Below are 172,723 nucleotides of genomic sequence, written 5' to 3'. Positions count from 1 at the left end.
TTTCCAGGTGCTTTCCGGTGGCACTACGGTGATCCACATGAACTACGTGATCCGGTCCGTCCGTGCCGAGGAATGGCCCGCGGCGAGGTCCCTGCGGCTGGTGGCGTTGCGTGATCCGGTCGCGCACCTGGCCTTCCTGGAGACGTACGAGGAAGCCGCCGGCAAGCCCGACTCCTTCTGGAAGGAACGCACGGAGCGGGCCTCGGAGGGAGCGGAAGGGGCGCAGCAGATCATCGCCGAGGGTCCGGACGGCGAGTGGGTCGGGACGCTGACCGTGCTGTGGGAGGAGGCCGGCACGACCGACTGGGCCGGGCTGCCCGTGGAGCGGCGGCAGGGGCATGTGGTCGGGGTGTTCGTGCGGCCCGAGTTCCGGGGCATCGGGCTGACCGAGGTGCTGTTCGACGCCGGCCTGGAGTGGGCGTGGACACGTGGTGCGGAGCGGGTGCGGTTGATCGTGCACGAGGACAACGGCCGGGCGCAGGCCTTCTACCGTCGGGCGGGGTTCGTGCCGAGCGGGGTGGTCGTGCCGCTGGCGGGGGATCCGGACGCACGGGAACTGGAGTTCGTGGTCGAACCCGGTCAGGGCGAGGTCTCGGAGAGGGGTTAGTTCCCGAGCGGGGCGGCGGTCACACCGGCAGTTCGGCGTGGGGCCAGCGGCTGCGGGCCTGTTCGCGGGAGCGGAGCAGGGCCAGGGTGGGCAGACCCCGGTCGGTACCGGTGGCCAGCAGGTCCGGGAGCTGGGGGATCGGGGCCACGGCCGCGACGTCGTCGAGGACCAGGGACATTGGTGGGTCGAGGCGACCGGAGGATGACCGTTCGGCCATGCGCCGGCCGCGCTCGACCACGCTGGAGACGAGGGCGGTCAGGAGCGGCATCGCGCCAGGGCCGGTCCTGGGGTCCTCGATTGATTCACCGAGCACATAAAGAGTTCCCCCTTCGTCCACGAAGGAATCCAAGGCGAGGGCGTCAGTTCGGTTGGGAGTGCACGCCTCGCGGATGTTCACCGTGGAAAGGGCGGAGAGGGCACGCGACGTCAGCTCCTGGGCGATGTCCCGGCGTTCGGGATGGGCGGTGAGGGCGGCCTCGAGTTCGCCCGCCGCGCCCGGGGCGGCCTTGGGGTTGGTCCGGAGGGTGCGGACGGCATCCTGGATGCCGGTGCCCTGTGACCAGCGGTGGACGTGGCGGACGGTGCGGCCGTCGATCGCCGCGGCGTGCAGATAGCTGCGCAGCAGGGTCTCGGCGGTGTCGCTGACCGCCTGGTCGAGGCGTGAGGTGGGGCGCACGGGGGCGAGGAGCGCCGCCGCGCGCGAGGCCGCGGTCTGTTTGTCCTCGCAGCCGGTGGTGGGGGACCAGTGGAGGCGGGCCGGGGTGTCGCAGAGGTGACCGGGGTCGTAGAGGTGGACCGGGCCCAGCTTGGCGCGGGCGTCCTTGGTCTCCTGCCAGAGGGCGGGGTTGGAGGTGAGGATGAGGGCGGGGCCCTCGGCGTCCCGGATCGCCTGGATCGCGGTCGCGAGGCGGGATTCCGGTGGGGCGTAGTGTGCGGCGCCCTCGAAGCGGGGGGCTTCCCAGCCGGCCGCGCGTTCACCGGGGGCAGCCGGGAACAGGGTGGCGGCAGCGGGTGCCGAGGGCTGCGGCTGTGGATGGGGCTGCGGTGACCGGGGGGACGGTGAGAGGGAGGTGTGGGGTGTGGCCGGTGCCGGCTGGAGGGACTGCGTCGGCTGGAGGGGCGGTGTCGGGGCCGACGGCTCGGCGTCCGTCCTGGGGCCGGTCTCGACCCGTTGGGTCGGCACCTCGTGGTGCGTCGGCGGCGTCACGGTCGCCGGCTGGACGGGCGCCGGTGCCGATGCCAGGTCCGCGCGCTTCCTGGCGCGTACGGCCCGCCACCGGGCGAGTGTCCCCATCACGAACACCGTGAGGACGAGCAGGATCATCACCTGGCCGATGAACAGGCCCCAGAACAGCCCGTAGCCGGAGAAGTCCGCCGCTTCCGCCTCCGGCCAGGCGCCGGGGATGTCGTGGGGCCGGCCGATGAGGTGCCGCATGGCCAGCGGGGTGCGGGTGAAGGTGACGCCCGCGGGCCAGGAGCCGTGGGCGAAGAGGGCCGCCAGTCCGGTGGCCGTCCAGACCAGCAGCGTCATGCCGAGCAGGAAGGCGAGTACGCCGACCAGCAGGCCGTCGGGGATGCCTCCCTGGCCGTGGCCGGAACCGTCGCGGCGCTGCTCGTCTCCCGGTCGCATGACGACCCCCTCTCCCGCGCTAGGCCACCGTCGACTCGGAGGAGCCGTCCAGGTCGGCCAGGTGCTGTTCCATGAAGGCCGCCGCCCGCCGTTCCTGTTCCAGTTCGGCGGCGAGCAGGGCGTCGTCGTCGGACATGGTGCGGTCGGTGGAGGATTCCGTCATCGCCCGGTCGGTGAAGACGAGTGGCCGTTCCGTCTCGGTGATCAGGTGTTTGACCACCTGCACATTGCCGTTGACGTCCCAGACGGCGATGCCCGGGGTGAGGGTGGGGATGATCTCCACCGCCCACCGCGGCAAGCCGATGACCCGGCCCGTCGCTCGCGCCTCGTCCGCTTTCTGTGCGTAGATCGTCCGGGTCGACGCCATCTTCAGGATGGCCGCCGCCTCCTTCGCGGCCGCTCCGTCCACGACGTCGGACAGATGGTGGACGACCGCGACGAAGGACAGGCCGAGGCGTCGGCCGAACTTCAGCAGACGCTGGAACAGCTGGGCCACGAACGGGCTGTTGATGATGTGCCAGGCCTCCTCGACCAGGAAGATGCGCTTCTTCCGGTCGGGGCGGATCCAGGTGTGTTCCAGCCAGACCCCGACGATCGCCATCAGGATCGGCATGGCGATCGAGTTGCGGTCGATGTGGGACAGATCGAACACGATCAGCGGGGCGTCCAGGTCGATGCCGACCGTCGTGGGGCCGTCGAACATGCCCCGGAGGTCACCGTCGACCAGGCGGTCCAGGACCAGTGCCACATCCAGGCCCCAGGCCCGTACATCGTCTATGGCGACGTTCATCGCCTCCGCCGACTCCGGTTCGGGGTGGCGCAACTGCTCGACGATGTCGGTCAGGACCGGCTGGCGCTCCACGATCGTCTCGTTGACATAGGCGTGGGCCACCTTGAGCGCGAAGCCGGAGCGCTCGTCCAGGCCGTGGCCCATCGCCACCTCGATGATGGTGCGCAGCAGCGCCAGCTGGCCGGTCGTGGTGATCGACGGGTCCAGCGGGTTGAGGCGGATGCCGTGGTCGAGGGCGGCCGCCGGGTCCAGTCGGATAGGAGTTATTCCCAGCGCCTGCGCGATGAGGTTCCATTCGCCGACGCCGTCCTCGCCCTGGGCGTCCAGGACGACGACCTGACGGTCGCGGAAGCGCAGCTGGCGCAGGACGTACGTCTTCTCCAGCGCCGACTTGCCGTTTCCGGACTCGCCGAGGACCAGCCAGTGCGGGGCGGGGAGCTGCTGGCCGTACAGCTGGAAGGGGTCGTAGATGTAGCCCTTCCCGGAGTAGACCTCGCGGCCGATGATGACGCCGGAGTCGCCGAGGCCGGGGGCGGCCGTGGGCAGGTAGACCGCCTGGGCCTGGCCCGTGGAGGTGCGTACCGGCAGCCGGGTCGTCTCGACCTTGCCGAAGAGGAAGGACGTGAAGGCGTCCGTGAGGACGGACAGCGGATCCCGCATCAGCTCATCAGCCCCTACCGTCGGATTCCGGTGGCGAACGGGAGCGTGTTCACGAACGCCCGGTGGTGCTCTCGGTCGCACCATTCGAGCTTGAGGTACGACTTGCCGGCCGACGCCCTTATCGTGCGCTTGTCGCGGGCGAGGGCCTCGGGATTGCGGGAGGAGACGGTGATGTAGCCGACCAGGTTGACGCCGGCGGCGCCGGACGCCAGGTCCTCGCCGCGCTGGTCCAGCCGGGAGTGGGCGGCGACGTCGCGCGGGTCGACGGTGCGGTTCATCTTGGCGGCGCGGCTCGCCTCGGCGTCGTCGTTCGTCTTCTCCGTCAGCATGCGTTCGATGGCGACCTCGGTGGGTTCGAGGTCCATGGTCACGGCGACGGTGCGGATGACGTCCGGGGTGTGGACGAGGAGCGGTGCCAGGAAGTTGACGCCCACCGGGGTCATCGGCCACTCCTTCACCCAGGCCGTGGCATGGCACCAGGGGGCCCGGGTCGACGACTCACGCGTCTTGGCCTGGAGGAACGTGGGCTCCATGGCGTCCAGCTCGGCCGGCCAGGCGTTGCGCTTGGTCATCGCCTGGATGTGGTCGATGGGGTGGTCCGGGTCGTACATGGAGTGCACGAGGGAGGACAGCCGGCCCTGGCCCAGGGGCTGGCGGACGCGGATGTCCGCCTCCTGGAGGCGGGAGCAGATGTCCGTCAGCTCACGGGCCATGACCACCGCCAGACCCGCGTCGCGGTCCAGTTTGCGGCCCGACCGGGGGCGGGCGGCGCGTGCCATCGCGTGGGCCTCGGCGGCCAGTTCGCGGGTGTAGTGCATACAGGCGACGAGGTAGGCGCGGTGCTGCTCGCTGCTCGTGGACACCATGGACTGGAGCTGGTCGTAGGAGCGGGCCAGCCAGTCGGGGGCCTTCTCGTCCCCGCGGACGGCGACGTCCTTGGCGTGGGCGTCGGGGTCCGCGGGGAGGGTGCGGGCGAGCATCTGGAGCCGGGTGACGAAGCCGTCGCCGTTCGCCACGTGCTTGAGGAGGGTGCCGAAGCGGTCGACCAGGGCTTCCTGGTCCTCGCTGTCGCGCAGGCCGACGCCGGGGCCCTCGATCTCGATGGCGGCCGTCACCGTACGGCGGTCGGCGTGCAGGAGGACGGCGATCTCGTCGGGGCCGAAGGGGGCTGCCAGCCAGCTGATGCGGCCGATGCCCGGCGGCGGGCCGATCTCGATCTCCTGGCCGTCGAGCCGGGTGCCCGCCTCCATGACGGTCGACCGGTAGGCCGTGCCCTGGCGCAGGGTGCGCTTGTAGCTGCGGTTGATCTCGAACCACTTGTAGAACGTGCGGTGCTTGTACGGCACGTAGACGGCGGCCAGCGCGATCATCGGGAAGCCGCTCAGCAGCACGATCCGCAGGGCGAGGACGGGGACGAGGAGGCCGCACATCATGCCGAGGAACGCGCCGACGACGATGAGCGCGATCTCGCCGGTCTCGCGGTTGCGGCCGACGATCGCGTTCGGCCGGGCGCGGCCGATCAGATATGTCCGGCGGGGCGTGACCGCGTGGGACATCTGGGCCACGTGGGAATCAGTCGTCAACGCCCTTCACCTCCCGTGCGGTTGCTGTTGCGGGTGTTGCTCGCGTGCGGGGTGTTGACCGGGCTGCTCGCGCGGGGAGCGGGTGCGGCGGAGGGAACAGATCCGCCGCCTCCGTTCGGGGTGCGCGAACTGTGCGCGGCGACTCCGCCGGAGGCGGGGTTGGAGGGGCGGGCGCCGGAGGAACCGGACTGGCCGCCGCCGTTGTTGTCCGCACGGGTGCTGTGCGTCTTGATGCCCTGGGCGACGAGGGTCGCCGGGGAGCTGATGACGGCCGCCGCCTTGCCCTCGGCGCCCTGCATGATGCGGTTGTTGCGGGAGCCCGCGATCTCGTCGCCGAAGCCGGGGACGAAGCGGTAGATCATCGCGCTGGCGAAGATGGCGAGCAGGATGATGGAGAGGCCGGAGACGACGGCGGAGAAGGCGTTCGGGCCGTCGGCGGAGGACAGCGCGCCGGCGAGGCCGAGCACGATCACGATGACCGGTTTGACCAGGATGACGGCGATCATGATGCCGGCCCAGCGGCGGACGTGACTCCACAGGTTCTTGTCGACGAGGCCCGCGTAGACGACGGTGCCGAGCAGGGCGCCCACGTAGAGCAGGGCGGCCCGGATGACGAGCTCCAGCCAGAGCACGCCTGCCGCGAGGATCGACACCAGGGAGACCACGATCAGCATGATCGGGCCGCCGCCGATGTCCTCGCCCTTGGAGAGGGCCGCGGAGAAGGTGCCGAAGAACGTGTCGGTCTGGTTGCCGGTGGTCTTCGCGAGGACGTCGGTGATGCCGTCCGTGGCGGATACGACGGTGTAGAGGATGAGCGGGGTGAAGGCGGAGGCCAGGACGGTCAGCCAGAGGAAGCCGACGGCTTCGCCGATGGCGGTGGTGAGGGGGACTCCGCGCACCGCCCTCTTGGCGACGGCCAGCAGCCACAGCAGGAGGGTCAGGACGGTGGAGGCGGCGAAGACGACGGCGTACTGCTTGAGGAACCGCTCGTTGGTGAAGTCGACGTTCGCGGTGTCCTTGACGGCCTCGCTGAGCTTGTCGACGGTCCAGGACGCGGCGTCGGCACAGCCCTTGGCCAGGGAGGAGAGGGGGTCGAGGGTGTCGGAGACGCCGGGGTTCGTGGTGGAGGAAGGGTTCTCGCCCTTCTCGCAGTAGTCCCTGGCGGGGCCCCGGATGAGTTCGCTGCACGCGCTGTTGCTCGGGGACGTGGAGGGGGACGGAGACGGGCTGGGCGTCGGCGCGGCGAAGGCGCGGGTGGCCGTCAGTACCGCGGCCGTCTGAGCGGCGGCCAGGGCGGCCGTCACCTTGAGGAAGGGGTGCTTAGCGCGCATACGTGAACCCTCCGTACTCCTCGACGGCCTTCGTCATGTCGTCGGCGGTGGAGGCCTGCTGATCGCGCCCGACCGGGACGGGCCCGTCCTTCTGCTGGAAATCGGTGATCTTCCAGTCGCCGTTGACCCAGTCGAGCTGGTAGGTGGTGGTGAACCAGCTCTCGGTCACCGGATTGGTCGAGGCTTCGCCCGAGAGACCGAAGAGCGACGTGTACCAGAGCTCGACCGTCGCCTTGCTGCCTGTGGCGGCCGTGACCTTGGTGCCTACGGGAATGACACGGGAGACGAAGGCCTGACCGTCCGGCGCGGAGCCGTCCTTGTCGAGGCCGATGTTGCTCAGGAACGTCTCGCTCGCGTAGACGGTGTCCAGGGCCGACTGCTTGTTCGCCGCGACGTCCGGCGCGTACACCGTGTTCACGATCTCGTGTCGCAGGTCCGTGTTGAACATGGCCGCCGAGCCCAGCGCGATGCCGTAGTTGGCGGCAGCGCTCTGCGCACCCTGCGCGTCGTGCGCGTAACCCGTGGGAATCGTGCCGCTCTTCGACTCCACCGGCTTCGTGCCCGTGGCCGCCGTGCTGTTCGTGTTCGGTTTGTCGCCGGTCGCGCCGTTCGCCGATGTCGAGGGGGAGTCGTCGCCTCCGCGGTTCGCGAACGCGATCGCCGCGATGAGGAGGACGACGACGCCGACCACCGTGACCAGGCTCCGCGAGGACGACCGGCCGCCTCTGCGGGCCCCGCCGTAGGGGTCGTTCTCGGGCAGGCGGAGGCGGGTCCGGCCGTACCCGTGACCCTCGTCGGAGCGCGCCGATTCGCCGTAGTCGTGTTCGTCGCCGGGAGTCATGCCGCGTGGGCCCCCTCGCTGCCGTACCGGGACGTGTACAAGTACGACGGTAGCCGTGCTGGTTCCCGCGCGGGCGCGGTGTGGTGACTCGACATCAGGGACATCAGGGAAACGCAACCTCAGCCGGTGGGCACGACAGATGGGTGGGGGTGGCGGGCCGGGCGTGCCCGGACGGGACTGGGGGTGGGGCGCAGGCCGCGGCTACACGGCCATGCCGTACACGATGGTGAACAGCGTCCCGAGGGAGCCGATGATGAAGACCCCTGTCAGCCCGGCGATGATGAGGCCCTTGCCCTGTTCCGCGCTGAAGGTGTCCCGCAGGGCGGTCGCGCCGATGCGCTGCTTGGCCGCGCCCCAGATGGCGATGCCGAGGCAGAGGAGGATGGCGACCGCCATCACGACCTCGATCATCACCTTGGCCTCGTTGCCCAGGCTGCCGAAGGGCCCCCAGTCCGGAGCGATCCCACCGATGATGGTGTTGATGTCGCCTTTGTCGGCCGCGAACAGCATGTAAGTCACCGCCCCTGATGGGTAGTTCCGCAGTTCCTCTGCGGGTGCAGAGGTCACGCCTCATTCTCGCCGACAAAGTCGCCGTCGTATGTCGACTTGGCGTCTTTGACGGACGGGAGTCGTACGAATAGCTCGTATGGTCACTCTGTGTATCACGGCAGGTCACGCCGGGCAATGAGGCCGGAGCGGAACCTGTGGTGTGGTTCCGTCGTTAGCCCACTTCACGGCCCCGCACCGTTTCTGACGGCTGGTCGGGTGAGCGTACGTTTCGATGTTCTCATGACGTTGCGCACACCGGGCATGCCGAACGGGCCACGGCCGGACGCCGGGCCGGCGGGCCTCAGGCGCGGGGCACGCTGATGGCGAGGACGGCCGTGTCGTCGTCGACGCCGGCGCCGAAGGTGTCGAGCAGTTCACGGATCGCGGCGACGGCACCGGTCGCCGTGGTGGGGGCGAGCGCGCGGGCGAAACCGAGCAACGCCTCGTCCCCGTACCGGTCGTCGTCGCTGTTCGCGGCGGTGTGGGCCTCGGTGAGGCCGTCGGTGTGGAGCAACAGCGTGTCGCCCGCCTCGAGATGGACGGTGGTGGTGGCGATATGGGCGTCGGGCAGGACGCCGATGAGCTGTCCGCCGGGGGTGTCCAGATGGTCGGCGCTCCCGTCCGCCCGCAGGAGCAGGGCCGGGGGGTGGCCGCCGCCGGCCAGGGTGACGCGGAAGCCGCCGTGCTCGGCGTCGGGGGTGAGCAGCCCGAAGATGACGGTGCAGAACCGTGGGTCCTCGCCGTTGTACTCGTGGTTGAGGACGGTGTTGAGGTTGCGCAGGACGGCGGCCGGGTCGGGGTCGTAGACCGCGGCGGCGCGCAGGGTGTAGCGGGCCAGGGAGGTCACGGCCGCGGCCGCCGCGCCCTTGCCGCACACATCGCCCAGGAACAGTCCCCAGGTCCCCGCGGCCAGCGGGAAGAGGTCGTAGAAGTCGCCGCCGACCATGTCGGGGGAGGCGATGTGGTAGTGCGCTGCCACGTCCAGTCCGGGCACGCTCACCAGCGCCGGAGGCAGCAGGGTCTGCTGGAGGGTGGTGTTGAGGCGCTTGAGTTCCTCGCGTTCGCTCTCCGCCTGTTGCCGGGCGCGCAGCAGTTCGGTCTCGTAGGCGCGCCGGTCGCGGGCGTCGAAGACGGTGGTGCGGATCAGCAGGGGTCGCCCGTCGCTGCCGGACTTGACGGTGGAGGTGACCAGCACGGGCAGCCGGTCGCCGTCGGCCGTCCTGAGCTCCAGGGCGATCCCGCTGATCTCGCCCTGCATACGCAGCAGCGGGCCGAAGTGGGTCTCGTGGTAGAGACGGCCCCCGACGGTGAGCAGGTCGGCGAACGTTCTGCGGCCCACGAGGTCGTCGCGGGAGTGGCCGAGCCATTCCAGGAGGGTCGTGTTGACCTTCGCGATCGTGCCGTCCAGCAGGGTGGAGAGGAAGCCGCACGGCGCGTGTTCGTACAGGTCCTCGGCGCTGTCCTCCAGCGGCGGGGAGACGGCAGCCCGCCCGTCGGCGGGCTGCTCCGCGGGTGGTGGGGGTGCGCCGCCCGCGTCGTCGCCGATCCCGCCCGTCATCGTGCGGCGGTGACGCGGTGGGTGGCCGCGGCAGCCGCCTCCCCCGGTGCGGCGGCCCGGCGGCGGTGGACGGTCGCGGCGCGGCCGACCGGCCGGCCCTGGCTGCCCGCGGCCGTACGACGTGCAGTCATACGTCACATTCTCGCAGAGCGTCCCCGTCCGGGTCGGGTATCGGCGGACGCGCCGTGCCCGCGCCAGGCGTACGGAACACCGCCGAGGGTAGAGGGGGTGGTCGGGCGGGGTGTCGCTTCCACCGGGCGGGTCGTGGTGCGGGCGTACGGACCGCTCGCCGTGCCCCGTGCCGGACCGGGCAGCGCGGCGCCCTTGTCCTCGGAGAGTGCCGGCAGGTGACGTCATGACGAGTACGCAGGACCGGACCGAGCCGACCGCCCCCGCTGCCGACGCTCCGGCACCGGAGTGGGCGCAGGAGCGCGTCGCGCGGATACGCCGGCGGCTGGAGCGGCTGATCGGCATCGCGGCGACCGAGGGCAACGCGCTCACCGCCCTGCGCAACGGCGACGAGATCTTTCCGGCGATGCTGGAGGCCATCCGGTCGGCCGGGCACACCGTGGACATGATGACGTTCGTGTACTGGCGGGGGGACATCGCCCGCGAGTTCGCGCGGGCGCTGGCCGACCGGGCCGAGGCGGGTGTGCGGGTGCGGCTGCTGCTGGACGGGTTCGGCAGCCGGCTGATCGAGAAGGAACTGCTGGAGGAGATGGAGCGGGCCGGGGTGCAGGTGGCCTGGTTCCGCAGACCCCTGACCCTGTCGCCGTTCAAGCAGAACCACCGCTGCCACCGCAAGGTCCTCGTCGTGGACGAGCGGACGGCCTTCACCGGCGGCGTCGGCATCGCCGAGGAGTGGTGCGGCGACGCCCGCAACGAACGCGAATGGCGCGACACCCATGTCGAGGTGCGCGGGCCCGCCGTGGACGGCATCGCCGCCGCCTTCGCGCAGAACTGGGCCGAATGCCACGACGAGCTCTTCGACGACAGCGACCGGTTCGTCCCGCACCACCCGCAGGGTGACGCGGTGGTGCAGGTGGTACGCGGATCGGCCAGCTTCGGCTGGCAGGACATGCAGACCCTGATCCGGGTGATGCTGGAGTCGGCCGAGGAGCGCTTCCGGCTGGCCACCGCCTACTTCTCACCGGACGTCTTCTTCATCGAACTCCTGTGCGCCACCGCGCGGCGGGGGGTGGAGGTGGAGATCCTGCTGCCCGGTCCCTACACCGACAAGCGGGTCTGCCAGCTGGCCGGCCAGCACCACTACGAGGCCCTCACCGCCTGCGGCGTGAAGATCTACCACTACCAGCCGACGATGATGCACGCCAAGGTCATCACCGTCGACGGCGTCGCCGCGCTGGTGGGCTCCACCAACTTCAACCGCCGGTCCCTCGACCACGACGAGGAGATCATGCTCGCCGTGCTGGACCAGGAGTTCACGGCCACCCTCGACGAGCACTTCGACGACGACCTGAAGGCCGCCACGCTGATCCGTGAGGGGCGCTGGAAGCGGCGGTCCGTCCTTCAGCGGGCCCGGGAGGCCGCCGTGCTGCCCGTCCGCCGCTTTCTGTGACGCCGGTACCGAGGTGGTCGGTGCTCCGTATTTTCGCGTCGACCCGTATTCCCGGGTATCCCGCACCTATGCATTCAAGATTTGAGGGCGTGAAGGGGATTTCGCGGGGCACATGATTGATCGGAGGTTGATAATCATGGTTCCCCTGCTTCTTGTTCTGCTTCTCGCTCTCATCCTTTTCGGTGCCGGTTTCGCACTCAAGGCCCTGTGGTGGATCGCCGTCATCGTGCTGGCGGTCTGGCTGGTGGGCTTCGTGGTCCGGCCCGCCGGGCACGGCGGGCGGAAGGGCCGCTGGTACCGGTGGTAGAAGAGACACCGATACGAAGGGCCCCGTCGGCCATTGCCGACGGGGCCCTTCGGCATGCCGCCGCGCTATTCGTTCAGGTCGCTTTCCAGAACGCCTTCGACGAAATGGTCGAATTCGCCTGCCTGGACGCCCAGCACAAACGCGTCCCACTTTCTTCTGTTCGTCGTGACGACGTTCTCCGGATTGTCCGTCACACGGAGGTGGACGGGAGCCTCACCGTCGTCTCCCTCGCCGAAGGCGACCTCGATCCAGGGGCCCGGCCCGGTCGCGTCCGGCGCGGCGGCGCGGGTCCAGATGAGGTCACGGGGGATGTCAGCCACCCGCCCACCGTATCCCCGGGCCCGGCCCCGCTGGAAAGGTGCGGTGAGCGGAGTGCGGGTAGCGTCGTGGGGGAAGCATGCGTCTGACGTTTCTCTCACCTTCGTGGGACACAGTGAACCCGATGAAGCGAAACGCCCTGCTCGGTGCGGTCGTGCTGCTGGCCGTCACCTCCGCCTCCGAGGCGGCCGCCGACGGTGGGCCCGGGCCCCTGGGCGTGACGGCCGTCGCGGCGGTCACGGCGCAGTCCGAGCGGGTGGGCGCGCTGTTCGGCGCCGCCGACGCGGACGCGGGCAGGCTCGCCGGTGAGCACTTCTGCACCGCCTCCGTGGTGCACAGTCCGCACCGCGACCTCGTCGTCACCGCCGCGCACTGCCTGGGCGGGACGGGCGACCTGGTCTTCGCCCCCGGCTACCGGGACGGCGAGGCCCCCCACGGGCTCTGGCGGGTCCGGCGGGTCTTCCTGCCCGACGGCTGGGCGCGGGGGCAGGACGAGGACAGCGACGTGGCGTTCGCCGTCCTCGAGGAGCGGGGCGGCGAGGGCGTCGAGGACGTGGTCGGCGGCAACCGGTTCGCGACCCGTACGGCCACCGGGGCGACCGCCGTGACCGTCACCGGCTACCCCGACTCCCTCGAGGTGCCGGTCCGCTGCACGAACCGGCCCACCGCCCACAACGCCACCCAGCAGCGCATCGACTGCCCCGACCTCACCGGCGGCACCAGCGGCAGCCCCTGGGTGAACGGCGACGGGGCGGTGGTCGGCGTCCTCGGCGGGCACGAACAGGGCGGGGCGACGGCCGACATCTCGTACAGCGTGGTCCTTGGGGCGGAGGCGGCCGCGCTCTACCGGGAAGCGGCCGCCGACCGCTGAGGGCCGCCCCGCGAGACCCGGCGCGCGACCCGCGGGGGCGGCACGGGGGGCGGCGGGGGCGGCACGGGGGGCGCGCGCGGAAGCCGGCGCCGGACACGACGCTCCGTCCTGACCGGATGAGGTGCCCCTTCGGCGCGTAACCCCCTTGCGGAAAAGGCGAGTCGGGGCAGGCCGTGCGCCGCGCCCGGCCCGGGGCCGCCACGTGCGGTTTCTCCTTGTTCGTGATCACCCCGTGGCGCCGGAGCCGCCTCTACACTGTCGGGGGCGGACTCCCGGGCGGCGAGGGGCGGTTGACGGTGCGTAAGGCGTGGATCGTGGCGACCGCTGCCGTCAGTGCCGGTGCCGCCTTCATGATGGCGCTCGTCGTCGGGGTGTACCTCGTCGGCGGGAGCGCCACGACCGGTGTCGGCGGTGCGGGCAGAGCACTGGCCAAGGGCGCCGTGCCCGCCGCCTACCAGACGCTCGTGGCGAAGTGGGGCAACCTGTGCTCCGCCATCAGTCCCGCGCTGCTCGCCGCCCAGCTCTACCAGGAGAGCGGGTTCAACCCCAGGGCGCAGAGCGCCGCCGCCGCGCAGGGGATAGCGCAGTTCATCCCGGGCACCTGGGCCACGCACGGCATCGACGGTGACGGCGACGGCGACCGCGACGTCTGGGACCCGAATGACGCGATTCCGTCGGCCGCGTCGTACGACTGCCAGCTCGCCTCGTACGTGAAGGACGTCCCCGGGGACGCCACGCACAACATGCTCGCCTCCTACAACGCGGGGGCCTACGCGGTCATCAAGTACGGGGGCGTGCCGCCGTACAAGGAGACCCAGAACTATGTGAAGACGATCACGACCCTGGCCGAGTCCTTCGCCGCGCCGGTCAGCCGGGTGGATCCGTCCGAGCAGGCCGCGGGCGCCATCTACTACGCCCAGAAGAAGCTCGGCACGCCCTATCTCTGGGGCGGCAACGGCACGGCCGACCAGGGAGGACGGTTCGACTGCTCCGGGCTGTCCAAGGCCGCCTACGCGAGTGTCGGGATCACGCTGCCGCGCGTCGCCAACGACCAGTACAACGCGGGACCGCATCCGCGGCGCAGCGAACTGCTGCCGGGTGACCTGGTGTTCTTCTCCACCGATCCGAACAACTCGCGGGCCATCCACCACGTCGGGATCTACGTGGGCGGCGGGTACATGATCAACGCGCCCTACACGGGGGCGGTCATCCGGTTCGACCCCATCGACACGGCCGAGTACTTCGGGGCCACGCGGGTCACCGAAGATGGCGCGAAAGCGCTCCCGACGACCGTCTGAAGGATGCCCGCACCCGGCCCCTGAGCTGCGGGGATCTATCTCTCTTCGATAACGTCTGAGTGATCATTCAGTGGAGAGTGGAACGTATCAAGCGGGGCCGTGCGTTCCTGTTGGAGCGGGCGCATGTGAGGTGTGCCGGGCAGAACACGACGAAGGGGCCGCAGCACCATGGCTGGACTCGCCGAATCCGGGTCGAACCCCGACGTCGACCTCCTCTATGACATCAACGGGCTCGCCAAGGACGCTCCGCACTGGCTCGACCGTGCCGTCGAGTTCGTCGGCGAGTACGGGCTGCTGCTCGCCATGGTGCTGCTCATCGTGTGGTGCTGGTGGGGGGTGCGGCGGCGGCCCGGCGGGGTCGAGGAGGCCGCCTCCTCCGTCGCCGCCCTGATCTGGGCGCCGCTCGCCGCCGGCGTTGCCGTGCTGGTCAACGTGCCCATACGGGGTTTCGTGGAGCGGCCCCGGCCCTTCCTCGACCACCAGGGCCTCGAGGTGCTCGTCTCCGGCAAGACCGACTACTCCTTCGTGAGCGACCACGCCACCCTCACGATGGCCATGGCCGTCGGGCTGTTCGTGGCCCACCGCAGGTTCGGGCTCGTCGGGATAGGGATCGCCCTGCTCGAGGGGTTCTGCCGGATCTACATGGGCGTGCACTACCCGACCGACGTCGTCGGCGGGTTCGCGCTCGGGACCGCGGTGGCCCTGCTGCTGTCGCCCGTCGCCTCCATGCTGCTCACCCCCGTGCTGAAGGCCGTCGACCGGTCGCCCCGGGCCGGATGGATCGTGCGCGGCCGGGCCGCCCGGGACGGACAGCGCGACGGGTTCATCCCCGGCGCGCGGACCGAGGTCGCCGCGGAGGAGCGGGACCTCGCGGCGTAGGACAGTGCGTCGGCGGTCCCGGGCGGTGAGGGAGTGGTCGGGGGCTGTTCCGGAGTGGTCAGGGGTGGTACCGGGCGGTCCGTCGGAGGCCTTTGGCGGTGCTTCAGAGCGCCTGGGGGTAGCTGAAGAAGCCGTTCGGGTCGTACTGCTTCTTCAGCTGGGTCAGGCGCGGAAGGGCGTCGCCGTAGTACGCCTTGCGCCAGTCGGCGAGAGTCGGGTCCGCGTAGTTCTGGTAGGCCGCGCCCGAGGCGTACGGGGCCATCGCCTTGTGGGCCGTGTTCAGCCAGGCCTGGGAGGCGGTCCCCGCCGTGCCGGCCCGCCACGCGCCGATGTACTGCGCCAGCATGCGCGAACGGCGGTGGACGAACGCCGTGGCCGTGGGTGAGACCCGGTTCACCGCGCCGCCCAGCGCGGTGAGGGCGATGCTGCCTGAGCCGCCCTGGACCGACTTCATCTGCTTCAGGAGGGTCTGGATGCCGGCCGCGGAGAGCGAGGCGTCGAAGAAGTCCGAACGGGCCGCGTAGGTCTCCCGGCCCAGCGCGCCCTGCGGGGAGCGGCCCGGCGTCGACCCCGGCAGATGGCACTGGGCGTCGGAGGAGAACGACGAGCAGCCGGCGTAGATCTCCATCGCCGCCTCGTACGTACGACGGCGCAGGGAGACGTTCGTCGCGGGGGCGCCGACCCGGTCCGCGAGGCGGTCGACCGCGTTCTGGAGCTGGCCGTAGGTGCCGATGCAGAAGGCGGCCACGGAGACGGTCGGGGTGCCGCCGGTCGCGTTCGCCAGGTGCAGGGAGGACCAGATCTCGTCGGGCTGCGACGGGCCCCACTCCTGCCAGGCCTTCACCACCGCCGCCGCCTTCGACCAGGGCCAGGTGAGGTAGCCGGTCACCGCCTGGGGCGCCGGACGGGTCTTGAACTCCAGTTCCGTGACGACGCCGAAGTTGCCGTTGCCGGCTCCGCGCAGGGCCCAGAACAGGTCCTTGTTCGTCGTCGCGTCGGCGGTGAGCTGCTTGCCGTCCGCGGTGATGACCGTGGCCCGGGTGAGGCTGTCGCAGGTGAGGCCGTAGGCGCGGGAGACGACGCCGTGGCCGCCGCCCAGCACCAGTCCGGAGACGCCGACCGTCGGGCAGGAGCCCGCCGGGATCGTCACGCCCTTCGCGGCGAGCGCCCGGTAGACGTCGATCAGCTTCGAGCCGGCGCCGACCACGGCCGAAGTGCCGCTCGCCCGGACCCGGTTCAGCTTGGAGACGTCGACGATCAGCCGGCCGTCGCCCGAGGACCAGCCGCCGTAGGAGTGGCCGCCGTTGCGGATCGCTGCCTTGATCTTGTGGGCGCGGGCGTACGCCAGAACCGTGCGGATGTCGTCGGCGTGGGCGACGTACGCCACCGCCGCCGGCTTGAGGTTGTCGAAGCGGGTGTTGTAGAGCTGGCGGGCCGCGGCCCAGGAGGCCTCGCCGGGGCGGACCAGGGTGCCGTCCAGGCCGCGGGCGAGCGCGGCCCAGTCGGCGGGGGCGGCGACGCTGGTCGTGGTCAGCGGGGTGGTGCTGCCGGCCGCGCCGGCCGAGGCGGGAGCGCCCGCGGCGCCGCCGTCCGCCTTGCACGCGGTGGCCGTTGCCGCGACGGCGGCTGCCGTGCCGCCCGCGATGAACGTACGCCGTTCCATGTAGTTGCGCCTTCCCTCGGCCGCCTGTCGGCTTCTTGCGGCTTCACGGAGCGAGACGGGGTCGTGGGACCACGGGTTCCGGCCGGGTCCTGTGGTGACGGAACGGTGACGTCACCCGCTCGTGTGCAGCTCTCCGTCCGCTCTGGCCATGCTTCTCGCCCTGCGGGCCGGGCCGCGCCAGCCGCAGGTGCAGCGGGCGAGGCAGAACCTGCCCTGTTCGACGGTCGTGGTGCGGTGCTCCCCGTCGATGCGGGGATGGGTCGATCCGTCCTGCTGCGTCACACAGACAACGTTACCCAGGATCGGCAGTAAACCCGTATGGCGGTCGCAGGCGTTCGCACCGGCGTGACGGCGGCACCCACCCGTCGTTATCCGCAACGACAGGAAGCCCGTGACGGACGTACCGGTTGGGGGTGCACAGGCCATGGCGGAGCATCGGCGAGGGCTGCTGGGTGCGATGGTCCTTTCGGGGCTCGTGGCGGGGGTCTGTGCGGGGGCCGCCGGGTGTTCCGCCGGCGGGGCCGCCGCGGAGGACGGCCGGGCGGCCGACCCCGTCGAGACGTTGCACCGGGCCGCCGACACCCTCGTCGCGGCGGGCACGTCGAAGACCCGTACGTCGATGGAGATGGCCACCGGCGGGACCCGGGTCACCATCCGGGGCCAGGGGGTGTACGACTACCGCAGGCAGCGCGGTGAGCTGAAGGTGCTGCTGCCGCAGGATCCGGCCGGGACCAGTGAGCACCGTCCCATCACCGAACTCCTCGCGCCCGGCGCCCTGTTCATGAAGAACCGGGGTGCCGGGGTGCCGGACGACAAGTGGGTGCGGGTGGAGACGGCGGCCCTGTCCGACGGGAACCTCGTGACCGGCGGCGCCACCGATCCGTTCGCCGCCGCCGAGGTCCTGCGGGGGACGCGTACGGCGACGTACGTGGGGAGGACCGAGGTGGCCGGGACGGCGGTGCGGCACTACCGCGGGACCGCCGATCTGACGGTGGCCGCCGACGAGGCGTCCGCGGGTGGACGGGACGCGCTGCGGGCGGCGGCGAAAGGGTTCGCCACGGCGCGGGTGCCGTTCGACGCCTACCTCGACGACGAGGGGCGCATCCGGAAGGTCCGGCACCGGTTCAGCTTTGTGAACGGGCAGCAGAAGGGGGCCGTCGCGGTGGCCTCCACGACCCTGCTGTACGACTTCGGGGCGCCCGTCGAGGTGCGGCTGCCGGCCGCCGAGGACATCTACGCGGGGCGGATCGCGGAGGACTGACCGAGCCCGCGCCGGGCGGACCGGTCGGACGTACCGAGCGTTTTCGGCCACAGGATGGACACAAGGACTAGCCCGTCCGTGCCATGCGCGCGGTGTGCAGCGCTCCCTACTCTAGGAAGTCGGTGACGGCAGGGACGAGGTGATGCGCGTGGCTCCGGGCGGCGGTACGGCAGTTCAGGACCACGAGGCGCTCGCCGAGATCGAACTGTGCGGGGAGCTGATCATCGCGGCCTCGGCGGCGGGGGAGGACCGGCTCAGTCTCGAGAGCATCGACCAGGTGCTGCGGGTGGCGGAGGAACGGGCCGGGGGCGACCTCGGAGCGAGGCGCTGATCAGGTACGCAGCAGGCGGCCGATGGCCTTGGTCGCCTCTTCCACCTTCGCGTCGATCTCGTCGCCGCCCCTGAGCGCCGCGTCGGCGACGCAGTGGCGCAGGTGCTCCTCCAGGAGCTGGAGCGCGAACGACTGGAGGGCCTTGGTGGAGGCGGACACCTGGGTGAGTATGTCGATGCAGTAGGTGTCCTCGTCGACCATGCGCTGGAGGCCGCGGATCTGGCCCTCGATGCGGCGCAGGCGTTTGAGGTGCTCGTCCTTCTGCTTGTGGTAGCCGTGGACCGTCCCGGGCGCGTGGTCCGCTCCGGCGCCGGGTGCGGCGGTGGGCTCGCCGGCCTCTGTGGTCGTCATCGTGTCCTCCAGCGCTCCGGCTCCGCACCTATACCCCTACTGGGTATATCGTACCGAACTTCCGTGGGTATACGGCCCGAGCAGGGACTTTCGCCGGTCGTCGAGCCGTCGGTCGCCCCCCTCCCGGTCGCTCTGTCCGATGGGCGACACTGGTGGACGGCCCATTAGCCGTGGCCGGATGATGCGCCTAGCATCAGCCTGACCGAAACCGATGCATCCTGAGGACCCCACGTGCGCTTTCGTCTGACCCCCAGGGAGACGAGCTTCTACGACATGTTCGCCGCATCCGCGGACAACATCGTCACGGGCTCGAAACTCCTGATGGAACTGCTCGGGGCGGACCCCGCCGGCCGGGCCGAGATCGCAGAGCGTATGCGGGCCGCGGAACACGCAGGTGACGACGCCACGCATGCGATCTTCCACCAGCTGAACTCCTCGTTCATCACGCCGTTCGACCGCGAGGACATCTACAACCTGGCGTCCTCCCTCGACGACATCATGGACTTCATGGAGGAGGCCGTCGACCTGGTCGTCCTCTACAACGTCGAGGAACTGCCCAAGGGCGTCGAGCAGCAGATCGAGGTGCTGGCGCGGGCGGCCGAGCTGACGGCCGAGGCCATGCCGAACCTGCGGACCATGGAGAACCTCACCGAGTACTGGATCGAGGTCAACCGGCTCGAGAACCAGGCCGACCAGATCCACCGCAAGCTGCTCGCGCATCTCTTCAACGGCAAGTACGAGGCCATCGAGGTGCTCAAGCTGAAGCAGATCGTGGATGTGCTGGAGGAGGCCGCCGACGCCTTCGAGCACGTGGCCAACACGGTGGAGACCATCGCGGTCAAGGAGTCCTGAGCACTTAATGGACACCTTTGCTCTGATCGTGACCATCGGCGTCGCGCTCGGATTCACTTACACGAACGGTTTTCACGACTCCGCCAACGCCATCGCCACGTCGGTCTCCACCCGGGCGCTGACGCCTCGGGCGGCGCTGGCCATGGCGGCGGTGATGAACCTCGCCGGCGCGTTCCTCGGGAGCGGTGTCGCGCACACCGTCAGCAAGGGGCTGATCGAGACGCCCGAGGGGTCGAAGGGGATGGGGATCCTCTTCGCCGCGCTGATCGGCGCGATCGTCTGGAACCTCGTCACCTGGTACTTCGGGCTGCCTTCGTCGTCCTCGCACGCGTTGTTCGGCGGGATGGTGGGTGCGGCGCTGGCCGGAGGGACGGACGTCATCTGGTCCGGCGTCCTCGACAAGGTCGTCATTCCGATGTTCGTCTCGCCGGTGGTGGGGCTTGTCGCCGGTTACCTGGTGATGACGGCCATCCTGTGGATGTTCCGGCGGTCCAACCCGCACAAGGCGAAGCGGGGCTTCCGGATCGCTCAGACGGTTTCGGCCGCGGGGATGGCGCTGGGGCACGGTCTCCAGGACGCGCAGAAGACGATGGGCATCGTGGTGATGGCGCTCGTCATCGGCGACGTGCAGGGGGCCGACGATCCGATCCCGGTGTGGGTGAAGATCGCTTGCGCGGTGATGCTGTCGCTGGGGACGTACGCGGGTGGGTGGCGCATCATGCGGACGCTCGGGCGGAAGATCATCGAGCTTGATCCGCCGCAGGGGTTCGCCGCGGAGACGACCGGGGCGTCGATCATGTTCACCACGGCGTTCCTGTTCAAGGCGCCGATCTCCACGACGCATGTGATCACTTCGGCGATCATGGGTGTGGGGGCGACCAAGCGGATCAATGCCGTGCGGTGGGGTGTCGCCAAGAACATCGTGCTGGGGTGGTTCATCACGATGCCGGCGGCGGGGGTTGTTGCCGCGTGCGCGTTCTGGATCGTGAACGTGGCGTTCTTGTAGGGGGGTGTCCGCCCACCCGCCCGCCCGTTTCGGTGGGCAGAGGGCTCCCCGCCGCGGGGCTCCGCCCCGGACCCCAGCGGGGACTTCGTCCCCTGCACCCCTGTGGGGACTTCGTCCCCTTGCGCTCTGCGCCCGGGTGCTGGTCCGTCTCGGTGGGGAGAGGGTTCCCGTCACGGGGCTTCGCCCCGGACCCCGGGGGTGTCCGCCCACCCGCCCGCCCGCTTCGGTGGGCAGAGGGCTCCCCGCCGCGGGGCTTCGCCCCGGACCCCAGCGGGGACTCCGTCCCCTGCACCCCTGTGGGGACTTCACCCTCTGCACCCCTGTGGGGACTCCGTCCCCCTGCGCCCTTGCGCTCTGCGCCCGGGTGCTGGTCCGTCTCGAGGGGCAGAGGGCTCCCCGCCGCGGGGCTCCGCCCCGGACCCCGGCGGGGACTTCGTCCCCTGCACCCCTTCAGGGATTCTGTCCCCCCGCCCCTGCACCCGCCGCGCTGGGGAGAGGTTCGCGCCACGGGGCTCCGCGCCGGGACCCTCCGGGGACTTCGTCCTCCTGCACCCCTGTGCCAGACCCCGTCCCCCCACCCCCCCCGGGGGCGGGCGCCCCACCCCCCGCCTGACCGCCGGAGGCAAACCGCTGGGCCCGCCCCCCTGTCAGGGGGGCGGGCCCTTTGTGGCCTCGCGGTGGCACCGCCATGCAGCACCGCGAGGGGTTCGGGGGTGGGGGTCTAGCCGAAGCGGCCCGAGATGTAGTCCTCGGTCGCCTGGACCGACGGGTTGGAGAAGATGCGTTCCGTGTCGTCGATCTCGATCAGCTTGCCGGGCTGGCCGACGGCGGAGAGGTTGAAGAAGGCCGTGCGGTCCGAGACGCGGGCCGCCTGCTGCATGTTGTGCGTCACGATGACGATCGTGAAGCGTTCCTTCAGCTCGCCGATCAGGTCCTCGATCGCCAGCGTGGAGATCGGGTCCAGGGCCGAGCAGGGCTCGTCCATCAGGAGGACCTTCGGTTCCACGGCGATGGCGCGCGCGATGCACAGCCGCTGCTGCTGGCCGCCGGACAGGCCCGAGCCGGGCTTGTTGAGGCGGTCCTTGACCTCGTTCCAGAGGTTCGCGCCCTTGAGGGACTTCTCGACGACGTCCGCGAGTTCCGACTTCTTGTAGCTGCCGTTCAGCCGCAGGCCCGCCGCCACGTTGTCGAAGATCGACATGGTGGGGAACGGGTTCGGGCGCTGGAAGACCATGCCGACCTCGCGGCGGACCGACACCGGGTCGATGCCCGCGGCGTACAGGTCCTCGTCGTCCAGGAGCACCTTGCCCTCGACCCGGCCGCCCGACGTCACCTCGTGCATACGGTTCAGCGTGCGCAGGAACGTCGACTTGCCGCAGCCGGAGGGGCCGATGAAGGCCGTCACCGAGCGCGGTTCGACCGTCATCGAGATGTCCTCGATCGCCTTGTGGGATCCGTAGTAGGCGGTCAGTCCGCTTACGTCGATTCGCTTCGCCATTTTTTCTACTTCACTTCCAGTCGGTCGCTGAGGGGGCCCCGTGCGGCGGTAGCCGCGGATCGCTGTGGTCAGCGACCGGTCTTGGGGGCCTTCCAGCGGGCGATGCCGCGGGCCACCATGTTGAGGATCATCACGAAGGCGATCAGTGTGAGCGACGCCGCCCAGGCGCGGTCGTAGGCCGCGGTGGAACCGGCGCTCTGCGAGTACTGCTGGTAGATGTACAGCGGGAGCGACGCCTGCGCACCCTCGAAGGGGTTCGCGTTGATGAACGGGTTTCCGAAGACGAGGAGGAGGACCGGCGCCGTCTCGCCCGCGATACGGGCGATCGCCAGCATCACACCCGTGATGATGCCGCCGATCGAGGTCGGGACCACCACCTTGAGGATCGTGCGCCACTTCGGGACGCCCAGGGCGAGGGACGCCTCACGCAGCTCGTTCGGGACCAGCTTCAGCATCTCCTCGGTCGAGCGTACGACGACCGGCATCATCAGGATCGCCAGCGCGAGAGAGCCGGCGAAGCCGAAGGGCTGCATGTCGAGCATCAGCATCAGGCTGAGGATGAACAGGCCCGCGACGATCGACGGGATGCCGGTCATGACGTCCACGAAGAACGTGACCGCCTTCGCCAGGTTGCCGCGGCCGTACTCGACCAGGTAGATCGCCGTGAGGATGCCGACCGGGGCGCCGATCGCGGTGGCCAGGCCGACCTGCTCCAGGCTGCCGAGGATCGCGTGGTAGATGCCGCCGCCGGCCTCGCTGTCCGCGACCACGCCCATCGAGTGGGTGAGGAAGTAGACGTCCAGGACCTTCACGCCGCGCTGGATCGTCGTCCACAGCAGGGAGACCAGCGGGACCACGGCCAGGAGGAACGCCACCCAGACCAGGCTCGTCGCGACCCGGTCCTTCGCCTGGCGGCGGCCCTCCACCTTCGCGGCGATGCCGAAGGTGGCGAGGATGAACAGGATCCCGGCGATCAGGCCCCACTGGACCTTGCTGTCCAGGCCGCCGGCCAGACCGATGGCGATCGCGAGGACGAGCGCGCCGGCCGCGATGGCCCAGGAGGACCACCGGGGGAGGCTGGCGCCCTTGAGCGTGCTCGGGGACTTGTCGGCTACTGCTGCTGCGTGGCTCATGCGTTGGCCCCCGAGTACTCACTGCGGCGGGCGATGATCATGCGTGCCGCGCCGTTGACCAGCAGGGTGATGACGAACAGGACCAGACCGGAGGCGATGAGCGCGTCACGGCCGAACTCCGTCGCCTCGTTGAACTTGCTGGCGATGTTCTGGGCGAAGGTGCCGCCGCCGGGGTTGAGCAGGCTGGCGTGGATGTCGAAGTCGGGGGAGAGGACGGTGGCGACCGCCATCGTCTCGCCGAGCGCGCGGCCGAGGCCGAGCATCGAGGCCGAGATCACGCCGGAGCGGCCGAAGGGCAGCACCGACATGCGGATGACCTCCCAGCGGGTGGCGCCCAGCGCCAGGGCCGCCTCCTCGTGCATCTGCGGGACCTGGCGGAAGACCTCGCGGCTGACGTTGGTGATGACCGGGAGGATCATCACGGCCAGCAGGATGCCCACCGTGAGCATCGAGCGGGGGGCGCCGTCGTCCCAGGAGAAGACGCCGGTCCAGCCCAGGTAGTGGTTCAGCCAGCCGAACAGGCCGTCCATGTGCGGTACGAGGACCAGTGCGCCCCAGAGGCCGTAGACGATGGACGGGACGGCGGCGAGCAGGTCGATCACGTACGCGACGGGGCCGCTCATGCGGCGCGGGGCGTAGTGGGTGATGAAGAGGGCGATCGCGACGGCGATCGGGACCGCGATGACCATCGCGATGATCGACGAGACCACCGTGCCGAAGGCCAGGACCGCGATGCCGAACTTCGGCGGGACGAGGCTGGTGTTCCACTCGAAGGTGGTCAGGAAGTTGGCGTCGTCCTCGCTGATGGCGAGGTAGGCGCGGTAGGTGAGGAAGACCGCGATCGCGGCCATGATCACCAGCAGGAAGATGCCCGAGCCGCGGGACAGGGCCAGGAAGATCCGGTCACCGGGCCGGGTGGCGCCGCGCGCCGCGCGCTTCTGCTCGGCATCGGCGGCCGGCGGGGCGATGGGGGGCGGGGTGTCGTCCGTGTCTGGGTTGTGTGTCGATATGTCCATGGAGGTCTCCGGTCTGCGGAGCCGCCTGCGGGTGTGGGGGCGGCTCGGGTGGGGCCGGGTTACGGACGGCCCCGGGCGGCGGTGCACCGGACGGGTGCGGTCCGGACCGGGTTTCCCCCGGCGCCGGACCGCACCACTGGGATCAGCTCAGGCCCTCGATGGTGGTGCGGACCTTGGTGATGATGGCGTCGGGGATCGGCGCGTAGTCGATGCCGGAGAGGATGCCCTGGCCGTCCTCGCTGGCGATGTAGCGCAGGAACGCCTTGGTGGCCGGCAGGGTGGCGGCCTTGTTGCCCTTGTCGCAGGCGATCTCGTACGTGACCAGGGTCAGCGGGTAGGCGCCCTCGGCCTTGGTGTTGTAGTCCAGCTTCAGCGACAGGTCGCTGCCGGTGCCGACGACCTGCGCGGCGGCGACGGCCTTGGTGGCGCCGTCGGAGGAGGCCTTGACCGGGGCCGAGGCGCCCGTGTCGACGGCGACGGTGCCCAGACCGTCCTTGGCGTACGACAGCTCCATGTAGCCGATGGCGCCGTTGGTCTGCTTGACGCCCTGGGCGACACCGGAGGAGCCGGCCGCGGCCTGGCCGCCCTTGGCCTGCCAGGCCTTGCCGCCCTCGTACTTCCAGTTGTCCGGGGTGGCGGCGATCAGGTACTTGGTGAAGTTGTCCGTGGTGCCGGACTCGTCCGAGCGGTGGTACGGCTGGATCTTCAGGTCCGGCAGCTTCGCGTCGGGGTTGAGCTTGGCGATCGCGGCGTCGTTCCAGTTGGTGATCTTGCCGTCGAAGATCTTCGCGATCGTCGCGGCGTCCAGGACGAGGTTGTCCACGCCCGAGACGTTGTAGGCGACGGCGATCGGGCCGGCCACCATCGGCAGGTCGATTCCCTGGCCGCCGGAGCAGACCGCCTTGGACGCCGTGACGTCCTCGGGCTTGAGCGCGGAGTCCGAGCCGGCGAAGGCGACCTGGCCCTGGGTGAACGCGGTGACACCCGCGCCGGAGCCGGAGCCCTTGTAGTTGACCTGGACGCCCGAGCAGGCCTGGGTGAAGTTCTTGACCCAGGCGTCGATCGCGTTCTTCTGCGCGGAGGAGCCGTCGGCGAGGAGCTGGCCCTTGGCGTCGTCACACTTGATGGAACCGGCCGCCGCGGTGGCGGAGGAGCTGCTGCCGCTGCTGCTGGAGCCGGTGTCGTCGGAGCCGCACGCCGTGAGGGCCAGGGCGCCGGAGACGGCGAGAGCACCGAGGGAGAGAGCCCGCCGGTTCATGCGCTGAAGCTTCACTTGAGGAAGATCCTTCCAGGAGCCGCCGTCCTGAATTCGGCGGCGTGCGGAGTGTGCAGAAGTCTGCTCGGTACGGACGTGACCACCGGGGTCGCGTGCCGCACCGCGTAAGGCCGAAATTAGGCAGAACAGGTGAAGCCGCCTACGGGCGCGGGTGAACGGAGGGTGAACCCCTGGCGGCGGTGCGGTTAGGTCACGGAACGCTCACGTCGAGGACACGAGCCGATTCCGGTGTCGGGCCGCGCCGCCCACCCGTTATGCCAGGTGCAGGACGTGCAGCAGGGCGTCCACGAGGGTGCGGTCCCTCGGCCGGGTGAGCCGGTCGCGGGCGGCCGGCGGCGGGAGCCAGAGGAGACGGTCCACCTCGTCGTTCGGCGCGAACCCGCCCGACACGGCCTCGGCCGCCCAGTAGCGGACCTGCTTGGGACGGCCGTTCGCCTCGTAGTCCACGGTCGGCAGCCGGGTACCGGGCGCCGCCCGGTAGCCCGTCTCCTCGTGGACCTCCCGCAGGGCCGCCGCGAGCGGGTCCTCGTCACGTTTCAGTTTGCCCTTGGGGTGTGACCAGTCGTCGTACTTGGGGCGGTGGACGAGACAGAGCTCCAGTCCGCCGTCCGCCGGGGAGCGCCGCCACAGCACGCAGCCGGCCGCCTGGACGGGGGTGCCGTCGGGGTTGTCCGCAGTGCTCACCTGGTCCTCACCACCTGTCCGGTCAGGGTGCGCCGACGGTCTGCTTCTGCCACGACCGCTGGAACGCGTACCGCGCGGCCTCCACCTCATGCCTCTGGTCCGCGTGCAGCACGCCGAGCGCGTACGCCGTGGCCGGAGCGATCCGGGGGGTGCGGGCCGCCTGGGCGGCGGCTGAGGACGCCTCCGAGGCGTCCCGGTGCCGGTCGAGGGCCTCGCCCGCGGTGAGCAGGCGGAGGTCCAGCGGGGTGCTCCGGCCGTGCACGACCTCGCAGGCGTAGCGGTGCAGCCGCAGCAGCAGGCGCACCTGGTGCCAGGGCGCGTCCTGCGGGTGCGGGGCCGGGTCCGGGGAGAGGCCGTGGACCAGGGCCTCCGCGTTGTAGGGGCTGCCCGCGGTGACCAGCGGCAGCGCGGTGACCGCGTCGGCGAGGCGTTCCTCGGCAGCCGAGGCCAGCGGGTGCAGGGCGGTGGCGGGGGCGGCGGGGGTGAGCGGGACCTCGCTGGCGAGGACGGCGACCTTGTCCGCGACGGCGTGGAAGCGGGAGGAGCCGAGGGCCTGGAGGGCGGTGGAGTGGGCCCGGGTGCGGGCGAGGGTGAGCTGGCGGTCCAGCAGCGCGCCCGCCTTCGCCGCGCCGACGGTGAGGTTGCCGCGGTCCGGGGTCGCCGGGTGGACGGCGGGCCGGTCGTTGCCGTGCGGGCCCGCGGAGCCGTGCGGGCCCGCGGAGCCGGCCGGGCCGGCCGCCTGGCCCGGCACCGGTACCGGCGCCGCGCCCGACAGCCGGTTCAGCGCCAGCAGCAGCCGCTCCAGACGGGCCCCGTACGCGTGCTCCAGGGCCAGCGTGCCGGACAGCCACGCCAGTTCGGGTCGGATCGCCTCCGACCACTCGGGCTCGAGGAGCGGCCGGAAGGTGTGCAGGCTGCCGCTGATCCGACGGGCCGAGCGGCGCAGGGCGCGCACCGCGTCGACGCGGACCTCCGCGCTCACCGAGCCGCCCGCCGAAGCGCCCGACGCGCCGTTCGACACGGCGCCGCCCGTCTCCCGGTGCAGGCGCAGCGCGCGGAGGAACTCCGTGGCCTGGCCCCGGAGATAGCCCGCGAGGGCGTCCCCGGTGGTCACGGGCCCGGCCGCGGGGTCCGTCAGGTCATGGTGTCGCTGTGCCACGCCGGCGCCTCCGGGCGTCTATGAGCATCTCCTGGACGTTGCGCAGGGGCGCGCCGTCCGCGTCGTGCGAGTGCCGGATCCACTCGCCGTCGGGGCCGAGGTGCCAGGAGGCGGTGGAGTCGGACATGCCGGTTTCCAGGAACCGGTTCAGGGACGCCCGGTGAGCCGGGTCGGTCACCCTGACCAGGGCCTCGATACGGCGGTCGAGGTTGCGGTGCATCATGTCGGCGCTGCCGATCCACACTTCGGGCTCTCCGCCGTTGCCGAACCCGAAGACCCGCGAGTGCTCCAGGAAACGGCCGAGGATCGAGCGGACCCGGATGTTGTCCGACAGGCCCGGCACTCCCGGGCGCACCGCGCAGATCCCGCGCACCCACACGTCGACCTGCACGCCCGCCTGGGACGCCCGGTAGAGGGAGTCGATGAGGGCCTCGTCGACGATCGAGTTGACCTTGATGCGGACGTGCGCGGGCCGTCCCGCGCGGTGGTGCTGGATCTCCTTGTCGATGCGGGCGATCAGACCGTCCCGCAGGGACTTGGGGGCGACGAGGAGACGGCGGTAGGTCTCGCGCCGGGAGTAGCCGGAGAGCCGGTTGAAGAGGTCGGAGAGGTCCGCGCCGACCTGCGGGTCGGCGGTGAGCAGGCCGAGGTCCTCGTAGAGCCGGGCCGTCTTCGGGTGGTAGTTGCCGGTGCCGACGTGGCAGTAGCGCCGCAGCGTGTCGCCTTCCTGACGGACCACCAGCGACAGCTTGCAGTGGGTCTTCAGGCCGACGAGGCCGTAGACGACATGGCAGCCGGCCTCCTCCAGCTTGCGCGCCCACTTGATGTTGGCGTGCTCGTCGAAGCGGGCCTTGATCTCGACCAGGACGAGGACCTGCTTGCCGGACTCGGCGGCCTCGATGAGCGCGTCGACTATCGGGGAGTCGCCCGAGGTCCGGTACAGGGTCTGCTTGATGGCGAGGACGTCCGGGTCCGCCGCCGCCTGCTCCAGGAACGCCTGCACGGACGTCGAGAAGGAGTCGTACGGGTGGTGCAGCAGGACGTCCCGGCTGCGCAGGGCCGCGAAGATGTCCGGCGGGGACGCGGACTCGACCTCGGCGAGGTCGCGGTGGGTGCCGGCGATGAACTTCTTGTACTTCAGCTCGGACCGGTCGAGGCCGCTGATGCGGAAGAGGCCGGTGAGGTCGAGCGGGCCCGGCAGCGGGTAGACCTCGGCCTCGCTGATCTTCAGCTCGCGCACCAGCAGGTCGAGCACCTCGCGGTCGATGGACTCCTCGACCTCCAGGCGCACCGGCGGCCCGAAGCGGCGCCGCATGAGCTCCTTCTCCAGGGCCTGGAGGAGGTTCTCGGCGTCGTCCTCCTCGACCTCGAGGTCCTCGTTGCGGGTGAGCCGGAACGCGTGGTGCTCCAGCACCTCCATGCCCGGGAAGAGCTCCTCCAGATGGGCGCCGATGACGTCCTCGATGGGGACGTACCGGCCGGGGGAGCTCTCCAGGAAGCGGGACAGCAGCGGCGGCACCTTGACGCGCGCGAAGTGCTTGTGGCCGCTGACCGGGTTGCGCACGACGACGGCGAGGTTGAGCGAGAGACCCGAGATGTACGGGAAGGGGTGCGCGGGGTCGACGGCGAGCGGGGTCAGCACCGGGAAGATCTGGTGCCGGAAGAGCGTGAACAGGCGTGCCTGCTCCTTCTCCGTCAGCTCGCCCCAGCGGACCAGGTGGATGCCCTCCTCCGCGAGGGCGGGGGCGATGTCCTCGTGGTAGGTCGCGGCGTGCCGCGCCATGAGTTCGCGCGAGCGGGCCCAGATCATCTCCAGCACCTCGCGCGGCTGGAGGCCGGAGGCCGAACGGGTGGCGACCCCGGTGGCGATGCGGCGCTTCAGACCGGCCACCCGGACCATGAAGAACTCGTCCAGGTTGCTGGCGAAGATGGCGAGGAAGTTGGCCCGCTCGAGGAGGGGCGTGTCCGGGTCCTCGGCGAGTTCGAGAACGCGCTCGTTGAACGCGAGCCAGCTGCGCTCCCGGTCGAGGAAGCGGCCCTGGGGCAGCTGCGGGCCGTCGTACGGCGCTTCCTCGTACGTGTCGAGGTCGGCGTCGATGTCGGGCTCCAGGTCGGAGACCACGGCGGAGACGGTGTGCGGGCGGTGCGCGGCTATGGAGCCCACGGAGGGCTGCGCGTGCTGGACCTCGGCCTGGGCGTCTGACTGGCTCATGTACCCATTCTTCCGCGCCAGGAGCGTGACAGGCGCGTCGGAACGTGCGGGCGGGATCGCGGGGGACCCTCCGTGGGGCTGATTTCCCTCGGGAGGCGGCGAAGGCTCGGGCACGGCGGGCTTCATTCGCCGAGCGTCGCAAGGTCGCCTTAACCGCTGGTTACGGCGACATGGCGTGCGGGATATCGGGGAGCGGCCCGCGGGGGTCGATGTCGTGGAGGGGCGGTGTACGGGTCGGGCCGCGGGGGTGCGGGGTCCCTGCACGGGGGGAGGGACCCCGCACCCCCGCGGCCGGGGGCGGGGGCGGGATCAGGCCGTGGACGCGGTCGCCGTGCGGTGGCGCAGGAGGAGGAACGCGGCGGCGGTGGCGAGCGCGGCGACGCTCAGGACGACGCCGGTCTCCACGAGCTGGAGCGGCCAGTAGTGCGACTCGGGGTGGTAGGTCGTGTAGAAGCCGGTGATCCCCAGGTCGTCGAGGCAGCGCCGCGCTTCGGCGGCCGTGCCGTCGCAGGTCCAGGGGCTGAGGTCCGGGGTGCGTCGTCCGTGGACGAGCACCCCGTTCTCCAGCTCCCAGGCGTTGGCCGGAGGGTCGACCCCGGCCTCCGCGGAGGTGCGGGTGACGGTCGGCCAGAAGGAGCCGCGGCAGCGCGCCACGACGAAGGCGAGCAGCCCGGTCGCGGCGACGGAGACGGCCAGCGCGGGCAGCGCGCGGCGCAGCAGGAGAGCGGTGAGCACGCCGACGGCGAGGGCGCAGAGGACGTAGGCGAGGCCGGCCGGCCCGCGGGAGAGGTACGCGTCGTCGCCCGTCCACCCGCTGTACGTCAGGTTCTGGTGGGCGCCCCAGACCCGGCGGTACACCAGGAGCAGCGCGGTGGTGCCGGCGGTCAGGGCGAGCGCGGGGACGGCGAGCTTGGCGGTGAGCCAGCGGGCGGGGGTGATGCCCTGGGCCCAGGCGAGGCGCGCGGTGCCGTTCTCCAGTTCGCGGCCGATCAGCGTGCCGCCCGCGAAGGCGGCCACGGCGAGGAAGCAGAAGGAGATCAGCAGGCCGATGCAGGCGAGCCACTCGCTGTGGCCGACCCAGCCGACCGGCATGTCGCACAGGTCCTGGCCCGCGCGCTCGCAGGCCTCCCACTCCGCGAACTCGCCCTGGGTGGCGGTCTTGTCGAGCCGTACCAGCCAGCCGTTCAGGAACAGTACGGCGGCGGTCCAGACGAGGAGGGCGGTGCGGTGCAGGCGCAGCACGGTGCGGGCGGTGCCCCAGGCGGTACGGCCGTCCGCACGGCCGGTGCCGGTGCCGTCCTCGGTGGTGTCGTCGTCGCGGCGGCCGGCCGGTCCGGCGGGCGCGTCCGCGGGGGCCGCGGGGGTCATACGACGGTCTCCGCGCCGCCGCTTGCGGTGGTGGCGGTCGCGCGCCTGAGCAGGACGAACGCGGTCACGGCGAGGGCGGCGGCGACGGCCAGCACGAGGGCGGTGGCGGTCAGCTGGAGCGGCCAGTAGTGGGACTCGGGGTGGTAGGTGGTGTAGAACCCCGTGGCGTCCAGGTCGGCGTACACCCGCTCGCAGCCGGGGGAGGCGAGGGTCGGCCCGCAGCCGGGGTCGGCCACGTGCGCGGCGGTGGCGGTGACCAGGCCCGAGTCGACGCCGAGGCCGGAGCCCCGGTAGCCGTCGGCGAGACCGCTGACACGGGTGACGGCCGGCCACAGGTGGGGCATGACCTGGTCGGCCAGGAGCCGCACGACGGTGACGCAGGCGAGGGCGAACATCAGCGTGGGCAGCGTGCGGCGCAGCAGCACGCCCCCGAGGGCGCCGGCGGCGAGGCCGGTCAGGGCGAAGGCGACGGTGGTGGGGCCGTTGGTGTGCAGGGTGAAGCTGTCGTACCAGGACTTGGCCGTGTCGATCCGGCCGTCGCCCGCCGACCACATCAGGCGGTGCAGGACGACCAGCAGGCCGGTGCCCGCGGTGACCAGGGCCGTGGGCACGATCAGCTTGATGGCCAGCCAGCGGACCGGGGACAGGCTCTGCGTCCAGGCGAGCTGCGCGGTGCCGTGCTCCCATTCGCGGCCGAACAGGGCGGCGCCCGCCCAGGCGGCGACGACGAAGGGGAGCGCGGTCAGCGCGGCGGTCGTGTACCCGTACACGTCCTTGTAGCGGACGATCGCGTCCGGGTCGTAGTGGCACGAACCCCGCTTGAGGCAGAACTCGTTGTACTCCCGCCAGGCCGCGGCCGACGAATCCGTCAGCGGACCCCACAGCCACACCAGACCGGCGGCGAGGAGGGCGACGAGGCCGATCCAGACGTACAGGGCGGGCCGGTGCAGGCGGTACAGCCAGCCGGCTCCGGGGGCGTGCCCCGTGGTCATCGGGGAGTCGGGCGACAGGGCGAGGGCGGTCATACGGCGGCCTCCTCGGGCTCGGCCGGGGTGAGCGGGGCGGCCTGCGGATTGCGCAGATAGGCGAGGACGAGTTCCTCCAGGGAGGGCGTAGAGGCGCGCCAGTCCTCGGCGAGCGGGCCTGCCGGGCGCACCAGGGCGGTGAGCTGGCGGCCGGTGACCCGGGACTCGACGACCGTGTGCGGGGCCAGGTCCGGCGGGCCGCCCGGGGCGCCGCCGGTCGCGGGGGCGGGCCCGGCGGCGCCCGCGGTGGTGCTCACGGCGGTGCTCACGCGCGCGTGGGCACCGAGCAGGTCGTCGATCTCACCGGCGAGGCGGATCCGGCCGCCGCCGACGAGCAGCAGGTGGTCGCAGGAGTCCTCCAGTTCGGCGACCACGTGCGACGACATCACGATCGTCGTGCCGTACTGCGCCGCCCGCGCCATCAGGGTGCCCATCAGCTCGTGCCGGGCCAGCGGGTCGAGGTCGGCCATCGGCTCGTCGAGGAGGAGCAGTTCGGGGCGTTTGCCGAGGGCCAGGGCGAGCGCGACCCGGGTGCGCTGGCCGCCGGAGAGGGAGCGGATCTTCTTCTTGGGGTCGAGTTCGCCCGCGGAAACGATCCGCCCGGCGGTCTCGGCGTCCCAGCGGTCCGGGTTGAGATCGGCGCCCACGCGCAGGGTCTCGGCGACGGTGAGCTGGGGGTACAGCGGTTTGTCCTGGGCGACGTAACCGACACGCGCGCGTGCGGACGCGGGATCCGTCCCGAGGACGGTGACGCCGCCCTCGGTGGGGGCCAGCAGGCCCGCGGCGAGGGCGAGGAGGGTGGACTTGCCCGCGCCGTTGGGGCCGACGACGGCACAGACGCGCCCGGCGGGGAGGCGGAAGGCGCAGTCGCGCAGCGCCCAGCCCCCGCGCCGGCCGAAGCGCTTGCCGAGCGCGGTTGCCGCCATGGCGGTGTCGGTCATGAGGGGTCTCCAGGATTCATGTCGTGCCGGACGTGCCGGTCGTGCCGGTCGGCCCGGTCGTCTCGGCCGGTTCGGCCGGTTCGGCCGTTCGGGTCCGGCACGGCGAAGTGCTCGTCGAGTACGGCGGTGAAGAGCGCGGCGACGTCGTCGCGGTCCAGTGCGGCCTCCCGGGCCCGGGCGGCCCAAGCGTCCAGTTCCGCGCGCAGGGGCGAGTCGGCCGGGGTGGTGTTCAGTCCGCGCCGCACGAAGGTGCCGACGCCGCGCCGGGCCTCCACCAGCCCGTCCCGCTCCAGCTCGCGGTAGGCCTTCAGCACGGTGTTCGGGTTGATGGCGGTCGCCTCGACGACCTCGCGGGCGGTGGGCAGCTTGTCGCCGGGCCGCAGCAGGCCCAGGCGCAGGGCCTGCTTGGTCTGCTGGACGATCTGGACGTAGGTGGCCACGCCGCTGTGCCGGTCGATGCGGTATTCGACCACTGGACAACCACCCTTTCACTAATTGAGTAGTGAAAGGGTGGTGCAGGGCGGTGCGCGAAGTCAAGAAAAAATCCTGCGGTCCACCGTGAACCGATCGGCGGGGCCCGTCCGATGAGGGGTTGTGAGCGAAACGAGAAGCGACGGGGAGCTGCTGCGGGCCATCGCGGCAGACCGGGACCGTCACGCCTTCGAGGAGCTGTACCGGCGGTACGCGCCCTGGCTGACCGCGCGCCTGCGCGGCCGCTGCGCGGACGCCGGGACGGTCGACGACGTCGTGCAGGAGACCTTCCTCGCGGTGTGGCGCGGCACCGCCCGCCACCGCCAGGAGGGCTACTCCGACGACGCCGCCGGCTGGCTCTGGCGCATCGGTTCACGGCGGCTCGTGGACGTCCTGCGCGGGGACGGCGCGCGGGGCAGGCTGCGCCAGGCGCTGTCCCGGCTGCGCCACCGCGACGAGACCTCGGCGGAGGAACGCGTGCTCGCGGGGGTGGAGCACGGAGACCTCGCCGGGGCCCTCACCCGCCTCTCCCCGGAGCTGCGGGCCGTCCTCCAGGCGACCGTGATCGACGGGCTCACCACCCGGGAGGCGGCCGTTCTGCTGGGCATCCCGCCCGGCACCGTCAAGACGCGGGCCCTGCGCGCTCGCAAGCAACTGCGAGAGGCGCTGGCATGAGGCGGCACATGTACGGAACCGGCCCGCGCGCACGCGTGGGCGGCGGACAGTCGAGGGAGGTCGTGGCATGACGTGGCATGTGGCCGACGAGGACCTGCGGGCGTACGCGCACGGCGAGTTGGCGCCGCCGCTGCTGTGGTCCGCCGACACCCACCTCACCGGGTGCGCGACCTGCCGGGCCCGGCTCGCGGACACCACCGACCCGGTCGCGCTGGACGCCGGCTGGGAGCGGCTGGACGCCGAGCTGGACGCGCCCCGGCAGGGCCTGCTCGAGCGGCTGCTGGTCCGGCTCGGCGTGGCCGACCACACCGCGCGGCTGCTGACGGCGACGCCGGTACTGCGCCGCTCCTGGCTGCTGTCGGTGCTGTTCCTGCTGGTCATGACGGTGCTGGCGGTACGGGTCGCGGACCGGCCCGCGCTGTTCCTCGCGCTCGCCCCGCTGCTCCCGCTCGCCGGGGTCGCCCTGTCCTACGGCCCGTCCCTGGACCCGACGTACGAGATGGCGGTCGTCGCCCCGGTGCACGGCTTCCGGCTGCTGATGATCCGCACGGTCGCGGTGCTCACCGCGGGCCTGGCGTTCAACGGGCTGGCGACGCTGGCGCTGCCGGGGTACGGGCTGCTCGCCCTGGCCTGGCTGCTGCCCGCGCTCGCCCTCACCGCGACGGGACTCGCGCTGACCGCCCGGCTGGGGCCGGTCGTCGCGCCCGCCCTGGTCGGCGGCGCGTGGGTGACGCTGCTGGTGGTGGCGAAGAGCCAGGTGCACGCCCACGACACGCTCGCCCCCTTCACGGCGGCCGGCCAGTCGGCCGCGGCGGCCGTGGCGGTCCTCGCCGCCCTCCTGCTCTATCAGGCCCGTGACCGCTTCGACGCGCGCCCGATGGGCGGCTTCGCGAACGGCGGGACCGCGTGACGCGGCCTGCCGTCCCCGCGGCCCCCGCCCCGGCCCCGCCCGCCCACCGGACTTCCAGGAGCTCCACATGACCACCGCCCCCACCGCCTCCACCGGGCCCACCGGCCCCGCCACCCTGACGGCCACCGACCTCGCGCTGCGATTCGGCGGGACCCGTGCCCTCGACGGAGTCTCGCTGCGGCTGACCCGCGGCGTCACCGGGCTGCTCGGCCCCAACGGCGCCGGGAAGACCACCCTGTTGCGGGTGCTGGCCACGGCCGTGCCGCCCGACGGGGGCGAGTTCACCGCCCTCGGGCACGACCCCGGCACCGCGTCCGGCCGCCTCGCCCTGCGCCGCACGCTCGGCTATCTGCCCCAGACCCCCGGCTTCCAGCCGGAGTTCACGGCCTTCGAGTTCGTCGACTACGTGGCCATCCTGAAGGAGCTGACCGACCGCGGCGCCCGGCACCGCGAGGTGCGGCGGGTGCTGGAGGCCGTCGACCTCTCGCAGGTGCGCGGTACGCGCATCAAGCGGCTGTCCGGTGGCATGCGGCAGCGCGTCGCCCTGGCCGCCGCGCTCGTCGACGACCCCGGCTTCCTGGTGCTGGACGAGCCGACCGTCGGCCTCGACCCCGAACAGCGCATGCGCTTCCGCGAGTTGATCGCCCAGGCGGGCGAGGGGCGCACGGTCCTGCTGTCCACCCACCAGACCGAGGACGTGGCGATGCTCTGCCACCGCGTCGTGGTGCTGGCCCAGGGCCGCGTCCGCTTCGAGGGCACCCCCGCCGAGCTGACCGCCCGCGCCGCCGGCCGGGTGTGGAGCAGCACGGAACGCGACCCGAACGCCCTGGCGGGCTGGCGCACCGGTACCGGCAGCTTCCGCAACATCGGAGACCCGCCGACCGGCGCCGAACTCCTCGAGCCCACCCTGGAGGACGGCTACCTGCTCGCCCTCGACGGCGAGAACACGGAGGTGGCGGCATGAGCACCACCACCCCGACGGCCACGGAACCGGTCCGCGCGGCGACCGAGCCGCCGCGCGAGGGCCGCCGCGCCGGAGCCGTCCTCGCCCTCGCCCGCTTCGAGGCCCGCGAACTGCTCCAGCAGATCCCGGTGCTGTTCTTCTTCGCCCTGTACGTCCTCCTCGTCGCCCTGCGGCTGATGAGCAAGGACGGCATGGACGACTTCCCCGTCCTCAACACGGTCGACCGCCGCACCCAGGCGGCGCCCCTGCTGTTCGCCCTCGCCCTGTTCATCTGCGCCAACGCGGCCGCGCTGCGCTCGCGCAAGCACGCCACGGTGCAGCAGTTGGCGGTGCTGGCCATGGAACCCTGGCGGCGCACCCTCGCCCATGTGCTGTCCGTGGTCCCCTACGCGGGGCTCACCGCGCTCGTCGTCGCGGCCGAGTACACCCGGGAGGCGCTGAAGCCCGGTGCCATCGGCCAGGGCTCCGCGGGGGAGCTGGCCGTCGGACCCCTGTGCGTCCTGCTGGCGGGCATCACGGGCGTGCTGCTGGCCCGGCTGCTGCCCTCCTCCTTCGTGCCCATACTGTTCGTCATCGCCGTGTATCTGCTCGGCGTCCTGGTCTCCGGGTTCGTCGACGACGAGCAGGACTGGGTGAGCCGGCTCGTCCCGGTCCAGTTGTTCTCCTCCAGCGGCGGCGATCCGGTCCCGAGCGATCTGCTGGGCCGCCCGGCCGGCTGGCACGCCCTGTATGTGGTGGGGCTGTGCGCCGTGCTGACCTGCGTGGCGCTGCTGGTCGCCGGCGGCCGCACCCGCGCCGTCAAGGCGGCGACCGCGCTCGCCCTCGCGGCCACGGCGGCCGGGGCGATCGGTCAGCTCCCGGGTGACACGGCGGCTCTGGACGCGGCGCGCAGGACGGCGTCCGAGTCCCCGCAGAGGGTCCAGTCGTGCTCGACGTACGACGGCTCGACGTACTGCTCGTTCCCCGAGTGGAGCGTGGTGCGCGACGACTGGGCCGAGGTCGTCGACCGCGTCAGGTCCGCGGCCGGCGGCGCGGCGGAGACGGACCTGACGATCCGTCAGCGCGTCGACACGTCCGGCGGAGTGGAGGCGGACGCCGCTCTGGAGCCCTCCGCCACGCCCGGCGAGGTGACGGTCGGCGGCCGCTGGGGCGGGAACCGCGTCCCCGAGTTCGCGGTCGGTGTCGCCGCGGTCCTGGTCGGAGGCTCCGAGGACGTGACGTCCGAGCCGATGTGCGACGCCCGCGCGGTGACCGTCATGTGGCTGGTCCTGGGCAACGACCCGACCCCGTCGGCCACCTTCCGGAACGTGCGGCTGGACGACAGCACCAGCGGTTCGGGCGTGGTCCTGGCGCCGACGAACGGACTGAGCCTCACGGGTCCGCAGACGACGGTGATCCGGGAACTGCTGGACCGGCCGCGGGCCGAGATCACGGCCCGGGTCAAGGCCCACTGGGCGGAACTGACGTCCGCGAGGACGACGACGGCCCAGGCCGCGAAGCTGCTGGGTGTCGAGGTGCCGAAGGAGGCGGAGCAGTGCGGGGAGTAGTGCGTGCGGGGGCCGCGCCGGACCTGCTGCGGTCCCTGGTGCCGCCGGTGTGGCGCGGCCTGCCCTGGCGGGCGCTGACCCTGGCCGGCGCGCTGGGCCTGCTGCTCGCCGGGACCACCCGGCTGCCGGACCACGCTCCGGACCCCGAACCGGGACGGCTGGTCCTGCGCCTCACCGCCCTTACCGGCGCACTGGGCCTGGCCTTCCTGCTGGACGACCCGGCCCGCGACACCACGGCGACGACACCGGTGGGCCGCCCGCGGCGAACCGTGCTGCGGCTGGCCGTGGTCGTTCCCCTGCTGGCCCTGTGGTGGGCGGCGGCCCTGCTGCTGATACCCGCCGCGAGCCGTCCGGCGCTCGGCCCGGCCACGCTCGAGGCCGCGGGGATGGCCGGTGCCGCCCTCACCCTCGCGACGATCGCCGTCCGCTTCACCTGGGCGGCGGAGGTGGGCAGGGGCGCGGCGCTCCGGCTGGGGACGGCGGCCGCGGTGGCGGTACTGCTCCCGAACCGGTGGGGCCTGCTGGGCACGCCCCAGGATGCCTACTGGGTGGCGACGCAGGTGAGATGGGCGGTGGTGCTGGGCGCGACGCTCACGCTGAGCGCGCTGTGGACACCGGAGCCGCTCCGCAAGCACTTCCGGAGACCCACCCCACCCCGGTCCACCCCACCCACCACCCTCCCCACCCACCGCCAGGCCTGACCCCGACCCGCCCAGACCCCGACCCGCCCCGACCCCGACCCGCCCCGACCCCGACCCGCCCCGACTCCGGCCCGGCCTGACTCCGGCCTGACCTCGACCCGGCCTGACCCCGACCCGCCCTGCCCAGCCTGACCCCGGTCTGCCTGGCTCGGCGGGCCGTTCGGGCGGGTCACGTCTCTGTTCGGTACATCAGGTCCGTCTCGTGGGTGAGGAAGCCGAGCCGTTCGTACACCGAGACGGCGGCCTTGTTGTCCGCGTCGACGTACAGCATCGCCGTCGGCAGGCCCTGGGCCGCCAGGTGGCGCAGGCCGATCGTGGTGAGGGACTTGCCGAGGCCGCCCCCCTGGGCGCCGGGGGCGACCCCGAGGACGTACACCTCGCCGAGCTGCTCCTCGGCGTGCACCTTCGTCCAGTGGAAGCCGACGAGCCGCTCGCCGCGGAAGGCGAGGAAGAAGCCGGCCGGGTCGAACCAGGGCTCGGACATACGGGCGTCGAGATCGCGCTGGGTGAGGGAGCCCTGCTCGGGATGGTGGGCGAAGGAGGCGGCGTTGACGGCGAGCCAGGCGGAGTCGTCCTTGCCGGGGACGAAGGCGCGGACGCTCACCCCGTCGGGCAGGACCGGGTCCGGCAGTTCGAGGTCGCTCAACGGCCGCCGCATCTGGCGCAGTTCACGGAACAGGGAGAGTCCCAGGACCTGGGCGAGGTGCCGGGCGGCGGAGTGACCGCCGTGGGCCCACACCCGAAGCCGCTTGCCGGAGGCGGCGAGCAGGGCGGAGCCGAGCGCGCGGCCGTGCCCGTGACCGCGGTGCGAGGGGTGGACGACCAGTTCGGCGGCGGGTGCCTCGACCGGATCGGTGTCCTCCAGCTGGGCGTAGCCGACGAGTTCGTCGCCGAGGGTGAGGACCAGGTGGGAGACGCCCTCGCGGGCGCCTCCGCGCAGCTGTAGGCGGCCCTGTTCGGACACCGCCTGCTGACCGTCCGTCCGGGCGGCCTCCGCGAGCAGTTCGAGGACGGCCTCGGTCTGTTCGGGGGTGAGCTCGGAGTGGGTCTCGATGGAGCGGGAGCCGGGGATCCGTGCGATGTCGTCGCTGGTCATGCGTCGAGGGTAAGGGGCGGGCCGGGCAAAGTGGCGGCACGGGGAAAGCCGGAAGGACGCGGTCCGCGAGGACGGTGGCGGGGGTAACCGGAGGGCAAAGGGAAACCAGGATGTAACCAAGAACCCCCTGTCGCGCTACGCGCGTTGACCCTAGGCTGCGCCGGACGGGGCCACTTCCCTCTGCGTTTCCCAGGGCCGGTCGGGCCCGGGCACGCAGACATCCAGGCAGACACCTCAGGGGGGCGCATGCCAGCCACTTTCCAGCCGCATCCGAACGGCAGACGTCGTACGTACCGTCTTCTCGCGGCCGCCGCGGGCCTCGCCACCGCCGGTGCCATGGCCGCCGCGCTCCCGGCGGACGCCCACGACGCCAAGCACTCCAAGCCGCTGCCGAGCCGCTACCAGGACGTGCAGCTGCTGTCCTTCAACGACCTGCACGGCAACCTCGAGCCCCCGTCCGGCTCCTCCGGCCGGGTCACCGAACTCCAGGCGGACGGCACGACGAAGACGATCGACGCGGGTGGTGTGGAGTACCTCGCCACGCATCTGCGCGAGGCCCGCAAGGGCAACCCGTACTCGGTCACCGCGGCCGGCGGCGACATGGTCGGCGCCTCCCCGCTGATCTCGGGTCTGTTCCACGACGAGCCCACCATCGAGGCGCTGAACAAGCTCGACCTGGATGTCACGTCGGTCGGCAACCACGAGTTCGACGAGGGAGCCAAGGAACTGGCCCGGCTCCAGAACGGCGGCTGCCACCCGACGGCCGGCTGTTACACGGACAAGAGGTTCCAGGGGGCCGACTTCCCCTACCTGGCGGCCAACGTCCTGTCGGAGAAGAGCGGCAAGCCGATCCTCGAGCCGTACTTCGTCTGGAAGAAGAAGGACGTCAAGATCGGCTTCATCGGCGTGACGCTGGAGGACACCCCCGGTGTGGTGTCCGCCGAGGGCGTCAAGGGCCTGAAGTTCAAGGACGAGGTCGAGACGATCAACAAGTACGCCAAGGTGCTCCAGAAGCAGGGCGTGAAGTCGATCGTGGCGCTCATCCACGAGGGCGGGCTGCCGGCCTCGGGCTCCTACAACTACGACTGTGACGCCGCGGGCGCGGGCGCCGGCATCTCCGGCCCGATCGTCGACATCGCGAAGAACGTCACTCCGGCGGTGGACGCGCTGGTGACGGGCCACACGCACGCCGCGTACGCGTGCACGATCCCGGACCCGGCGGGCAAGCCGCGCACGGTCACCTCGGCCGCGTCCTTCGGCCGTCTGTACACGGACACCACGCTGACGTACGACCGGTTCACCGGTGACATCGCGCGTACGGCGGTCAAGTCGGCGAACCACGTGGTCACCCGGACCGTCGCCAAGGCGCCCGACATGACCGAGCTCATCGCCAAGTGGAACACCCTGGCGGCCCCCGTCGGCAACCGCCCGATCGGCTACATCTCCGCGGACGTGCCGAGCACCGGCACCGAGTCCCCGATGGGCGACCTGATCGCGGACGCCCAGCTCTGGTACGGCAAGGGGCTCGACCCGGAGACGGACCTCGCGCTGATGAACCCGGGCGGCGTCCGGGCGGGCCTCACCTACGCGGCCAAGGGCACCGAGGGCGACGGCGTGGTGACCTACGCCGAGGGCTTCACCGTCCAGCCGTTCTCCAACACCGTGAACCTCCAGAACTTCACCGGCGCTCAGCTGATCCAGGTCCTCAAGGAGCAGGTGAGCGGGACGAACACGAGCGCGCCGAAGATCCTTCAGCCGTCCGCCAACCTGACGTACACGCTGGACCTGACGAAGAGCGGCGCCGACCGTGTCGTCACGGACTCCATCAGGCTGAACGGCGCGGCGATCGACCCGGCCGCCACCTACCGCGTCGCCACGAACAGCTTCCTCGCGGGCGGCGGCGACGGCTTCACCACGCTGGGCCTGGGCACCGGCGACGTCGTCGGCGCCGACGACCTGACCGCCCTGGAGCAGTACCTGCTCGCCAACTCCTCGGCCACCGGCCCGATCGCCCCGCCGGCGGCGAACCGGATCTCGATCGTGCAGTAACCCTTTCGGCAGGACATTCAAGAGGCGGCCGCGTCACCGACGCGGCCGCCTCTTCGTATTAAGACCTGTGTGAGTTCACGGTTGGTTCCCACCGCCGTCTGAAAACTCGTCTCAGTCGCAATTCATCGAGGTCTCAGCGGAATTGGCTTTTTCCTCTCCGATCGTCCCGTAGTGTTTTCCATGTCGAAAGCGAACGACGCGAAAGCGAAGTGAGCGAACACAACGGATGGAGAACGTCATGAGCTTCCACAAGATCACGCCCGTCAAGAAGGCCCGCAAGACCCCCGCTGCCCCGGCCGCGAAGCCCGTGGCCAAGAAGAAGGCCGCCAAGAAGGTGACTCAGCAGCGTCGCCCGGTCTCCCATAAGGGCTGAGTCGCGGTCGGAACTGTTGCAAACCCGCGACGAATAAGCCGCGCGTAAACCGAACATAATCAGCGCCTGATAATTGGAGAGGTAATTCCCATGAGCTTCCACAAGATCGCCCCCGTCACGAAGAACCGCAAGACCGCCGCCGCCCCGGCCGCGAAGCCCGTGGCCAAGAAGAAGGCCGCCAAGAAGGCCGCCCCGAAGCGCCGCCCGGTCTCGCACAAGGGCTGACGGCACGCCACGAGGCGGGGTCACCGGTGAGAGCCGGTGACCCCGCCTCGGCCATGTCGCACGTACACGCAGGGAGCCGAGGGAGTTGCTGACATGAGGGAAGCCCGCGAGGCCTTCCGCCGCTTCTGGCCGCTGACCCGCGGCGACCGCGGGAGGATGCTGGTGATCATGGCCTGTGTGGTGGTGTCCGCGCTCGCCGAGACGGCCTCCATCCTGCTGTTCGCCGAACTCACCGACAACGCCCTCGAGGCCGGTTCGCTCGACGCCTTCTGGGGTCCGGCCGGCGCCTGGCTGGGGGTCGCCGCGCTGGGCGCACTCGTCGGCTACCTCGGCAACTCACTCGCGACCTGGACGGCGGAACGCTTCGTCCTCCGGCTGCGCGCGGGCGTCTTCGGCCATGTCCAGGACCTGCCGCCCCACTTCTTCCAGCGGCACCGCCGCGGCGACCTGGTGGAACGCCTCACGGGAGACGTCGAGGCCATCGAGCAACTGGTCGTGTCGGGCGTGGTCGGCACGGTCTCCGCCGCCTTCTCGGCGGTCTTCTACGCGGCGGCGGCCCTGTGGCTGCGCTGGGACCTGGCCCTCGCGACCTTCGTCCTCGCCCCCCTCTTCCTCCTCGCCGCGCGCCGCTTCTCCGGCCGGATCAAGCAGGCGTCGCAGGACGAACGCGTCGCCGACGGCGCGATCACCTCGGTGGTGGAGGAGTCGCTGGGCAACGTCGTGCTGACCCAGGCGTACAACCGCCGCCGCGACGAGGAACGACGCCTCGAGAAGGAGGCCCGCGCGTGGATGCGGGCCAGTGTGCGCGGGGCGCGGCTGAGCGAGATGTACGAGCAGTTCGTCGAGGTGGTCGAGACCCTCTGCGTCCTGTCGGTGATCGGCCTGGGCGTCTGGGAGATCTCGGCCGGCCGGATGACCCTCGGCGCCCTGCTCGCCTTCGCCGCGTTCATCGGCTACCTCTACCCGCCGGTCCGCAGCCTCGGCGGGCTCGGCCTGACGGTCACCGCGGCCACGGCGGGCGCGGAACGCATCGCGGAACTCCTGGACGCGCAGCCGTCGGTGCTGGACCCGGACGTCCCCGTCCCCGCCTGGCCGGTCCGGGGCCGGGTCAGCCTGCACGGTGTCTCGTTCCGCTACCCCGACGCGGCCCGCGAGTCGCTGCGGGACGTCACCTTCACCGCGGACCCCGGCGAACTGGTCCTCGTCACGGGTGCGAGCGGGGCGGGCAAGTCCACGCTCTCCAAACTCCTCACCCGCTTCTACGACCCCGACGCGGGCGTCGTCCGCCTGGACGGGATCCCGCTCACGGAGGTCCCGCTGGAGTTCGTCCGCGAGATCACGGCCCTGGTGCCCCAGCAGACGCTCGTCCTCAACGGCACGATCCGGGAGAACATCGGGTGCGGCCGCCCGGGCGCCACGGACCGGGAGATCGAGGCGGCGGCCGCGTCGGCCGCGGCCCACGAGTTCATCGCCGCCCTACCCGACGGCTACGACACCCACATCGCCCCCGGCACCGCGGCCCTCTCCGGCGGCCAGCTCCAGCGGATCGCCATCGCCCGAGCGATGCTCCGCGCGGCCCCGGTCCTCGTCCTCGACGAACCCACCGCCGGCCTGGACTCGGTGGCCGCCCGGCAGATCGTCCAGCCCCTGCGCCGTCTGATGTCCGGCCGCACGACCATCATGATCACGCACGATCTGAGCCTCGCGCCCGACGCCGACCGCATCCTGGTCGTGGACGAGGGACGGCTGCTGGACGAGGGCACGCACGACGAGCTGATGACCCGCTGCGAGGCCTACACCAGGCTGGTCGAACCCTGGTCGGAGCCGGCGCGGAAGGCCGCGCGAGGCGAGCGGCTCACCGACGACACGCTGGTACTGCGCCTCTGAGGCAGTACCGGAACCGGGGGCGCGGGCGCGACACGGTGGTGCAGGCCGTCACCCCGCCCGCAGCATGTACCCCAGCCCCCGCGCCGTCTGGATCAGCCGGGGTTCGCCGTACTCCTCCAGCTTGCGCCGCAGGTACATGACGTACACGTCGAGCGTGTTGGACGTCGGTTCGAAGTCGAAGCCCCAGACGTCCCGGTGGAGCCGCGCGCGGCTGAGGACCTTCGCCGGATGGCGCAGGAAGTACTCCAGCAGGGCGTACTCGGTGGGGGTGAGGTCGAGCGGACGGGCCGCGCGGGTGACGGTGCGGGAGGACACGTCCATCGCGATGTCTTGGAAGGCCAGCCGGGCGGACGCCGCCCCGGCGGGCGGGGACGTCCGGCGGGTCCCCCGGCGCAGCAGGGCCCGCACCCGGGCCAGCAGCTCCTCGGCGGCGAACGGCTTCATCAGGTAGTCGTCGGCGCCGTTGTCGAGGGCGACGATACGGTCGCCCACCGCGTCCCGGCCGGTGATCATGAGGATCGGGACGGTGGAACCGGAGGCCCGGATCCGCCGGGTCGCGGCCAGTCCGTCCAGGCCGGGCATGGTGACGTCCATCAGGACGAGGTCGGGGGCGTTGCCGGGGGCCCCGGCAAGATCGAGCGCGAGGTCGAGGGCGAGCCGCCCGTCACCGGCGAGGACGGTCTCGTAGCCCTCGAAGCGGAGCAGCCGGCCGAGTCCCTCACGGACCTCCGCGTCGTCGTCGGCCAGCAGGATGCGGCCCGCCGTACGTGCCTGCCCCGCCGTTCCCCCGCCCGCAGCCGCCGTCTCCGCCGTCCCCTTCACCGTTCGTATCACCATTCCCTCACGGTGGAACGAGGGGCTGTGGCGGAGCTGGCAGGGGGATGTCAGGGGGCCGTGGGGGTCCAGTCGCCCAGCCAGTCCGCGACCTCCTGGTCGGCGGCCTGGGCATCGGTCAGCTGCGGGCGGTCGGCGCTCGCGGCGCCCGCGCCCGCGCCGGAGTTCCGGTACTCCGCGAACCGGTCGTCCTTCCAGGAGAAGCCGCTCATGTCGGTCCACGGCGTGGTCCTGACGGCGGCGCTCAGGACGGTGTTGCGGACGGTGGTCTGCGGGTCCAGGGCCGCGTCCCCGCCCGCGTGCCAGGGGCGCCCGAGGTGGAAACTGCGGTCGGCGACGTCACCGCCGACCGTGGAGTTGGCGATCAGGATGCCCTTGCGGCCCGCCGCGGTGCTCGGGGCCGTGACATAGCCGGCCGAGGTGCCGTTCCAGCGCTTCTTCAAGGTGATGACGGACCTGTCGATCACCGCGGTGGCCCGGCCGAAGATGAAGTCGGTGTTGCCGATGACATAGGAGTCGGTGACGTAGACGCGGCCCTGCTTGTCCTTGGCCGCGGTGTCCACCAGCAGGGTGTCCTGGTCGCCGCTGACGATGACGCCGTCCAGGAACACCTTGTCGGCGGAGGTGCGCAGGGCGACCGCCTGGTTCGCGATGTCCTGGTGGGCGGCCTCGTCGAAGTCGTTGGAGATCGTCAGGTTGCGGGCCTGGAAGTCGTCCGCGTCGACGGCGACGGTCGCGCTGCCGCCGGTGCCGTACGTGCCGGAGCCGTCGGGCTTCGGCGTCCCGGAGGCGTTGTCGTAGACGATCGTGGTGTCCTTGCGGCTGCCGCCGGTGCCCTGAACGGTGACGTGCGGCTTGCTGGCCGGGACCTTGACCAGCTCGCGGTACGTTCCCGGCTTCACGGCGATCACCACGCGCGCGGGGTTGTTCGCCGGTACGGCGTTCACGGCGGCCTGCACGGTCGTGTACTGCCCGCTGCCGTCCTTGGCGACGGTGAGCGTGGTGGTGGTGGCCGCTCTCGCCTGCGCCTGCGCGCCGAAGAGTCCGAGGTCCGTGCCGTAGGCGAGGGTGCCGGCGGCGATGAGGGCGAGGGGTACGCCGAACGCGAGGGCGGTGCCGCGCCTGCGGTGACGGGGCCTGCTGATGCCTGTGCTGCGGTGCGCGCTCATACGACGCTCCGTTCCGTGCGGGGCGGGGGGAAGGTGATGCGCTGCTGGGTCGCCGCCCGGATCGGAAAGGTTGCCGAACTCACGGAAATACGGGGGAGGGAGGAGGGGGAGCGGGAGGAAAGGGGGGAGCGGGAGGTGGGAGCCGCCCCGCCTGCTACGACGTGAGGGCGGGGTCCTCCGGCGGCGGGGTGGGAGCCCCCGGCAGCCGGACCGTCGCCACCGTGCCGCCGCCGTCCGCGCGGGCCAGCGAGACCTGGCCACCGGCCTGCTCCACCGTGCGGGCGACGATCGAGAGACCGAGGCCCGAGCCCGGGAGGGCCCGCGCGCTGGGGGAACGCCAGAAGCGGTCGAAGACGTGCGGGAGTTCCTCGGCGGGGATACCGGGGCCGTGGTCGCGGACGGTCAGCGTCCCGTGGCTCAGCCGGACGTCGATGATGCCGCCCTCGGGGCTGAACTTCACCGCGTTGTCCAGGATGTTGACCACCGCCCGCTCCAGCGCGGCCGGCTCCGCCCGGGTGTACCAGGGCTCCAGCGACGCGGTGATGGTCAGCTCCGGGCCACGCAGACGGGCCCGGCGCAGCGCCGACTCCACCGCGTCCTCCAGCGAGACGACCTGCACGCGTTCGCCGCGCTGGCCCTCGGAACGGGACAGTTCCTGGAGGTCGCCGATGAGCGAGGCCAGCTCGGTCATCTGCGCCTTCACCGAGGCGAGGAGCGCCTTGCGGTCCGCCGGGGGGATCGGCCGGCCCGTCTCCTCACTGCGGGTGAGGAGCTCGATGTTGGTGCGGAGCGAGGTGAGCGGCGTGCGCAGTTCGTGCCCGGCGTCCGCGATCAGCTGCTGCTGGAGCTCGTGGGAGCTGGCGAGGGAGGCGGTCATGGAGTTGAAGGAGCGGGAGAGGCGGGCCACCTCGTCGTCGCTGTCGTCCTCGACGGGGATCCGGATGCTCAGATCCTCGGTCCGGGCCACGTGTTCGACGGCCTCGGTGAGCTTGTCGACCGGCCGCAGCCCCGCACGGGCCACCGCGAGCCCGGCGGCACCGGCGCCGACGACTCCGATACCGGAGACGAGAAGGAGGATGAGGGCGAGGTCGTTGAGGGTGGACTCGGTGCTCTTCAGGGGAGCTGCGATGAGGAGTGCCACGTCGGGGAGGAGCTGGGGCGGACCGCCCCTTTGGCTGACGATCAGGGGCGTGGTGAGCACGCGTACCGCATTGCCGTCCGAGTCGGTGCCGTTGCGGATGATCCCCTCACCGCTGCTGGTCGCCTCCTTGATCACCTTCTTGTCGGCACCGGTGACCTTGACGGTGCCCGCCGAGGTCGCGGAGACACAGGCCGTCCCGTCCTGCTTGACCAGCTGGATGTACGTGTTCCGGGTCCAGAGGTCGCTGATGTCGGGCTCGTCGCCCTGATCGGTCTGAGCGGCCTGGGGGCAGGTGGCGAGCAGGTCCTGGACCTGGTCGTAGCGCTGTGGCTGCGACATCTTCCTGAGGTCGTCGTCCACCTGGTCGTACAGCTTGCCCTGCACGATGAACCAGCAGGTCACCGATACCGCCGCCACCGCGAAAGCCACAGCGGCAGCGACGAGCATGGACAGCCGGGCCCGGATGGGCAGGGTCCGGAACCGCCGTACGAGCTTGTTCACTCCGCCCCGCCCTGTCGCAACACGTATCCCACGCCCCGCACGGTGTGCACGAGGCGCGGCTCTCCGCCCGCCTCCGTCTTGCGGCGCAGGTACATCACGTACACGTCCAGCGAGTTGGACGACGGCTCGAAGTCGAAGCCCCAGACCGCCTTCAGGATCTGCTCACGGGTGAGCACCTGGCGCGGGTGTGCCATGAACATCTCCAGGAGGGTGAACTCCGTGCGGGTCAGTTCCACGGGACGTCCGCCGCGGGTGACCTCGCGGGTGGCGAGGTCCATGCGCAGGTCGGCGAAGGTGAGGGCCTCGTCCTCCTCCACCGTGCCCGCCCCGGCCGCCGCCGCGTAGGAGCTGCGCCGCAGCAGGGCGCGGACACGGGCGAACAGTTCGTCCAGTTCGAAGGGCTTGACCAGGTAGTCGTCCGCCCCGGCGTCCAGTCCCGTGACCCGGTCGCCGACCGTGTCACGGGCCGTGAGCATCAGGATGGGCGTGGTGTCGCCGGCCCCGCGGATGCGGCGCGCGGCGGTGAGACCGTCCATGCGCGGCATCTGGATGTCCAGCACCACCAGGTCGGGCCGGTAGGCCGTCGCCTTCTCCAGGGCGTCCGCGCCGTCGACGGCGACCTCCGTGTCGTAGCCCTCGAAGGCGAGGCTGCGCTGGAGCGCTTCGCGCACCGCCGGCTCGTCGTCGACGATCAGGATGCGCTGGGTGTCACGGTCGCCTTCGGCGGGGCTCATGGGCGTGGATTCCTCGGGTGCGGTGGGACGACGGGAGGCCGGACCTGCTGAACGTGCTGAGTGTCCTCAGCCTCGCACGGTTCCCGGTGTGCGCGTGAAGAGTGGGGTGGTGGGGAGATCAGCCGCGCAGGGCCGCGAGCCTTTTCAGCGGCACCTTGCGCTGGTGGGGGCGGGCCGCGCTGGTGCGCAGGCCCATCAGCTGGGGGGCCGCCACCTCCGGCGCGCGGGCCGGCGCGACCGGCGGGTGCAGCTCGTACGCCACGTCGAGGGCCAGGCCGAGGTCGGCCGCACCGAAACCGGTCACCGTGTGCGAAACCTGCTTGATCATGACGTACTCCCTGACTGGGTGGTGGGGTGTCAGCTGTCGGAGCCGCCGGCCCGCAGCGTGGCGAGGTCGGCCTTGACGGTGTTGATCGGGATGGCGAAGCCGAGACCGACGCTGCCGGCGTCGGCGGACGAGGAGGAGTCCGTCGCGGCGGAGTACATCGCGGAGTTGATGCCGATGATGTTGCCGCTGGCGTCGATGAGCGCGCCGCCGGAGTTGCCGGGGTTCAGGGAGGCGTCCGTCTGGAGTGCCTTGTACGTCGTCGTGGACGTGCCCGTGTCGCCGTTGAACTGCTGGCCGCCGAACTGGAACGGCCAGTTGCCGTCGCCGCCCTGGCCGCCCTGACCGCCCTGGCTCTGGCTCTCGTCGGTCGAGACGGTCACGTCCCGGCTCAGCGCGGAGACGATGCCGCTGGTGACGGTGCCGGTCAGGCCCTCGGGCGAGCCGATCGCCACCACCGTGTCGCCGACCTTGACGCCGTCGGAGTTGCCGAGGGTCGCCGCCTTCAGGCCGGACGCGTTCTCCAGCTTGATGAGGGCGAGGTCCTTCTTGCTGTCCGTGCCGACGACCTCGGCGGTGTACGACTTCCCGTCGCTCGTCGACACCTTGATCGAGGTGGCGCCGGAGATGACGTGGTTGTTGGTGATGATCTCGCCGCCGCTGGTGATGATCACACCGGAGCCGGTGGACGTTCCGTTGCTGAGCGTGGCGCTGACCTCGACGACGCTCGGGCTGACCGTGGCGGCGATGGTGGCCACGTCACCCGTCTTGCTGGAGGGCACCACGCTGGTGGTGGTGGACGAGGAGACCACCTCGTCCTTGCCGGTCAGCTCCTGGATGCCGTAGGCCGTGCCGCCGCCTATGGCCGCCGCCACGATCGCCACGGCGGCGAGCAGGGCGAACGGGCCGCGGGCGCGCTTCTTCCCGGCGGGCGCGGGCTCGGCGGCCAGGGGGGTGGGAAGAGCGGTTCCGCCGCCGTTGCCGCCGTGGCCGCCGTTGTCGGAGCCGCCGGCCGCCTGCGTCTGCCACACCGCGGTGGGCTCGACGGCCGGCTGCTGCCGGTAGGCGGCCTGCGGCGCGGGCTGCTGTACCGACTGCTGCCGCGCGACCGGCTCGTACGCCGGCGGGGGCGGCCACTCCGGGTTCACCGGGGAGGGGGCGACGGGGGAGGAGGCGTGCTGCTGGGCGCCCTCGTACGGGGCCTGGTACGGGTTCTCGAAGTTCTCGTACTCGCCGCTGCGGCGGATGCTCTCGGTCATGGAAGAAGCTTCCCGCCCGACCATGAGAGCTCCCTGAGTGCTCCCTGAGAAGCCCGCCAGAACCTCGTATGCCCGATATAAAGAGCGTTCCGGCAGAAGGGCCGGACCTCTCAGACGGGTCTCAGACAGGCCTCGGAAGCGGTGCGGACGCCGTGTCCGCGACGCGTCCGGGGCCCGTGGGCGGCGGCTCGTCGCAGCCGCAGGACCGGCGGACCACCAGCTGCGACGGGAACACCTTCAGCCGCTCGCGCCGCGACCCCGCGACCCGCAGACCGTCGTCCAGGACGAGATCGACCGCCGCCCGGGCCATCGCCGAGCGGTCCGAGGCGATCGTTGTCATGGGCGGGTCGACCAGGGCCGCTTCCTTGATGTCGTCGAAGCCGATGACCGCCAGCTCGCCGGGCACGTCGATGCGCAGCTCGCGCGCCGCGCGCAGCAGGCCGATCGCCTGGTCGTCGGTGGAGCAGAAGACGGCCGGCGGCCGGTCCGGGCCCGCCAGCAGCTCCAGGGAGACGCGGTAGGCGTCGTAGCGGTTGTACGGCGCCTCGAAGAGCCGGCCCTCCGTGCTGACACCGGCCTCGTCCATCGCGCGCCGCCAGCCCTCGACGTGGTCGGAGACCGGGTCGCCGACGGAGGGGGTCTCCGCGGTGCCGCCGACACAGGCCACGTATTCGTAGCCGTGCTCCAGCAGGTGGCGTACGGCGAGCTGGGCGCCGCCCAGGTCGTCGGTGACGACGGCGACGTCGTCGATCGCCTCGGGGCGTTCGTGCAGCAGCACCACCCGGGCGTCCCAGGCGTCGATCTCCGCGGCCGCCAGGTCGTTCAGCGCGTGGCTGACCAGGATGAGGCCCGAGACGCGCATCCCGAGGAACGCCCGCAGATAGTGGACCTCGCGCTCGGCGACGTAGTCGGTGTTCCCGACCAGCACCATCTTTCCGCGCTCGGAGGCGGCCTGCTCGACCGCGTGCGCCATCTCGCCGAAGAACGGCTGACGGGCGTCCGGGATGATCAGGCCTATCAGGTCGGTGCGCCGGGACGCCATCGCCTGGGCGACCCGGTCGGGCCGGTACCCCAGCTCCTTGATGGCGGCGAGGACACGCTCGCGCGTGGCCGGGGCGACCGGCCGGGGTCCGTTGTTGATGACATAGCTGACGACGGCGGTAGAAGTACCCGCCAGTCGCGCCACATCATCCCGAGTCACCTTGGCCACGCGCGGAGTCTACGCGGATGGACCCGCTCTGGGCAGGGCGTACAGGAGCTTCCCTGTGCGCGAGCAACGCCCTTCCCGAGCGGGCGCCGGGCTTACCGGCGGGTACTACGCTTCCGCCGTGACCTCGGCGGCGTCCAAGGCGTCCACCTTGTCCGCATCGTCCGTGTTCGACCGCTCCGACCGGTCCGTCTTGGCCTTCGCGTCGTCACTTCCGCGCTCCCCCTTCTCAGGGGTAACGAATCGATAACCGACGTTCCGGACGGTTCCGATCAGCGACTCGTGCTCGGGGCCGAGCTTGGCGCGCAGGCGCCGTACGTGGACGTCGACGGTACGGGTGCCGCCGAAGTAGTCGTAGCCCCAGACCTCCTGGAGCAGCTGTGCGCGAGTGAACACCCGGCCCGGGTGCTGGGCCAGGTACTTCAGGAGCTCGAACTCCTTGAAGGTGAGGTCCAGGACCCGCCCCTTCAGCTTCGCGCTGTACGTCGCCTCGTCGACCGACAGATCGCCGTTGCGGATCTCCATCGGGGAGTCGTCGTTGACGATCTGCTGGCGGCCCATGGCCAGTCGCAGCCGGGCCTCGACCTCGGCCGGCCCCGCGGTGTCCAGCAGTACGTCGTCGATGCCCCAGTCGGCGGTGACGGCGGCGAGGCCGCCCTCGGTCACGACCAGGACGAGCGGGCAGCCGGGTCCGGTGGAGCGCAGCAGCTGGCAGAGGCTGCGGACCTGGGGGAGATCACGGCGGCCGTCGATCAGGATGACGTCGGCGCCGGGGGTGTCGACGAGGGCGGGGCCCTCGGCCGGTGCCACCCGCACGTTGTGCAGCAGCAGTCCGAGAGCCGGCAGCACCTCCGTCGACGGCTGGAGAGCGTTGGTCAGGAGCAGCAGAGAACTCATACGTCCGGTTCCTCCTCGGTCCCTGCGAGGACATTGCGGCACTGCGGATTTTGCGGCACTGCTCTGCGATCCCGAAGGGCCGTACACCCGCGGTCACCTGGCGTTTTCCGCCCGGTTCCCTTTTCGTATACAACGCTTCCGAAAGCACAAAAGGACCCGGGGGCTACGCTGCCCGAGTCCTCTGTCCAGCAGAATAGCCCACATGAGCAGCGGTCCGGCAGGTCATGTGGCACGTTCCACCGTTCGTCCGAATGACGAGACGGGCACACACGCTCCTTTGCGGACGTTTCTGACCACCGCCGACGGGATCGCCGTCGATTCCGTATACGAACCGGGTGCGGCCGTATACGACGCCTCCGCGCCATCCACCCGTCATCCGGTGTTCGTCCTCGCCCACGGTTTCACCGGGGACGTGGACCGCCCGCACGTGCGGCGCGTGGCGTCCGCCCTCGCCCGGCACGGCGCCGTCGTCACCTTCTCCTTCCGGGGCCACGGCCGCTCCGGCGGACACTCGACGGTCGGCGACCGCGAGGTCCTCGACCTGGCCGCCGTGGTGGAGTGGGCCCGCTCGCTCGGGCACGCGCGCGTGGTGACCGTCGGCTTCTCGATGGGCGGCTCGGTGGTCCTGCGGCACGCGGCGCTGTACGAGGGGACGGTGGACGCCGTCGTCTCCGTGAGCGCCCCCGCCCGCTGGTACTACCGCGGTACCGCCCCGATGCGCCGGCTGCACTGGATGGTCACCCGTCCCGAGGGCCGGCTGGTCGGCCGCTACGGTTTCCGCACCCGTATCCACCGCCGGGAGTGGAACCCGGTCCCGCTCTCCCCGGTCGAGGCGGTGCCGAAGATCGCGCCCGTCCCGCTGCTGATCGTGCACGGCGACCGGGACGGCTACTTCCCCCTCGACCACCCCCGGATGCTGGCCGAGGCCGCCGCCGGGCACGCCGAACTCTGGGTCGAGCACGGCATGGGCCACGCCGAGCACGCGGCCGAGGACGGTCTGCTGGCCCGTATCGGGGACTGGGCGGTCGCGCGGGCGGGCTAGCCTGACCGTGTACACAGCCGATCGACAGAGGAACCTGATGCCCAAGGTCACGGTGCGCTACTGGGCGGCCGCCAAGGCCGCGGCCGGGGTCGCCGAGGAGCCGCACGACGCGGCCACGCTCGCCGAGGCACTCGACGCCGCACGTGCGCGACACCCCGGTGAACTCGTGCGTGTCCTGCAACGATGCTCGTTCCTCGTCGACGGTGACCCCGTGGGCACCCGCGGACATGAGACGGTACGGCTGGCCGACGGCGGCACGGTCGAGGTGCTCCCGCCGTTCGCAGGAGGGTGAGATGACGGACCAGCCGTACGACCAGCAGGGCTACGAGGGGTACGACCCCTACGCCCCGCAGCAACCCCACCAGCCCCAGCAGGCACATCAGCCCCAGCAGGCCGTGCAGCAGGCGTGGCCGGGGCAGCAGCAGGGGTACGAGGACCCGCAGGCCCACCTCCAGCACACGCAGCAGTGGCAGGGCGAGACCTGGGAGACGAGCGTCCAGGCGCCGGTCACCGCGGCCGACCCGGCCCAGACCGCTTACCTGCCCCCGCAGACGGGCGAGGCGCCGGTGCACGGCAACCCGCGGCACGCGTACGACGCCCGCGGCCAGGGCGACTCGTCCGCGTACGGCGGCACTCCCGCGTACGGCGGCACTCCCGCGTACGACGGCGCCCCCGGCGGGTACGACACCCGCGGCGGGTACGACGCCCGCGGCCAGGGCGACTCCGCCTCGTACGGGGACTCGTCCGGGTACGGGAACACCTCGTCCTACGGCAGCACCTCCTACGGCAGCACGTCCTACGGCGACGGCCCGTCGGCGAGCGCACCCCTGCCCCCGGAGAACCACGCCCAGCCGCAGCAGCAAGCGCAGGCCCAGCCGCAGCATCAGGCGCAACAGCAAGCGCAGCCGCACCATCAGGGGCAGGCCCAGCACCACTCCCACTCCCAGGCGCAGGCGCAGGCCCAGGCCCAGGCACAGGCGGGGGACTGGCAGGCGCCGGTGCCCGCCGCCCCCTTCGCTCCCGCCCCCGTTCCGGAACCCGCGACCGGAGGCACCGGCATGACCTACGGCCCCGCGACCCTGGCGGGCAACGCCCGCGTGACCGACGCCCAGCGGGCCCGCCTCGAGGGGCGTTCGCCGATCATCGAGCCGGGGATGCAGCCCGCGGCGCTCACCGCGCTCCTCGGGCTGCTCCTGTCCGGTGCGGCGGCCATCGGCTCGTACGCCCTCCTCGTCCCGCTCGTCGCGCTCCAGGCCGTCACGGCGGCGGGCTGGTTCCGGCTGAACGGCATGTGGCCGGCCCGCCAGGGCATCGCGCTCGCCTTCCTGGGCGCGCTGGTGTCGGACGCGGCACTGCTCGCGGCCGGCCGGGAGAACGCGCCCGCCGCGATCCTCGGCACCCTCGGCGTGTGGGTCCTGCTCTGCCTGGTGCTCCAGCTGCGCTCGCACGCCGACCCCGACGAACGTATGTACGGACTGATGGCGACCGTCGCCTCCTCCGCGCTGGCCGTCCTGGCCACCGGGCACCTCGGCGCCGAGCCGGACGCGGTGACGGTCGGCGCGGCCGCGGTGGCGGTGGCCGTCCTGGCCCGCGCGCTGCCGCTGCCCACCCCGGCCTCCGTCGTGGTGTCCCTGCTCGCCGCGGCGGGCGCGGGCATCGCGGTCGGCGGGATGACCGGCATGGGCGCCAAGGGCGCGCTGCTCGGCGCGGGCGCGGCGGTCTGCGCGCTCATCGGCCACCGGGTCGCGAGCTACGACTACCCCTCCCGCTTCGTCCACTTCACGGCGGGCGTGGCACTGCCGCTGGCCGCGGCCGCGCCCGCGGTCTACGTGCTCGGCCGGGCGCTGGCCTAGGAGCAGGAGCCGAAGAGCGCCGTAAAGCGGTGTAAGGGGCAAAGAGCGGTGATGGTCTGTCACAGGTGATCGACAAATCGCCGGTGCCCCTTCCGCGCGGGGTTACCTTGAACCGTTGTCAATGAACCGTTCAGGCCATCCGGGTGGGGGAACTACCGCATGCGTGCGCTTCGAATACTGCTGGTCGTCGTCGTGGTCCTGGGCGGTCTGTTCGTGCTCGCGGACCGCCTCGCCGTGAACTTCGCGGAGGGCGAGGTCGCCGACAAGGTGAAGGCCAACGAGGGCCTCGCCACCAGCCCGGACGTGTCCATCAAGGGTTTCCCGTTCCTCACCCAGGTCGTGGGCGGCTCGCTGGACGACGTCGAGGTCGGCATCAAGGACTACGAGGCGGCCACCGGCACCAGCGGTCAAACGATCCGTATCGACGACCTCCAGGCGGACATGAAGGGCGTCGAGTTCTCCGGCGACTACAGCTCCGCCACCGCCTCCAGCGCCACCGGCACCGCGTCCATCACCTACGCCGAACTGCTGAAGACGGCGAAGTCCGAGCCGACGCGGGTGGTGCAGGGGGTCACCGCCAGCGTGATCGGTCTCTCCGACGGCGGCAACGGAAAGATCAAGGTCGCCGTCGAGGCCACGGTGCTCGGCACCAAGCTGCCGCAGCCCGTGTACGTCCTCAGCACCGTCACCGTCGAGGGCGACACCGTCCGGGTGCACGCCGACTCGCTGCCCAGCTTCGGCGGGATCCAGGCCGCCGAGACCGAGGTGCGCTCGATCACCGACTTCGAGCAGAAGATCGACGACCTGCCCGGCGGGATCCAGCTCGACAAGGTCCAGGCGGGGGCGGACGGCGTGGACATCTCGGTGAAGGGTTCGAACGTCAGGCTGGCCGGGTAGGGCTGACCTCTGATGGACGGCGAGTGTCCGACAGGCGAGACGCTGCCGTCCGCACCGTAGAGGTGGCGGCGGACACAAACGCCCGGAAGCCGTGCGACGGCGGCCCGGGCGTTCGTCATGTCCCACTATCCGGACGATCGCGTCTCATCATTCGGCACGCTGGTGACATGCCCACCTGTCCGTCCCTACGATCGTCGGCATGATGCAGCGACAGGCGGATCTCACGAAGCGGCGGGCAGTAGACCTGTGCCGCGTCGCCGCCATGCTCTGTCGCACTTTCTGAGCGGAAGCGCCGCCGGCCTTCCGCGCCTCCCGGCGCCCTCGATCCGAGGGCATCCGTGCGCCGGCCGCCGGCGAGTCCCGGCCGCGCACCCCTCTTTCTTGCACACCCCCGCCGCAACTGCCCCGGAGGAGAACGAGCATGAGCCGCAGTGACGTCCTGGTCGACGCCGACTGGGTCGAGGCCAACCTCGACAACGCCGACATCGCCATCGTCGAGGTCGACGAGGACACGTCCGCGTACGAGAAGAACCACATCCGGAACGCCATCCGGATCGACTGGACCAAGGACCTCCAGGACCCGGTCCGCCGTGACTTCGTCGACCAGGAGGGCTTCGAGAAGCTCCTGTCGGCCAAGGGCATCGCCAACGACACGCTGGTGATCCTCTACGGCGGCAACAACAACTGGTTCGCGTCCTACGCCTACTGGTACTTCAAGCTCTACGGCCACGACAACGTCAAGCTTCTCGACGGTGGCCGCAAGAAGTGGGAGCTGGACGCCCGCGAGCTGGTCGAAGAGGTGCCCGAGCGCCCCGAGACCTCCTACCAGGCCAAGCCGCAGGACAAGTCCATCCGCGCCTTCCGAGACGACGTCGTGGCGGCCATCGGCTCGCAGAACCTCGTCGACGTCCGCTCGCCCGACGAGTTCAGCGGCAAGCTGCTGGCGCCGGCCCACCTGCCGCAGGAGCAGTCGCAGCGTCCGGGCCACGTCCCGTCCGCCCGCAACATCCCGTGGTCGAAGAACGCCAACGACGACGGCACCTTCAAGTCGGACGACGAGCTCAAGGAGCTCTACGCCGACGAGCAGGTCGACCTGGCCAAGGACACCATCGCGTACTGCCGCATCGGCGAGCGCTCGGCCCTGACCTGGTTCGTGCTGCACGAGCTGCTGGGCGTGGAGAACGTCAAGAACTACGACGGCTCCTGGACCGAGTACGGCTCTCTCGTCGGCGTCCCGATCGAGCTCGGCGCCAACAAGTAATCCGCCCTAGACCGACCTGAACGACCTCTGGAGAAGCACATGTGTGGAGCGAAGGCCGGCGGCCCGGACGCCTCGACGATCAAGCCCGGTGAGACCACGATCCAGGGTCAGGTGACCCGGGACGGCGAGCCGGTGACGGGTTACGTCCGTCTGCTGGACTCGACCGGCGAGTTCACCGCGGAGGTCCCGACCTCCGCCACCGGACAGTTCCGCTTCTACGCGGCCGAGGGCACCTGGACCGTTCGCGCCCTCGTCCCCGGCGGCACCGCCGACCGCACGGTCGTCGCCCAGCAGGGCGGTCTCGCGGAGGTCGCGATCGCGGTCTGAGCCCCGGCTCCGACACCGACGGCGCAAGGGCCGTGCCCCAGGGTCGAACACCCCGGGGCACGGCCCTTCCGCCGTACCCGGCCCCGCCCGATCGGCCCGCCCCGATCGGCCCGGCCGGTCTTATCCTTGAGGCATGTACGCCCGCCGGAGGCACGTCTACTTCGCCATGATGGGCAGCTGCGTCGTGCTGTTCGTCCTGGCCTGGGGAGTCGTGCGTATCTGGTCGATGCCCGTGGCCGTCGGTATGTGTGTCGTGGCCATGGTCATCCCGCCGCTCGCCGCGATGGTCGCCAATCGGCGCGGCCCCGAGGACCGCTGGTGGGACGACCCCTCCGGCGACCCGAAGTCCGACGAGTGGTGGGACGAGCTGGACGGCAAGAGACGCCGCCCCCAGGACCGGCCCTAGGGTCCCTCCCGGTGGGCGAGCGCCCGGTCCGCAGCGCCTGGTCCGCAGCGTCCGGTGCCTGGCGCCTTGTGCCCGGCGCCTTGTGCCTTGGGCCCGGTGCCTAGTAGACGAGCGCCTGGACGCCGTCGGTGAGCGCCTCCTGCACGAACACCTGTGCTCCCGCGATCCGTACGCCCTCGATCACGTCCTTCTCCGTGATGTCCCGGCGGGCCGCGCACTGGGTGCACAGGGTGAGGCGGCCGCCGGCCAGGATCGATTCGAGCAGGCCGGGCAGGGGAGCCGCGTGCGGCAGCTCGAACTCGGCGGCCCGGCCCGGCAGCGCGAACCAGGCGGACTCCCCGGTCAGCCACAGCGACACCTCGACCCCGCTGGCCACGGCGACGGCCGCGACCGTGAACGCCTGAGAGCACCGCTCGGGCGCATCGGCCCCTGCTGTCACCTTGATCACGAGCTTCTTCGCCATGGCTGAATCGTAATCAACTCGGCTACAACTCCCGGAGTTGACCATGGGTCTCCTGTGGAGCGCGATACGGAATACGCGCTTCACGCTTCTGAGGGGGATGTTGTGGAAGGTCCTGAAAGGGCCGAAGAGGTAGTGGGTGACATCGGGGTCGTCGAGACGGATCACGAGGCATCCGCCGGGGCGAACGCCCAGGCGGACGGGACGGCGGGGCACGCCGAGGCGGTGACCGGCGCGGTCGCGGTCGCGACGGTCGCGGCGGTCGCCGACGTCGACGCGGAAGCGTCCGTCGAGCGCCCCCGTCGCCGCCGCGGACGCACGACGCTGATGATCGCCGGAGCCGCGGTGCTCGGCGTCGTCGCCGGTGCCTGCGCCGGGTTCCTCGTCCAGGCCGACCGCGAACCGACGGCGCTGCCGCCGCTCTCCCAGCCGGTGCTCGAACAGGCCGAGGGCGAGGTCGAGCCGCTGTCGGCGGCGCAGGACCGGCGGGTCAAGACGGACGGTGATCTGCGCAAGCTGCTGATCACCCGCCCCAAGGGCGCGAAGGACAGCCCGCTCGGGCTGGAAGGCGACGGCTGGACCGATCTGTCCACCTACGCGGACCAGTACAGCAAGCCGGCCACCACGTTCAACAACCTCGTCGACGACGAGTTCCGCCGCGCGGCCCAGACCGCCTGGCGGGTGGGGACGTACAACGTCCACGTCGGGCTCGTGCAGTTCCACCAGGAGAGCAAGGCGGCCGCGTCGGAGTGGGCCGACAACGGCCACTACTGGGCCGAGGACGAGGACGACACCCGGAGCTGGCCCGTCCCCGGCACCGGGAACGGCAACGGGACGGCGTACGTGCACGACACCCCCGAACGGAAGCCGGGCTATCTCCCGGCGTACACGGCCGAGGCGCACGCCTGGCGGGGCGACATCTACGTCGAGATCTACGTCAGTGACACCAAGCCGATCTCCAAGGCGAAGATCATGGACCTGGCCCAGCGGCAGGTGGGAAAGCTGTGAGCGAGAACCCCGAGACCCCCGACACCCCTGAGACCCGTAAGACCCCCACGACCCCCGAGGCCCCCGGGACCCCGACGACCCCCGAGGCCTCCGAGGTCGTCGGGACTTCCGAGGTCGTCGAGGGCGGCGATGCGGTCGCGGGCGGCGGTGCCGAGCCCGCCGTCACGAAGCCCGCCCGCAGGACCCCGCGCCCCGGCCGCGTCGCCGCCGTGGCGGGAGCCGCGCTGCTGGCCTGCGCGCTCGTCGGCGGAGTCGGCTACACCGTCGTCACCGTGCAGGACGCCGACCGCGACCCCGGGAAGCCGACCTGGAGGTTCCCGTCGCCCGCGCAGGACGACGAGAAGCCCGGACGGGACGACGCCAAGGGGTCGCAGCTGAGCGACCTGCTGGTGCCCTACGGCACCGACGGCTTCGACCGCGGTCCCGACCTCGGCGAGTTCGGCGCGGACGCCGAGTTCAGCGGGGCGCAGGCCACCGCCCTGCGCAAGGAGTCGATCAAGGACCTGCCCAGCAAGTCCCGCAGACAGCTGGAGAAGCTGATCGACAAGGAGCGCATCAAGGGCGTGGCGATGCGCAGCTACGTCGTCGACCGGTCGGACTACAACACCACCGACGTGATCGCGTTCGACGTCAACCTGTCGCGGATGGAGAACCGCACCGCCGTGCGGGAGTCGGCCACCTCCTTCAACGGCTTCCTCGCCGCCACGGACGTCTTCCGCAAGGGCCCGAAGATCGCGGGCAACAAGGACGCCCGGTGCTTCCTGACGCCCAAGGGCAAGGACGAGGAGCTGGGCTTCGCGCTCTGCACCGCCTACGTGGGAGACGTGCTGGTCAGCGTCACCGCGGACGCGCCCGGTGTGCTCGACGCGAAGTTCGTCGCCAAGTTCTTCACCGCACAACTCGACCGCATCGACGACCCGGGACAGGCCGTATGACCGAGCAGCAGCAGACGCCGGCCACCGCCGGACGGCCCGTCGGCCCGGCCGACACGGCCCCTCCGGAGGCGGCCGAACCCCTCCCCACCGCGCAGACGCCCACGCCCGCCACCTCGCAGGAGACGCCCGCCACCTCGCAGGAGACGCCCGCCACCTCGCAGGAGATGCCCGGCACCCCGCAGGAGCCCGCCGCCCCGAAGGACCGACGGGTCCTGCGGGCCGTGCTGCGCTGGACCGCCGTCGTCACGGTGTTCGCCGCGCTCGGGGCCGGGACGGCGTACGGGATCACGAGCATGGAGCGCACGGACGTGCCCGGGCTCGCCACCGGGTCGGACGGCCGCTGGGCGTACCCGGAGATCACCAGGCCGCCGCTGCCCTCCGGCAGCCCGGCGCCGTTCGAGACCAAGAACTGGGCGCAGTCCCACTACGCGGACCTGCGCGCGCTGCTGCTGCCCGCGCCCGAGGGGGCGACGGACGACAAGACGCTGCACGGCACCGACGGCTGGCTGCCGACGAAGGACTTCCTGGCGGTGCTCGAGGCCAAGGAGGACCGGGACGAGGTCGGCCAGCTGCTCACCGACAACGGGCTGCGGCACATCGCGGCCCGCGGCTGGACCACCCCGGACGGCACCCGTACCCGTATCTACCTGCTCCAGTTCGACACGGGCACGGTGGCCGACGACGTCTACGGCGAGTTCACCACCTACGGCGCGCCCCTGCACGCCGTGCGCGGCGCCACCGAGGCGGAGTTCGACGAGGAGTACCCCACCGCCGCCGACTTCGACTCCATGAGCGTCATGCGGTACTCCTACGACGAGGTGAAGCCGTACGGCGCCGAGCACCTGCGGCAGGCCTACCTCCGCGCGGGCGACGTCATCGGCGTGGTGCTCCAGTCCCGCAAGGGCACCGCAGCGGCCGTCCCCTTCCAGCAGACCGTCACGCTCCAGAGCCAGCTGCTGGGCTGACGCCCGTGAGGGAGTACCTCACCGGGAGGGCCGGTCCCCGGCCGCGTAAGCTGGGGGCCGGCCCTGCCGTACCTATCCCGAAGCACGCTCATCCGAGGAGCACCCTGTGGAGATCTTCTTCGAAGCCCTGCTGGTCCTGGTCTGCGTCGGCACCCTCGCCTTCGCCGGTCTGACCGTGAAGAAGCTGTACCAGGGCCAGCGCTGACCACCACGTCCAGGAACTGTCACTCATGATCGAGATTCCGTCCGACCTCCACAAGGACCTCGTCCCCCTCGCTTTCCTGCTGGGCAGCTGGGCGGGCGCGGGCGTGCACGACTTCCCCGGTTCCGAGAAGTGCAACTTCGGGCAGGAGGTCACCTTCGGCCACGACGGCCGGGACTTCCTGGAGTACCACTCCCACACCTGGGTCCTGGACGGCGAGGGCAACAAGGTGCGGCCCCTCGAGTCGGAGTCCGGCTTCTGGCGGGTCGACGCCGACCGCAAGGTCGAGGTGACCATGGTCCGCGACGACGGGGTGGTCGAGATCTGGTACGGCGAGCTCGCCGACAAGAAGCCGCAGATCGACCTCGTCACCGACGCGGTGGCCCGCACCGCCGCCTCCGGCCCCTACACGGGCGGCAAGCGTCTGTACGGCTACGTCAAGAGCGACCTCATGTGGGTCGGCGAGAAGCAGACCCCCGAGGTCGAGCTGCGCCCCTACATGTCGGCGCACCTGAAGAAGGTCGTCACCCCGGAGGACGTCGAGCGCTGGGCCAAGGCCCTCCCCGACGACATGCCGGACGACGGGATCGCCTTCTTCAAGTAGTTCTAGACTCTTCGGTGTGGTGAGCACTGAAAGCACTGACTGGAAGAGCGACCTGCGGCAGCGCGGTTACCGGCTGACGCCGCAGCGCCAGCTTGTCCTCGAAGCCGTGGACACCCTGGAGCACGCGACCCCCGACGACATCCTCGTGGAAGTGAGGAAGACGGCGTCGGGGGTCAACATTTCCACCGTGTACCGGACCCTGGAGCTCCTGGAGGAGCTGGAGCTGGTCAGCCACGCGCACCTGGGACACGGGGCGCCGACGTACCACCTGGCGGACCGGCACCACCACATCCACCTCGTCTGCCGAGACTGCGGCAACGTCATCGAGGCGGACGTCCAGGTGGCCGCGGAGTTCCGGGACAAGCTGCGGGAGACCTTCGGCTTCGACACGGACATGAAGCACTTCGCCATCTTCGGGCGGTGCAAGGACTGCACGCTCAAGGGTTCAATTACCAAGTCGTAGGCTTGGGTCCATGAAGAGCCCTCTGCTGTCCCTGCCCGGCGCCGTCCCCGCCGAGGGTGTGGACGAAGGCGTCGCCGGTCACTACGGCGACCTGTTCCGCGAGCAGCGTGCCCTCGCCGACGGCACCGGTTTCGTCGATCTCTCGCACCGCGGGGTCGTCACCGTCTCCGGCGAGGACCGGCTGAGCTGGCTGCACCTTCTCCTCACCCAGCACGTCACCGACCTCCGCGTCGGCGAGGCCACCGAAGCGCTGATCCTCTCCGCGAACGGCCACATCGAACACGCGCTCTACCTGGTGGACGACGGCGTGACCGTCTGGGCCCATGTCGAACCCGGCACCCAGGAGGCGCTGGTCGCGTACCTGGAGTCGATGAAGTTCTTCTACCGGGCCGAGGTCGCCGACCGCACCGCCGACATCGCTGTCGTCCACCTTCCCGCGGGCTCCATCGCCCCCGTCCCGCCGGGCGTCGTCGTCCGGGAGACCGCGTACGGCCGCGATCTCTTCCTGCCGCGCGCCGATCTGGAGACGTACGCGGGGCAGGCCGGTCCGCCGGTCGGGATCCTCGCCCACGAGGCCCTCCGCGTCGAGCAGCACCGTCCGCGGCTCGGCTTCGAGACCGACCACCGCACGATCCCGCACGAACTCGGCTGGATCGGCACCGCCGTGCATCTCCAGAAGGGCTGCTACCGCGGCCAGGAGACGGTGGCCCGCGTGCAGAACCTCGGCAAGCCGCCCCGCCGTCTCGTCTTCCTGCACCTCGACGGCAGCGAGGTCCACCTGCCGGCCGCCGGTACCGAACTCCGGGTCGCCGACGACGCCCCCGACGGGCGCAAGATCGGCTTCATCACCACGTCCGTACGCCACCACGAACTCGGCCCCGTGGCCCTGGCCCTGGTGAAGCGGAACGTGCCGGTGGACGCCCCGCTGCTGGCCGGCACGACGGCGGCGGCCCAGGAGCCGGTCGTGGAGCCCTAGGGCAGGCCCTGAGGCGGCAGGGACCGGGGCTCCTGAGCCCGGCCTGCCGTCCTAGATCTCGATCAGCACGGTGAACGGGCCGTCGTTCGTCAGTGACACGCGCATCCGCGCGCCGAACCGGCCCGTCGCCACCGTCGCGCCCAGCTCCCGCAGGCGCGCGACGACCTCGTCGACCAGCGGCTCGGCCGTCTCGCCCGGGGCGGCCGCGTTCCAGGTGGGACGGCGTCCTTTGCGCGCGTCCCCGTACAGCGTGAACTGGCTGATCACCAGCAGCGGGGCGTCGATGTCACTGCACGACCTCTCCTCGTGCAGCATGCGGACCGACCAGAGTTTGCGGGCGAGCTGGGCCGCCTTCTCCTTCGTGTCCTCGTGGGTGACCCCGACCAGGACGCACAGCCCCTCGCCGCTGATCTCCCCGACCGTCTCGCCGTCCACGACGACGCTCGCGCCGTCCACCCTCTGCACCACCGCTCGCATGCGGACCATCATGCCGGGTGCGTCGCACGGACCCGGGAGTGGCCCATTTTTGTTCCTTAAGCCCCTATCTGGGGCCGTTCGGGGGGACTCGGTAACCCGGCGGTCGATCGGGGTGGCACGATGCTTCCCACACGCCGGTCGAGGGGACGGTAGAAGGACATGAGCACACCGAGTACCGGGCGGCCTGCGACACATCGGCCGCCGCCACAGCGCAGTGGCAGCCCCGTGCTGCCCGCGGAAGCACCCGATCACGACCTGACCGGGCTGAGCCTGCCCGAACTGCGCACCCTGCGCCGGGACGCCCAGCGCGACGAGGCCGACCTCAGCTACGTACGGCGGCTGCTCCAGGGCCGTATCGACATCCTGCGCGCGGAGCTGGCCCGGCGCTCCCCGACGGGCGCGGCCTCCGTGGTGGAGCGGCTGTCGGAGATCCTCACCGACGCCCCGGCCCGGCACCGCTCCTCGGCCCGCCACGTCACCCTGGGCACCCCGCACAGCGAGGAGTACCGGCGGCTGGCCGCCGACATGCTCGCCGACGTCGAACTCTCCGACCTCGACGCGCGCACCGATCCCGAGCTCCACGACGCGATGGCCTGCCTGGTCCGCTACGAGCAGCAGGTCTCGAGCCGCCGCCAGAGCCTCCAGCGGACGGCCGACGAGTCGGGCGCGGAGATCACGAGGCGGTACCGGGAGGGAGAGGCGCAGGTGGAGGACCTGCTGGTGTGACGCGGGCGGGGCCTCGCGGAGGCCCGGGGCGGAAGCCGGGGCCGAGCCGGATGCCGGTGCCGGGACGGAAGGCGGTGCCGGGGCGGAAGGCGGTGCCGGGGTCCGGGTGGGGGCAGGGCGGCGGGGTCCGGGAAGGGCTTCGCGGCCGGAAAATCTTCGCGCCGCCCGTCCGCCCCTGCCTACGGTGATCCCATGACCCGCCCAGCCACCCAGCAGCCGATCGACGTCCGCCCGATCACCGACGCGGAACTCCCCGAGTGGACCCGCGCCGTGAACACGGGCTTTCTGCGCCCGCCCACCGTCCCCGACCAGATGCTCGCCGACCGCCGGGTCGCGTTCGCGGACTCCCGGATCTCCGGCGCCTTCGACGCGGGCCGGTGCGTGGCGACGTTCCGCTCCTTCGACCAGGAGCTCACGGCGGTCGGCGGCGCCGCCGTCCCCGCCGACGGCATCTCCAACGTCACCGTCGCGCCCACGCACCGCCGCCGCGGCCTCCTCACCCGGCTGATGGCCGCCGACCTGACGGCGGCCAAGGACCGCGGGGACGTCGTGGCCACCCTGATAGCCGCCGAGTACCGGATCTACGGCCGCTACGGCTTCGGCCCGGCGACCACGATGACCGAGTGGTCCATCGACGTGCCGCGGACCGGCCTCGACCCGAACCTGTCGGGCCCGCCGGACGGCGGCCGGATCGACTTCGCCGACGGCGCGGAGATCCGCCGGATCGGTCCCGAGCTGCACGAACGGCTGCGCCGCGGGCAGCCAGGCGCGATCGACCGGGACGAGCACTGGTGGGCGGCGCGCACCGGGCAGCTGTGGCTGTACGGCAGCGAGTGGGTCGAGCCGTTCTTCGTCGTCTACCGCTCGGCGGACGGTGTGGTGGAAGGCATGGCCTCCTACCGGGCGGACGACGAGTGGAGCGACGCCAAGCAGCCGCTGAACACGGCGTCGGTGAACTGGCTGACCGCGGTGACCCCGGCCGCGGAGCGCGCGCTGTGGCACTACCTCTGTTCCATCGACTGGATCACCCGGGTGAAGACGGGCTGGCGAGCACCGGACGACCTGCTCCCGCTGCATCTGCCGGACCCGAGGGCGGCGCGCATCACCACGCAGGCGGACTGGCTGTGGGTGCGGATCCTGGACGTCGTACGGGCCCTGGAGGCGCGGACGTACGACGCGTCGGGCGCGTTGGTCCTCGAGGTCGTCGACCGGGCGGGTCTGGCCGGAGGCCGCTTCCTGCTGGACGCGACCCCCGACGGGGCCTCCTGCCTGCCGACCACCCGGGACGCCGATCTCACCCTGGACGTGGCCGACCTGGCGACGCTGTGGCTGGGCGACGAGACCGCGGGGCGGCTGGCGGCGCTGGGGCGGCTCCGGGAAGAACGAGCGGGCGCCGCCCGTGAGGCCGACGCCCTGCTGCGTACGTCCGGGCGGCCTTGGTGCCCGGACATGTTCTGACGGCTCCTTCCTGACTGCCGTATCGCGTGTGTGCCGTAGTGCCTGCGTGTCTTCGAATGCGGGTATCCGTAGCTCTAGCTCCAGCTCCAGCTCCAGCTCTAGCTCTAGCTCTAGCCGTAGCGCTGGCCGTTCGGTGGTGCTGTTCAGTTGTGACTGTGCGATCGATCTGAAGTTGTGGCTGTGCGGGATGTTCAGTTGTGGCTGTACGTCGGTGCCGACTGCTCGGGCTCCCGGCTCCCCTCCGGAAGGGAGCCCGACCGGCCAACCGTCTGAAAGTTTGACCATGTTGTTGAAGTTGGCTGCCAACTTCACTGTAACTATGTCCGCTTGGAAGCGTCCTATAACCATCTCTCTTTGAACTGCCCAAAGATGGCGGGAAGTTGTAGTGTGCGGACGTGGAGCCGGAACATGCCTCCGTCAATGGGCGGAGGAGGGCGGTGCGGCCGCAACGGTCACACCACGAGGTGGCCGACGAGCTGCGCACCCGGATCAGGACCGGAGTGCTGCGGCCGGGTGAGCGCATGCCGACGCAGGCCAAGCTGGCGGACGAGTTCGGCGTCGAGCGGGGCGCCGTACGGCAGGCGCTGCGCGTTCTCCAGTCCGAGCAGCTCCTCACCAACGTCTCCAAGGGAAGTCCGGCGACGGTCGCCGCGCGGCCGGGTGCGGCCGGCCTCCCCGCGGGGCCCGCGGCGACGCCCCAGCCCTCGATGGTGGCGCTGCCGCCGCGGATCACCGAGGCCTTCGCGGCCGACCACGTCGAGGTCGACGCGCTGTGTCTGACGGCGGTCTCCCTGACGGCCGCCATCGGTGAACCCCTGCGGCAGATCCACGCCGGGCGACTGAAACCGGCCAAGATCGACGTCCGGGTCCTGTTGCCCTCCCGGAACATCGAACTCGCCTTTCCGGCACCGGTGGACATCGCGGAGACCGGGCGGCTCCAGCGCCGCTGGCTGGCCCACCGCAACGCGCAGGGCCAGGTGTTGCGGCACAACCTGCTCACCCTGCGCTCCACGCACGGCATCGATGTGCGCGTCACCTTCCGCGCGCTGCCCTTCACCCCGCCCGTCAAGCTGTATCTCCTCAACGGGACGGAAGCGCTGTTCGCCTACTACACGGTCAAGCGGGGCGAGCAGACGATCGACCACGAACACCTGGAGATGTACGACGCCGAGGGCACGCGGTCGGTGCTGTTCGCCTTCGAACACGGAGCCGGACCGCGTGACACGACGTTCGTGGAACAGTCCCACCTGTGGTTCGACGCGCTGTGGGAGACGATCAGCTCGGAGCTGGTGCTCACGAGCTGACGGCGGGCCCGGTGGCGAGGAGGGCGAGGATCACGGCGCCGACCGAGCTGATGACCGGGCTCTTGGCCTTGATGCCGACGCTGAGCAGGAGCAGACCGAGGGCGCCGGCGGTGCCGTACTTCCACTGGATGGTCTGCTCGACACCGACGACGAAGGCGGCGCAGAGGAGGACGAGGACGGGCATGGTGGTTCCCCCCTTCGGATACTGGAGTGGGAGGCAAACCTTCCGCCAACTCACTCAAGTTGGTTGCCAACTATGACTATGTTGTCCCCACTTGGCAGCAACCGCTAAACAACTTTCAAACAACTCCCGCCAGATGGATGTAAGTTGTAGCGTTTGGTCGTGACCCAGGAGAACGTGGCAGTGAACGGCAGCAGGCTCTCTCCCCGTGAGATCGCCGATGTCCTGCGCGAGCGCATCCGCGTCGGGGATCTCAGGGCCGGTGACCGCCTGCCCACCCAGGCCGAGCTCGCCGACGAGTTCGGCGTGGAGCGCGGCGCCGTCCGCCAGGCCCTGCGGGCACTCCAGGACGACGGGCTGCTCACCAACGTGAGCAAGGGCAGCCCGCCGCGGATCGCGGAGCCGCCGGCCCCGGACCGCGGCGAGCCGCAGCCCACGATGGTGGGCCTGGCCCCTCGGCTGACCGCGGCGTTCGCGGTCCCGCATGTGCGGATCGACGCGGCCTGTCTCACCGCGGAGAGCCTGATCCCGGCCCTCGGGGAGCCGCTGCGGCTCATCCACGCGGGCAGCGTCCGGCCCCAGAAGATCGACGTCCGCATCCTGCTGCCGTCCCGGGACATCAGTCTCGCCTTCCCGGTCCCGGTCGAGGGCCGCGGCGACGACGAGGACCCCGTCCACCAGCGCTGGCTGTCGATGCGCAACGCGCAGGGCCAGGTGCTGAGTTACAACCTGCGCGCCCTGCGCTCGCACGGCGTGGACGTCAACATCACCTTCCGCGCGCTGCCGTTCACCCCGCCGGTGAAGCTGTACCTCCTCAACGGCCAGGAGGCGCTGATCGCGTACTACATGGTCACCCGCCGTGAGGAGTCCACCGACACCGGGACCCTCGAGATGTACGACGTGCTGGGCACCGAGTCGCTCCTCTTCTCCTTCGAGAAGGCCGCCGGTCAGCGCGACGCCGCGTTCGTGGAGGAATCCCAGAAGTGGTTCGACGCCCTCTGGGAAACCATCACGACGGACCTGACACTCTCCTAGTGACCTCTGATACGACGCGGACCGAACAGGTGGCAGCCGACACCGGGAACAACGACACGGGGAACGAGACCGAGACGCTGCGGGAGTTGTTCGCCCGCGCGAGGGTCGTCCTGTGGGACTTCGACGGGCCGATCTGCCGGCTCTTCGCCGGCCACTCGGCCGAGCGCGTGGCCGACGGTCTCGTGGAGTGGCTCGAAGGGCGGGGCCTGCGCGGTCTGCTGACGGCGGACGAGCGGCGGTCGCCGGACCCGCACGTGGTGCTGCACGCGGTGGACCGCCGGCATCCGGGCAGCGACCTGGTCGCGGAGCTGGAGGAGCGCCTCACCCAGGAGGAGCTGAAGGCCACGGCCACGGCGATGCCCACGGCATGGGCGGACCCCCTGATCCGCACCCTGGTCGCACGGCGGCTGCGGCTGGCCATCACCACGAACAACTCCCCGCAGGCGGCGACCGCCTACCTGACGGGCCGCGGGCTCGCCTCCTGCTTCACCCCGCACGTCTACGGCCGTACCCGGGAACTGCGTCACCTCAAGCCCGACCCGTACTGCCTGAACCGCGCCCTGCGCGCCATGGGATCGGCGCCCGGCACCGCCCTGATGATCGGCGACACCCCCTCCGACTTCCTGGCCGCCAGCGAGGCGGGAGTGCCCTTCCTGGGCTACGCGCGTAACGAGCGCAAGGAGAAGCTGCTCCTGGGCGCGGGCGCCACGACGGTGGTGAACTCGCTGGAAGCGGTACTGACGGCGGTCAGGACCCCCTGAGCAGCAACGCCACCAGCACGACAGCCGCCCCCGCGGCAACCACACCCCGCCGAGCCCGCACACCCACGGCCACGGTGAACAACAGCATCACACCCACCGCCCCCAGCTTGGCCTGCACCGTCCACCCCGCGCAGAACGCGAGGAGCTCCCAGAGTGCCGATAACAGGAGCACGACCTTCCACCTCCCTGCCATTCTCAGTGAACCTGCAAATCCCGGTCCAATTGGACTGGTTGCCGTGAAATGGATTTCCCCTGGCCGGTTGATCCTTAATCGGTCTGTATTGCACGGGACTTGACTGAGATTGGTTTGTCATTGGACGGGCGGCGGTACGGTCGCTGTGTGGATGTGCAGCAGGGTGGTGGCGGGGGCGGCCGGGAATTCCACCGGGTCGCCAGTGAGCTGCGCGTCCGCATCACGGACGGGACGTATCCGCCGCACTCGTTCCTGCCGTCGCAGCGCGATCTCGCCGAGGAGTTCCGGGTCTCCCGGGACACCGTCTCCCGGGTGATACGGGAACTGGGCAACGAGGGCTGGATCGAGTCCCGGCAGGGCAGCGGGTCCCGGGTGATCAAGACGCAGTGGACGCCGTCCTCCACGCCGACCACCCCCCGGCAGTGGAAGGGAGCCACGCTCGGACCGGTGCTCAGCGCGGCCTTCGAGCAGCCGGAAGTCCTGTTGGACGTCTACACGTTGACGTCCGAGTCGTTGGACGCGCACATCCGCTTGCAGGCCGAGCGGATCTTCCACGGTTCCATCGCCCCCCGGCGCATCGGTCTGCGGATGATCCTTCCCGCCGAGGAGCTGGTGCTGCCCTACCCGCGGGCCAGGGACGACAGCGACGACGACCGGCTGCGCGACCGGCTGCACGCCATCACGAAGCGGCACACGGAGTCCCTGCTCGGGGTCCTGGGACTCGTGCGGTCCCGGACGCCCGTCGACGTCGACGTCGAGATCCGCTGGGCCCCGCTGACCCCCGCCTTCAAGCTCTACCTCGTCAACGGTTCCGAGGCCCTGCTGGGACCGTACGAGGTGATCGAGCGGGACATCTCCGTGAGCTCGGAGGGTGCGGGCGAGGAGATCGCCGCCCTCGACGTGCTGGGTCTCGGTGCCACGCTGACCCATCATGTGCGGGACGAGGACGCGAACTCCGCCGGCTCCGTCTTCGTCGCCACGTGGCAGGACTGGTTCGACTCCGTCTGGAGGCTTCTCGCCGGGCAGCCGGTACGGCTGCGCTAGCATGCCTCAATCGCGCGAGCAATCGCTCTCGTCCCCACGTATGAGACGGCGGACAAGCCGGTTTCTGACGACCCGACGTGAGTGAGTGGCAGAACCACCATTCGGCTCAGCTGATCATCACTCCGGTCGTGCGGCGCGTTTACCGTTTGCCCTACCCTGCCCAGCGCGAGTACCGGAGCGGCCAGTGGTCGACCATCTTGTTCCCCCTCGCCACCACGGGGAACGAGCCGCCGAGGACGTGCCTGACGTGCTGCGGGTCTTCGTCAGGGCCGCCGAGTCGACCGAGGCGTCCAGCGGCCACCACAACCGGAACCATGTGCTGCCGCTGACGGAGGACGTCGCGCCGCTGGTGGGCCGCGCCGCGGGATCCTCGGTGATGGTGCGCATCCGGCGATCCGACGCGCTGCCCGTGGTGGTCAGGACCTGGCAGGAGGAGGCGGCGGTCCTCGACGCCCTCCGCGGCGTCCTGCCGCACGCGCCCGAATGTCTGATCAGGACGCCGGACTTCTCCCTCCACAGCCATGTGGAAGGCGTACCGCTCTCCGCCATCTGCGGAAACGGTAAACCTGTGGACACCCTGCTGATGAAGGCGCTGGCCGGGCTGCTGGCACGGATGACCCAGGTGCGGCGCCAGGCGCTGCCGCCGCTGCCCGCCTTCTGGCCCGCCAACCACAGCGACAGCCAGGCGTTCCTGAAGACCCTGGTCCGGTGCGCCGACGAACAGATCCGCAAGCCCAACTGGGACGAGTTCGGCGGACTGTTCAAGGCCCTGGGCATCTCCGACGACGCCCTGCTGCGGCTGGCCGGGGACGTGCCCGCGATGACCCGCCGGCCGTACAGCCTGCTCCACGCGGACCTGCACCGGGACAACCTGATCGTGTCCTACGGCGGCGACCCGCCGCTCGTGTGCGTCGACTGGGAACTGGCCACCTACGGCGACCCGCTGCACGACCTCGCCACCCATCTGGTGCGCATGCGGTACCCGGCCCATCAGTGGGACGAGGTGATCGGGGCGTGGGAGGAGGCCATGCGCGGTTTCCGGCCCGGCGCGGTCAAGGGCCTGACCAAGGACCTGCGGCACTACGTCGCGTTCGAGCGGGCGCAGTCCGTCTATCCGGACGTGATGCGGGCCGCGCGGTCGCTGCGGGGGGCGTCGACGCAGAAGAGGCTCGACGAGGCCACCGCGGAGGTGCGCCGCGCCCTGGAGACCGCCGCCGGGCCCCTGCGGCTCACCGACGTGCCGGCCAACGACGAGATCGCGCGCGCCCTCTTCCGCTGGCTGGCCTCGCGCGGGGACGGAGGCGTCGGCGCCCTGCACTGGGTCGCGAAGGCCTCCACCTGGGTGCCGGACAGGCGCCTTTCCGAGCACCCCGACTTCCCGCGGTCGGCCGTGCGCGAGGCCCTGCTCGCCGAGGGAGCCGCCCCGGCGGGCCGCGTGTTCAAGGGGACCGCGCACCTCAACTCCGTGGTCTGCGTCCCCGGTATGCCGGACCCCGTGGTCGTGCGGCGCAAACTGCCCAACGTCTCCCGGCTGGAGCCCAGCTACCTCAGTGAGCACGCCGTTCTGCGGGCGATCCAGGAGTCACGCGTCCTGGTGGCGGCGCCGGAGGTGCTGGCGCTGGGCGTCAGCCACCCGAACGACGCCTTCAGCATTCACACGTACGTCGGCACACGCATCGACCAGCCGCCCGCCCATCCGGTGCACGGTCTGCGCCCGTACGAGGCGGACGGACTGGTCGACCAGCTGTGCGAACTGACGCGCGTGGACGAGACGCTGGTCGACACGGGAGCCCGTGACGTCGAGTTCTGCGAGTGGCTGAAGGAACAGCTCATCGGGCTCGTGCGGGACCTGCCGAAGGAGTCGCGGCAACTGGCCCGCACCCTCGGGCTGCCGGACGAGTGGCGGCTGCGGGAGATCCTGTCCCGGCACCGGGTGAGCCCGCGGGTCCCGGCCCTGCTGCACGGCGACCTCAACCCGTGGAACCTGGTGCGCCGCGAGGACCACCGTGCGCTGACCATCATCGACTGGGAGATGGCCCTTGTCGGCGACCCGCTGTACGACCTGGTCCGGCACATGCACCTGACACCGACCCGGCCGGAGATCCGGGCCCGTATGTTCCGGCGGTGGGAGGAGAAGCTGCCGAGGAAGTACACGAGGGACTGGCACAAGGACTGGACGGTCTACCGCCGGATCGAGACCATCCGCTCCGCTTACGTCGACCTCGTCCGTCTGAGCACCAGGGCCGGCCTGGACGCCCCCAACGTCCGCCGGGCCGTGGACTCGTACGCCGAGACGCTGGCCGCGGCCACCGCCGCCCTCGGCCTTCCGGCCCCCCGGACGACCAACCCCTACCTCGAGAGGGCCCTGGCCCTGGCCCGCGGCAGGCCCTGAGCCCGGACCGGTCCGGCCCCCGTGCGCGGACGCCGGCTCACACGCCGGGCCGCACGTCGAGCACCACCTTCCCGACCAGTTCCCGCCCCTCGATCGCGGCGTGCGCCGCGGCGGCCTCCGTCAGCGGGAACCGGGCGCCGATCACCGGCCGCAGCCGCCCCGCGGCCGCCTGCGCCAGGACGTGCGCGCTCAGGCGGCGCGCCCGCTCCTCGCCGAACTGCACGTCACCGATCCCGAACAGGGTGACGCCCCGGCGCTCCGCCTCCGCCGCGTCCACCGCGGCGAAGCCGCCCGTGGGCGCCCCGTGCGCGGAGAAACGTCCGCCGTCGGCCGTCAAGGCGAAGGCGGCGAGCCCGAGTTCACCGCCGACGCCGTCCAGTACGACATCGGCGGCACCCTCGGCGGCGTCCCCGGCCGTGTTCTCGGTGGTGCCCCCGGTGGTGTCCTCAGCGGTGTCCTCGGGCGTGCGGGCGGGTGCCGGCCGCCCCAGGGCCTCACGTGCCCGCTCCACCCAGTCCCGCTCCGACACGTCCACCACCGCGTCCGCCCCCAGCTCCCGCACCAGGGCCGACTTCCGCGCTCCCCGTGCCGCGGCCACCACCCGGGCACCCCGGGCCCGTGCCAGCTGGATCAGCAGGGTGCCCATGCCGCCCGAGGCGCCGAGGATCAGGACGCGGTCACCGGCGGCCACGGCGGTGTGCTCCAGCAGCCCGGCGGCCGTCACCCCGTCGTGGACGAGTGCCGCCGCCGTGCGCAGGTCCACGCCGTCCGGGACCGGGGTCGGCGCGGTGGCCGGGGCCGTCACGCGCTCGGCGTACCCGCCGTCCACGAAGGACGTCACCCGGCGGCCCACCCACGCGGGGTCCACGCCCGCGCCGACCGCGGTGACCGTGCCGGCGACACCCCCACCGGGGACGTAGGGCGGCTCGACGGGGAAATAGGCACGGAACAGGCCCGTACGGATCTGTGTCTCCACGAAGATCGTGTCGGTGTGGGCGACCTCGATCAGGACCTCGCCGGGGCCCGGGACCGGGTCCGGCAGCTCCACCGTGGTCAGGACCTCCGGTCCGCCGAACGCCTTCACCTGTGCTGCTCGCATGGCCTGCCTCCGCTGATGCCGATGGTGCCGGTTGATGCGTGTGCATGGAGTCTTCGACCTCAACCCCGGTTGAGGTCAAGCGGCACCGGTCGGCGTCCGGCCCGTAGGCTCGGCCCATGAGCGAGACCGGGCTGCGCGAGCGCAAGAGGCAGCGGATGTACCAGGCCGTGTCGGACATCGCCGTGCGGCTCTTCATCGAGCGCGGCTTCGACGCGGTCTCCGTCGCCGAGGTCGCCGCGGCGGCCGAGATCTCCAAGCCGACCCTCTTCCGGTACTTCCCGGCCAAGGAGGATCTGGTCCTGCACCGGATCGCCGACCACGAGCAGGAGGCGGCCCGGGTCGTCACGGCGGCACGGGCCGAGGGGGTCGCGCCGCTGCCCGCCCTGCGCCGGCACTTCCTCGCGGGACTCGCCGCCGCCGACCCCGTCACCGGCCTCAACGACCACCCGCAGGTGCGCGCCTTCTACGCCATGCTCTACGGCACGCCCTCCCTGGTCGCCCGGCTGTACGGCTATCTCGAACGGTCGGAGGCCGCCCTCGCCCGTGCCCTGGTGGACGAGTTGCCCGACGCCCTGGACGCCCGGCTGGCCGCCGGCCAGATCGTCGCCGTCCGGCGGATCCTCGCGGAGGAGAACTGGCGGCGGATCGCGGAGGGGGAGCGGGTGCAGGACGTGCGGGGGGACGCGGAGGCGGCGGTGGAGCGGGCGTTCGCGGTGCTGGCGGCGGGTCTGCCCCGGCTCGGCTGACGCGCCGCCCCTGCGGCTGATACCAAGTAAAAAATGTTACTCGGTCACGTTATTCGTTACCCTGGGGCCATGACGACCCCCGAGCCGGTCCTGGAGGGCGCCCCGAAGAGCCCGCCGGATCTCGCCGCCGCCCTGCACGACGAACGCGTCCACCACGACAGCTGCCGCGCCGCCCTCGCCGCGATGGTCGAGGGAGCCGACCTCCAGGTCGTCACCGGCGAGGACGTCTCCGCCTCCGGTGCCGACGCCGAGGTCCTCGGATACCGGCTGCGCAGCCACGCCAAGGCCCTGCACGAACTGCCCGACGGCCCCCTGTTCTTCGGCCGGCTGGACTTCGCGCACGGCACCGGCGGCGACCACGAGGGCCTCGCCCACCACATCGGCCGGCTACGCATCAGCGAGCACCCGGCCGCCCCGCCCCTCGTCGTCGACTGGCGCGCCCCCGTCTCCCGCGCCTTCTATCAGGCGAGCGCCCGCGACCCCCAGGGCGTGGCCGTCCGGCGGCGGTTCGGCTGGGCCCCCGGCAGCCGGGGCGACTCCGCCGACCTCACGGGACTGGAGGACGAGCGCCTCGACGCGGGCGGACGGGCCGACGGCGGTGGGCGGGCCGGGCGCCGCGGACCGGACGGGGCGGGCCGGCCGACCGGCATCGTCGCCCGCGAGATCGAACGCCCCCGGGTCGGCCCCATGCGGGACATCGCCGCGACCATCCAGCCCGAGCAGGACGAACTCGTCCGCGGAGAGCTCACCGAGTCCGTCTGCGTGCAGGGCGCGCCCGGCACCGGCAAGACCGCCGTGGGCCTGCACCGGGCGGCCTACCTCCTCTACACCCACCCGCGGCGCGTTCAGCGCGGCGGACTGCTGATCCTCGGCCCCAACCGCACTTTCCTCTCCTACATCGCCGAGGTGCTCCCCTCCCTCGGCGAGACCGGCGTACGGCAGTCGACCCTGCTCGACGAGATCGCCCGCCACCCGGCGACCGGGACCGACCCCGACCGGACCGCCGCCCTCAAGCACGACATCCGGATGGCCGAAGTGCTGCGCCGGGCCGTGTACGGGCGGGTGACGACCGACCGTGCCGAGGACCTCTGTGTCCCCGACGGCTCCTCCCGCCTGCGGATCGCGGGCGAGCGGCTGACGGACATCGTCGCCGGGGTGCTCGCCGAGGAGCCGCCGTACGAGACCGGACGCGAGCGGGTGCGCAGCCGGATCGTGCGCCGGATCCAGGAGCACGTGGAACGCCGCAGCGGGCCGCGCCCGGCTTCCTGGACGCGCCGCGTCGAACGGGCCCGCCCGGTGAGCGCCTGCGTGGAAGCCCTGTGGCCGAAGGCGCGCCCGGAGGAGGTCCTGGTCCGACTCCTCACCGACCAGGCGGAGTTGGCGCGGGCCGCGGACGGCCTTCTGTATCCCGGGGAACAGCGCGCGCTGCTCTGGCCGCGCCCGCCCCGCTCACCGAGGTCGGCTCGCTGGTCGTCCGCCGACCTCGTCCTCCTCGACGAGATCGGCGGTCTCCTCGACCATCCCCGGGGCTACTGCCATGTCGTCGTCGACGAGGCCCAGGACCTCTCCCCGATGGAGTGCCGGGCGGTCGCCCGCCGGGTCCGCTTCGGCTCGCTCACCGTCCTCGGCGACCTGGCCCAGGGGACCACCCCCTGGGCGGCGGGCTCCTGGCGGACGCAGATGGCCCACCTGGGCAAGCCGGACGCGACGGTCGTCCCGCTGACCACGGGGTTCCGTGTCCCGGCCGCCGTCCTCTCTCTCGCGGGCCGGCTGCTCGACCTTCTCGACGCCGACGTGCCCCGCGCCGAGTCCCTGCGCCGGGACGGCGAACTGCGCGTGCGGCGGGCGGGCGGCGACCTGCTCTCCGCGGTCGTCGCCGCCGTACGCGACGCCCTCCCGCACGAGGGCTCGATCGGTGTCATCGCCGCCGACCCGCAGGTCGACGAGATCCGCGAGGCCCTGACCGGGGCCGGCCTCCCGGTCGCCGACCCGGACGGCCCGGTCGCCCGGGTGACGGTGGTCCCGGCGACCCTCGTCAAGGGCCTCGAGTACGACCACGTCGTCGCCGTCGAACCGGCGGCCATCGCCCAGGCGGAGCGACGCGGTCTGAACCGGCTCTACGTGGTGCTGACCCGCGCGGTCTCCCGACTGGAGGTGGTGCACGAACGGGAGTTGCCGTGGGAGACGTGAGACGTGAGACGTGAGGTGTAAGGCTCGGGGCTCGGGGCTTGAGGCTCGGGGCTTGCGGGCGGGGGGAGTGCTCGGGCCGCGCTGGGGCGGTGTGCTCGGGCGGGTGCGCTCGGGCGGGGGCGCTCGGCCCGGAGTGGTGCGACACACTATTGCAAGCAGGTGCTTGCAATAGTTAGCGCGACTGGTGCACAGTGGAGCCATGGCATCGCTCAACGTCGGCAATCTCGGTGAGTACCTGCGCGAGCAGCGGCGCAACGCGCAGCTGTCGCTCCGGCAACTCGCCGAAGCGGCCGGCGTGTCCAACCCGTATCTGAGTCAGATCGAGCGCGGGCTGCGCAAGCCGAGCGCGGAGGTGCTCCAGCAGGTCGCCAAGGCGCTGCGGATCTCCGCCGAGACGCTGTACGTGCGGGCCGGCATCCTCGACGCGGAACGGGACGGGCAGGAGTACCGGGACGGCGCGACCCGCGCGGTCGTGCTCGCCGACCCCACGCTGACCGAGCAGCAGAAGCAGGTGCTGCTCCAGATCTACGAGTCCTTCCGCAAGGAGAACGGATTCGCGGACGGCGACGGCGCGGCGGACCCACGGAACCCCGAGAGCGGCGCCGACCCGCAGCAGACGGCCAGTTGACCGGACCAGGGGACCGGCCGCCACGCTGCGGACCCGCACGACCCTCAGCCGAATACGACGTATGTGAATCCGGGAGGACCTTCACCATGGCCATCACCGACGACCTGCGCAAGACCTTCAGCGACCCGACTCCGTTCTACTTCGCCGCGGGCACCGCCGATCTGGCGCTCCAGCAGGCGAAGAAGGTGCCGGGTCTGGTGGAGCAGCTGCGCACCGAGGCCCCGGCGCGTTTCGAGGCCGTCCGCAACACCGACCCCAAGACCGTGCAGGAGAAGGCCGGCGCCCGCGCCAAGGAGGCGACCGCCAAGGCCAAGGAGGCTCAGGAGACCCTCCAGGCCAAGGTCACCGACTTCATCAGCAGCCTCGACGGGGACATCAAGAAGCTCGGCAGCACCCTCGACGCCGACCTGAAGAAGTTCGGCGAGTCCGCCCAGGACTTCGCGCTGCGCGGGGTCGGCGTCGCCGCCGAGTACGCCGTCAAGGCCCGTGAGACGTACGAGAAGGTCGCCGAGCACGGCGAGCAGGCCGTGAAGACCTGGCGCGGCGAGGCCGCCGAGGAGATCGAGGAGCTCGCCATCGCGGTCGAGCCCAAGTCGGAGCCCAAGCCCGCGCCCGTCGTCCAGCCGGTCGTGGTCAAGGACGAGCCGAAGCCCGCCGCGGCCGAGGCGCAGTCCGAGTCCGCGAAGAAGGCGGCGGCCGCCAAGAAGGCTCCGGTCCGCAAGCCCGTCGCGAAGAAGACCACGCCGCCGGCCAAGTGAGACCGACGGCCGGGACGGACACGGCGGACAGGGACATACAGTCACGGGCCGGGCACTCATGTGGTGCCCGGCCCGTTGTACGGGTAGCGGGAGCGCGGTTGCGGGTACGGTGACCGCGTAAGGACGAGCGAGTCGAATCGCGTCGAGTCGGGTGGTGGACGTTGTGCTGATCGAAGGCTTCGCCGGGCTGGTGTGGCTGCTCTACCTCGCCATGCTGGTCCTCGCCGTGGTGGCGCTGGTGATGGCCGCTCTGTTCCGTGATGACGCCTACCGGGCCGCCGACAAGCAGAACAAGGGCTTCTGGCTGATCATCCTGGGCGTCACGGTGGCGGTGAACCTCCTGGTGCCGATGCTCTTTCTCCAGCTCGCGGGACTCGTCGCCACGATCGTGTTCCTCGTGGACGTACGGCCCGCCCTCCGGCAGGTCGGCGGTGGCGGCGGCTGGGGCCGCAGGCGCGGCGGCAGCAGCAGCGACGGCCCGTACGGCCCCTACAACGGCGGCCGCTGAGCCCCGACCCTCCGAGAGAGTCCCGGAAAACCCCCGGGAATCCGCCGAGGGAACCCCCGGACAGCCCCGGATGACCTTCCGCGTCGCCCCCGCAGCCCCCTTCCAGGGGCCGGGGGCGCCGCCCGTTCCGGCCAGGCCACCGGCCTCCCCCGTGCGGACCCACGGCGGTGGGTGAGGGGTGCGGGCCACCGGCGCCGGGCTGCCGATGCGAGCGCCCGGTGGCGAGCTGCGGCCCACCGGCGTCAGGCCCCGGTCGGGTTGCGTCCGGGGCCGGTGCAGCCCCAGCCGGCCGGCTCCCGGAACGGGGGTTGGCCGTGACCCAGCCGGTCGGGTTCCGGGACGGGGTCGGTTACGGTCTCTCGGCTCCCGCTTCGGGTGAGTCCCGGGGCGGTCCGGTTACAGGACGGTCGGGACCGGGGGGGCCCGGGCCACGGTCTGTCGACTCCCAGCCTGGATGGGCCGAGGGCCGGGGAGTCCGAGGGCGGCCGGGTTTCGGTCCGATCGGCTCTCAGTTCGGGCCAGTCCGAGGGCGACCGGGCTTCGGTCCGGTTCGGGTGAGTCCCGGGGCGGTCCGGGTTACGGGACGGTCGGGTCCGGGGGGCCCGGGCCACGGTCTGTCGACTCCCAGCCTGGATGGGCCGAGGGCCGGGGAGTCCGGGGGCGGCCGGGTTCGGTCCGATCGGCTCTCAGTTCGGGCCAGTCCGAGGGCGGCCGGGTTTCGGTCCGGTTCGGGTGAGTCCCGGGGCGGTCCGGGTTACGGGACGGTCGGGTCCGGGGCTGCCGCGGCCCGGGTCGGGGCAGGTCCCGGGGTGGCCGCGGCCCGGAGGGGGCCGGGTCCCGGTGCCGGGGCGGTCCGGGTTACGGGACGCGGTCCAGGAGGACCAGTGCCACGTCGTCCGTCAATTCGCCGCCGTTGAGCTCGCGGACCTCGTTCACCGCGGCCCGCAGCAGCGCCTCGCCGCTCAGGCCCTCGGACAGCTGGCGGCGGATCATCTCCACCATGCCGTCCTGGCCCAGCCGTTCCCGGCCTTCGCCGATCCGGCCCTCGATGAGGCCGTCGGTGTACAGCATCAGGCTCCACTCGGCGCCCAGCTCGACCTGCATCCGCGGCCAGCGGGCGCCCGGCAGCAGGCCGAGGGCGGGGCCGTTGTTGTCGTACGGCAGCAGCCGCGCGGGCCGGTCCGGCCGGGCGATCAGCGGCGCGGGGTGGCCGGCCAGGCACAGGCCCGCCCGGCGGCCGTCGGGCGCGATGTCCACCGTGCACACCGTCGCGAAGATCTCGTCGTCGTCGCGCTCGTGCTCCAGCACCTGCTGAAGCGTGTTCAGCAGCTGGTCCCCGCACAGACCCGCGAGCGTCAGCGCCCGCCAGGCGATGCGCAGCTCCACGCCGAGCGCCGCCTCGTCCGGGCCGTGCCCGCAGACGTCGCCGATCATGGCGTGCACGGTGCCGTCGGGCGTGCGGACGGTGTCGTAGAAGTCGCCGCCGAGCAGCGCGCGCGAGCGGCCGGGTCGGTAGCGGGCGGCGAAGCGCAGCGGCGAGCCCTCCAGGAGGGGCGTGGGCAGCAGGCCGCGCTCCAGGCGGGCGTTCTCCTGCGCGCGCAGCTTGCCCTCGGCGAGTCGCCGCTCGGCCGTGTCGGAACGTTTCCTCTCCACCGCGTAGCGGATCGCGCGGCTCAGCAGCCGGCCGTCGAGCTCGTCCTTGTAGAGGTAGTCCTGGGCGCCCACGCGGACCGCCTCGGCGCCGCGCTCTGCGTCGCCGGACGCGGTGAGCGCCAGCACGGCATGCCGGGGCGCGAGCCGGAGCACGTGCCGCAGGACGGCGAGCTCGTCGTCGTCGGCGCCCGCCTTGCCGGGCGCGGGCAGCGCGAGGTCCAGCAGGATGCAGTGGACGTCATGGGTCAGCAGCCGCTCGGCCTCGGTGAGGTTGCGGGCGGTGCGCACCCGGATCGGTTTGCCGTCCGCGTCCAGCAGGTCGTGGACGATCGGCGCGGCCGTGGGGTCGTCCTCGATCAGCAGCAGGGTGAGGGTGGTGTGGGCGGTGCCCGCACCGGAGGCGCTCACGCTCGTGGCGCTCACGCTGCCGGCCGTGCTCACGCCGCCGCCGCTCACGCCGCCGGTCGCGCCCAAGTTGTTCGTGGTCACGTCGGCCGTGGCCATGCCGGCCGTGCTCATGCCGGCGGCGGTGCTCATGCCGGCGGTCGCGCTCACGTTGTTCGTGGTCACGCCTTGGTGGACGCCGTCGGCGGGCGTCGCGTTGAGCGCGGTACGGGGCGCGGTGTGGTGCGCGCCGTGCTGGGGCGCGGTGTCGTTCCGGTTCTCGGCCGTGGTCGCCTCGTTGCGAACGGTTTCTTCCTTGGAGGGGCCGCCGACTGCGGGCGCGGCCTGCGCCTGACCACTCTCCACGGCCGGGATCGCTCTCTGCCGCGGTACGGGTACGGGCATCGTCTTGAGTTCCTTCCCTCCCCCCGAGGGCATGGCGGGGACGAGGGACCTCGACCCACCGACGGGGACCATAGCGGCAGAAGGCGCCGCAACGGAATGGTGTGAGGCAGGCCGCTTGATCTCTGGCCGCTGTCATATGCCGCGTTCTGTACCGCATTTGGGCGGGGCGGGTGTGGTGTGGGGATGACGAACGTCACGTCCGCGCGGAGTCCGGCGGCGGGGCGCGGGTGGCCTGGGTCACGTGCGGCGCGATGCCCGGGTGCCGTGCGGACGCCGGGCCTCACGCGTCCGGCCGGACCACCCCGAGTATCGGCATCGAGCCCGCCCCCGCGAGGGTGACCGTGCGGCCCGGGCGCGGGGCGTGGATGATCGCGCCGTCGCCCGCGTACATGGCGACATGGCTGGCGTCGTCGAAGTAGATGATCAGGTCGCCGGGGCGCATGTCCTCGACGGCGATGTGGGGCAGCTGTTTCCACTGCTCCTGCGAGGTGCGCGGTATCGCCCGCCCGGCGCTCCGCCAGGCCTCGGAGGTCAGTCCGGAGCAGTCGAAGCTGTCCGGGCCCTCCGCGCCCCACACATACGGCTTGCCGATCTGGGCGGTGGCGAACTGCACGGCCTTCTTGCCCTGGACGGAGGCCGCGCTGTCGATCTCGTCCAGGATGCCGGTGTCCAGCCAGGCGGTCTGCGCCTCCAGCGCGACCTGCGCCTCCAGTTGTTCGAGGCGCTCCTTCTCCTTCTTCTCGAGCCGGGACTCGAGCTTCTCGGCCGCCGCGATCTGCTTCTCGATCTTCTTCTGGGCGGCCGCCTTGGTCTTGCGGCCCGCCTCCAGCTTCTGCCACTGGCTGGAGGCGTCCTTGGAGTACTGCTCCAAGTCCTGCTGGGTGCGGGTGAGTTCACCGATCAGGCCCTTGGTGGCCCGCTGGCCCTGACGCGCCCGGCCCGCGCCGTCGAGGAACTCCGACGGGTCGTCGGTCAGCATCAACTGCGCCTCGTCCGGCAGGCCGCCGGTGCGGTACTGGGCGCGGGCCGCGGCACCCGCGCGGTCCTTGAGGTCGTCCAGCTTCTCCTGGCCCGCGACGATCTTCTTGGCCAGCGCCACGATCTGCGCGGACTGCTTCTTCGCCGCCTCCTCGGCCGCGTTGTAGGCGTCGGTGGCGACCGCGGCGTCGTGGTAGAGCGCTGCGAGCTTGGTGCGGACGGCCTCCAGGTCCTTGTTGGACGCGGTGGAGGGCAGCGGCGGGGCCGTGGAACTCGCCGACGGCGACGGTGTGGGGCTCGGGCTGGCGAACGCGGTGCCGGGTGCGCCCAGCACGGTGACCGCGCAGACCACCGTCACCGCCGCCGTGAGCAGGCCGCGCTTGCCCGTACCCATACCCCGTCCCCCAAACCCTGATTAACCGTCAGTAACTTACGGCGTCCGGGGGATCGTGCCACGTCACGGCCGAAAACGACAGAGGTGACGACGGAACACCGGAGCGACTCGGCGACCCGAGCAGTCCTTCCCCTCCTCGCCGCCCCGTCATGACGATCTCCCCGCCAGTGTGACGAACGACTCACAGAGATCGTTCCCGCCGACCCCTGCCCCGCCTGGCCGGTGGCCCCGCCGGCTGACCCCTGACCCCTACGCCCGCCCCCTGGCCGTCCGCCCTTGACCCCTGCCGCGCCTGGCCGTTGGCCCCTGCCCCCTGACCCCCGTCCCTGACCTGTGGCCCCTGACGCCCGCCCTGGCCGTCGGCCCCTGACCCCTGCCGCGCCTGGTCGTTGGGGCCTGCCCCCTGACCCCCGTCCCTGACCTGTGGCCTGTGACGCCCGCCCTGGCCGTCGGCCCCTGACCCCTGCCGCGCCTGGTCGTTGGGGCCCTGCCCCCTGACCCCCGTCCCTGACCTGTGGCCCCTGACACCCGCCCTGGCCGTCGGTCCTTGCCCCCTGCCCCGCCTGGCGGCTGGCCCCTGGCCTCTGCCCCCTGACCTGTGGACCCCGACGCCTGGCGGGGGTTCGGCCGATGACTCAGCCGCGGGGTGCCAACGCCCCCCACCGCACCGTCACTTCCCCTTGCCGCCACCGCGCCGGCCCGTCCGTCACGGGCCAGTCCGCCGTCAGCTCCCGTACCGTGCGGATCCACCGCTGGCGGGCGCCGTACGACGCGTAGGGCGCGGCGGCCGCCCAGGCGCGGTCGAAGTCGCGCAGGAAGGCGTGCACCGGTTCGCCCGGGACGTTGCGGTGGATCAGCGCCTTGGGCAGCCGCTCCGCCAGGTCCGAGGGCCGCTCCAGCGACCCCAGGCGGGTCGCGAACGTGACCGTGCGCGGCCCTTCCGGTCCGAGCGCGACCCATACGTGCCGGCGTCCGATCTCGTCGCAGGTCCCCTCGACCAGCAGACCGCCGCGGGACCCGGTCACCGGATCGGCGGGCGCGAGCCGCGCGCACAGCCGCCGCCAGACCGCGGCGACCTCGTCCTCGTCGTACTGCCGCAGCACATTGGCGGCCCGGACGAGGTGCGGCCGCCGGGGCACCGGAATCTCGAACCCGCCGTGCCGGAAGTCCAGCCCCTCGCGCGCGTAGGGCTCGGCGGCCGCCACCCGGGCCGGTTCGATCTCCACGCCCACGACACGCGCGCGGGGAGCGACGGAGCGCAGTCGCAGCAGCAGCTCGACGGCCGTCCAGGGCGCGGCCCCGTACCCGAGGTCGACGGCGAGGGGGTCGGCGGCGCGGCGCAGCTCGGCGCCGTGCGTCGCGGCGATCCAGCGGTCCATGCGGCGCAGCCGGTTGGGATTCGTCGTCCCGCGCGTGACCGTGCCCACGGGGCGGGCGGGGGCGCGGGAACTCATGCCTACGAGAGTAATGCGCCGCTCTCACCGGTCCGCCCGGCTGTGCGGCCCGCCCGGACCACGCAGTCCGTCCGGCGCTTGCGGACGAGGCCCGTTCGGGGCCGAGAGCGGGGGTATGGGGGCGGCAGCCCCCGGGGTCGGGACGGGAAGGGGCGGCGGGGGCGAGAACAGCCCTCGTCCACGCGACGCACATCCCACTCGAACGGTTGAGCGAAAGTGGGTAATGACTGTGCAAAAACCGCCCACTCCCGAAATCCGCCCGGAATGGGAACGCGTCCCTCCGGCGTTGCAGCTCCTCGGAGGGCCCCACACCCTCTTTCCGGCATGCCCGCAGCAAGGAGGAAACGCCCCGTGAGCCAGTACACCAACAGGCTCGGGCGTCGCTCTACGGCGGCACCCTCACGGCTCAGGCTCCCCCGCCGCCCCCGCCGCGTCGCGATGCTCTCCGTGCACACCTCTCCGCTCCACCAGCCCGGCACCGGCGACGCGGGCGGCATGAACGTCTACATCGTCGAACTCGCGCAGCGCCTCGCCGCGATCAACATCGAGGTCGAGATCTTCACGCGCGCGACCACCGGCGGCCTCCCGCCGACCGTCGAGCTGGCCCCCGGCGTCCTCGTCCGGCACGTCGACGCGGGTCCCTACGAGGGCCTCGCCAAGGAAGACCTCCCGGCCCAGCTGTGCGCCTTCACCCACGGCGTGATGCAGGCCTGGGCCGGTCACCGCCCCGGCTACTACGACCTCGTGCACTCGCACTACTGGCTCTCCGGGCACGTCGGCTGGCTGGCCGCCCAGCGCTGGGGCGCCCCCCTGGTGCACGCCATGCACACCATGGCCAAGGTCAAGAACGCCAACCTGGCCGACGGCGACACCCCCGAGCCCGCCGCCCGCGTCATCGGCGAGACCCAGATCGTCGCCGCCGCCGACCGGCTCATCGCCAACACGGCGGAGGAGGCCGACGAACTCGTACGGCACTACCACGCGGGCCCCGACAAGGTCGCCGTGGTGCACCCCGGCGTCAACCTCGACCGCTTCACCCCCGCGGACGGCCGGGCCGCCGCCCGCGCCCGGCTGGGCCTGCCCCAGGACGCGCTGGTCCCGCTCTTCGCGGGCCGCATCCAGCCCCTGAAGGCTCCGGACGTGCTGCTGCGCGCGGTGGCCGTCCTGCTCGACGAGCGACCCGAGCTGCGCTCCCGCATCGTCGTCCCGATCGTCGGCGGCCCCAGTGGCAGCGGCCTCGCCAAGCCCGAGGGCCTCCAGAAGCTGGCCGCGCGGCTCGGCATCGCGGATGTCGTACGGTTCCGTCCACCGGTCGGCCAGGATCAGCTCGCGGACTGGTTCCGGGCGGCGTCACTGCTGGTCGTGCCCTCCTACAGCGAGTCCTTCGGACTGGTCGCCATAGAGGCGCAGGCGGCCGGCACCCCCGTGCTCGCGGCCGCCGTCGGCGGCCTCCCGGTGGCCGTGCGGGACGGCGAGACGGGCTTCCTGGTGCAGGGCCACGATCCCGCCGCCTACGCGCGCGTGCTCGAGCGTTTCGCCGACGGCCCCGACCTCACCGCCCGGATGGGCGCGGCCGCCACCGCGCACGCCCAGTCCTTCGGCTGGGACACCGCCGCCGCCGCCACCGCCGACGTCTACGCGGCCGCCGACCGGTCCCACCGCCGTCGCGTACGCTCCGAGCATGGGTGACGTGGAGAAGACGGCCGCACAGGTCATCGAGGCTTTCCTGAAGGACGCGGAGCTGGAGTGGGAGAGCCCCGCACCGGGCAACTACGTGGTCCAGCTCCCCGGCACCCGCAAGCTCAGAACGACGGTCTCCCTCATCGTCGGCCGCCACTCCCTCTCCCTGAACGCCTTCGTCGTCCGGCACCCCGACGAGAACGAGTCCGGCGTCCACCGCTGGCTCCTGGAGCGCAACCTCAAGCTGTACGGCGTGAGTTACGCCGTCGACCCGCTCGGCGACGTCTACGTCACCGCGCGCCTCCCGCTCGCCTCGGTCACCGCCGACGAGATCGACCGCCTCATGGGCCAGGTCCTGGAGGCCGCCGACGGCGCCTTCAACACGCTGCTGGAGCTGGGCTTCGCGAGCGCCATCCGCAAGGAGTACGCGTGGCGGGTCTCCCGGGGTGAACCGACCCGCAACCTCGACGCGTTCGCGCATCTGACGCAACGCCCGGCCGACTGACCCGGAAGCGATCGGGACGGCCGGGCGCCAGGAAGCGTCCGCGTCCGGGCTACTCGGGGTCCGGGACGGGGGCGGTCGGGGTGGGCGGGCCGTCGAGCTGATCGGCGAACGCGCGCAGGGCGTCGGCCAGTTCCTGCTTGGTGGGCAGCTGGTCCAGCCTGCGGTCGAGCTCGTCCAGACGCCGGTCGATGTCGTCCGGATCGACCGGCGCGGTGGGTCGGGGGGTGGACGTGGACGGCGTTTCCGTCGCGTCGGGGCCGGTGCCACCGCTCGTGCCGCCGCCGTCCATCCCGACACTGCTGCCGCCGTCGACCCCGCCGCTGGTACCGCCGTCCACGCCGCCGATGGTGCCGCCGGAGGTGTCGCTCCCCGTGTCGCCCCCGGTGTCCGACGGCCGGGCGGACGACGCGCTCGGTACGGGAGGGGAGGGCTCCTCCTCCGAACCGGCCGCGAGGGCGATGCCGACGCTCAGGGCGACCAGGGCCGCCGCCCCCACGACGGCGACCGATATCCGTCTCAGGTGTGATCCACCCCGCGCGGAAGCCGCCTGTGGCCCCTGAGCGGTTTGAGCGGCTTGAGGCCCGTGAGGACCGTGAGGGTCGGGTGTGCCGGGGGAGGGCGGTGTCTCGTCGATGTCCATGGGGCGACGCTATGCGTGGGTCGTCACCGGACGGAGGACTTCCGACCGTCCCCGTACCGCCCGGGTGTGACCCCCACCAACTTCCGGAAATGCCGGGTCAGATGAGCCTGGTCGTAGAAGCCGGCCGCCACCGCGACCTCACCCGGCGGCCGTCCGTCGAGCAGGAGCCGGCGGGCGAGGTCGACCCGGCGGGAGGTGAGGTACTGGTGCGGCGCGATGCCGTACGCCGCGCTGAACGCCCGTACCAGATGGGCCGGATGGGCCCCGACGAGCCCGGCGGCGCCGTCCAGTGTCAGACCCTGGACGACGTGTTCGTCGAGCAGCTCGCGCAGGCGGCGCGCGAGGTCGGGGTCGCGGCGCGCGGCGGTGGTGTCCAGCCCCGCGCGCAGATGCGTCCGCAACCGCTCGCCGATCAGCGTCAGGCGGCTGTCGGCCTCCAGCTCGTCGCCGGGGCGGGCGAGCGCGGAGTGCAGCTGCCCGACGCGTCGGCGCAGCACGGGATCGCGCAGGTCGGGGGCGTCGACGGCGGCCCCGATGAGGTCTTCGCCGAGCACCTCGGCGTCCAGGTACAGGACCCGCTTGCGGAAGCCGCCCGAGGTCGCGGGCGAGCCGTTGTGCGGCACGTGCGGCGGCAGCAGGGACACGGTGTCGTGCGGGGTGCCGTGCTCATGCCGGTCGAGGTCGTACCGTACGGCGCCGTCGTCGACGATCAGCAGCGTCCACGCCTCATGGACGTGCATCGGGTACGCGTACTCGGTGAAGTGGGCGTGGAAGACCTCCACGACGCCCGGGACGGCCGGGCGCCAGGCGGAGACTTCCTGCCGGGGTGCCATGCAAAGAACGTACAAGACGAAGCCGAACGCCGATCGGCAGTCTCGTCCCATGACCACGAGCACCGACGCCACCACGAGCACCGACGCCACCGCGACCATCGACGCCACCGCGACCATCGACGCCGGCACGACCACGAACCCGGCCGCGGGACCCGTCCGCTTCGAGACGAAGATCGCCGTCCTGCTGCGCGAGGACCTGGAGACCTGGCAGCGCCTGAACGTCACCGCGTTCCTGGTCAGCGGCCTCGGTACGGCCCTGCCCGAGGTGATCGGGGAGCCGTACGAGGACGCGGACGGCGTGGGGTACCTGTCGATGTTCCGCCAGCCGGTGCTGGTCTTCGAGGGCACGAAGGAGACGCTGACCGCCGCACACGCGCGCGTGCTCTCCCGGGCCCTCCCGCGCGCGGTGTTCACGAGCGACCTCTTCGCCACCGGCAACGACCGCGACAACCGCGCGGCGGTGCGCGCCGTGCCGTCGGCCGGGCTGGACGTCGTGGGCCTGGCGGTCTACGGACCGAGGAACGCGGTGGACAAGGTGCTGAAGGGCGCACGGATGCACCCCTGAGCACCGCCCCTGAGCCGCGCTCCCGCCCTCGGACCGCTCAGACGGCGCTGGCCGCGGGCTCGGCGGTGGTGGCAGGCTCGGATGTGGCCGCGGGCTCGGCTGCGGCGGCCTGCTCGCCGGGGACGTTCGCCACGACCGCGGTCTTCTCGCCCCGGACCGTGCCCTCCTCCGGAAGGCGCCGCATCAGCACGGCGTATCCGACGCCGGCCGCCGTTCCCACGACGGCGCACATCCCCCACAGCCACTCGGCTCCGAACCGGTCGATGACGAAGCCGGACATCACCGGGGCGACCAGGGAGGCCACGGCCCAGGACAGCGTGTACATGCCCTGGTAGCGCCCGCGTCCGTGGGTCGGGGAGAGGCGGACGACGAGCCCCGTCTGGGTCGGCGCGTTGACGATCTCCGCCAGGGTCCACACGCAGACCGTGAGCGCGAAGACGCCGACCGACCCGGCGAAGGCGGTGAGCCCGAACCCGTACCCCGCGAGCACCGAGGAGACGATCAGCAGCCGTCGCGGGTCCCGGTGCTCGATGAACCGGGTGACGGGGATCTGGAGCGCGACGATGAGCACGCCGTTGACGGCGATCGCCAAGCCGTAGTCGGCCGGCGTGAACCCGGCCGCGCCCATCGCCACGGGCAGCCCCACCGCCCCCTGCTGGAACACGAGCGCGACGAGGAAGGACAGCCCGACGACGCCCATGAACCGCCCGTCGCGCAGCACGGTCCCCAGCCCGACGCTGTCCTCCTGCACCGCCTTCGCCTCCCGCTCGGGGCGGGACTCGGGCAGCTTGAGGAAGACGACGACCGCGCAGACGAGGGTCATCCCGGCCTCGAGCAGGAACCCGGCGCGGTAGCTGACCTCGGCGATGAACCCGGCGGCCATGGAGGAGACGGCGAAGCCGAGGTTGATCGCCCAGTAGTTGAGCGAGAAGGCGCGGACCCGGTCCTCGGGCCGCACGATGTCGGCCATCATCGCCTGCACGGCCGGCCGGGAGGCGTTGGAGGCCATGCCGACCAGGAAGGCGACGCCGGCGATGGCGACGGGATGCTCCACGAACCCGAGCAGCGCCACCGACGCGGCGGTCGAGGTCTGCGCGACGAGCAGGGTGGGCCGCCGCCCCAGCCGGTCCGCCATGACCCCGCCGGCGAGCGACGAGACGACCCCGCCCAGCCCGAGCAGGGAGGCGACGAGCCCGGCGTAGGAGGCGGAGTACCCGCGGTCGAGTGTCAGGTACAGCGCCATGAAGGTGGCGACGAAACCGCCGAGCCGGTTGACGAGGGTGCTGGTCCACAGCCACCAGAACTCGCGCGGCAGCCCGGAGAGCGTCTCGCGGGCGGCACGTCTCAGGACGGCGACGGACATGACGGACTCCCCCGGGGTGCGGACGGCTGGGTGTAAGTGGCTCAGGCGGCGCTCAGAACTTACGAGAGGCGCGGTGCGGGAGGCCACTCAATTAACAGATCCCGTCAACCGTCGGAGGGCCTGTCCGCTGTACGAGCGGGCGCACAACGGATCGGAGCGGTGGATTACGCTCATACGCATGGCCGACGCACCGTACAAGCTGATCCTCCTCCGCCACGGCGAGAGCGAGTGGAACGCGAAGAACCTGTTCACCGGCTGGGTGGACGTCAACCTCAACGAGAAGGGCGAGAAGGAGGCGGTCCGCGGTGGCGAACTCCTGAAGGATGCCGACCTCCTCCCCGACGTGGTCCACACGTCGCTCCAGAAGCGCGCGATCCGGACGGCCCAGCTGGCCCTCGAATCCGCCGACCGCCACTGGATCCCGGTCCACCGCTCCTGGCGCCTGAACGAACGCCACTACGGCGCCCTCCAGGGCAAGGACAAGGCGCAGACCCTCGCGGAGTTCGGCGAGGAGCAGTTCATGCTCTGGCGCCGCTCCTACGACACCCCGCCGCCGCCGCTGTCGGACGACTCGGAGTTCTCGCAGGCCGCCGACCCCCGCTACGCGTCGATCCCGCCGGAGCTGCGCCCCCGCACGGAGTGCCTGAAGGACGTCGTCGTCCGCATGCTCCCGTACTGGTACGACGGCATCGTCCCGGACCTCCTGTCCGGCCGCACGGTCCTCGTCGCCGCCCACGGCAACTCGCTCCGAGCCCTCGTCAAGCACCTCGACGGCATCTCGGACGCCGACATCGCGGGCCTGAACATCCCGACGGGCATCCCCCTGGCCTACGAACTCGACGCGTCCTTCAAGCCGATCACCCCGGGCGGCACCTACCTCGACCCGGACGCGGCAGCAGCAGCGATCGAAGCAGTGAAGAACCAGGGCAAGAAGAAGTAACGCCACACCAGCAAGCCCCCGACCTGCTGTTTCTCGGCAGGCCGGGGGCTTTTTGGTGGGGCTGGGTCGTCCCTGGGCCGTCAGGTGCGACGACGCCGGCGGCGGACCCGGATGTCGAGGACGATCAGCAGCGCCACGGGGACGGCGATCTCGGCGGGAGCATCGGCCCAGAGGGCGAGTGCGCCGCCGGCCGTGCCGATGAGCGCGAGCGGCAGGTCACGGGGACAGATGTCGACGCTGACACCTGCGCGTGGGACCATATATCTCCTCCTGAGGATGATGTGAGTCGATAAACCAACGGAGACAGGGCCGTTCCCGGGCAAGGGGAGCGGCCCTGAATTGCGTGTGCAGCCTATTCAGGTATGCGGTCTTCGGGCAAATCTCCAGATGAATACAGGTGGGTCGTGAATGGGTGACACATATAACCTAGCTTGCGGGCGCCTTTCGCATGTTCGAGATCTGTTCGAACGTTGAGTCGATCTTGGTCGGGTGTGCATGCATGCGCGCTCAACCTGCGTGCATGCATGCACGACGGGCACCAGCCGCTCTCGCTGGGTGGCCTCGTTAAACGGGTTCGCTATCCGTGCTCGTTAACCACGGTCGTTAACCGTTCTCGTTAACCGCGTTCGTTGAGCGTGCTCGTTAACCACGTTCGTTAAGCGTGCTCACTAAGAGTCTTCGGTAATTCCCTGAGTGGCTGTTCACTTGCTGTCCTTCAATAAAGATGCGTGCGACAGCGTTGCGAGTACGCTCCTGACTTGAGCGCGTGCATGCCGTTCTCGCGAGACTCGGCGTACGGCTCGCCAGGTCGCCGCTCGGGGACGCACCGGCCGAGGCCAGCGCCCCCTTCCGCGCCTCCTCGTTGAGCGACGTCCGCCAGACGTGACCACCGCGCGGCCCGGTGAAGATCAGCCGCTTGGTCACCGGAGGCCCGTCCGCCACCTTGGAAGGTGACCCGAGCGGCACGCGGGTCGACGTACTGCTGGACCGTTCATGCAGGTCAACGCCCCACCAAAGCGCAAATAACCGCAGCTTCCCAAGATGAGGGCTTCGGTTCTGTGGTTTCGATGCGGGCGGAGTCGCTCACGCCGCTGACCCTGCCGGTCATCATCCCGGCCGTTCGGGGGAGATACGCGCGGTCTCGGAGGCGTGTCTCACCCGGCGAGGGCATCCCTTGCTGGGACGAAAGGGAGACATGATGCCGCTCTACCTGACAAGGTTCAGCTACACGCCGGAGACGTGGGCGAGACTCATCGGCCACCCCGAGGACCGCGCGAAGGCCGCTCAGTCGTACATCGAGTCCGTCGGTGGCAAGCTGCACGGCTTCTGGTACGCGTTCGGCACCCACGACGGCTACAACTTGTGGGAGGCCCCCGACAACGTTTCCATGGCCGCGGTCGCCCTGGCGATCAGCGGAGGCGGCGCACTCAGCTCGTTTGAGACGACCGTTCTCCTGAGCATCGACGAAACCATGGATGCCCTGCGCAAAGCCGGGCAAGTGCAGTACCGGGCCCCCGGCGCGTAGCGGTCCAGGTGGCTGGCAGCGACGAGTAAGTCCCAGCGGTGGGCCGTCCCTGGGCCGTCCGAGGTCGCCCAGCGTGGCCAACAACGACCAACGACGACCCACAGGGTGCGCGAGCCCATCGCCTCTGACCAGCAAAAACCAGTTCATCCGGATCTCCGACAAGAGCCCGGGCAAGAAGAAGCAACCCAACGCCTGTAAGCCCCCGACCTGCGATGTCCGCGCAGGCCGGGTGCTTTTGGTGACGCTGGTCCCTCCCTGGGCCCTCGGCCCGGTCGACCGGGGCGGGCTCAGTGCTTCAGGAAGTCCGGCTCCGGCTGTCCCCTCGTCTCCGCCCGGGCTCCCGCATCGAGGAGAGCCGACACGGCTGCCGCCGCATATTCCTCGGGCACGCCGGCGAGAACGACGGCGGGAACCTGGGTCGCCAGAACCTTGCTGCGCCACAGGCTCAGCCCCGTCAGCCGACGCACGACCTGGACGACGTCCATCACGCGGACACCGGGGTCAGTGAGCACCACGTCATGAGGCACGTCGTCGCAAACCAGCAAGAAGTACTCGTCCGCCATCGCTCTCTCCCCGCCCCGTCCATGTCGGAGCGTAGGACCCCCTCAGCCGTCATGTCGCATCGTTTTGGTGGCCTCGAAGACAGCGGGGCGAGACTCGGCATACGGCTCACCATGCCTCCGCTCAGGGATGACACCGGCCGAGGCCAGCGCCCGCTTCCACATCTCCTCGCTGAGAGACATCCGCCGGACGTGACCACCCGAGTCCCGTCCGCCGCCTCCCACGGCAGGGAGACGTCGACCTGTGAGAACCCGTTCGTGTGAGCCCGGAGCGCATCGGCGACCGGAGTGGGCAGCTGACGCCCCGGCAGCTCGCCGCCCTTTTCGGCCTGCGACTTCTTTGCGATGTGCGTGTGGGGCCGGCTCGTGCGCTCGGTGGTGGCTTTCAGCGGGGTGGTGGTGAGGGGTCTTCAGGGGGACAGGGCTGCCAGGTAGGTGGGGAGGGGGGTTGTGGGGGCGGGGAAAGGGAAGCGGGTGGCGAGGTGGCCGTCGGGGCGGATGACGTAGGCCGTCGGGCCGTCGGGGGTGTAGAGGCGGGCGAACTCGCCGGTGGTGTCGTGGTAGGCGGGGACGGGGACAGCGTCCTGGGCGGACAGGTCGGGCGAGGTGTCGCGGGCGAGTACGGCGATGACCTCCAGGGGCGGTCCGGCGGCCGCGGTCGCTGTTGCGTGGAGGGTCTCGGCGGTCGTCGGCACTGTCGCGGGGTCCGTCGTATAGAGGAGCGCCACGTGGCCCGTGCGGCCGCGCAGGACGTCGAACAGGCGCCAGGGGTAGGCGGAGCCGGACGAGGTCAGGCCGGTGCAGTCCGGGGCGCGGTCACCGGGCGAGAGGGTTGCGGGTGAGACCGACGGGGTGTGGGCGTCGCCGAGGCGGGGTGTTCCGGGGGAGCCGTTCGTGGCGGGAGCGAGAGGGCCGCCGCGGTAGTTGACGAGGAGTTGGGCTTCGCGGAGCAGGACGGTGCGGGGGGCGTCGGGGTCGGCTTCGATGCCCTGGGTGGCGTGACGGACCGTTCGGCCGACGACCTCCTCGCCGATCGGGCGGCGCTCGGCGTCGTAGGTGGTGAGGAGGGCGGGTCCGGCCTCTCCGCGGATGACGAGAGCCAGTTTCCACGCCAGGTTGCACGCGTCCTGGATGCCGGTGTTCATGCCTTGGGCGCCGGTGGGTGGGTGGATGTGCGCGGCGTCGCCCGCGACGAAGACACGGTCGTCGGAGTAGCGGTCGACGATGCGATGGCTGATACGGAAGACGGAGGACCACCGCAGGCGCGAGAGGACCGCCGGCCGCGGGGCGAGGCGGTCGACCACGGCCTGGATGTGGTGCAGCTCCGGGGCACGGCCGCTCTCCAGGCCGTGTGCCACGTCGTCGACGTGTGCCACGCCGTCACCTCGCACATCGCCGGCGCCGGTCGTCCCCGTTCCGGTGCCCGCCCTCATGGACAGTTCGGGCGGGACGAGCATCGACATGCGGTAGCGGCCGGGACCGGGGAGCGGGATGCAGACCAGGACGTCGTCGGTGGAGCCGTCGGCGGCGAGGTGGGTGGAGCGGACGCCGTAGCCGTGGGGCAGGTCCCAGTCGGCCTCGACGTCGCCCAGCATGTACTCCGCGTCGAAGGCCGCCCCCTCGTATGTGAGGCCGAGCGACTTGCGTACGGTGCTGTGGGCTCCGTCGCAGCCGATCAGATAGCCGGTCCGCACCTCCTCCTCCGTACCGGAAGCGGTGCGCAGGCGGGCGGTGACCCCACCCTGGTCCTGGGTGAACGACAGCAGCTCGGTGCCGCGTTCGACGGACGTGCCGAGGCCGGCGACGTACGCCTCCAGGAGGCGCTCGGTCTCGTACTGCGGCAGCGCGGCGAACTCGTACGGCACCTCGGGCGGCAGCGCCAGCTCGATGCGCGCCCGCTCCCGGCCGTTGACGTAGATCAGCTGACCGCGCAGTACCGCGGCGGCCTCCAGGACCGTGCGGGCCAGGCCCATCCGGTCCCAGATCTCCAGGGTGCGTGGCTGGATGCCGACGGCCTTCGCGTACGGGAGGCGGGCGGGCAGGCGGTCCACCAGCCGGCAGCGCACCCCCTGCCTGCGCAGTTCCGCCGCCGCGCTCAGGCCGACCGGGCCGGCGCCCGCGATCAGTACGTCGGTCGTTCCGCTGTGCGTCACCGGTGCCACGGGTGCCTCCCAGTGCGGTGCTCGGCCCCTGCAGCGATCCCGTCATCCATGGTCACCCGGTGGCGACCGGACGGCGAGCCGGACGGGTGTCGCCACGTGCGGTCTCTTTATCCGATTTACGAGGTTCAGTCGGTGTGGCCGGATATCGTCACCGATGCGTCACAGGTCTGTCCTCGGCAGAACTCGAACGGCTGCCCCTTGTGTCTGAGTTGACGGTCGACGACCGACGGTCGACGCAGGTGGGTGGGGGCTGTGGGTGGACGCCCGCGGCGATTCGGATCCGGGGGCGGCGTGCGGTACGAGGACGCGATCGAGAGTGCGAACACGAACACGAACGAGAACACCGACACGAGCACGAACACGTACGAGAACACCGACGCGACGAGTGCGGACAGGAACGGGAACATGGGCTGGAACAGGTTCGGTATTCGAGGTTCCGTGATGGCGGCCGTCGTGGCGTCGGCCGCGCTCGTGATGACCGGGTGCGGTGCGCAGGAGGCCCCGAGTGCCTCCGCCAGTGCCGAGTCCGCCGAGTCCGTCGGCGCCGAGTCCGCCGGGCCCGCGTCCGCGACACCCAGCCACGTGGCTTCTCCGTCCGGGGTCTCCCCGTCCGTCGCCTCGCCCTCCGCGAGCGCCGCTGTCGTGACGCCCGCCGTGGACGGCGTCACGCCGGTCTGTGGTGCCGGGAGTCTGAAGGTCACCGCCCGGCAGGCCGCCGTTCGGCCGGCCGGTACGGGGACCGGGGCGGCGATCGTCGAATTCACCAACACCTCGGCCAAGGCCTGCGTCCTCGAGGGGCACCCGACCGTCGCGGGAGCCGGCAATGGCTCTCCCGAGAAGAGCGCACCGCTCACCGTCAAGCCCACCGGATCCGCCTCACCCGTGACGCTGGCCCCCAAGGGCAAGGCATGGGTGAAGCTGACCTTCGTCCAGGTGCAGGGGGAGGCCGACGGGTTCTGCGAATCCGGTGCGGAGCCCGTGGTGTTCCCGACGATCGTCGTCGGGCTGCCGGGGGCCGGCAGGCATCAGGTCGCCCTCGACGACGGCCGGTTCGCGGAGTGCGACAACACGGTGACCGTCACCGCCGTCTCCGCGGTCCAGCCTTCCTGACCGGGTCTCATACCTCCAGCGGCACCGGGTGGATCTCGTCCGCCATGTGGCCGGTGCGCTCGTGGACGCGGAGGACGGCATCCGCCGACGTCGCCTCGGAGAGGCAGTAGACGGTTCCGGACTCCGGGTCCGCCCAGGCTCGTTCGAAGTGCACGCCCTCCTCGCCCTCGATGGCGAGGTCCGCCCGGTGGGCCTCGAGGAGCTGGTCGGCGGTGATGCCCTGCATGCCGTGGTGGACGTCCATGAAGCGGGTCATGACTGCCCGCCCCCTTCCGGTCTTCGCCGTGCCTGCCTGTGTCAATCCTTGTCGGTCCTTCCTCCATGCTGCGCTCGCGTTCCCCGCGCGGCGACCGGACGTGGCGGGCCCGGACACGGCGGGCCCCGACATGGCGGGGGGCCCGGGGCCGACTTCGGACGTCGGCACCGGGCCCCTCGTTCACGTACGTTCGCCGTGCGTCGTCATCCGCACTGGCAGGGGTTGCCCGACTGGCACCCGCAGCCGCACCCCGAACCGCAGCCGCAGGCGCCGATGAGCATCAGGTTCCTGATCTCGGCGGGCTGCTCGGTCGGGCGTTCCTGTGCGGGGTCGGGCGTGGGAGTGACGGGGGACTCGGCCATGGGTTCCTCCCGGAGGACGTAGGACCTGTGCCCATTGCATGCCCGCTCCGCTGGGCGCATCAACGGCGCACTGTGGCTTGCGCACGCCCTGCGAGGACCCGGCACGCCCCTCGCCCCCGTGGCCCACGGCCTCCGGCCCCACGGCCTCCGACTCGCCGGCCCATGGCCAACGGCCACGGCCGCATGGCCTCCGGCTCCCTGGCCCCAGGGCCCAGCGGCCGCATCTCCCCATGGCCTCCGGCCCCAGGGCCCAACGGCCACGGCCCCATGGCCAACGGTCACCCTGGCTCCCACCGGCACCCATGGCCCACGGCTCCCGGGCGGACAGCCTCCCCGGTTACCAGGCGCATGTCGGGCAGCCACCCCAGCCCCCGGCGGACAAGCCGCCCCGGCCCCCCGGGGCGGACAGCCCCCCGGTTCCCAAGCCCATGTCGGACAGCCACCCCGGCGGCCCCGGCGGACAGCGATCGGTCACCCCGGCGGCCCCGGCGGACAGCGATCGGTCACCCCGGCGCTGCCCAGCGGGCGGGGGCCCCTCCCGGGCCCGCCGGGGAGGGGGCCGGGATCAGATGCCCTCGGCCGTCGGTCCCTGGCCCGCTCCGGTGGCCGGCTGGATGTCGGGCTGGATCTCCGGCTGGAGTTCGTCCGCGTGCTCGCCCGTCACCAGGAACACCACGCGCTTGGCGACGGCCACCGCGTGGTCGGCGAAGCGCTCGTAGTAGCGGCCCAGCAGCGTGACGTCGACGGCCGTCTCGATGCCGTGCTTCCAGCGGTCGTCCAGCAGGTGCTGGAAGAGGGTGCGGTGCAGGAGGTCCATCGCGTCGTCGTCGGACTCCAGCTGGAGGGCGAGGTCGACGTCCTTGGTGACGACGACCTCCGCCGCCTTGGCCATCAGGCGCTGCGCGAGCTGGCCCATCTCCAGGATCGTGGCGTGCAGGTCCTGCGGGACCGCGCGGTTCGGGAAGCGCAGCCGCGCCAGCTTCGCCACGTGCTGGGCCAGGTCGCCGGATCGCTCCAGGTCCGCCGACATCCGCAGCGATGTGACGACGATCCGCAGGTCGGTCGCCACCGGCTGCTGCCGCGCCAGCAGCGCTATCGCCCGTGCCTCAAGGTCGTGCTGGAGCTCGTCGACCCTCTTGTCGGCCTCGATGACGCTCTCGGCGAGCTTCAGATCGGCGTCGAGAATGGCGGTCGTGGCGCGTCCGATCGCCGACCCGACCAGCCGGGCCATCTCCACCAGGCTGTCGCCGATCGAGTCCAGTTCCTCGTGGTACGCGTCCCGCATCAGGATTCCCTCTCGTACGTCGTGCTCGGGGTTCGGTCCGGGGGCCAGAACCGGCCGCGAACCGAACCGGAACCGGCTGCTGCACCGGCGCCGACCGGCCGTGGAACCGGTGCTGCGAACCCCACGGTGCCACGCTCCGCCCCGTACGCGTCGATTTCCGGCACCCCAAATGAACCACCACTGGCTCCAAGGTGAACTCTGGGCGACGAGTGTTCGAGGTCGCACCTCGATAGCTGTGGCCAGGACCGATCGCGTGCCTAACCTGGTGGCATGGACGTGAACGCGGCGGTCGCCGCAGCGGCAGCGATCGCCGGGGTACTCACCGGTGTCATCGCCATGCTGGCGTTCCGCTGGAGCGAGCGGGAGCAGAAGCGCCCCACGCGCACCTCGCTGCACACGGACCCGGTGCTTCCGCCGGGTGTGGACACCGTCCTGTCCGTGCTCCGCTCCTCCGCCGTCGTGCTCGACGAGGCCGACGCCGTCGTGAAGGCCAGCTCCGCCGCCTACGCCCTCGGGCTGGTGCGCGGTGGCCGGCTCAGCGTCGAGCCCATGCTCAAGATGGCGCGGGACACCAGGCGCGACGGAGAGATACGGCAGGTGGAGCTGGACCTTCCGCGGCGCGGGACCGGGCGCGGCGAGGCTCTCGCGGTGTCCGCCAGAGTGGCTCCGCTGGGTTCCCGGCTGGTCCTCCTGCTCGTGGAGGACCTCACCGAGGCCCGTCGTATCGAGGCGGTCCGGCGGGACTTCGTGGCGAACGTCAGCCATGAGCTGAAGACGCCGGTGGGCGCGCTCTCCCTTCTCTCCGAGGCTGTCATGGACGCCTCGGACGATCCGGAGGCGGTGGAGCGGTTCGCCGGACGTATGCAGATCGAGGCCACCCGGCTGACCAGCCTGGTGCAGGAGCTCATCGACCTCTCGAGGGTCCAGAACGACGATCCCCTCGAGGACGCGGAGCCGGTCGGCATCGACGAGCTGGTCGCCGAGGCCGTCGACCGCTGCCGTCACCAGGCCGGGACCAAGCAGATCACCATGGCCGCCGGCGGCACCGCCGACCTGCGGGTCTGGGGGAACCGGGGCCAGCTGGCCGCCGCCCTCGGCAACCTGGTCGAGAACGCCGTCAACTACTCGCCCGCGCGGACCCGCGTCGGCATAGCCGCCCGCCGGGTGGGCGCGCCGGGCGGCGACCTGATCGAGATCGCCGTGACCGACCAGGGCATCGGCATCTCCGACAAGGACAAGGAGCGCATCTTCGAGCGCTTCTACCGCGTCGACCCGGCCCGCTCCCGTCAGACGGGCGGCACGGGACTCGGGCTGGCGATCGTCAAGCACGTGGCCGCCTCGCACGGCGGGGAGGTCACGGTGTGGAGCGCCGAGAACCAGGGCTCCACGTTCACCCTGCGCCTGCCGGAGGCGGGCGTGGCCCGCGACCGCGCGCACCAGCACCCCGACCCGGACGAGGCCGACGACGTCGACGGCCTCGGTGACGTCGACGACGTCGACCGCCTCGACGAGGTCGGTCACTCCTCCCCTCACCGCTCGACCCAGACATCACCCCGCGCCTCATCCCCCGATTCGTCCGCGTACCGGACGCTTTCCGCCCCGGAGGTCCTTCCGTGACCCGAGTGCTCGTCGTCGAGGACGAGGAGTCCTTTTCCGACGCCCTGTCGTACATGCTCCGCAAGGAAGGCTTCGAGGTCGCCATCGCGGCCACCGGGCCCGACGGACTCGACGAGTTCGAGCGCAACGGCGCCGACCTCGTGCTGCTCGACCTGATGCTGCCGGGCCTGCCCGGCACGGAGGTGTGCCGTCAGCTGCGCGGCCGCTCCAACGTTCCCGTGATCATGGTGACCGCGAAGGACAGCGAGATCGACAAGGTCGTCGGCCTGGAGATAGGAGCCGACGACTACGTCACCAAGCCCTTCTCCTCGCGTGAGCTGGTCGCCCGTATCCGGGCCGTCCTGCGCCGCCGGGGCGAGCCGGAGGAGGTGACCCCGGCGGCCCTGGAGGCCGGCCCGGTGCGTATGGACGTCGACCGGCATGTCGTGACGGTCTCCGGCTCCAAGGTCGATCTCCCCCTCAAGGAGTTCGACCTCCTGGAGATGCTGCTGCGCAACGCCGGCCGTGTCCTGACCCGTATGCAGCTCATCGACCGGGTCTGGGGCGCCGACTACGTGGGCGACACCAAGACCCTCGACGTCCACGTCAAGCGCCTGCGCGCCAAGATCGAGCCGGACCCGGGCGCCCCGCGCTACCTGGTCACGGTGCGTGGCCTGGGCTACAAGTTCGAGCCGTAGACCGGCCTGCCGGCGGCGGCAGCCTCGGCTGCCGCCGTCGGCTGCCGTCGCCGAGCGGACGGATCGAGCAGGAAGGGCGGCGCCCCGGGTGGGGTGCCGCCCTTCCTGTTGTGCGTGCGTGTATGCGTGTGCGCGCGAGGTCAGTGACCGGCGGAGGCCGACTCCGACTCCGAGGCCGAGGCGGAGGCCGAGTCCGACGGGGACGCCGATCCGGACTCGGAGGTCGCGCCCTCCGCGGCCGCGCCGGAGGCCGACCCGGACGGGGACGCCGACGCGCTCCCGGCGGGGGAGGACTCGGCGGCGCTCGGGATGTCGCTCGGGCCCCACTTGGTGAAGTAGCTCTCGGCGGGGACGACGAAGGCGCGCAGGCTGACCTCGCCGGTCTCGCTGAAGGTGAAGGTCACCTTCTGCGCGTCGCCGTCCTTGACGGCCTCGCGGCTGCTCGACAGGACGGCGGAGGCGTTGTTCGCGCCGCCGATGACGATCGAGCCGTAGGCCGGGACGGTCAGCGCGCCCTTGCCCTTGGCGGGCGAGAGCTCGGCGGACTTGCCGCCGTCGAGGGTGATGGATTCCAGCGTCTGCGCCTTGCTTCCGCCGTTGAAGACGGTCGCCGAGATCACGGCGGGACCGGTCGACTCCAGGTCGGGCTGGGTGATGACGACGACGTTCTGAAGCTTGATGTCGCCGACGCTGGTGGCGGCGTTGTCCGGCTTGATCTCCAGGGTCTGGGAGTCGTTGCCGGCCCCACAGGCGGCGAGCGAGGCGATCGAGAACGCGATGGCGGAAGCGGCGAGGGCGCCGCGTCGAAGGCTGCTGCTCACGGCGGCGGCAACTCCTTGTGCACGCGGGCGGCTTTGCTTTGGATAAAGCCGTCCTAAGGGTCTGTCAGCGGCCTTAGGTTACCGAGCCGTTCTCGCGCCACCGCACCCGACCCGCCTCTAGAGCGATCCCGTGCCTCGACGGACGCGCCGAACGGTCGCAGGCACCACCTGTCCCGGCCGCCACGGGCGGCCCATGAGTCACATTGGCTTCACCCGTCGTCTTCTCGCTCTCCACCCGTCGTCTTCCCCTCACCTTGCGGTCGTCTTCCCGTTCCCCTTCCGGCTCACCGGACCATTCGCATAACCGCACCGGACCCCCGCGCGCGGATTTTCGGTGAAGGAATGCGAGATCGCCCCCGGAATTGATCACGGGCGTGGTCGAGAGGGCGATGATCAATTCCGGAAACGACTCGTATCCGGCCACGTGAACCGAACGGAGTAGCGGAAGTCGCACTCCTGGAAGCGGACATATGTGGACGTTCGGCCGTTCGGGCGGGCCTCCGGATGTGTGTAACGTGCGCGTTTCTCCCCCCTCGGAGAGCACCTCCGACCTGCGAATACCTGCTTCCGCCGCCCCCGCGCAGCACGTTCCTGTTGCTGTTGTCAAGCCCCGAGATATGCCCTGACCTGCGAAAACGCCATTCAGAACCCGCAGTTTCCGTGTTACCCTGGATAGCCACGGAAGGGGTACCTGTCACATGACGTTCAAGGTTGGCGACACCGTGGTCTATCCCCATCACGGGGCCGCGCTGATCGAGGCCATCGAAACTCGCCAGATCAAAGGCGTGGACAAGACCTACTTGGTGCTGAAGGTCGCCCAGGGTGACCTGACGGTACGTGTGCCAGCGGACAATGCGGAGTTCGTCGGCGTACGTGATGTGGTCGGTCAGGACGGGCTGGACCGGGTCTTCGAGGTGCTGCGCGCGCCGTACGCCGAGGAGCCCACGAACTGGTCGCGTCGTTACAAGGCAAATCTGGAGAAGCTCGCCTCCGGCGATGTCATCAAGGTCGCGGAAGTCGTGCGTGACCTGTGGCGTCGTGAGCGCGAGCGCGGACTCTCCGCCGGTGAGAAGCGCATGCTCGCCAAGGCCCGCCAGATCCTGGTGAGCGAGCTCGCTCTCGCGGAGAACACCAACGAGGACAAGGCCGAAGCACTGCTCGACGAGGTGCTCGCGTCCTGACCCGACGCGTTTTTCGTGTGCTGACGCCGGCCCGAGACCGGCTTCGGCACGCCGAGGAACACGCACACTGAAGAACACCGAAATGCCGCGGTGCCCGATGACGAATTCCCCGTCGCCGGGCGCTGCGGCATGTTCGTGCCAGGACAAGCGCTCCCGCCAGGACAATCGCCGTAACGCACCGCCCCCGCAGGAGTTGCTGGTCGATCCCGCCCCCGTACCGCCCCCGATAATGCGACCGATGCTTCGATACTTGATGTGCCGGGCCCGGGCTGCTGCCTCGACCGGCACGTCACGGAAGGGTCCGGTCAAGGCGTCGCGCCCGGCACTTCCAGGGCCATACCCACGCCGGGCCGGAACACAAACCTGACAGGAACCGATGTCTGACGATTCGCGTCCCTCCCCCGCGCCCGCCCGCACGGCCGCGGTGATTCCGGCCGCCGGACGGGGTGTCCGCCTCGGTCCGGGCGCCCCCAAGGCGCTCCGCACGCTGGGCGGCACACCCATGCTGATCCACGCGGTACGCGCCCTCGCCGCCTCCCGCGCGGTCGCCCTGGTCGTCGTCGTGGCCCCGCCGGACGGCACCGCCGAGGTGAAGTCGCTGCTCGACGCGCACGCGCTGCCCGACCGCACCGACTTCCTGGTCGTACCCGGCGGTGAGACCCGCCAGGAGTCGGTGAAGCTCGGCCTGGACGCGCTGCCGCCCGGCCACGACATCGTGCTCGTGCACGACGCCGCCCGGCCGCTGGTCCCCGTCGACACGGTCGACGCCGTCATCGAGGCCGTACGCGAGGGCGCGCCCGCCGTCGTCCCGGCGCTGCCGCTGGCGGACACCGTCAAGGAGGTCGAACCGGCCGTCACCACCGGCGACCCCGAACCGGTCGTCGCGACGCCGGAGCGCGCCCGCCTCCGTGCCGTGCAGACCCCGCAGGGCTTCGACCGGGCCACCCTGGTCCGCGCCCACGAGACGGTCACCGAGAACGTCACCGACGACGCGAGCATGGTCGAGCAGCTGGGGCTGACAGTCGTGGTCGTCCCCGGCCACGAGGAGGCCTTCAAGGTCACCCGGCCCCTCGACCTGGTCCTCGCGGAGGCGGTCCTGGCCCGCAGGAGGCTCAACGATGGCTTCTGAGACGCGGCCCGTGCTTCCCCAGGTCGGGATCGGCACCGACATCCACGCCTTCGAGGAGGGCCGCGAGCTGTGGTGCGCGGGCCTGAAGTGGGAAGGGCAGGGCCCCGGGCTGGCCGGGCACTCCGACGCGGACGTCGTCGCGCACGCCGCCTGCAACGCGCTCTTCTCCGCGGCCGGCCTCGGTGACCTGGGGCAGCACTTCGGCACCGGGCGCCCCGAGTGGTCCGGCGCCTCGGGCGTCACCCTGCTCACGGAGGCGGCCCGGATCGTCCGCGAGGCCGGCTTCGTCATCGGCAACGTCGCCGTGCAGGTCGTGGGTCCCCGGCCCAAGATCGGCAAGCGGCGCGACGAGGCGCAGAAGATCCTGTCCGAGGCGGCCGGCGCGCCGGTGTCGGTATCGGGCGCCACGACGGACGGGCTCGGCTTCCCGGGACGCGACGAGGGCCTGATGGCGATCGCGACGGCGCTGGTGGCACGTACCGGCTGACCCGCGGGACACCCGCACCGGCCGACATATGCCATGGCATGTCACGAATGTGTGGCCCTTGGGTGGAAGGGGCTCGGGGCATCGCTCCGCGCCCACTACCCTGGAGTGGTGACCATTCGCCTGTACGACACCAGTGCCCGGCAGATCCGTGACTTCGTCCCGCTCCAGCCGGGTTGTGTCTCGATCTACCTGTGTGGTGCCACCGTGCAGGCCGCTCCGCACATCGGGCACATCCGTTCGGGCCTGAACTTCGACATCATGCGGCGCTGGTTCGCGCACCGCGGCTACGACGTCACCTTCATCCGCAACGTCACCGACATCGACGACAAGATCATCGCCAAGTCGCACGACCAGGGCCGCCCCTGGTGGTCGATCGGGTACGAGAACGAGCGGGCGTTCAACGACGGCTACCAGGCGCTGGGTTGCCTGCCGCCGACCTACGAACCCCGCGCCACCGGGCACGTCCCGGAGATGATCGAGATGATGCGCGGGCTGATCGAGCGCGGCCACGCCTACGAGTCCGACGGCAACGTCTACTTCGACGTGCGCTCCTTCCCGGAGTACCTCCAGCTGTCCAACCAGGAGCTGGACAACCTGCTCCAGCCCTCGGGCGACGGCGAGACCGGCAAGCGCGACCAGCGCGACTTCGCCCTGTGGAAGTCCGTCAAGCCGGGCGAGCCGAGCTGGGAGACCCCCTGGGGCCGCGGGCGTCCCGGCTGGCACCTCGAGTGCTCGGCCATGGCGCACAAGTACCTGGGGTCCGTGTTCGACATCCACGGCGGCGGCCTCGACCTGATCTTCCCGCACCACGAGAACGAGATCGCCCAGGCCAAGGCCTACGGCGACGAGTTCGCGCGGTACTGGGTGCACAACGCCTGGGTCACCATGGCCGGGGAGAAGATGTCGAAGTCGCTGGGCAACAGCGTCCTCGTCTCCGAGATGGTGAAGCAGTGGCGCCCGATCGTGCTGCGCTACTACCTCGGTACCCCGCACTACCGTTCGATGATCGAGTACAGCGAGGAGTCCCTGCGCGAGGCCGAGTCGGCGTTCGCGCGGATCGAGGGCTTCGTGCAGCGCGTCGTCGAGAAGGCCGGGGGAGTCGTCGAGCCCGCGGCCGAGGTGCCGCCGGCCTTCGCCGAGGCGATGGACGACGACCTCGGTGTCCCCCAGGCGCTCGCCATCGTGCACACGACGGTCCGGCAGGGGAACTCGGCGCTCGCCGCCGACGACAAGGAAGCCGCCGTGGCCCGCCTCGCCGAGGTCCGCGCCATGCTCGGCGTCCTCGGCCTGGACCCGCTCGACGCGCACTGGGCCGGCGAGGAGAGCCGGGGCGAGGACCTGCACGGCGTGGTCGACAGCCTCGTCCGACTCGTCCTCGACCAGCGGGAGTCGGCGCGCGGGCGCAAGGACTGGGCGACCGCGGACGCCATTCGTGACCAGCTGACCCAGTCCGGCCTGGCCATCGAGGACGGCCCGCAGGGGCCGCGCTGGAGCCTCGGCCCGCGGTAGGGCGGCCCCAGGGCCCGTCCTTGATCGAGTGTGCCGCCCGGCCTTCCGGGCGGCACACTGCATAAGACGTACGTACGAAAGCTCACGGAGACGAGAGACTCATGGCAGCCAACAACCGCCGCATGTCCGGCAAGAAGGGCGCGCAGGTCGGCAGTGGCGGCCAGCGGCGCCGAGGCCTGGAAGGCAAGGGACCGACCCCGCCCGCCGAGATGCGCAAGAAGCACAAGGCGAACCGCATCGCGACCGCCAAGGCCAAGCAGGCCGCCCGCCGCCCCGCGCCGCGCGGCCGTGGCGGCAAGGGCACGTCCGAGATGGTCGTCGGCCGGAACTCCGTCGTCGAGGCGCTGCGCGAGGGCGTGCCCGCGACGATGCTCTACGTGCAGCAGTTCATCGACAACGACGAGCGGGTGCGCGAGGCGCTCCAGCTCGCCGGTGAGCGCGGCGGCATCCACCTCATGGAGGCCCCGCGTCCCGAACTGGACCGCATGACCAACGGTCTCAACCACCAGGGCCTGGTCCTCCAGGTCCCGCCGTACGAGTACGCGCACCCCGAGGACCTGGCGTCGGCCGCCTACGACAACGGCGAGGACCCGCTGATCGTCGCCCTCGACGGCGTGACCGACCCGCGCAACCTGGGCGCCGTCGTCCGCTCCGTCTCCGCCTTCGGCGGTCACGGCGTGGTCGTCCCGGAGCGCCGTGCGGCCGGTATGACGGCCGGGGCCTGGAAGACGTCCGCCGGTGCGGCCGCCCGTACCCCGGTCGCCCGCGCCACCAACCTCACCCGTGCGCTGGAGGCCTACAAGAAGGCCGGCATCGCGATCGTCGGCCTGGCCGCCGACGGCGAGCACGAGGTCGGCACGCTGAAGGCGCTGGACGGCCCGGTCGTCATCGTCGTCGGCAGCGAGGGCAAGGGCCTGTCCCGCCTGGTCGGCGAGACCTGTGACTTCCGGGTCCGGATCCCGATGCCCGGTGGCGCGGAGTCCCTCAACGCCGGTGTGGCGGCCGGGATCGTGCTGTACGAGGCGGCTCGGCGGCGCGGCTGAGTGCCGACGGGCGCGGCCCGGTGGCCGCGCCCGTGTGCGGGGAGTTCACCCGAACGGGTTAATCCCGGCGAGTAGTGCAACCTTGACGGAGTCCGGACAGATCCGGCGGGTCAAAGCAGTGTCCTAAACACACGTCACTCGGTTAGATGAGTGTGGACACCAGAACACCCCGCACACCCACGGGGGACCGCTCGTCGGGATTCGACGACGCTCCCGCGCTGAGCATGGTGAAGGTGCCGAGCGATCCGGCGCAGATCATCGTCAGCCACGCGAGCTTCCGCGTGCAGCTGGGCGCGTCGGCGCGGCGTAACCAATCCCCGCGGATCGCCCGGCACGTGAGCGCCATCGATGACACCGCGCGCATGGCCGCCGTCGGGTCGGCCGGCAGAGCGGGCGCCGCTTCCGGTGGCCGTCGGCGGGCCGTCGTCTGGAGCGGCAAGTCCGCCCCGGACGACACCGGGGCCCACCGGCTGCTCCAGGCCGTGCGGGCAGGCAGCGTCGGGCACGGCGAACCGCCCGGTGCCGACGCCGGAGCCACCCAGGTCATCCCCCGTGTCGACATGGGCGACCGGGGCTACGACGGCGGCCTCGCCGCGCAGACCCTTGAGACCCCGATCGTCGGCGCCCAGCGGACGCCCGTCGACGGCGAGCAGCGGATCCTGCCGAACATGCGCGGCGTCGGCAGCGCCTACGACGAACCCGCCTACGACGACGCCCAGTTCGAGGACTTCGGGGACGCCGACACCGACCCCGAGCCGGCTCCGCGCGGCCGTCGGCAGGGCGACGACCCCGCCCGGCACGCCTATTACCCCGGCCGCCGGATGAACCTCGGCGTGGTCCTGCTCCCGCTGCGCGTCTTCCTCGGCTTCATCTCCATCTACGCCGGCATGGGCAAGCTGTGCGACCCCGTCTACTTCGACGGCGGCAAGCGCGGCTCCATGGTGAAGTGGCTCGACACCCTGCACCCGTGGGAAGTCGCGGAGCCGCTACGCCAGTTCGCCCTGCACCACCCCGTCGGCTCCGGCCTCGTCATCGCGTTCCTCCAGGTCGTCGTCGGCGTCCTCACGGTCCTGGGCTGCTGGCAGCGGGTCGCCGCGGTCGTCGGCGCCGGACTCTCGGCCGCGCTCATCGTCACCGTCAGCTGGAAGACCGTCCCGGTCTACGACACCCCCGACATCATCTACCTGGCCGCCTGGTCGCCGCTGATCATCGCCGGTGCCCCGGTCTACTCGGTGGACGGCCGGCTCGCCGCCGGGGCGTGGCGCCGGCTCGGCCCGCGCTCCGACCTGTGGGAGCTGCGCCGTTACGTGCTGCGCCGCGGTGCCCTGGTGACCGCGATCGCCGTCGGACTCACCCTGCTGGTCGGCTCGCTGCTCGGCGGTGCCGTCCGCGACGCCGACCGGGTGGTCGTCCCCGGTCCGGGCGAGCCCCCGCGCAACGAGCTGCCGGGTTCGCCGCTGCCGGAGAAGTCCGGCACGCACAAGGCGTCCCGCAAGCCCTCCGCGTCCAGCTCGCCCACCCAGGACGCCACGTCGGCGGCCCCGACGGCGGGTACGGACAGCGAGCCCTCCGAGGCGCGGGACTCCGGCACCACCGGCAGCGGTGACGCCGGCGCGCCCAGCCAGACGCAGGGCACCGCGGGCGAGGCCCCGCCGGAGCAGTCCACTCCGGTGGAGCAGGCCCCCGCCACCAGCTCGGGCCCCTCCTCCGGGGGTTCGGCCACCTCCGGCGGCTCGACGAGCGGCGGCGGTGGCGGCTCGGACGGCGGCTCCTCGTCCTCCGGCCAGCCGGGCCTGGTAGGCGGCCTGCTCGGATAGAGCCAGTACAAGAACCACCGAGGATGCCCCGCGCCACCCAACACCCGGCACCCTCGGTGGTTCAAGGCCGTGCGGCACCGCCAACAATTCAGGAGCGGTGGTCGAAGGGGGCGCGGGGAACGGCGCGATCAGCCCTCACCGGGCGGGTGGCCGAGGACGGTCCCTGTGCGGCACGGCCGGTGGTTCAGGGGCGCGGGGAACGGCGCGCTCGGCCCCCGCCGGGCGGGTGGCCGACGACGAACCCCTCCGCTCAACCCGCGGAGCGACTCAGCGCGGCCAGCTCCTTCGCCGCCTCCGTGAGGTCCTTCGCGGTGTCGATGGCCCGCCAGTACGCCCCCTGCGGGAGCGGGAACCCGGCCAGCCGCAGCTCGCGGGCGAGGTGCGGGAACGTCGTCCGCTCGTGGTCTCCCCGCTCGGGGAGCAGCCCGGCGAAGGCGGGGGAGAAGACGTAGACGCCCGCGTTGATCTCGTACGTGGTGGGCGGCGCCTCGATGAAGTCCGTGATGTGACCGAACCCGTCCGTCTGCACCGCACCCCACGGAATGCGCGGACGGGCCAGCGCCAGTGTCGCTATGGCGTCGCGCTCGGTGTGGAAGTCGGCCATCTCGCGCAGCGAGAAGCGGGTCCAGATGTCGCCGTTGGTGGCGTACCAGGGGCGGTCGGGGTGGGGCAGGTGGGCGGCCGCGTACTTCAGACCGCCGCCGCGGCCCAGGGGTTCGCTCTCCACGACGGTGGTGACCTTGACGGGCAGGTCGGCCGACTTCAGCCAGTCCTGGAGGACCTCGGCGAGGTGGCCGCAGGACACGACGACGTCGGTGACGCCCTCCTCGGCGAGCCAGCCGAGCTGATGGCCGATGATCGGCGTCCCCGTGCCGGGGATCTCGACCATCGGCTTGGGCCGGTCGTCGGTGTACGGACGCAGCCGGGACCCCTGGCCACCGGCCAGGATGACGGCTTGCGTGGGGCGGGACGCGGCGTGCGGATCGGTCATGCCCGCACTGTACGTGCCGCCTGTTCCGGGGCGTGCGGCTCCCCCGGCGGGAGGGGAACCGCACGCCCCGGTCGCTACGGCCCGGGGGCCCGGTGGCTCAGCCCCGGGCCGCCAGCACGCCCGAGGCGAAGGCCGTGTCGCACACCGGGCGGGAGTACGACTGGGCGCGCGAGGGGCCGTACGCGCGGACGGCGGCGCGGCCCAGGGCACGGGCGATGGAGGAGCAGTGCCTCGCCAGCGACGGCTTGCCGTTCACGGCCGCCTGGAGATGGGTCAGGGCGACGCCTGGATCCTTCTCCTGGAGCTCGGTCAGCAACTGGTCGCGCAGCACGTCCTGCGGGGCCTTGGCGGCCTGGTGCGAGGACTGCTGCGCGGCGGAGACGTCGGAGGCGGTGAGCACCGAATCCGAGGGGTTCCCCGACCAGTTGACCCGGGTGACCGCGAGGGTCCCGGAGAGCACCATGACGACGGGCAGGACGAGGGCGAGCGAGCGGCCGATCCGGCGGGCTGGGCCGCCCTGGCCGCGGCGCGTGCGCTGGGTGGTGGAGTGGTTCGCGGAGTGCTTCACGCGTGAGAGGGTAGCGTGCAGTAGTTATTTGGCGACATTTAGTCACCCGGACGGGGGATGAAGCGGTGCTCCCTTTTGGGTAAGGGGTTGACGGACCGCGAGTGAAATGTCCGCTGTGCCGGGGATTCCCCGGACAGCGAGAAGGGCCCCGCAGCAGGCTGCGGGGCCCTTCTCGTCACATCGGGTGAATCACCGGGATCCAAACCGGATCCGGACCGGATCCAGGCCGGGTTCTGACCGGGCCGGACCTGCTCGGGGTCGGCCCGGGCCGGGTCAGTCGGAGAGGCGCGCGCCCGTCGACGTCGAGAAGACGTGGGTCTCGCCCGCGCGCGGGACGACGTGCAGCGTGCTGCCCTTCTCCGGGACGTCACGGCCGCCGACGCGGACCACGAGGTCCTTCGACTCGCCGCCGACCTTGGCGGTGCCGTAGACGAAGGCGTCGGAGCCGAGCTCCTCGACCACGTTCACGACGACCGCGAGGCCCGTGTCGGCGTCGGCGCCGGCCACGTCGAAGTGCTCCGGGCGGACGCCGACGGTGACCGTCTTGTCCGTGGCGGCGGCGAGCGCGTCACGCTGGACCGGCACCACCGAGTTGCCGAACTTCACGCCGCCGTCGGCGATCGGCACCTCGACGAGGTTCATCGCCGGGGAGCCGATGAAGCCGGCCACGAAGAGGTTCGCGGGCCGGTCGTACATGTTGCGCGGGGTGTCGACCTGCTGGAGCAGACCGTCCTTGAGGACCGCCACCCGGTCGCCCATGGTCAGGGCCTCGACCTGGTCGTGGGTGACGTAGACGGTGGTGATGCCGAGGCGGCGCTGGAGCGAGGCGATCTGCGTACGGGTCGAGACACGGAGCTTGGCGTCCAGGTTGGACAGCGGCTCGTCCATGAGGAAGACCTGCGGCTCACGCACGATGGCGCGGCCCATCGCGACACGCTGGCGCTGACCACCCGAGAGGGCCTTCGGCTTGCGGTCCAGGTACTCGGTGAGGTCGAGGATCTTCGCGGCCTCCTCGACCTTCTTCCGGATCTCCGTCTTGTTGACGCCGGCGATCTTGAGCGCGAAGCCCATGTTGTCGGCGACCGACATGTGCGGGTAGAGGGCGTAGTTCTGGAACACCATGGCGATGTCCCGGTCCTTGGGCGGCAGGTGCGTGACGTCGCGGTCGCCGATGCGGATCGCACCCCCGTTGACGTCCTCGAGCCCCGCGAGCATGCGGAGCGAGGTGGACTTTCCGCAGCCGGACGGGCCGACCAGGACGAGGAACTCGCCGTCCGCGATGTCGATCTCGAGTGCGTCGACGGCGGGCTTGGTGGAACCCGGGTAGATCCGGGTCGCCTTGTCGAACGTGACAGTGGCCATGGTGAGAGGCCCCCTTCTACCGGCAGGAACGTGCCGGACGATCCGTTGTAGGAAGGTGGTTGGTGTAGTCCACATGAGCGAACTGGGTCAGGACGGTACCTGGCGTTTCCCGGTCTGTCAGTACCCGCAGGCATGTGAACTTCGCGGAAACTCTCGAGGGGCACGGCGTGGCCCGCTGGTCGGAGCCCCGGACCGCCGAAGTCCGTGGCCCGGGGAAAGCCGGGCTGTGTACAGTGGTCCCGCCCTCGCGTGCGCGCGGTGGCGCGCGGTGCCTCCTTAGCTCAGCCGGCCAGAGCAGCTCACTTGTAATGAGCAGGTCGTCGGTTCGAATCCGACAGGGGGCTCCATGGAAAGCCCAGGTCAGCTTCGGTGCGGCCTGGGCTTTCCGCTGCCCCCGGCCGGCCTTTCGCCGATACTGGGCCGGGTGAGATGGCTCAGCGGGCTTTCCGGCGTCCCGCGGGCGGTGTGGGCGTACGTCCGCAGCGCGCCCGGCACCTATGTGTGGCTGGGGGTCCTGTTCGTCACGACCGTGGCGCTGCACCACATGTCGCCGGAGTTCGAGCAGGAGTTCCTGCGGCAGCGGTCCACCAACATCCACGAGCTGTCCCGGCACCCGGTGCGGGTGCTGGTGGCGAGCGCCATGTGGATCGACGGCGGGCACTGGCTGCCGTACGTGGTGCTGTACTCCGTCTTCCACGCCCCGGCCGAACGGTGGCTGGGGACCGCGCGGTGGCTGGCGGTGTGCGTGGCCGCACATGTGCTGGCGACCCTGATCAGCCAGGGCGCGCTGGCGCAGGCGATCAGGGACGGGCTCGCCCCGCAGTCCGCGGTCAACACCCTCGACGTCGGGGTGAGTTACGCGCTGTCGGGCGTGGTGGCGGTGCTCGGCTACCGGATCCGCCCGCCCTGGCGGTACGGGTATCTCGCGGCCGTGCTCGTCTTCTACGGCTTCCCGCTGACCGCCGGACCGACGTTCACGGACTTCGGCCACTTCGTCTCCGTCCTCGTCGGACTGGCCTGTCGTCCGCTGGTCAGAGGGGGTGAAAGACAACGGAATCCGAAGGAGACAGCGCCCGTGCCGCCGGGTTAACGTCCGGCCATGAGCAGCTCGGCAAGCGGTGTCGTGAACGGTCTCGTCAACGGCGGCATTTCCTTCTGGTACGCGGACGAGGGCCTGCCGCAGGTGCGGGAGCCACTCGCCGGGGACACCTCGGCCGATGTCGTGATCGTCGGCGGCGGGTACACGGGACTGTGGACGGCGTACTACCTGAAGAAGGCGGCCCCCTCGCTGCGGGTCACCGTCCTGGAGCAGCGGTTCTGCGGATACGGCGCCTCGGGGCGCAACGGCGGCTGGCTGTACAACGGCGTCGCGGGCCGGGACCGGTACGCGAAGCTGCACGGCCATGACGCCGCCGTCCGGCTCCAGCGGGCGATGAACGACACCGTCGGCGAGGTCGTCCGGGTGGTGGCGGAGGAGGGCTTCGACGCCGGTGTCCACCAGGGCGGGGTGCTGGAGGTGGCCCGTACCCCCGCGCAACTGGCGCGGCTGCGGGACTTCCACGCGCACGAGCTGTCGTACGGGGAGCGGGACCGTGAGCTGTACGGCGCCCGGGAGACGGCCGAGCGGGTGCGGGTGGCGGGTGCCGTGGGGTCGAGCTGGACCCCGCACGGGGCGCGGGTGCACCCGGTGAAGCTGGTCAAGGGGATCGCGGCGGCCGTGGCGGCGCTGGGGGTCGAGATCCACGAGTCGACGCCGGTGACGGAGATCCTGCCGGGCCGGGCGGTGACGCCGTACGGGACCGTTCGGGCGCCGTACGTGCTGCGCTGCACGGAGGGGTTCACGGCCGCGCTGAAGGGCGAGCGGCGGACCTGGCTGCCCATGAACTCGTCGATGATCGCCACCGAGCCGCTGACCGAGGAGCAGTGGGCGGCCGTGGGCTGGGAGGGCCGGGAAGCCCTGGGCGACATGGCGCACGCCTATATGTACGCCCAGCGCACGGCGGACGGCCGGATCGCGCTCGGCGGGCGCGGAGTGCCCTACCGCTTCGGCTCGCGGACCGACAACGACGGACGCACCCGGCTCGAGACCGCCGCGGCGCTGCGCGAGATCCTGGTCGGCTTCTTCCCGGCGCTGGCCGGGGTGCGGGTCGCGCACGCCTGGTCCGGGGTGCTGGGCGTGCCGCGCGACTGGTGCGCGACGGTGACGCTGGACCGGGACACCGGCATCGGCTGGGCGGGCGGTTACGTCGGCTCCGGCGTCGCCACCGCGAACCTGGCCGCGCGGACCCTGCGGGACCTGGTGCGGCTCGACTCCGGGGAGGACGGCCGCACCGACCTCACCGACCTGCCCTGGGTCGGCCACAAGGTGCGCAGGTGGGAGCCGGAGCCGCTGCGGTGGCTGGGGGTGCGGGGCATGTACGCGACCTACCGGGCGGCGGACCGCCGGGAGACGGAGCACCACGCGGCGGGATCCTCCCGACTGGCCCGTGTCGCGGACCGGGTGGCGGGACGCCACTGACGCGGGTCGCGGGTCGCGGGACGCTACTGACGCGCGTCGTGGGACGCCACTGACGTGGGTCGCGAGACGCCGTCGAAGCGGGCGGGGGCGGGCGCCGTGCGGGGCCCGGGTGCGCGGGGGCGGGGGCGGTCGGGAGGGGCGGGCGGTCAGCCCACCGACTCCGGTACGACTGATTCCGCCGGGGCGTGTCTCGGGGGGCCGGTGGTGACCATCAGGCCCGCCACCAGGCCGGCCAGCAGCATGATCCCGGCGGCCCACCAGATGGCCACCGTGTAGCCGTGCACCGTGCCCTCGGCCGCGATCCGCGCCCGGCGCGCGGGGCCGCCGGCCAGATGGGCCGAGAGGTAGGCGGTGCTGCTGGTGGTGGCGATCGTGTTGAGCAGCGCGGTACCGATGGAGCCGCCCACCTGCTGGGAGGTGTTGACGGTGGCGGAGGTGACGCCCGCGTCCTGCGGAGCGACGCCGGCCGTGGCCGTGGCGAAGACCGGCATGAAGGTCAGGCCCATGCCGAGGCCCATCAGCAGCAGCGCTGGCAGGATCTCGCTGGTGTAGGAGGAGTGCACGGTCATCTGGGTGAGGATCACCATGCCGCCCGCGGCGAGGAGCATGCCGGGGACCATCAGCATGCGCGGCGCGACGCGGTTCATCAGCCGGGCCGAGATCTGGGTGGAGCCGATGATGATCGCCAGGGTGAGGGGGAGGAAGGCGAGGCCCGTCCTCACGGGGGAGTAGCCGAGGATGACCTGGAGGTAGTAGGTCATGAACAGGAACAGGCCGAACATCCCGATGATGGCCAGGCCCATGGTCAGGAAGCAGCCCGCGCGGTTGCGGTTCCTGATGATGTGCAGGGGCAGCAGCGGCACCCGCGCCTTCGTCTGCCACCACACGAAGGCCGTGAGCAGCACGATCCCGCCCGCGAAGAGCCCCAGCACCAGGGGGTCGGTCCAGCCGCGCGGCTCGGCCTCGCTGAAGCCGTAGACGATCGCGACCAGGCCGCCGCAGCCCAGCACCGCGCCGGGCACGTCGAGCCGGACGTCCGCGTGGCCGGGTCGGTCGTGGAGCAGCACGAGACCGCCGAACACGGCGATGACGGCGATGGGCACGTTGACGTACAGGCACCAGCGCCAGTCGAGGTACTCGGTCAGCAGGCCGCCGACGATGAAGCCGATCGCGGCGCCGCTGCCGGCGAGCGCGCCGTAGATGCCGAAGGCCTTGCCGCGTTCCTTGGGGTCGGTGAACGTCGTGGTCAGGAGGCTGAGGGCGGAAGGGGCGAGCAGGGCCGCGAAGACGCCCTGGAGGGCGCGGGCGCCGAACAGCATGCCCGAGCCGGTGGCCGCCCCGCCGAGCGCGGAGGCGATGGCGAAGCCGATCAGTCCGATGACGAAGGTGCGTTTGCGGCCCACCAGGTCGGCGATACGGCCGCCGAGCAGCAGCAGGCCGCCGAAGGCCAGCGTGTAGGCGGTGATCACCCACTGACGGTCGCCGTCGGAGATGCCCAGGTCCTGCTGTGCGGAGGGCAGCGCGATGTTCACGATCGTCGCGTCCAGGACGACCATGAGCTGGGCGAGGGCGATGATCACCAGGCCCCACCAGCGGCGGGGATCGGGTGCGGTGTCGGCGGAGGATTCACCTGTCCGGGTGACACTCATTCCGACAGAACACCATGAATCGGGCCTTATCGCATCCTTGGACTGTTCGGCCGTTCGGCCGATGGATCGACTCCGGCCGTCCGGGCGACCGGGCGACCGGTCTGCCGATCGGACGGGCCGTCAAGGCCGGTCAGGGCACCAGGACGACCTTTCCCGTCGTTCCGCGGGTCTCCAGCGCCCGGTGCGCGGCGGCGGCCTCGGCGAGCGGGAAGGTCTGTACCGCCGGGACCAGCCGGCCGGCGGCCGCCTCGGCGAGGGCGCGCAGCTCCAGGGCCCGCAGACCGCCCGCCTTCTCGATCATCACGGGTCCCAGGACGGACCGGGAGACGCCCTCGACGAAGTAGCCCTCCCCGTCGCGGACGCCTTCGGCGGACCAGCCGAAGACGAGGTGGGTGCCCGTGGGGCCGAGCAGGGCGACGGCCGCACGGGCGACGTCCCCGCCCACCCCGTCGAAGACGACGTCGGCGGCCCGGCCGTCCAGGTGCGCGCGGACCCTGGCGGGCCAGGCGGTGTCCGTGTAGTCGACGGCGAGATCGGCGCCGTTCGCCGCGACCCGGGCCACCTTCTCCGGGCCGCCGGCCAGCCCGACGACGGTCGCGCCCGCGTTCCTGGCGTACTGCACGAGGAGCGTGCCGATGCCGCCCGCGGCCGCGGGGACCACGGCGACGGACGCGGGCCCGAGCTCGGCGAACTGGAGGATCCCGAGTGCCGTACGACCCGTGCCGATCATGGCGACGGCCTGGGCGGGGTCCAGGTTCGGCGGGATCTCGTGCGCACGGTCCGCGTCGGTGACGGCGCGTTCGGCGTATCCGCCGGGCGCGAAGCCGAGGTGGGCGACGACGCGCCTGCCGAGCCAGCCGGCGGGGGTGCCCTCGCCGAGCGCCTCGACGACGCCGGCGATCTCCCGGCCGGGGACGGTGGGCAGGGCCGTCGGTGCGGGGGCGGGGCCCTGGAAGCCCTCGCGCAGGGCGGTGTCCAGCAGGTGGACGCCCGCGGCCTCGACGGCGACCCGGATCTGGCCGGGGCCGGGCACCGGGTCGGCGACCTCCTCGTAGCGCAGGTTCTCGGCGGGACCGAAGGCGTGAAGACGGATGGCGTGCACAGAATCCCCCGGTGGGTCGTGGGTCGTGGGTTGCGGGTTGCGGGTTGCGGGTTGCGGGTTGCGGGTTGTGCGTTGAGCGTGGGGACGGGGTGTCGCCCGACCGGATACAGCCTTCAACCTGAACCTTGATTGAGGTCAAGGGCGTTCCGGCGGGCGGGGGATTGTCAGTGGTGGGGTGCAGCATGGGGGGATGGCGAGGACAGGTACCGGGAGAACCGGCAGGGCCGGGGCGGCGGTGAAGGGCGCGCGGCGTCCGGAGGTGCGGCTGCCGCCGCTGGAGCCGTACGGGGGCGGGGAGCTGGAGCCCGACGGCGACTACGACGGCGTGGAGCTGCGCGAGCTGGACCTCGCGGGGCAGGACGGCGGGGGCGCCCGCTTCATGGACTGCGCCCTGACGGGCTGTGCGCTGGACGGGGCGCGGCTGCGCCACACCCGTTTCCTCGACTCGGTCCTCACCGGCATCCGGGGTGTCGGCACCGACCTGGCGGAGGCGACCCTGCGCGATGTCGAGCTGCTCGACGCCCGCCTGGGCGGCACCCAGATGTACGGCGCCGTGCTGGAACGGGTCGTGATCCGCGGCGGCAAGATCGACTACCTGAACCTGCGCCAGGCGCGGCTGCGGGACGTGGTGTTCGAGTCCTGTGTCCTGGTGGAGCCGGACTTCGGCGGGGCCCGTCTGGAGCGCGTCGAGTTCGTCGACTGCGCGCTGAAGTCCGCCGACTTCACCGCGGCGACCCTGGCGGACGTGGATCTGCGCGGAGCGGTGGAACTGGGCCTCGCGGGTGGCGTGGACCGTCTGTCCGGCGCGGTCATCAGCGCGGCCCAGCTGCTGGATCTGGCTCCCGTGCTGGCGGCCGAACTGGGGATCAGGGTGGAGGGCTAGCGGACCCGCGGGAAGCGGGCTTGCAGCGTCCAGATCGCCGGGTTCTCGGCCAGGTCCTCGTGCAGGTCGGTGAGGTCGGCGAGCAGGTCGTGCAGGAAGTCGCGGGCCTCGCGGCGCAGTTCGGTGTGGGAGAAGGTGAGCGGGGGCTCCTCCACCGGCATCCAGTCCGCCGCGATGTCCACCCAGCCGAAGCGCCGCTCGAACAGCATGCGGTCGGTGGACTCGGTGAAGTCCAGTTCCGCGTACTGCGGGCGGGAGGCGCGGGAGCCCGCCGGGTCCTGGTCGATCAGCTCCACGATGTCGCACAGCGCCCACGCGAAGTCCAGTACCGGCACCCATCCCCAGGCTGTGGACACCTCACGGTCCGCCTTGGTGTCGGCGAGGTAGACGTCGCCGCAGAACAGGTCGTGGCGGAGGCTGTGGACGTCCGCGCGCCGGTAGTCCTTCTGCGGCGGGTCCGGGAAGCGGTTGGAGAGGGCGTAGCCGATGTCGAGCACGTAGGCGATGGTGTCACGCCCCGGCGCCGGGGCGGGTCGGCCCCATAGGATCACTGACATGTCCCGATCCGCACGCCTTGTCCCCGCGGTGGCCGCCGTGACGCTGCTGCTCGCCCTGACCGCATGCGACGACGACGGGGCACAGGACACCCCGGGGGCCCGGGGCCGGGACGCAGCGGGTGCCGCGGGCGTCGGTGCCGAGGGCGTCGGTGATCCGTACTTCCCCGAGGCGGGCAACGGCGGTTACGACGTCTCGCACTACGGCCTCGCCCTCGCCTACACCCCCGACGGCAACCGGCTCACCGGCACCGCCGTCGTCACCGCCCGCGCTACCGAGGACCTCGCCGCCTTCGATCTGGATCTGGCGGGCATGACGGTCGAGGAGGTCACCGTCGCGGGCGACAGGGCCGGGTTCCGCCGGGACGGCCAGGAGCTGATCGTCAGCCCGCCGGTCGCCCTGTCCGAGGGGGAGACCTTCGAGGTCCGGGTCCGCTACTCCGGCAGCCCGCGGACGATCACCGACCCGGACGGCTCGAAGGAGGGCTGGCTGCGCACCGCGGACGGAGCGCTCGCCCTCGGCGAACCGACCGGCTCCATGGCCTGGTTCCCCGGCAACCACCACCCCTCGGACAAGGCGGCGTACGACATCGCCGTGACCGTCCCGAAGGGCCTGACGGCCGTCTCCAACGGGGAGTTGCGCCGTACGACGACGGCGGCCGACGGCCGTACGACCTTCGCCTGGCACACCGCCGAACCGATGGCGAGCTACCTGGCGACCGTCGCGATCGGCCGCTACACCGTGACCCGCTCCACCCTCCCCGGCTCCACCGGCCCCGGCTCGGGCTCTGCCACCGGCTCTGCCACCGGCTCCGGCTCCCGCTCCGGCTCCGCGGCGGAGGGCGGGCTGCCGGTGTACGTCGCCGTGGACCCGTCCCAGGTGGCCGCGAGCCGTACGGTGCTCGCCCGGCTGCCGGAGGTCATGGAGTGGGCGGAGTACAACTTCGGCCCCTACCCGTTCTCCTCCGCCGGCGCGATCGTCGACCGCCCCGAGGACGCCGAGTACGCCCTGGAGACCCAGAACCGGCCCGTCTACCCCGGTGCCCCCGATCTCGTGACCCTCGTCCACGAGACCGCCCACCAGTGGTTCGGCGACTCCGTCACGCCGAGGACCTGGCAGGACATGTGGCTCAACGAGGGCCTGGCGACCTACGCCGAGTGGCTGTGGACGGAGGACGAGGGCGGCGCCACGGCCGAGGAGACGTTCACGCGGCTGTACGACCACGGCGAGGACGAGTACGAGGACCTGTGGGCGTTCCCGCCCGCGAAGCCGACGAGTGCGGCGCACATCTCCGACACCCCCGTCTACGTGCGCGGCGCGATGGTGATCCACCGCATCCGCCGGACCGTCGGCGACGACGCCTTCTACGACATCGTCCAGGGCTGGGCCGCCGCCCACCGCCACGCCGGCGCCGGCACCGACGACTTCACGGCGTACGTGGAGAAGCGGGCGCCGGACGAGGACTTCGACGAGATCTGGGCGGACTGGCTGTACGGGGAGGGCAAACCCGCCCGTCCGTGAGCCGCCCGTTCGTGAGCCGCCCGTCCGTGAGCCGCCCGTCCGTGAGCCGTCAGGCCGGGCCCGGACGGCGGTGGCCGCTCTCCGCCTCCCACGCGTCGAGCAGCGGGGCGAGGCCCGGCGGCCACACCGGCTCGGCCTCCCGTGCGAGCTCCTCGCGCGTCCACCAGCGCCAGCCGAGGATGCCGTCCGTGGCGTGGGCGGCCGCGAGGCCGGGCCCGCCGGGTTCGCGACGCGGGCCGGGGGAGACGTAGATGTGCTCGTGCTGGCTGATCAGGATGCCCTTCCGGGTGAAGTCGTGTTCCCAGGTGCACAGCAGGGGCCCCGGCTCCAGGTCCGCCCACCCGGTCTCCTCGCGCAGTTCGCGCAGCGCGCCCTGGCGCGGGGACTCGCCCTCCTCCAGGCCGCCGCCGGGCAGCGCCCAGTGCTCGCCGGTGTCGGCGTTCCGGTACCGGAACAGCAGGACGGCACCCCGGGGATCGACGACGGCGACCCGGGCGGCGCGGCGGGATCTGCGCAGCGGCTTGCGCAGCACGGCGCAGGGCCGGCCCCGTTCCAGGTCGGGCCGGTGACCGATGACCTGGTACCCGAGCGCGGTCCAGAAGGCGAGTCCCGCGGAGTTGGCGTCGAGCACGGCGAGCCGCAGGGCGTCGCGGCCGGCCGCCCAGAAGCGGTCCTCGACCTGCTGGACGATCCGCCTGCCGTGGCCCTGTCCCTGCACGGTCGCGTCCACCATCAGCAACCCGATCCATGGATCGGGGTCGGTCGGGTCGGGATGCCGCGCGAGCGTGATCACGACCCCGACCAGTCGCCCCCGGCTGCGGGCGAGCAGGACTTCCGCGTCCTCGTGCGCCAGCTCCCGCGCGAGCGCCGCGGCCACCTGCTCCGGCCGGATGTCGTCCGGGTCCGGGAAGTCACCGCTGAGGGCGTGGAACGCGTGCTGGGAGGCGTAGAGCGCGGTGAGTTCGGTGAGCAGGGGCCCTGGGATGTCGTGGTCGGCGGTGAGCGGGAGCGGACTGAGAAGCATGGGCAGCACGCTAGGGCCTGTCCGGGCGGATCACCCCGCGGACGCGGGGCCCGGCACACGGACGGAGAGACCGCGGAGCCCCCGGCCGGGTGGGCCGGGGGCTCCGCTGAGGCGTGCGCGGGGGCGCGTCACCCAAGAACTCAGACGCTGACGCCGAAGTCCTGGGCGATACCCACGAGGCCGGACGCGTAGCCCTGGCCGACCGCGCGGAACTTCCACTCCGCGCCGTTGCGGTAGAGCTCGCCGAAGACCATGGCCGTCTCGGTGGCCGCGTCCTCCGAGAGGTCGTAGCGGGCGATCTCGGCGCCGCCGGCCTGGTTGACGATACGGATGTAGGCGTTGCGGACCTGGCCGAAGTTCTGCGAGCGGTTCTCCGCGTCGTAGATCGAGACCGGGAAGACGATCTTGTCGATGTCGGCCGGGAGACCGGCCAGGTTGACGTTGATGGCCTCGTCGTCGCCCGCGCCCTCGCCGGTGCGGTTGTCGCCGGTGTGGACGATGGTCTGGTCCGGCGTCTGCTTGTTGTTGAAGAAGACGAAGTGACCGTCGGAGTAGACCTTGCCCTGGGGGTTGACCGCGATCGCCGAGGCGTCGAGGTCGAAGTCCGTGCCGGTGGTGGTGCGGACGTCCCAGCCGAGGCCCACGGTGACGGCGGTCAGGCCCGGAGCCTCCTTGGTGAGCGAGACGTTGCCACCCTTGGACAGGCTTACAGCCATGGTTGGGAGTCCTTCCCTCGTTGCGTACGGCTTCGTACGGGGCTTCGTACGGGCACGAAGCTACAGCTATCCCTATGAACGCAGCGAAGGGTGCTCAAGGTTCCCCGCCACTCCGCGTTTCTTTACTTTCTTTACCGAGGTGATCCGGTGGCGGGTTCCGGACGCCGGTGATATTCGCGTGACGTGGGGACGCCAGGAGCGGGAACATGGTCGGCATGTCTGGTCCCTATGTCGTCCGCGGCTCCGTCTCGCTTCCCGAGGCCGAGCTCATGTGGCGTTTCTCGCGGTCTTCGGGGCCGGGCGGGCAGCACGTCAACACCAGCGACTCGCAGGTGGAGCTCCGCTTCGACATCGCGCGCACCGAGGCGCTGCCCGAGGTGTGGAAGGCGCGCGCGCTCGAGCGGCTGGCCGGACGGCTGGCCGACGGCGTGGTCACCGTCCGCGCCTCCGAGCACCGCTCGCAGTGGCGCAACCGCGAGACCGCCGCCGTACGCCTCGCCGCCCTGCTCGCCGAGGCCGCCGCGCCGCCGCCCAAGCCGCGCCGGCCGACCCGGATCCCGCGCGGGATCAACGAGCGCCGGCTGCGGGAGAAGAAGCAGCGTTCGCAGACGAAGCGGGGCCGGGACGGCCGGGACTGGGGCTGACCCGAGCGGGTCGCCACGGACCGGCACCGCCCGGACCCGCTGACCGCCGCCTCGACCGGCTGCACAGCCTCGACCGGCTGAACCGCCCGGACCGGCTGAACCTGGACCCGACCCACCGGCTGAACCGCCCGGACCGGTCGGATTCCCGGCACCTTGCGTCCGCGTGTCACAACTCGGGTACGTCGTCCGTCAGCTACATGACAGTCAATCGCGAGCAGGGATGTGACGAACGATGGCAACAGGCGACGACGACTTCCTCGCCGAGCGCTTCGAGGCGCACCGCAGCCGCCTGCGTGCCGTCGCGCACCGCATGCTCGGGTCCGCGGCCGAGGCCGACGACGCCGTGCAGGAGGCCTGGGTCCGGCTCAGCCGCAGCGGCGGCGGGAGCGCGGGCCGGGAGATCGACAATCTGGCCGGCTGGCTGACCACCGTCGTCGGCCGGGTCTGCCTGGACATGCTGCGCTCGCGCCGCTCCCGGGCCGAGGAGCCGCTGGAGAACTGGACGCCCGCCTCGTCCGAGGTGGCCGATCCGGCGCAGGACGCGCTGCTCGCCGACTCCGTGGGCGTCGCGCTCCTGGTCGTCCTCGACACCCTCACCCCCGGCGAGCGGCTGGCGTTCGTGCTGCACGACCTGTTCGGCGTGCCCTACGAGGAGGTCGCGAGCATCGTCGACCGGACCCCGGAAGCCGCCCGGCAGCTCGCCAGCCGGGCCCGGCGCCGGGTGCGGGGCGCCCAGGAGCCGGACGTCGATCTCGCCCGCCAGCGCAAGGTCGTCGACGCCTTCCTCGCCGCCGCCCGGGACGGGGACTTCGACGGGCTGCTCGCCGTGCTGGACCCGGATGTGGTGGCCCGCTCCGAGGCCGGCGTGGTCACGGGCGCGGCGGCGGTCGCCTCGGGCGCGTCCAGCTTCGCCTTCGTCGGGGCCGTGGCCCGCAACGCGCTCATCGACGGCGCGACCGGGCTCGCGGTGCTGTTCGAGGGCCGGGTGGAGCGGACGCTCAGCTTCACGTTCGTCCGCGGTGGCCGGATCGCCGTGATCGACGTCGTGTCCGACCTCGACCGCATCTCCGAACTGGACGTCACCCTCGTCTAGTTCCGCAGTCCCGCAGTTCCTTCGGTGGCCCCGGGGCAGAAGAGTGCCTTCGGGGCCGGGCCGGGGCCGGGCCGGATGGGGGCGGTGGTCAGGTCAGGGTGAGGACGCCGACCGTTTCCCCGTCGCTGGTCTCCCCGTTCTTCCGGAAGCCCAGCCCGAGATAGAAGCCCGCGGGCCCGTTCTCGCCCTCGTGCCAGGTCACGTACATCTCCTCGGTGCCCCGGCGGCGCAGTTCCGCGGCGACGGACTCCACGGCGAACCGGCCGTAGCCGCGGCCCTGTTCGGCGGCGGCGATGTTCAGCCGCCACAGCCCGGAGCGGACCGGGCCGCCGTCGCCGCGTCCGTTCCAGTCGATGTCGAGAAAGGCCATCAGGAAACCCACGGCCCGGTCGCCGTCCATGATCAGGCGCGGCCAGGCGACCCCCGCGGGATGGACATGGGCCTCGGCGAGCGACTGCATCACCGGAGAGACCGCGAACTCCTGGTCGGGGCGCACCCGGATACCGGTCGCGGCCTCGAAATTCGCGGGGGTGACCTTCTCGAGACGGGGCCCTGATGTCGTCATGCGGGCACCCTAGGCGGACCGCCGGTGCGGTGGCCACGGCATTTACGGCGCCGCCGGCGTCACCCCAACTGCCGGTAACGTCCGCGGAAATACATCAGCGGACCGCCGTCCGCGTCGGAGGCCGAAGCGGTGAGCACGCGGCCGATCACCAGGGTGTGGTCACCGGCCGTGACCCGCTGCTCGGTGCGGCACTCCAGGGTCGCGAGCGCGCCGCCGACCAGGAGCGCGCCGGTGACCTCGCCGCGGGCGCAGGGGAGGTCCTCGAAGAGGAGCCGGTCGCTGATGCGCCCCTTCATGGCGAAGCGGCCCGCGATGTGCCGCTGGTTCCCGGAGAGCACCGACACCGCCCACAGGGGCTGCTCGTCGAGCAGGTCGTCCATCCGGGAACCCGTGCGCAGACTCACCAGGACCAGGGGCGGGTCCAGGGAGACCGACATGAACGCGGTGGCGGTCATGCCGACGTCCTCGCCGTCCGGCGCCCCGGGGTCGTCCGGGTCGAGGGAGGGTTCCCGGGCGGTCACCAGGACCACGCCGTCGGCGAGCCGGGACATGGCGGCGCGGAACTCGTCGTTGCTCACTCCCTCAGCATGCCTGGCGAGGGTGTCTGACACGGTCTTGAGCACAGCGGGCTCGAGTACGTCTGGGGGCATGCCCGAAACGCTAGTGTCCGTCCCTCGCCCGCCGCATCGGACCTCCGCCCGAGTAGGGTCGTAGGACCGTGGACCGATGGGTTACGGCACCGCATCCGGTGCCCGTCCGGACCTGTTCGTGCCTGTGCGTGTTCAGGAAACGCACAGGAAAACGCGGAAACTCCACTCAAATGTTCATCTTCATGTGTGACTTGAGTCACAAGAAGCATTAATTGTTGACCCTGTGTACCGAGTGGGCAGCGCGCTGTGATTCAGTGGCGGAGGCGTCACAAGGAGACACACACCGACAACACAGCACCAGAAACGACGTTACGCCGAAGACAACCCTTGATTCGCTGCGAAGTCTCGGGGGGAGGGCGAAACACATGGAGACCGAGTCGGAGCCGTACGTCCGCCTTGCGTCCCTGCGACAGCTGCACCAGGTCATGGCCGAGATGAACACGGCCCGCAGCCTGGCCGACACCTTGCAGACCGTCGCCGACGGCGTGGTCACGGCACTCGGGTACGAGCTGGCGTGCGTCAACCTCGTACGCCCCGACGGCGATCTCGTGGTCGCCGCCTTCGCGGGCAATCCGGCCGCCGAGGCCCTGATCACCGGCCGGGTCGGCTCGCGCGAATCCTGGGACCGGCGTCTCGCCATGGGGGAGACCTGGGGCGACCTGATCTTCATACCGCACACCGAGGGCTGGGTCCTCGACGACGACGACGTGCCCCAGTGGTACACCGACGGACCCGCGCCCCGCTTCGAGGACGAGTGGCACCCCTCGGACCGTCTCTTCGCCCCCATGTACATGCCCGCCGCCCCCGGCAGCGGAGGCGCCTGCGGTGAGCTGATAGGCGTCCTGTCGGTGGACCGGCCGCGCAACGGCCGACGGCCCGGCGCATGGGGGCGCGAAGCCCTCCAGATGTACGCCTTCCAGGCCGCCATCGCCATTAGCAACGCGCGTCTACGTGCGAATATGCAGCGGGCACTGGTCCGGCTGGAACGCGAGCAGCAGGCCCTACGCGCCAGCGAGGAAAGCTTCCGGCAGGCCTTCGAGTACGCCCCCTCCGGCATGGCGATAGCCGAGATGGGCGGCGACCAGCACGGACGGATACTCCGGACCAACGACGCCCTGTGCCGCCTGCTGGGCCGCCCCGCCTCCGCGATGCGCCGCTACTCCTTCTCGGACCTCGTCCACCCCGAGGACATAGGCACCCTGCTCCGCACCTCCGCCGAGGGCGGACGCGCCGAACTCCGCCTCGGCCGCCGGGACGGCACCTACGTCTGGGTCAGCCTGCGCAACTCCGTCGTCGCCGACGCGGCCGACGGGCCCCGCTTCCTCCTCACCCACGTCGAGGACATAGAGGACCGCAAGCGCCGCGAGCTCCAGCTCGCCCACCGGGCCTCGCACGACTCCCTCACCGGACTGCCGAACTCCGCCGAACTGCGCTCGCGGCTCTCCGCCCGGCTCTGTCAGCGCCCGCAGTCCACCCACCCCGCCGCCGTCGACGCGATGGACACGGCCTACGGACACGCCGCCTTCGACGCCAACGGCCACGGCTTCGACTACCGGCCCGGCGGCGCCGAGTCCTTCGACGGCTACGACCACCATGTGCACACCGCCGCCCCCGAAGAGGGTCACGACGACGGCACCAAGGGGCTCGCGGTCCTCTTCTGCGACCTCGACGGCTTCAAGTCGATCAACGACCGGTTCGGTCACAACGCGGGCGACGCGGTCCTCATCGAGGTCGCCCGCCGGCTCTCCCGCCAGGTCCGCGACGGCGACACGGTCGCCCGGCTCGGCGGCGACGAGTTCGTGATCCTCGCCGACGGCCTCGGCCGCGCCGACGCGGCCGACCTGGCGGTACGGCTGCGCAACGAGATCATCCAGCCGATCCGCGCCGAGGGCCGGGCCGTGCGGGTGGGCGCGAGTTTCGGTATCGGCTGGGCACATTGCGGGATGACCGCGGACGAAGTGCTGAAGTCCGCGGACGAGCGCATGTACGTCGAGAAACGATCTCGTCCCAAACAGCACCGGCGTGCGGGATGATCACCAGGTCAGCGAGCTGATGCGATCAGAGTCACCTGTTTGGGCCATCCGGACCGGGTAGGCTCGCCAGTCTGACCGCACCATCGCATCCGACCCGCACTTGCTGAGGAGTACCAAGGGATGACGTCCGGCAACAACGGCGCGAGTACGCCCGAGGACGACGACCCGTTCGGCTACCTCTACGCCGACGGCCAGGCCAACGGCGCGCAGCCGCCGTCCGGTGGTGGCTACGGCTACCCCAACTCGGTCAGCAGAGTGCGCGCGGTCGGCGAGCGCCAGTACGGACAGCAGCAGACCGCGCAGTACGGGCAGCCGCCGACGGTGCCTCAGCAGGGCGCGTACGGCCAGCCGAACGCGCACTACGCGGCGCCCGAGAACTTCGGCGGCGGCCCCTCCACCGGCCGCCAGCCCGCGCAGAACGGCGGCGGTCGTGGCCGCGGCCCCAACACCAAGGGCCTGCTGATCGGCGCGGTCGCGGTGGTCGCCGCGGTCGTGATCGGCATCGCGGTCGCCATGGCGAACGGCGACGACGGATCCGGCGACAACAAGGCGAGCGACCAGCCCTCCACCTCGGCCTCCGCCTCCGCGAGCCCCTCGCCCAGCGAGTCCGCCGCCGACGACTCGGACAAGGCCGAGATCCCGCCGGTCGACGCGAAGGCCCTGAACCTCGGCGGCAGCGCCGCGCTGGCCTCGGACGTCGAGGGCGCCCAGGCGGCCGGCGGGGTCTACGTCGGCAACCTCAACCAGGTCGGCAACTCGGTCACCTGGACGGTCAACGGCGTTCCGTCGGACGGCGATTACACCCTCTTCGCGCACTACAGCGTGCCGGGTGAGGACCAGGAGATGACGCTCACGGTCAACGGCAAGACCTTCGGCAGCAAGTTCCCCCTCAAGAACTACGCGAAGGGCCCCGCCGGAGACTTCGTCAAGGGCTGGACGACGAGCTACACGTATCCCACGCTCACCAAGGGCACCAACACGCTCACCCTCTCCTGCCAGGACGGCGACAAGTGCAACGTCCTGCTGGACCAGTTGTGGGTGAAGGCGGGCCAAGTCACCCGGTGAGCCCCCGGGTTCAGGCCGCGGTGATCTCCGCGGCCACCGTGATCCGGCCCAGCATCTCCTCGTAGGCGGCGCGGTCGAACTCGCCCGCCACCGGGGACGCCACGGTCGCCGCCGACAGGGCCACCGCGCGGGACAGGCGCTCCGGCCAGGGCAGGCGTTCCACCAGGCCGGACAACAGGCCCGCGACCGCCGAGTCGCCCGCGCCGGTCGGGTTGCCGTGGACGTGGCGTGGCGGGGCGGCCCGCCAGCGGCCCTCCGGGGTGACCGCGAGGAAGCCTTCGGCGCCCAGCGAGGCCACGACGGAGTGCGCGCCGCGCCTGCGGGCGTCCCGGGTCGCCTGCGACGGCTCGTGCGAGCCGGTGAGTTCGGCCAGTTCCACGGCGTTCGGCTTGACGATGTCCGGGCGGGCGGCGACGCCCCGGCGCAACGGCTCCCCGCTCGTGTCCAGCAGTACGGGGACGCCCGCGGCCCGCGCCCTGCGTACCAGCACCGCGTACGCGCCCACCGGCACCCCCGGCGGCAGACTGCCGCACAGGGCCACCGCGTCGGCGCCGACGAGCAGTTCCTCGTAGGCCTCCTGGAAGGCGGACCACTCGGCCGGTGAGATCACCGGGCCGGGTTCGTTCAGCTGGGTCGTGTCGCCGGTGCGGGCGTCGACGACCGCGACCGTGCGGCGGGTGGCCCCGGCGACCGGGACGAGCGCGTCCAGCACCCCGGACACGCCGCTGAGCCGGTCCTGGACGACCCGGCCGGTGGGGCCGCCCACGAAGCCGGTCACGGTCACCTCGTGGCCGAGGGCGGCCAGCACCCGGGCGACGTTCAGCCCCTTGCCGCCGGGCCGTTCGCGCACGTCGGTGACCCGGTGCGAGGCGTGCGGCCGCAGCGCGGGCACCCGGTAGGTGAGGTCGAGAGCGGTGTTCAGGGTGACGGTGAGGATCACCTGGCGGCCTCCCCCGGATGGCATGCGTACAGGAACGGTTCCGGAACTTCCTGCTTCCGGAGGCCTGATCATGCCAAAGAGACGGCGACCGGCCCAGTGCGCGGGTCGGCCACCGTTCCTGTGCGGGGGGACGATTCAGGCCAGTTGGGGATCCACCACCCACTCCCCCTTGCGCATCACACCCTTGAGTTCGAAGTTCTCGTCCAGCAGGACCAGGTCGGCGTCCTTGCCCGGCTCCAGTGAGCCCACCGTGTCGTCGATGCCCAGCAGCCGGGCCGGGTTGGCGCTGAGCGCGGCGACCACGTCCTCGACGGGCAGCCGGTCGATCGTCACCGCCCGCTGGAAGGCGCGGTCCTGGGTGAGGGTGGAGCCCGCGATCGAGCCGCCCTCCACCAGCCGGGCCACGCCCTCGCTGACCTCGACCTCCAGCGGGCCGAGCAGATAGCGGCCGTCGCCGATGCCGGCCGCGTCCATCGCGTCCGTGATGAACGCCACCCGGCCGGGACCCGCGTGACGGAACGCCAGCTCCAGGGCGGCCGGGTGCAGGTGGGTGCCGTCGTTGATGAGTTCGACCGTCACCCGTTCGTCCTCCAGGAGGGCGGCGATCGGGCCGGGGGAGCGGTGGCCGAGCGGCGGCATCGCGTTGAAGAGGTGGGTGGCGACGGTGGCTCCGGCCTCGATGGCCTGAACCGTCTGCTCGTAGGTCGCGTCCGTGTGCCCGACGGCGGCGATCACGCCGTGCTCGGCGAGCAGCCGTACGGAGTCCAGGCCGCCGGGGAGCTCCGTCGCCAGGGTGACCATGCTCGCCCGGCCGCGGGCGGCGTCGATCAGCTTGCGCACCTCCGCCGGGTCGGGGTCGCGCAGCAGCGCCTCGGAGTGCGCGCCCTTGCGGCACGGCGAGATGAAGGGGCCCTCGAAGTGGATGCCGGCCAGGTCACCCTGCTCGGCCAGCTCGCTGAGCAGGCCGGCCTGCCGGACCAGGATGTCCATGTCGTCGGTGACGGTCGAGGCGACGAGGGTGGTGGTGCCGTGCAGACGGTGGGTCCGGATGGCCCGCTGGACGTCCTCGGCGGTGCCGGAGAAGGAGGCTCCGCCGCCGCCGTGGTTGTGCAGGTCGACGAAGCCGGGGACCAGCCAGTGGCCGCTCACGTCGACGACGTTCCCGTGCGGGGCCTCGGCCGCGATCTTCGTGCCGTCGATCGTGACGCGGCCGTCGGGAACCGTGCCGGTCGGCAGCACCACCCGGGCGCCGGTGAGTACCTGCGGGCGCGTCGTGGGGTGGTGCGCAGTTCCCCGCGCCCCTAGGGGGGTGGCCATCAGGGTGTTACCTCCGTACCGTCGGTTGTGTCGAGGAGATCCCAGGCCAGGAGGCCCGCGCCCAGGCAGCCGGCGGTGTCGCCCAGGGCGGCCGGGACGATCTCCGGCAGCTTCTGGAAGGTCACCCGTCGGCGGACCGCGTCCCGTAGTGGTGTGAACAAGGTTTCCCCCGCCTCCGCGAGGCCGCCACCGATGACGAGGGTGCGGGGGTCCAGCAGGGTGAGGGCGGTGACCAGGCCGTCGGCGAGCGCGTCCACGGCCGTCCGCCAGATCCGGACGGCGTTCGGGTCGCCGGACACGACGGCCTTGGCGCAGTCCGCGGCGTCCGCCTCCGGATCCCCGCAGGCCGTCGCCCAGGCCTCGCTGACCGCGGCCGCCGAGGCGAAGCGCTCCAGACAGCCGTGCTGTCCGCACGGACACGGGGTGCCGCCGGGCCGTACGACGATGTGGCCGATCTCGCCCGCGAAGCCGTGGGCGCCCGCCTCCACCCGGCCGTCGACGCCGATCGCGCCCGCGATGCCGGTGCCCAGGGCCACGAACAGGAAGCGGTCCGCGCCGCGGCCCGCGCCGATCCGGCCCTCGGCGAGGCCACCGGTGCGCACGTCGTGCCCGAGGGCGACGGGGGCGTCGAGGCGGTCGGCGAGCAGCGCGCGCAGGGGTACGTCCCGCCAGCCGAGGTTGGCCGCGTAGGCGGCGACGCCGTTCGCCTCGTCGACGATGCCGGGCACGGCGACGCCGGCCGCGGCCGCGGGCTCGCCGAACTGCCGGACGCCGTGCGCGCGCAGGTCGGCGGCGAAGTCGAGGATGCCGGCGACGACCGCGTCGGGTCCGCGCTCGCGGCCGGTGGGCCGGCGGGCCCGGTGCAGCAGTGCGCCGTCCGCGCCGACCAGGGCGGCCTTCATCCCGGTGCCGCCCACGTCGAGGGCGATGACATGTCTCACGGGGACAGTGTGGACCGAGTACCCGCGAGAGGTCTAGTCCACTCACGTCCCCAGGAGGTACCGTGCGGCCCCGGAGGCCCGAAAGAGGTCTAGTCCACCCGAGTGGTGTAGACCTTGATCCGCATAACGGTCCATTGGTATGTCCAATCAGTTGGGAGTCTCACGGTGCAGCGGCGGGCACGGAAGTCAGGAACGATCACGGGAACGGTCGCGGGGGTGTCCGCCCTCGGCATGGCCGCGGTCCTCACCGGCTGCGGAGTGTCCGGCGACTCCGAGGACGTCACGCTGAGACTCGTGGCCGCCGACTACGGCGACAGCAGCGCCAACAGCTCCGAGAAGTACTGGGACAAGCTCGTCGAGGCGTACGAGAAGGACCACCCCGGCGTCACCGTCGACGTGACCGTGTACTCCTGGAACGACGTGGACGCCAAGGTCAAGGCCATGGTCGACGCGGGCGACGCCCCCGACATGGCCCAGATCGGCGCGTACGCCGACTACGCGGCCGCCGACCGCCTCTACAAGGTGAGCGATCTGCTCTCCATCCCCGTCGAGGCCGACTTCGTCTCCCAGCTCGCCGACGCGGGCGAGGTGCGCGGGGTGCAGTACGGCATGCCGTTCGCCTCCTCCACGCGGCTGCTGTTCTACAACAAGACCCTCTTCGCCGAGGCCGGCCTGACCCCGCCGACGACCTGGGCCGAGCTCGCCGAGGACGCGAAGGCGCTCAAGGACGAGGGCGTGAAGTACCCGTACGCGCTGCCCCTCGGCTCCGAGGAGGCGCAGGCCGAGACCCTCCAGTGGCTGCTCAGCGGCGGGGGCGGCTACACCCAGACCGTCAGCGCCTACAGCATCGACTCCACCGAGAACGTCCAGACCTTCGAGTGGCTGAGGGACGACCTGGTCGGCAAGGGGCTCACCGGACCGGTCGCGCCGGACAAGCTGAACCGCGCCGCCGCGTTCGCCGCGTTCGCCGCCGGCGACGTGGGCATGCTCAACGGACACCCCTCGCTGATGAAGGCGGCCGAGAGCAAGGGCGTGAAGTTCGGCATGGTGCCGATGCCCGGCGTGGCGGGACCGACGAAGGTCTCCATGGGCGTCGCCGACTGGATGACCGCCTTCAAGCAGAACGGACACGCCGACCAGGTCGGCGACTTCCTCGACTACGTCTACAGCGAGAAGAACGTGCTGGACTTCTCGCGCGAGTACGACCTGCTGCCGGTCACCAACTCGGCCTCCCAGGTCATGGGCGCGGCCGAGCAGGACGCCGACCTCAAGCCCTTCCTCGACCAGCTGCCGCTCTCCGAGACCTACCCCGTCGGACGGACCTCCTGGGCGAAGGTCAGCGCGGAGATCAAGAAGGAGATCGGCCGGGCCGTGACCGCGGGCGGCGACCCGGCCGGCGTCCTGGGCGAACTCCAGACGACGGCCACCACCCTGGACACCGGCTCCGGGGGCTGAGCCCCCGGGCCACCGGGCACCCGCCGCCGGGACCGGGCCGCTGTCGGTGGCGGGCGTTACCGTGCGGACATGGAACGGCGAGCGGAAGCGGACGAGCTGGGGGCGGGGGAGCGGGACATCCTCGCCCTGGAGCGGCGCGGGTTCTCCGGCCCCGGCGCCAAGGAACGGGCGATACGCGAGGAACTGGACCTGTCCCCGGTCCGCTACTACCAACTCCTCAACGCCCTCCTGGACGACCCCCGCGCCCTGGCCCACGACCCGGTCACGGTGAACCGGCTGCGCAGGGTGCGGGAGGCGAGGCGGGGGGAGCGCTAGCCACGGGCCGGCGCGGGCTATCGTCGCCCTATGGGCACCCACGAGACGCAGTCCACGGAACCCGGACCCCTCCCCCTCCCCGTTCCGGTCACCCCGGCGGGCCGCGCCGCGCTCGACGCGATCCTCGGCCGGCCCTCCACCACCCTCGTCGCGCTCGATTTCGACGGCACCCTCGCCCCGATCGTCGAGAACCCGGAGGACGCCCGGGCACACCCCGACGCCGTCCCCGCGCTCTCGGCCCTCGCGCCGAAGGTCGCCGCCGTGGCCGTCATCACGGGGCGGCCCGCCGAGGTCGCCGTACGGCACGGCGGGTTCGCCGGGGCCGAAGGGCTGGAGCACCTCTCCGTCCTCGGCCACTACGGCGCCGAGCGCTGGGACGCCCGCACCGGCGCCCTGAGCGCCCCGGCCCCGCACCCGGGAGTGGCCGCCGTCCGCGCCGAACTCCCGCGGGTCCTGGCCGCCGCCGGTGATCTGCCGGGCGTCGCGGTCGAGGAGAAGGGCGGCCGGGCCGTCGCCGTCCACACCCGTCGCGCCGCCGACCCGCAGGCCGCCTTCGAAGCGCTGCGGGCCCCGCTCACCGACCTGGCCGGCCGGCACGGCCTGATCGTCGAACCCGGCCGGATGGTCCTGGAGCTGCGCCCACCGGGCATGGACAAGGGCGTCGCCCTGCTGGAGCACGTCCGCGAGACCGGCGCACGGTCCGTCCTCTACGCCGGTGACGACCTCGGCGACCTGCCGGCCTTCGCCGCCGTGGAGAAACTCCGCGCGGACGGCGTCCCCGGGCTGCTGGTGTGCAGCGGCAGCTCCGAGGTCGGCGCACTGGCGGAGCGCGCGGACCTCGTCGTCGACGGGCCCGCCGGGGTCGTAGGGCTGCTGCGGGAGCTGGCCGCTCAGCTCGGCTGAATCTCCCGCAGGGCGTTCAGCTGGTCCAGGAACCACCGGGCCGGGGGAAGCGCGGTCGCCGCCGCGGACAGCCGCTTCGTGCGCTCGGCCCGCTCCTCCGGCTTCATGGTCAGCCCCTCGTGCAGGGCGCGGGCGGTCTCCAGGACGTCGTACGGGTTCACCGTGATCGCGTCGTCGCGCAGCTCCCAGTAGGCCCCCGCCTCCCGGGACAGGACCAGCGCGCAGCCCTCGTCGGAGACGACCGGGACCTCCTTGGCGACCAGGTTCATGCCGTCGCGGATCGGGTTCACCAGCGCCACGTCGGCCAGCCGGTAGGCGGCGAGGGAGCGGGCGAAGTCGTCCTTGAGGTTCAGCAGGACCGGGGTCCAGCCGGGCGTGCCGTAGGCGTCGTTGATCTCCTCGGACAGGCGGCGTACCTCGGCCGTGTAGTCGCGGTAGACGGCGAGGTCCTGGCGGGAGGGGTAGGCGAAGGCCACGTGGACGACCCGCTCGCGCCACTCCGGGTGGTCGTCGAGCAGCTGCCGGTAGGCCAGGAGCCCGCGCACGATGTTCTTGGACAGCTCGGTGCGGTCGACCCGGACGATCGCCTTGCGGCCCTCGCCGATCTCCGCCCGCAGCGACGCCATCCGCTCGTCGACGTCCGGCCGGTGCGAGCGCTCGCGCAGGAAGTCGGCGTCCGCGCCGAGGCCGTGCACGCCGATCTGCGTCTTGCCGGGGCCGCCGGCGAACTCCGTGCAGCACGCGGTGAACGCGTCCGCCCAGCGCCGGGTGAGGAAACCCAGCCGGTCCGCGCCGAGCATCCCGTGCAGCAGCTGTTCGCGGATGTCCCCCGGCAGCAGCGCGAAGTAGTCCACCGGCGCCCACGGCGTGTGCGAGAAGTGACCGATCCGCAGGTCCGGGCGCAGCTCGCGGAGCATCCCGGGCACCAGGCACAGGTGGTAGTCCTGCACCAGGACCGCCGCGCCGTCCGCCGCCTCCTCGGCCAGCGCCTGGGCGAACGCCAGGTTGTAGGCCTCGTACGAGGCCCACTGGCGGCGGAACTCCGCGTCGAAGGTGGGCTCCAGCGGCGTCTGGTAGAGCAGGTGGTGGACGAACCAGAGCACCGAGTTCGCGATGCCGTTGTAGGCGTCCTCGTGCACCTGGGCCGGCACGGCCAGCATGCGCACGCCCTCCTCGCCGACCCCGCGCCGGACCGCCTCGCGGTCGCCGTCGGAGAGCGCGGAGCACACCCAGAGGGCGCCCGCCTCGGGTCCGATGGCCGACAGGCCGGAGACCAGCCCGCCGCCGCCGCGTTTCGCGTGCAGTGAGCCGTCCTCGGACACCTCGTAGGAGACCGGGCCGCGGTTGGACGCGACCAGCACCTCGGCGGCCCTGGTGGCAGTGTCGTGCGTGGAAGCCATACGCCTCAACCTAGCCCGGTCGGGAAACGCTCAAACGTACGCTCGCGCTGCGTGGACGGGCCGTATACGGCCCGTCCGAACGGTCACGCGACCTTGCGGGTCGCGTACTCGGCGATCTCCGTCATCGGCGGCCGTTCCTCGGTGTCCACGGAGTAGGTACGCGGTTCGAAGCCGTCCGTACTCCGTTCGAACTGGGTGAGGGACGGGCGGATCAGATGCCCGCGGGCCAGCCGGAGCTGGGCGGTGCGGTAGATGGCCGCCGCCATCCGGCCCAGCGCCTGTCCGTCCTGGTGACGGTGCTTGCGCACGCCGATGTCGACCTGGGCGAGGGCGTCCAGGCCCACCAGGTGCAGCGCGTCGACCAGCATGCCCAGCTCCACGCCGTAGCCGACGGGGAAGGGCAGCTGCTCCAGCAGACTTCGGCGGGCCGCGTACTCGCCGCCGAGCGGTTGCACGAAACCGGCCAGCTGCGGCCAGTGCATGTTGAGCAGCGGGCGGGCCATCAGCTCGGTGACCCTCCCGCCCTGGCCAGCCGCGCCGCCCAGCGGGCGGTCGTACATGCCCTTCACCAGGTCCACCCCGGGATCGGTGAGCAGCGGGCCGACGATCCCCGACACGAAGTCCGAGGAGAACTCCCTCAGGTCGGCGTCGATGAAACAGACGATGTCCCCGGTGGTGACCAGCAGGGAGCGCCACAGGACCTCGCCCTTGCCGGGCAGGGCCGGTATCCGCGGCAGGATGTCGTCCCGGTGGACGACGCGGGCGCCGGCCGCGGCGGCCACCTCGGACGTGCGGTCGGTCGATCCCGAGTCGACGACCACGATCTCGTCGACGAGCGGGACCTGGTGCATGAGGTCGTGACGGATGACGGCGACGATGTCACCGACCGTCTCCTCCTCGTTCAGCGCGGGCAGGACGACGGACACCGTCTGGTTCGTGGCACGTTTGGCGGCCAGGATCCGGTGCAGCGGACGATCGGTCGCGGACCAGGAGCGGGTGGCCAGCCAGCGCTCAGTTTCTCGAAGCACAGTCTGCGGCTCCTCACTGTCGTGATCACACCGGGTGCACGGAAGGTGACCGTGTGATCCATCTCGCGGTTCGGACGACTATCTCAACTGTCCTGGCCTTCGGTTACAGTCTTGAACAACGCGGATGACCATCGCATGTCCGAGGTCGCCCCCGTCCACAACTTCATACCGCTCATCCAGAGGGGCAGAGGGATACGGCCCGATGAAGCCCCGGCAACCCTCCAGCCGGTCTCGTGACGATCACTGATCCACCAGGTGTTCGTTCCGCGGGGCTCCCGGCTCGGGAAGGTGCCAAATCCGTCTCACGGCGAGATGCGTCGTGAGGAAGATGAGGAGAAAGGGCCTCGCCTCACATGGCTGCGCAGACTGTTGCAAGCACCACCGACTCTACGACGTCCTCCGCTGTCGACCTCGGTCCGGCGACCGCGCTGAGCTGCCGGGAGTGCGGTCACCGCGTGCCCCTCGGCCCGGTCTTCGCCTGCGAGGAGTGTTTCGGCCCGCTCGAGATCGCCTATGACTTCTCCTCCTACGACACGGAGGAGCTCCGCAAGCGCATCGAGGCGGGTCCCGCGAACATCTGGCGCTACGCGCCGCTGCTGCCCGTCCCCGCGGACGTGGCCGACAAGCCCAACATCAACCCCGGCTGGACCAAGCTCGTCCAGGCCGACAACCTCGCCCGGGAACTGGGCGTCGACGCCGGGAAGCTCTTCGTCAAGGACGACTCCGGCAACCCGACGCACTCCTTCAAGGACCGGGTCGTTGCCCAGGCCATCGAGGCCGCCCGCGCGTTCGGCTTCACCACGCTCTCCTGCTCCTCCACCGGCAACCTGGCCGGCGCCGTCGGCGCCGCCGCCGCCCGGGCGGGCTTCCGGTCCTGTGTGTTCATCCCGCACGACCTGGAACAGGGCAAGGTCGTCATGGCCGCGATCTACGGCGGCGAGCTCGTCGGCATCGAGGGCAACTACGACGACGTCAACCGCTTCTGCTCCGAGCTCATCGGCGACCCGGCGGGTGAGGGCTGGGGCTTCGTCAACGTCAACCTGCGGCCGTACTACGCCGAGGGGTCCAAGACGCTGGCCTACGAGATCTGCGAGCAGCTCGGCTGGCGGCTGCCGGACCAGCTGGTCGTGCCGATCGCCTCCGGCTCCCAGCTCACGAAGATCGACAAGGGCCTGAAGGAACTGATCGAGCTCGGTCTCGTCGAGGACAAGCCGTACAAGATCTTCGGCGCGCAGGCCGAGGGCTGCTCCCCGGTGTCCGTGGCCTACAAGGCCGGGCACGACGTGGTCCGCCCCCAGAAGCCGAACACCATCGCCAAGTCGCTCGCCATCGGCAACCCGGCGGACGGCCCGTACGTCCTCGACATCGCGCGGCGCACCGGCGGTGCGGTGGAGGACGTGGACGACGAGCAGGTCGTCGACGCGATCAAGCTGCTGGCGCGGACCGAGGGCATCTTCGCGGAGACCGCCGGCGGTGTGACGGTGGGCGTGACGCGCAAGCTGATCGAGAACGGTCTGCTCGACCCGACGCTCACCACCGTCGTGCTGAACACCGGCGACGGTCTGAAGACGCTGGACGCGGTGGCCGGCACCGGCCTGACCGCGACCATCCGCCCGACCCTGGAGTCGTTCCGGGACGCGGGTCTCGGCTGAGAGATGTGTTGTCCGTCCTGACCGGAGGTCGAAAATCATGAGCGTTACCGTCCGCATCCCCACCATCCTGCGCACCTACACGGGGGGCGCCGCCGAGGTGAAGGCCGAGGGCGGCACCCTCGGCGAGGTGGTCTCCGACCTGGAGAAGAACCACACCGGCATCGCCGCCCGGATCCTCGACGACCAGGGCAAGCTGCGCCGCTTCGTCAACGTGTACGTGAACGACGACGACGTCCGCTTCGAGCAGGGTCTGGAGACGGCCACCCCGGACGGTGCCGGCGTCTCGATCATCCCGGCCGTCGCCGGCGGCTGACCGTAGTTCAGTACCCATCGGTAGTAACCGTCGGTAACAGCGATTACCGAGCGTTCATCGAATTGCCCTCTCCGCGATAGAAGCGGAGGGGGCAATTCAGTGTGGTTGAGCGCGGTACAGTTGGGGAACCCGGTTCGAATCGCCGAATCCGGAGCCTTTGATCTCTGCCCCACGCCCGACAAGAAGTAGCCAATGTGTGCGCCTCTTTCGTGGCATTTGTGGCTTTTGCAGGGCCCGACTTGCCCTGAATTCAGGCGAATTCTCGCCACATTCCGGATCCTGCGCGTCCGGAATTCTCGTCCAAGTGACCTGTTGCAGAGGGCAGTTGGACAGATACATTCGGCCGCGGTCGACGCGTTCCGGCGCACGCCCCCAAGCCAACCGGGGGGTGAGGTCTGACCCGGATCCGCGAAGTGCGGGTCTGTGCAAGGGCCAGTAATAGGGGAGTTAGGCATGGCTCAGGGCACCGTCAAGTGGTTCAACGCGGAGAAGGGGTACGGCTTCATCGCGGTCGACGGTGGTGCGGATGTTTTCGTCCACTACAGCGCGATTCAGATGGACGGCTACCGCACCCTGGAAGAGGGTCAGCGGGTCGATTTCGAGATCTCGGCTGGCCAGAAGGGGCCGCAGGCGGACATGGTCCGTCTCGCGACCGGCTGAAGCGCGCGCCGACTGACAGCGTCGTTCTTCTGTACATCTGTCGAAGGGCTCGCACCTCCTCGGGGTGCGAGCCCTTCGGTGCGTCCCGGTCCCGCCGACCCTCGCGGGAGACCGTCGTCCACCTGCGGATCCTCCTGAGCCGCTTGCACTCACCCATGCCGAGTGCTAATCATTGGCGTTAGCACTCTGAAGGTGAGAGTGACAACGAGGATCGGGTCGGTGAGGCCCGCAGGCCAGGTGGGGCAAGGAACCACGAGGCCGGCGAGCCGTCCGTCGCGGGCGCCAGCGCGGTCCGGAGCAATCCACCCCAGTCCGGGAGGACCACTTCACATGGCCAAGATCATCGCGTTCGACGAGGAGGCACGGCGCGGCCTCGAGCGCGGCATGAACCAGCTCGCGGACGCCGTGAAGGTGACGCTCGGCCCCAAGGGCCGCAACGTCGTCCTCGAGAAGAAGTGGGGCGCACCCACGATCACCAACGATGGTGTTTCCATCGCCAAGGAGATCGAGCTCGAGGACCCGTACGAGAAGATCGGCGCCGAGCTGGTCAAGGAAGTCGCCAAGAAGACGGACGACGTCGCCGGTGACGGTACGACCACCGCGACCGTCCTCGCCCAGGCCCTGGTCAAGGAAGGCCTGCGCAACGTAGCCGCCGGCGCCAACCCGATGGCCCTCAAGCGCGGTATCGAGAAGGCCGTCGAGGCCGTCTCCGGTGCCCTGCTCGAGCAGGCCAAGGATGTCGAGACCAAGGAGCAGATCGCTTCCACGGCCTCCATCTCCGCCGCCGACACCCAGATCGGCGAGCTCATCGCCGAGGCGATGGACAAGGTCGGCAAGGAAGGCGTCATCACCGTCGAGGAGTCCCAGACCTTCGGTCTGGAGCTGGAGCTCACCGAGGGTATGCGCTTCGACAAGGGCTACATCTCGGCGTACTTCGCCACCGACATGGAGCGTATGGAGGCCGTCCTCGACGACCCGTACATCCTGATCGCGAACTCCAAGATCGCCAACGTCAAGGACCTGCTTCCGCTCCTCGAGAAGGTCATGCAGGGCGGCAAGCCGCTGCTGATCATCGCCGAGGACGTCGAGGGCGAGGCTCTGTCGACGCTGGTCGTCAACAAGATCCGCGGCACCTTCAAGTCCGTCGCGGTCAAGGCCCCGGGCTTCGGCGACCGCCGCAAGGCGATGCTGAACGACATCGCCATCCTCACCGGTGGCGAGGTCATCTCCGAGGAGGTCGGTCTCAAGCTCGAGAACACCTCCCTGGACCTCCTGGGCAAGGCCCGCAAGGTCGTCATCACCAAGGACGAGACCACCATCGTCGACGGTGCCGGTTCCTCGGACCAGGTCGCCGGCCGGGTCAACCAGATCCGCGCCGAGATCGAGAACAGCGACTCGGACTACGACCGCGAGAAGCTTCAGGAGCGCCTGGCGAAGCTCGCCGGCGGTGTCGCGGTCATCAAGGCCGGCGCCGCCACCGAGGTGGAGCTCAAGGAGCGCAAGCACCGCATCGAGGACGCCGTCCGCAACGCGAAGGCCGCCGTCGAGGAGGGCATCGTCGCCGGTGGTGGCGTCGCGCTCATCCAGGCGTCCGCCGTCTTCGAGAAGCTGGAGCTCGAGGGTGACGAGGCGACCGGCGCCAACGCCGTGCGCATCGCGCTCGAGGCCCCGCTCAAGCAGATCGCCGTCAACGGTGGTCTCGAGGGTGGCGTCGTCGTCGAGAAGGTCCGCAACCTCCAGGTCGGCCACGGCCTGAACGCCGCGACCGGCGAGTACGTCGACATGATCGCCGAAGGCATCATCGACCCGGCGAAGGTCACGCGTTCCGCTCTCCAGAACGCCGCCTCCATCGCCGCGCTGTTCCTCACCACCGAGGCCGTCATCGCCGACAAGCCGGAGAAGGCCGCCGCGCCTGCCGGCGGCGGCATGCCGGGCGGTGACATGGACTTCTGATCGACCTCACGGTTGATCGCCCGTCCTTCGACCGAGGGCGGCACTTCCCGGAAACGGGGGGTGCCGCCCTCGGGCGTTTCCGGCACCCGGCCGGCATCCGGCACGCGTGGTCGGGATCACAGGGGTTGGCCGGTGGGGGCCGGAATGGGGCAGGGGGGCCGAGGGGTTCATGGGGAGAGGCACTCAATGCGTGTGCACATACCCGTTGGTCTATCGTCCCGAGGAGCCCCCCACGTGAGCATCACCCCGCCCGCCGCTTCGCGCGCCGCCGAGATTCTCGCCCGCCCGGTGTCCATCAACGGACTCACCGTCCCGAACCGCATCGCCATGGCGCCCATGACGCGCATGTTCTCCCCGGGCGGCGTTCCCGGTGAGGACGTCGTGTCGTACTACGGCCGTCGGGCCGCCAACGGGGTCGGTCTCATCGTCACCGAGGGGACCTACGTCGGACACGAGTCCGCGGGGCAGAGCGACCGGGTGCCGCGGTTCCACGGCGCGGAGCAGCTCGCGGGCTGGGCGAAGGTGGCGGAGGCCGTGCACGCGGGCGGCGGGACGATCGTGCCGCAGCTGTGGCACATCGGGATGGTGCGAAACCAGGGTGAGCCGCCGTACGCGGACGCTCCCGCCGTCGGCCCGTCCGGTATCCGTGTCGACGGTACCGAGGGCACCGGCAAGGCGATGACCCAGCGCGACCTGGACGACGTCATCGGCGCGTTCGCCGAGGCCGCGGCCGCCGCCGAGCGCATCGGCTTCGACGGCGTCGAGATCCACGGCGCCCACGGTTACCTCCTGGACCAGTTCCTGTGGGCCGGCACCAACCGCCGCACCGACGCCTACGGCGGCGACGCCGTGGCCCGTGCGAAGTTCTCCGCCGAGGTCGTGGCCGCCGTCCGCGAGACCGTCTCGGCCGAGTTCCCGATCATCTTCCGCTACTCGCAGTGGAAGCAGGAGGCGTACGACGCCCGCCTCGCCGAGACACCGGAGGAGCTGGAGGCCATCCTCGCGCCGCTCGCCGCCGCCGGTGTCGACGCCTTCCACGCCTCCACCCGCCGCTACTGGCTCCCGGAGTTCGACGGTTCCGACCTCAACCTCGCGGGCTGGACGAAGAAGCTCACCGGCAGGACCGCCATCACGGTCGGCTCGGTCGGTCTCGACGGCGACTTCATCAAGGCCTTCGCGGGCGAGGGCTCCCCGGTCAAGGGCATCGACGACCTCCTCGACCGGCTGGAGCGCGACGAGTTCGACATGGTCGCCGTCGGGCGGGCGCTGCTCCAGGACCCGGAGTGGGCGGCCAAGGTGCTCGACGGCCGTCTCGACGAGCTGAAGCCGTACGACGCCGCCGCGCTGCGCACCCTCAGCTGAGCGTCAACTCGTGGGTATGGTCCGGGAGATGAGAATCCTCCATCTCTCGGACACCCATATCGGCCGCGTCGACGGGCCCGAGGGCCGTCGCGTCGACGCCGCCGACTCGCTGCGGCTGCTGCTCGGCGAACTGCGCCATCAGCGGGACGTGGACGCCGTCGTCGTCACCGGGGACCTCGCCGACGACGGCTCGGTGGACGCGTACACGACCGTACGGGAGCTGATCGGCGGCTTCGCGCGCTCCCTCGACGCGCCTGTCTTCTACACCACCGGCAACCACGACGAGCGGTCCGCCTTCACGAAGGTGCTGGGCAACGGCCACCCGGACGCCGTCCGTACCTTCCCCGGCGCCGAGCGGGCCGCCGTCAGCACGGTGGGCGGCCGGCGGTTCGTCACCCTCGACTCCCTGGTACCGGGCGAGGTGTACGGACGGCTCGGCGCGAGCCAACTGGATTGGCTGCGGGACGTGTTGAGCACCCCGGCCGAGCGGGGGACCGTCGTCGCCTTCCATCATCCCCCGATCAGCCTCGACCTCTCGGCGACCCAGCGGGTCTTCGGGCTGCGCGATCCGGAGGATCTGGCGGAGGTGATCCGGGGGAGCGACGTGCGCGTGCTGCTCACCGGGCACTTCCATCTCCAGCTCTTCGGACTGCTGGCCGCCGTGCCGGTGTGGGTGACGCCCGGGGTCGTCAACCGCATCGACCTGACCACCGCGCCCGGCACCGAGCGGGCGGTGCGGGGCGCCTCCGCGTCCCTCGTGGAACTGGACGGGGCGACGGGACCGATGTTCCACACCCTGCACGCACGGGATCCGCGGGCCCACGAGACGGTCTACGAGCTGGACGAGGAGCGGACCAGGGAGATCATCGCGCGGCACGGCTGAGGCGGCCGTCACCCACACGAGGGGTGACGGCCGCCTTCGGCACTTTCGCCGGTCACCGCCCGTTCCACGAGCAGCCGCCCTTTCGAGGAGTGATCAATGACGACGCCCGACCGCACCGACGCCACCGACCGGCTCGTCGCCCGCACCGCCGCCGGCCCGGTACGAGGCCGCCGCGAGGGGGACCTCACGGTCTTCCGCGGTATCCCCTTCGCCGCGCCGCCCGTCGGAGAGGCCCGCTTCCAGGCCCCCCGCCCGCCCCTGCCGTGGGACGGCATACGGGAGGCGTTCGCCTTCGGCCCGCCGCCCCCGCAGGAGGCGGGCATCCAGGGCCGGGCGGGGATCCTGGAGGCGCCGACCGGTGACGACTGGCTGACGGTCAACGTCTGGACACCGGACACGCGGCCGGACCCGTCGGCCGCCCGGCCGGTGATGGTGTGGATCTACGGCGGTGCCTACAAGCTCGGCCACTCCGGCAGCCCCGGCTACGACGCACAGCACCTCGCCCGCGCCGGTGACCTGGTCATCGTCACCTTCAACTACCGGGTCGGCATAGAGGGGTTCGCGCGGATGGAGGGCGCGCCCGCCAACCGGGGGCTGTTGGACCAGGTCGCCGCGCTGGAGTGGGTGCGGGACAACATCACGGCGTTCGGCGGCGACCCCGGCCGGGTGACCGTCTTCGGCGAGTCCGCGGGCGCCGGTTCGGTGGCCGCGCTGCTGGCCATGCCGAGCGCCCGAGGCCTGTTCGGGCGGGCCGTCGCGCAGAGCGTGCCCGGCACCTACTTCTCCGACGAACTGGCCCGCGACCTCGCGGGCGCGATCGCCGCGGAGGCGGGTCTGCGCCCCACGGCCGCCGACCTGGCCACGGTGGACCCGCGCACGCTGACCGAGGCCGGTGCGGCGCTGGGCGCGAAGATGGCGCAGCGGGTGGACCGGTGGGGGCAGGTCGCGCCCACGGTCACCCCGTTCTCCCCGGTGGTCGACGGCGAGATCCTGCCGACGACGCCCTGGCGGGCGCTGGCGGCGGGCGCCGCCCGGGACATCGAGCTGATCGTCGGTCACAACGCGCAGGAGTTCCGGCTGTTCCTCGTCCTGGGCGGCCTGCTCGACAAGGTGACGGAGGAACAGGCGGCGACCGTGCTGCGGCTGTTCGCGCCGGGCGGGGGAGCGGAGGGCGCACAGGCCTACCGGTCGGCCTTCCCGGACGCGGACGCGGGCGAGCTGTACGAGAGGGTGCAGTCGGACTGGCTGTTCCACATACCCTCCCTGCGCCTGGCCGAGGCGCAGGTGGCGGGCGGCGGCCGGGCCCATGTCTACGAGCTGGCCTGGCCCGCCCCGGGAGCCGGCGGTGCCCTGGGCGCGTGCCATGGCCTGGACATCCCGCTGCTGTTCGGCACCTACGCGGCGGACCTCGGGAACCTGCTGTTCGCGGGGGCGGAGGTGACGGACGAGGCCCGTGCCCTGACGGCGGCCTTCCAGCGGTCGTGGTCGTCCTTCGCGCGCACGGGAGACCCGGGCTGGCCGGCGTGGGACCCGGAGCGCAGGCTGGTCCAGGTGCTGGACGCGGAGCCGGAGGTGCGCCCTTACCCGGAGGAGACCTCCCGCCGGCTGTGGGAGGGCCATGACTTCCCGCCACTGCCGCTGCTGGACGGGAGCAGCCCGGCCTAGAGGTTGCCGAGGGGTTCGATGTCGACCTTCACCGGGGTGCCCCAGATCCTCAGCACCTCGTAGTCGGTGAACTCGTGCACCAGGCGGTAGGCCATCGCGGGCCGGGAGCCGCGGCGCAGGGCGGCGATGTAGAGCTCGGCCTCGCGGCGGTCGCGGCGCGGGGTCCCGCAGAGCTGCCACTCCTGGCCGGTCCACAGCTCCGCCAGCCAGCGCTGCTGGGGCTGCGGGCGGTCGGCGCGGGTGCCGTAACGGGAGGTGGAGGGCGTGGGGGTGGCGTAGGACGCCTGCGGGGCGGGGCCGTTGAACTCGGCGCGGCGGGCCGCCCGGCGGCGGGTCTCGCAGAGCAGGCACAGGTCGGGGGCCGCCTCGTCGACCGGGCCGTGCGGGTGCTCGGCGCAGCGGGTGGTGGGCGTGGCGCCGACGACGCTGTCGTCCAGCAGGTCCAGCGCACGCCGCAGATCGGCCTTGACCTCGTGCAGCCGGGCGTCCGGGGTGTCGGCGTTGAGCGCCTCGCCGTGCTCGCCGAGGAGTCGGAGGGCACGGCCGAGCGCGGTGAGCTGGGCGTGGTTCATGGCTCCAAGGGTAGGGCGGGCGCGGCGGGTGACGGCTCTCGGCCAAACTGCGCCCCCGAGCTGTGATTGTTGACAATTTCGGTGACGATTCAGTGGTGGCGGTGGTAGCAAGGGGCGACGGCAAGAGCTGCCTACTCAAGAGACGGATGTGAAGCGAGTGAAGCGCAGGACTGTGGTCATGGGGCTCACCGCGGCAGGAGCCGTGCCCGCCCTCGGGTTCGCCCCGGAGGCCGCCGCGGCCGCGAAGGCCGGGACGGCAGGGAACGGCGGGGCGGTCGGGGACGGCGGGACGGCCGGGGCGGTCGGGAAGGGCGGGGCTTCCGTCGGCTCCGGGGCGGCGGCCGACGCCTCCCTGGTCTTCGACCCCACCGCCTACACCGAGCAGACCATCGGCATCAAGGACACCACCGGCATCACGCACAGCGTGACCTACCGCTTCTTCAAGGTCGCCAGTTACGTGGCCGCGCCGGTGAACGCGGCCTACCAGTCCTTGAACGTCAGCGTTCCCGTGTCCATCGACGGCACGGCGGTGGACGCCTCCGACGCGCCCGTCCTCCTGGCCAACGCCGTCGGCGGTTACATGCCGTCCTCCGTCGCGAACGCCACCGGGATCAGCGCGTCCGGGATGGGCGGCGGCACCAGCCGGCAGGGGCTGGCGCTGGCCGCCGGGTACGTCGTCGTGGAGCCCGGGGCCCGCGGCCGTAGCCTCGTCGACGCGAACGGCACGTACTACGGCACGGCGCCCGCCGCGATCGTCGACCTCAAGGCGGCCGTGCGGTACCTGAAATTCAACAAGGGCCGCGTGCCCGGCGACGTCGAGCGGATCGTCTCCTCGGGCGTCAGCGCCGGGGGCGCCCTCTCCGCGCTGCTCGGTGCCTCCGGCGACAGCCCGCTGTACGACCCCTACCTCGCGGAGATCGGCGCGGCGGACGCCTCCGACGCCGTCTTCGCCAGCGGCGACTGGTGCCCCATCACCGACCTGGAGCACGCCGACGCCGCCTACGAGTGGTGCTGGGGCGCCAACCCGCTCGCCTCCGGCGCCACGGTCGACGCGACGGTCTCCGCCGACCTGAAGGCACAGTTCACGGCCTACCTGGCGGCCCTGAAACTGCGCGCCAAGGGCTACGGCGCCCTCACCGCCCGCAACCTGGACGCCTACCTGCTGGAGACCTTCCTCCAGCCCTCCGCCACCGCGTACCTGGCGGCCCTGACCGACACCGCCCGCGCCACCTACCTCGCCGCCCACCCCTTCATCACCTGGTCCGCGGGCAAGGCCACCTTCACCTGGGCGGACTTCCTCACCCATGTCGGCGCCCGCAAGAAGAACGCCCCCTCCTTCGACGGTTTCGACCTGTCCACGCCCGAGTGCAACCTCTTCGGCACCGGCACCACCAAGGCCCGCCACTTCACGCTCTACAGCCTCCGGCACGAGGCCGGCGACAGCGCCCGGCCGGACGCCGACCTCCCCGCCAAGCTGCACCTGATGAACCCGATGTACCACCTGGTCGACAAGGTCAACCCGCACCGGGCGAAGCACTGGTGGATACGGCTCGGCACGAAGGACAGCGACACCTCGCTGTCCGTGGCCGCCAACCTCGCCACCCGCCTGACCAGCCTCGGCGACGACGTCGACGCGTTCTACTACTGGGACGCCGGCCACGGCGCCGACCTCGACCCGGCCGAGTTCATCGGCTGGATCGGCAAGGTGTCCGGCCACCCGGGCCACCGCGCCCGGAAGTAGCGGCGCGGCGGCACCCGCCCGGTCAGGGCGCGGACGGCGGCCGCGCTTCCACCCGCCGCCCGCGCCCCTCAGCCGTTCCGGCCCCGGCCGCCGTGTCGCGTGGCGTCCGCAGTCCGCCGAAGGCGTAGGTCGCGGCGAAGCCGACCGCGTACCCGGTCAGCAGGCCGCCCGCGTAGACCGCCGCCGCCAGGCCCGGCCCCCGGTTTCCAGCCAGCAGCGGGAACAGGGCCCAGCCGGAGGGGCCGATCGCCGTCGTCCCCACCCGGTCGCCGAGCATCGCGAAGAAGCCGACGAAGGCCCCGCCGGCCGCCCCGCCGGCGCAGGCGGTCAGGAAGGGGCGGCCCAGCGGGAGCGACACCCCGTAGATCAGGGGCTCCCCGACGCCCAGCAGCCCGGCCGGGAGCGCCGACCTGATCGTCGTCCGGATCGACGTGTCGTGGCGCAGCCGGACGTACACCGCCAGCGCCGCGCCGACCTGGCCCGCGCCCGCCATCGCCAGGACGGGCAGCAGCACCGTGTAGCCCTGCTGGTCGATGAGGGTGGTGTGGATGGGGATGAGGGCCTGGTGCAGGCCGAGCATCACGAGCGGCAGGAAGAGGCCGCCGAGCACCAGCCCGGCGAAGGCGCCCGTCGTCGCCAGCAGCCAGTCCGCCGCCGTGCCGATGGCCGAGGACACCGCTCCGGCCGCGTACATCAGGCCGTACAGCGTGCCGAGCCCGGCGACGAGCACCGTCAGGGTCGGGGTGAGGAGTACGTCCAGCGCCTCCGGGACCCGGCCGCGGCACCACTTCTCGACGCGGGTCGCGAGGAGGGCGGCGGCCAGCGCGCCGAGGACCCCGCCCTGGCCGGGGGCGAGGGTCACCCCGAACGCCGTCACCTTCGCGACCCCCGGGTGGACGACGATCGCGGCGACCGCGCCGCCCAGGACCGGGGTCCCGCCGAACTCCTTCGCGGTGTTGAGGCCGACGAAGACGGCGATCAGCGCCATGAAGGCGGAGGCGACGGCGGTCAGGGCGGGGCTGAGGCCCGGCAGCCACCCGGCGTTGAGCAGCAGGCCGTTGACCCCGGCGAGGACACCGCAGCCGATCAGGGCGGGGATCAGCGGGACGAACACGGCGGCCAGCCGGCGCAGGGCGATCTTGACCGGGGTGGCGTTGCCCCTGCGCCGGGCCTCCCGCAACCCGGCCCCGCGCGCTCCGAGTTCGTCGGCGGTGGACGGCCGGGCGAGCAGCCGCTCGAAGTCGGCCGTCACCCGCGTCACCACGCCCGGTCCGAGGACCACCTGGTAGGAGCCGTCGTCCACGACGACCCCGAGCACCCCGGGCACCGCCCGCAGCGCCTCCTCGTCCGCGCGGGACGGATCGGCGAGGCCCAGCCGCAGCCGGGTCATGCAGTGGGCGACGGACGAGACGTTCGCCGGGCCGCCCACCAGGGGCAGGATCGCGGCGGCTGTGGAGGAGGAGTCGATGCGCACTCCCCGAGCGTGCGGCTCAGCCGCTCGCCGCACCGAGCGCGGCGCGCAGATGTCCCCCGGACTCCTCCAGAAGGCGGGCGGCCGCCGGTCCGTCCACCCCGGCCAGCAGGGCGAGGATCGCGTTCTTCACCTCGCCGTCGGTCGCCGCGAGGGCGGCCTCGATCTCCGGCTCGTCCGCGCCGGTCGCCAGCGCCACGATCCGCCGTGACCGGGCGCGCAGCTTCTCGTTCGAGGCACGGACGTCGACCATCAGGTTCCCGTACGTCTTGCCCAGCCGGATCATCGTGATCGTCGAGATCATGTTCAGCACCAGCTTCTGCGCGGTGCCCGCCTTCAGCCGGGTGGAGCCGGTGAGCAGTTCGGGACCCACGACCACCTCGATCCCGTGCTCGGCGGCGGCGGCCAGCGCGCTGCCCGGGTTGCAGGCCAGCCCGACGGTCAGGGCGCCCCGGGCCCGGGCGTACCGCACGGCGCCGACGGCGTACGGGGTGCGCCCGGAGGCGGAGACGCCGACCACGGTGTCGTCGGGGGTGAGCCCGAGGGCGGCCAGGTCCGCTTCGGCGAGTTCCGCGGAGTCCTCGGCGCCCTCGACGGAGGTGACCACGGCCGACGGGCCGCCCGCGATCAGCCCGACGACCTGGCCGGGCGCGGTGTTGAACGTCGGCGGGCACTCGGAGGCGTCGAGCACCCCGAGCCGCCCGGCGGTGCCGGCACCGGCGTAGACCAGCCGCCCGCCGCGGGCCATGCGCGCGGCGACGGCGTCGATGACGGCGGAGATCTGCGGCAGCCGCGCTCCGACGGCGGTGGGGACCTCGGTGTCCTCCGCGTTCATGAGCCGGGCGATGTCGAGGGTGGGGAGCCGGTCGATCTCGGCGAGATCGGAGCGGAACGCTTCGGTGGTGAGGGTTTCGAGCGCGGCGCGCAGCTCACTGGGGTCGGGCTGGGAGGTCATCTGACGTGGCTCTTTCCGGTGCGGGTCGGGACAACTGTCTGCACCTCCACGGTCTACCGGTGCCGGTGCGCCAACGCCTCGTACGACGCGGCCAACGCCGGCGCGGCCGTCGCGTAGGTGCGCTGGGCCACCCCCACGAACAGACAGTCGACCACCAGCAGCTGACTCGTCCGGGACGACATCGCCGCAGGGCGCAGCTCGCTCTCCCGCGCGGTCGAGGTGGCCAGCACATGGTCGGCGTACTGGGTCACCGCGCTCTTCGGCCGTCCGGTGAGGGCGACGGTGGTGGCGCCGCGCTCGAACGCCACCCGCAGCGGTTCGATGACGTCCCGCGTGGCACCGGAGTGCGTGACGGCGATCGCGAGGTCACCGGCGGACAGCTGGACCGCGGTGGTCACCGCGAGGTGGGTGTCGCTGTGGGCGTGCGCGACCAGCCCTATCCGCAGGAGCTTCTGGGCGAGATCCTGGGCGACGAGCCCGGACGCCCCGACGCCGTACACGTCGATGCGCCGTGCGGCCGCCGCGGCCGTGACGGCCGCCTCGAGTTGGCCGGTGTCGAGGGCGGCGGCGGTGTCGGCGAGCGTCTGCCGTTCGTCGTGGGCGAGTTTGGCGACCACGTCCGCCAGTGGGTCGTCGACCGTGATGTCGGTGGTGAGGGCGGGCGCCCGCCCGGACCGCTGGTGCGCCGCCAGTCCGGCGAGGGCGAGCCGCAGGTCGCGGTAGCCGGGGTAGCCGAGGAGCCGGGCGGTGCGTACGACGGTCGCCTCACTGGTGCCGGTGCGTTCGGCGAGGCCGGTGACGGTGAGGGCGGCACAGCCCGCCGGGTCGGTCGCGACGGCTTCGGCGACGCGCCGCATGGAGCGGGTCAGGGAAGGGGCCAGCGTGCGGACCTTGGCGGCGAGGCCGGCGGGATCGGGACTGAAGGTTTCCTTCACGGCCTTGGTCACGTCTGAAAGCTATTTTCTGTTCGGGCTCGGGGTCAAGCGTGCGCACAATGGGGGCATGGACCCCATCAGCCCCCTGGAACAGGCGTTGCACACGGCACGCGCCCTCGTGCTGGCCGATCTGGCCTCGGGCGAGGTCGCCGCGGCGGATGTGGTGTCGCTGGTCGAGGACTCCGTGGTGCAGCGGCGCTGGTGGGTCGAGCAGTGGCCGGACGGCGTGGCGTACGTGGCGGGGCTGGTGGCGCAGGACGTACAGGACGCGCTGCTGGAGCGGTACGGGCGCTGGCCCATCTGCCCGGTCTGCGGCTCCGGTGACCCGCACGCCCTCGAGGTGGAGCCCGAACTCGGCCCCGACCCGCACTGGGTGTGTCACAAGGCGGGCGTCAAGGTCGCCTCGGTCGGCTCGCTGGGGCCGGCCCTGGGAGGCGGTCCGTCCTCGTGAGGCTCTCGTGACCGTCTACATCGACCCGCCGGACTGGCCGGGGCACGGCCGTATGTGGTCCCACCTCGTCAGCGATGTCTCCTACGGAGAACTGCACGTCTTCGCGGAGGGGTTGGGCGTCCCGCGGCGCGCCTTCGAACGCGATCACTACGACATCCCGTCGCATCGCTACGCCGAGGTGGTGGCGGCCGGCGCGGTCGAGGTGACCAGCCGCGAGGTGGTGCGCCTGCTGACGGCCTCCGGCCTGCGCAGACGCAAGCGCGCCGGACGGTAGGCCGGACGACGGGGGCGGACCCGACGAGAAGGCATGGCGCGCGTGGGCAGGGGGCGGGCGTGCCGGGCGCGTGCGCGGGGCGGGCGTGCGGGGCGGCGGGCCGCGTCAGGTGCCGGGGCGGACCGGGCCGCGCAGTTCGTACGCGTCCTCCTCGTCGCCTTCGCCGACCTTGACGAACCCGGCCCGTTCCAGCACGCCGCGGGAGGCGGAGTTGGCGTGCCCGACGACCGCGAAGAGGCGGCTCACGTCGTCCCGCGCCAGCGCCCAGGCGGCCAGCGCGCGCAGCGCCTCGGTCGCGTAGCCGTGGCCCCGGGCCGCCTCGACCAGGTCGTAGCCGATCTCCGTGCGGCCGTCCTCGTCGGGAGCGGCGTGGAAGCTCACGCTGCCGACGGCCCGGCCGTCCTCCTGCCGTACCAGGACGTAGAGGCCGAACTCCGGCCGGTGCACGCCGGACACGAACGCCTTCGCGATCATCCCGGCGGCGTCCCGGGTCCCCTCGAACGGTTCGCCCCCGAGCCAGGTGAAGCCCCCGCCGCCGCCCGCCCGCAGTCCGGCGGCGGCGCTGGGCGAGACGCCCTCGAGGACGAGGCGTCCGGCGGGGATGCGCGCGGTGGTCACGAGGTGAGCAGTTCCAGCTCGCCCCGCAGGTTGTAGCGAGCCGTGGCCTCCCACCGCTCGCTCCCGTACGGAGTCCTGAACAGCCTCGGCAGGTCGAGGAGTTGGCGCAGGATGTCGGCCCGGCCGGCCCGGAAGGCGTCGTTGGGGACGAAGTGGTACTCCTCGCGGACGGCGGCGGTGTAGGCGGCGTACGCGGTCGGCGGCGCGGCGAGGATCGCGAGGTCGGCGTCGCACAGCACCTGGCCGTCGAGGTCGTCGTCGGCCGGATCGTGGGTGACCGTGAGCCGGACGAGCCGCGCGACCTCGGCGGTCCGCTCCGGTGACACGCCCGCCTCGGGCAGGGCGCGCTCGGCGAGGCGGGCGGAACGCTCCTCGTTCTCGGACCGGTCGGGCAGATAGACGGCGTCGTGGAACCAGGCCGCCAGCCGCACCACGTCCGGGTCGGCGGCGTGCTCGGCGAGCACGTCCACGCGGTCGAGGACCTCGGTCAGGTGGGTGAGCGTGTGGTAGCGGCGCTGCGGTTCCTGCCAGCGGGCGAGCAGGTCGTCGGAGTAGGGCCCCGGGTCGGGACCACCGGCCGGGCCCCGGGTCCTGTCCAGGGTGTGGCTGAAACGGTTGCGCAGGGCGTCGAGATCGGCCATGGCCCCATTGTCGCGCGTGCGGCAGGGGTTCTCCGGCGTATTCTTGAATTGGACTAGACCTATAGCCGCCCGGTGGGGCCGATGAACGCCGACGAATGGGGTGCCATGAGCAAGCGTGCAGTTCTGGAGGTGATCGCCCTCGACGCCGAGGACGCGGTCGCCGCCCAGACCGGAGGCGCGGACCGCCTCGAGCTGGTCACCGACATGGCCGCCGACGGGCTCACCCCGCCGGTCGCGGTCTTCGCCGGGATCCGGGCCGCCGTCGACCTCTCCCTGCGCGTGATGCTCAGACGCTCCGCGGGCTTCGCGGCGGGTCCCGCCGAGGAGGTCGACTCCCTCGTCCGGGTCGCCGGCGCACTGCGGGCGGCCGGTGCGGACGAGTTCGTGCTCGGGTTCCTCGACGCGGAGGGCGGGGTGGACCTGGCCGCGGTGGAGCGGGTCGTCGCCGAGCTGGACGGCTGCCGCTGGACCTTCCACCGCGCCCTCGACCACGCCGGTGACCGCGACGCCCTGCGCAAGCAGCTCGACGGTCTGCCCGGCCTGGACACCTACCTCACGGCCGGTGCCGCCGCCGGCGTCGACACCGGCCTGCCCGTCCTGCTCGCGGAGGCGGCCCGGCAGGGCGAGCAGGGGTATGAGCAGCAGCTCCTCGTCGGTGGCGGGCTGCGCCTCGACCACGTGCCGCTGCTGAGGGCCGGCGGCGTCGACGCCTTCCACATCGGCGGCGCGGCCCGGCCCGACGGCTGGGCCGGTCCCGTGGCGGCGGCGGCCGTCGCGGAGTGGCGCCGGGCAGTGGACGGCGAGCAGCCCGAGCGGCAGCCCGCGTGACCGGACAGGTGGTCAGCCGGTGAGGCGGGCCGGAAGACGGCCGACCAGCCACAGAGGCCGGCCGGACGGACGGGAGCCGGCCGGACAGGCGGAAGCCGGCCGGACAGGCGGACAGCCGGAGAGCCGGGCAGCCGGACCGTCGGTCGGGCGGCGGCGGGGTCGTCAGGTGAGCTGGGGCGGCAGCGGGGCCGCGTGGGTCACGATCAGGCCCGACACCGCCCGGGTCAGCGCCACGTACAGCCGCCGCAGGCCCGTCCGCTCGTCCGGTTCGCCGTCGACCACCGCCTGCGGCTCGTCCAGGACGACGTAGTCGTACTCCAGGCCCTTGGCCAGAGAGGCCGGGACCAGGGTGAGGCGGGTCTCGGCCGTGGTCTCCTCGCCCGGGGCGAGGTGGCCGATGCCGGCCTCGGCCAGCGCCTCGGCCAGCGCCGGGATTCTGGCGTCGGCGGCGATCAGGCCCGTCGAGCCCTCGTTGCGCAGCAACTCCTCGCAGGCCGCGACCGTTTCGGCGGTCCCGGCGACCGGACGGAGGTCGAAGAAGCCGGGGTTCTCACGGACCGAGGCGACCGGCGTCAGGCCGGGCGCGATGTGCGGGAGCAGGCGCGAGGCGTAGGTGATGACGTCCGTCGGCACGCGGAAACCCGCCGTCAGCTCCTCGATCACCGCGTCCGCCTTGCCCAGATGACCGAGCGCCTCCTGCCAGCTCCGGGTCGCCCACGGCGTGGTGCCCTGCGCCAGATCGCCCAGCACGGTCGCCGAACCCGTCGTGCAGCGGCGGCCCACCGCCCGGTACTGCATGGGGGACAGGTCCTGCGCCTCGTCCAGGACCACGTGCCCGAGGGAGTGGGTGCGCTCGACGAGATCGGTCGCCTCGTCGATCAGCACCGCGTCCGCCGCCGACCAGCGGGCCGCCTTCACGGACCGGACCGGCCTGCGGCCGGATCCCGGCAGCGTCCACAGGATCGTCTTCTGCTCGTCCTCGCTCAGCACACCCTTCGCGTGCTCGGCGAGGAAGTCCGCGTCCGTGAGCAGCCGCAGCACCAGCTTCGCCGGATCGACGGCGGGCCAGACCTCCTTCACGACCGCCTTCACCGCGGTGTTGCGGGCGACGGCGTCCTGCACCCGGTCGTCCGGGGCCTCGCCCGAGCGTTCCATCTGCACCAGGACCGCGTGCGCGATGCGCTGCGGCAGGGCCTCCCGGGCGGCGCCGTAGCGGATGTCCCGGTCCAGCAACTCCCGGACCATCTCCTGGAGTTCGTACGCCGGAAGCCGCCACCGCCGCGAGCCGCGCACGACGACGAGCGGTTCGCCCGGCATCCCGACGTGCGCGTACACGGCCCGTCGCAGCACCTCCGCCATCCGCGCGTCACCCTTGACGACCGCCGCCGCCGCGTCGTCCGTGCCCCGCACCTCGACATGGGCCACCAGGTCGTCGACCGTGCCCTGGCGCACCGACAACTCGCCCAGCGCGGGCAGCACCTGCTCGATGTAGTGGAGGAAGGACCGGTTCGGCCCGATGACCAGCGTGCCGGTACGGGCGAGCCGCTCACGGTGGGCGTACAGCAGATACGCCACCCGGTGCAGGCCGACGGCCGTCTTGCCGGTGCCCGGCCCTCCCTGGACACAGACCGTGCCGCCCAGGCCGCTGCGGACGATCTCGTCCTGCTCGGGCTGGATGGTGGCGACGATGTCACGCATCGGGCCGACGCGGGGCCGCTCGATCTCGCGCTGGAGCAGCTTGCTGGTCCGCGCCGCCTCCGCCGGGTCGGACAGGTGCTCGTCCTCGTAGGCGGTGAGGTCGCCGCCGGTGTAGCCGAAGCGGCGGCGCAGCCCGACGTCCATCGGGTCCTTCTTCGAGGCCCGGTAGAACGGCTGCGAGACCGGCGCACGCCAGTCGATGACCATCGGGTCGCCGTCGCCGTCGTGCACATGCCGCCGCCCGATGTAGAACTGCTCCCCCTCCGCGCCCTCCGCCTGCTCGGCGCCGGGAGCGTGCAGGTAGTCCAGCCGGCCGAAGAACAGCGGGGTGTGACTGAGGTCGGCGAGCGCCTTGATCCGCTCCTCGATCTGGCGCTCCAGGATCTGGGCGTTGACCCAGTTCGCGGTGACATCGCTGATGTCGAGGGCCTCGACGTCCTCGCGCATGGCCCGCAGGGCGGCCCGGGAGGAGCTGAGGTGGGCGCGTTCGCGGCCGAGCGGATCGTCGTCGCCGACGGGCGCGGGCGGCGTGGACGGTGTGGACGGCGTGGACAAGGGGGTGCCTCCGGACCGGCTGAGGGGGCGCTGCGGTGGGTCCGTCCGGTTTCCGTCCGGACGGCGGCACTCCGGGAAGGGAGGCGGGCAAGAGCGGAGATTCTAGGTGAACGGGGGAGGGGCGTGCCAACGCATTTATCGGGGCGCCCCCGGCGCGCGCACGCTCCCGCGCCCACCGGGATCCCCGGCCACCCCTGAGCGACGGCGCTCCGTCCCGTAGGGGAGACCCCCGCCCGAGGGTGTACCGGAGGAGTACGCCGAAAGGGGACCTGGGACCGATGCCCCCTTTACGCCCCCGATCGCATCATGGAGACATGAGTGCAGCGACCCTCACCCCGGCCCCCGGTCGCCCGTCCGGCGCGACCTCCCTGTCCGATACGCCCGACCTGCACCGCCACCGGCTCGGCGACGCCCTGCGCGCCGTGAAGGTCTTCGCGACCGCCGCCTTCGACGTGATCATTCTCGGCGAGTACGGCGAGGAAGCGGGCGCCCGCCGCCGCAGGTGACTCAGGCCTCGCCCGCGAGCAGCTCGTCCGCGTCCATGATCCGGTACGCGTAGCCCTGCTCCGCCAGGAAGCGCTGGCGGTGCGCCGCGAAGTCCTGGTCGAGGGTGTCCCGTGCCACCACCGAGTAGAAGTGGGCCTGGTGACCGTCCGCCTTCGGGCGCAGGACCCGGCCCAGACGCTGGGCCTCCTCCTGGCGGGAGCCGAAGGTGCCCGACACCTGGATGGCGACCGTGGCCTCCGGCAGGTCGATCGAGAAGTTCGCGACCTTGGACACCACCAGCACGCTGATCTCGCCCTCCCGGAAGGCGTCGAAGAGCTTCTCGCGCTGCGCGTTGGAGGTCTCGCCCTTGATCACCGGGGCGTTCAGGTGCTCGCCCAGCTCGTCCAGCTGGTCGATGTACTGGCCGATGACCAGGATCTGCTGTCCCGCGAAACGCCGGACGAGTGCCTCGGTCACCTTCCGCTTCGTCGCCGTCGTCGCGCAGAAGCGGTACTTCTCCTCCGTCTCGGCGGTCGCGTACGCCAGCCGCTCGGAGTCCGTCAGGTTCACCCGGACCTCGACGCAGTCGGCGGGCGCGATGTAGCCCTGCGCCTCGATCTCCTTCCACGGGGCGTCGAACCGCTTCGGGCCGATCAGCGAGAACACGTCCGACTCACGGCCGTCCTCGCGGACCAGGGTCGCGGTCAGGCCGAGGCGGCGGCGCGCCTGGAGATCCGCCGTGAACTTGAAGACCGGGGCCGGCAGCAGGTGCACCTCGTCGTAGAGGATGAGCCCCCAGTCCCGGGAGTCGAACAGCTCCAGGTGCGGGTAGACGCCCTTCCGCCGGGTCGTCAGCACCTGGTACGTGGCGATCGTGACCGGCCGGATCTCCTTCCGGGTCCCGCTGTACTCGCCGATCTCGTCCTCGGTCAGCGACGTCCGCTTCACCAGTTCGTGCTTCCACTGCCGCGCGGAGACGGTGTTCGTGACGAGGATCAGCGTGGTCGACTTCGCCTGGGCCATCGCCCCGGCGCCGACGAGGGTCTTGCCCGCACCGCACGGCAGCACCACGACCCCGCTGCCGCCGTGCCAGAAGTTCTCCACCGCCTGCTTCTGGTAGGGCCGCAGCGCCCAGCCGTCCTCGTCCAGCTCGATCGGGTGCGCCTCGCCGTCGACGTACCCCGCGAGGTCCTCGGCCGGCCAGCCCAGCTTCAGCAGCGTCTGCTTGATCTGCCCGCGCTCGGAGGGGTGGACGGCGACGCTGTCCGGGTCGATCCGGACGCCGACCAGCGGAGCGACCCGCTTGGAGCGCAGGATCTCCTCCAGCACCGGCCGGTCGGTGGTGGTGAGCACCAGACCGTGCGCCGGGTGCTTGCTCAGGGTCAGACGGCCGTAGCGGTCCATCGTCTCGGCGATGTCGACGAGCAGCGCGTGCGGCACCGGGTAGCGGCTGTACTGCACCAGCGCGTCCACGACCTGCTCGGCGTCGTGTCCGGCGGCCCGCGCGTTCCACAGGCCCAGCGGGGTCAGCCGGTAGGTGTGGATGTGCTCCGGCGCCCGCTCCAGCTCCGCGAACGGCGCGATGGCGCGACGGCAGTCGTCCGCCTGCTCATGGTCGACCTCCAGGAGCAGAGTCTTGTCCGACTGGACGATCAGCGGTCCGTTCACGTACGCCATCCCTTCCGCACGGGCCAAACCTCCAGTGTGCCGTACGGCGCGCCGTAGCGGTGGTCCGCTTCTTCCCGGCGGTCCCGCGCAACCCTGACCTGCCTTCGTGGGTCTGACCGGGGGAGCAGCGCGATGGACGCGACGCGGTGGGGAGTCACGGTATGTCGGTCCTGTCGTTCCGCAGAGGCGCGGTCGGCGTGGGAGCCGCGGCGGTGCTGGCCGCCACGGGCACCTGGGTGATGTGGCCCGCGCAGGTCGACGGGCGGTTGTGGAGCGAGGTGCGGCCGGTGATCGAGGCCAGGATCGCGGCGGAGTCGCGCGGGAGCGGTTACGGCGGGACCGTGCCCGCGCTCCAGTCCCGCAGGTTCTGCCAGGCGGAGGCGCTCGAACTGGAGGAGCACGCGGGCGAGGTGCGGGCCGGCGTCAACACGCTGTGCGTCGAGTACGGGATGCTGGACGGCGGCCTGGTCCAGTGCGGTGCCGGACAGTATCCGCAGGTGGTGCGGCTGGAGCGGGACGAGGCGGCCGCCGGGGGCTACCGGGTCGTCGCCCGGGAGGAGCCGCCGGACGGCGAGGGCTACGGGCGGTGGACGGAGTCGCACTTCGGCGTCTTCACCAGGGCCTCCCTCCAGGACCCGATGTCCTCGCGCACCCTGGAGGCCACGGCCCGCGCCCACTTCGGCCTGCCGCCGGACGCCGCGATAGGAGACTGCTGACCCGCCGCCCCCTGCCCAGTCGGCCCCGACCCGCTGACTCCGTCGGCCTCTGCCCCGCCGGCGCTGAGCCCATGGCCCGCCGACCCCTGCCCCGCCGGTCCTGACCCGCTGGTCCGTCGGTCCCTGGGTCGGCCGCGGGTGGGCGTGGTCAGTCGTCCGCCAGTTCCGCGACTCCTGTGATGCGGTGCAGCGGGTAGGTGCGGACCTCGTCCGCCGTGTGGTCGTACGCCGTCACGAAGCCGCCCTCCACCCGGACCGGGGCGATGACGCGCTGGCTGGCCGTGCCCTCGGCGTTGACGTAGCCGATCCACAGGGCCTCGCCGGTGAGGACGGCGGCCTGCATGGTGGCGAGGGTCTCGGCGGAACCGGTCCGGGGGAGTTCGCCGGGGGCGAGCGGGGCGGCGTCCTCCGTCGGTTTACGGGGGGTCGTGGCGGCCAGGTCCCCGGCCCTGATCGCCCGGATCGCCGCGGTGAGCAGAGTGGTGTCGGGCACCGGCGGGCCGTCCGGCACCGGCTCGGGAGCCGTCCGGGGCGGGGTGCGGTGGGCATGGGCACGGGTGATCAGGACGTCCCCCTCGGCCGACTCGGCGGCGGGCGCGAAGCCCATCGCGCGCAAGCCCTCGAGGAGGGCCGCCGGGTCGGACCGGGTCGCGAGCACCGTCGGGGCCAGCCGGCGCAGACTCAGGGCGGCGGCCCGCTTGTCGGCGAGGATCTCGTTCAGCAGGGCGTCGTCGTCGCAGCGGACGTAGGCCGAGGCCGAACCCACCCGCAGATGTCCGTGCCGGCGGGCCACGTCGTCGATCAGGTACGTCAGCGGCTGCGGCACCGGCGTACGGGAGTGCTCGGCGAGGAAGGCGTGCAGGTCGGAGGCGCTGCGGCCGGCGTCCAGGGCGCGGCGCACGGAGCCCGGAGTGAAGCGGTAGACGGTCGCGCCGCCCTTGGACTCGACGTCCGCGAGGACGCTCAGGACGTCGGCCAGCGGGCGCCGCAGCGGGCCGGGGGCGACCGCGGTCAGGTCGGCCTGGAGCAGGACGTGGTCCAGGGGCTCGGGCAGCAGCGGGGTGAGCAGACGGGCGGCGGCCGCGGTGGCCACGGCCTGCTCGGGAGGCGAGAGGGGCGCGGCGGCGGTGGTTGCGGCGGTGATCGCGCGGTGCGGGGCGGGCAGCTTGTCGCCGGGGCCGCTCGGGCCGCCGGCGCCGGTCCCCGCGGTGGCGGGCGCGGGGGCGGATCCGGTCGCGGGCCGTGCCCCCAGCAGGGCCCGTCCGTGCGCCGACAGCGCGCCCCGGCCGGTCACGCCCAGGAGCTCGGCCTCCGTCAGGGTCCAGCGGGCCAGCCGGGAGCGCAGGTCGTCGTCGCCCTCCTGTCCCGGCGAACCCTGTGGGCCAGGCGAACCCGGTGCGGCACTCTGCGGAGGCTGCGCGTTCTGCCGGCCCTGGGGCCCGCGCAGCGGGCGCTCCCAGCGCAGCCGGGCCAGCACCGCCTCCGGGTCCGGTGCGGCACCCTCGGGCAGTCCGGCCAGCAGGGTCAGCACCCGATGGCGGACCTCGGGCGCGGCGGACCGGTCCAGGCCGGGCCCCAGCGCCGACAGCGCCCGTTCCTTGAGATCCCGGCCGCCGACCACCCCGGAGGTCCGGGTCGCCGCCAGCCACGCCTGGGCGAGCTGCGCCCACCGGTCGGCGGGCGGCCGCTCCAGCCACTCGTCGTACTCCGGGGTGGCCGCGTACCGCTCGTCGGCCTCCCCGTCGGAGGCGAGCAGCCCGGCCGCGTACGCCAGCTCGACCCAGAACGCGGCCATCGGCTCGGACACGTCGAGGGCGACGGCCGTCCGCTTGAGGTCGCGCACGCTCAGTCCGCCGGCCCGCAGGACCGCCGGGCCGCCCTCGTGCCAGTCCTTCAGCAGCTCCTCCACGGTCGACAGCGCGGTATACGCCTGCCCGGCCGCCGTCGCGTCCACCACCTGCGGGCGGTGCGTGGCGAGCGCCTCCACGGCGGGCGGCACGGGTTCGGCCGTGTGATGGGCCCGGCCCTCCCGCAGATGCAGGGCCACCTCGCGGGGCAGGACGACGGTGCCGGGCGCCGTCGGCAGCAGCAGCCCGCGATCGAGCAGCCAGCGCAGCCGCGCCGCCGGGTCGGCCGTGACCTGTCCGTACGGCGGCCCCCACATCAGCCGCTTCAGCACGTCGACGGAGTCGGCGGGCGCCTTCGCGAGCAGGGCGGCCATCTTCTTGCGGTGGCTGAACAGGGCGGTGAGCGCGGCGGCGGCGGACACCGAGTCGTGCGTGGACGGCAGCCCGGCCGCCACCACCAGCTCCTGGATCCGGCCCGGGGACATGCCCGCCGTCGCCTCCCGCACGCTCGGCCCGAGCCCCGTCGGGGAGGGGTGCTGCGGGGACGGCGCGAGCAGCTCACGGGCGGTGCGGACCAGACGGAGGCAGCTTTCGTCGCCCCAGACCAGGGCCTGTTCCCGCAGGGCCGCGAGGGCGCCGGGCAGGGCGTCGGCGACCGCCCGGTCGCGGCTGTCGCCCGCCATCAGCGCGAGCAGTTCGTCGTACGTCGCCGGGTCGCCGGCCACGGCCAGCGCCTCCGCGGTCTGGAGGGCGAACCGGTCGAGCCGCTCCAGCGCGCGGACGACGGAGGCGCGGGTGCCGGCGCGGGTGGCGAGCTGGGTGAGGTCGGTGGGGACCGGGGTGATGAGGTCGGGGCGGGCGCGCAGGAGTGCGGCAAGGGAAGTGTCGTCCCGGGCGCGGAGCGCTGCCGCTAGGGAGCGGGGGGCCCGCTGGTCCTCGGTGCTCATCTTGCCCACGGTAGCGGTTGGCGTCCCACGGGGGCTGCGCCCCCGGACCCCCGCTTCGGCCCCGAACGGGCCTCGTCCTCGATCGCCGGACGGGCCGGACGGCGCGGACCGGCGCCCGTCCGGCCGCTCGGCCGGGATCGCCGGAGGGGCCGGATCGCGGGGGTCGTCGCCCGGTCGCCGGACACCGGACGGTCCGGATGGCGTGGACCGGGGTGAGGGAGGGGAAGCGGTAGCTTCTTCTCGTGGGGATCGAGAGCGACCAAGTCGTCTACGAGTATCTGAGCCGGGTCGGGGACATCGCGCAGCAGCGGCAGTTGTCGTCGGCCACGCGGATGCGGCTCGTCTCCGAGCTGCGCAACGAGATCGACCGGCGCCGGGCGAAGGCGGTCGTGGACTCGCCCGCCGCCGTCCGCCGCATCATCGAACGCCTCGGCAGCCCCGACGACATCGTCGCGGCCGCGGCGGGTCGCGGCGGCGACGCGCCGCAGCCACGGCCGTCGGCGCCGGCGCCCGCCGTGCCCGCGCAGCGCGACCGTGAGGAGGAGCCGGAGCGGCCGAAGGGGATCCGGCGGGTCGTACCGCGGCCCCGGACCGGCGCGCCACCGCCCCCCGCCGCCCCCTCCGACGTGGCGTCACCGCCGCACCGCGCCCCCGCCCACGAGCTGGGCGACAGCCGGGAGACGCCCGACTGGTGGCTGAACGAGCCGACCCCGTTGGGCATCGGCGAGGACGTGCCGGGGTTCGTCGGCGGAGTGGAGATCCCGGATCTCCTCAAGCCCCCGAAGCCCAGGAAACTCGAGGACGACAACGGGGACGGGGACGAGGAAGAGGAGAAGGCGGGGGAGGAGGCGGACGAGGGGGGTGGCCGCCGGCTTCGGTTGCGCCTGCTGCGGCGTTCGCCCGCCGGGGAGCGGGTCCGCTGGAGCAACCCCCTGCTGCTGATCGCCGCCGCCTGTCTCGTCGTCGGCGCGGCGCTCGGGAACTGGTTCGCGCTGATCCTGGGATGGCTCATCGCCTACGCCTCGCGCCGGCTGACCGAACGGGAGACGAAGTTCGCCGTCATGGGGCTGCCTGGGCTCGCCCTCGGGGCCGGGATCGTCTGGCTGTGGGGGCGGTCCGAGGGGCGCTGGGGCGACCCGATCGCGGACGGGCACATGAACGACGCCGTAGCCCAGACCTGGCCGTGGGTGATCCGCGGAGCGGCCGTGGCCTCGGCGCTCTTCCTGGTCTGGCGGTCACAGAAGCCGAGGTAGGAAGGATGTACCGGCCAGGCAGAATGGGCCGTATGACGTCACCCGTGCTCACCGTCGGCTTCGACCTCGACATGACCCTCATCGACTCCCGGCCCGGCATCCGCGCCACCTATGTGGCGCTCGCCGAACGGACCGGGACGTACATCGACGCCGATCTGGTGGTCACCCGGCTCGGTCCGCCGCCCGAGACCGAGCTGGCCCACTGGTACCCGGCGGAGCGGGTCGCGGCCGTCGCCGACCTCTACCGCTCGCTGTACCCCGAGCACGGCGTCACGGGCGCGACCGCGCTGCCCGGCGCCCGCGAGTCGATCGCGGCGGTGCGGTCGGCCGGCGGGCGCGCGATCATCGTCACCGCCAAGCACCAGCCGAACGCCAAGCTCCAGGTGGAGCATCTGCGCCTCGGCCCCGACGCGGTCATAGGCGACCTGTGGGCGGAGCAGAAGGCGCAGGCCCTGCGCGAGCACGGCGCGAGCGTCTACGTCGGCGACCACGTGGGCGACGTGCGCGGGGCGCGCGCCGCCGGGGCGCTGTCGGTGACCGTGCCGACCGGGCCGATCGGCGCGGAGGAACTGCGGACGGCCGGTGCGGATGTCGTGCTCGCCGACCTCACCGAATTCCCGGCCTGGCTCGCCGGGCACCTCGGAAATCAGCGCACGGCGCCCCGCGCCTGACGCCGCCCCGCGGCGACCGATCGCAGGACACCTGCGCCCGCGACGAGGAATCCGACGCCCATGAGCATGCTCAAGCCGAACATGTACGTCGGAAAAGGCGTCGTATCGAGGAGGAGCGGGGCGACAGTGACCAGTGTGGCCACCGCGCCGACGAAGAACACGATGGCACCGGCACGGATCAGTCGGTCACCGGGGGCGGCGGAATTCGTTTGGGTTTTGTCACGCACCGGACCAGGGTAGTTCCCTGCGCGAAGGAACAACCGGGGGACGTCTTGTCACCGGCCCGAAGACCATTAGCCTTGGTACCGGCGGGTCGTGGACGACCCGCCCGAGTGCTATCCAGAGCCGTTCAGAGCTGTTTCTGAGTCGAGAAGCAGCTTTCCGACGAGTACGAGGACGAGGACAGACGTGCCTACCGGCAAGGTCAAATGGTTCAACAGCGAGAAGGGCTTCGGCTTTCTCTCCCGTGACGACGGCGGTGACGTCTTCGTCCATTCCTCCGTCCTGCCTGCCGGAGTCGAGGCCCTCAAGCCGGGCCAGCGAGTGGAGTTCGGTGTCGTCGCCGGACAGCGCGGTGACCAGGCACTCTCCGTCGTCGTCCTCGACCCGACCCCCTCGGTCGCCGCCGCACAGCGCAAGAAGCCCGACGAACTGGCTTCCATCGTCCAGGACTTGACCACCCTCCTCGAGAACATCACGCCGATGCTCGAGAAGGGCCGTTACCCGGAGAAGACCTCCGGCAAGCAGATCGCCGGTCTGCTGCGCGCGGTCGCCGACCAGTTGGACGTCTGACCCGGACCGGCCGACGGCACATCCGGGTCCGCCGGGAGCCTTACGGGAAATCGAGAGCATCCGGGCCGAGGGGCGGCAACAGCCCCTCGGCCGCCGCACGCGTCAGCAATCCCCTGACCGCCGCATAGCCGTCCTCGCCCAGGTCCGCCGTGAACTCGTTGACGTAGAGACCGATGTGCTGATCGGCGACGGACGGGTCCATTTCCTGGGCGTGTTCCATGACGTACGGGCGGGAGACCTCCGGGGCGTCCCAGGCGGCGCGCACCGAGGCGCGGATCGCGTCGGCGAGCCGGGTGAGGGCGGGCCCGCCCAGGGAGCGCTTGGCGATGATAGCGCCGAGCGGGATCGGCAGCCCGGTCGTGGACTCCCAGTGCTCTCCCAGGTCCGCCAGCTTGTGCAGCCCGTAGTCACGGTAGGTGAAGCGGGCCTCGTGGATCACCAGCCCCGCGTCGACCTTCCCGTCCCGCACGGCCGGCATGATCTCGTGGAACGGCATGACGACGATCTCGCCGACACCCCCGGGGACCGTCTCCGCCGCCCAGAGCCGGAACAGCAGGTATGCCGTCGACCGCTCGGAGGGGACGGCGACCGTGCGGCCGGCGAGTCCGGGGCCGGCCTCCCGCGTCAGCACCAGCGGGCCGCAGCCCCGGCCCAGCGCGCCCCCGCACGGCAGCAGCGCGTACTCGTCGAGGACGTACGGCAGCACGGCGTACGACACCTTCAGCACGTCGAACTCGCCGCGCTCGGCCATGCCGTTGGTGAGGTCGATGTCCGCGAACGTCACGTCGAGGCCGGGCGCGCCCGGCACACGGCCGTGGGCGAGGGCGTCGAAGACGAACGTGTCGTTGGGGCAGGGCGAGTACGCGATCTTCAGATCGTCACCGGTCATGTGGGTTCCAACTCTCCAGGACGGGTGTGAGCTTCCCGAAGCCCGTGGTCAGGGCGGCGAGCGCCGCGCCGATGCGCCAGGCGCCGCGGTCGCGCGGGCCGACGGGGTTGGAGACCGCGCGGATCTCCAGCACGGGCACGCCGTGCGTGGCGGCGGCCTCGGCGACGCCGAAGCCCTCCATCGCCTCGGCGAGTGCGCGCGGGTGCAGCGCGCGCAGGGCGGCGGCCCGGGCGGCGCTGCCGGTGACCGTCGAGACGGTCAGGACGACGCCGGTCAGGGCCCCGGTGGCGGCCGCGGACTCCCGTACGAGGGACGCGGGCGGACGGTGGGTGACGGTGCCGAAGCCCAGCTCGGTGACGGGCAGGAAGCCGTCGGCGGTCTCGGCGCCCAGGTCGGCGGCGGTGATCTCGTCGGCGAGCACCAGGGAGCCGACGGGGGCGTCGGGCGCGAAGCCGCCGGCGATGCCCGTGGAGACGACGAGGCCGTAGGGCTCGCCGCCCAGCGCGGCGGCCGTGAGCGCCGCCGAGACGGAGGCGGCGGCCAGGGCCGGGCCGACCCCGGCGGCGAGGAGGTCGCACCCACCCGCGCGGTGCAGGGTCACACCCGGCAGGCGCACCTCGTGGCCGGACCCGGGCAGCGCCCCGGCCACCGCGTCCCGCTCAACGGGGACCGCGGTGGCCACGAGGACATGGTTGCCGGACGTCGTCAGTCGTCCTTCTTGAGCTTGAACGACCACAGGCCGGTCACCGCCTGGCTGTCCTTCTTCCCGTCGCCGGCCTTGATGGAGACGAGGGTGGAATCGCCCTGGGCGCCGTACTGGGCGTTGAAGAACACGCTGCCCGGGATCGTGCGGTAGGTCTTGTCGCTGTCCTCGGTGAGCGGCTGACCGTTCATCAGGATCGTCCAGCGCTTGTCGGCCACGTCGGGGTCGACGCCGAAGCGGACGGTCTCGTCCGGGTCGACGGTGATCGACTTGATGTCCTTGTCGGCGAGGCACTTGGTCAGCGCGGCGGCCTGGAGGGTGTCGCCCTCCCCGCCGCAGGTGGCCTCGGAGCTGACGGAGGTGCGGCCGACGGTGATCGTGGACAGCGGTGTCGGCTTGTCGCAGGCCGACAGGACGAGCAGTCCGGCGGAAACGGCGCCGGCGGCGGCGACGACGCGGCGGCGTCGCACAACGCCAGGTACATCAGCGGCTCCGCCGCGGGGCATCGTGGTCATGGCGGAAGGCTATCGGGCACGCCCGGCGGTCCCTTTACGTGGGGTGCGGCGTGGCCGTGGGTTGGGCCACGCGGTTACGCCACGCGGGGCTTCGCGCCGCTCCCGTGCCGCACCGAGGACAGCAGACCGCGGACCGTGGTGAGCCAGCCCAGCGCGACCACCGCGGCGGCCACCGACAGGCCCAGCGTGCCGTTCAGCGGCATCACGATGCCGACCGCGCCGCCGAACACCCAGCACACCTGGAGCAGCGTCTCCGAGCGGGCGAACGCCGAGGTGCGCACCAGCTCGGGCACGTCCCGCTGGATCAGCGCGTCCAGCGACAGTTTTGCCAGGGCCTGCGAGAACCCGGCGATCGCCGCCATGCACGCCACGAGGAACGCCCCGAAGAACACCGCGGCGGTGATCGCCGCGCCCAGCACGACGGCCACGACCGTCACGATGATCAGCTCCGGGGCCCTGGAGCGCAGCCACGCCCCCACCGCCGTACCGAGCGCGTTGCCCGCGCCCGCCGACACCGCCACCATGCCCAGCGACACGGCGGCGCTCTGCCCGGTCAGCGGGTGCTCGCGCAGCAGGAACGCCAGGAAGAAGGTCAGGAAGCCGGACAGCCAGCGCAGGGCCGCGTTGGCGCCGAGGGCGTGGGTGACGGCGATGCCGACGGTCCGCAGGCCCGGGCGCTTCACCGGCTGCCGGTGCGGCCCGTGCAGGTGCTGCTCGTCGGCGGCCAGCAGCGCCACGGCCTCACCCTTGGCGGAGTCGACCTTGCGGGGCAGCGAGAAGGACAGGAACGTGCCCGCCACGAAGATCACGAAGGCGCCGTAGAGCGGATAGCGCGGCCCCAGCGCCTGGAGCCCCGCCCCGACCGGTGCGGCGATCCCGGTCGCGAGCAGGCCGCCGAGGGTGACCCGCGAGTTGGCCTTGACCAGCGAGAACCTGGGCGGCAGCAGCCGGGGCACCACGGCGCTTCTGACCACCCCGTACGCCTTGGAGGAGACGAGCACGCCGAGCGCGGCCGGATACATCTCGATGCTGCCGGTGGCGACGGCACCGGACAGGACCAGCGCGAGGAGCGCCCGGGCCAGCATGGCCCCGGCCATGGCGGCCCGCCGTCCGTGCGGGAGCCGGTCGAGCAGCGGGCCGATCACCGGGGCGAGGACGGTGAAGGGGGCCATGGTGATGGCCAGGTACAGCGCGACGCGCCCACGGGCCTCGTCGGTGGGCACCGAGAAGAACACGGTCGAGGCGAGCGCGATGGTGATCATGACGTCGCCGGCGCCGTTCACCCCGTGCAGCTCGATCAGCTTGCCGAGGCCGGACTCGCCGGCGCCGTGCGCGTGGGTGGCCTTGCGGATCCCGCGCGCGGTGCCGGTGAACGGGAAGTGCAGGGCACGGCCGACCGCGCGGACGGACCCGCTCATCCGGCCCGAACCGCTCACCCGGCTCCTCCCCTTGTTCCCCTTCGTCGCACCGATCCCGGTGGCGCCCTGGGGTGTCCTCGCGGCTGCCACCCCGTCATAGTGCCCCGGAAAAGCGGTACGTAGTGCGGTTACCGCGCGTATGGGCGTGTGATCGTCGCCGCGCCGGGCGGCTCGGGAGGGTCCGTGACCGCGGTTCGGCGCGGGTTCGGCGGCTTCTGTGAGCGGGAAACGTCCCGTCGGTGTAGGCCGAGCGTCCGCGAGCAGGTAGCGTGCGTAGCGCGCCGTGGCGATTGTTCTCGGCCGCGCGCCTCCCGGCCATCCCGCAGAATGGATGACAGCAGGTGCGCCCGAGCGCGATCGGGCGCGGACGTCGACGCGGCCCGCCCCCAGTGCCTGAAGGCCTGGGAGGTACCTCCAGCCGCTCCGTCCGCACCCGCCGCCTTCAGGCCGGCGCACCGAGAGACGGCGTAGGAGAGAAGCGATACCTGTGAGCGCAGCGACCACGCGAAGCCGCACCCCCGACCGCCTGTGCGCCGAGGCCGTCGACCTCGCCCGCGCCGCAGCCGAGGAGGCGGCCGCCCCCGGCGTGGTCGGTGAGCACGCGGGGCTGGTCTCCGAGGGCGACCGGGTGGTCACCCACTACTTCGAGTGCAAGGAACTGGGCTACCGAGGCTGGCGCTGGGCGGCGACGGTCGCCCGGGCCTCGCGCGCCAAGATCGTCACGCTCGACGAGGTGGTCCTGCTGCCCGGCCCGGACGCGGTCCTGGCCCCCGAGTGGGTTCCGTGGAGCGACCGCCTGCGCCCCGGCGACATGGGCCCCGGCGACCTGCTCCCCACCGACGCGGAGGACCTGCGTCTGGAGCCCGGCTACACCGGCGAGGACGATCCGCGCCTCCAGCCGGGCTACTTCGACTCCGACGAGCCGACGCCGAACTCGCCCCTCTCCGAGGAGATGGCCGAGCTGGTGGAGGCGGAGGACGCGGAGGTGACGCCGGCCCCGCCCGCCGCCCTCCCGGCGGCTCCGCGCCGGGGCACCATCGCGGCGGTCGCCGAGGAACTGGGCCTGCGCCGTGCCCGGGTCCTGTCCCGCTACGGCCTGCACACCGCGGCCGACCGCTGGGAGGACGGCTTCGGCCCCAAGACGCCGATGGCCCAGGCGGCCCCCGCGTCCTGCGTGAGCTGCGGTTTCCTCACTCCCATCGGCGGCTCCCTGGGCCAGGCCTTCGGCGTCTGCGCCAACGAGTTCTCCCCGGCCGACGGCCGGGTGGTCTCCCTGGCGTACGGCTGCGGCGGCCACTCGGAGGCGGCGGTCATGCCGACGCCCCCGCGGCCGGCTCCGCCGGTGATCGACGAGACCCGGGTCGACCCCTTCCCGCTCCGCCCTGCCGCGGACTCGGGCTCCGTCCCGGAGACGACGGACACGGACGCGGCGGAACTGGGCCACTCCTAGGACACGCCCTCGGGGCCTTGGCGCCACCGGCTCCCCGGGCCTGCGACGGCCGCCCCCGAGGCGGTCCCCGCAGCGGTCGCGAACGCTGTCCCGGATGCCGTCCCGGCGGCTCCGGGGCCTTCGGCCGGCGCTCCCGGCGTGGTGCCGGGCCGGGAACGGCGGCTTCCGGGTCCGCCCGTGCGGGCTGTTCCTCGGAGCGGTCCCCGAGGCCTCCCGGGTCCCCGCGGGGCCCGTTCCGGCCGTTCCGCCGGTGGGCCACGGCAGTCGTTGTGTGATTGTGATGTAGGGGCGCCCAGGGTCCGGGCGCGGCCCAGCGGGACGTTCTGCCGTCACTCCGCCGCGCGGTACCTTCGTGGCCACGCCGATGAGGAGAGTGAACGTGAGCAAGTTCGTGCGGCCGGCACCCGAGGGCGCGGACCCCTTCGGCACGGCCCGCCTGCGTCGCGGAGTGCTGGATGCCTGGGCCACGAGCCCCGCGCGTTTCCGGGAGGACGCCAACGCCGAGGAGGACCTCGTCCTCGGCGGGTACCGGGACCGGCTCGTCGTCGAGCTCGCTCAGAACGCCGCCGACGCCGCGGCCAGGGCCGGGGTGCCGGGGCGGCTGCGGCTCACCCTCCGCGACGGCGTCCTCGTCGCCGCCAACACCGGCGCACCCCTGGACGCCGCCGGTGTGGAGTCCCTCGCCACCCTGCGTGCCTCCGCCAAGCGCGAGGCCCGGCAGTCCGCCGGGGCCGTCGGACGGTTCGGTGTCGGCTTCGCCGCCGTCATCGCCGTCACCGACGAGCCCGCCGTCGTCGGGCGGCACGGCGGTGTCCGCTGGGACCTCGTCGAGGCCCGCGCGCTCGCCTCCGAGACCGCCCGGCACAGCCCGGGGCTCGGTGACGAGATCCGGCGCCGGGACGGGCATGTGCCCCTGCTCCGGCTCCCCTTCGCCGCCCAGGGCACGGCGCCCGACCCGTACGACACGGCCGTCATCCTGCCCCTGCGCGACACCGCCGCCGCCGACCTCGCCGAACGGCTCCTCACCGCCGTCGACGACGCCCTCCTCCTCGCCCTCCCGGGCCTGGAAGAGGTCGTCGTCGAGATCGGCGACGACGCCCCCCGCGTCCTGCGCCGGGACACCGACGCCGACGACGCCGCCCTCACCGTCGTCACGGACACCCGGGACGGGACCACCCGCTGGCGGGTCGCCGCCGCGGACGGCCCCCTCACGCCCGACCTCCTCGCCGACCGCCCGGTGGAGGAGCGGCTGCGCCCCCACTGGTCGCTCACCTGGGCCGTACCGGTCGACGAGGACGGTTCGCCGGCGCGGCCCCGCACCACCCCCGTCGTGCACGCCCCCACCCCCAGCGACGAGCCCCTCGGCGTGCCCGCCCTGCTCATCGCCTCCTTCCCGCTGGACACCACCCGCCGGCACGCCGCCCCCGGACCGCTCACCGACCACCTGGTGCGGCGCGCGGCGGACGCGTACGCCGGGCTGCTGGCCGACTGGCGGCCGGTGGGCGCCGGGATCATCGACCTCGTGCCCGGCCCGCTGGGCAAGGGGGAACTCGACGGGGCGCTGCGCCAGGCGATCCTCGAGCGGTTGCCGCGGACCGCGTTCCTGCCGCCCGCCGTCCGGCCCGTCCCCGACGACGAGACCGAGGACGCGGTCGAGTTCCCGCAGGCGCTCCGGCCCCGGGACGCCGAGGTGGTCGAGGGCGCAGGCGCCGACACCGTACGGGTGCTGGCGGAGGTGCTGCCCACCCTGCTGCCCGCCGGGCTGGAGCGGCGCGTCGAGCTGCGCACGCTCGGTGTCGCCCGGGTCCCGCTCGCCGACGCCGTGGACCGGCTGGCCGGCCTGGAGAAGGACCCGCAGTGGTGGTACCGGCTCTACGACAGCCTGGCCGGGGTCGACCCGGACCGGCTCTCCGGGCTGCCGGTGCCGCTGGCCGACGGGCGGACCACCATCGGCCCCCGCCAGGTGCTGCTGCCCACGGCGGACACGGCCGGTCCCGACCCGGAGGTCCTCGCCCGCCTCGGCCTGAAGGTCGCCCACCAGGACGCCGCGCACCCGCTCCTGGAGAAGCTCGGCGCGCTGCCCGCGACGCCGCGTGCCGTGCTGACCACCCCGCAGGTGCGGGCCGCGGTCGCCGCGTCCCTGGACGACGACCGGGGCGCCTGGGACGAGCGGGACACTCCGGACGCCGAGGAACTCGCCGACACGGTGCTCGCGTTGGTCCGGGACGCGGACCTGGAGCCCGGCGACGAACCGTGGCTCGGCGCCCTCGCGCTGCCCGACGAGGAGGGGGAACTCGTCCCCGCCGGTGAACTGGTGCTGCCGGGCAGCCCGTTCGCCTCCGTCATCCGGGAGGACGAACTCGCCTTCGTCGACGCCGAACTGGCGGAGCGGTGGGGCGAACAGCCGCTGGCCGCCTGCGGTGTCCTCGCGAACTTCGCGCTCGTGCGCGCCACCGACGTCGTCCTGGACCCCGACGAACTGGAGCCCCGCGAGGGGGACTTCGCCGAGCCCGACGACGCGGGCCTGCTGGACGCCGTCGACGTGTGGTGCGAGGACATCCTCGACCGGTTCCCGGACAGCCCGGTGCCGCCCGTCGCCACCGAGCTGGTCGCCGTCCGCGACCTCGACCTCGTCGACGAGGACCGCTGGCCCCAGGCGCTCGCGCTGCTGGCCCGGCCGCCGCTGCGCGACGCCCTCACCCAGCCGGTCCGGATCCTGCTGCCGGACGGCACCCACGAGGTCGTCCGGCCGTACACCGCGTGGTGGCTGCGCGGGAACCCGGTGCTCGACGGCCGCCGTCCGGCCGGTCTGCTGGCGGCCGGCGGGGATCCGCTGCTGCACGGGCTGTACGAGGAGGCCGACGCCACCGGCTTCGACGACGAGCAGGTGCTGCGCGCCCTCGGCGTGCGCACCACCGTGGCCGCGCTCCTCGACGAGCCCGGTGGCGCCGCCGAACTCCTCGACCGCCTCGCCGATCCCGAACGACCCGTCACGGCCGCCCGACTGCACGGCCTCTACGGCGCGTTGGCCGAGCTGGATCCCGAGCAGGTGACCCTGCCGGACGAGCTGCGGGCCGTCGTCGACGGACAGGTCGAGGTCGTGGACGCGGCCGACGCGGTCGTCGTCGACTCGCCCGATCTGCTGCCCTTCACCGCGGGTGTGCCGCTGCTCCCGGTACGGCCCGCCCGGGCCGCCGAGCTGGCCGAGCTGTTCCAGGTGCGACGGCTGAGCGAGTCGGTGACCGGTCGGGTCGACTCCGAGGGCGTCGAGCACGAGGTGCCGGAGCCGGTGCGGGTGCTGCTGGGGCCGCGTACGCTCGACACGTATGTCGAGCACGAGGAACTCGTCGTCGACGGTGTGGAGATCGACTGGCGGCTGACCGACGACGGTGTCCTGCACGCCGCGACCCTGGAGGGCGTCGCCGCCGGGCTCGCCTGGGCGGCGCGGCAGTGGCCGCGGCGCTTCGAGGTCGCGGCGCTGCTGGAGGACCCGTCACGGACCGCGGAGCTGGCCCGCGACCGCTGGTTCGACTGACGCGGACCGGCCGTCGGGGACGGATGGCGGCCTGCCGGGGGACGGGCCGGCGGGTGTGAAGATTTTTTCCACGAACTTCACAGCGTTCGTACAACCATCCGCCCCCGGCAGGCATCTGATCACGTGAGTCAAGAGACTCCACGATCACTTTGGGCCCCGGATGCTACGACGAGCCGTGCGAACGGCCACCGTCCGGGCCCCTCTCCTCAGGGGGAACGCAATGCGCATACGAGCCACCGTGGCCGCCGTCACCGGCGCCCTGGCCCTGTCCGCCTTCGCCGTGCCGGCCGCTCAGGCCACCGGCAGCGACACGCACAACCCCGTCGACACCCTGAAGGCCCTGCACGCGGCCACCTCCGGCAAGAGCGCCTTCACCGGTTCCACCGCCGCCGACACCGGCACCCCGTACGCCCTGGACGCGAAGTTCGGCAACGTCCGGATCAACAGCGGCAAGCCGATCGTCGCCGGTACCGCCGGCAAGGTGACCGTCCCGGTCACCTTCACGGTCACGCACGGCGCGGGCGTCGACGTCACCGCCGACGACACCGAGCTGGACCTGGTCATCTACCGCGGGGCGTACGACGACCCGACCAACATCCTCGTGGGCGACGACTGGCCGTCCTGCACCAACACCTCGGCCACGGTCGCCTCCTGCAAGGGCACGATCGACATCCTCCCGGGTGAGGAGCTCTACAACGCCGACGCCACCACCTGGAAGGCGCTCGGCTACGTCATCGACTGGAACGACGTCGACCCGTACAGCGAGGACGACATCGACTGGACCAAGGTCGGTTACGCCGAGGGCGACGCCCTGGCCACCACCAAGCTCCAGCGGCTGTCCAAGCTGACGGTCAACGCGGCGCCGGAGCCGGTGAAGAAGGGCGCCACCATCACCGTCACGGGCAGCCTGACCCGCGCCAACTGGGACACCGCGAAGTACAGCGGCTACTCCGGCGTGTACGCCCAGCTCCAGTTCCGCAAGAAGAACTCCACCACCTACTCCACGGTGAAGTCGGTCAAGACCACCTCGACCGGTGGTCTGAAGACGACCGTCAAGGCGAGCGTGGACGGCTACTACCGCTGGAGCTTCGTCGGCACCACGACCGCCCCGGCGGTCAAGGCCGCGGGTGACTTCATCGACGTCAAGTAGGACGTCACCGACACGGCGTCACCGACACGGCGTCACCGACACGGCGTCACCGACACGGCGTCACCGACACCACGTCACCGACATCACAGCGCGGAAGAAGGGGCCGGCTCCGGAGTTCCGGGGCCGGCCTTTCGCCGCCTTCCCACAGCTTCCGCACCTTCACCCGCTCCTCAAGGGAAACACCATGCGCATACGCGCCCTCGTGATCGCCTCCTCCGGCGCCCTCGCTCTGTCCGCCCTCGCCGTCCCGGCCGCCCAGGCCGCCCCGACGGCGGCGCCGAACGTCACCTTCTCCGCCGTGAAGGTCAACGCGGGCAAGGCCGTCGTGGTCGGCCCCTCGGCCAAGGTCACCGTCACCGCCACGTACACCGTGACGAAGCCCGCGAGCCTCGCCGTGAGCTCCTTCGACAACGGCCCGGTGCTCTACCGGGGCACCACGCTC

At 72.0% G+C, this 172,723-nt stretch carries 169 protein-coding genes, 1 tRNA gene, 3 pseudogenes and 1 riboswitch (1 of these 174 running past the window's edge); of the genes and pseudogenes, 91 read left to right on the top strand and 82 right to left on the bottom strand.

Going from position 1 to position 172,723, the window contains the following annotated elements; genetic code table 11:
- Positions 1 to 37 precede the first annotated feature (37 nt).
- Entirely contained in the window at positions 38 to 607 is a 570-nt protein-coding gene (locus tag AOQ37_RS18230; RefSeq protein ID WP_062645622.1) for a GNAT family N-acetyltransferase, read from the top strand.
- A gap of 19 nt (positions 608 to 626) precedes the next feature.
- On the opposite strand, the gene AOQ37_RS18225 is transcribed toward AOQ37_RS18230, so the two are convergent.
- The 8 genes from AOQ37_RS18225 to AOQ37_RS41825 form a co-directional block, all read right to left on the bottom strand.
- Positions 627 to 2,237: a hypothetical protein gene (locus AOQ37_RS18225; protein ID WP_062645567.1), complete on the bottom strand. Its 1,611-nt coding sequence runs from the start codon at positions 2,235 to 2,237 to the stop codon at positions 627 to 629.
- 19 nt (positions 2,238 to 2,256) lie between these two features.
- The gene (locus tag AOQ37_RS18220) at positions 2,257 to 3,687 is read right to left on the bottom strand and encodes an ATP-binding protein (protein ID WP_062645566.1); all 1,431 of its coding nucleotides are present in this window, start codon (positions 3,685 to 3,687) and stop codon (positions 2,257 to 2,259) included.
- A 14-nt stretch (positions 3,688 to 3,701) separates the two neighbouring features.
- Positions 3,702 to 5,243 carry an SCO6880 family protein gene (locus AOQ37_RS18215; RefSeq protein WP_062645620.1) on the bottom strand — a complete coding sequence of 514 codons (1,542 nt, stop codon included), beginning with the start codon at positions 5,241 to 5,243 and terminating at the stop codon, positions 3,702 to 3,704.
- 23 nt (positions 5,244 to 5,266) lie between these two features.
- Entirely contained in the window at positions 5,267 to 6,601 is a 1,335-nt protein-coding gene (locus tag AOQ37_RS18210) for a hypothetical protein (protein ID WP_062645565.1), read from the bottom strand.
- The gene (locus AOQ37_RS18205) at positions 6,591 to 7,442 is read right to left on the bottom strand and encodes a hypothetical protein (RefSeq protein ID WP_199825040.1); all 852 of its coding nucleotides are present in this window, start codon (positions 7,440 to 7,442) and stop codon (positions 6,591 to 6,593) included. Before AOQ37_RS18205 ends, AOQ37_RS18210 begins: the two co-directional genes overlap by 11 nt.
- Positions 7,443 to 7,643: 201 nt before the next feature.
- A complete protein-coding gene (locus AOQ37_RS18200; protein ID WP_003991275.1) occupies positions 7,644 to 7,952 on the bottom strand; it encodes a DUF8827 family protein in 309 nt (102 codons plus the stop codon).
- Between the two features lie 340 nt (positions 7,953 to 8,292).
- A complete protein-coding gene (locus AOQ37_RS18195) occupies positions 8,293 to 9,549 on the bottom strand; it encodes a SpoIIE family protein phosphatase (protein ID WP_062645564.1) in 1,257 nt (418 codons plus the stop codon).
- Complete coding sequence (locus tag AOQ37_RS41825; RefSeq protein WP_267888015.1) at positions 9,546 to 9,680, bottom strand: hypothetical protein; 135 nt, start codon at positions 9,678 to 9,680, stop codon at positions 9,546 to 9,548. The genes AOQ37_RS18195 and AOQ37_RS41825 overlap by 4 nt, the downstream gene beginning before the upstream one ends.
- 224 nt (positions 9,681 to 9,904) lie before the next feature.
- Here AOQ37_RS41825 and AOQ37_RS18190 point away from each other — a divergent pair, with 224 nt between their 5' ends.
- Positions 9,905 to 11,128, top strand: a complete 1,224-nt coding sequence (locus AOQ37_RS18190; RefSeq protein ID WP_062645563.1) for a phospholipase D-like domain-containing protein — start codon at positions 9,905 to 9,907, stop codon at positions 11,126 to 11,128.
- A gap of 136 nt (positions 11,129 to 11,264) precedes the next feature.
- Positions 11,265 to 11,435, top strand: coding sequence for a hypothetical protein (locus AOQ37_RS18185; protein ID WP_057600913.1), 171 nt, complete (start codon positions 11,265 to 11,267; stop codon positions 11,433 to 11,435).
- A gap of 65 nt (positions 11,436 to 11,500) precedes the next feature.
- Here the strand turns inward: AOQ37_RS18185 and AOQ37_RS18180 are convergent, their stop codons facing one another.
- A complete protein-coding gene (locus tag AOQ37_RS18180; RefSeq protein WP_062645562.1) occupies positions 11,501 to 11,755 on the bottom strand; it encodes a hypothetical protein in 255 nt (84 codons plus the stop codon).
- Positions 11,756 to 11,877: 122 nt separating this feature from the next.
- On the opposite strand from AOQ37_RS18180, the gene AOQ37_RS18175 reads away from it, so the two are divergent.
- From AOQ37_RS18175 to AOQ37_RS18165, 3 genes are all read left to right on the top strand, one after another.
- A complete protein-coding gene (locus tag AOQ37_RS18175) occupies positions 11,878 to 12,624 on the top strand; it encodes a trypsin-like peptidase domain-containing protein (protein WP_107085225.1) in 747 nt (248 codons plus the stop codon).
- 290 nt (positions 12,625 to 12,914) lie between these two features.
- Complete coding sequence (locus AOQ37_RS18170; RefSeq protein ID WP_062645619.1) at positions 12,915 to 13,922, top strand: C40 family peptidase; 1,008 nt, start codon at positions 12,915 to 12,917, stop codon at positions 13,920 to 13,922.
- 168 nt (positions 13,923 to 14,090) lie between these two features.
- Positions 14,091 to 14,801 (top strand): phosphatase PAP2 family protein, encoded by a 711-nt coding sequence (locus tag AOQ37_RS18165; RefSeq protein ID WP_062645560.1) that lies wholly within the window; start codon positions 14,091 to 14,093, stop codon positions 14,799 to 14,801.
- Positions 14,802 to 14,904: 103 nt separating this feature from the next.
- Here AOQ37_RS18165 and AOQ37_RS18160 read toward each other — a convergent pair whose 3' ends face one another.
- Positions 14,905 to 16,464, bottom strand: a complete 1,560-nt coding sequence (locus tag AOQ37_RS18160) for an FAD-binding oxidoreductase (RefSeq protein ID WP_062645559.1) — start codon at positions 16,462 to 16,464, stop codon at positions 14,905 to 14,907.
- Positions 16,465 to 16,575: 111 nt separating this feature from the next.
- The gene (locus tag AOQ37_RS40465; RefSeq protein ID WP_159401348.1) at positions 16,576 to 16,746 is read right to left on the bottom strand and encodes a hypothetical protein; all 171 of its coding nucleotides are present in this window, start codon (positions 16,744 to 16,746) and stop codon (positions 16,576 to 16,578) included.
- A gap of 142 nt (positions 16,747 to 16,888) precedes the next feature.
- Between AOQ37_RS40465 and AOQ37_RS18155 the strand changes: the two genes are divergently transcribed.
- Both AOQ37_RS18155 and AOQ37_RS18150 read left to right on the top strand, forming a co-directional pair.
- The gene (locus AOQ37_RS18155; protein ID WP_062645558.1) at positions 16,889 to 17,725 is read left to right on the top strand and encodes an SCO4651 family lipoprotein; all 837 of its coding nucleotides are present in this window, start codon (positions 16,889 to 16,891) and stop codon (positions 17,723 to 17,725) included.
- Between the two features lie 142 nt (positions 17,726 to 17,867).
- Complete coding sequence (locus AOQ37_RS18150) at positions 17,868 to 18,056, top strand: hypothetical protein (protein ID WP_062645557.1); 189 nt, start codon at positions 17,868 to 17,870, stop codon at positions 18,054 to 18,056.
- Here AOQ37_RS18150 and AOQ37_RS18145 read toward each other — a convergent pair whose 3' ends face one another.
- Positions 18,057 to 18,407 (bottom strand): metal-sensitive transcriptional regulator, encoded by a 351-nt coding sequence (locus tag AOQ37_RS18145; RefSeq protein ID WP_062645556.1) that lies wholly within the window; start codon positions 18,405 to 18,407, stop codon positions 18,057 to 18,059. It abuts the gene before it with no gap.
- 231 nt (positions 18,408 to 18,638) lie between these two features.
- Between AOQ37_RS18145 and AOQ37_RS18140 the strand changes: the two genes are divergently transcribed.
- Complete coding sequence (locus tag AOQ37_RS18140; RefSeq protein ID WP_057579445.1) at positions 18,639 to 19,259, top strand: DUF47 domain-containing protein; 621 nt, start codon at positions 18,639 to 18,641, stop codon at positions 19,257 to 19,259.
- 7 nt (positions 19,260 to 19,266) lie between these two features.
- On the top strand, positions 19,267 to 20,265 hold the full coding sequence (locus AOQ37_RS18135) for an inorganic phosphate transporter (protein ID WP_062645555.1): 999 nt from the start codon (positions 19,267 to 19,269) through the stop codon (positions 20,263 to 20,265).
- Between the two features lie 721 nt (positions 20,266 to 20,986).
- Here AOQ37_RS18135 and pstB read toward each other — a convergent pair.
- The 11 genes from pstB to AOQ37_RS18080 all read right to left on the bottom strand — a co-directional run bounded on the left by pstB (position 20,987) and on the right by AOQ37_RS18080 (position 33,050).
- On the bottom strand, positions 20,987 to 21,763 hold the full coding sequence (pstB, locus tag AOQ37_RS18130) for a phosphate ABC transporter ATP-binding protein PstB (protein ID WP_054243810.1): 777 nt from the start codon (positions 21,761 to 21,763) through the stop codon (positions 20,987 to 20,989).
- Between the two features lie 68 nt (positions 21,764 to 21,831).
- On the bottom strand, positions 21,832 to 22,896 hold the full coding sequence (pstA, locus tag AOQ37_RS18125; RefSeq protein WP_062645554.1) for a phosphate ABC transporter permease PstA: 1,065 nt from the start codon (positions 22,894 to 22,896) through the stop codon (positions 21,832 to 21,834).
- Complete coding sequence (gene pstC / locus AOQ37_RS18120) at positions 22,893 to 23,912, bottom strand: phosphate ABC transporter permease subunit PstC (RefSeq protein ID WP_062645553.1); 1,020 nt, start codon at positions 23,910 to 23,912, stop codon at positions 22,893 to 22,895. Before pstC ends, pstA begins: the two co-directional genes overlap by 4 nt.
- A gap of 142 nt (positions 23,913 to 24,054) precedes the next feature.
- Complete coding sequence (gene pstS / locus AOQ37_RS18115; RefSeq protein ID WP_062645552.1) at positions 24,055 to 25,185, bottom strand: phosphate ABC transporter substrate-binding protein PstS; 1,131 nt, start codon at positions 25,183 to 25,185, stop codon at positions 24,055 to 24,057.
- 255 nt (positions 25,186 to 25,440) lie between these two features.
- Positions 25,441 to 25,872 carry an NUDIX hydrolase gene (locus AOQ37_RS18110; RefSeq protein WP_062645551.1) on the bottom strand — a complete coding sequence of 144 codons (432 nt, stop codon included), beginning with the start codon at positions 25,870 to 25,872 and terminating at the stop codon, positions 25,441 to 25,443.
- Positions 25,873 to 25,894: 22 nt separating this feature from the next.
- The gene (locus tag AOQ37_RS18105) at positions 25,895 to 27,031 is read right to left on the bottom strand and encodes a CHAD domain-containing protein (protein ID WP_062645550.1); all 1,137 of its coding nucleotides are present in this window, start codon (positions 27,029 to 27,031) and stop codon (positions 25,895 to 25,897) included.
- Complete coding sequence (locus AOQ37_RS18100; RefSeq protein ID WP_107085224.1) at positions 27,012 to 29,369, bottom strand: RNA degradosome polyphosphate kinase; 2,358 nt, start codon at positions 29,367 to 29,369, stop codon at positions 27,012 to 27,014. The genes AOQ37_RS18105 and AOQ37_RS18100 overlap by 20 nt, the downstream gene beginning before the upstream one ends.
- A gap of 183 nt (positions 29,370 to 29,552) precedes the next feature.
- On the bottom strand, positions 29,553 to 30,611 hold the full coding sequence (locus AOQ37_RS18095) for an ABC-2 membrane transporter-related protein (RefSeq protein WP_078890238.1): 1,059 nt from the start codon (positions 30,609 to 30,611) through the stop codon (positions 29,553 to 29,555).
- A complete protein-coding gene (locus AOQ37_RS18090) occupies positions 30,608 to 31,636 on the bottom strand; it encodes an ABC-2 membrane transporter-related protein (protein WP_062645548.1) in 1,029 nt (342 codons plus the stop codon). The genes AOQ37_RS18095 and AOQ37_RS18090 overlap by 4 nt, the downstream gene beginning before the upstream one ends.
- Positions 31,633 to 32,577, bottom strand: a complete 945-nt coding sequence (locus tag AOQ37_RS18085; RefSeq protein ID WP_062645547.1) for an ABC transporter ATP-binding protein — start codon at positions 32,575 to 32,577, stop codon at positions 31,633 to 31,635. The genes AOQ37_RS18090 and AOQ37_RS18085 overlap by 4 nt, the downstream gene beginning before the upstream one ends.
- A complete protein-coding gene (locus AOQ37_RS18080) occupies positions 32,574 to 33,050 on the bottom strand; it encodes a GntR family transcriptional regulator (RefSeq protein WP_062645546.1) in 477 nt (158 codons plus the stop codon). The genes AOQ37_RS18085 and AOQ37_RS18080 overlap by 4 nt, the downstream gene beginning before the upstream one ends.
- 121 nt (positions 33,051 to 33,171) lie before the next feature.
- Between AOQ37_RS18080 and AOQ37_RS18075 the strand changes: the two genes are divergently transcribed.
- The 5 genes from AOQ37_RS18075 (at position 33,172) to AOQ37_RS18055 (ending at position 37,845) form a co-directional block, all read left to right on the top strand.
- Positions 33,172 to 33,723: an RNA polymerase sigma factor gene (locus tag AOQ37_RS18075; RefSeq protein ID WP_062645545.1), complete on the top strand. Its 552-nt coding sequence runs from the start codon at positions 33,172 to 33,174 to the stop codon at positions 33,721 to 33,723.
- 67 nt (positions 33,724 to 33,790) lie between these two features.
- A complete protein-coding gene (locus AOQ37_RS18070) occupies positions 33,791 to 34,633 on the top strand; it encodes a cupin domain-containing protein (RefSeq protein ID WP_062645544.1) in 843 nt (280 codons plus the stop codon).
- A 67-nt stretch (positions 34,634 to 34,700) separates the two neighbouring features.
- Positions 34,701 to 35,597, top strand: coding sequence for an ABC transporter ATP-binding protein (locus AOQ37_RS18065; RefSeq protein ID WP_062645543.1), 897 nt, complete (start codon positions 34,701 to 34,703; stop codon positions 35,595 to 35,597).
- Complete coding sequence (locus tag AOQ37_RS18060; RefSeq protein ID WP_062645542.1) at positions 35,594 to 37,144, top strand: hypothetical protein; 1,551 nt, start codon at positions 35,594 to 35,596, stop codon at positions 37,142 to 37,144. Before AOQ37_RS18065 ends, AOQ37_RS18060 begins: the two co-directional genes overlap by 4 nt.
- On the top strand, positions 37,132 to 37,845 hold the full coding sequence (locus AOQ37_RS18055) for an ABC transporter (RefSeq protein ID WP_199825039.1): 714 nt from the start codon (positions 37,132 to 37,134) through the stop codon (positions 37,843 to 37,845). The genes AOQ37_RS18060 and AOQ37_RS18055 overlap by 13 nt, the downstream gene beginning before the upstream one ends.
- A 169-nt stretch (positions 37,846 to 38,014) precedes the next feature.
- Here AOQ37_RS18055 and mshD read toward each other — a convergent pair whose 3' ends face one another.
- Positions 38,015 to 38,941, bottom strand: a complete 927-nt coding sequence (gene mshD / locus AOQ37_RS18050) for a mycothiol synthase (RefSeq protein WP_062645541.1) — start codon at positions 38,939 to 38,941, stop codon at positions 38,015 to 38,017.
- Between the two features lie 246 nt (positions 38,942 to 39,187).
- Here mshD and AOQ37_RS18045 point away from each other — a divergent pair, with 246 nt between their 5' ends.
- The 4 genes from AOQ37_RS18045 (at position 39,188) to AOQ37_RS18040 (ending at position 43,475) form a co-directional block, all read left to right on the top strand.
- Complete coding sequence (locus tag AOQ37_RS18045; protein ID WP_062645540.1) at positions 39,188 to 40,990, top strand: bifunctional metallophosphatase/5'-nucleotidase; 1,803 nt, start codon at positions 39,188 to 39,190, stop codon at positions 40,988 to 40,990.
- A gap of 238 nt (positions 40,991 to 41,228) precedes the next feature.
- Entirely contained in the window at positions 41,229 to 41,363 is a 135-nt protein-coding gene (locus AOQ37_RS41820) for a hypothetical protein (protein WP_267888014.1), read from the top strand.
- Positions 41,364 to 41,453: 90 nt separating this feature from the next.
- On the top strand, positions 41,454 to 41,588 hold the full coding sequence (locus AOQ37_RS41815) for a hypothetical protein (RefSeq protein WP_267888013.1): 135 nt from the start codon (positions 41,454 to 41,456) through the stop codon (positions 41,586 to 41,588).
- 93 nt (positions 41,589 to 41,681) lie between these two features.
- On the top strand, positions 41,682 to 43,475 hold the full coding sequence (locus tag AOQ37_RS18040; protein ID WP_062645539.1) for an ABC transporter ATP-binding protein: 1,794 nt from the start codon (positions 41,682 to 41,684) through the stop codon (positions 43,473 to 43,475).
- 48 nt (positions 43,476 to 43,523) lie between these two features.
- Here AOQ37_RS18040 and AOQ37_RS18035 read toward each other — a convergent pair whose 3' ends face one another.
- The 8 genes and pseudogenes from AOQ37_RS18035 to AOQ37_RS18000 all read right to left on the bottom strand — a co-directional run bounded on the left by AOQ37_RS18035 (position 43,524) and on the right by AOQ37_RS18000 (position 51,542).
- Positions 43,524 to 44,312 (bottom strand): response regulator transcription factor, encoded by a 789-nt coding sequence (locus AOQ37_RS18035; RefSeq protein WP_078890237.1) that lies wholly within the window; start codon positions 44,310 to 44,312, stop codon positions 43,524 to 43,526.
- Positions 44,313 to 44,359: 47 nt separating this feature from the next.
- Positions 44,360 to 45,325 (bottom strand): annotated as a pseudogene (locus tag AOQ37_RS18030) (pectinesterase family protein); the annotation flags it as partial.
- 307 nt (positions 45,326 to 45,632) lie between these two features.
- Positions 45,633 to 47,120: a sensor histidine kinase gene (locus AOQ37_RS18025; RefSeq protein ID WP_062645537.1), complete on the bottom strand. Its 1,488-nt coding sequence runs from the start codon at positions 47,118 to 47,120 to the stop codon at positions 45,633 to 45,635.
- Positions 47,117 to 47,854: a response regulator transcription factor gene (locus AOQ37_RS18020; RefSeq protein ID WP_062645536.1), complete on the bottom strand. Its 738-nt coding sequence runs from the start codon at positions 47,852 to 47,854 to the stop codon at positions 47,117 to 47,119. The genes AOQ37_RS18025 and AOQ37_RS18020 overlap by 4 nt, the downstream gene beginning before the upstream one ends.
- A 118-nt stretch (positions 47,855 to 47,972) precedes the next feature.
- Positions 47,973 to 48,182, bottom strand: a complete 210-nt coding sequence (locus AOQ37_RS18015; RefSeq protein ID WP_062645535.1) for a hypothetical protein — start codon at positions 48,180 to 48,182, stop codon at positions 47,973 to 47,975.
- Between the two features lie 29 nt (positions 48,183 to 48,211).
- On the bottom strand, positions 48,212 to 49,438 hold the full coding sequence (locus AOQ37_RS18010; protein WP_062645534.1) for a S1C family serine protease: 1,227 nt from the start codon (positions 49,436 to 49,438) through the stop codon (positions 48,212 to 48,214).
- 121 nt (positions 49,439 to 49,559) lie between these two features.
- Positions 49,560 to 50,648 (bottom strand): LacI family DNA-binding transcriptional regulator, encoded by a 1,089-nt coding sequence (locus AOQ37_RS18005; protein WP_234436931.1) that lies wholly within the window; start codon positions 50,646 to 50,648, stop codon positions 49,560 to 49,562.
- A gap of 105 nt (positions 50,649 to 50,753) precedes the next feature.
- Positions 50,754 to 51,542: a winged helix-turn-helix transcriptional regulator gene (locus tag AOQ37_RS18000; protein ID WP_062645533.1), complete on the bottom strand. Its 789-nt coding sequence runs from the start codon at positions 51,540 to 51,542 to the stop codon at positions 50,754 to 50,756.
- Positions 51,543 to 51,744: 202 nt separating this feature from the next.
- Between AOQ37_RS18000 and AOQ37_RS17995 the strand changes: the two genes are divergently transcribed.
- From AOQ37_RS17995 to AOQ37_RS17965, 8 genes are all read left to right on the top strand, one after another.
- On the top strand, positions 51,745 to 52,584 hold the full coding sequence (locus AOQ37_RS17995; protein WP_078890236.1) for an alpha/beta hydrolase: 840 nt from the start codon (positions 51,745 to 51,747) through the stop codon (positions 52,582 to 52,584).
- A 37-nt stretch (positions 52,585 to 52,621) separates the two neighbouring features.
- Complete coding sequence (locus AOQ37_RS17990) at positions 52,622 to 52,876, top strand: MoaD/ThiS family protein (RefSeq protein WP_062645531.1); 255 nt, start codon at positions 52,622 to 52,624, stop codon at positions 52,874 to 52,876.
- 274 nt (positions 52,877 to 53,150) lie between these two features.
- Positions 53,151 to 54,437 (top strand): hypothetical protein, encoded by a 1,287-nt coding sequence (locus tag AOQ37_RS17985; protein WP_374701512.1) that lies wholly within the window; start codon positions 53,151 to 53,153, stop codon positions 54,435 to 54,437.
- Positions 54,438 to 54,596: 159 nt separating this feature from the next.
- Complete coding sequence (locus tag AOQ37_RS17980; protein ID WP_062645529.1) at positions 54,597 to 55,334, top strand: LmeA family phospholipid-binding protein; 738 nt, start codon at positions 54,597 to 54,599, stop codon at positions 55,332 to 55,334.
- A 199-nt stretch (positions 55,335 to 55,533) separates the two neighbouring features.
- A complete protein-coding gene (locus AOQ37_RS42135) occupies positions 55,534 to 55,617 on the top strand; it encodes a putative leader peptide (protein ID WP_351766844.1) in 84 nt (27 codons plus the stop codon).
- Positions 55,618 to 55,755: 138 nt separating this feature from the next.
- Positions 55,756 to 56,595 carry a sulfurtransferase gene (locus AOQ37_RS17975; RefSeq protein WP_062645528.1) on the top strand — a complete coding sequence of 280 codons (840 nt, stop codon included), beginning with the start codon at positions 55,756 to 55,758 and terminating at the stop codon, positions 56,593 to 56,595.
- Between the two features lie 39 nt (positions 56,596 to 56,634).
- Entirely contained in the window at positions 56,635 to 56,922 is a 288-nt protein-coding gene (locus AOQ37_RS17970; protein ID WP_004986406.1) for a DUF1416 domain-containing protein, read from the top strand.
- Between the two features lie 133 nt (positions 56,923 to 57,055).
- Positions 57,056 to 57,328, top strand: a complete 273-nt coding sequence (locus tag AOQ37_RS17965) for a DUF3099 domain-containing protein (protein WP_062645527.1) — start codon at positions 57,056 to 57,058, stop codon at positions 57,326 to 57,328.
- Between the two features lie 100 nt (positions 57,329 to 57,428).
- On the opposite strand, the gene AOQ37_RS17960 is transcribed toward AOQ37_RS17965, so the two are convergent.
- Positions 57,429 to 57,791 carry a DsrE family protein gene (locus tag AOQ37_RS17960; protein ID WP_062645526.1) on the bottom strand — a complete coding sequence of 121 codons (363 nt, stop codon included), beginning with the start codon at positions 57,789 to 57,791 and terminating at the stop codon, positions 57,429 to 57,431.
- 132 nt (positions 57,792 to 57,923) lie between these two features.
- Here AOQ37_RS17960 and AOQ37_RS17955 point away from each other — a divergent pair, with 132 nt between their 5' ends.
- The 6 genes from AOQ37_RS17955 to ygfZ all read left to right on the top strand — a co-directional run bounded on the left by AOQ37_RS17955 (position 57,924) and on the right by ygfZ (position 62,941).
- Entirely contained in the window at positions 57,924 to 58,796 is an 873-nt protein-coding gene (locus AOQ37_RS17955) for a hypothetical protein (RefSeq protein ID WP_234436930.1), read from the top strand.
- Positions 58,793 to 59,731, top strand: coding sequence for a hypothetical protein (locus tag AOQ37_RS17950; protein WP_063781155.1), 939 nt, complete (start codon positions 58,793 to 58,795; stop codon positions 59,729 to 59,731). The genes AOQ37_RS17955 and AOQ37_RS17950 overlap by 4 nt, the downstream gene beginning before the upstream one ends.
- Positions 59,728 to 60,696 (top strand): hypothetical protein, encoded by a 969-nt coding sequence (locus AOQ37_RS17945; protein ID WP_062645525.1) that lies wholly within the window; start codon positions 59,728 to 59,730, stop codon positions 60,694 to 60,696. Before AOQ37_RS17950 ends, AOQ37_RS17945 begins: the two co-directional genes overlap by 4 nt.
- Before the next feature lie 230 nt (positions 60,697 to 60,926).
- Entirely contained in the window at positions 60,927 to 61,502 is a 576-nt protein-coding gene (locus AOQ37_RS17940) for a heme-binding beta-barrel domain-containing protein (RefSeq protein ID WP_062645524.1), read from the top strand.
- A gap of 16 nt (positions 61,503 to 61,518) precedes the next feature.
- Entirely contained in the window at positions 61,519 to 61,965 is a 447-nt protein-coding gene (locus AOQ37_RS17935) for a Fur family transcriptional regulator (RefSeq protein WP_020130354.1), read from the top strand.
- 10 nt (positions 61,966 to 61,975) lie between these two features.
- Positions 61,976 to 62,941 carry a CAF17-like 4Fe-4S cluster assembly/insertion protein YgfZ gene (ygfZ, locus tag AOQ37_RS17930; RefSeq protein WP_062645523.1) on the top strand — a complete coding sequence of 322 codons (966 nt, stop codon included), beginning with the start codon at positions 61,976 to 61,978 and terminating at the stop codon, positions 62,939 to 62,941.
- 51 nt (positions 62,942 to 62,992) lie between these two features.
- Here ygfZ and dtd read toward each other — a convergent pair whose 3' ends face one another.
- Entirely contained in the window at positions 62,993 to 63,418 is a 426-nt protein-coding gene (dtd, locus tag AOQ37_RS17925; protein WP_062645522.1) for a D-aminoacyl-tRNA deacylase, read from the bottom strand.
- A gap of 159 nt (positions 63,419 to 63,577) precedes the next feature.
- Here dtd and AOQ37_RS17920 point away from each other — a divergent pair, with 159 nt between their 5' ends.
- The 3 genes from AOQ37_RS17920 to AOQ37_RS17910 all read left to right on the top strand — a co-directional run bounded on the left by AOQ37_RS17920 (position 63,578) and on the right by AOQ37_RS17910 (position 66,906).
- Positions 63,578 to 64,144: an RsiG family protein gene (locus AOQ37_RS17920; protein ID WP_062645521.1), complete on the top strand. Its 567-nt coding sequence runs from the start codon at positions 63,578 to 63,580 to the stop codon at positions 64,142 to 64,144.
- A 192-nt stretch (positions 64,145 to 64,336) separates the two neighbouring features.
- On the top strand, positions 64,337 to 65,602 hold the full coding sequence (locus AOQ37_RS17915; RefSeq protein WP_062645520.1) for a GNAT family N-acetyltransferase: 1,266 nt from the start codon (positions 64,337 to 64,339) through the stop codon (positions 65,600 to 65,602).
- Between the two features lie 437 nt (positions 65,603 to 66,039).
- Positions 66,040 to 66,906, top strand: a complete 867-nt coding sequence (locus AOQ37_RS17910) for a winged helix-turn-helix domain-containing protein (protein WP_234436929.1) — start codon at positions 66,040 to 66,042, stop codon at positions 66,904 to 66,906.
- Here AOQ37_RS17910 and AOQ37_RS17905 read toward each other — a convergent pair.
- Complete coding sequence (locus tag AOQ37_RS17905) at positions 66,896 to 67,090, bottom strand: hypothetical protein (RefSeq protein WP_062645518.1); 195 nt, start codon at positions 67,088 to 67,090, stop codon at positions 66,896 to 66,898. The genes AOQ37_RS17910 and AOQ37_RS17905 overlap by 11 nt on opposite strands.
- A 153-nt stretch (positions 67,091 to 67,243) precedes the next feature.
- Here AOQ37_RS17905 and AOQ37_RS17900 point away from each other — a divergent pair, with 153 nt between their 5' ends.
- Positions 67,244 to 68,122, top strand: coding sequence for a GntR family transcriptional regulator (locus AOQ37_RS17900; protein WP_199825038.1), 879 nt, complete (start codon positions 67,244 to 67,246; stop codon positions 68,120 to 68,122).
- Positions 68,122 to 68,883, top strand: a complete 762-nt coding sequence (locus AOQ37_RS17895) for an HAD family hydrolase (protein ID WP_234436928.1) — start codon at positions 68,122 to 68,124, stop codon at positions 68,881 to 68,883. The genes AOQ37_RS17900 and AOQ37_RS17895 overlap by 1 nt, the downstream gene beginning before the upstream one ends.
- Here AOQ37_RS17895 and AOQ37_RS17890 read toward each other — a convergent pair.
- Positions 68,870 to 69,055 (bottom strand): hypothetical protein, encoded by a 186-nt coding sequence (locus AOQ37_RS17890; RefSeq protein ID WP_062645516.1) that lies wholly within the window; start codon positions 69,053 to 69,055, stop codon positions 68,870 to 68,872. The genes AOQ37_RS17895 and AOQ37_RS17890 overlap by 14 nt on opposite strands.
- Positions 69,056 to 69,223: 168 nt before the next feature.
- Between AOQ37_RS17890 and AOQ37_RS17885 the strand changes: the two genes are divergently transcribed.
- A complete protein-coding gene (locus tag AOQ37_RS17885; RefSeq protein WP_078890234.1) occupies positions 69,224 to 70,120 on the top strand; it encodes a winged helix-turn-helix domain-containing protein in 897 nt (298 codons plus the stop codon).
- A 238-nt stretch (positions 70,121 to 70,358) separates the two neighbouring features.
- On the top strand, positions 70,359 to 72,512 hold the full coding sequence (locus tag AOQ37_RS17880; protein ID WP_062645515.1) for a phosphotransferase family protein: 2,154 nt from the start codon (positions 70,359 to 70,361) through the stop codon (positions 72,510 to 72,512).
- Between the two features lie 37 nt (positions 72,513 to 72,549).
- On the opposite strand, the gene AOQ37_RS17875 is transcribed toward AOQ37_RS17880, so the two are convergent.
- Positions 72,550 to 73,611, bottom strand: a complete 1,062-nt coding sequence (locus AOQ37_RS17875) for a zinc-binding dehydrogenase (RefSeq protein ID WP_062645514.1) — start codon at positions 73,609 to 73,611, stop codon at positions 72,550 to 72,552.
- Positions 73,612 to 73,727: 116 nt separating this feature from the next.
- Here AOQ37_RS17875 and AOQ37_RS17870 point away from each other — a divergent pair, with 116 nt between their 5' ends.
- From AOQ37_RS17870 to AOQ37_RS17850, 5 genes are all read left to right on the top strand, one after another.
- Positions 73,728 to 74,357, top strand: a complete 630-nt coding sequence (locus AOQ37_RS17870; protein WP_062645513.1) for a TetR/AcrR family transcriptional regulator — start codon at positions 73,728 to 73,730, stop codon at positions 74,355 to 74,357.
- Positions 74,358 to 74,426: 69 nt separating this feature from the next.
- Positions 74,427 to 76,547 carry a HelD family protein gene (locus tag AOQ37_RS17865; protein WP_062645512.1) on the top strand — a complete coding sequence of 707 codons (2,121 nt, stop codon included), beginning with the start codon at positions 74,427 to 74,429 and terminating at the stop codon, positions 76,545 to 76,547.
- A gap of 199 nt (positions 76,548 to 76,746) precedes the next feature.
- Complete coding sequence (locus AOQ37_RS17860) at positions 76,747 to 77,175, top strand: helix-turn-helix domain-containing protein (RefSeq protein WP_062645511.1); 429 nt, start codon at positions 76,747 to 76,749, stop codon at positions 77,173 to 77,175.
- Between the two features lie 86 nt (positions 77,176 to 77,261).
- On the top strand, positions 77,262 to 77,933 hold the full coding sequence (locus tag AOQ37_RS17855) for a hypothetical protein (protein ID WP_062645510.1): 672 nt from the start codon (positions 77,262 to 77,264) through the stop codon (positions 77,931 to 77,933).
- 163 nt (positions 77,934 to 78,096) lie between these two features.
- The gene (locus AOQ37_RS17850) at positions 78,097 to 78,441 is read left to right on the top strand and encodes a DUF2516 family protein (protein ID WP_062645612.1); all 345 of its coding nucleotides are present in this window, start codon (positions 78,097 to 78,099) and stop codon (positions 78,439 to 78,441) included.
- An 858-nt stretch (positions 78,442 to 79,299) separates the two neighbouring features.
- Here AOQ37_RS17850 and AOQ37_RS17845 read toward each other — a convergent pair.
- The 4 genes and pseudogenes from AOQ37_RS17845 to AOQ37_RS42130 all read right to left on the bottom strand — a co-directional run.
- Positions 79,300 to 80,883, bottom strand: a complete 1,584-nt coding sequence (locus AOQ37_RS17845) for a PP2C family protein-serine/threonine phosphatase (protein ID WP_107085234.1) — start codon at positions 80,881 to 80,883, stop codon at positions 79,300 to 79,302.
- A gap of 280 nt (positions 80,884 to 81,163) precedes the next feature.
- Positions 81,164 to 82,255: a C40 family peptidase gene (locus tag AOQ37_RS17840; protein ID WP_062645509.1), complete on the bottom strand. Its 1,092-nt coding sequence runs from the start codon at positions 82,253 to 82,255 to the stop codon at positions 81,164 to 81,166.
- 635 nt (positions 82,256 to 82,890) lie between these two features.
- Positions 82,891 to 83,709 carry a class I SAM-dependent methyltransferase gene (locus tag AOQ37_RS17835; protein ID WP_107085223.1) on the bottom strand — a complete coding sequence of 273 codons (819 nt, stop codon included), beginning with the start codon at positions 83,707 to 83,709 and terminating at the stop codon, positions 82,891 to 82,893.
- Positions 83,710 to 83,769: 60 nt separating this feature from the next.
- A pseudogene (locus AOQ37_RS42130) lies at positions 83,770 to 83,922 on the bottom strand (cobyrinate a,c-diamide synthase); the annotation flags it as partial.
- 138 nt (positions 83,923 to 84,060) lie between these two features.
- Between AOQ37_RS42130 and mshA the strand changes: the two are divergent.
- Both mshA and AOQ37_RS17825 read left to right on the top strand, forming a co-directional pair.
- Positions 84,061 to 85,398: a D-inositol-3-phosphate glycosyltransferase gene (mshA, locus tag AOQ37_RS17830; RefSeq protein WP_062645507.1), complete on the top strand. Its 1,338-nt coding sequence runs from the start codon at positions 84,061 to 84,063 to the stop codon at positions 85,396 to 85,398.
- Positions 85,391 to 85,894 carry a type III secretion system chaperone family protein gene (locus AOQ37_RS17825; protein ID WP_062645506.1) on the top strand — a complete coding sequence of 168 codons (504 nt, stop codon included), beginning with the start codon at positions 85,391 to 85,393 and terminating at the stop codon, positions 85,892 to 85,894. The genes mshA and AOQ37_RS17825 overlap by 8 nt, the downstream gene beginning before the upstream one ends.
- Positions 85,895 to 85,943: 49 nt before the next feature.
- On the opposite strand, the gene AOQ37_RS17820 is transcribed toward AOQ37_RS17825, so the two are convergent.
- Positions 85,944 to 86,390: a hypothetical protein gene (locus tag AOQ37_RS17820; protein WP_062645505.1), complete on the bottom strand. Its 447-nt coding sequence runs from the start codon at positions 86,388 to 86,390 to the stop codon at positions 85,944 to 85,946.
- A gap of 167 nt (positions 86,391 to 86,557) precedes the next feature.
- Complete coding sequence (locus tag AOQ37_RS17815; protein WP_062645610.1) at positions 86,558 to 87,367, bottom strand: helix-turn-helix transcriptional regulator; 810 nt, start codon at positions 87,365 to 87,367, stop codon at positions 86,558 to 86,560.
- Here AOQ37_RS17815 and AOQ37_RS17810 point away from each other — a divergent pair.
- A complete protein-coding gene (locus AOQ37_RS17810) occupies positions 87,366 to 87,932 on the top strand; it encodes a DUF2000 family protein (RefSeq protein WP_374701509.1) in 567 nt (188 codons plus the stop codon). The two genes, AOQ37_RS17815 and AOQ37_RS17810, sit on opposite strands and share 2 nt — an antisense overlap.
- 37 nt (positions 87,933 to 87,969) lie before the next feature.
- On the opposite strand, the gene AOQ37_RS17805 is transcribed toward AOQ37_RS17810, so the two are convergent.
- Positions 87,970 to 89,295 (bottom strand): MDR family MFS transporter, encoded by a 1,326-nt coding sequence (locus AOQ37_RS17805; protein ID WP_062645504.1) that lies wholly within the window; start codon positions 89,293 to 89,295, stop codon positions 87,970 to 87,972.
- A 178-nt stretch (positions 89,296 to 89,473) separates the two neighbouring features.
- Here AOQ37_RS17805 and AOQ37_RS17800 point away from each other — a divergent pair, with 178 nt between their 5' ends.
- Positions 89,474 to 90,235, top strand: coding sequence for a phosphoglyceromutase (locus AOQ37_RS17800; protein ID WP_062645503.1), 762 nt, complete (start codon positions 89,474 to 89,476; stop codon positions 90,233 to 90,235).
- Between the two features lie 80 nt (positions 90,236 to 90,315).
- Here AOQ37_RS17800 and AOQ37_RS17795 read toward each other — a convergent pair whose 3' ends face one another.
- Both AOQ37_RS17795 and AOQ37_RS42310 read right to left on the bottom strand, forming a co-directional pair.
- Complete coding sequence (locus tag AOQ37_RS17795) at positions 90,316 to 90,495, bottom strand: hypothetical protein (protein WP_062645502.1); 180 nt, start codon at positions 90,493 to 90,495, stop codon at positions 90,316 to 90,318.
- Between the two features lie 497 nt (positions 90,496 to 90,992).
- Positions 90,993 to 91,186 (bottom strand): annotated as a pseudogene (locus tag AOQ37_RS42310) (site-specific integrase); the annotation flags it as partial.
- A gap of 247 nt (positions 91,187 to 91,433) precedes the next feature.
- Here AOQ37_RS42310 and AOQ37_RS17790 point away from each other — a divergent pair.
- Positions 91,434 to 91,760 (top strand): GYD domain-containing protein, encoded by a 327-nt coding sequence (locus AOQ37_RS17790; RefSeq protein ID WP_062645608.1) that lies wholly within the window; start codon positions 91,434 to 91,436, stop codon positions 91,758 to 91,760.
- A 287-nt stretch (positions 91,761 to 92,047) separates the two neighbouring features.
- On the opposite strand, the gene AOQ37_RS17785 is transcribed toward AOQ37_RS17790, so the two are convergent.
- The 3 genes from AOQ37_RS17785 to AOQ37_RS40460 form a co-directional block, all read right to left on the bottom strand.
- Positions 92,048 to 92,323 carry a ribosomal protein L7/L12 gene (locus tag AOQ37_RS17785; RefSeq protein ID WP_062645501.1) on the bottom strand — a complete coding sequence of 92 codons (276 nt, stop codon included), beginning with the start codon at positions 92,321 to 92,323 and terminating at the stop codon, positions 92,048 to 92,050.
- A gap of 407 nt (positions 92,324 to 92,730) precedes the next feature.
- Positions 92,731 to 94,473, bottom strand: a complete 1,743-nt coding sequence (locus tag AOQ37_RS17780) for an FAD-dependent monooxygenase (RefSeq protein ID WP_107085233.1) — start codon at positions 94,471 to 94,473, stop codon at positions 92,731 to 92,733.
- A gap of 134 nt (positions 94,474 to 94,607) precedes the next feature.
- Positions 94,608 to 94,889, bottom strand: coding sequence for a hypothetical protein (locus AOQ37_RS40460; RefSeq protein ID WP_159401347.1), 282 nt, complete (start codon positions 94,887 to 94,889; stop codon positions 94,608 to 94,610).
- A gap of 34 nt (positions 94,890 to 94,923) precedes the next feature.
- Here AOQ37_RS40460 and AOQ37_RS17775 point away from each other — a divergent pair, with 34 nt between their 5' ends.
- Positions 94,924 to 95,592: a DUF4232 domain-containing protein gene (locus AOQ37_RS17775; RefSeq protein WP_107085232.1), complete on the top strand. Its 669-nt coding sequence runs from the start codon at positions 94,924 to 94,926 to the stop codon at positions 95,590 to 95,592.
- A gap of 7 nt (positions 95,593 to 95,599) precedes the next feature.
- Here AOQ37_RS17775 and AOQ37_RS17770 read toward each other — a convergent pair whose 3' ends face one another.
- The 3 genes from AOQ37_RS17770 to phoU form a co-directional block, all read right to left on the bottom strand.
- On the bottom strand, positions 95,600 to 95,848 hold the full coding sequence (locus tag AOQ37_RS17770; RefSeq protein ID WP_062645499.1) for an SCO4226 family nickel-binding protein: 249 nt from the start codon (positions 95,846 to 95,848) through the stop codon (positions 95,600 to 95,602).
- 203 nt (positions 95,849 to 96,051) lie between these two features.
- Positions 96,052 to 96,210, bottom strand: coding sequence for a hypothetical protein (locus AOQ37_RS40865; RefSeq protein ID WP_199825037.1), 159 nt, complete (start codon positions 96,208 to 96,210; stop codon positions 96,052 to 96,054).
- A 565-nt stretch (positions 96,211 to 96,775) separates the two neighbouring features.
- Positions 96,776 to 97,495, bottom strand: coding sequence for a phosphate signaling complex protein PhoU (phoU, locus tag AOQ37_RS17765; protein WP_062645498.1), 720 nt, complete (start codon positions 97,493 to 97,495; stop codon positions 96,776 to 96,778).
- A 270-nt stretch (positions 97,496 to 97,765) separates the two neighbouring features.
- Here phoU and phoR point away from each other — a divergent pair, with 270 nt between their 5' ends.
- Positions 97,766 to 99,112, top strand: coding sequence for a two-component system sensor histidine kinase PhoR (gene phoR, locus AOQ37_RS17760; protein WP_062645497.1), 1,347 nt, complete (start codon positions 97,766 to 97,768; stop codon positions 99,110 to 99,112).
- Between the two features lie 5 nt (positions 99,113 to 99,117).
- Positions 99,118 to 99,789 (top strand): two-component system response regulator PhoP, encoded by a 672-nt coding sequence (phoP, locus tag AOQ37_RS17755; protein WP_005476807.1) that lies wholly within the window; start codon positions 99,118 to 99,120, stop codon positions 99,787 to 99,789.
- Between the two features lie 140 nt (positions 99,790 to 99,929).
- On the opposite strand, the gene AOQ37_RS17750 is transcribed toward phoP, so the two are convergent.
- A complete protein-coding gene (locus AOQ37_RS17750) occupies positions 99,930 to 100,610 on the bottom strand; it encodes a copper chaperone PCu(A)C domain-containing protein (RefSeq protein ID WP_062645496.1) in 681 nt (226 codons plus the stop codon).
- Between the two features lie 698 nt (positions 100,611 to 101,308).
- Here AOQ37_RS17750 and AOQ37_RS17745 point away from each other — a divergent pair.
- The 6 genes from AOQ37_RS17745 to AOQ37_RS17720 all read left to right on the top strand — a co-directional run bounded on the left by AOQ37_RS17745 (position 101,309) and on the right by AOQ37_RS17720 (position 107,776).
- Positions 101,309 to 101,791: a CarD family transcriptional regulator gene (locus AOQ37_RS17745; RefSeq protein ID WP_003953493.1), complete on the top strand. Its 483-nt coding sequence runs from the start codon at positions 101,309 to 101,311 to the stop codon at positions 101,789 to 101,791.
- A gap of 376 nt (positions 101,792 to 102,167) precedes the next feature.
- Positions 102,168 to 102,920: a 2-C-methyl-D-erythritol 4-phosphate cytidylyltransferase gene (gene ispD / locus AOQ37_RS17740; RefSeq protein WP_062645495.1), complete on the top strand. Its 753-nt coding sequence runs from the start codon at positions 102,168 to 102,170 to the stop codon at positions 102,918 to 102,920.
- Positions 102,910 to 103,407 (top strand): 2-C-methyl-D-erythritol 2,4-cyclodiphosphate synthase, encoded by a 498-nt coding sequence (gene ispF / locus AOQ37_RS17735; protein ID WP_062645494.1) that lies wholly within the window; start codon positions 102,910 to 102,912, stop codon positions 103,405 to 103,407. The genes ispD and ispF overlap by 11 nt, the downstream gene beginning before the upstream one ends.
- Before the next feature lie 108 nt (positions 103,408 to 103,515).
- Entirely contained in the window at positions 103,516 to 104,916 is a 1,401-nt protein-coding gene (gene cysS / locus AOQ37_RS17730) for a cysteine--tRNA ligase (RefSeq protein WP_062645493.1), read from the top strand.
- Between the two features lie 101 nt (positions 104,917 to 105,017).
- On the top strand, positions 105,018 to 105,959 hold the full coding sequence (gene rlmB, locus AOQ37_RS17725) for a 23S rRNA (guanosine(2251)-2'-O)-methyltransferase RlmB (protein WP_062645492.1): 942 nt from the start codon (positions 105,018 to 105,020) through the stop codon (positions 105,957 to 105,959).
- A 146-nt stretch (positions 105,960 to 106,105) separates the two neighbouring features.
- Entirely contained in the window at positions 106,106 to 107,776 is a 1,671-nt protein-coding gene (locus AOQ37_RS17720; protein WP_078890231.1) for a DoxX family membrane protein, read from the top strand.
- 250 nt (positions 107,777 to 108,026) lie between these two features.
- On the opposite strand, the gene AOQ37_RS17715 is transcribed toward AOQ37_RS17720, so the two are convergent.
- The 3 genes from AOQ37_RS17715 to AOQ37_RS17705 form a co-directional block, all read right to left on the bottom strand.
- Entirely contained in the window at positions 108,027 to 108,767 is a 741-nt protein-coding gene (locus tag AOQ37_RS17715; RefSeq protein WP_062645490.1) for a nucleotidyltransferase family protein, read from the bottom strand.
- Positions 108,768 to 108,864: 97 nt separating this feature from the next.
- Positions 108,865 to 109,335: a hypothetical protein gene (locus AOQ37_RS17710; RefSeq protein ID WP_062645489.1), complete on the bottom strand. Its 471-nt coding sequence runs from the start codon at positions 109,333 to 109,335 to the stop codon at positions 108,865 to 108,867.
- 273 nt (positions 109,336 to 109,608) lie between these two features.
- Complete coding sequence (locus tag AOQ37_RS17705; protein WP_062645488.1) at positions 109,609 to 110,697, bottom strand: ABC transporter ATP-binding protein; 1,089 nt, start codon at positions 110,695 to 110,697, stop codon at positions 109,609 to 109,611.
- A 270-nt stretch (positions 110,698 to 110,967) separates the two neighbouring features.
- On the opposite strand from AOQ37_RS17705, the gene AOQ37_RS17700 reads away from it, so the two are divergent.
- From AOQ37_RS17700 to AOQ37_RS17690, 3 genes are all read left to right on the top strand, one after another.
- Positions 110,968 to 111,044, top strand: a tRNA-Thr gene (locus AOQ37_RS17700).
- A 116-nt stretch (positions 111,045 to 111,160) separates the two neighbouring features.
- Positions 111,161 to 111,787 carry a rhomboid-like protein gene (locus tag AOQ37_RS17695; RefSeq protein WP_199825047.1) on the top strand — a complete coding sequence of 209 codons (627 nt, stop codon included), beginning with the start codon at positions 111,161 to 111,163 and terminating at the stop codon, positions 111,785 to 111,787.
- Between the two features lie 9 nt (positions 111,788 to 111,796).
- Entirely contained in the window at positions 111,797 to 113,215 is a 1,419-nt protein-coding gene (locus tag AOQ37_RS17690) for an NAD(P)/FAD-dependent oxidoreductase (RefSeq protein WP_062645487.1), read from the top strand.
- Between the two features lie 146 nt (positions 113,216 to 113,361).
- Here the strand turns inward: AOQ37_RS17690 and AOQ37_RS17685 are convergent, their stop codons facing one another.
- Together AOQ37_RS17685 and AOQ37_RS17680 are read right to left on the bottom strand one after the other, a co-directional pair.
- Complete coding sequence (locus tag AOQ37_RS17685) at positions 113,362 to 114,864, bottom strand: MFS transporter (RefSeq protein ID WP_062645486.1); 1,503 nt, start codon at positions 114,862 to 114,864, stop codon at positions 113,362 to 113,364.
- A gap of 130 nt (positions 114,865 to 114,994) precedes the next feature.
- A complete protein-coding gene (locus AOQ37_RS17680; protein ID WP_062645485.1) occupies positions 114,995 to 115,966 on the bottom strand; it encodes a zinc-binding dehydrogenase in 972 nt (323 codons plus the stop codon).
- A gap of 190 nt (positions 115,967 to 116,156) precedes the next feature.
- Between AOQ37_RS17680 and AOQ37_RS17675 the strand changes: the two genes are divergently transcribed.
- The gene (locus tag AOQ37_RS17675; protein ID WP_234436926.1) at positions 116,157 to 116,849 is read left to right on the top strand and encodes a pentapeptide repeat-containing protein; all 693 of its coding nucleotides are present in this window, start codon (positions 116,157 to 116,159) and stop codon (positions 116,847 to 116,849) included.
- Here AOQ37_RS17675 and AOQ37_RS17670 read toward each other — a convergent pair.
- Positions 116,846 to 117,346 carry a hypothetical protein gene (locus tag AOQ37_RS17670; protein WP_062645605.1) on the bottom strand — a complete coding sequence of 167 codons (501 nt, stop codon included), beginning with the start codon at positions 117,344 to 117,346 and terminating at the stop codon, positions 116,846 to 116,848. The genes AOQ37_RS17675 and AOQ37_RS17670 overlap by 4 nt on opposite strands.
- 58 nt (positions 117,347 to 117,404) lie before the next feature.
- Here AOQ37_RS17670 and AOQ37_RS17665 point away from each other — a divergent pair, with 58 nt between their 5' ends.
- Positions 117,405 to 118,925 carry a M1 family metallopeptidase gene (locus AOQ37_RS17665; RefSeq protein ID WP_062645483.1) on the top strand — a complete coding sequence of 507 codons (1,521 nt, stop codon included), beginning with the start codon at positions 117,405 to 117,407 and terminating at the stop codon, positions 118,923 to 118,925.
- A 49-nt stretch (positions 118,926 to 118,974) separates the two neighbouring features.
- Here the strand turns inward: AOQ37_RS17665 and AOQ37_RS17660 are convergent, their stop codons facing one another.
- Positions 118,975 to 119,949, bottom strand: coding sequence for a bifunctional GNAT family N-acetyltransferase/NUDIX hydrolase (locus AOQ37_RS17660; RefSeq protein WP_062645604.1), 975 nt, complete (start codon positions 119,947 to 119,949; stop codon positions 118,975 to 118,977).
- Between the two features lie 140 nt (positions 119,950 to 120,089).
- A complete protein-coding gene (locus AOQ37_RS17655; protein WP_020130301.1) occupies positions 120,090 to 120,665 on the bottom strand; it encodes a TerD family protein in 576 nt (191 codons plus the stop codon).
- 206 nt (positions 120,666 to 120,871) lie between these two features.
- Here AOQ37_RS17655 and arfB point away from each other — a divergent pair, with 206 nt between their 5' ends.
- A complete protein-coding gene (gene arfB / locus AOQ37_RS17650; RefSeq protein WP_062645482.1) occupies positions 120,872 to 121,309 on the top strand; it encodes an alternative ribosome rescue aminoacyl-tRNA hydrolase ArfB in 438 nt (145 codons plus the stop codon).
- A gap of 232 nt (positions 121,310 to 121,541) precedes the next feature.
- Entirely contained in the window at positions 121,542 to 122,402 is an 861-nt protein-coding gene (locus AOQ37_RS17645; RefSeq protein ID WP_062645481.1) for a sigma-70 family RNA polymerase sigma factor, read from the top strand.
- 88 nt (positions 122,403 to 122,490) lie between these two features.
- On the opposite strand, the gene AOQ37_RS17640 is transcribed toward AOQ37_RS17645, so the two are convergent.
- On the bottom strand, positions 122,491 to 122,967 hold the full coding sequence (locus AOQ37_RS17640) for a GNAT family N-acetyltransferase (protein ID WP_062645480.1): 477 nt from the start codon (positions 122,965 to 122,967) through the stop codon (positions 122,491 to 122,493).
- Between the two features lie 59 nt (positions 122,968 to 123,026).
- Positions 123,027 to 123,617, bottom strand: a complete 591-nt coding sequence (locus tag AOQ37_RS17635; RefSeq protein WP_078890229.1) for a flavin reductase family protein — start codon at positions 123,615 to 123,617, stop codon at positions 123,027 to 123,029.
- A 365-nt stretch (positions 123,618 to 123,982) separates the two neighbouring features.
- On the opposite strand from AOQ37_RS17635, the gene cdgB reads away from it, so the two are divergent.
- Positions 123,983 to 125,650: a diguanylate cyclase CdgB gene (cdgB, locus tag AOQ37_RS17630; protein ID WP_062645478.1), complete on the top strand. Its 1,668-nt coding sequence runs from the start codon at positions 123,983 to 123,985 to the stop codon at positions 125,648 to 125,650.
- 120 nt (positions 125,651 to 125,770) lie between these two features.
- The gene (locus AOQ37_RS17625; RefSeq protein ID WP_062645477.1) at positions 125,771 to 126,715 is read left to right on the top strand and encodes a carbohydrate-binding protein; all 945 of its coding nucleotides are present in this window, start codon (positions 125,771 to 125,773) and stop codon (positions 126,713 to 126,715) included.
- Between the two features lie 10 nt (positions 126,716 to 126,725).
- Here AOQ37_RS17625 and AOQ37_RS17620 read toward each other — a convergent pair whose 3' ends face one another.
- From AOQ37_RS17620 to AOQ37_RS17610, 3 genes are all read right to left on the bottom strand, one after another.
- Positions 126,726 to 127,655, bottom strand: coding sequence for a 1-phosphofructokinase family hexose kinase (locus AOQ37_RS17620; RefSeq protein WP_062645476.1), 930 nt, complete (start codon positions 127,653 to 127,655; stop codon positions 126,726 to 126,728).
- Positions 127,656 to 127,790: 135 nt separating this feature from the next.
- Positions 127,791 to 128,972, bottom strand: coding sequence for an N-acetylglucosamine-6-phosphate deacetylase (gene nagA, locus AOQ37_RS17615; RefSeq protein WP_062645475.1), 1,182 nt, complete (start codon positions 128,970 to 128,972; stop codon positions 127,791 to 127,793).
- A complete protein-coding gene (locus tag AOQ37_RS17610; RefSeq protein WP_078890228.1) occupies positions 128,972 to 129,913 on the bottom strand; it encodes an ROK family protein in 942 nt (313 codons plus the stop codon). The genes nagA and AOQ37_RS17610 overlap by 1 nt, the downstream gene beginning before the upstream one ends.
- A 165-nt stretch (positions 129,914 to 130,078) precedes the next feature.
- On the opposite strand from AOQ37_RS17610, the gene AOQ37_RS17605 reads away from it, so the two are divergent.
- The 3 genes from AOQ37_RS17605 to otsB all read left to right on the top strand — a co-directional run bounded on the left by AOQ37_RS17605 (position 130,079) and on the right by otsB (position 132,586).
- Positions 130,079 to 131,368 carry an ABC transporter substrate-binding protein gene (locus AOQ37_RS17605; protein WP_445407375.1) on the top strand — a complete coding sequence of 430 codons (1,290 nt, stop codon included), beginning with the start codon at positions 130,079 to 130,081 and terminating at the stop codon, positions 131,366 to 131,368.
- Between the two features lie 69 nt (positions 131,369 to 131,437).
- Complete coding sequence (locus AOQ37_RS17600) at positions 131,438 to 131,683, top strand: DUF3263 domain-containing protein (protein ID WP_062645473.1); 246 nt, start codon at positions 131,438 to 131,440, stop codon at positions 131,681 to 131,683.
- Between the two features lie 30 nt (positions 131,684 to 131,713).
- Positions 131,714 to 132,586: a trehalose-phosphatase gene (gene otsB, locus AOQ37_RS17595; protein WP_062645472.1), complete on the top strand. Its 873-nt coding sequence runs from the start codon at positions 131,714 to 131,716 to the stop codon at positions 132,584 to 132,586.
- On the opposite strand, the gene AOQ37_RS17590 is transcribed toward otsB, so the two are convergent.
- Complete coding sequence (locus AOQ37_RS17590) at positions 132,574 to 133,986, bottom strand: alpha,alpha-trehalose-phosphate synthase (UDP-forming) (protein ID WP_199825035.1); 1,413 nt, start codon at positions 133,984 to 133,986, stop codon at positions 132,574 to 132,576. The two genes, otsB and AOQ37_RS17590, sit on opposite strands and share 13 nt — an antisense overlap.
- Before the next feature lie 83 nt (positions 133,987 to 134,069).
- The gene (locus AOQ37_RS17585; protein ID WP_062645471.1) at positions 134,070 to 135,014 is read right to left on the bottom strand and encodes a glucosyl-3-phosphoglycerate synthase; all 945 of its coding nucleotides are present in this window, start codon (positions 135,012 to 135,014) and stop codon (positions 134,070 to 134,072) included.
- Positions 135,015 to 135,183: 169 nt separating this feature from the next.
- Positions 135,184 to 135,349, top strand: a riboswitch (SAM riboswitch).
- 18 nt (positions 135,350 to 135,367) lie between these two features.
- On the opposite strand from AOQ37_RS17585, the gene thrC reads away from it, so the two are divergent.
- The 7 genes from thrC (at position 135,368) to AOQ37_RS17550 (ending at position 143,502) form a co-directional block, all read left to right on the top strand.
- Positions 135,368 to 136,666 carry a threonine synthase gene (thrC, locus tag AOQ37_RS17580; RefSeq protein ID WP_062645470.1) on the top strand — a complete coding sequence of 433 codons (1,299 nt, stop codon included), beginning with the start codon at positions 135,368 to 135,370 and terminating at the stop codon, positions 136,664 to 136,666.
- A gap of 37 nt (positions 136,667 to 136,703) precedes the next feature.
- Complete coding sequence (locus tag AOQ37_RS17575; protein ID WP_062645469.1) at positions 136,704 to 136,979, top strand: MoaD/ThiS family protein; 276 nt, start codon at positions 136,704 to 136,706, stop codon at positions 136,977 to 136,979.
- A 453-nt stretch (positions 136,980 to 137,432) separates the two neighbouring features.
- Positions 137,433 to 137,639, top strand: coding sequence for a cold-shock protein (locus tag AOQ37_RS17570; protein WP_062645468.1), 207 nt, complete (start codon positions 137,433 to 137,435; stop codon positions 137,637 to 137,639).
- A gap of 330 nt (positions 137,640 to 137,969) precedes the next feature.
- Positions 137,970 to 139,592, top strand: a complete 1,623-nt coding sequence (gene groL, locus AOQ37_RS17565) for a chaperonin GroEL (protein WP_062645467.1) — start codon at positions 137,970 to 137,972, stop codon at positions 139,590 to 139,592.
- A gap of 234 nt (positions 139,593 to 139,826) precedes the next feature.
- Positions 139,827 to 140,954, top strand: coding sequence for an NADH:flavin oxidoreductase (locus tag AOQ37_RS17560; protein WP_062645466.1), 1,128 nt, complete (start codon positions 139,827 to 139,829; stop codon positions 140,952 to 140,954).
- A 28-nt stretch (positions 140,955 to 140,982) separates the two neighbouring features.
- A complete protein-coding gene (locus AOQ37_RS17555) occupies positions 140,983 to 141,837 on the top strand; it encodes a metallophosphoesterase family protein (protein ID WP_062645601.1) in 855 nt (284 codons plus the stop codon).
- Between the two features lie 96 nt (positions 141,838 to 141,933).
- A complete protein-coding gene (locus tag AOQ37_RS17550) occupies positions 141,934 to 143,502 on the top strand; it encodes a carboxylesterase/lipase family protein (RefSeq protein WP_062645465.1) in 1,569 nt (522 codons plus the stop codon).
- Here AOQ37_RS17550 and AOQ37_RS17545 read toward each other — a convergent pair.
- The gene (locus tag AOQ37_RS17545; protein ID WP_062645464.1) at positions 143,499 to 144,074 is read right to left on the bottom strand and encodes a hypothetical protein; all 576 of its coding nucleotides are present in this window, start codon (positions 144,072 to 144,074) and stop codon (positions 143,499 to 143,501) included. The two genes, AOQ37_RS17550 and AOQ37_RS17545, sit on opposite strands and share 4 nt — an antisense overlap.
- 178 nt (positions 144,075 to 144,252) lie before the next feature.
- On the opposite strand from AOQ37_RS17545, the gene AOQ37_RS17540 reads away from it, so the two are divergent.
- On the top strand, positions 144,253 to 145,815 hold the full coding sequence (locus tag AOQ37_RS17540) for a subtype B tannase (protein ID WP_062645463.1): 1,563 nt from the start codon (positions 144,253 to 144,255) through the stop codon (positions 145,813 to 145,815).
- A gap of 22 nt (positions 145,816 to 145,837) precedes the next feature.
- Here AOQ37_RS17540 and AOQ37_RS17535 read toward each other — a convergent pair whose 3' ends face one another.
- From AOQ37_RS17535 to AOQ37_RS17525, 3 genes are read right to left on the bottom strand one after another with little or no spacing between them, the layout of a single operon-like run.
- The gene (locus AOQ37_RS17535) at positions 145,838 to 147,289 is read right to left on the bottom strand and encodes a PTS transporter subunit EIIC (protein WP_062645462.1); all 1,452 of its coding nucleotides are present in this window, start codon (positions 147,287 to 147,289) and stop codon (positions 145,838 to 145,840) included.
- 16 nt (positions 147,290 to 147,305) lie between these two features.
- Positions 147,306 to 148,241, bottom strand: a complete 936-nt coding sequence (murQ, locus tag AOQ37_RS17530; RefSeq protein WP_062645461.1) for an N-acetylmuramic acid 6-phosphate etherase — start codon at positions 148,239 to 148,241, stop codon at positions 147,306 to 147,308.
- Between the two features lie 53 nt (positions 148,242 to 148,294).
- Positions 148,295 to 149,188, bottom strand: coding sequence for a MurR/RpiR family transcriptional regulator (locus AOQ37_RS17525; protein WP_062645460.1), 894 nt, complete (start codon positions 149,186 to 149,188; stop codon positions 148,295 to 148,297).
- A gap of 55 nt (positions 149,189 to 149,243) precedes the next feature.
- Here AOQ37_RS17525 and AOQ37_RS17520 point away from each other — a divergent pair, with 55 nt between their 5' ends.
- On the top strand, positions 149,244 to 149,627 hold the full coding sequence (locus AOQ37_RS17520; RefSeq protein ID WP_054243915.1) for a DUF8819 family protein: 384 nt from the start codon (positions 149,244 to 149,246) through the stop codon (positions 149,625 to 149,627).
- 7 nt (positions 149,628 to 149,634) lie between these two features.
- A complete protein-coding gene (locus tag AOQ37_RS17515; RefSeq protein WP_062645459.1) occupies positions 149,635 to 149,901 on the top strand; it encodes a DUF4031 domain-containing protein in 267 nt (88 codons plus the stop codon).
- Positions 149,902 to 150,006: 105 nt separating this feature from the next.
- Here the strand turns inward: AOQ37_RS17515 and AOQ37_RS41350 are convergent, their stop codons facing one another.
- Positions 150,007 to 150,519 (bottom strand): GNAT family N-acetyltransferase, encoded by a 513-nt coding sequence (locus tag AOQ37_RS41350; protein ID WP_062645458.1) that lies wholly within the window; start codon positions 150,517 to 150,519, stop codon positions 150,007 to 150,009.
- Entirely contained in the window at positions 150,516 to 151,160 is a 645-nt protein-coding gene (locus tag AOQ37_RS41345; RefSeq protein WP_062645457.1) for an HD domain-containing protein, read from the bottom strand. The genes AOQ37_RS41350 and AOQ37_RS41345 overlap by 4 nt, the downstream gene beginning before the upstream one ends.
- A gap of 105 nt (positions 151,161 to 151,265) precedes the next feature.
- Between AOQ37_RS41345 and AOQ37_RS17500 the strand changes: the two genes are divergently transcribed.
- Positions 151,266 to 151,988 carry a copper homeostasis protein CutC gene (locus AOQ37_RS17500; RefSeq protein WP_062645600.1) on the top strand — a complete coding sequence of 241 codons (723 nt, stop codon included), beginning with the start codon at positions 151,266 to 151,268 and terminating at the stop codon, positions 151,986 to 151,988.
- A gap of 162 nt (positions 151,989 to 152,150) precedes the next feature.
- Here the strand turns inward: AOQ37_RS17500 and AOQ37_RS17495 are convergent, their stop codons facing one another.
- Positions 152,151 to 154,241 (bottom strand): HelD family protein, encoded by a 2,091-nt coding sequence (locus AOQ37_RS17495; protein ID WP_062645456.1) that lies wholly within the window; start codon positions 154,239 to 154,241, stop codon positions 152,151 to 152,153.
- 314 nt (positions 154,242 to 154,555) lie between these two features.
- On the opposite strand from AOQ37_RS17495, the gene AOQ37_RS17490 reads away from it, so the two are divergent.
- Positions 154,556 to 154,747, top strand: coding sequence for a hypothetical protein (locus tag AOQ37_RS17490; RefSeq protein ID WP_062645455.1), 192 nt, complete (start codon positions 154,556 to 154,558; stop codon positions 154,745 to 154,747).
- 1 nt (position 154,748) lies between these two features.
- On the opposite strand, the gene AOQ37_RS17485 is transcribed toward AOQ37_RS17490, so the two are convergent.
- Positions 154,749 to 156,395: a DNA repair helicase XPB gene (locus tag AOQ37_RS17485; RefSeq protein WP_062645599.1), complete on the bottom strand. Its 1,647-nt coding sequence runs from the start codon at positions 156,393 to 156,395 to the stop codon at positions 154,749 to 154,751.
- 161 nt (positions 156,396 to 156,556) lie between these two features.
- On the opposite strand from AOQ37_RS17485, the gene AOQ37_RS17480 reads away from it, so the two are divergent.
- Positions 156,557 to 157,111 (top strand): hypothetical protein, encoded by a 555-nt coding sequence (locus AOQ37_RS17480; protein ID WP_199825034.1) that lies wholly within the window; start codon positions 156,557 to 156,559, stop codon positions 157,109 to 157,111.
- A gap of 148 nt (positions 157,112 to 157,259) precedes the next feature.
- Here the strand turns inward: AOQ37_RS17480 and AOQ37_RS17475 are convergent, their stop codons facing one another.
- Entirely contained in the window at positions 157,260 to 159,905 is a 2,646-nt protein-coding gene (locus AOQ37_RS17475; protein WP_062645597.1) for a helicase C-terminal domain-containing protein, read from the bottom strand.
- 242 nt (positions 159,906 to 160,147) lie between these two features.
- Between AOQ37_RS17475 and AOQ37_RS17470 the strand changes: the two genes are divergently transcribed.
- Positions 160,148 to 161,158, top strand: coding sequence for a hypothetical protein (locus AOQ37_RS17470; RefSeq protein ID WP_062645454.1), 1,011 nt, complete (start codon positions 160,148 to 160,150; stop codon positions 161,156 to 161,158).
- A 32-nt stretch (positions 161,159 to 161,190) separates the two neighbouring features.
- Positions 161,191 to 161,829, top strand: coding sequence for an HAD family hydrolase (locus AOQ37_RS17465; RefSeq protein ID WP_234436924.1), 639 nt, complete (start codon positions 161,191 to 161,193; stop codon positions 161,827 to 161,829).
- Here the strand turns inward: AOQ37_RS17465 and AOQ37_RS17460 are convergent.
- Positions 161,805 to 162,056: a hypothetical protein gene (locus AOQ37_RS17460; RefSeq protein ID WP_062645452.1), complete on the bottom strand. Its 252-nt coding sequence runs from the start codon at positions 162,054 to 162,056 to the stop codon at positions 161,805 to 161,807. The genes AOQ37_RS17465 and AOQ37_RS17460 overlap by 25 nt on opposite strands.
- Positions 162,057 to 162,237: 181 nt before the next feature.
- Between AOQ37_RS17460 and AOQ37_RS41940 the strand changes: the two genes are divergently transcribed.
- On the top strand, positions 162,238 to 162,621 hold the full coding sequence (locus AOQ37_RS41940) for a cold-shock protein (RefSeq protein ID WP_062645451.1): 384 nt from the start codon (positions 162,238 to 162,240) through the stop codon (positions 162,619 to 162,621).
- 40 nt (positions 162,622 to 162,661) lie between these two features.
- Here the strand turns inward: AOQ37_RS41940 and AOQ37_RS17450 are convergent, their stop codons facing one another.
- The 4 genes from AOQ37_RS17450 to AOQ37_RS17435 all read right to left on the bottom strand — a co-directional run bounded on the left by AOQ37_RS17450 (position 162,662) and on the right by AOQ37_RS17435 (position 166,236).
- Positions 162,662 to 163,510 carry a 1,4-dihydroxy-6-naphtoate synthase gene (locus AOQ37_RS17450; RefSeq protein WP_062645450.1) on the bottom strand — a complete coding sequence of 283 codons (849 nt, stop codon included), beginning with the start codon at positions 163,508 to 163,510 and terminating at the stop codon, positions 162,662 to 162,664.
- Positions 163,500 to 164,192, bottom strand: coding sequence for a futalosine hydrolase (locus AOQ37_RS17445; protein ID WP_199825033.1), 693 nt, complete (start codon positions 164,190 to 164,192; stop codon positions 163,500 to 163,502). Before AOQ37_RS17445 ends, AOQ37_RS17450 begins: the two co-directional genes overlap by 11 nt.
- Positions 164,193 to 164,215: 23 nt before the next feature.
- Positions 164,216 to 164,728, bottom strand: coding sequence for a DUF2771 domain-containing protein (locus tag AOQ37_RS17440; RefSeq protein ID WP_199825032.1), 513 nt, complete (start codon positions 164,726 to 164,728; stop codon positions 164,216 to 164,218).
- A gap of 74 nt (positions 164,729 to 164,802) precedes the next feature.
- A complete protein-coding gene (locus tag AOQ37_RS17435; protein ID WP_199825031.1) occupies positions 164,803 to 166,236 on the bottom strand; it encodes an MFS transporter in 1,434 nt (477 codons plus the stop codon).
- Between the two features lie 397 nt (positions 166,237 to 166,633).
- Here AOQ37_RS17435 and AOQ37_RS17430 point away from each other — a divergent pair, with 397 nt between their 5' ends.
- The 4 genes from AOQ37_RS17430 to AOQ37_RS17415 all read left to right on the top strand — a co-directional run.
- A complete protein-coding gene (locus AOQ37_RS17430) occupies positions 166,634 to 167,596 on the top strand; it encodes a DUF3027 domain-containing protein (RefSeq protein WP_062645447.1) in 963 nt (320 codons plus the stop codon).
- A gap of 379 nt (positions 167,597 to 167,975) precedes the next feature.
- Entirely contained in the window at positions 167,976 to 171,131 is a 3,156-nt protein-coding gene (locus AOQ37_RS17425; protein WP_062645446.1) for a sacsin N-terminal ATP-binding-like domain-containing protein, read from the top strand.
- A 220-nt stretch (positions 171,132 to 171,351) separates the two neighbouring features.
- The gene (locus tag AOQ37_RS17420; RefSeq protein WP_062645445.1) at positions 171,352 to 172,281 is read left to right on the top strand and encodes a hypothetical protein; all 930 of its coding nucleotides are present in this window, start codon (positions 171,352 to 171,354) and stop codon (positions 172,279 to 172,281) included.
- A 184-nt stretch (positions 172,282 to 172,465) separates the two neighbouring features.
- Positions 172,466 to 172,723, top strand: partial view of a hypothetical protein gene (locus AOQ37_RS17415; protein ID WP_062645444.1) — the beginning only. The gene runs 555 nt beyond the window's last position; 258 of the gene's 813 nt are visible here — the first part of the coding sequence; its start codon is at positions 172,466 to 172,468; its stop codon lies beyond the right edge, outside the window.

Source organism: Streptomyces maremycinicus, from assembly GCF_001184025.1.
Classification (GTDB): domain Bacteria; phylum Actinomycetota; class Actinomycetes; order Streptomycetales; family Streptomycetaceae; genus Streptomyces; species Streptomyces maremycinicus.
This window is presented reverse-complemented; position numbering and strand designations above follow the sequence as displayed.

Coding starts and splice junctions, on each gene's coding strand:
- AOQ37_RS18070 (WP_062645544.1), top strand. CDS start 33,791: ATGACGTGGCATGTGGCCGACGAGGACCTGCGGGCGTACGCGCACGGC.
- AOQ37_RS18090 (WP_062645548.1), bottom strand. CDS start 31,636: ATGACCGCCCTCGCCCTGTCGCCCGACTCCCCGATGACCACGGGGCAC.
- cdgB (WP_062645478.1), top strand. CDS start 123,983: ATGGAGACCGAGTCGGAGCCGTACGTCCGCCTTGCGTCCCTGCGACAG.
- AOQ37_RS17625 (WP_062645477.1), top strand. CDS start 125,771: ATGACGTCCGGCAACAACGGCGCGAGTACGCCCGAGGACGACGACCCG.
- AOQ37_RS17465 (WP_234436924.1), top strand. CDS start 161,191: ATGACGTCACCCGTGCTCACCGTCGGCTTCGACCTCGACATGACCCTC.
- AOQ37_RS17770 (WP_062645499.1), bottom strand. CDS start 95,848: ATGACCCGCTTCATGGACGTCCACCACGGCATGCAGGGCATCACCGCC.
- AOQ37_RS17575 (WP_062645469.1), top strand. CDS start 136,704: ATGAGCGTTACCGTCCGCATCCCCACCATCCTGCGCACCTACACGGGG.
- AOQ37_RS17655 (WP_020130301.1), bottom strand. CDS start 120,665: ATGGCTGTAAGCCTGTCCAAGGGTGGCAACGTCTCGCTCACCAAGGAG.
- AOQ37_RS17555 (WP_062645601.1), top strand. CDS start 140,983: ATGAGAATCCTCCATCTCTCGGACACCCATATCGGCCGCGTCGACGGG.
- AOQ37_RS18230 (WP_062645622.1), top strand. CDS start 38: ATGAACTACGTGATCCGGTCCGTCCGTGCCGAGGAATGGCCCGCGGCG.
- AOQ37_RS18100 (WP_107085224.1), bottom strand. CDS start 29,369: ATGAAGCCCGCCGTGCCCGAGCCTTCGCCGCCTCCCGAGGGAAATCAG.
- AOQ37_RS17570 (WP_062645468.1), top strand. CDS start 137,433: ATGGCTCAGGGCACCGTCAAGTGGTTCAACGCGGAGAAGGGGTACGGC.
- AOQ37_RS18210 (WP_062645565.1), bottom strand. CDS start 6,601: ATGCGCGCTAAGCACCCCTTCCTCAAGGTGACGGCCGCCCTGGCCGCC.
- AOQ37_RS18015 (WP_062645535.1), bottom strand. CDS start 48,182: ATGATCAAGCAGGTTTCGCACACGGTGACCGGTTTCGGTGCGGCCGAC.
- AOQ37_RS17920 (WP_062645521.1), top strand. CDS start 63,578: ATGAGCACACCGAGTACCGGGCGGCCTGCGACACATCGGCCGCCGCCA.
- thrC (WP_062645470.1), top strand. CDS start 135,368: ATGGCTGCGCAGACTGTTGCAAGCACCACCGACTCTACGACGTCCTCC.
- AOQ37_RS17875 (WP_062645514.1), bottom strand. CDS start 73,611: ATGCGAGCAGCACAGGTGAAGGCGTTCGGCGGACCGGAGGTCCTGACC.
- AOQ37_RS18200 (WP_003991275.1), bottom strand. CDS start 7,952: ATGCTGTTCGCGGCCGACAAAGGCGACATCAACACCATCATCGGTGGG.
- AOQ37_RS17805 (WP_062645504.1), bottom strand. CDS start 89,295: ATGTCCGTCGCCGTCCTGAGACGTGCCGCCCGCGAGACGCTCTCCGGG.
- AOQ37_RS18145 (WP_062645556.1), bottom strand. CDS start 18,407: ATGACGACCACAGAGGCCGGCGAGCCCACCGCCGCACCCGGCGCCGGA.
- AOQ37_RS18045 (WP_062645540.1), top strand. CDS start 39,188: ATGCCAGCCACTTTCCAGCCGCATCCGAACGGCAGACGTCGTACGTAC.
- AOQ37_RS17980 (WP_062645529.1), top strand. CDS start 54,597: ATGCGTGCGCTTCGAATACTGCTGGTCGTCGTCGTGGTCCTGGGCGGT.
- AOQ37_RS17420 (WP_062645445.1), top strand. CDS start 171,352: ATGCGCATACGAGCCACCGTGGCCGCCGTCACCGGCGCCCTGGCCCTG.
- AOQ37_RS17690 (WP_062645487.1), top strand. CDS start 111,797: ATGAGCAGCTCGGCAAGCGGTGTCGTGAACGGTCTCGTCAACGGCGGC.
- dtd (WP_062645522.1), bottom strand. CDS start 63,418: ATGCGAGCGGTGGTGCAGAGGGTGGACGGCGCGAGCGTCGTCGTGGAC.
- AOQ37_RS17450 (WP_062645450.1), bottom strand. CDS start 163,510: ATGACCGGTGACGATCTGAAGATCGCGTACTCGCCCTGCCCCAACGAC.
- AOQ37_RS17810 (WP_374701509.1), top strand. CDS start 87,366: ATGCAAAGAACGTACAAGACGAAGCCGAACGCCGATCGGCAGTCTCGT.
- AOQ37_RS17540 (WP_062645463.1), top strand. CDS start 144,253: ATGGGGCTCACCGCGGCAGGAGCCGTGCCCGCCCTCGGGTTCGCCCCG.
- AOQ37_RS17825 (WP_062645506.1), top strand. CDS start 85,391: ATGGGTGACGTGGAGAAGACGGCCGCACAGGTCATCGAGGCTTTCCTG.
- AOQ37_RS17500 (WP_062645600.1), top strand. CDS start 151,266: ATGAGCAAGCGTGCAGTTCTGGAGGTGATCGCCCTCGACGCCGAGGAC.
- AOQ37_RS18000 (WP_062645533.1), bottom strand. CDS start 51,542: ATGAGTTCTCTGCTGCTCCTGACCAACGCTCTCCAGCCGTCGACGGAG.
- pstA (WP_062645554.1), bottom strand. CDS start 22,896: ATGAGCCACGCAGCAGCAGTAGCCGACAAGTCCCCGAGCACGCTCAAG.
- AOQ37_RS18010 (WP_062645534.1), bottom strand. CDS start 49,438: ATGACCGAGAGCATCCGCCGCAGCGGCGAGTACGAGAACTTCGAGAAC.
- AOQ37_RS17645 (WP_062645481.1), top strand. CDS start 121,542: ATGGCAACAGGCGACGACGACTTCCTCGCCGAGCGCTTCGAGGCGCAC.
- AOQ37_RS17870 (WP_062645513.1), top strand. CDS start 73,728: ATGAGCGAGACCGGGCTGCGCGAGCGCAAGAGGCAGCGGATGTACCAG.
- AOQ37_RS17970 (WP_004986406.1), top strand. CDS start 56,635: ATGTGTGGAGCGAAGGCCGGCGGCCCGGACGCCTCGACGATCAAGCCC.
- AOQ37_RS42135 (WP_351766844.1), top strand. CDS start 55,534: ATGATGCAGCGACAGGCGGATCTCACGAAGCGGCGGGCAGTAGACCTG.
- AOQ37_RS17965 (WP_062645527.1), top strand. CDS start 57,056: ATGTACGCCCGCCGGAGGCACGTCTACTTCGCCATGATGGGCAGCTGC.
- AOQ37_RS17440 (WP_199825032.1), bottom strand. CDS start 164,728: ATGACCACGATGCCCCGCGGCGGAGCCGCTGATGTACCTGGCGTTGTG.
- AOQ37_RS17840 (WP_062645509.1), bottom strand. CDS start 82,255: ATGGGTACGGGCAAGCGCGGCCTGCTCACGGCGGCGGTGACGGTGGTC.
- AOQ37_RS41825 (WP_267888015.1), bottom strand. CDS start 9,680: ATGACTGCACGTCGTACGGCCGCGGGCAGCCAGGGCCGGCCGGTCGGC.
- ispF (WP_062645494.1), top strand. CDS start 102,910: ATGGCTTCTGAGACGCGGCCCGTGCTTCCCCAGGTCGGGATCGGCACC.
- AOQ37_RS18065 (WP_062645543.1), top strand. CDS start 34,701: ATGACCACCGCCCCCACCGCCTCCACCGGGCCCACCGGCCCCGCCACC.
- arfB (WP_062645482.1), top strand. CDS start 120,872: ATGGTCGGCATGTCTGGTCCCTATGTCGTCCGCGGCTCCGTCTCGCTT.
- AOQ37_RS17550 (WP_062645465.1), top strand. CDS start 141,934: ATGACGACGCCCGACCGCACCGACGCCACCGACCGGCTCGTCGCCCGC.
- AOQ37_RS18135 (WP_062645555.1), top strand. CDS start 19,267: ATGGACACCTTTGCTCTGATCGTGACCATCGGCGTCGCGCTCGGATTC.
- AOQ37_RS17945 (WP_062645525.1), top strand. CDS start 59,728: ATGACCGAGCAGCAGCAGACGCCGGCCACCGCCGGACGGCCCGTCGGC.
- AOQ37_RS17940 (WP_062645524.1), top strand. CDS start 60,927: ATGATCGAGATTCCGTCCGACCTCCACAAGGACCTCGTCCCCCTCGCT.
- AOQ37_RS17990 (WP_062645531.1), top strand. CDS start 52,622: ATGCCCAAGGTCACGGTGCGCTACTGGGCGGCCGCCAAGGCCGCGGCC.
- AOQ37_RS18195 (WP_062645564.1), bottom strand. CDS start 9,549: ATGACGGGCGGGATCGGCGACGACGCGGGCGGCGCACCCCCACCACCC.
- AOQ37_RS17845 (WP_107085234.1), bottom strand. CDS start 80,883: ATGCCCGTACCCGTACCGCGGCAGAGAGCGATCCCGGCCGTGGAGAGT.
- AOQ37_RS17860 (WP_062645511.1), top strand. CDS start 76,747: ATGGCATCGCTCAACGTCGGCAATCTCGGTGAGTACCTGCGCGAGCAG.
- AOQ37_RS17705 (WP_062645488.1), bottom strand. CDS start 110,697: ATGGCCACTGTCACGTTCGACAAGGCGACCCGGATCTACCCGGGTTCC.
- AOQ37_RS41345 (WP_062645457.1), bottom strand. CDS start 151,160: ATGGCCGATCTCGACGCCCTGCGCAACCGTTTCAGCCACACCCTGGAC.
- AOQ37_RS17635 (WP_078890229.1), bottom strand. CDS start 123,617: ATGCCCCCAGACGTACTCGAGCCCGCTGTGCTCAAGACCGTGTCAGAC.
- AOQ37_RS17785 (WP_062645501.1), bottom strand. CDS start 92,323: ATGGCGGACGAGTACTTCTTGCTGGTTTGCGACGACGTGCCTCATGAC.
- AOQ37_RS18020 (WP_062645536.1), bottom strand. CDS start 47,854: ATGAGCCCCGCCGAAGGCGACCGTGACACCCAGCGCATCCTGATCGTC.
- AOQ37_RS17800 (WP_062645503.1), top strand. CDS start 89,474: ATGGCCGACGCACCGTACAAGCTGATCCTCCTCCGCCACGGCGAGAGC.
- AOQ37_RS17865 (WP_062645512.1), top strand. CDS start 74,427: ATGACGACCCCCGAGCCGGTCCTGGAGGGCGCCCCGAAGAGCCCGCCG.
- AOQ37_RS18160 (WP_062645559.1), bottom strand. CDS start 16,464: ATGGAACGGCGTACGTTCATCGCGGGCGGCACGGCAGCCGCCGTCGCG.
- AOQ37_RS17490 (WP_062645455.1), top strand. CDS start 154,556: ATGAGTGCAGCGACCCTCACCCCGGCCCCCGGTCGCCCGTCCGGCGCG.
- AOQ37_RS17590 (WP_199825035.1), bottom strand. CDS start 133,986: ATGGCTTCCACGCACGACACTGCCACCAGGGCCGCCGAGGTGCTGGTC.
- AOQ37_RS18040 (WP_062645539.1), top strand. CDS start 41,682: ATGAGGGAAGCCCGCGAGGCCTTCCGCCGCTTCTGGCCGCTGACCCGC.
- nagA (WP_062645475.1), bottom strand. CDS start 128,972: ATGGCCACCCCCCTAGGGGCGCGGGGAACTGCGCACCACCCCACGACG.
- AOQ37_RS17545 (WP_062645464.1), bottom strand. CDS start 144,074: ATGAACCACGCCCAGCTCACCGCGCTCGGCCGTGCCCTCCGACTCCTC.
- AOQ37_RS17855 (WP_062645510.1), top strand. CDS start 77,262: ATGGCCATCACCGACGACCTGCGCAAGACCTTCAGCGACCCGACTCCG.
- pstB (WP_054243810.1), bottom strand. CDS start 21,763: ATGGCGAAGCGAATCGACGTAAGCGGACTGACCGCCTACTACGGATCC.
- ispD (WP_062645495.1), top strand. CDS start 102,168: ATGTCTGACGATTCGCGTCCCTCCCCCGCGCCCGCCCGCACGGCCGCG.
- AOQ37_RS17480 (WP_199825034.1), top strand. CDS start 156,557: ATGTCGGTCCTGTCGTTCCGCAGAGGCGCGGTCGGCGTGGGAGCCGCG.
- pstC (WP_062645553.1), bottom strand. CDS start 23,912: ATGGACATATCGACACACAACCCAGACACGGACGACACCCCGCCCCCC.
- AOQ37_RS40460 (WP_159401347.1), bottom strand. CDS start 94,889: ATGTTCCCGTTCCTGTCCGCACTCGTCGCGTCGGTGTTCTCGTACGTG.
- AOQ37_RS17815 (WP_062645610.1), bottom strand. CDS start 87,367: ATGGCACCCCGGCAGGAAGTCTCCGCCTGGCGCCCGGCCGTCCCGGGC.
- AOQ37_RS17640 (WP_062645480.1), bottom strand. CDS start 122,967: ATGACGACATCAGGGCCCCGTCTCGAGAAGGTCACCCCCGCGAATTTC.
- AOQ37_RS17995 (WP_078890236.1), top strand. CDS start 51,745: ATGAGCAGCGGTCCGGCAGGTCATGTGGCACGTTCCACCGTTCGTCCG.
- AOQ37_RS17915 (WP_062645520.1), top strand. CDS start 64,337: ATGACCCGCCCAGCCACCCAGCAGCCGATCGACGTCCGCCCGATCACC.
- otsB (WP_062645472.1), top strand. CDS start 131,714: ATGGGCACCCACGAGACGCAGTCCACGGAACCCGGACCCCTCCCCCTC.
- AOQ37_RS17835 (WP_107085223.1), bottom strand. CDS start 83,709: ATGAGTTCCCGCGCCCCCGCCCGCCCCGTGGGCACGGTCACGCGCGGG.
- AOQ37_RS17960 (WP_062645526.1), bottom strand. CDS start 57,791: ATGGCGAAGAAGCTCGTGATCAAGGTGACAGCAGGGGCCGATGCGCCC.
- AOQ37_RS17665 (WP_062645483.1), top strand. CDS start 117,405: ATGTCCCGATCCGCACGCCTTGTCCCCGCGGTGGCCGCCGTGACGCTG.
- groL (WP_062645467.1), top strand. CDS start 137,970: ATGGCCAAGATCATCGCGTTCGACGAGGAGGCACGGCGCGGCCTCGAG.
- AOQ37_RS18155 (WP_062645558.1), top strand. CDS start 16,889: ATGGCGGAGCATCGGCGAGGGCTGCTGGGTGCGATGGTCCTTTCGGGG.
- AOQ37_RS18150 (WP_062645557.1), top strand. CDS start 17,868: ATGCGCGTGGCTCCGGGCGGCGGTACGGCAGTTCAGGACCACGAGGCG.
- AOQ37_RS17600 (WP_062645473.1), top strand. CDS start 131,438: ATGGAACGGCGAGCGGAAGCGGACGAGCTGGGGGCGGGGGAGCGGGAC.
- AOQ37_RS17475 (WP_062645597.1), bottom strand. CDS start 159,905: ATGAGCACCGAGGACCAGCGGGCCCCCCGCTCCCTAGCGGCAGCGCTC.
- AOQ37_RS18035 (WP_078890237.1), bottom strand. CDS start 44,312: ATGGTGATACGAACGGTGAAGGGGACGGCGGAGACGGCGGCTGCGGGC.
- AOQ37_RS41820 (WP_267888014.1), top strand. CDS start 41,229: ATGAGCTTCCACAAGATCACGCCCGTCAAGAAGGCCCGCAAGACCCCC.
- AOQ37_RS17775 (WP_107085232.1), top strand. CDS start 94,924: ATGGCGGCCGTCGTGGCGTCGGCCGCGCTCGTGATGACCGGGTGCGGT.
- AOQ37_RS17745 (WP_003953493.1), top strand. CDS start 101,309: ATGACGTTCAAGGTTGGCGACACCGTGGTCTATCCCCATCACGGGGCC.
- AOQ37_RS17675 (WP_234436926.1), top strand. CDS start 116,157: ATGGCGAGGACAGGTACCGGGAGAACCGGCAGGGCCGGGGCGGCGGTG.
- mshD (WP_062645541.1), bottom strand. CDS start 38,941: ATGACCAGCGACGACATCGCACGGATCCCCGGCTCCCGCTCCATCGAG.
- rlmB (WP_062645492.1), top strand. CDS start 105,018: ATGGCAGCCAACAACCGCCGCATGTCCGGCAAGAAGGGCGCGCAGGTC.
- AOQ37_RS18085 (WP_062645547.1), bottom strand. CDS start 32,577: ATGACCGACACCGCCATGGCGGCAACCGCGCTCGGCAAGCGCTTCGGC.
- AOQ37_RS18205 (WP_199825040.1), bottom strand. CDS start 7,442: ATGACTCCCGGCGACGAACACGACTACGGCGAATCGGCGCGCTCCGAC.
- AOQ37_RS17905 (WP_062645518.1), bottom strand. CDS start 67,090: ATGCCCGTCCTCGTCCTCCTCTGCGCCGCCTTCGTCGTCGGTGTCGAG.
- AOQ37_RS17975 (WP_062645528.1), top strand. CDS start 55,756: ATGAGCCGCAGTGACGTCCTGGTCGACGCCGACTGGGTCGAGGCCAAC.
- murQ (WP_062645461.1), bottom strand. CDS start 148,241: ATGACCTCCCAGCCCGACCCCAGTGAGCTGCGCGCCGCGCTCGAAACC.
- AOQ37_RS18215 (WP_062645620.1), bottom strand. CDS start 5,243: ATGTCCCACGCGGTCACGCCCCGCCGGACATATCTGATCGGCCGCGCC.
- AOQ37_RS17720 (WP_078890231.1), top strand. CDS start 106,106: ATGAGTGTGGACACCAGAACACCCCGCACACCCACGGGGGACCGCTCG.
- AOQ37_RS40865 (WP_199825037.1), bottom strand. CDS start 96,210: ATGGCCGAGTCCCCCGTCACTCCCACGCCCGACCCCGCACAGGAACGC.
- AOQ37_RS18185 (WP_057600913.1), top strand. CDS start 11,265: ATGGTTCCCCTGCTTCTTGTTCTGCTTCTCGCTCTCATCCTTTTCGGT.
- AOQ37_RS18060 (WP_062645542.1), top strand. CDS start 35,594: ATGAGCACCACCACCCCGACGGCCACGGAACCGGTCCGCGCGGCGACC.
- AOQ37_RS18190 (WP_062645563.1), top strand. CDS start 9,905: ATGACGAGTACGCAGGACCGGACCGAGCCGACCGCCCCCGCTGCCGAC.
- AOQ37_RS17715 (WP_062645490.1), bottom strand. CDS start 108,767: ATGACCGATCCGCACGCCGCGTCCCGCCCCACGCAAGCCGTCATCCTG.
- AOQ37_RS18095 (WP_078890238.1), bottom strand. CDS start 30,611: ATGACCCCCGCGGCCCCCGCGGACGCGCCCGCCGGACCGGCCGGCCGC.
- AOQ37_RS17790 (WP_062645608.1), top strand. CDS start 91,434: ATGCCGCTCTACCTGACAAGGTTCAGCTACACGCCGGAGACGTGGGCG.
- AOQ37_RS17660 (WP_062645604.1), bottom strand. CDS start 119,949: ATGCTTCTCAGTCCGCTCCCGCTCACCGCCGACCACGACATCCCAGGG.
- phoR (WP_062645497.1), top strand. CDS start 97,766: ATGGACGTGAACGCGGCGGTCGCCGCAGCGGCAGCGATCGCCGGGGTA.
- AOQ37_RS17795 (WP_062645502.1), bottom strand. CDS start 90,495: ATGGTCCCACGCGCAGGTGTCAGCGTCGACATCTGTCCCCGTGACCTG.
- AOQ37_RS17520 (WP_054243915.1), top strand. CDS start 149,244: ATGGACCCCATCAGCCCCCTGGAACAGGCGTTGCACACGGCACGCGCC.
- AOQ37_RS41815 (WP_267888013.1), top strand. CDS start 41,454: ATGAGCTTCCACAAGATCGCCCCCGTCACGAAGAACCGCAAGACCGCC.
- AOQ37_RS18175 (WP_107085225.1), top strand. CDS start 11,878: ATGAAGCGAAACGCCCTGCTCGGTGCGGTCGTGCTGCTGGCCGTCACC.
- AOQ37_RS17685 (WP_062645486.1), bottom strand. CDS start 114,864: ATGAGTGTCACCCGGACAGGTGAATCCTCCGCCGACACCGCACCCGAT.
- AOQ37_RS18225 (WP_062645567.1), bottom strand. CDS start 2,237: ATGCGACCGGGAGACGAGCAGCGCCGCGACGGTTCCGGCCACGGCCAG.
- AOQ37_RS18220 (WP_062645566.1), bottom strand. CDS start 3,687: ATGCGGGATCCGCTGTCCGTCCTCACGGACGCCTTCACGTCCTTCCTC.
- AOQ37_RS18165 (WP_062645560.1), top strand. CDS start 14,091: ATGGCTGGACTCGCCGAATCCGGGTCGAACCCCGACGTCGACCTCCTC.
- ygfZ (WP_062645523.1), top strand. CDS start 61,976: ATGAAGAGCCCTCTGCTGTCCCTGCCCGGCGCCGTCCCCGCCGAGGGT.
- phoU (WP_062645498.1), bottom strand. CDS start 97,495: ATGCGGGACGCGTACCACGAGGAACTGGACTCGATCGGCGACAGCCTG.